Source organism: Paenibacillus sp. UASWS1643 (assembly GCF_008693195.1).
Classification (GTDB): Bacteria; Bacillota; Bacilli; order Paenibacillales; family Paenibacillaceae; genus Paenibacillus; species Paenibacillus amylolyticus_B.
In genome coordinates this window covers 461,371-692,056 of sequence record NZ_VXKZ01000115.1, presented here as the reverse complement: position 1 = coordinate 692,056, position 230,686 = coordinate 461,371, and the positions used below count along the sequence as shown (strand labels likewise).

163 protein-coding genes and 5 pseudogenes (2 of these 168 running past the window's edge) are annotated in these 230,686 nt (G+C 43.2%); 145 read left to right on the top strand and 23 right to left on the bottom strand.

Translation table 11 applies throughout. The features are described from left to right. The 4 genes from FE296_RS27465 to FE296_RS27450 form a co-directional block, all read left to right on the top strand. Nucleotides 1-837, top strand: partial view of a carbohydrate ABC transporter permease gene (locus FE296_RS27465; protein ID WP_223869055.1) — the 3' portion only. 36 nt of this gene lie to the left of the window's left edge; the window shows 837 of its 873 coding nt (coding positions 37-873); its start codon lies off the left edge, out of view; its stop codon occupies nucleotides 835-837. 77 nt (nucleotides 838-914) lie between these two features. After that, nucleotides 915-2,489 carry an extracellular solute-binding protein gene (locus tag FE296_RS27460; RefSeq protein ID WP_190945597.1) on the top strand — a complete coding sequence of 525 codons (1,575 nt, stop codon included), beginning with the start codon at nucleotides 915-917 and terminating at the stop codon, nucleotides 2,487-2,489. 100 nt (nucleotides 2,490-2,589) lie between these two features. After that, nucleotides 2,590-4,032 (top strand): glycosyl hydrolase family 28 protein, encoded by a 1,443-nt coding sequence (locus FE296_RS27455; protein ID WP_150367095.1) that lies wholly within the window; start codon nucleotides 2,590-2,592, stop codon nucleotides 4,030-4,032. Between the two features lie 328 nt (nucleotides 4,033-4,360). Next, nucleotides 4,361-5,518: a glycoside hydrolase family 88 protein gene (locus tag FE296_RS27450; protein ID WP_150367094.1), complete on the top strand. Its 1,158-nt coding sequence runs from the start codon at nucleotides 4,361-4,363 to the stop codon at nucleotides 5,516-5,518. A 443-nt stretch (nucleotides 5,519-5,961) separates the two neighbouring features. On the opposite strand, the gene FE296_RS27445 is transcribed toward FE296_RS27450, so the two are convergent. Further along, a complete protein-coding gene (locus tag FE296_RS27445; protein ID WP_124114899.1) occupies nucleotides 5,962-7,518 on the bottom strand; it encodes a glycine betaine uptake BCCT transporter in 1,557 nt (518 codons plus the stop codon). 1,236 nt (nucleotides 7,519-8,754) lie between these two features. Between FE296_RS27445 and FE296_RS33595 the strand changes: the two genes are divergently transcribed. Further along, nucleotides 8,755-9,033, top strand: a complete 279-nt coding sequence (locus FE296_RS33595) for a pentapeptide repeat-containing protein (RefSeq protein WP_223869054.1) — start codon at nucleotides 8,755-8,757, stop codon at nucleotides 9,031-9,033. A 435-nt stretch (nucleotides 9,034-9,468) separates the two neighbouring features. Then, the gene (locus tag FE296_RS27435; RefSeq protein ID WP_223869053.1) at nucleotides 9,469-10,062 is read left to right on the top strand and encodes a histidine phosphatase family protein; all 594 of its coding nucleotides are present in this window, start codon (nucleotides 9,469-9,471) and stop codon (nucleotides 10,060-10,062) included. A gap of 138 nt (nucleotides 10,063-10,200) precedes the next feature. Here the strand turns inward: FE296_RS27435 and FE296_RS27430 are convergent, their stop codons facing one another. Beyond that, nucleotides 10,201-11,769, bottom strand: a complete 1,569-nt coding sequence (locus FE296_RS27430; protein WP_150367092.1) for an FAD-dependent monooxygenase — start codon at nucleotides 11,767-11,769, stop codon at nucleotides 10,201-10,203. A 130-nt stretch (nucleotides 11,770-11,899) separates the two neighbouring features. Between FE296_RS27430 and FE296_RS27425 the strand changes: the two genes are divergently transcribed. Further along, nucleotides 11,900-12,535: a TetR/AcrR family transcriptional regulator gene (locus FE296_RS27425; protein ID WP_150367091.1), complete on the top strand. Its 636-nt coding sequence runs from the start codon at nucleotides 11,900-11,902 to the stop codon at nucleotides 12,533-12,535. Between the two features lie 64 nt (nucleotides 12,536-12,599). Here the strand turns inward: FE296_RS27425 and FE296_RS34145 are convergent, their stop codons facing one another. Then, on the bottom strand, nucleotides 12,600-12,842 hold the full coding sequence (locus FE296_RS34145; protein WP_411860606.1) for a hypothetical protein: 243 nt from the start codon (nucleotides 12,840-12,842) through the stop codon (nucleotides 12,600-12,602). A 158-nt stretch (nucleotides 12,843-13,000) separates the two neighbouring features. Between FE296_RS34145 and FE296_RS27415 the strand changes: the two genes are divergently transcribed. The 8 genes from FE296_RS27415 to FE296_RS27385 all read left to right on the top strand — a co-directional run bounded on the left by FE296_RS27415 (nucleotide 13,001) and on the right by FE296_RS27385 (nucleotide 19,881). Then, nucleotides 13,001-13,708, top strand: a complete 708-nt coding sequence (locus FE296_RS27415) for a response regulator transcription factor (protein WP_150367090.1) — start codon at nucleotides 13,001-13,003, stop codon at nucleotides 13,706-13,708. A 41-nt stretch (nucleotides 13,709-13,749) separates the two neighbouring features. Further along, nucleotides 13,750-15,132 carry a sensor histidine kinase gene (locus FE296_RS27410; RefSeq protein ID WP_150367089.1) on the top strand — a complete coding sequence of 461 codons (1,383 nt, stop codon included), beginning with the start codon at nucleotides 13,750-13,752 and terminating at the stop codon, nucleotides 15,130-15,132. A gap of 128 nt (nucleotides 15,133-15,260) precedes the next feature. Continuing rightward, on the top strand, nucleotides 15,261-15,962 hold the full coding sequence (locus FE296_RS27405) for a hypothetical protein (RefSeq protein WP_150367697.1): 702 nt from the start codon (nucleotides 15,261-15,263) through the stop codon (nucleotides 15,960-15,962). A gap of 312 nt (nucleotides 15,963-16,274) precedes the next feature. Next, the gene (locus FE296_RS33045) at nucleotides 16,275-16,412 is read left to right on the top strand and encodes a hypothetical protein (protein ID WP_167483572.1); all 138 of its coding nucleotides are present in this window, start codon (nucleotides 16,275-16,277) and stop codon (nucleotides 16,410-16,412) included. 213 nt (nucleotides 16,413-16,625) lie between these two features. After that, nucleotides 16,626-17,843, top strand: a complete 1,218-nt coding sequence (locus tag FE296_RS27400; protein ID WP_190945701.1) for a DNA polymerase IV — start codon at nucleotides 16,626-16,628, stop codon at nucleotides 17,841-17,843. Beyond that, nucleotides 17,840-18,205 carry a YolD-like family protein gene (locus FE296_RS27395; RefSeq protein WP_150367087.1) on the top strand — a complete coding sequence of 122 codons (366 nt, stop codon included), beginning with the start codon at nucleotides 17,840-17,842 and terminating at the stop codon, nucleotides 18,203-18,205. Before FE296_RS27400 ends, FE296_RS27395 begins: the two co-directional genes overlap by 4 nt. Next, nucleotides 18,189-18,557 (top strand): YhjD family protein, encoded by a 369-nt coding sequence (locus FE296_RS27390; RefSeq protein ID WP_124114908.1) that lies wholly within the window; start codon nucleotides 18,189-18,191, stop codon nucleotides 18,555-18,557. Before FE296_RS27395 ends, FE296_RS27390 begins: the two co-directional genes overlap by 17 nt. 436 nt (nucleotides 18,558-18,993) lie before the next feature. Further along, a complete protein-coding gene (locus tag FE296_RS27385) occupies nucleotides 18,994-19,881 on the top strand; it encodes an RCC1 domain-containing protein (RefSeq protein ID WP_150367086.1) in 888 nt (295 codons plus the stop codon). A 1,241-nt stretch (nucleotides 19,882-21,122) separates the two neighbouring features. Here FE296_RS27385 and FE296_RS27375 read toward each other — a convergent pair. Then, a complete protein-coding gene (locus FE296_RS27375; RefSeq protein ID WP_124114911.1) occupies nucleotides 21,123-22,142 on the bottom strand; it encodes an alpha/beta fold hydrolase in 1,020 nt (339 codons plus the stop codon). Between the two features lie 145 nt (nucleotides 22,143-22,287). On the opposite strand from FE296_RS27375, the gene FE296_RS27370 reads away from it, so the two are divergent. From FE296_RS27370 to FE296_RS27305, 13 genes are all read left to right on the top strand, one after another. Next, the gene (locus tag FE296_RS27370) at nucleotides 22,288-23,196 is read left to right on the top strand and encodes a LysR family transcriptional regulator (RefSeq protein WP_150367084.1); all 909 of its coding nucleotides are present in this window, start codon (nucleotides 22,288-22,290) and stop codon (nucleotides 23,194-23,196) included. 284 nt (nucleotides 23,197-23,480) lie between these two features. Beyond that, entirely contained in the window at nucleotides 23,481-23,657 is a 177-nt protein-coding gene (locus tag FE296_RS33585) for a hypothetical protein (RefSeq protein WP_223869052.1), read from the top strand. Between the two features lie 255 nt (nucleotides 23,658-23,912). Further along, nucleotides 23,913-25,844, top strand: coding sequence for a fructose-1,6-bisphosphatase (locus FE296_RS27360; RefSeq protein WP_124114913.1), 1,932 nt, complete (start codon nucleotides 23,913-23,915; stop codon nucleotides 25,842-25,844). A gap of 191 nt (nucleotides 25,845-26,035) precedes the next feature. Next, a complete protein-coding gene (locus FE296_RS27355; protein ID WP_317889434.1) occupies nucleotides 26,036-26,212 on the top strand; it encodes an RCC1 domain-containing protein in 177 nt (58 codons plus the stop codon). 587 nt (nucleotides 26,213-26,799) lie between these two features. After that, nucleotides 26,800-28,578, top strand: coding sequence for a sensor histidine kinase (locus tag FE296_RS27345; protein WP_124114914.1), 1,779 nt, complete (start codon nucleotides 26,800-26,802; stop codon nucleotides 28,576-28,578). Beyond that, nucleotides 28,578-30,125, top strand: coding sequence for a response regulator transcription factor (locus tag FE296_RS27340; RefSeq protein ID WP_150367083.1), 1,548 nt, complete (start codon nucleotides 28,578-28,580; stop codon nucleotides 30,123-30,125). Before FE296_RS27345 ends, FE296_RS27340 begins: the two co-directional genes overlap by 1 nt. Nucleotides 30,126-30,357: 232 nt before the next feature. After that, nucleotides 30,358-31,938 carry a glycosyl hydrolase gene (locus tag FE296_RS27335; protein WP_223869051.1) on the top strand — a complete coding sequence of 527 codons (1,581 nt, stop codon included), beginning with the start codon at nucleotides 30,358-30,360 and terminating at the stop codon, nucleotides 31,936-31,938. A 58-nt stretch (nucleotides 31,939-31,996) separates the two neighbouring features. Further along, nucleotides 31,997-34,159 (top strand): alpha-galactosidase, encoded by a 2,163-nt coding sequence (locus FE296_RS27330; RefSeq protein WP_150367082.1) that lies wholly within the window; start codon nucleotides 31,997-31,999, stop codon nucleotides 34,157-34,159. Between the two features lie 216 nt (nucleotides 34,160-34,375). Continuing rightward, nucleotides 34,376-35,335, top strand: coding sequence for an ABC transporter permease (locus FE296_RS27325; RefSeq protein WP_124114917.1), 960 nt, complete (start codon nucleotides 34,376-34,378; stop codon nucleotides 35,333-35,335). Between the two features lie 15 nt (nucleotides 35,336-35,350). Next, entirely contained in the window at nucleotides 35,351-36,289 is a 939-nt protein-coding gene (locus tag FE296_RS27320; RefSeq protein ID WP_124114918.1) for a carbohydrate ABC transporter permease, read from the top strand. 94 nt (nucleotides 36,290-36,383) lie between these two features. Then, nucleotides 36,384-38,063, top strand: a complete 1,680-nt coding sequence (locus FE296_RS27315) for an ABC transporter substrate-binding protein (protein WP_150367081.1) — start codon at nucleotides 36,384-36,386, stop codon at nucleotides 38,061-38,063. 42 nt (nucleotides 38,064-38,105) lie between these two features. Continuing rightward, the gene (locus tag FE296_RS27310) at nucleotides 38,106-39,068 is read left to right on the top strand and encodes a glycosyl hydrolase (protein WP_150367080.1); all 963 of its coding nucleotides are present in this window, start codon (nucleotides 38,106-38,108) and stop codon (nucleotides 39,066-39,068) included. Between the two features lie 486 nt (nucleotides 39,069-39,554). Continuing rightward, nucleotides 39,555-40,211, top strand: coding sequence for a DJ-1/PfpI family protein (locus tag FE296_RS27305; protein ID WP_124114921.1), 657 nt, complete (start codon nucleotides 39,555-39,557; stop codon nucleotides 40,209-40,211). 227 nt (nucleotides 40,212-40,438) lie between these two features. Here the strand turns inward: FE296_RS27305 and FE296_RS27300 are convergent. Then, nucleotides 40,439-40,933 (bottom strand): annotated as a pseudogene (locus FE296_RS27300) (SDR family NAD(P)-dependent oxidoreductase); the annotation flags it as partial. Between FE296_RS27300 and FE296_RS27295 the strand changes: the two are divergent. The 5 genes from FE296_RS27295 to FE296_RS27275 all read left to right on the top strand — a co-directional run bounded on the left by FE296_RS27295 (nucleotide 40,923) and on the right by FE296_RS27275 (nucleotide 46,224). Next, nucleotides 40,923-41,477, top strand: a complete 555-nt coding sequence (locus tag FE296_RS27295) for a TetR/AcrR family transcriptional regulator (protein WP_150367078.1) — start codon at nucleotides 40,923-40,925, stop codon at nucleotides 41,475-41,477. The pseudogene FE296_RS27300 and the gene FE296_RS27295 overlap by 11 nt on opposite strands. Nucleotides 41,478-42,390: 913 nt before the next feature. Next, nucleotides 42,391-43,326 (top strand): copper amine oxidase N-terminal domain-containing protein, encoded by a 936-nt coding sequence (locus FE296_RS27290; protein ID WP_150367077.1) that lies wholly within the window; start codon nucleotides 42,391-42,393, stop codon nucleotides 43,324-43,326. Nucleotides 43,327-43,863: 537 nt separating this feature from the next. Next, nucleotides 43,864-44,655 carry an SDR family oxidoreductase gene (locus tag FE296_RS27285; protein WP_124114925.1) on the top strand — a complete coding sequence of 264 codons (792 nt, stop codon included), beginning with the start codon at nucleotides 43,864-43,866 and terminating at the stop codon, nucleotides 44,653-44,655. 195 nt (nucleotides 44,656-44,850) lie between these two features. Next, entirely contained in the window at nucleotides 44,851-45,825 is a 975-nt protein-coding gene (locus FE296_RS27280; RefSeq protein WP_150367076.1) for a phosphotransferase enzyme family protein, read from the top strand. A 135-nt stretch (nucleotides 45,826-45,960) separates the two neighbouring features. Beyond that, nucleotides 45,961-46,224 carry a hypothetical protein gene (locus FE296_RS27275; RefSeq protein WP_150367075.1) on the top strand — a complete coding sequence of 88 codons (264 nt, stop codon included), beginning with the start codon at nucleotides 45,961-45,963 and terminating at the stop codon, nucleotides 46,222-46,224. 303 nt (nucleotides 46,225-46,527) lie between these two features. Here FE296_RS27275 and FE296_RS27270 read toward each other — a convergent pair whose 3' ends face one another. Beyond that, nucleotides 46,528-46,785, bottom strand: coding sequence for a GlsB/YeaQ/YmgE family stress response membrane protein (locus FE296_RS27270; protein WP_074095306.1), 258 nt, complete (start codon nucleotides 46,783-46,785; stop codon nucleotides 46,528-46,530). Nucleotides 46,786-46,984: 199 nt separating this feature from the next. On the opposite strand from FE296_RS27270, the gene FE296_RS27265 reads away from it, so the two are divergent. The 4 genes from FE296_RS27265 to FE296_RS27250 all read left to right on the top strand — a co-directional run bounded on the left by FE296_RS27265 (nucleotide 46,985) and on the right by FE296_RS27250 (nucleotide 54,376). Beyond that, complete coding sequence (locus FE296_RS27265; RefSeq protein WP_223869135.1) at nucleotides 46,985-48,598, top strand: extracellular solute-binding protein; 1,614 nt, start codon at nucleotides 46,985-46,987, stop codon at nucleotides 48,596-48,598. Between the two features lie 53 nt (nucleotides 48,599-48,651). Continuing rightward, nucleotides 48,652-50,550, top strand: a complete 1,899-nt coding sequence (locus tag FE296_RS27260; protein ID WP_150367073.1) for a sensor histidine kinase — start codon at nucleotides 48,652-48,654, stop codon at nucleotides 50,548-50,550. A 3-nt stretch (nucleotides 50,551-50,553) separates the two neighbouring features. Next, nucleotides 50,554-52,113 carry a response regulator gene (locus FE296_RS27255; protein WP_150367072.1) on the top strand — a complete coding sequence of 520 codons (1,560 nt, stop codon included), beginning with the start codon at nucleotides 50,554-50,556 and terminating at the stop codon, nucleotides 52,111-52,113. Nucleotides 52,114-52,327: 214 nt separating this feature from the next. Then, a complete protein-coding gene (locus FE296_RS27250; protein ID WP_223869050.1) occupies nucleotides 52,328-54,376 on the top strand; it encodes a glycoside hydrolase family 16 protein in 2,049 nt (682 codons plus the stop codon). A gap of 149 nt (nucleotides 54,377-54,525) precedes the next feature. Here FE296_RS27250 and FE296_RS27245 read toward each other — a convergent pair whose 3' ends face one another. Further along, the gene (locus FE296_RS27245; protein WP_150367071.1) at nucleotides 54,526-54,735 is read right to left on the bottom strand and encodes a hypothetical protein; all 210 of its coding nucleotides are present in this window, start codon (nucleotides 54,733-54,735) and stop codon (nucleotides 54,526-54,528) included. Nucleotides 54,736-55,522: 787 nt separating this feature from the next. Between FE296_RS27245 and FE296_RS27240 the strand changes: the two genes are divergently transcribed. The 23 genes from FE296_RS27240 to FE296_RS33035 all read left to right on the top strand — a co-directional run bounded on the left by FE296_RS27240 (nucleotide 55,523) and on the right by FE296_RS33035 (nucleotide 88,842). Beyond that, on the top strand, nucleotides 55,523-57,550 hold the full coding sequence (locus tag FE296_RS27240) for a tetratricopeptide repeat protein (protein ID WP_150367070.1): 2,028 nt from the start codon (nucleotides 55,523-55,525) through the stop codon (nucleotides 57,548-57,550). Continuing rightward, nucleotides 57,540-59,714 (top strand): hypothetical protein, encoded by a 2,175-nt coding sequence (locus FE296_RS27235; protein ID WP_150367069.1) that lies wholly within the window; start codon nucleotides 57,540-57,542, stop codon nucleotides 59,712-59,714. Before FE296_RS27240 ends, FE296_RS27235 begins: the two co-directional genes overlap by 11 nt. Nucleotides 59,715-59,759: 45 nt before the next feature. Further along, a complete protein-coding gene (locus tag FE296_RS27230; RefSeq protein WP_148089725.1) occupies nucleotides 59,760-59,870 on the top strand; it encodes an ammosamide/lymphostin RiPP family protein in 111 nt (36 codons plus the stop codon). 89 nt (nucleotides 59,871-59,959) lie between these two features. After that, nucleotides 59,960-61,258 (top strand): TldD/PmbA family protein, encoded by a 1,299-nt coding sequence (locus FE296_RS27225; RefSeq protein ID WP_150367068.1) that lies wholly within the window; start codon nucleotides 59,960-59,962, stop codon nucleotides 61,256-61,258. Continuing rightward, on the top strand, nucleotides 61,255-62,505 hold the full coding sequence (locus FE296_RS27220) for a TldD/PmbA family protein (RefSeq protein ID WP_150367067.1): 1,251 nt from the start codon (nucleotides 61,255-61,257) through the stop codon (nucleotides 62,503-62,505). Before FE296_RS27225 ends, FE296_RS27220 begins: the two co-directional genes overlap by 4 nt. Nucleotides 62,506-62,517: 12 nt before the next feature. Continuing rightward, entirely contained in the window at nucleotides 62,518-64,251 is a 1,734-nt protein-coding gene (locus FE296_RS27215; protein ID WP_150367066.1) for a tetratricopeptide repeat protein, read from the top strand. A gap of 14 nt (nucleotides 64,252-64,265) precedes the next feature. After that, nucleotides 64,266-65,519: an MFS transporter gene (locus FE296_RS27210; protein WP_190945595.1), complete on the top strand. Its 1,254-nt coding sequence runs from the start codon at nucleotides 64,266-64,268 to the stop codon at nucleotides 65,517-65,519. An 11-nt stretch (nucleotides 65,520-65,530) separates the two neighbouring features. After that, nucleotides 65,531-67,990: a lantibiotic dehydratase gene (locus FE296_RS27205; protein ID WP_150367064.1), complete on the top strand. Its 2,460-nt coding sequence runs from the start codon at nucleotides 65,531-65,533 to the stop codon at nucleotides 67,988-67,990. Nucleotides 67,991-68,019: 29 nt separating this feature from the next. Continuing rightward, nucleotides 68,020-69,150 carry a glycine oxidase ThiO gene (gene thiO / locus FE296_RS27200; protein ID WP_150367063.1) on the top strand — a complete coding sequence of 377 codons (1,131 nt, stop codon included), beginning with the start codon at nucleotides 68,020-68,022 and terminating at the stop codon, nucleotides 69,148-69,150. An 8-nt stretch (nucleotides 69,151-69,158) separates the two neighbouring features. Then, nucleotides 69,159-71,630: a lantibiotic dehydratase gene (locus tag FE296_RS27195; protein ID WP_150367062.1), complete on the top strand. Its 2,472-nt coding sequence runs from the start codon at nucleotides 69,159-69,161 to the stop codon at nucleotides 71,628-71,630. Then, entirely contained in the window at nucleotides 71,611-74,166 is a 2,556-nt protein-coding gene (locus FE296_RS27190) for a lantibiotic dehydratase (RefSeq protein ID WP_150367061.1), read from the top strand. Before FE296_RS27195 ends, FE296_RS27190 begins: the two co-directional genes overlap by 20 nt. Continuing rightward, a complete protein-coding gene (locus tag FE296_RS27185; RefSeq protein WP_150367060.1) occupies nucleotides 74,147-76,429 on the top strand; it encodes a lantibiotic dehydratase in 2,283 nt (760 codons plus the stop codon). The genes FE296_RS27190 and FE296_RS27185 overlap by 20 nt, the downstream gene beginning before the upstream one ends. Beyond that, complete coding sequence (locus tag FE296_RS27180; RefSeq protein ID WP_150367059.1) at nucleotides 76,422-76,709, top strand: hypothetical protein; 288 nt, start codon at nucleotides 76,422-76,424, stop codon at nucleotides 76,707-76,709. Before FE296_RS27185 ends, FE296_RS27180 begins: the two co-directional genes overlap by 8 nt. A gap of 29 nt (nucleotides 76,710-76,738) precedes the next feature. Beyond that, nucleotides 76,739-78,037 (top strand): tetratricopeptide repeat protein, encoded by a 1,299-nt coding sequence (locus tag FE296_RS27175; RefSeq protein ID WP_190945593.1) that lies wholly within the window; start codon nucleotides 76,739-76,741, stop codon nucleotides 78,035-78,037. Nucleotides 78,038-78,068: 31 nt separating this feature from the next. Next, entirely contained in the window at nucleotides 78,069-80,441 is a 2,373-nt protein-coding gene (locus FE296_RS27170) for a lantibiotic dehydratase (RefSeq protein WP_190945591.1), read from the top strand. A gap of 123 nt (nucleotides 80,442-80,564) precedes the next feature. Next, nucleotides 80,565-83,009 (top strand): lantibiotic dehydratase, encoded by a 2,445-nt coding sequence (locus tag FE296_RS27165; RefSeq protein ID WP_150367056.1) that lies wholly within the window; start codon nucleotides 80,565-80,567, stop codon nucleotides 83,007-83,009. Then, nucleotides 82,993-84,912: a hypothetical protein gene (locus FE296_RS27160; RefSeq protein WP_150367055.1), complete on the top strand. Its 1,920-nt coding sequence runs from the start codon at nucleotides 82,993-82,995 to the stop codon at nucleotides 84,910-84,912. The genes FE296_RS27165 and FE296_RS27160 overlap by 17 nt, the downstream gene beginning before the upstream one ends. Then, complete coding sequence (locus FE296_RS27155; RefSeq protein WP_124114947.1) at nucleotides 84,881-85,552, top strand: tetratricopeptide repeat protein; 672 nt, start codon at nucleotides 84,881-84,883, stop codon at nucleotides 85,550-85,552. Before FE296_RS27160 ends, FE296_RS27155 begins: the two co-directional genes overlap by 32 nt. Next, nucleotides 85,545-86,081, top strand: coding sequence for an NADPH-dependent FMN reductase (locus FE296_RS27150; RefSeq protein ID WP_150367054.1), 537 nt, complete (start codon nucleotides 85,545-85,547; stop codon nucleotides 86,079-86,081). Before FE296_RS27155 ends, FE296_RS27150 begins: the two co-directional genes overlap by 8 nt. Nucleotides 86,082-86,091: 10 nt before the next feature. Continuing rightward, complete coding sequence (locus FE296_RS27145) at nucleotides 86,092-86,853, top strand: class I SAM-dependent DNA methyltransferase (RefSeq protein WP_124114949.1); 762 nt, start codon at nucleotides 86,092-86,094, stop codon at nucleotides 86,851-86,853. A gap of 220 nt (nucleotides 86,854-87,073) precedes the next feature. Next, nucleotides 87,074-87,211 (top strand): hypothetical protein, encoded by a 138-nt coding sequence (locus FE296_RS33040; RefSeq protein WP_190945589.1) that lies wholly within the window; start codon nucleotides 87,074-87,076, stop codon nucleotides 87,209-87,211. A gap of 59 nt (nucleotides 87,212-87,270) precedes the next feature. Next, a complete protein-coding gene (locus FE296_RS27140) occupies nucleotides 87,271-88,278 on the top strand; it encodes a glycoside hydrolase family 43 protein (RefSeq protein WP_150367053.1) in 1,008 nt (335 codons plus the stop codon). Nucleotides 88,279-88,698: 420 nt separating this feature from the next. Continuing rightward, nucleotides 88,699-88,842: a hypothetical protein gene (locus FE296_RS33035; protein WP_190945587.1), complete on the top strand. Its 144-nt coding sequence runs from the start codon at nucleotides 88,699-88,701 to the stop codon at nucleotides 88,840-88,842. 193 nt (nucleotides 88,843-89,035) lie between these two features. Here FE296_RS33035 and FE296_RS27135 read toward each other — a convergent pair whose 3' ends face one another. From FE296_RS27135 to FE296_RS27120, 4 genes are all read right to left on the bottom strand, one after another. Continuing rightward, on the bottom strand, nucleotides 89,036-89,506 hold the full coding sequence (locus FE296_RS27135; RefSeq protein WP_124114951.1) for a DinB family protein: 471 nt from the start codon (nucleotides 89,504-89,506) through the stop codon (nucleotides 89,036-89,038). Between the two features lie 102 nt (nucleotides 89,507-89,608). Then, nucleotides 89,609-90,190: a TetR/AcrR family transcriptional regulator gene (locus tag FE296_RS27130; RefSeq protein ID WP_124114952.1), complete on the bottom strand. Its 582-nt coding sequence runs from the start codon at nucleotides 90,188-90,190 to the stop codon at nucleotides 89,609-89,611. Continuing rightward, the gene (locus FE296_RS27125; protein ID WP_124114953.1) at nucleotides 90,187-90,648 is read right to left on the bottom strand and encodes a nuclear transport factor 2 family protein; all 462 of its coding nucleotides are present in this window, start codon (nucleotides 90,646-90,648) and stop codon (nucleotides 90,187-90,189) included. The genes FE296_RS27130 and FE296_RS27125 overlap by 4 nt, the downstream gene beginning before the upstream one ends. Nucleotides 90,649-90,946: 298 nt before the next feature. Beyond that, nucleotides 90,947-91,783 carry an alpha/beta fold hydrolase gene (locus FE296_RS27120; protein WP_124114954.1) on the bottom strand — a complete coding sequence of 279 codons (837 nt, stop codon included), beginning with the start codon at nucleotides 91,781-91,783 and terminating at the stop codon, nucleotides 90,947-90,949. A gap of 491 nt (nucleotides 91,784-92,274) precedes the next feature. On the opposite strand from FE296_RS27120, the gene FE296_RS27115 reads away from it, so the two are divergent. The 13 genes and pseudogenes from FE296_RS27115 (at nucleotide 92,275) to FE296_RS27055 (ending at nucleotide 113,349) form a co-directional block, all read left to right on the top strand. Beyond that, nucleotides 92,275-92,859, top strand: a complete 585-nt coding sequence (locus FE296_RS27115; protein ID WP_124114955.1) for an RNA polymerase sigma factor — start codon at nucleotides 92,275-92,277, stop codon at nucleotides 92,857-92,859. Beyond that, complete coding sequence (locus tag FE296_RS27110; protein WP_190945585.1) at nucleotides 92,820-93,839, top strand: DUF4367 domain-containing protein; 1,020 nt, start codon at nucleotides 92,820-92,822, stop codon at nucleotides 93,837-93,839. Before FE296_RS27115 ends, FE296_RS27110 begins: the two co-directional genes overlap by 40 nt. A gap of 282 nt (nucleotides 93,840-94,121) precedes the next feature. Continuing rightward, nucleotides 94,122-94,468 (top strand): annotated as a pseudogene (locus FE296_RS27105) (NAD(P)-binding domain-containing protein); the annotation flags it as partial. A gap of 208 nt (nucleotides 94,469-94,676) precedes the next feature. Continuing rightward, a complete protein-coding gene (locus FE296_RS27100; RefSeq protein ID WP_150367051.1) occupies nucleotides 94,677-95,102 on the top strand; it encodes a MarR family winged helix-turn-helix transcriptional regulator in 426 nt (141 codons plus the stop codon). Between the two features lie 117 nt (nucleotides 95,103-95,219). Then, nucleotides 95,220-95,798 carry a histidine phosphatase family protein gene (locus tag FE296_RS27095; protein WP_150367050.1) on the top strand — a complete coding sequence of 193 codons (579 nt, stop codon included), beginning with the start codon at nucleotides 95,220-95,222 and terminating at the stop codon, nucleotides 95,796-95,798. 380 nt (nucleotides 95,799-96,178) lie between these two features. Beyond that, nucleotides 96,179-97,111, top strand: a complete 933-nt coding sequence (locus FE296_RS27090; RefSeq protein WP_124114959.1) for a bifunctional helix-turn-helix transcriptional regulator/GNAT family N-acetyltransferase — start codon at nucleotides 96,179-96,181, stop codon at nucleotides 97,109-97,111. A gap of 366 nt (nucleotides 97,112-97,477) precedes the next feature. Next, nucleotides 97,478-97,999: a CDP-diacylglycerol--serine O-phosphatidyltransferase gene (pssA, locus tag FE296_RS27085; RefSeq protein ID WP_124114960.1), complete on the top strand. Its 522-nt coding sequence runs from the start codon at nucleotides 97,478-97,480 to the stop codon at nucleotides 97,997-97,999. A gap of 12 nt (nucleotides 98,000-98,011) precedes the next feature. Further along, nucleotides 98,012-99,799, top strand: coding sequence for an ABC transporter ATP-binding protein (locus FE296_RS27080; protein WP_150367049.1), 1,788 nt, complete (start codon nucleotides 98,012-98,014; stop codon nucleotides 99,797-99,799). 246 nt (nucleotides 99,800-100,045) lie between these two features. Next, the gene (locus FE296_RS27075; protein WP_150367048.1) at nucleotides 100,046-102,100 is read left to right on the top strand and encodes an alpha-galactosidase; all 2,055 of its coding nucleotides are present in this window, start codon (nucleotides 100,046-100,048) and stop codon (nucleotides 102,098-102,100) included. A 153-nt stretch (nucleotides 102,101-102,253) separates the two neighbouring features. After that, the gene (locus tag FE296_RS27070) at nucleotides 102,254-104,587 is read left to right on the top strand and encodes a glycoside hydrolase family 95 protein (protein ID WP_150367047.1); all 2,334 of its coding nucleotides are present in this window, start codon (nucleotides 102,254-102,256) and stop codon (nucleotides 104,585-104,587) included. 100 nt (nucleotides 104,588-104,687) lie between these two features. After that, nucleotides 104,688-106,220 carry a response regulator gene (locus tag FE296_RS27065; RefSeq protein ID WP_150367046.1) on the top strand — a complete coding sequence of 511 codons (1,533 nt, stop codon included), beginning with the start codon at nucleotides 104,688-104,690 and terminating at the stop codon, nucleotides 106,218-106,220. Between the two features lie 251 nt (nucleotides 106,221-106,471). Then, nucleotides 106,472-111,061 carry an S-layer homology domain-containing protein gene (locus tag FE296_RS27060; protein ID WP_150367045.1) on the top strand — a complete coding sequence of 1,530 codons (4,590 nt, stop codon included), beginning with the start codon at nucleotides 106,472-106,474 and terminating at the stop codon, nucleotides 111,059-111,061. 167 nt (nucleotides 111,062-111,228) lie between these two features. Continuing rightward, nucleotides 111,229-113,349 (top strand): alpha-galactosidase, encoded by a 2,121-nt coding sequence (locus FE296_RS27055; protein WP_150367044.1) that lies wholly within the window; start codon nucleotides 111,229-111,231, stop codon nucleotides 113,347-113,349. 68 nt (nucleotides 113,350-113,417) lie between these two features. Here FE296_RS27055 and FE296_RS27050 read toward each other — a convergent pair whose 3' ends face one another. Beyond that, nucleotides 113,418-115,145 (bottom strand): cache domain-containing sensor histidine kinase, encoded by a 1,728-nt coding sequence (locus FE296_RS27050; protein ID WP_190945583.1) that lies wholly within the window; start codon nucleotides 115,143-115,145, stop codon nucleotides 113,418-113,420. 253 nt (nucleotides 115,146-115,398) lie between these two features. Between FE296_RS27050 and FE296_RS27045 the strand changes: the two genes are divergently transcribed. The 13 genes from FE296_RS27045 (at nucleotide 115,399) to FE296_RS26985 (ending at nucleotide 140,044) form a co-directional block, all read left to right on the top strand. Beyond that, entirely contained in the window at nucleotides 115,399-116,355 is a 957-nt protein-coding gene (locus FE296_RS27045) for an ABC transporter permease (protein ID WP_062322050.1), read from the top strand. Nucleotides 116,356-116,383: 28 nt separating this feature from the next. Next, nucleotides 116,384-117,274: a carbohydrate ABC transporter permease gene (locus tag FE296_RS27040; RefSeq protein WP_029880772.1), complete on the top strand. Its 891-nt coding sequence runs from the start codon at nucleotides 116,384-116,386 to the stop codon at nucleotides 117,272-117,274. Nucleotides 117,275-117,401: 127 nt separating this feature from the next. Next, nucleotides 117,402-119,012, top strand: coding sequence for an extracellular solute-binding protein (locus FE296_RS27035; protein WP_223869049.1), 1,611 nt, complete (start codon nucleotides 117,402-117,404; stop codon nucleotides 119,010-119,012). 471 nt (nucleotides 119,013-119,483) lie between these two features. Next, nucleotides 119,484-120,650: a cation:proton antiporter gene (locus tag FE296_RS27030; RefSeq protein ID WP_150367042.1), complete on the top strand. Its 1,167-nt coding sequence runs from the start codon at nucleotides 119,484-119,486 to the stop codon at nucleotides 120,648-120,650. A gap of 687 nt (nucleotides 120,651-121,337) precedes the next feature. Next, a complete protein-coding gene (locus tag FE296_RS27025) occupies nucleotides 121,338-122,528 on the top strand; it encodes a glycine C-acetyltransferase (RefSeq protein ID WP_150367041.1) in 1,191 nt (396 codons plus the stop codon). A gap of 48 nt (nucleotides 122,529-122,576) precedes the next feature. Next, a complete protein-coding gene (locus tag FE296_RS27020; RefSeq protein WP_124114972.1) occupies nucleotides 122,577-123,536 on the top strand; it encodes an L-threonine 3-dehydrogenase in 960 nt (319 codons plus the stop codon). Between the two features lie 678 nt (nucleotides 123,537-124,214). Next, complete coding sequence (locus FE296_RS27015) at nucleotides 124,215-125,252, top strand: LacI family DNA-binding transcriptional regulator (RefSeq protein ID WP_150367040.1); 1,038 nt, start codon at nucleotides 124,215-124,217, stop codon at nucleotides 125,250-125,252. Between the two features lie 133 nt (nucleotides 125,253-125,385). After that, nucleotides 125,386-127,848 carry a hypothetical protein gene (locus tag FE296_RS27010; protein ID WP_150367039.1) on the top strand — a complete coding sequence of 821 codons (2,463 nt, stop codon included), beginning with the start codon at nucleotides 125,386-125,388 and terminating at the stop codon, nucleotides 127,846-127,848. Nucleotides 127,849-128,017: 169 nt separating this feature from the next. Beyond that, nucleotides 128,018-129,409, top strand: coding sequence for an extracellular solute-binding protein (locus tag FE296_RS27005; protein ID WP_150367038.1), 1,392 nt, complete (start codon nucleotides 128,018-128,020; stop codon nucleotides 129,407-129,409). A 42-nt stretch (nucleotides 129,410-129,451) separates the two neighbouring features. Next, nucleotides 129,452-130,429 (top strand): carbohydrate ABC transporter permease, encoded by a 978-nt coding sequence (locus FE296_RS27000; protein ID WP_190945581.1) that lies wholly within the window; start codon nucleotides 129,452-129,454, stop codon nucleotides 130,427-130,429. Continuing rightward, the gene (locus FE296_RS26995; RefSeq protein WP_150367036.1) at nucleotides 130,429-131,310 is read left to right on the top strand and encodes a carbohydrate ABC transporter permease; all 882 of its coding nucleotides are present in this window, start codon (nucleotides 130,429-130,431) and stop codon (nucleotides 131,308-131,310) included. Before FE296_RS27000 ends, FE296_RS26995 begins: the two co-directional genes overlap by 1 nt. A gap of 18 nt (nucleotides 131,311-131,328) precedes the next feature. After that, nucleotides 131,329-137,676 (top strand): S-layer homology domain-containing protein, encoded by a 6,348-nt coding sequence (locus FE296_RS26990; RefSeq protein WP_150367035.1) that lies wholly within the window; start codon nucleotides 131,329-131,331, stop codon nucleotides 137,674-137,676. Nucleotides 137,677-138,061: 385 nt separating this feature from the next. Next, nucleotides 138,062-140,044 carry a glycoside hydrolase family 127 protein gene (locus tag FE296_RS26985; protein WP_150367034.1) on the top strand — a complete coding sequence of 661 codons (1,983 nt, stop codon included), beginning with the start codon at nucleotides 138,062-138,064 and terminating at the stop codon, nucleotides 140,042-140,044. Nucleotides 140,045-140,308: 264 nt separating this feature from the next. Here the strand turns inward: FE296_RS26985 and FE296_RS26980 are convergent, their stop codons facing one another. Beyond that, nucleotides 140,309-141,268, bottom strand: coding sequence for a helix-turn-helix domain-containing protein (locus FE296_RS26980; RefSeq protein ID WP_223869048.1), 960 nt, complete (start codon nucleotides 141,266-141,268; stop codon nucleotides 140,309-140,311). Nucleotides 141,269-141,389: 121 nt separating this feature from the next. On the opposite strand from FE296_RS26980, the pseudogene FE296_RS26975 reads away from it, so the two are divergent. The 5 genes and pseudogenes from FE296_RS26975 (at nucleotide 141,390) to FE296_RS26955 (ending at nucleotide 154,767) form a co-directional block, all read left to right on the top strand. After that, nucleotides 141,390-142,701: pseudogene (locus tag FE296_RS26975) on the top strand (ABC transporter substrate-binding protein). Between the two features lie 126 nt (nucleotides 142,702-142,827). Beyond that, nucleotides 142,828-143,700 carry a carbohydrate ABC transporter permease gene (locus FE296_RS26970; protein ID WP_124114981.1) on the top strand — a complete coding sequence of 291 codons (873 nt, stop codon included), beginning with the start codon at nucleotides 142,828-142,830 and terminating at the stop codon, nucleotides 143,698-143,700. A gap of 3 nt (nucleotides 143,701-143,703) precedes the next feature. Further along, nucleotides 143,704-144,558, top strand: a complete 855-nt coding sequence (locus FE296_RS26965) for a carbohydrate ABC transporter permease (RefSeq protein WP_276314415.1) — start codon at nucleotides 143,704-143,706, stop codon at nucleotides 144,556-144,558. A gap of 249 nt (nucleotides 144,559-144,807) precedes the next feature. Continuing rightward, a complete protein-coding gene (locus tag FE296_RS26960) occupies nucleotides 144,808-152,124 on the top strand; it encodes a DUF5695 domain-containing protein (protein ID WP_190945579.1) in 7,317 nt (2,438 codons plus the stop codon). A 396-nt stretch (nucleotides 152,125-152,520) separates the two neighbouring features. After that, nucleotides 152,521-154,767, top strand: coding sequence for a glycoside hydrolase family 3 C-terminal domain-containing protein (locus FE296_RS26955; protein ID WP_150367032.1), 2,247 nt, complete (start codon nucleotides 152,521-152,523; stop codon nucleotides 154,765-154,767). A gap of 38 nt (nucleotides 154,768-154,805) precedes the next feature. On the opposite strand, the gene FE296_RS26950 is transcribed toward FE296_RS26955, so the two are convergent. Continuing rightward, entirely contained in the window at nucleotides 154,806-155,936 is a 1,131-nt protein-coding gene (locus FE296_RS26950; RefSeq protein ID WP_190945577.1) for a helix-turn-helix domain-containing protein, read from the bottom strand. Nucleotides 155,937-156,182: 246 nt separating this feature from the next. Between FE296_RS26950 and FE296_RS26945 the strand changes: the two genes are divergently transcribed. From FE296_RS26945 to FE296_RS26915, 7 genes are all read left to right on the top strand, one after another. After that, nucleotides 156,183-158,912 (top strand): glycoside hydrolase family 78 protein, encoded by a 2,730-nt coding sequence (locus FE296_RS26945; RefSeq protein ID WP_150367030.1) that lies wholly within the window; start codon nucleotides 156,183-156,185, stop codon nucleotides 158,910-158,912. 231 nt (nucleotides 158,913-159,143) lie between these two features. Further along, nucleotides 159,144-160,571 carry an MFS transporter gene (locus FE296_RS26940; RefSeq protein ID WP_150367029.1) on the top strand — a complete coding sequence of 476 codons (1,428 nt, stop codon included), beginning with the start codon at nucleotides 159,144-159,146 and terminating at the stop codon, nucleotides 160,569-160,571. Nucleotides 160,572-160,690: 119 nt separating this feature from the next. Then, entirely contained in the window at nucleotides 160,691-161,923 is a 1,233-nt protein-coding gene (locus tag FE296_RS26935; RefSeq protein ID WP_223869047.1) for a cytochrome P450 family protein, read from the top strand. A 320-nt stretch (nucleotides 161,924-162,243) separates the two neighbouring features. Beyond that, nucleotides 162,244-163,002 (top strand): SDR family NAD(P)-dependent oxidoreductase, encoded by a 759-nt coding sequence (locus FE296_RS26930; protein WP_127537220.1) that lies wholly within the window; start codon nucleotides 162,244-162,246, stop codon nucleotides 163,000-163,002. Nucleotides 163,003-163,220: 218 nt separating this feature from the next. Next, complete coding sequence (locus tag FE296_RS26925) at nucleotides 163,221-164,432, top strand: sensor histidine kinase (protein ID WP_190945575.1); 1,212 nt, start codon at nucleotides 163,221-163,223, stop codon at nucleotides 164,430-164,432. Beyond that, nucleotides 164,433-165,104 (top strand): response regulator, encoded by a 672-nt coding sequence (locus tag FE296_RS26920; RefSeq protein ID WP_124114988.1) that lies wholly within the window; start codon nucleotides 164,433-164,435, stop codon nucleotides 165,102-165,104. It begins immediately after the preceding gene. Between the two features lie 208 nt (nucleotides 165,105-165,312). Then, nucleotides 165,313-167,541 carry an MMPL family transporter gene (locus FE296_RS26915; protein ID WP_150367027.1) on the top strand — a complete coding sequence of 743 codons (2,229 nt, stop codon included), beginning with the start codon at nucleotides 165,313-165,315 and terminating at the stop codon, nucleotides 167,539-167,541. Between the two features lie 75 nt (nucleotides 167,542-167,616). On the opposite strand, the gene FE296_RS26910 is transcribed toward FE296_RS26915, so the two are convergent. Beyond that, nucleotides 167,617-168,201: a TetR/AcrR family transcriptional regulator gene (locus tag FE296_RS26910; protein ID WP_263364300.1), complete on the bottom strand. Its 585-nt coding sequence runs from the start codon at nucleotides 168,199-168,201 to the stop codon at nucleotides 167,617-167,619. A gap of 366 nt (nucleotides 168,202-168,567) precedes the next feature. On the opposite strand from FE296_RS26910, the gene FE296_RS26905 reads away from it, so the two are divergent. Together FE296_RS26905 and FE296_RS26900 are read left to right on the top strand one after the other, a co-directional pair. Then, entirely contained in the window at nucleotides 168,568-172,365 is a 3,798-nt protein-coding gene (locus tag FE296_RS26905) for a glycoside hydrolase family 9 protein (protein WP_223869046.1), read from the top strand. 110 nt (nucleotides 172,366-172,475) lie between these two features. Next, nucleotides 172,476-173,045 carry a DinB family protein gene (locus FE296_RS26900; protein WP_150367024.1) on the top strand — a complete coding sequence of 190 codons (570 nt, stop codon included), beginning with the start codon at nucleotides 172,476-172,478 and terminating at the stop codon, nucleotides 173,043-173,045. 110 nt (nucleotides 173,046-173,155) lie between these two features. Here FE296_RS26900 and FE296_RS26895 read toward each other — a convergent pair whose 3' ends face one another. Further along, a complete protein-coding gene (locus FE296_RS26895; protein WP_124114993.1) occupies nucleotides 173,156-174,373 on the bottom strand; it encodes an MFS transporter in 1,218 nt (405 codons plus the stop codon). A 551-nt stretch (nucleotides 174,374-174,924) separates the two neighbouring features. Beyond that, nucleotides 174,925-175,518 (bottom strand): TetR/AcrR family transcriptional regulator, encoded by a 594-nt coding sequence (locus FE296_RS26890; protein WP_124114994.1) that lies wholly within the window; start codon nucleotides 175,516-175,518, stop codon nucleotides 174,925-174,927. A 173-nt stretch (nucleotides 175,519-175,691) separates the two neighbouring features. Here FE296_RS26890 and FE296_RS26885 point away from each other — a divergent pair, with 173 nt between their 5' ends. From FE296_RS26885 to FE296_RS26840, 10 genes and pseudogenes are all read left to right on the top strand, one after another. Next, nucleotides 175,692-176,843: an FAD-dependent oxidoreductase gene (locus FE296_RS26885; RefSeq protein WP_150367023.1), complete on the top strand. Its 1,152-nt coding sequence runs from the start codon at nucleotides 175,692-175,694 to the stop codon at nucleotides 176,841-176,843. 281 nt (nucleotides 176,844-177,124) lie between these two features. Next, nucleotides 177,125-178,312, top strand: a complete 1,188-nt coding sequence (locus FE296_RS26880; RefSeq protein ID WP_150367022.1) for an MFS transporter — start codon at nucleotides 177,125-177,127, stop codon at nucleotides 178,310-178,312. A gap of 69 nt (nucleotides 178,313-178,381) precedes the next feature. Continuing rightward, a complete protein-coding gene (locus tag FE296_RS26875) occupies nucleotides 178,382-179,008 on the top strand; it encodes a TetR/AcrR family transcriptional regulator (protein WP_150367021.1) in 627 nt (208 codons plus the stop codon). 25 nt (nucleotides 179,009-179,033) lie between these two features. Then, nucleotides 179,034-179,594, top strand: a complete 561-nt coding sequence (pssA, locus tag FE296_RS26870) for a CDP-diacylglycerol--serine O-phosphatidyltransferase (protein WP_150367020.1) — start codon at nucleotides 179,034-179,036, stop codon at nucleotides 179,592-179,594. Between the two features lie 27 nt (nucleotides 179,595-179,621). Then, nucleotides 179,622-180,107 carry a DedA family protein gene (locus FE296_RS26865; protein WP_124114999.1) on the top strand — a complete coding sequence of 162 codons (486 nt, stop codon included), beginning with the start codon at nucleotides 179,622-179,624 and terminating at the stop codon, nucleotides 180,105-180,107. Between the two features lie 244 nt (nucleotides 180,108-180,351). After that, complete coding sequence (locus FE296_RS26860) at nucleotides 180,352-181,362, top strand: AI-2E family transporter (RefSeq protein ID WP_150367019.1); 1,011 nt, start codon at nucleotides 180,352-180,354, stop codon at nucleotides 181,360-181,362. Between the two features lie 34 nt (nucleotides 181,363-181,396). Beyond that, nucleotides 181,397-182,554: a DUF418 domain-containing protein gene (locus tag FE296_RS26855; RefSeq protein WP_150367018.1), complete on the top strand. Its 1,158-nt coding sequence runs from the start codon at nucleotides 181,397-181,399 to the stop codon at nucleotides 182,552-182,554. Nucleotides 182,555-182,657: 103 nt separating this feature from the next. Beyond that, nucleotides 182,658-182,801 carry an ATP-binding protein gene (locus FE296_RS26850; RefSeq protein WP_150367017.1) on the top strand — a complete coding sequence of 48 codons (144 nt, stop codon included), beginning with the start codon at nucleotides 182,658-182,660 and terminating at the stop codon, nucleotides 182,799-182,801. A 193-nt stretch (nucleotides 182,802-182,994) separates the two neighbouring features. Then, nucleotides 182,995-183,141, top strand: coding sequence for a polymorphic toxin type 8 domain-containing protein (locus tag FE296_RS34140; protein ID WP_150367693.1), 147 nt, complete (start codon nucleotides 182,995-182,997; stop codon nucleotides 183,139-183,141). A gap of 95 nt (nucleotides 183,142-183,236) precedes the next feature. Further along, a pseudogene (locus FE296_RS26840) lies at nucleotides 183,237-183,611 on the top strand (DUF2750 domain-containing protein). 151 nt (nucleotides 183,612-183,762) lie between these two features. Here FE296_RS26840 and FE296_RS26835 read toward each other — a convergent pair. Then, nucleotides 183,763-184,827: a GntR family transcriptional regulator gene (locus tag FE296_RS26835; RefSeq protein WP_150367016.1), complete on the bottom strand. Its 1,065-nt coding sequence runs from the start codon at nucleotides 184,825-184,827 to the stop codon at nucleotides 183,763-183,765. A gap of 262 nt (nucleotides 184,828-185,089) precedes the next feature. On the opposite strand from FE296_RS26835, the gene FE296_RS26830 reads away from it, so the two are divergent. From FE296_RS26830 to FE296_RS26800, 7 genes are all read left to right on the top strand, one after another. Beyond that, nucleotides 185,090-186,427 (top strand): ABC transporter substrate-binding protein, encoded by a 1,338-nt coding sequence (locus FE296_RS26830; RefSeq protein WP_150367692.1) that lies wholly within the window; start codon nucleotides 185,090-185,092, stop codon nucleotides 186,425-186,427. A gap of 84 nt (nucleotides 186,428-186,511) precedes the next feature. Further along, nucleotides 186,512-187,408, top strand: a complete 897-nt coding sequence (locus tag FE296_RS26825; protein ID WP_150367015.1) for a carbohydrate ABC transporter permease — start codon at nucleotides 186,512-186,514, stop codon at nucleotides 187,406-187,408. Between the two features lies 1 nt (nucleotide 187,409). Next, complete coding sequence (locus tag FE296_RS26820) at nucleotides 187,410-188,258, top strand: carbohydrate ABC transporter permease (protein WP_124115006.1); 849 nt, start codon at nucleotides 187,410-187,412, stop codon at nucleotides 188,256-188,258. Between the two features lie 27 nt (nucleotides 188,259-188,285). Then, the gene (locus tag FE296_RS26815) at nucleotides 188,286-189,269 is read left to right on the top strand and encodes a glycoside hydrolase family 43 protein (RefSeq protein ID WP_150367014.1); all 984 of its coding nucleotides are present in this window, start codon (nucleotides 188,286-188,288) and stop codon (nucleotides 189,267-189,269) included. Nucleotides 189,270-189,507: 238 nt separating this feature from the next. Next, nucleotides 189,508-189,906 carry a hypothetical protein gene (locus FE296_RS26810; RefSeq protein WP_150367013.1) on the top strand — a complete coding sequence of 133 codons (399 nt, stop codon included), beginning with the start codon at nucleotides 189,508-189,510 and terminating at the stop codon, nucleotides 189,904-189,906. Nucleotides 189,907-190,160: 254 nt separating this feature from the next. Then, nucleotides 190,161-190,583, top strand: coding sequence for an NUDIX domain-containing protein (locus FE296_RS33580; RefSeq protein WP_150367012.1), 423 nt, complete (start codon nucleotides 190,161-190,163; stop codon nucleotides 190,581-190,583). Between the two features lie 182 nt (nucleotides 190,584-190,765). After that, nucleotides 190,766-191,443, top strand: a complete 678-nt coding sequence (locus FE296_RS26800) for a hypothetical protein (RefSeq protein ID WP_223869045.1) — start codon at nucleotides 190,766-190,768, stop codon at nucleotides 191,441-191,443. Between the two features lie 214 nt (nucleotides 191,444-191,657). Here FE296_RS26800 and FE296_RS26795 read toward each other — a convergent pair whose 3' ends face one another. Continuing rightward, on the bottom strand, nucleotides 191,658-192,251 hold the full coding sequence (locus tag FE296_RS26795) for a TetR/AcrR family transcriptional regulator (RefSeq protein ID WP_150367011.1): 594 nt from the start codon (nucleotides 192,249-192,251) through the stop codon (nucleotides 191,658-191,660). Nucleotides 192,252-192,332: 81 nt separating this feature from the next. On the opposite strand from FE296_RS26795, the gene FE296_RS26790 reads away from it, so the two are divergent. Then, nucleotides 192,333-193,022 (top strand): SDR family NAD(P)-dependent oxidoreductase, encoded by a 690-nt coding sequence (locus tag FE296_RS26790; protein ID WP_150367010.1) that lies wholly within the window; start codon nucleotides 192,333-192,335, stop codon nucleotides 193,020-193,022. Nucleotides 193,023-193,126: 104 nt separating this feature from the next. Here the strand turns inward: FE296_RS26790 and FE296_RS26785 are convergent, their stop codons facing one another. Further along, nucleotides 193,127-193,981 carry a cupredoxin domain-containing protein gene (locus FE296_RS26785; protein ID WP_150367009.1) on the bottom strand — a complete coding sequence of 285 codons (855 nt, stop codon included), beginning with the start codon at nucleotides 193,979-193,981 and terminating at the stop codon, nucleotides 193,127-193,129. A gap of 386 nt (nucleotides 193,982-194,367) precedes the next feature. Here FE296_RS26785 and FE296_RS26780 point away from each other — a divergent pair, with 386 nt between their 5' ends. The 12 genes from FE296_RS26780 (at nucleotide 194,368) to FE296_RS26720 (ending at nucleotide 214,368) form a co-directional block, all read left to right on the top strand. Continuing rightward, a complete protein-coding gene (locus FE296_RS26780; protein WP_150367008.1) occupies nucleotides 194,368-195,123 on the top strand; it encodes an amidohydrolase family protein in 756 nt (251 codons plus the stop codon). A gap of 55 nt (nucleotides 195,124-195,178) precedes the next feature. Continuing rightward, entirely contained in the window at nucleotides 195,179-195,634 is a 456-nt protein-coding gene (locus FE296_RS26775) for a GNAT family N-acetyltransferase (protein ID WP_150367007.1), read from the top strand. A 668-nt stretch (nucleotides 195,635-196,302) separates the two neighbouring features. Next, a complete protein-coding gene (locus FE296_RS26765) occupies nucleotides 196,303-196,533 on the top strand; it encodes a hypothetical protein (protein WP_150367006.1) in 231 nt (76 codons plus the stop codon). Between the two features lie 5 nt (nucleotides 196,534-196,538). Beyond that, the gene (locus tag FE296_RS26760; RefSeq protein ID WP_150367005.1) at nucleotides 196,539-197,675 is read left to right on the top strand and encodes a GntR family transcriptional regulator; all 1,137 of its coding nucleotides are present in this window, start codon (nucleotides 196,539-196,541) and stop codon (nucleotides 197,673-197,675) included. A 169-nt stretch (nucleotides 197,676-197,844) separates the two neighbouring features. Next, the gene (locus FE296_RS26755; RefSeq protein ID WP_150367004.1) at nucleotides 197,845-200,070 is read left to right on the top strand and encodes a hypothetical protein; all 2,226 of its coding nucleotides are present in this window, start codon (nucleotides 197,845-197,847) and stop codon (nucleotides 200,068-200,070) included. 27 nt (nucleotides 200,071-200,097) lie between these two features. Then, complete coding sequence (locus tag FE296_RS26750; protein WP_150367002.1) at nucleotides 200,098-203,172, top strand: alpha-mannosidase; 3,075 nt, start codon at nucleotides 200,098-200,100, stop codon at nucleotides 203,170-203,172. Nucleotides 203,173-203,197: 25 nt separating this feature from the next. Then, complete coding sequence (locus FE296_RS26745) at nucleotides 203,198-204,112, top strand: ABC transporter permease (RefSeq protein WP_223869044.1); 915 nt, start codon at nucleotides 203,198-203,200, stop codon at nucleotides 204,110-204,112. Nucleotides 204,113-204,124: 12 nt separating this feature from the next. Beyond that, nucleotides 204,125-205,021 carry a carbohydrate ABC transporter permease gene (locus FE296_RS26740; protein WP_150367000.1) on the top strand — a complete coding sequence of 299 codons (897 nt, stop codon included), beginning with the start codon at nucleotides 204,125-204,127 and terminating at the stop codon, nucleotides 205,019-205,021. Between the two features lie 80 nt (nucleotides 205,022-205,101). Further along, the gene (locus FE296_RS26735; RefSeq protein WP_150366998.1) at nucleotides 205,102-206,757 is read left to right on the top strand and encodes an extracellular solute-binding protein; all 1,656 of its coding nucleotides are present in this window, start codon (nucleotides 205,102-205,104) and stop codon (nucleotides 206,755-206,757) included. 44 nt (nucleotides 206,758-206,801) lie between these two features. Continuing rightward, nucleotides 206,802-208,808 carry a glutaminase family protein gene (locus tag FE296_RS26730; RefSeq protein WP_150366996.1) on the top strand — a complete coding sequence of 669 codons (2,007 nt, stop codon included), beginning with the start codon at nucleotides 206,802-206,804 and terminating at the stop codon, nucleotides 208,806-208,808. Between the two features lie 24 nt (nucleotides 208,809-208,832). Then, nucleotides 208,833-212,120 (top strand): glycosyl hydrolase, encoded by a 3,288-nt coding sequence (locus tag FE296_RS26725; RefSeq protein WP_150366994.1) that lies wholly within the window; start codon nucleotides 208,833-208,835, stop codon nucleotides 212,118-212,120. A gap of 211 nt (nucleotides 212,121-212,331) precedes the next feature. Next, nucleotides 212,332-214,368 (top strand): GxGYxYP domain-containing protein, encoded by a 2,037-nt coding sequence (locus FE296_RS26720; RefSeq protein WP_150366992.1) that lies wholly within the window; start codon nucleotides 212,332-212,334, stop codon nucleotides 214,366-214,368. Between the two features lie 239 nt (nucleotides 214,369-214,607). On the opposite strand, the pseudogene FE296_RS33575 reads toward FE296_RS26720, so the two are convergent. Further along, nucleotides 214,608-214,697 (bottom strand): annotated as a pseudogene (locus tag FE296_RS33575) (putative holin-like toxin); the annotation flags it as partial. 25 nt (nucleotides 214,698-214,722) lie between these two features. Further along, a complete protein-coding gene (locus tag FE296_RS26715; protein WP_150366990.1) occupies nucleotides 214,723-215,682 on the bottom strand; it encodes a carotenoid biosynthesis protein in 960 nt (319 codons plus the stop codon). Between the two features lie 153 nt (nucleotides 215,683-215,835). Between FE296_RS26715 and FE296_RS26710 the strand changes: the two genes are divergently transcribed. The 7 genes from FE296_RS26710 (at nucleotide 215,836) to FE296_RS26680 (ending at nucleotide 221,734) form a co-directional block, all read left to right on the top strand. After that, nucleotides 215,836-216,405, top strand: coding sequence for a TetR/AcrR family transcriptional regulator (locus FE296_RS26710; RefSeq protein ID WP_206105750.1), 570 nt, complete (start codon nucleotides 215,836-215,838; stop codon nucleotides 216,403-216,405). Nucleotides 216,406-216,450: 45 nt separating this feature from the next. Beyond that, nucleotides 216,451-216,708 (top strand): hypothetical protein, encoded by a 258-nt coding sequence (locus tag FE296_RS26705; RefSeq protein WP_150366988.1) that lies wholly within the window; start codon nucleotides 216,451-216,453, stop codon nucleotides 216,706-216,708. Nucleotides 216,709-217,034: 326 nt separating this feature from the next. Next, nucleotides 217,035-218,006 carry a zinc-binding dehydrogenase gene (locus FE296_RS26700; protein WP_223869043.1) on the top strand — a complete coding sequence of 324 codons (972 nt, stop codon included), beginning with the start codon at nucleotides 217,035-217,037 and terminating at the stop codon, nucleotides 218,004-218,006. A 207-nt stretch (nucleotides 218,007-218,213) separates the two neighbouring features. Then, on the top strand, nucleotides 218,214-218,531 hold the full coding sequence (trxA, locus tag FE296_RS26695) for a thioredoxin (RefSeq protein WP_124115024.1): 318 nt from the start codon (nucleotides 218,214-218,216) through the stop codon (nucleotides 218,529-218,531). Between the two features lie 116 nt (nucleotides 218,532-218,647). Beyond that, nucleotides 218,648-219,418 carry an SDR family NAD(P)-dependent oxidoreductase gene (locus tag FE296_RS26690; protein WP_150366986.1) on the top strand — a complete coding sequence of 257 codons (771 nt, stop codon included), beginning with the start codon at nucleotides 218,648-218,650 and terminating at the stop codon, nucleotides 219,416-219,418. A gap of 186 nt (nucleotides 219,419-219,604) precedes the next feature. Continuing rightward, complete coding sequence (locus FE296_RS26685) at nucleotides 219,605-220,711, top strand: flavin monoamine oxidase family protein (protein WP_150366984.1); 1,107 nt, start codon at nucleotides 219,605-219,607, stop codon at nucleotides 220,709-220,711. Between the two features lie 447 nt (nucleotides 220,712-221,158). Further along, entirely contained in the window at nucleotides 221,159-221,734 is a 576-nt protein-coding gene (locus tag FE296_RS26680) for a TetR/AcrR family transcriptional regulator (protein ID WP_150366982.1), read from the top strand. Nucleotides 221,735-221,815: 81 nt separating this feature from the next. On the opposite strand, the gene FE296_RS26675 is transcribed toward FE296_RS26680, so the two are convergent. Further along, the gene (locus FE296_RS26675) at nucleotides 221,816-222,481 is read right to left on the bottom strand and encodes a metalloregulator ArsR/SmtB family transcription factor (RefSeq protein ID WP_150367690.1); all 666 of its coding nucleotides are present in this window, start codon (nucleotides 222,479-222,481) and stop codon (nucleotides 221,816-221,818) included. Between the two features lie 251 nt (nucleotides 222,482-222,732). Here FE296_RS26675 and FE296_RS26670 point away from each other — a divergent pair, with 251 nt between their 5' ends. The 8 genes from FE296_RS26670 to FE296_RS26635 all read left to right on the top strand — a co-directional run. Next, nucleotides 222,733-223,020 carry a hypothetical protein gene (locus FE296_RS26670; RefSeq protein WP_150366980.1) on the top strand — a complete coding sequence of 96 codons (288 nt, stop codon included), beginning with the start codon at nucleotides 222,733-222,735 and terminating at the stop codon, nucleotides 223,018-223,020. A 126-nt stretch (nucleotides 223,021-223,146) separates the two neighbouring features. Then, complete coding sequence (locus FE296_RS26665; RefSeq protein WP_150366978.1) at nucleotides 223,147-223,590, top strand: OsmC family protein; 444 nt, start codon at nucleotides 223,147-223,149, stop codon at nucleotides 223,588-223,590. 311 nt (nucleotides 223,591-223,901) lie between these two features. After that, on the top strand, nucleotides 223,902-224,570 hold the full coding sequence (locus FE296_RS26660) for an ArsR/SmtB family transcription factor (RefSeq protein WP_150366976.1): 669 nt from the start codon (nucleotides 223,902-223,904) through the stop codon (nucleotides 224,568-224,570). Between the two features lie 149 nt (nucleotides 224,571-224,719). Continuing rightward, nucleotides 224,720-226,030 carry an MFS transporter gene (locus FE296_RS26655; RefSeq protein ID WP_124115030.1) on the top strand — a complete coding sequence of 437 codons (1,311 nt, stop codon included), beginning with the start codon at nucleotides 224,720-224,722 and terminating at the stop codon, nucleotides 226,028-226,030. A 369-nt stretch (nucleotides 226,031-226,399) separates the two neighbouring features. After that, nucleotides 226,400-227,095, top strand: coding sequence for a response regulator transcription factor (locus FE296_RS26650; protein WP_124115031.1), 696 nt, complete (start codon nucleotides 226,400-226,402; stop codon nucleotides 227,093-227,095). Nucleotides 227,096-227,098: 3 nt separating this feature from the next. Continuing rightward, nucleotides 227,099-228,343, top strand: coding sequence for a HAMP domain-containing sensor histidine kinase (locus tag FE296_RS26645; protein ID WP_150366974.1), 1,245 nt, complete (start codon nucleotides 227,099-227,101; stop codon nucleotides 228,341-228,343). A gap of 103 nt (nucleotides 228,344-228,446) precedes the next feature. Further along, complete coding sequence (locus tag FE296_RS26640; RefSeq protein WP_124115033.1) at nucleotides 228,447-229,133, top strand: ABC transporter ATP-binding protein; 687 nt, start codon at nucleotides 228,447-228,449, stop codon at nucleotides 229,131-229,133. Then, nucleotides 229,130-230,686, top strand: partial view of an ABC transporter permease gene (locus FE296_RS26635; RefSeq protein ID WP_150366972.1) — the 5' portion only. It continues 1,101 nt past the right edge of the window; only the first 1,557 of its 2,658 coding nucleotides appear in the window; the start codon lies at nucleotides 229,130-229,132; the stop codon falls past the right edge of the window. The genes FE296_RS26640 and FE296_RS26635 overlap by 4 nt, the downstream gene beginning before the upstream one ends.

Here is a 230,686-nt window from a genome sequence, read left to right as displayed (position 1 = left end):
TGTTTGATTACGTTCATGATTATTTTGTGTATTGTCATGCTGTATCCGTTTGTCCATATGCTATCGATCTCGTTCAGTACACCGGCAGAAGCATTGAGATTGGGCATCCATTTGTATCCACAGCAGGTATCTTTGTTTGCCTGGGAGAAGGTACTGGGCAATCAAGATATCTGGATGGGGTTCGGAAACACCGTTTTTCGTACAGTAGTGGGGACCGTTTGCTCAATCTTGTTCATGTCGTTTGGAGCATATCCGCTATCCCGTAAATACTTGCCGCATCGCAATGTGTATACGATGTTAATTGTGTTCACGATGTTCTTTAGCGGTGGGATGATTCCTTCCTACTTCCTGATCAAATCCCTTGGGCTGCTGGATTCGCGGCTGGTGTACATTATTCCGGGGTTAATCAGTACGTTCTCCATGCTGATTCTGCGTAATTTCTTTCAGAACATCCCTGATGAGCTGGAGGATTCGGCCAAAATCGACGGAGCGAACGATCTGCGTATTCTGTTTCAGCTGGTTCTCCCGTTATCGATGCCTGTTATTGCCACGTTGTCGCTATGGTCTGCGGTAGGGCATTGGAATGCTTGGTTTGACGCGGTGTTATACATTCAGGACCCTTCCAAGCAAGTGCTTCAGACGTTCTTGAGACGAGTGGTAATCACAGGAGAAAATCTATCCATGTTCGCGGCAGACGTTAAGGGCTCAGAATTGGGTTATCAGGAACCGATCAAAGCCGCTACACTGATGTTCACGGCATTGCCCATTATTATTGTATATCCCTTTCTGCAAAAGTACTTCGTAAAAGGAACGATGGTAGGTTCACTCAAAGGCTGATAGGGGTTCATTCAAGCTGTCTCAGGGCGTTTTGATTCAATATGCAAATAGTTAGATCAAAAGGGAGGAATTCAGAAATGAAACAAAAGAAATTCATTACCGGTATGTTGGGCCTAGTGGTGTCGGTTTCATTACTTGTGAGCGGTTGCAGTGGTGGTGCGACTACTGATAACAGTACAGGTGAAACTTTCGATGGGGGCAATGAGAAGCCAATTGAGATTTCAATGGCAAACAACTGGAATATCCCCAAAGCCGATAACAATTACGTCCAGAAGTTTTTGGAAGAGAAATTTAATGTGAAGTTCAAGAATATCTCCTTCGAGACGGCAACCTGGAAAGAACAATTCAACGTCATGCTGGCTTCCGGCCAGATCCCGGATATTATTTCCGTAGACGGCACCGTAGGCGATGTGGTGCAATGGGCGGATCAAGGTATCCTTGCGAGTGTATCCCAAGAGGAGATCAAGCAATACATGCCTAAATACACGGCGGACGTGGAGAGCGTTGATCCAAATGCATGGGACCCAGGTACATACAACGGCAAGAACTGGGGTGTTCCCAAGGTATGGGGGGAAGGTGCAACGGGTTTTATTCCCGCATACAACGGACAATGGCTGAAGGCTATTGGCTATACTGAACCGCCAAAGAATCTTGCTGAGCTTGAGGATGTGCTGACCAAATTCATGAATAATGATCCGGACGGCAACGGTAAAAAAGATACGTACGGCTTGACCGGACGAGGCAAAGATGCCCAGGCACAGCTGTTCAATACGGTGTTCGCAGCTTACGGAGTAGCTCCGTACCAGTTCAAACTGGACGCGAATGGCAAAGTAACTTATGGCGCAATTACAGAGGAAGCCCGCAATGCGTTGAAGTTGCTAAATGAATGGTATAAGGCGGGCATTATTGATCCTGAATTCATCACCGATGGTAATAGCGAGATTCAAACCAAGTTTGTCAGTCTGCGAACGGGCATCATCGAGACGGGAATGTGGCACCATCTGTATGATGATGGATATTTTGGCCTGATCTCCAAAGATAAAGGCATTGAGCTTGTTCCCGGTGTTCCGTTCTCTGGGCCAGATGGCAAGAAGTATGCGATGGCCAACGGAGCCTTGCAGCCTCCGTTGTTGTTTGGAGCACAGCTGGAGAAGGATGAAGCCAAACGAATCAAAATTCTGCAAATTCTTGAGTATGTCACAACGGATACGGAAGGTTACTTGACGACGGTGTTTGGCGAAAAAGGAAACTCCTATAATCTGGAAGGCGAATTGGCGGTTGTTACGGAAGCCGCGGCAGGTACGGAGTTAATGAGTGAACTGGGTGCAGGTTTCTATAATCCATTCGGTGCCAAAGTAAGTTCCATGATGAAACATCACTATTCTCCTGAAAAGCTGGCTTTCAAAGAGAAATTGACTAATGTAGAGGGCGTTACTGTCCTGAGTGATCTGATGCAGTCCACGGTAATGAAGACCAAAGCCCAGTATGAGGCCATCTTAAATACATTGCAGGCACAATATTATATTAAAGCAATCTCCGGTGAAGCCAACACGGACAAAGACTTTGATGATTTCCGGTCACAGTGGCTGAACTCGGGAGGACAGTCGGAACTGGATGAGGCCCAACAGATTTACGAGGAGCGCAGTAAATAAAAATGACTTTCAGGGATGAACACAAGATCGTTAGCAGATGAACGTGGGAACGGTGCTCATCTGCTAACTGGCTCATCTCTAGGGATGGAGGAGAACGGATATGCAGACTGTTAATACCGATTTAGTGGTTTATCCAGCCCCGGCTGGTGCCGTAGTCAACCCTGATTTCACCGTGAGTGTCCGCAAGCCGCATGGGGAGTGGCAGCCCTTGTTCAGCTACAATGTGAAGGTCGATATGCATGACGTCCGCAATGCATCGATGGTGACGTTTGATTGTTCTGGACCGGTGGAACTGGAGATTGTAAAGAATGAAGGGAGTGTTCAGGCGGCGATCATCCGCCCAATCTCAACAGGGTTAAGCTGTAAGTTGGAAGCAAAACGTATGTCGCTTCATCTGGAGGGTCCGCAGCAGCTATCCTTGGAAGTGAACGGAGATCGATTCCACAATCTGCACATTTTTGCTAATGCTCTGGAGCAGGATGTCCCGCAAGTTTCGGATGACGGTGTCCTGCCGCTTGAACCGGGATTACATAACATGGCAGATATTCTGGGGAATTTGGCAGATATGAGTTCAACAGTGAGATCCAAAGTGATATACTTTCAACCCGGTCTCCATCATTTTGATACATCCCGTTTAGAGGTACCTTCGAATACTATGATCTATATCGCCGGTGGCGCAGTCATCTATGGAGGATTTATTTGTAGCCGCGTGGAGGACGTGGTCATTCGTGGCAGAGGAATTCTGTACCTTTCCGATTTTGAGAAAACGACCTTTTATCGTGGGGTGGAAATCAGTTATGCCCGAAATATATCCATTGAAGGCATCACGGTCATCGATCCGCCCCATTATACAGTCCTGATTGGACAATCGGAGTCTATAGATATTTGCAATATAAAAACCTTCAGTACACGTGGCTGGTCGGACGGTATTGACATGATGGCCTGTTCAGATGTAACCATCGACAGTGTGTTTCTGCGTACTTCTGATGACTGTATTGCGATCTATGCTTCACGGGATGAATATCGAGGCGATACGCGGAGGGTTCGTGTTATCCGTTCGATCTTGTGGGCAGATGTAGCGCACCCAGCCAATATAGGCACACATGGCAACTATGAAGGAGATGGAGATGTGATTGAGGATATTGTATTCAGCGATATTGATATCCTCGAGCATCACGAACCACAGCCGGATTACTGGGGATGTCTGGCGATCAATGCGGGAGACAACAATACAGTACAGAATGTGGTATATGAGAATATCCGTATTGAACCCTTCGAATTGGGAGAACTGTTCAATGTGAGAGTGCTGCAAAATCCGAAATACAATCCCGCTCCCGGTAAACAGATCCGCAATGTTCTCTTCAAAAATATTACGTATAACGGAAGTTGTCTGAATCCATCCCATATCGAAGGCTACGATGAAACACGTAAGGTAGAGAACGTGAGATTTGAGAATGTGATGGTGAATGGCGAACTTTTATTTAAAGGCAAAGATCTTATTCTCGGACCCCACGTCGCTAATGTAAAAGTACAACGAGTATAAGTAGAATTGCGCTGAGGAACTGGAGCATAAATGTAGTAATTCCCTCCTGAAAATCTCCTCGGTCCGTGTGCACTATTCGTTTGTAATCTCTATTGGTCAATATTAGAATGGTTCAAATGGGTGACCGTTCTCTCACAAGTCTGGTTATTAATGACAACTATGCAAGAGCCCAATCTAGCATTGCTACTCCTGTTTTCACAAGTGCAATTATACACAACTAAACTTCCCCCAATTTTATATGCCTAAATGAAAGCAAATTAGAAGATTGAAACGTATAACCTAAGCGGTTAGGAATAGTAAACTATATAAGGAAAGCAGGAGAATAGCCATGTTAACCATAGGGAAATCGAGTATTTGGCTTCAAGAAGTCGTTCAACGTATAACCGAAAAAATGGACTGGGTGAGCGAGAAATCGAAGGATAAAATTCCTTATACGACCATAAATGGAGTACATGATGACAGATCAGTCCAGAATCCAAGCGGGATGCACGCTGACGGAATCAACTGGTGGACCAATGGGTTCTGGGGGGGGATGATGTGGCAAATGTATCATCTAACTGGTCAGGAGAAATACAAAAAGTATGCGAACCTCTCAGAAGATAAATTGGATGCCGGGCTGCAGCAGTATTATGGATTGCATCACGATGTGGGGTTTATGTGGCTGCCAACCAGTGTCACAAACTATAAGATCACCCAAAATCCACAGTCCCGAAAAAGGGCGCTACATGCAGCCAATCTTCTGGCGGGTCGCTATAACCTAGCAGGGGAATTTATACGAGCATGGAACGACCTTCCTGAAGAAGATAGTCGAGGTTGGGCGATTATTGATTGTATGTTTAATATTCCGCTTCTTTATTGGGCCACTGAAGAAACCGGCGATCCTCGGTTCAAGCAGATTGCCATGAAGCATGCAGATACAGTAATGAAAACATTTGTACGTCCAGACGGATCCGTTAATCACATTGTTGAATTCGACCCATTTAATGGGGGAGTCGTTAAAACGTATGGCGGTCAGGGATATGAGGACGGCTCTTCCTGGACCAGAGGTCAGACGTGGGGACTTTACGGTTTTATGATGAGCTATATTCATACTGGCAAAGAAGAATACTTAAATACGGCAAAGCGCATTGCTCATTATTTTATCGCCAACATTCCAGAAAATGGAATTATTCCTGTTGACTTTAGGCAACCAAAAGAACCCGCATATGAAGACTCCACGGCCGCAGCGATTGCTGCATGTGGACTCATTGAAATATCCAAGGTTGTCGGGCTGCATGAGAAGGAACTTTATCTGAGCGCTGCTATCGAGCTCTTAAAAGTATTAGATGAGGCTCGGGCTGACTGGACGAAGAACTGTGACTGCATCCTAATGAATGGATCATCGGCTTATCATGCAAAAGAACATCACCAGTCCATCATTTATGGAGATTATTACTTTATTGAAGCTATTTTTAAATTAATGGGGCAAGATTTGTATTTTTGGTAAGCACTTATTATGTAGAAAATAGTATAGGGCAGCCAATCTCTTGGGCGGCTTCATATTTTTAGTTTATTACAGTGGACCTCATCAAACTAAAAGTTCACCCACGTTTTGTACTACATGGGTGAACTTTCCCTCATTTCACTAACAAATGTCGATCCCATTAGGGAGTATAGCATCCATTATTTAATATACGGTCATGGGATCTACATAACTTAATATAGCAATGCTCTGACCACTAAGACCTTTCATAAATGAAAGCTGATAAATTGTTTAAGTCCCTAATTTAGCGGCTTGGTAAAGAACAGAGTTTGCTGTCCTTGTAAAAAGGTCATTAGTTTGGTCAAATCCGATTGAGTGAATGTAAGAGTTGAAAAATTACGCTACAGTCTGTATAAAAAGGCACCCGCCTTAAGGCAGGTACCATCTCTATTGAGATCAAGTATACATTACCTGCCGGAAATTTCATTCAGCGAGATTTCTTGTTCCTCCAGCAGTCGTTTCAGCTTTTGGCGCTGCCGTTTTTCCTTCTGACGGCGCTCTTTGTCCTCAGCCTTTAGAGCCTTGAGCAGGGAGAAACACATACCGATAAGGACAATAGCGAACGGCAATGCGGTTACAATGGATGCCGTCTGGAGGCCAGTTAACCCCCCGCTGATTAGCAATACTACCGCGATGGAGGACTGCATGATTCCCCAGGTTAATTTCACTCTTGCACTTGGGTCCAGCTTGCCATCTGAAGTAAGCATGCCCAGTACAAAGGTAGCTGAATCAGCCGACGTAATAAAGAAGATCATGATCAGCATTGTGGCGATGAATGCCACGATCGTGCCCAAAGGCAGCTGCTCCAGCATAAGGAATAAAGCGGTTGTTGTATCTTCCTTGACAGCCTCCGCCAGATGAGCGGCATTGAACAATTCCATGTGAAGTCCTGTTCCGCCAAAGACGGAGAACCAGATAAATCCGAAGAGACTTGGAATAACCATGACGTAAATTACAAATTCCTTTATGGTTCTTCCTCTGGATACCCTTGCGATAAAAGTGCCGACAAAAGGAGCCCACGAGATCCACCATGCCCAGTAAAATAACGTCCATGCTCCAATCCAGGTTTCTCTTGAGAACGGCGTCAGTCTCAAACTCATGTTAATAATATTCTGCATGTAACTGCCCAAGGTTGTTGTGAATGTGTCAAATATAAAAGAAGTCGGTCCAGTCACCAATACAAACACCATCAATAACAAAGCTATAACAAGGTTAACGTTGCTCAGAATCTTAATACCTTTATCCAGACCGGAGGTTGCCGAGATTAAAAACAGTACGGTTACAACTATGATAATGACAACCTGAGACAGAGTCGAGTTAGGAATACCGAATAAGTGATTCAGACCCCCGCCGATCTGAAGTGCACCCAATCCAAGCGAGGTCGCAACACCAAAGATGGTGGAAATGACAGCCAGAATATCAATGACCTTACCAAGCCAGCCTGCAGCAAGACGCTCACCTATCAGAGGAATAAAGGTGGAACTGATCAGCCCTTTGTATCCTTTCCGGAACTGGAAGTAAGCAAGCGCTAAGCCGATGACGGTATAGATAGCCCAAGGGTGCAGCCCCCAGTGGAAAAAGGAATAACGCATTGAAAGTATGGCTGCTTGCGTTGTTTCGGGTACCGCCCCTTCAGGTGCAGATAAATAGTGGGACAGCGGTTCAGCAACTCCCCAGAAAACCAGCCCAATGCCCATACCAGCGCTAAACAGCATGGACAGCCAGGAAACCGTAGAATACTCCGGCTCATCATCGTCATCCCCAAGCCTAATACCGCCAAATCGGCTGAACGCCAGATAGAAAGCAAAGATCAGGAAGAACAGTGTCGCTAGCAAATAAAACCAGCCAAAATTCTGAATAGAGAAGTTGTAGGCAACATTAGCCACATCTGCCAGCTGATCAGGAGCGACGGCTCCCCATATTGCAAACAGTGCAACGATGATAATTGTGATTGTAAATACCATGATGAGACCTCCGTTATGTAAGCTTCAGCCAACTGTTGTTCCTTAGTATGTGCTAGTCCGTCCTGTAATATTTCGGAAAGCTAGCTTTTGATAACTTAAAACAAACTGCCATGTAATGAAACACCCGCCGGTTTATTCGTTCCCTTTTTAGTGAGGAATTAGTGACAAAGATTCAGGATTTAATTAGGATATTTGTATTAATTCAGAATCCGAGCATAATTATCTATGTAAAATCATTATAGTCGCTACATTTGGCATTATTTAAATGGAAAGGCATTATTCTTGTACAGAAAATATGGGCTACGAGTTTGAGCATGTAGTGGCACTGACTTTTGCTTACCTTCCCTTCACAAAACTAAACCTTCCTCTATTTGGATCTGTGATATTGGATCAACCGAGGCATACTCCTACCTTTGTTGGTACTCATTTTCAAAAATCATCTTTCACTAGATTCAATTGAAAGATTCTCGCCTTTAATCATTATGTTCATACTAAATCTGACCGTAGGTAGCCAGATTTGTAAGGCTCTATTCTACCATGTTGATAAGCCGTTGATGCGCTATCCATTTTACCGCCAGCATGCGAAGCAGCATTTTCTGTTACGATTTAGAAGTATATTAAGCATAAATTAGGTTCTTGTTTAGCAGCTGTAGTAAGTGTATCTATACTTGTATTAACTGGAGGACAGGATATACGTTTGCTACTTCCTATCTGGGTTATAACCATTGCACTGGCTGTATATTTCTTAGTACATCATCTGTTGTTATACTATGTAATTCACCTACACAACGGAGTTGGAAACCAATAGTCCTCTTTTCTCATTCGTAAACGGCCTTATTTCATTGAGTTTTGTTGTGGCGATGTTTCTAGGTCCTTCACTATGGGGATTAACCGCTGTTATCATGGTGTTGACTTTAACCTTTCTATCCATTGCTGTCCTTCTCGTAACCAAATATGCTCAAAACAATTTTAGAGTAAAATGAGAAGGGGATACCAAAGAGAATTCAACTCCAAAATAAGGTTATTATAATGAAAAAGATTCTGAAGATATGATGGTGATAGGGATGAAAAGACTTGAGTCTGGTATGTCAGTAAACAACGAATTATTTTCTGATATTGTCAGGTATGAACACGAAACGATAAGCGGAACAACAATAATAAACTCGAATGTTGGTTCGCCCATATTTTGGAGCTGTGACCTGAAACATCTTATATTTGATACCTGTGATCTTACAAATGAGATTTTTTGCCGGTAGTACGATTGATCATTGTACATTTATTCGTTCCGACTTGCGCTCTGTTGGCATTGCCAAAGGCGAAGCTGTTTTCACCAATTGCGAATTTTCCTCCTGCGATATGAGAGGGATGACATTGGAGAATGCTACGTTTATCGACTGTACTTTTTATAAATGTAGATTCAATGACCGGATTTTACAAGCGGCGAATATCGTCAATTGTTCCTTTACCGGCAAGCTAGTGGATATTACGTTTGAGGGAAATGCAACCAAAAGTTAATCGTCAATTTTGAAAATTGCATCCTTGACAGTGTTCGTTTTGTGAGCTGTGACCTGACACAATGTATTTCGCCAAAATCCAAAAATCATCTGTATGTTGAACAGATATCCGCACGTGTGAAAAATGCTTTGATGAAGATAGACGATGACCCTAATCTATCTGAAGATGATCGGAAGGTACTGGTACGCAGTCTTCGCAGGCTTGAGCCTATGGAAAAATATTTTTAACACAGCCCATATGAAGAAAATATATGGTGATGTTTTTGTTGAACGATTTTTCAGTAGTCTGGATTGTAACATGGCGTAGATTTTCTCGAACGATTCCGTAGAATGATGAAGCGCGTTGTATAAGTTATCGCAATAAGGGGGAGTGTAGAAGAAAAAAGGTGGAAGAGAAATGTTCCGATTATTCATTTTGATACCCTGTTTTTTTCTGTTGCTTGGAACAACTTATAGTGCCTGGGGAGCAGAGATTACCGGATCTTCTCTCATAAAAGATCTTCAAAAAGGCGGATACATCCTTTATATCCGACATGGAGATGCAACTGTAGGGGCAGATCAACAAAACTTTAGTCTAACAGATTGCACTACGCAGCGGAATTTAAGTGTATTGGGAAAGGAACAAGCTGAAAAGTATGGCGAGGCTATCCGTAAATTAAACATTCCCCTCCAAATACCTGTAGAAGCAAGTCCTTTATGTAGAACCCTCCAAACGGCTCAGATTGCTTTTGGTACACAACAGGTAAAAGTAAATGATTTCTGGTTAAACATATATAATCTCAGTCAAAATCCGAGCACTGAAAAAATAAATAGTACATTGCAAGCATTTACAAATGAAATTGAACAAATACCTCCGACTCATGTTAACAGAGTAATTATAGCCCACTCTTTTCCTCCCGGGATAGGAGTAGGAGAACTTGCGAGTATGGAGACCGTTATTCTAAAACCACTGGGAGATCAAAAAGGGTATGAGGTTATTGGGAAATTGACATTAGAAGATGTTTTACAGCTAGCCGGAGTTTCAAATTAGATTAAAGATTGTATTTCAAGAGGAAAAATTTTAAAAAATGGATTGAAGTAAAAGGGGAGGGGCCGCTTTTGGTGACAAAAGTTGCCCTTCTTTGATTTCCTCTTTTATTTATCTTATTTCCCGCTGGTCTTATCCAGATCAGTTTGCCCGATAAATGGAATTCAAGTAATTCGAAATCGATGAAGTATCATCAATGGAGGTACGCATTGCAATGTAACCGTCGGGACGAATCAGTACAAGTTCTTTACTTGTTACATCGTAAATTCGATAGGCATTACCTGCTGTGTCTATTAAACCTTCCGCCGCCCCATCCACGTTGGATGGCAGGATATAATGTATATGGAGTTCGTTGTTGGTGAAGTTCTTCACCGAAGGATGGATGCTGTTTGCAAAAGCCAAAAGCGTCCAGTGTGGGCCTCGCATAAGGTCATAGAGACTTCCTGCAAATCCGGTGCCTTGCAGGCCCGTAGCATTAGGAGCACGATCCCCAGGAAATGAACGGGTAGCATCTGTTCGAGCAAAACGACGGGTAAGCGAACTTGAGCGATAGGAAATGAGTAGCCCACTCGTCAGATCGTCGGATATGGTGCTCAACGATTGGGACAATCCTCCGCCTTCAGTCGCCGTTCCTATGACCACTCCCATCTTCTTCGTGCTGTCCTCAAGAACAGCTTGAGCCACTGGGCGGCGCTCCTCATCGTACGTGTCGAGTAAGGCGGTGTCCGCTCCACGTATCACAGCCGCCAGCTTCCAGCCGAGATTGTACGCGTCCTGCATCCCCGTATTCATGCCTTGACCACCGGCCGGCGAATGAACATGAGCAGCATCGCCGGCAAGGAAGACCCGGCCGTTGCGGTAACATTCAACCATACGAACGTTCACCCGGTAGATGGACAGCCAGGAAGCAGCCGTAAGCCGAACACGTCCGGCCCCTGCGCGACGGTCAAACATGGCTTGATACGCCTCTAGCGAAGGCTGCTCTGGTTCTTCGATGTCTTCCGGAATTGTAGCCTGCAGTTGCCAAATATCGGATTTTGGGAGCGGCGTCACCCCGACCATCCCCTCCGAAGAAGTCCAGATATGGATATGGTCACGATCTAACCCTTCCAATCGTACATCGCCAAGATACCATCGCTCTTGATCGTGTGTTTCCCCAACCAGCGGTAAGTGAATAAACTTGCGGATATTGCTTTTGCCCCCGTCAGCGCCAACTACATAACGAGCGCGAATTTGCTCTTCTCCTTGTGGTGAATTCACGGTTATCGTTACACCATCCTCATCCTGAACAAGACTTATGGCTTCCATGCCCAACTCAACTTGACCGTCAAGCATTGCATATCGGTCGCGCAATGCTTTTTCTACATCATATTGAGCAATCCAGACCGGATCGCGATAGGGTGTTTCAAGTTCGGGGCTGGCTGCAACGGTAATAGACGGCTTGTCCAAACTCCTGCCATCTGCGGTATAATAACGAACAGGCAAATCCACAACACCTGTGTCAATAATGTAGTGGACGGCCTCCAAATCATCCACAACTTCAAGCGAGCGAGGCTGTATTCCTTTGGCGCGAGAAGCAACGTTATATAAGGAGCTTCGTTCAATAATACGATGGTCGATGTTTCGACGGGCCAGATCACAGGCAAGTGTAAGCCCTGTAGGACCGGCCCCGACAATAAGAACATCAACAAAAGACGGCTTGGTATTCATGAATAGAATCCTCCTTGATCATTGATTTGATTTGCTACATTTTCTATACTACACCGTGCAGTGTAGTTTGTAAACAGAACAGAACTCTAATCACTTTCTGATGGTATACCTATAAGGGGGCAACGTAAGAATGGATCATACGGAAAACAAGAAAATCCGCAAAGGCTCTTCAGACAAAAGAGCTAAAATTATTGCGGCAGCACGAGACCTGTTTCTTTCCGATGGGTTTGATCGATCCAGCGTCGATGCGGTCGCAGCTAAAGCGGGAGTTTCCAAACGGACAGTTTATGATTATTATGGTGACAAACAGAATCTACTGCTTGCCGTTGTTGAAGAATCCAGTTTGGCGGTTCTTGACATGATTGAGCAAGGGATTTCAGATCACCTCTTGGAATTCGAGGATCTGAAGCAGGCGCTCATCTTATTTTGCGAACAAATCGTAGCTTCTGCGAACGGTTCGTCCGATTACATGGCTTTGATCCGTCTGGTTATGGTGGAAGCCGCCAACCTGCCAGACTCGTTTTTTGATAGGCTGGATAACGCAACTGAAGAGGGGATTATCAAGAGGTTTACAGAGTTTGGACAAACCGGATTGCTCCATGTGCCCGATCCTGAAATGGCTACAAAGCACTTCGCTGCATTAACGTTTTTATTGGTATTTAATCAACCTAGAAAAACAGAGGCATTGGAAGAGGAACAAACCAAACGTATCATCACTGAAGGTGTACGCGTCTTTCTTTGTGCTTATGCACCTCATAACGTTTAAAACGAAAATCAACCATCATACTGAATGCGATTTTGTTCAAAAATAAAAAAAGGACTGTAAACATTCATCTTCTATCGATGAATGCTTTCGGTCCTTTTATGTTTATCCCGTAATAATGAACGACGGTATCGGTTTCCGCCTCTCTTTGGTAACGTCTTCGGAAGGCTCCGCCGCGTGCCAGAGCAAAGAAGATGAGCAGGGCAATAATCGAGCCAACGATGGCTGGAATAATATGAAATCCGCCAATCAAGTTGCCGCTTAACCAACCAATAAGTCCACCAACAATGAGTACCCAGAGCAGAACCATGGATTGTTCTCCTTTCTTCGAGTTTATTACAAGTTATGTTGGCTGAGTGGAATATACCTCACCTTCCAGTTGGTGGAGGAATCTAAAGCGTCTGTGCTAAGATGGGTTAATATATGATTGAAGCTGGTGAACAAGGCTAGATAGGGGTGCTTGTACATTTGAAGAAAATCCTAGTCATTGATGATGAAATCGCAATTCGAGATTTAATTGAGCTGGTGCTAAGGCGAGAAAACTATGATGTGCAGACCGCAGAGGACGGCAAAACGGGCCTGCAGCTGCTCGACTCTTTTCAACCCGATTTAGTGGTACTTGACCTGATGCTGCCAGACTGCTCCGGATATGACCTGTGCAAGGAAATTACCGGGAAACGTGCCGTTCCTGTGATCATGCTCTCTGCCAAAAACGAGGTAATCGACAAGGTCTTGGGACTAGAGTTAGGGGCGGAAGATTACATGACCAAACCCTTTGACAATCGTGAATTGCTCGCTCGGATCAAGGTGATTCTGAGAAGAAACGAGAGCAAGGAAGAATCAAGTGAAGAAACCGAAGTTAAATCTACACGCATCATTCATGAAGAGCTGACATTTGATCTGGAAAGCCGCAGGGTGCTAAAAAACGGTGTACCCGTATCTTTAACGGCCAAAGAGTTCAAAATTCTGGAAACGTTACTCAAAAGGCCAGACAAAATTTTTACCCGGGATGAGCTGTTGCAGATCGGATGGGGATACGATTTTATGGGAGACAGTCGCAGTGTGGATATGACCATCATGCGATTACGGAAGAAGCTTGAGGATAACGCGGACGAACCGAAGTACGTCAGGACGATCTATGGATTTGGCTATCAACTTGGAGGTGGCGAGGCCTGAAGTATGCAACCCGGTTACTGCTGAATTATTTATTTTTCTCCGTGCTGTCTTTTGGCATCATCATTTTTGCGGTAAATAAAGCTATTGATTACTACAGCTTCGTTACCATTGAGAAACAGATGATGGAGAAGGCAGATCTGTCGGAGTTGTCCTTCCGTGAGGTGTTGGCACAGCATAGGTCATCGTCAGGAGAGCCCCAGACGAATGAAATTGTCAGACTTGCTCTGGAGAAGCTGAAAGCTTCAGGAAAGGAAGTACGTATCTATGACAGCTCCAAGCAGCTGCTCGGCTTGGCTGTGGATGGCATCATCATTAATGATGGCAAACCGCTTATTTTTGACAAAAATATTGAGAAAGCACTGAGCGGCAGTTATGCCTACACCGTTACGGAAGATCATCTGCTTTATTTTGCGACGCCCATTCAGGATCAATTCTACGAAAACGCTTATGTGTATGAGTTCGTGGAGAACATTTCCTACTTTTATGCGATTATGGATCAAATTCGTTATATCCTGTTTGCAGGTGCAGGCGGATTTATTGTGCTGATTACGTTATCCAGTCTGTGGATTGCACGCAATACAACCAAGCCGATTAAGATACTACTTGGCGCTGCGCAAAGTTTCTCCAGACAGGAGTTTCGGAGAGTTCATCTAAAACGGAAGGATGAGCTGGGCATGCTGGCAGATGGGCTGGATTCCATGGGGCGGCAGCTTCATGATTACATTCAGTATCAGAAACAATTTGTCTCCAACGTATCTCACGAGTTAAAAACACCCTTGGCAGCCATTCGTGGTTTCTCTCAATACTTGGTTGAAGGAGAGACCGAGAACAAGGAGTTGCAAAAAATCTATGCTCATCTGTTGCAGGAATCGGATCGGCTCACCCGTTTGATTAATGAACTGTTATTATTATCCCGATTCGATAAGGCGGGTTCTAATGATTTGGAAGCCCGGAAGACGGAAATGAACGAACTGATTCAGCAAGTTGTCATGAATATGGGAGCCAAGGCCAAGGATAAAGGGATAGAGATCAGAGTTAGTCAGGCGGAGGAAGAACCGGATGATGAGGGTGCGACAAGAGTGCACGCCAATGTGAATCCAATGCTGATGTCCCATGCGATCGCCAATCTTGTGGACAATGCCATCAAATATTCAGGCAGTCCATCGCTGATCGAATTGAGGTTGGAACATACGCCAAACGAAGTAGTTATACGGATATGTGATCAAGGCATAGGCATCGCGGGCGATGAGCTGGAGCGAGTGCAGGAACGCTTTTACCGGGCAAAAAATGCAAGTACAGCAAATGGTTCAGGTCTTGGACTTTCCATATGCAAAGAGATCGTAGAGCGGTTTAATGGATATATCGACATCGAAAGTCAACTGGGAAAAGGGACGACCGTTACAATTGTTTTGCCTCGTGCATAGACATGCATCTACAACCCAAGCCTAAATCTTAACGTTACAAGATTGGTACATTTCTGTTATAAGACTAACAAATGTTTTATTTATAATCACTTCATAAGAACAAATCACACATTTATGGAGGGATCATGATGAAATTAACTAAGAAAGCTGCAAGTTTTATCGTACTAAGTGCTTTACTAACGGTGGCATTAACGGGCTGTCAATCCAGCGAAGCTACATCTCCAGCAACCGGACAGAACACTGCAAATGAACAGAACACAGGCGAAGGTGCAACAAATGCTAATGCGCCTGCTTCCGAAAGTTCTGAAGAAAAGGGTACTGAAGCTATTAAAGAAGGTTCGATGGAGAAGGAAGGCAATGTGGTACTGAAGGAGCTTGCTTTTGTCTATAATGAGCACACCATTGCGATTTCGGATACAGTGAATGAAAATCAGATGGAACAGATGCTGGGCAAACCGGATAACCTGAAATCTCATACGTACAGTGCTGACGATGGAACAAATATGGATACCTTAATCGGTTTTACGGAAAAAGTGTACACGTATCCTGGTCTTGAGATTAAAACCATCAGTATGCCGGAGGGCAAACAAGACTCCATCTTTCATATCGAAATTACAGATCCTAAGTACGCGACAGTGCGAAACATTAAAGCGGGAGATAGCCTGGACACACTCAAAAATGCATACCCTGAGGGGAAACTGCTTGGTAGTGGAGCCCCTGATGAGGAGGATGACTTCCGTTACGAGCCATCCAATTATGTGGATGTGATGTCGTTTCATATCAAGGATGCCAAGGTGGAGAGCATTCAGATCTACAGCCTTCTGGACTAATAGTTAGTGATGGATGTTGGTAAGACACTCATACGGTTCACCTTTAATACCTGCCCAGGAGAGGGGCAGGTATTTTCTCGTTTACTGGCAGGGTAGTGAGTGTTTCGCACATTGCTAAAACAAAACGTTAACATCGTTGGAAGGGAGTCTCTGTGAACACAATCATCGGTTATCAAGAAAGCCACAAGCTCCGATTCTTAGTAGAATGAAGAAGGCTTACCTATTTGAAGTTGGCCCTTTTTTTATATAGCCTTGTCAAATTGGATGTACTTGAATAATCTATCTCATACCACAAAAAAGGGGGATGGAAACATGAGTGAAGTTGGGTATGGTAATGGCAATGGTAATGTAGGTGGAATAGGTGGAGGATATGGTAGTTTTACGTCCATTGGTGCAATACTCGTACTCTTTATTTTGTTGGTCATTATTTCAAAAGCTTTCTTAGTGTAATAGTTAACTTCTTACTTTTCCCGCCAGCTTTTGCTGGCGTTTTTTTTGTTTTGCTGTGTGACTTAGGATGATTCGAATCCCTCACTTGGTCATATGCCAAATATAAATATTTACCTCTTGCATAAAGAACACATGTTCGGTTTATAATATATACAAACATATGTTCTTAAAAGTACAGGAGTGATTTCAGTGTGGACTAAGCAACGAACCATCATGCTCATTGATATGCAGAGCTTTTATGCTTCAGTCGAAAAGGCAAAAATGCCCCAATACAAAAATAGACCACTCGCCGTTGCAGGCGATCCAGCAAGACGTTCTGGCATTATTCTTGCCGCTTGTCCATTAGCCAAAGCTAAGGGGGTTTCTACCGCAGAACCACTCTGGCAGTCTCTTCAGAAGTGCCCTGAACTGATCATTGTAAAACCTCACATGCAAGAATACATCGAAGTATCCACCCAAATTATGTCCATAATTGAGGAATTCACCGATCTGGTTGAGCCATACAGTATAGACGAATTATTCGCTGATTTTACAGGGTCTATGCATCTATTCGGTAATGATCCAATCGATTTGGCCAAACAAATCCAAGACAAAATCTATAATGAAACAGGGGTTTACGCCAGAGCGGGCATTGGTGAAAACAAAATTATCAGTAAATTATGCTGCGATATGATTGCTAAAAAAGCGGAGGGTGGCATTTTTCACTTAAAGAAAGAGGAGTTACATCTTCACATTGGAGATAAGCCCATCCGTGATATGTGGGGGATTGGCTCAAGAATGGAAAAACATCTGTGGAAGATGGGCATCCGAACCATTAAAGACCTGGCGAATACGCCTCTTTCCAAATTACGAAGCAAGTGGGGTGTTAATGGAGAAGTCATCTGGAGAGTTGCCAATGGACTCGACAATTCGCCGGTAACCGTCAATACACACAGTACACAAAAGGATATCGGAAACGGAATGACCCTGCCCAGAGATTTCACAGAAGCATGGGAGATCGAAGTGGTTATTCTTGATATCTGTACAGAAGTGTGCAGAAGAGCCCGTAAAAAGGGGCTGATGGGTAGTGTCATATCTGTGAGTGTATCGGGAGCAGATTTTGATCACCCCACTGGTTTTCACAGGCAAGTTAAACTGTCTGATCCTACAAACATAACTGTTGATGTGTGCAAGATAGCCAAACGCATATTCCATCAACATTGGGATGGGCAACCTGTGCGCCGTGTAGGCGTATCCCTGTCTCAATTATCCAACGCGGATACATATCAACTATCTTTCTTTGATGATCAAGAGCAGAAACGAGCCATTGATCAGGTGATGGACAACATCAAGGATCGATTTGGCGACATTGCCATTCTTCGAGCGAGCTCCATTACGGCTGCGGGTCAAGCGATCGATAGAGCATCTAAAATTGGGGGGCATTACAAATGAGCAAAAAACTGGAGGCCAATGGATTATGGGAATCGAGCCGCATGATGCTTCCACAACATAAAGAACGAATTATACAGCACCGTACTCAAATTCATGTTCAACCGAAACCACTGATTCACGAAGATGAGTGGGAGATTATTGCTCAACATATAGATATGTCGCTCAACTATACGTTGCAAGCTACCTTTGAAGTGTTTAATGACTCAGGCAATCGGTATATACACGGGATCGTCACTTCAGTCAGTGCCTTTGGAAAGAAAATCAAAATTGAAATGGATAATGGATTTGAATGGGTCGATTTTGATCAATTGGTCACTGTAAAGTTTGAAGAAGGAGGTGTGTACGGTGAGACAAACTTCTGAGGAACTTGCACTCGTCAAGAGGCTGGTAGAGCTTCCGTATCTTTTAGGTGCTCTGGAGGTAGATAAGCATAAAATATACGCTTCAAACTTTAAGATGAAATCGGTGTATATTGATTACCTGGACGGTACCCAAAAGAAAATTGCTTTAGAGATGTACAAGTCGAAACAAAGGCTAAAGGAACATCATATTAAAATCATAGATGAAAAGAGATCTGAGCTGAGTTTAACGGTAGACTATTCGGTAAGAGGTTACCTTCACAAAATGACATTATTGTGGAGCAAAGTGAAAGTGGACGTAACCTTAATGCTCACTGAACATATGAGCGTTGATATTACTGATATGCCAACATAAACATAGAGTTAGAGCAGAATACGGTATATAACGGCATAGGGTGGATATAATACAGCTATAACCATTGTTTTCTTCTCCCGATTTGGGTAAACCGACCTTTGAAATTGAAGGGTCGGATTTTTTGTCTCAAAATTTCGCATTGGCATATTAAACCACATAAAATGAGAGAAATCACGAGGCATATACATACAGATAGATAGACACATTTATCCATATTTTTTCGATTGAAACAAGGATGAATCCTTCAGAAGGGTGATACCAACATACCTGGATTAGTACGGCGTGGTTCCGTTATCTTGACAGCCAGGAGTATTATAATACAACGTTGAATAAGAGTAATATGTTGGTGTCCTCTTAAGTTCTGTGAGTGATATGAACGCTAAACGTTATACCGTTGAACAACGGAGGATTTTAATTTGTGGAGGAGAGGAAAAATATGGACTACCGTTCACGGAAGGAAGCGGTGTTTGAGACGAAACGTTTCCGTAACTGTACCATAGCGGCAGGTCGTCGTCATACCGTTGCTCTTAAATCTGACGGAACAGTAATAGCCGCGGGTGATAATAAATACGGTCAATGTGATGTAAGCGATTGGTCCCATATCGTCGCCGTTGGTGCCGGTAATGTTCATATGGCTACGAACACGGGTAATGCCCATACCGTTGGACTTAAATCTGATGGTACTGTAACAGCAATAGGTTGGAATAAGCATGACCAATGCAATGTAAGCGAATGGCGCGATATAATAACCGTTTCGGCAGGTTGGTGCCGGACTGTTGGGGTTAAAGCAGATGGTACCGTGGTTGCGGTAGGGCGAAATAATGAAGGCGAATGCAACGTGAGCAGCTGGCGTGATATTGTATCGGTCACGACGGGAGACTGGCATACCGTCGGTCTAAAAATAGACGGAACGGTAATAGCAGTTGGTAACAATAAGTATGACCAATGTAGCGTAAACGACTGGAACGACATATTGGCTGTTTCGGCGGGGTATCTTCATACGGTTGGGCTTAGATCGGAGGGCACCGTGGTTGCGGTGGGGCGAAATAATGAAGGCGAATGCGACGTAAGCGGATGGCGTGATATTGTAGCAGTTGCAGCGGGGAGTTATCATACCATTGGTCTTAGGTCTGACGGTACGACGGTTGCTGTGGGTTCAAACAAACATCACCAATGCGATGTAAGGGGCTGGCATGACATTAGAGCTGTTTCGGCGGGATGTGCCCACACGATTGGACTAAAATCAGATGGTACGTTAGTTACTGTGGGTGATAATGGTTATGGACAATGCGATGTAAGCGGATGGAGTAACATCCAACAATAAATAATGAAATAAGATACAAAAAGTCAAGGGACAAGTACATATTCCCATTGAAGTCGCTAATTTAGCGACTTTTTGCTTTGATCGGCAACTTTATGGGACGTGCTCTATAACCTTTAACCTCAAACTTAAAATCAGATATGGATTTTAGAATAAGCTTCGTGCTAATCTAACATGATTTTCTCGTTTACCATTTGATAATAATACTCATCCATCTGTTCTGCCGTAACATCTTCTTCAAGATGCAACTTGTTGAACTACATTCCATGGATTGGTGCGCTTACCCTTGTGATTGGCATCGTAACAACGTTGCTTAATAACTCTCTATTTAAAAGAAAACAAACGATGACCTATAGATTTTTCGAATTGTGCTTATGGATTTTATTTATTTGATATGGCTGAAACATTGATGCGTCTTTCATCTGAGAATAGGAAAGTATTATTTCATCGTATAGCAAAGTAAATCAACTACAAGCGAATTATTGCGGAAAATTTTCCATCAGTTATTCAAAACAATTTTAGGGAATATCTTAAAGGAGAAAAATTTTTGTTAAACTAAGGGACAGGTTAGTGTAATTTCCCGCTTTAAGTTAACGTTATAATATAAACAGAGTTCAAGACATGAATACGATAAATGGAGGGGTAGGATTGAACAAGTATGTGTTACATATAGTTGCAAGTGTAATTTGCATATTGGTACCTGCTATTGGTCTCTTATATGTTTTGTGGGATAGCCACCAACCCAAAATAGGACCTGTAGGAGACGGAAAACCGAATTATCCTTCAGTATCTCAATGGATATCTATTGGCTCTTCTTTTATTCTCGGAATAGTTAATTTACCTCTTTCCATAGTTCGATATAGACAAAAGACTAAAGAAGATATTAAAAGTTAATGCTTATACGCTAACGTAGAAACTATAATTGAATAAACGACGAAAATGAAGCTGCCTGTGTTTGACCGGCAGCTTCATTACGTTAACGGGCAGGGTAGATGAATTTTGTGAATATACTCCAGGTATACGAACGTTAAAAAATAAGTTTAACCTTTAAAATTAAAGAAACGCTACAGTCTTCAGTATTCGCAGAATTCGTTAAAGGAAGTACGATCGCAGAAAAAGAGGTCGAACTAGTAAGTACTGTTGACCTCAAATACGATCAGTCAGGTTATGAATTCATGAGAATAACCGGGCTAAAGAACAGGGAATCTTGCTAGGCCTGACAGACATCCAATGCAAGTGACGATCTATTCATTAGTGCTAAGTGACAACAAGTGTTTTAGATTGTCATCAATAAATTGATTATCCGCACTGTTAATTCCACGACCGGCAAAATGGCCCCAGATCGATTGGATTGGTTTCAAGACAGCATTAGGTATACGCTTAGCTTCGTATTCATTATCGTCCGCTGTGCAGAAGAGATCCGTGCTTCCCGGCATGATACAGGCATAAGCTCTTATGCTCTGAAGTGCTGTATCAAAGTCTCCGTTATAGGAGGGGTTTGCACTGATATCTGCATGTTGACCTGTCCATAACATGGCCAGAACATTATGCGGATCCATATTCATAAAGCTATTTTCCCAGACACCAGCTACAAAATCCTCCAATGTGTCAAATCCCATCTCACGGTAAAGCTCTTCTCTATAAAACGCATGTGATAGTCCCCATCCCGCATAGACCCGACCCACGGCACGCATGTCTGTCGAACTTAGTTGGTTTAATTTGCTTGAGTCGAAGCCGACTGCAGATAGCAGTGAAGCTTTCACGCCTTCCAGAACCACAAATGTGTGAGGCCAAGGTTTGGCGATGCCTCCGAAAGGTGCGATTCGTTCAACCATCTCCGGGTAACTTGCCCCCCATTGAAATGCCTGAATGCCGCCCATCGACCACCCGACGACGAGAGCAATCTTTTGAATACCGAATTTTTCGGTCAGCAGTTGGTGCTGGAATCGAACGTTGTCATAGATAGTTACCTGTGGAAAGTTACCCCGATCAAATGGAGGAGGCGTGTTACTGGGAGAGGAAGAGAGTCCATTGCCCAGCAAACTGGGAACGATAATAAAATATTTCTCCGGATCGAGTGCCATCCCACTGCCAATAAGCCATTCATTCTGAACATGCTGATCCCCAAAAGCCGTTGGATAGACAATAACATTATCCTTCTGTTCATTTAATTTTCCGTATGTTTTGTAAGCAAGAAAAGCGTTTGGTAACGTCACTCCTGATTGTAAGATGACATCATCCAAATTAAAAATTTCATAATCCATCGTATAGTCGCTCCCTTCAAAATGAAAAACCACGTGTTCACTGTGATCTCTTGTACTCAGTATAGAGCTGTGATACTCTCAATAAAAGTGAATAGAATTCAAGATAGCATTCAATAAAATTGAAAGATGAAGGGGGGATCATCGGATGGAATTGCGTCAACTGAATACGTTTTGTACGGTTGCAACAACATTGAATTTCACGCGGGCAGCAGAAGCGCTGAGCTACGTTCCTTCCAACGTCACGATGCAAATTAAAGCATTGGAAGATGAGCTAGGTGTTCGCCTCTTTGATCGGTTGGGCAAGCAACTCGCGCTCACAACTGCGGGTAAACGCTTTTTAACACACGCCCAAGGCGTTCTTGAAAAAATGGACGAAGCTCGTAGTGCTGTCCATGATAATGAAAAACTAAGTGGTACCTTAACGATAAGTGCAAATGAAGTTATTTGCACTTATCGGCTTCCACCTGTCTTCCAACGGTTTCGTTCGCAGCATCCGGGAGTTCGCCTAATTTTCCGCTCAGTTCCGAATCAAGAGCTCAAACAAACGCTCTTTGAGGGAACCACGGATATTGTTTATATGTTGGATGAACCCATTCGCTCGAGTGGACTTTCCGTGGAACCTTTGCTGGAAGAACATTTCCGATTGTTAGCTGCTCCAGATCATCCACTCGCCAAACGAACTGTGCTGCAATTGGAAGATTTTCATGATGAAGTGTTCCTGACAAATGAGAAGGGTTGTCCGTATCGAACGATGTTTGATCGGTCATTTGAGAAAGAGGGGATTGATAGCATTACATATTTAGAGTTTCAAAGTGCTGAAGCCATTAAACAATGTGCAATTTCAGGCATCGGTATTGCCTTTCTTCCTGAGATCGTCGTGGAGTCTGAAGTTGAACGCGGAGAACTTGTTGTCCTCCCATGGCAAATTCCGGACTTGCAGGTATACACACAGATGTTGTGGCATAAAGACAAATGGCTTTCACCAATCATATTAACTTTTATAGAAGCAACCAGGGAAGTTTTTGATTCACAGAGTGAGAATAAAACCGTATAGCTTATGTACAAGACATCAAACTGTTGAGCACAGAAAAACGCTGTTGAAAGTGGGGAGATATTATTTATGATTCCATTAGTATATGACCAGATTAACCATTGGGGAAAAGACGATGAATTTTTTCTTGCATTGTTAAAGAGACAAAAAGACCTCTGATGCGGTAATTATGACAGCCAATGTTGCCACAGGTATTTCTTACAGATGATAGTTGGAAGCGAGTGATCTCAGACGTATTCCGATCCCTAAAAATGGGGGGTCACTTTATTTTTGATACAAGAAACCCTTTGGTAAAAGTATGGGAAGAATGGGAGAAGGACAAAACTCCTGACTTAGCTAATCAAGAAGAATTCGATGAGTCACTGATACAAATCGGTTTTTCAAAAATTAAAACATATGGTGACTGGGAATTTAAACAAGCAACTTCTAAGGATAGATCGTTTATTTTTCATTGTGTAAAATAGCAGTTAGTAAAAAAATATCGAGAGAGAAGAGCCCATTGAACACAATTCTTATTCCTAAAATAACTACAAACATTGTTCATTCAAATCCATTTAATGAAATTTGTTCATATATGATGAACTGGAGTATGATGGGGGAAGGCGATGCTGATAATTACCATATAATCAATGCCAAGTATAGAGTGTAATTTTATATAGGTCTAAAGCTTTTGGACCCGGCTATACAACACCATACTTCCTTGAAGGGGGACATCTGTTTTGGATGAGCAGTTTCTAGATTTATTGGCCGAGAAATATGATACGGAAGAAAAAATCATAACAGAGATCATCAACCTTGAAGCGATCTCCAATCTCCCGAAGGGAACCGAGCATTTTGTCAGTGATTTGCATGGGGAGTTCCAGGCTTTTCAGCATGTACTACGAAACGGTTCGGGTACCGTCAAAGAGAAAATCAAAGAATTATTCCGGGAGGTTTGGACGGATCAAGAAATCCATGATTTTGCGGCATTGGTTTATTACCCGGAGGAAAAAATACAGCTGGTTATAGGGGAACTGAGTAATAAACAGGCTTTAAACCAGTGGTATAGACTAACAATTGAACACATGCTTAAGCTTATTTCTTATGCCTCTTCCAAGTATACACGCTCAAAATTGCGTAAAGCTCTGCCGGAGCAATATGTATATATTGTAGAAGAGCTTTTATACAAGACGGATTCGACCAACAATAAGGATCCTTATTACGAGGAAATATATCGGCAAATTATATCTTTGGGCCAGGCGGACAATCTCATTATCGGCCTTGCTTATACGACACAACGCCTGGTGGTTGACCATCTTCATGTGGTTGGAGATATCTATGACCGGGGGCCGTACCCCGATAAAATTATGGACACGCTTATCAACTACCATTCTGTAGACATACAGTGGGGGAACCATGATGTCCTCTGGATCGGAGCCTACGCAGGTTCTCTGGTCTGCCTTGCGAATATTATTCGGATCTGCGCCAGATACGACAATCTGGACATCATTGAAGATGTATACGGAATCAATCTGCGCCCACTGCTAAACCTGGCGGAGAAATATTATGAAGACAATCCGTCCTTCAGACCTAAGTTACAGGCTGGCCATAACGTATCAGAGCAGGAAATTCTGCAGATCACCAAAATTCACCAGGCCATTGCCATGATCCAGTTTAAACTGGAAATTCCGATTATTAAGAGACGCCCGTACTTCAATATGTCTGAAAGACTTTTACTGGAGAAGATTGATTACGACAACAATGAAATCAACATCTGCGGTAAAACGTACCACCTGGAAAACACCTGTTTCGCAACCGTAAATCCGCAGAAGCCCGAACAATTGATTGAGGAAGAACGCCAAGTGATGGAAAAGCTGCTGTTTTCCGTTCAGCATTCCGAAAAGATGGCCAGACATATGAACTTTCTTATGAAGAAGGGCAGCCTTTATTTAAAATACAATGGGAATTTGTTAATCCACGGCTGTATTCCTTTGGATGAAGAAGGAAATATGGAAGAAATGCAGATTGAAGACAAGACATATGCGGGCCGTCAATTGCTTGATGTTTTTGAAGATTATTTACGTTACGCCTTTGCGCATCCGGAAGAGACAGAAGATCTGGCGACGGATATGGTATGGTACATCTGGACAGGGGAATGCTCCTCGCTCTTTGGAAAGAGAGAAATGACCACTTTTGAACGATATTTCATCCAAGATAAAGAAGCACATAAGGAGAGAAAGAATCCTTACTACCATTTACGCGAAAATGAAGAGATCTGTCGAAAAATCTTGCAGGAGTTTGAGTTGAATCCAGATCATGGACATGTCATTAACGGTCACACACCAGTCAAAGAAATTCGTGGAGAGAGCCCTGTTAAAGCAAACGGAAAAATGATCGTGATTGACGGCGGTTTTTCCAAAGCCTATCAATCCACAACGGGCATTGCCGGTTATACATTGTTGTTTAATTCCTTTGGCATGCAGCTCGTCGCCCATCAGAAATTCAATTCAAAAGAAGATGTGTTATGCAACGGAACGGACGTATTGTCAGTAAAAAGACTGGTGGATAAAGAACTGGAACGAAAACTGGTGAAGGAAACCAATGTTGGGGAGAAGCTGCTGCAGAAAATCTCAAATTTGAAGGATCTATTAGATTATCGCCACATGAAATGAAGCGATTGCTAAAAGTACACATTCGGAGCAACCGTTTGAGTGCAATTGGACATAACGCTCGTATTGGGCAGGGAAGTAATACTACCCTGCCTGTGCGAGCATTTCTTTTGTTACAGTGCGATTTAACAACAAACTTCATGACTTACTGTTGAACTAACGGCGGATTTTCAATTTGTGGAGGGGAGGAAGATATGGACTACAATTCACGGAAGGAAGCAGTGTTTGAGACGAAACGGTTCCGTAACTGTACCATAGCGGCAGGTCGTCGACATACCGTTGGTCTTAAATCGGATGGTACATTGGTTACTGAGGGTGATAATGATTATGGACAATGTGATATAAGCGGATGGAGTCACATCCACCAATAAATAATGAAATAAGGCGCAAAATATCGAGGGACAAGAACATATTCCCATTTTACCCAAAAGGCAACTCCTATGAGGGTATTGGAAATGATTTAATCTTATGGCTCACCAGGCATTACAACAACACTTTAAAACAATTTCTCCTATTACATTAACAAACAATGCGTTTCCCTTTATCAGATTGATAAGGGGTCTTATTTAGTTTCCTCATGTTTGATAAGAAAGAGGAACAAGGAGTGCTGCACTAACTCCTGCTCTTTGAGCATCTTCAGCTAAGTGAGTACATCGAGTGTACGTAATACACTGATACTTGTCATTACAAGTTTACTTCCAGCTGCACTTACAGTAGCTGCAAGACACGCATACGATGTTATATTTGAAGCCAATTTAAGCGACGAATGTTCGAGAAAGATAAGTTGTCATTTTTCAGATTCATTTGGATCTTCTTGCGCTCATTTAAAATGTTTCATTGACTATCCAAAAAGAGAAGAGTACATTTGGTTTTATGTTTAATGGAAATATCACGATAGTAATAATTTGTGAAATTCATCAGCAAAGCCAGAACTGAATTTTGGAAAGAGGACCGTGCTATGCGCTTTATCCGAATACTTAATAATATCAGACTTAAAAGTAAGCTATCTTTGATTTTTATTACAGTGGCCGTAATCCCGCTATTAGTAAGTGGTATCTATTTAACAAGCAAGCTGAAGGAAGTCATGATCCTGAACGCCTCTGAACAAGCAACGAATAACGTAGAGCGTGTCCAGAAAAGGACCGAGGAGGTGATCAATGTAGCCATAGATATTTCCTATCAACTTTCTAATAATAACCAAATGAAATCTATAGCAAGCCGTAACTATGAAAGTTATAACGAGGTTATTCAAACCTATCGTCAATACACGGACATTCGGGATTATATGCGGCTTTATAAAGAAATAAAATCCATTCGGTTATATACGGCCAATCCGACGATGCTCAATAACTGGGAATTTATGCAGCCAGATGACCGAACGAAACAGTCCGATTGGTACAGATCCGCATTGAGTCAAAAGGGGCTTGCAGGTTGGGGTTATATTGAAGATGAGCGTGATCAAAAACATTATCTAAGTCTGGTTCGAAAAATCAACCTGGATGAGTTGAGAAATGAGAGCGTATTGGTGATTAATGTGAATTCTGATTTGTTAAACTCTATTCTATCCCAAGAGACCTTCTCAACGATGATCGTGGATGAAAACAACCATATCGTGGCAGCCAACCGGCCAAATCTTTACGGTAAAAACCTTGCCTCTGTGCATGCGGGGAGCAATATGTTGTCCCAAACAGAGGGTAGTTATGAAGCTGTTATGGATGGACAGAATTCCAAGGTGGTTATAGCAAACCTAACTCCACAGAATAGCTGGAATGGACTGCGCATCATTTCCGTTTTTACGGTGTCTGACATTCTACATGATGCAAACGCTATCATTCGTTTAGCTACTCTGGTTATCGGTGGGTGTTTAATCATCGCAGTGGTGCTGGTTTATGTCTCTGCCTCCTTCATTGCGAGGAGATTGCTCAGACTTAGCAAACACATGTCGAGAGTAGGTACGGTATCCTGGGATACGTACCTTGACCTCGACGGTAAAGATGAGATTGGACAACTATCTAGACAATTTAATGAAATGGTTCATCGAATCAGTGAACTGATGTATGAAGTGGAAGAAAGCAATCAGCAGAAACAGTTATTACTACAGAAACAAAATGACATCAAATTTAAGATGCTGGCTAGTCAGGTGAATCCCCACTTCCTGTTTAATACACTTGAGTCGATTAGAATGGAAGCACATCTTCGTGGGGAAGAGGGGTTAGCCCAGGCCGTATGGCAACTTAGCATGTTGATCCGAAATAGTTTAGAGGTTGGAAGTAGCCAGATTTCACTATCGGATGAGTTAAATATGGTTCGTTGTTACTTGGAACTTCAAAAATTCCGATATGAAGACAGACTTCAATACCATATGGACATCGACCCGGCATCCGAAAACATTTTGATTCCTCCACTTATCATACAACCTTTGGTTGAAAACTCGATACTCCACGGGTTAGATCGCAAAGAGGGCCCCACACTGATCACTATTCGGACGAAGCTTAACGTTCAAGGTACGTTATTTGTGGAAATCCAAGATGATGGTGCGGGTATTTCTCCAATGAAAATGGACGAATTAACAAAACAATTAATGAACTCCGATGAATCTGGCAATCGTATTGGCCTTCGTAATGTAAATGACCGATTGGAACTCACTTACGGTATAGCATCAAGGCTCACAATTAATAGCATCCAGGGGAGAGGCACCTGCATCGCATTTTGCATACCAAAGGAGGGTGTAACCTAATGTTTTCCGTGATCATTGTTGATGATGAACCGAAGCTGCGTTTGGGGCTGCAAACGTTAATACCTTGGAAAGAATTGGGGTTCGAAGTGATTGGAACGGCAGCTGGTGGAAATGAGGCGCTTCGGTTATTTGAAGAAACGATTCCCGATGTATTGTTGGTGGATATACGTATGCCAGGCATGGACGGACTTGAACTCCTTCAGGAAATCCGCCACCGTGAATGGCCCAGTCATGTCATTATTCTCAGCGGTTACGCCGATTTTGAGTATGCGCGCCAAGCCCTTCAATTCGGCGTCGAAGCATATCTGCTGAAACCAGTGAACAAGGAAGAATTGTCAGCATCACTCCAAAAGATTCATGAACAGCTCTCCAATGTGCAGAAAAAAAAACTGTTACAGAAGACAAATACGCCAGAATGGATACTTTATTCTTTACTAACCGGTAAATATGCTTCAGAGGATTCCATTATGGGTGGATGGTCAGACTCATTTGAAGACAGCTGGACAACATATCAGATCGTTTTAATCGGCTTCTCAGGTTCAGAACCAGAAGAAAGCGAACAAATCCAGAACTTCAAAGATGTAGTTAGCAGAACCTATGCTTCGGAACGTCAAGGATTCGTTTTATATTTTGCTCCGTACATTGTCCTATTGCTTGGTAACTCTCCTGTTAGCGAACTGGGATGGACCGAACTTCATAAGAATCTCCAACTCTTATCAGGTGAGCTTCGATTTGAAATGGACGTAGCAGTAGGACAGTCCGTGCGGTCTCAAGACGAAATTATTCATTCCTTTAGAACAGCAAAATCCCTTTTGGAGCGCAGCTTTTTCTACGACAGAGGCAGGCTCCTGACAGAGGAAACACCAGAAACGTATCAAAAGGAAACCGTTCAGACTTTAGTATCTTCTCTAGCCAATAAGGAGGAAGAAGCCTTTAGACTTCATTATCTGGTAGATGTTGGGCATGCTAGTGCGATCTCCTCTTTTTTAAACGAAATAGCATTGCAACTAGTAGCTAATCAGGCCGATGAAAAGGAGATCCGTGACCGTTTCTTCTATCTGGCCAATGAAACCGTTCGAAAAGTCCATCCCCGTGTCTGGCCTTTAAGTGGTTTTTCAGGGGAGCCGGCCCATTTCCTTGCTGAAGTATATCATTCCCGTTATATGCAGGATCTTGTTGACCGAATTTCAGTTATGATGGAAAGACTAGCTCAGTGCGCGGATTATAATACCAAAGACAATGAAATGAAGCGAATGCTGGATTATATAGACCGGCACTATGGGGATAATCTAAGACTAGAAATGCTTGCTGTATTGTCTAACTACAGCAGTTCCTATTTGGGCCAACTCTTTAAAAGTTACACAGGAGAATATTTTAACGCATATCTTGATCGGATACGGATCCAAAAAGCGAAAGAATTACTGGCTCAGGGTATGAAGGTTTACGAAGTGGCTGAAAGGGTAGGATATTCAAACGTCAATTATTTTTACAGCAAATTCAAAAAACTGGAAGGGAAGTCTCCTTCTTTTTATCAAAAAAAAGAATGATTTGAGCAAAACTCCTCTACTAACGGAAGTTAAACGAACAGTAGGGGAGTTTTCTGATGTCTGAATGAAAAAAAGATGTTTTTCTGAAAATACAAAGGATTTTAGATGAAAGGATTCTATATTTCTGATGTGTCCGCGAGCTTCCTTAACAAATATAGTTGATACGAAAGGAGGGACCTCAACAATTTGAAAGCGATAACAGGAATACAATGAACGGAGGGGAGACTATAAAATGAAGGCAAGATCAGGTTCACGTATTAGGTATGCCATGTCGAGTAAAACACATTTAATTTTGGGGTCAGCCATGTTCGTTTTTTGCATCATCATGTTGAGTTTTACTCATTCCAGGGTGGAAGCAGCCATTACGGTACCAGGATTTGTTGTTGATTCTGCTATTCCCGATCCAGCTCAGTCATTAATAGTGACATTTAAAGATGCTCAGCTAGAAGGGGGCGGGATTGAGAAACGGGACGAGGCAACTGCCAAAGCCGTGGACAAGTCATATGATGGTAAAGGTTACATCTCTTATTTTTTCGAAGAGGATAACACAAGTAAAGGAAGCGCTACTTTCAAGGTTGAAGCACCCGAAGGTGGACTTTATGAGTTGAGCTTGGGATTCTACATTCCTGAAGGGAATGGAGATAAAACGACCTCTATACAAGTGAATGGTTCAGGAGCTGGTGAATTGATGCTCAATGCTCCAAACCCAGGGGAGGTCCGAGCTGAAAAAAAGATGACAAAAGTGCTTCTGACCGGGGGGAGCAACTCCATCCAAATCTTACGTGGGTGGGGATACTATGGCATTGAGTATATAAAGCTGGAGCGTGTAGATCCCCAGATACCCAAGCAGAAAATAAAGATGGATACCTTAAGTAACTCCAAAGCCACTCCACAAGCCAAAGCACTCTTGGATTTTATGACCAGCCAGTATGGAAAGAAGATCATTTCAGGACAGCAAACATTAGAGGATGCAAAGTGGATTTACAAACAGACAGGAAAATTCCCTGCCCTGGTTTCCAGTGATTTGATGGATTATTCACCATCCCGTGTTGAAAATGGAAGTACCTCAAAAGAGGTTGAGAAGATGACTGAATGGTACAAACGTGGAGGAATAGTATCATTGAGCTGGCATTGGAATGCGCCGAAAGGGATAGGTGGCAACGAACCAGGGCACGAATGGTGGCGAGGTTTTAATACCGAGTTCACGACCTTCGATGTAGAATATGCCCTGGATCATCCGGAATCGGAGGATTACAAGCTTTTGATTCGTGATATTGACGCAATTGCTGTTCAATTGAAGCGGTTGCAGGATGAGCATATTCCCATCCTCTGGAGACCGCTGCATGAAGCAGAGGGCGGCTGGTTTTGGTGGGGAGCGAAAGGTCCCGAACCTGCCAAAAAATTATATAGGCTCATGTACGAACGTTTGACTTATGAACATCAGTTAAACAATCTCATTTGGGTTTGGAACTCTGTTCAAGAGGAGTGGTATCCAGGAGATGATGTGGTCGACATGGTGAGTGTTGATGTATATAATCCACCGGGTGATCACAGCCCGAATATTGCCAAGTACGACGAGCTCTTGTTGTTGAGCAAGCATAAGAAGCTTATAGCTCTTGCAGAAAATGGACCTATTCCGGATCCTAAATTACTGCAGATTTACGGCGCACATTGGAGCTTTTTCAACACCTGGACTGGCTCCTATCTGCGCGACGGAAAGACGAATACAAAGGAATATTTAAGAAAGGTGTACAATCATGAAGATGTTATTACGCTAGATGAACTTCCCGAAGGATTGTACGGCAGTCCCTAATATGAAATAGGATAATTTTATTATTGAACAATCTAGATTAACAGGAGTGAATGATGTAATGGCCATTTATATTGACGAGTTACAACATATTTTTCATCTGCAATCCCGCATAACCAGTTATGTTATTCAGATCGTTGATGGTTTTCCATTACTGGTATATTGGGGGCAACGGTTATCTGAGAAAGGTAACCTAGCGAAACTTGTTCCGGGTCTCGAAAAAACGGAGCTCCATGCTATGCCTCAAGAATATCCGCAATATGGAACAGGCGACTTCAGATCCCCTGCCTATCAAGTTCAGCTTGAAGACGGCAGCCGGATCACAGAGCTTCGCTTTAAGGGATACTCCGTAGCGGCTGGTAAAACAGCGCTTGAAGATCTGCCGTATGTATATACAGAATCGGTTCATGAAGCAGACACCTTGGAGCTGGAATTGGAAGATGCATATTCAGGAATGACCGTTCTTCTAAAATATTGCATTTTCGTGGATGGAGCTATTACCAGGTCAGTTCAGTTTAAGAATAATGGTGCAAGCAACATCAAACTGTTACGTGCGCTTAGTGCCAATGTCGATTTATACGGCAAAAGTGATTATGAGTTCGTTTATCTTGCGGGTCATTGGGCACGAGAGGCGCATCTTCAACGCAGACCTCTGGGCCCTGGAGGTACAAGCCTTGGGAGTAGACGCGGGATGAGCAGTCATCAGCATAATCCCTTTGCGGCAGTCGTTAGCCTGGGAACCAATGAAGATCATGGTGAGGTATTTGCAGTAAATCTGGTGTATAGCGGAAATTTCCACGCTGAAGCCGAAGTTGATGCTTTTGGAGTCGTTCGTTTGGGCATTGGGTTGAATCCGTTTGACTTTTGTTGGGTACTTCCTCCCGGCGAATCCTTCCTAACTCCTGAAGCGGTATTGGTATATTCAAATGAAGGAATCGGAGGCATGTCCCGAATCTATCATCGACTCTATCGGAACCGTTTATGCCGTGGGGTGCATAGGGATAAGGAGCGACCGATTCTAGTGAATAATTGGGAGGCAACTTATTTTAATTTTACAGCGGATAAGATTGAGGCGATTGCCGAGACAGGATCCCAACTTGGAATCGAACTGCTGGTGCTTGATGACGGCTGGTTTGGTAAACGTGACAGTGATAACAGTTCTCTTGGCGATTGGGTTGAAGACCGCCGGAAGCTTCCTAACGGTTTGCGCGATTTGGCGGAACGGATTGAACGCCACGGCTTACAATTTGGTTTGTGGTTTGAACCTGAAATGATATCACCCGACAGCGATCTATACCGGAAGCACCCGGACTGGTGCCTGCACGTTGAAGGACGTCGCCGGACGGAAGCTCGCTGGCAATTGGTATTGGATCTTTCAAGACCGGAAGTTAGAGATTATGTCTATGACGCACTGGCTGAAATCTTTACTAACGTACACGTCGCTTACGTAAAATGGGACATGAACCGTGCGTTGACCGAAATTGGTTCGGCAACGGCTTTACCGGAGAATCAACAGGAAATTGCACATCGCTACGTACTTGGTCTTTATAAACTTTTAGATAAACTGACGACTGCATTTCCAGAAATTTTATTCGAAAGTTGTTCCAGCGGTGGAGGTCGGTTTGATCCTGGAATGCTCTACTATATGCCACAGACTTGGACGAGTGACAACACAGATGCCGTGGAACGATTAAAAATCCAATATGGGACCAGTTTGGTGTATCCAGTCAGTACCATTGGAGCTCATGTCTCTGCCGTTCCAAACCATCAAGTCCACCGAGAGACTCCACTTAAATTTAGAGGAGACGTTGCGATGTCGGGGAACTTTGGTTATGAACTTGATTTGACCAAATTCACCGATGCCGAAAAAATCCAGGTGAAGGAACAGGTTGCCATGTACAAAGAACATCGCTCTCTCATACAAAAGGGTGATTTGTTTAGACTTCGGAGTCCTTTTCAAGGTAATGAAACTTCCTGGATGTTCGTTTCAGATAATCAATGTGAAGCCATCGTATTTTATTTTCAAGTTCTAGCCAAGCCTACTCCTGCTACGGATATACTTCATCTCAAAGGCTTGAATCATTCGTATACTTATGAAGTGAGTGGGGAGAGTGGGGTTATGGGATCCTTCGGCGGGGATCGATTAATGCAAGCCGGCCTGATTATCCCGCCTCTTACAGGAGATTATACGAGTGTATGGTTTAAGTTAAGCGCTATTCAATAAAAACGGCGAAGAAAAAAATTCAAATTGTATGCTTACAAAAATAGTATAAGACTCCTCTGCATTTGTTCGATGCAGAGGATTTTTGTTATACCACCATGAAAATGAAATCCACTTTTCTGAAAATAGTTAGGATTTTAGAATGAAATCATACTAGATCTCCGATATGTTGCCAAAATAATAATCGTTTTATGATGAGATAAGAAAGGGGGGGATGAAATGAAAGCGATAACAGAAGAGAGAAGGTTCCGCACACGAAAACACAAAAATTCACAAAAGTGGAAAGTATTTAAGAATCAGAAATATCTGTACATGATGTCATTTCCATTTGTGATTTGGGTGTTTGTATTTCAGTATTTGCCTCTGTGGGGATGGACGATGGCATTTCAAAACTATAGACCAGGCAAAGGATTTTTCGATCAAAAATGGGTTGGATTCGATCATTTCCAAGCACTATTTCAGGATGAACATTTCTATTTGGTTCTCAGAAATACGCTGGCAATGAGCCTTATGGGGCTTGTAGCTGGCTTCGTGTTTCCTGTATTGTTTGCAGTGGTTCTAAACGAGGTACGGGTTCAGTTTATGAAGCGTTTCGTTCAGACCGTATCTTATCTGCCTCACTTCGTGTCTTGGGTCGTGGCGGCAGGGATCGTCATAAAAATGCTGTCAACTGACGGAGGCGCGATAAACGACTTGCTCATGGGGCTGAATTTGATTGACCAACCGATACAATTTATGGCCAAGGGAAACTTGTTCTGGGGAATAGTGACCGGAGCCGATGTTTGGAAGGAGACCGGTTGGAATGCCATTATCTATTTGGCCGCCATATCGGGAATTGGACCTGAACTGTATGAGGCAGCAAGGGTCGACGGTGCCAGTCGTTTGAGACAAATATGGCATATTACACTCCCTGGCATCAGGCCAACAATCATTGTACTGTTTATTATGTCGATTGGCCACCTTGTAGGAATTGGATTTGAAAAGCAATTCTTGCTCGGTAATCACATGGTCAGCGACTATTCCGAAGTGTTGGATCTATATGCGTTGAACTATGGATTATCTATGGGGAGATATTCTTTCGGTACCGCTATTAGTATCTTCAATTCGGTCATCAGTGTGATTTTGCTCTTCGTCGTGAATGGACTCTTTAAAAAATTCGCTAACGAAAGCATTATGTAAAGAGGAGGAACAGACATGGAAGCATCCGAGGCCACAACTTCTTCCGTCAAACCCAAAGGACCGAAGATAGGTGCAAAATCTCCCCAAGACATGATATTTGATACCTTCGTTTACGTATTCATCGGAGTAGTTACAATAGCGACACTTTATCCTTTTTTGAATGTGTTGGCCATTTCCTTCAACGATTCTGTAGATACCGTCCGGGGTGGAATATCAATTTTCCCTAGACAATTCACTCTGGAAAATTATAAGCTCATTTTTAGTTATGAAGGGTTGATCACCGGATTTAAAATATCAGTGCTTCGCACGCTGATCGGAACATTGGCTGGTCTTGTCAGCGGCTCGATGGTTGCTTACACACTGGCTCGGAGAGAATTTCAAGGCAGGCGCTTCGTCTCTGTATTTCTGGCGATCACAATGTATGTGTCCGGTGGTTTGATTCCTGGTTTTATTTTAATAAAGAATCTCGATCTCATTAATACATTTGCGGTTTATATTTTGCCCGGTCTCGTAAGCGCCTTCAATATATTCATCATTCGCTCATTTATCGATGGAATTCCTTATGCTTTGCAAGAATCGGCCAAACTTGATGGGGCAAACGATTTTACCATTTACTGGCGTGTCATACTCCCGCTCACCAAGCCTGCTCTTGCAACAGTAGCTCTGTTCCTTGCAGTCGGGCAATGGAATTCTTGGTTTGATACGTACTTATATAATGGTTCGAATGATTCTTTAACGACCTTGCAGTATGAGCTTATGAAAGTGCTTCAGAGTACCACTACAAACTCTAACAATATTCGTGGGGAAAATATGTCGCAATTGATGTCACAAGTGTCTCCTGATGCTGTGAAAATGGCCATTACCATCATTGCAACAGTGCCTATTCTCATTGTGTACCCTTTTTTGCAGAAGTACTTTGTTAAAGGCATGACACTAGGCGCGGTCAAAAGTTAATAAGATACTAACCGCACCGAAATCAACCTTGTTTCACAGCCGAAGTAGACCTGTTCACATTAATTTATCTGAATCATGGGGAGTGTTTGTTTTTATGAAAAAGGCAACCCGAAAAACAGCAGTATCACTGCTTTTAGCTGGTCTGTTGCTAAGTCAACTCGCAGCCTGCAGTGGAAATAGTGGCGGGGAATCAGCAAGTAAAGATGACTCAAGTCCTATCACTCTTACTTATTTTTCAGAGGATGGAAGTCCTAACTGGAATAATATGAATGACCGTATAGGAAAGGTTATTACAGAGAAAACAGGTGTTGTTTTAGATGCTGATTTCGCAGTGGGAGACCCTGTGCAAAAGGTATCCATTATGGCTGCCACGGGTGAAGTTCCGGATCTCATAGCCGCAAAGGCTGATCTTGGCAAACTAGTGGACGTAGGTGCAGTTCTTGACCTTACCGACCTAATTGAAGAACATGCGCCCAATATCAAAAAAATGCTAGGCGATAAGATTGTGCGTGCCAAATACAGTTTGGAGGATCAAGCGATTTATGCCATCCCCACCTGGTCTGCAATCGATGAACGTAAATTCAAAGCTGATGGAGGCTTCCAACTGCAGCATCGCGTTGTAAAAGAAGCTGATTATCCCGAAATTCGTACGGTTGAGGACTACGAGAAGGTTATTACAGACTATTTGACTAAACACCCAACAGATGAGAACGGTAACAAAAACATTGGACTAACCATTAACGCAGATGATTGGCATATGTATCAGGTAACGAATATGGGATTCTTTACAACAGGGGCGCCGGATGATGGAGAATACTATGTGGACCAAGAAACGTTCGATGTAACCTATCATTTCCGTCGTCCTGAGGAAAGGGAATATTTCCGCTGGTTGAACCATATGAACGATGTAGGTTTGTTGGATAAGGAAAGCTTTGTCCAAAAGACGGATCAGTTCAAGTCTAAAGTTTCATCCGGCCGTGTGCTTGGCCTAATCGACCCTGCATGGGACTATGGGGATGCTCAACAGGCATTGAAAGCTGCCGGGAAATTTGATCAAACCTATGGCCATTATCCAGTAACTTTGTCTGAGGAATATAAGGATACAAACTTCTGGTCAGCTGGTTTTGATGGAGGATATGGAATTGCAATTTCCAGTGAATGTAAAGATCCTGTAGCTGCAATCCAATTTTTGGACTACCTTGCTTCAGAAGAAGGACAGATTCTGATGAACTGGGGGATAGAAGGACAAGATTATATTGTAGAAAATGGAAAAAGAACTGTACCGAAAGAAGTTCAACAAAAAATGGACAATGAAGGCAGTGCTTACATGAAGGAATCGGGTCTGGGCCTGTATTGGAACCTATCGGTCCATTATGGGGATGGAATTGAGGACTCGACTGGCAATTATTTTACTAAAACAAACAGTGATCTTCTGACAGCCACCTACAGTGCACCCGAAAAAGAAGCCTTGGCGGCTTACCAGGTCGAGCATTGGAGAGATCTCTTCCCGAAAGAAGATGAGTTTCCTGAAAGAAAAGCCGGTGCGGTTTACAATATTGCGCTGCCGAGTGATAGCAAGGCGACCATTCTAATGGCCAAAATGAAGGATATTACATGGAAGCGAATTCCTGAGGCCGTCATGGCCAAACCGGAAAATTTTGATAAAGTCTGGGATGAGTACATGGCTGAATTGGAAAAATCAGGAGTGGAAGAGATGGAAGAGGCTTTTGGTCAATATGTAAAAGATCGCGTTAAACTGTGGAATGGTCACTAAGAATTGAATTGTTAATAGATAGGAACAGAATGGGAGGAAAAGATGAGATCCGCACCTTGCAATCCTAAAGCATCGGAAGAAGTACGTGCTGTGCTCAACTATTTTAACGAGATTCGGGGGAAGGGCATCATTACGGGACAGCACACCCAAACCATGGCACAAGAGGAATTGAACTACGTCTATCAAGTAACAGGGAAGTGGCCTGCGCTGTGCGGATTCGAGCTTCTCGCTTATTCTCCAAATATTAATTACAAGAACAGTGGAGAAGAGTGTTTACTGGAAGTTTCCGATAATCGTGATACGCTGCAAAAGGCCTGGGAGTGGACGAAGAACAACAGAGGTTTGCTTACGTTCACATGGCATTGGTTTTCTCCGCTTGGCGGACGGGATAAAAGTTTTTATACAGAACATACAGATTATGACGTGAGGAAAGCTATTGTAGAGGGAACCGATGAACACAAGGCTTTGCTATCTGACATGGACCATATGGCCGACATTCTCCGAGAATTTCGAGATAATCGTATCCCCATTTTGTGGAGACCCTTTCATGAAGCTGAAGGAACCTGGTTCTGGTGGGGGAGCCGGGGTCCGGCCATTGCGAAAGAGTTGTACCGTATGATGTATGAGCGATATACGAATTATCATGATTTGAATAATCTGATTTGGGTATGGAATTCACCCTTGGTTGAAGGCTATGTTGGGGATGACGTGGTTGATATCATCTCCAGGAATATGTATCCCCCGGCTCATCAACATACCGATTTAGGCAAGGAGTATGAGGAACTGACTGGCATCACAACAACACCTAAATTTGCCGCCATCGGTGAGATCGGACCCATTCCGAGCATAAGAAGCTTATCCGCCTCACACATTCCGTGGTTGTGGTTTATGACGTGGTCCCTTGACTTTGGTAAAACAGAGAAGTTTACAACAAAAGATGAGTTGCGCAGCGCGTATCATTGTGACTATGCCATCACATTGGACAAATTACCAAAGCTCTATTAGAACCTGTGAGAGGAAAGTCACCATGAAAGTTGCTAAATAGATTACTTTCCTGTCAAGTAAACATTAAAAAAGGAAAAACCGAACAACCGTTTCCAGTACGCCACCGGGAAACGGTTGTTTGGTTTTTGAAATGCTTCTTCATTATAAAAGATGCCAAAGTAACATTGTTGAATGGAGAATGGTTCAAAATATGCAGATTCTAATTATAGGCATTTAATGGAATGTAATTCGGTAAGGATAGGCCGGTATTGGTAGATTCAATCACAAAACATTCCAAAAATATGTCCATTCACCCGCTTGTGTAATAGATTATACGTACGGTTTCTTTGAGAATGTAATAGAGGGGCTCAATTATGGTTGTAGGCGATACCGTTCATGACCAGAACATCGAGAAGTGATTTCACAATATCTACATACCCATACCCCGTATAGGTATGTTATAGTTTTTTTGTAAGAATAGAATCCTACTCCAAAGGAGAGATCCTCTTGAAAATCGTAATTATGCTTTTCGATGGAATCACAGCATTAGATGCAATAGGTCCATACGATGTCTTTGCTGCTACACTGAAATGTGAAGTAAAGTTTGTCGCTAAGAAAAAAGGGTTAATCAAACTGGATTCAAATATGGGTTATTTGCATGCCGATTACAGTTTTTCTGAAGTTACTTCAGCTGATATTCTGATTGTTCCAGGTTGCAGTCCGCCAAATTATAAAACTCCAATGAATGACGAAGAAACGTTAAAATGGATTCGCCAAATGCATGAAACTACGAAATGGACTACGTCGGTTTGTAACGGCTCTCTGATTTTGAGCGCCGCAGGCTTGTTAAAAGGAACCGTAGCCACCAGTCATTGGGGATCCTTCGACCTGCTTCAATCACTTGGAACAATTCCAACAGATGAAAGAGTGGTTCGACAGGGCAAAATCGTTACAGCAGCAGGTGTTTCCTCTGGTATCGATATGGCACTTCAATTAATAGCATGGGAATTGGGAGAAGATATGAGTAAAGGAGTCCAGCTGATTTTGGAATATGATCCTCAGCCTCCGTTTGACACGGGTTCCCCAAAGAAAGCGCCTGCTTTATTGGTGGAACAAATAAGAGGGATGTTACAAGAGTTTGCAAAACGGGAACCCAACTTATAAATTACGAATAATTCAGCATATTCTCCAATAGTACCACCTGTTGGACGGGTGGTACTATTTTTATTGAACAAGTTCTTGTCCCATGCTGAGGACAAGAACTTGGTACCTTTGCCGAAAAGGACAAGAACATTGTGCCATTTCCGATTTGATGGTGATCTAATAGTTTCACGCCGAAACTCAATTTTTTTCCATCCACTTAATCCGTTGCTCCAGATGATAATACAAATTCAATGAATCTTTGGAGGTTCAGACTTCATCGTATCGTTAAGGTGGGTCACAAAAATACCTTCGTTCAGGCCAGGGTTATTTCGATATATTTTCGCTTCTTCGACCAGAACTTCGTCTGTATCCGTACCTAGTACCTTTATCGACTCATGAATGAATGACGAAAGTGGCATCGCACGGGGTTCATCGTTGTTGCTTTGAACCCACGGTGGCACAATTTCTATCACTTTAACCGAAGTGTCTTTAAGCATGTATCTTTGGGACAACGTGTAGGTATGAAGCGCTGCCTTCGTTGCGGAATATACAGCCGTTGCGGCTAACGGTACAAAACCAAGGATCGAAGTCGTGTTAATGACAAAAGCTTCTTCTTTGGACTTCAAATGAACGATTAATGCAGAAGTCAACCGAATTGGACCCAGCAAGTTTGTCTCGACCGTCGAAATCAAAACATCCTCATCGATCACTCCCGCCGCATCATCGGGTTGTATGATGCAAGCGATTAATGATGCTTTTGTGAGGCTAATGTCAGAAAAGGAATTCGAGAGCATAACAATTAATCAAATTGCGTCAGAAGCAAATGTCAATCGAGGAACGGTGTATCTGCATTTCGATGACAAGTACGATCTTCGTGAGCAATGCATAACAGCTGAGATTAACCAATTGCTTCGACATTGTATGTCTGGAGATGACCTGAGCCACCTTCCTTCCAAAACCGTACTCCTTCACACTTTTGATTATTTGGAGCAGCATGCTTCTTTTTACTCGATTATGCTGAAGAGCAAGGGAAGCATCGTATTTCGAAACCAAATGGAGACCATGTTAAGAAAAAGTCTGATTGAACATCTGGATTCAAACAATCTCGCTCACGACTGGAACAGGGACATTACAGTACAATTTTTAATTTCAGCATCAGTGGGTGTATTGGAATGGTGGATTATCCGTTCGATGCCGTATCCGCCATCCGTCATGGTTGAACAATTTTGGAACTTGTTGAACCCGGTTGTCGAAGGACACGAACATCGTTCCATTGGAAGTCGCTAATTTGGCGGCTTCTTTTGTGTTTTCTTATGTTTGAAGCGATGGACAAGGACTTGTTCCGATTGCCGAAATGGAAAAGGACAAGAACATATTCCGATTACCGGTTAGATGATCATCTAAATAATAAGCATATGTAGTTAAAACCTCAATAACACATAGAGGTTCACCGAGTATCGGGAGGAGGCTGTTACAATATAAAAATTAAAACTAGCTCTCAAAAGCAATCCAATCTTCTTCTGGAGTCATCTCAAAGATCCTTCCTACCGAAAATTAGCAGATGACCTCATGAGACAATTCGAATCTCCACCGGAAGGGGTAAGGCTGTTTATCCAAAAACTGAATTGAGACAAGGCTGACTTCTCTTTAGCCGCTATGTCAAAGGGAATAATTATGTGAATGTTAAAGCTACGAGACTACACCCGAACTCCAAGTTAACCATACCGGTATAATGTTTATCTTAATAAAAGTAAGTGTCTTTCCCAGTGAACCTTGAAGCACAACAGGAGCAGGATATTTCACAATAAATGACGCCTCGTTCTTCGGTAACTTTGTGCCAGCTTCGCGGATAATGGAAAGATACCTTGTATACCTGATTGAGATATACTCCATATGGATAACATCATGCACTCGTGGGGACCAACTTAAATGGATGGAGAAGCAGGGGGAGACAGCACATGTTTTTTGTTGCTCTCCAACTCGGCTGTCGGTCTGGATTAAAGAAACATATATTTGAAGTAAAAAGATCGCTTCACGATAAGCAAGATTTATATTTGATGACGTCCTTCGAGTTTGATTTCACTACAATGTATTGATGAAAAGGAGATAGGCGAATTATTCGTAAAATTCCTATCAGAATGTATTTATTCTGCCGATAATGAAGGAGCATATATTTTTTTTACTTCAGGAGGAATCGTCCATGAAAAAAACAGTCATCTTGCTAACCAGTCTGGCGCTAATGCTTGGTACCGCCGCAGGCACAAGCTCAGCCAAACCGGGAAATACTCCATCCGGACAATCAGGTAAAGCGGTATCGTCAAAAGCACCCAAAGACAAAGAAACTCAAATTGAGGAGAAACAGACCGAGAAAGTCGAGTCTGCTGACACGGTCAGCACTGAAGAAGACAAAGTTAAGGATCCCTCAACATCGGAGACAGAGAATACAACCAACAATCCAACCGATCCAACCGAATCCAAGAAAAAAGGCTCCAAAGGATACAAAGGTTTGCTAAATGCTATTCAACATGTGGAAGATAAACCGGCAGGTGCTGTACTAGCCGATATTTTGCTTACAAAATATGCGACTGAGCTGACGGACGAACAAATTAAAGAACTTGAAGCCATCCTTGAAAAGGACAAGGCGTTGGAAACTGCAGCAGAAATGCTCGAAAAAAACGGTAGTGTGACTGACGCGGTGTATTTGCAGGAAGAGGCCATTAAAGCCAATTTTAAAAACCTGGACCTGTACAAAACAATGGGAAAACTTAATGAAAAGGCGGGTAAAAAGAATGGGGTGAAGCTGTATGTGAACGGGGAAGCTTCCGACTCCGAACCTTTTGTCAAAAAAGGCAACACGTTTGTTCCTTTTCGCGCCATAGCTGAGTCTTTGAAAGCCGAAGTGGCATGGAATCCCGAAGAGCGCTCCATCATTGTTACGAAGGATGGGGTGAGCATTAAACTTGTGGTTGACAGTAAGACTGCAACTGTTAATGGCAAAAATGTCTCTTTGGATGCGCCAGCCACTATTACAAAAGGCAGTACTTATGTACCCGTACGTTTCATAAGTGAGGCATTGGATGCAACCGTGCAATGGGAAGAAGAAAGTAAAACCGTCGTTGTTTATGAAGAAGAATAATATTGGATGATTGTATTAAACAAGCTCGTCAATAAGCACTTTAGCAAAGAAAGGGGGAGGATGAAAACATATGCCGAGATAGTACTTTGTGATGATTTATCATCGTTAACGTTAAGGGACAAGAACATGTTCCTATTTCAGAATAGGCGTAATCGTTATTTTACCTTTAATCCGTTAAGCTAATGGGCAGGTTAGTTCAATCAGATTTGCGATATTTGGCACCTGCCATGTATTTATCTTGACAGTAATTGGGTTTAACTCGTAATATTTGAATTGGAGATGTAGGAAAGGGGACTCGCCGGACAATGTGGACTTCCTTGTAATGATTATCTAAACTGGATCGCTCGACTTGGTGTTTTGGTTATTACCACACGCCTCGTTTGTGATGCCGATCTGCAATCATTCAAGGGACGCGAGGAACCGTTTGATCAAACCCGGGCGCGGATACTTGATGTATCCGTTTTTGTTATACCTAGGATAATTTCATCTCCAACGAAAAATGGATTTCTCCCTCCCTTATTAAACGGAGGAAATAAAATGAGCAAACTATATGGAAAAACTGCTATCGTGACAGGCACAAGCCGCCCTGGAGGGATCGGAACCGCCGTCTGCCGCACGTTGGCGCACGAAGGCGCTAATGTGTTCTATACCCATCTGTACGATTATGATAAGACAGAGAATCCGGGAGATGCCGACAAGAACTGGCCGGATCTCTTCGCTGAAGAACTTCGCTCGTTAGGCATTAAGGCAGCGCATATGGAGGTCGATCTTACCGATCCCGCTTCTCCAGCGCGAGTGCTTGACGCGTGCCGGTCGGCTGTCGGGCTGCCAACCATTCTCGTTAACAACGCTACGTACAGCGTATCAGCTGATTTCCGTCAATTGAATGCATCACTGATCGATGCGCATTGCGCCATGAACATTCGAGGTACGTTCATGCTATCGGCCGAATTTGCGCGTATGCTGGAGGTTGAACTGGCCGGCCGTCAGGCCCTTAACGGCGGCCGGATCATCAACCTTACGTCCGGTCAGGGTAAGGGGCCGATGCCTGGCAATCTCGCTTATGCCGCAACAAAAGGCGCCGTCTCCACCTTTACCGAATGTCTATCTGCTGAACTGGCTCCTTTTCACATTACTGTGAATGCGGTTGATCCCGGTCCTACCGATACGGGTTGGATGTCAGAAGAAGTGAAAAAAGCCTTGCTACCGGGATTTCCGATGGGCAGGATCGGTCTTCCTGAAGATGTATCCCGTCTGATTGCTTTTCTGGCAAGCGATGACTCCCAATGGATCACCGGACAAATCATCCATTCTAGAGGTGGGTTTTAATTAGGAAGACAGTTCATTAAACTCACGGGAAACAATAGTTCCATAAAACCAAATAAGGCCGCCGATCAACAGGATCGACGGCTTTATTCAATTACTGAGCAGTAAAGTTTAGTTATAATCAACTTTTATCACCAGAAAATAAAGTCTGCTTGGTAAAATTGTGAAGTAAAATTCACATCAACTGGAGTGGATACTATGCTTTCTGAGGAAGATTATGCGAAGGTAGCGAAAGAAGCTTTACATCAATACCCAATCATTTGGGAAAAACTTGTGTATCTCGGAAAGAGTGATAATGTTACATTTCAAGTTCAGACCAACGATGATAATCAAAAGTATCTTATCAAAATCCATATCTCAACGATTTCCATTCACTCAAAAGGGAATGTTGCATCAGAGCTTATTTGGCTTGAAGCTTTGGTTAAAGACACAAATCTCGTCGTACCTGCCCCTGTCAGAAATTTTCAAGGTGATCTGGTAACAGAAATATCAACTGATCTTAGCGAAAACACATTCATGGTGACTATTCATCATTGGATTCATGGAAGTGTGCTTAAAAGAGAGCCAACAAGTAATGAAACTGAAAATTTGGCTCTCTTAATGGCGGCTCTACATAAACATTCTATGCAGTGGATTCCACCGGAAGGCTTTATTAGACCAATATACAATTCTGATCATTTATATTCATCACTTAATCAATTAAAACAGTTAGTAAATTTAGAGCTTATCTCAAGTGAAGTGTTTGTTTATGTGGAAGAGTCAGCCCATAAAATAGCAAATGTGATACAAAATCATAAACGTTTGCCAAGTAACTGGGGAATTATTCATTCTGACCTTCATGAGAGTAACTATGTTTTTTATGAGGATACTCCTCGATCCATAGATTTTTCAAATTCTGGCTATGGCTTTTATTTATTTGATATGGCTGAAACATTTATGCACCTTTCATCTGAGAATAGGAAAGTATTTATTTCAACGTATAGCAAAGTAAATCAACTACAAGAGAATTATTTCGAGATATTAGAAGCATTTTTTATTTGGTCAATAATTAGGACTTTTGCATTCCACTCTCTAAATTCAAATGAACAACCATCCTTAGCGGAAAATTTCCCATCAGTTATTCAGAACTATTTTAGGAAATATCTTAAAGGAGAAAATTTTTTATTGAACTGACGGCGAAATTATAGTTTAACGAAACTAAGAATGCAGCCGACCAAATTAATCGACTGCCCTCACGACTAATTTACTCAGACCGATCCGGATGATTTCTTCATTAATACGCTAGCAAACGTGAGGGGAGCTTAATTAATGTTTGATGACATAGATTTCTCACCGGGAATTATTGCTTACAATGGAACGGAATTCTTGGATCAAGAAGATATTTTTCAAGTCAGCTATAACGATGGAAGGATTATTATTGATGTTGGCTGGTATAGGAAGGAGTTTGCTGTGGTTATAATTAAAGATTTTGATTGGGATAATCCACTAATGGAAAAACGATGTGTAGACTTGAATATGTTACATGACTTGGTCCAAGATTGCTCTGAATATGTAAGGGAGATACGAGGATGAAGATAGTTGACGCTTAATAGAGTAATACTGCATCTGAGAGTAATAATCTCCAAGTGATTTTAGCCACCACCATAACAAAATATTGTTGAGGGAAACGAACTAGTATGGACAAGAACATTTGTTCCCTTCAGTGTCGCTATTATGACATTCCCCATTCTCTTGCATTATGATATGTAAGAACACTGGCCCGAATCGTTAATCATTCTAAGATTATCGGTTCGGGCCTTTTTGATGAAAGTCGCTGATGTCGCAGCATCTCTGATCAGGATTACCCAATATATAACAGATCTACGTCTCCGCCTGTTAACGTCTTCGGAACGCTCCACCGCGGGCCAGAGCATAGAAAATCAAGAGAGCAATGATTGACCCGACGATCGCGGGTATGATATGAAATCCACCCACCACCGGCCCCCTCGGTCCCAACAGTTCATACCCTAACCATGATCCAACAAAGCCAGCAATGATATTTCCGAGTACGCCTCCCGGCACGTCCCGTCCAATCAGATTTCCACTTAACCAGCCAATTAGCCCACCGACAATAAGTATCCAGATTAAATACATGAATTAGTCTCCCTTCCATTGATTTATTACAAGTTATGTTTCATTAGGGAGAATGTTGCGGATGATCCGATAATCGACCACGAAAGCATTTCCATTTTAATCCAATGATAGTAAAATCGGTTGTACAACTACTCGTATGAATGCTGGTGCAGATGGGGATTGGAGAGGGCCAGTATAGAAAGGAGGCACTTAGGTGTTCATGTTTCGAAGTCCTTTTATTTTAGCCTTGTTGATCATGTGTCTGATGTCAGGCTTGGCTGCTTGTTCTGAGTCAGAGCAAACGGAAGATAAGAGTGCTTCGACAAAGGCTAACTTCACGGAGCAGACACAAAGCCTTAATCTGAATGTGGAAGAACCGTCATGGAAGCTGGATACCACCCCCGTGAATCTAACGTGGTTCGTTGGAGCCGAATGGTACGGGCACACTTGGGGTGAGAGCCTGACTTCCAAATATGTCACCCAAAAAACAGGGGTTAATATCGAATTTGAAGTACCTACCGGTGAACCAAGCGAGAGGTTATCACAGATGTTGACGACCGGTAGTCTGCCGGATTTGATAACCATCGGCTCCTGGGAGAGTGCAGTTAACAAACTGAGGGAGAGTAATCTCATCTATGCCCTGGATGAGCTCGCCAACCAGTATGATCCTTACTTTTTCAAGGTAGCAGGTGAGGGTGCTCTACAGTGGTATCGGCAGGAAGACGGGCATACCTATGTCATTCCCAATGATGCATACAGTCCCGAACAGATGCGTTCAACCGGCTTGACGGGAGCCAACCAAACCTTTCTCGTACGCAAAGATCTGTATGAATCGATGGGCAAACCGGACCTTAGCACACCGGAAGGTTTCTTAGATGCACTGCACTTGTTGAAGAATCAATATTCGGTTTATAAAGGTCAGCTCATCAGTCCATTTTGGGCACAGGGGAATGCATCCTATGGGATGACCGAATATTTGCAAAATCTGCTTGCAATCCCCCATGAACAGAACGGTAAGGTATACGACCGAATGACAGATCCCGATTATATCGAGTGGCTGAAAACATTTCGTACCGCTTACGAGCAGGGCCTGATTAATGTTGATTTTCTGGTCGACTCCAGTGCACAGGTGCAGGATAAAACCAACCATGCCCAATATTTTATGATGATTCGGGAATGGACAGACATATCGGACCTCAATGCAAAATTGGAAGCCCTTACGAATCAGAATTCATACTATATTGCTGTAGATGGACCCCGGAGTAGCAGGGGAGAATCCGCCAAACTGTTCCCCGGCAGCATGGATGGCTGGATGGTTACGATGATTAGCAGGTCCACGAAAAACCCTGGACGTGCCATCCGATTTTTGACCTATCTGTCCAGCGAAGAAGGCCAAAGGGATTTATTTTTGGGCAAAGAAGGTGAAACCTGGACGATGGAGAATGGCAAACCCCGGTTGACGGCGGCAATGGTCCAATTGCATGACACGGAGCGGGAGCGGCTGGAAAAGGAATATGGCGTTATGGATACCTACTGGATGCTGCGAAACCCTGCTTTTGTTAACCCGTGGAGACCAGAGCATATCCCGTCCATTAAGCAAATGGAGGCGTTCGCTAACCAGCACGCCGATCTGGACAGCGGCATCTATAAGGGACTCGATCCTGTAGGGGATTCCGATATAGCGTTAGCCTGGTCACGTATTTCTCAGAATTGGGAAGAGGTGCTGCCAGAACTGATTACAGCGAAGGATGAAGCTGCCTTTGACAAAATTTTCGAAAACTTTCTGATACGTCGTGTGAACTACGGCTTTAACCAGGTCATGGAATATCGCTAGGCTGAATTGGAACTGCGGAAAGCCAAGATAGCCAGATAACCATTCCCTAATACATGGTTACCTATCAGCTAACTAGTAATATATGGTATAACAAAGGCGGTGAATACATCAGAATGAAATACCTGCTGAAGAGATTCAAGAAGCTTTATCGCAATGCCCGTATATCCCAAAAGCTTTTTCTGGCATTTAGCCTGATGATTGCCATACCTGTTATTTTGATATCCTTTGTGTATATCCGTATGCAAGAAAACCAGCTATATAAGGACGCTATGGCAACAGGAAATAGTCACGTTTCATGGCTGAATGAACAATTGCGAAGAAGAATGGACATGATTGAGAACGCTTCCAACACAGCCCTCACTCAAAAGTCATTTGTGGATTTTATTCATTCCAATATGATTGTGGATGGACTGCGTCTGGTAAAGTTCAAGCAAAACCAGTATGAGCAAATGCTCAATATCATTCAAAGCAATGCGATGATCAGTGAGCTTAGCTTTTACGTCGATAACCCAAACTTGTATGAAATCTGGCCTGAAATCTATCATTACAAGAAATTTTCGCCGCAGGATTATTGGGTAAAGCTTCGGGATGAAGGTGGTGCGGCTTACCGCTTATTTTCTTTTAGGGATGGTGAAGACACATTATCCTACTATCGTCTGGTTCGCCTTCAAGGGCAGGAACAAAAACGCCCTAGTATTATGGAAGTGCGCGTTCCCCACAGCATGTTTTTCAGCGACCTGCTCCAGGAGAACAAGGGGGACTTCTTTTCGGTGTTGATGAACGCAAGTGATCCTCCCCAGTATGTTTACAATCCCCAGCATGAGTTTTCTGAGAAGTACGGGCAGGGGATGGAGGAGATCCTTGGCAATATTCATCGCCAGCTGGATATATTGCCGCAGGAAAGCCCGCTTCAGGTTAAGGTGGGAGATCAGAGCTACTATGCATTGTATCGATACATCGCTCCGTTGAACACATATGTGGTCGATATTGCTTCTCATCAGGCATTGATGAAAGGGCCGCGCAGTTGGTATGCATTTGTGGTAACGATTACATTATGTGTATTGCTGCTGATTATGCTACTTGTATCCCAAACGACGCGGCGTATTTTCCGGCGGTTGGACAGCGTATTGGTATCCATGCGTCAGGTACGGAAAGGCGAGCTGGATGCAATGATTGATACAGGCCTTGATGAGAACGAAAGAGGGGATGAAATCGATGAGGTGGCAGTGAATTACAATAAAATGTTACATGAGGTCAAACGCCTAATGACACAGGTCGTGGATAAACAGTTAATTGCCAAAAACGCACAGTTGCACTCCCTGCATTCGCAGATCAATTCTCATTTTTTATATAACGCCCTGGAATCGATCCGGATGGTGGCAGAAGTACAGAGGCAGCCTGCTATAGCCAATTCATTGGTGTCGTTGGGCTCGCAGCTACGTTACAGCATGCAGTGGCGTAGCGATACTGTTGCTTTTCGTGAGGAGCTTGCCAATATCCAAAGTTATATTGAATTTATCAACTTTATGGAAGGCGGCAGTATCGTTATGACGGCAGATCTTCCTCAGGAGATACTTTGCTACGCCATTCCCAAGATGTGTATGCAGCCCATCGTTGAAAATGCCGTTCATCACGGGGCACCTTCAGGCGGCAGGGTATCTATAGAGATTACCTTTTCTGTGGAGAATGACAGTCTGCTATTCATTAACATAAGAGATGACGGAGAGGGGTTAGAGCCGGAGATGTTACACCGTCTTCAGGCAGTACTGCGAAGCGAATCGGATACGCCTATGGTTACTAGCAGGAGCGGACTTGGTTTGGAAAACGTGAATAAGCGGTTGCAGCTTCATTATGGCAAAAATTGCGGTCTTTGGATTGATAGTGTGCAAGGTGCATATACCTGTGTAACGATACGCTTGCCTTGGGAAAATGTAAATCTTGGAGGGTGGTAGAGCATGATTAATATCCTGATTGTGGACGATCAAAAACACATTCGTGACGGCCTGCAGGCCATGCTGCATCAATTTCCTCTGAAGCTGAACAACATATACTCTGCCGCCAGCGGAATAGAGGCGCTGAGCCTACTACGGCAGCATTGCATTCACATCGTTATTACCGATATCAGGATGCCGGATATGGATGGGTTGGCACTTATGGCTCAAACCAAAGAGGAATACATGGATGTGGAATACCTTATTATCAGCGGATATAGTGATTTTACATATGCCCAAAAAGCGATCGGGCTTGGGGCAAAAGGCTACTTGCTAAAACCTTTGAAGCGAGAGGATCTGCAAAATTCCCTGGAGCATATATGGCAAGAGATCCAGACACGGCAGGCACTTACGCATAATATGCAGCATGTATCCCGTCTCGCCCAAGAGACCGAGAGTAAAGAATTAAGAATGTTTATGCAGGGTGCGTTAAGTGATGAAGCATGGATTTTTCAGATTGAGGAACAAAATGATGCATTATGGCGTAATTATCGCCTAGCCCTGTTGCGGGAAGATGTTTGCATGAGCCAGCCCGGAGCCAGCAGCGTCCATAGCATGGAAGCCATTGCTTATCGTGTGTTTGGCAGACAAGGTTGTATTTGCCTGCAACATCGCCCATACCTGATCCTTGCGGTGGATGCGTCCATAGATCCAAGTGTCCTGCCTGCAGCGCTCAAGGAAGGAAAGATCGATGCCATAACGGCCATAACTAACCCGATTCAGGGGTTAAAAGAACTACCATACAGCTATATCCAAGTGCTTGAGCTCTATCGCCACAGTTACTTGTTTCCTGATCAGTGCAGTATCTTCCCAGCACATATTGAGCATATGGAGCAGCAGTGGCAACTTCCCTATGAAGACTTATATGAACTCTTCCAGTCAGTCGGAACAGATAACAGTGGAATAATGACTCAGGGTATTTCTGCACTATTTCACAAAAAGGTACTGCAACGCTATCCTATTCGCTATACCCAGCAGCTCTGCGCCGCCACCGTTCAGATGATGGAGGAATACGAACGAGTTATCCGCCCTTATATGGGGGAAGAAGCGCTGGACCTTGAATCATTGCGTAATCTCTTTGATTATCAAGGGATGCGTGATTATATACAAGCACTGCAACAGCAGCTGCTTCGGCTGAATCAGTTCTATTATGACTATAAATGCAGCTATCGCCATTCGAACGATCTTAATGAAGCCATTCGTTTTATACACGAGAGTTACCATAAACCGCTGGATCTTGCGATGGTATCCAATCATGTATCGCTTAATTATGCTTATTTTTCAAATCTGTTTAAGAAGAATATGGGTAAAGGTTTTGCTGAATACCTACGGGATGTACGTCTGGATAAAGCGCGGCGGCTTCTCGCCGAAACTGATCATAAAATTGTTGAGGTGGCTGCTATGGTTGGATATGAAAGCTATAAAAGCTTTACACGCGCGTTCCGACATGTGATGCAGATCCAACCCACAGAGTACCGACAGATGATGCGACAGAAGGCAGAGCAGAAAAGCTCATTACCATAACGTCATACCATGAAACAGCATAATCAAATGGACAGTCTCCCTTGTTAAATATGCGAATTGAATCAAAAGCCAAAAAAATGGGATACGACAAAAACAATTGTACCTTTTCAGCGAATTAACCTATTCGATAGAATAAAGATATCCCTCCATGTAAGCGATTTCTTTAATACGCATGGATTGGGAGAAGTTATTAGTCTATTAAAGGAGGGCAATTATGAATCCATCTCACTTTACGGAGAAACGGTTTATGAAAAAGGTATTCGCTATGTTCCTTGTGGTTGTAATGCTGGCCAGTATTGGCATACTGCCGGCTTCAAAGGTTCAGGCAGCGGGAACTACTGTAACCTCAATGGAGTACTTCTCACCCGCAGACGGGCCAGTTATTTCAAAATCAGGGGTTGGCAAGGCCAGCTACGGATTTGTTATGCCTAAGTTCAATGGGGGCTCCGCGACATGGAATGATGTTTACAGTGATGTGGGCGTTAATGTAAAAGTGGGAAACAACTGGGTTGATATCGACCAGGCAGGCGGTTATATCTATAACCAAAACTGGGGGCACTGGAGCGATGGCGGCTTCAATGGCTATTGGTTCACCCTCTCCGCAACAACCGAGATTCAACTGTACTCCAAAGCGAATGGTGTGAAGCTGGAGTATCAACTGGTATTCCAAAACATCAACAAAACAACCATTACAGCGATGAATGCAACACAAGGTCCACAGATCACAGCAAGTTTCACAGGCGGTGCAGGCTTTACATATCCAACATTCAACAATAATCCTGCGGTCACTTATGAAGCTGTTGCGGATGATTTGAAGATGTATGTCAAACCTGTAAACAGCAGCACCTGGATTGACATAGACAATAATGCAGCCAGCGGCTGGATCTACGATCAAAATTTTGGCCAATTCACTGATGGCGGCGGTGGGTACTGGTTTAACGTAACGGAGTCGATCAATGTCAAATTGGAATCAAAGACTTCTTCGGCTAATCTTATTTATACGATTACGTTTAATGAACCTACAAGAAATTCATATGTCATTACGCCATACGAAGGAACAACCTTCACAGCAGATGCGAATGGTTCCATTGGGGTTCCGCTTCCGAAAATAGATGGGGGGGCCCCAATCGCCAAGGAACTGGGCAATTTTGTATACCAAATTAACATCAATGGACAATGGGTTGATTTCAGTAACTCCAGCCAGAGCAAATTTGCATACTCCGGTAATGGGTACAACAATATGTCCGATGCCAACCAGTGGGGATACTGGGCCGATTATATCTATGGCCTTTGGTTCCAGCCGATCCAAGAAAATATGCAGATTCGTATCGGCTATCCGCTGAACGGTCAGGCGGGCGGTAATATTGGCAACAACTTCGTGAACTATACCTTCATCGGCAATCCAAATGCCCCGCGTCCTGATGTATCCGATCAAGAGGATATCTCCATCGGAACACCAACCGATCCGGCTATCGCGGGCATGAACCTCATTTGGCAGGATGATTTTAACGGAACTACACTGGATACAAGTAAATGGAACTATGAAACAGGATATTATCTCAACAACGATCCCGCTACATGGGGATGGGGGAATGCAGAGCTGCAGCACTACACAAACAGCACTCAAAATGTTTATGTACAGGACGGAAAGCTGAATATCAAAGCCATGAACGACAGCAAATCTTTCCCGCAAGACCCGAATCGGTATGCACAGTATTCTTCTGGAAAGATTAACACCAAGGATAAACTGTCCTTGAAGTACGGCCGAGTCGATTTTCGTGCCAAGCTTCCTACAGGTGATGGTATATGGCCAGCACTGTGGATGCTTCCACAAGATTCGGTATACGGCACTTGGGCTGCATCAGGTGAAATTGATGTGATGGAAGCGAGAGGCCGTCTGCCTGGATCAGTAAGCGGTACCATTCACTTTGGGGGACAATGGCCCGGGAACCAGTATTCCGGCGGTGATTATCACTTCCCGACAGGGCAAACTATTGCCAATGATTATCATGTATACTCGGTAGTCTGGGAAGAGGATAACATTAAATGGTATGTAGACGGCAAGTTTTTCTATAAAGTCACTAACGAGCAGTGGTATTCCGCAGCTGCACCGAATAATCCGAATGCACCTTTCGATGAGCCATTCTACCTTATTATGAACTTGGCAGTCGGCGGAAACTTTGACGGCGGCCGTATTCCAAGCGCCTCCGATATCCCGGCGACTATGCAAGTGGATTATGTTCGCGTGTATAAAGAACAGTAATTTGCGATTTCGGATACAGCAATGAAGATCAGATGGAACAGATGCTGTGCAATCCGGAGAACCTGAAATCTCATACTCTGAAAAAGGCTTACGACCGATTCCCAATATTTCAACCTGGGAATCGGTCGTTTAAATTTAGACTTGATAATTTAGTTCATCGGCTGTAACCTCTTGTCGAAGGACAAGAACTTATTCCCATCAGACTTCATCGTATCGTTAAGATGGGTCACAAAAACACCTTCGTTCGGGCCAGGGTTATTTCGATATATTTTCGCTTCTTCGACCAGAACTTCGTCTGTATCCGTACCGAGTACCTTTATCGTCTCATCATTGTTGAGAAGAAGCTTTATCTGTTTCATTAAGCTAACGGGCAGGCTAGTTTAATGAATTGAACTTATTAGAGTGACTCGCAGAGCAAATCTGATCAATCTTTAGGTCCTATACAATATTTATTTGGTGACCAGGATCTAGTTGAACAGTTCTTTTCTTGAATTAACTATCCCCTTTAAATGGGGTCAAGGATTGTCCGATCTTAAACATATACTCTATTGCTTTATCTTTACTGATAATACTGATTGAATTAACATTATTGTTTGATTTAATATTCTTCCTTTCAATAAGGATCAGACCTGTTGGAATGACAGCGCAAAACATATTATTGTTAAGTGACAATATAGCAGGAACGTTTTCATATGTCTTATGAAGAAAACAACACAATAAAAGTCAAAAGTTGGCGAATATTTGTCCATTATCCGAAATTTGACACATGAAAATTCTGTGTTATTATGTATAATAATAGAAAATTACACGTTTCAAAGAATTGTTCTAGTTAAATTTGGAAGTTTATCGGATGATTTTGTCATCGTTCTACTTAGCAATTAGCTAACTTATTTTATCCTTCGCAAAAAAAGTCAGATTAGTTTTCGTATGGTACTTTGGAAAAGGTCACAACGTAAAATTACATGACACTCTTCTTGTTCTACTCCATGTTTAAAGAGTAGGTCCACATTTTCATTATGCAAATCTCAAGACAGCACTTTTATATTAACCACACTCAAAATGCACTCTCTTTCATTTCACATCATATTTGCTGGACACATCGACAACATAACACGTCAGAATTATTTAAAAAGGATGGTGTTATATATGCGTTCAAACGAAGTAGGGGATCCTTTTCTTTTTGAAAGCAAGATAAAGTCAGAATATGAAAAAATAGAGTTAAATGTACTGAAAATCCTGGAATTAAAGAGGGGACAGCTCCCCTTAAAAATAGATGATAAGATCTGGATTTACAACGGAAATATGCTCCACAAAGCTGCTTTGGCTGAGAAAATGCATACGCGATTAGCCCACAGGACGAATCTGATCACCATTGGAGGTACATGGGAGACTCGAGGTTTTAGTTCCATCGCTCCTTTAATTTATACTATTATCTCTTTTCTACTTCACAAAGGGGAAGACAAACTTCTAAAAAATCATGCGCCAGAGATCCTGTATCTCTTTCCGGCGTTTAGTTCCGAGCCTCCTTTTGTGAATGCTCAAAAGCTCGAAGACATTGCACTTCCTCCATCACGTCGCAGATTGCATAAAGAATCTGAACAAATGTTCAGAGTTACACAGACCATTGTTAAAGTTTTATTAGACTATACCAAATATCTGGATCATACAAACACCATATTTCTGTTCGATCAGATCGACAGAATGGACGAGCATTCTCTTCGATGTTTCGCTCGGTTGTCAAAATGTATTGATGATCTGCCCGTTGTCATCGTTGCAACCGTATCCGAAGCTAGTAATCTTGATTCCCGTTTCCCAATGGCAGCAGACAGTGATATTCGTATGCACGTGAATCTGGCCGAAAACAGGAATCGACTCCTTGAAAGTCTCTACAACCAAATCACCCCTACTGTACATGAGATAACCGATTGGAAAAATGGGTATGAAAGTATATTCTCATATGGCAACTCACTAAAGCTGGAGCTTACGAACAATGAAACTCAAAAAACAACAAGACTTCTAGACTGCATGGAGAGTGGGGATACAGAACAATTAGACGAGATATTACTTGAAGCTCTGGAGACCAGTGTCTTCACACAAAATTATGAACATGCGCTCTTTCTTGTCAATAAAGTATCCCGGCATATCCATGATCTGAAAAAACAAACCATAGTGGAACTATGGATATATATGGGGTTGTGTTATGCGTATATGGTTGAATACGATAAAGCACTTAACCTTTTTAAGCATGCGCTTACCTTCACAGAAGATAAATTAAAAAAATCCGAACTACACTTGTATATCGCATTACTGTGTACAAAAAGGTTAAACACCCCATTAGTAGGAAGGGGATTTATTGATCAAGCACTCCAAAACATAGCGGATACGACCGGTTCCGAAGTAGAAGTTGAGCGAACTTGGTTACATAACCTAAGGGCACTTACCTACGTGGAAACGGGCGATTTAGCTCAAGCATTTAAAGAATGCAAACAAGGACTTGAACACATAAAGGAAGGTAATCGAAAGGAAGATGCCATCCATATAAAAATAAACTTAATATCCAATATATCTGTTTTGTTTGAATATATGAAAAAAGTGGACACAGCACTCAAACATTGGTCAAAATTCGAAAAGTTTGTTACTCATTCAAGCCCGGTTTTTACGAAGCATTATTTATACAGGAAAGCAGGGTTGCTCTTCAAACTACAGCGATACGCTGAAGCAATCCAATCATTAAAAGATAGTTATCGCATTGCAAAAGACATGAATGATGCTTTTCATATGGACATCATTGCCAGAAGTCTGGGAGCTATATATTTTGAGCAGCGACTTTATGATAAAGCGACGCAGTGGTACAGAAGAAGTCTTGATTCCAAGTTACTGCTTATACAGGATGAAGACCTTCCTCGGGTCGCAACGGCACTAGCGATATGTCTAGAAAAGCAAGGAAATGGGGATGAGGGGAAGCAGGAAATTTTGAACAGCTTAAAAATCCAATCCAAAGGAAGCGCTGCGGAGAAAGCAAGTGAAATCCTTCTAAGATGGGATCAAAAGAAAGATGAGACATGGGAGAGTTACGTAACATGGTCAATCCAAAAACCAGAAACCAAATTGAATCGACCGTTTGATCTGACTAATCTTTATTCTGAAAAACCGGAGAGAATCCGTGTGGGTTAATACATCTACCTGGGAATGGCTAAAGCCATATGTATTACGTAGCACCTCTCTCCCTATAGAAAACATTCTTCAGCTAAGAGTAGTAACAACCAAGGAACATTTTAAACAATGGAAAAAGGCACGTAAAGATTATGAAGATTGGTGCGATCATTGGATTCAAGAGATCCGATCGATTCCAAAACAGAATGTTGTCCTTTCCCATCAACGTAAGATCATCCGAAGAATAGAACATAAGAATCCCTTAACAGACAATGATAAATCTATACTACTAGACTGGCACATGGAAGAGCATATCCATAATTATTCCCTTAAACATCAACAGATCGCTCAATATGAAATGTTAAGTCGCAAAACATTCGAGGAAGAACTCGAGTTATTACAACAAAAGCTGTTTGAACTTTATCAGTCTGATCTTTATGACCGAATGCTTTATACGATTAACCCGACATTTTGGAACTTTTATCAAACCTATAAGCAAAAAGATCAGGCGAGCTTTAGTCAAAAAAGACAGATGGGGAGAACCCTCTTCGCCTATCTTCAACGTGTTACTACAAAAAACGATACGATGGGTGAATTCGGTCCCATTAGTTATGGCATTTTAGATCAAGGCTCACCCCTAAAAGAAAGAAAGATCACACAGAAAAAAGCATTCATCTCGCATCAAGCGTTGCAAAAAATATTAACTGCAATAAAGGAAGACTTGGGAGAAAAAATAGCGGAATGGAGGCTTCCTTCCTCCTCCGTAGATGGCTTAGATGAATTGCAACGTCTACTTCAATCAGGGGATTACCATTCCCATAAATGGCTCATTACTTTATCAAAGATCGAGCACTATCTCGATAAGTATGTCAATAGTTCATCTCCTACTGAAAAGAGTAAAACCATAGCTAACCTAGAAGAAATTTATACTCGAATTACGGGAGAGCGTTATCAAGGTAAAAACACCCAATATTTTGCGGATAAAACCTTAGTTTACGAGGAGTGTTATGATCAGCAGTTTATGCCCGTCGTTATCCCGAAGGATCTTTGGCAGGAGTTAGACCAAGCCATACTAATCCAAGCAAAACTTCGATTAGAACGGTGGAAGGTATTCCAAAGAACAGCCATGCAACATTTTGAAAAAGTTAGTCATGGCCGTTCATCTATACCAGCAAAGAAATGGATATCGTATTGGCTAAGGAACCCTCCAACCTTAAAAAATCAGTCCATGGTGGAATTTCTAGAGACTTGGTTGGTCGAAGATCAGGGTACTTCCTACATTCAGGTGCCTCAAAGTGTGTTGCAGGAATGGCAAGCAGAACTGAATTCATTTAGATGGCTTCTATCTCCTGACCTTATGATCGCTGGCAGTGAAAGTGACGCGGGGATCGAGGTCACATCCATTGTTATAGGAGAACTTCATCATGGTTTTACGGGCGATGGGTGGATGCAATTTTTTAATAAGGAAAAAGGAAAACTACGACAAACCGTACATGAAGCCCTACATGTAGAGAATAGTGCAAAATCGTGGGCAAATTGGGTATTTAAACGCACAATGAAAAGCACACCACAGGAATATCCGGGTCTTTCCGTAGAATTAACCGGTGTTTCTGCATCCAGCAAAGGTAACATTTTGTCTTTAGACCAACTTGAAGTACGAATTAAAAATAATGAAGTAGCCCTTTTTATCAAAAACACTCATCATTGCTTACATTTTTATGCTCCTGCTCTTGGATTTAAAGAAGAAACTTTTTTTCCGTTTGCGCTGTTCTGTTCACCCATGTTTGATCCACCTAAATCAACATCAAAAGGTAGACACCCATCCCTTAAAGTAGGGAGGGTCACCATAATGCGTGAGCATTGGAGGTTTGAACCTTCAGATTGGGTCGGGGAGCAGAACATATCGGATTGGTTTCAACAGTTTGAACGGCTGCAGACGATCCAAAAAAGATTTCATTTACCAACCGAGGGTTTTCTTCATTTCTCACATGAACAGAAGCCCATGTGGTTTGATTTTGATAATCCTTTTTGTGCAGATATGTTTTTTAACGAAGTCAAAAAAGCAACTTCTTTTATGTTCACGAGAATGGATCCTTCTCCAAAGGATTTATTCATTAAAGATGAGAAGGGGCACTACTGTTGTGAGCTGCGTACTTTTGTATATAGAAAAGAAAACTCCATTTAGCGTTAACTATAGTCTTTATTATACCTTGCAAAGGAGGTGATGAAGATGGCTGACACAGTTGAATTAGAAGAATTGGATCTGGAATTAGAAGACCTTGATGATATCGATTTCGAATTGGAAGAGATCGAGGATAAGATTGCCCCTCTAGCCCTTTAGTCACACCAATTTTTGCGTATAGGGATCGGCTTTTACAGCCGATCTTTACGCAAAAAATGAAGTAAAGAATGAACTAAAAGGGGGATATCATGCAGAATATTCACCTATTTGCTGAATACAAGAAAACAGAGCTTCGCGTATTTGACAATCTTGAAAAAAGCGAAATTAAGAACCTGACCGAGATGGGCAGTGCTGTTCGATTGAATCATGGGGCTCATCGACAAGTCATCGCGATCTCGGACTTGAATCCGGATTCACTTTATTCTGCTTCCAAACATCTTGTAAGAGGCGACCCATTACCGTTGTTTAAACATTGGGAGCCCAAGCAGGAGAAAGCTTTTGAGGATGATTTAACGGACGAAATAGACAAGTGGAATCATCAAATGAATCATTTAGCTCTTCATTTTTCACCAGAGATCATATCAACAAGAGCTTACTGGAAATCTGTAAAGCAACATGTATGGTTTTTTGCGACAGAAGTCGGGCTTCGAGAAGATATCAGGCCTTGTTTCATGTTGGAGTTGGAAGTACTTGCGAGACAAAATAAAAAAACAACGAAGTCGAGTGTGACGAAGAGCTGGATTTCTCCAAAATATGTAAACCAGGCAGAACTTGAAAAGTTGGTTCTGTACGCTGCAGAATCAGCGTTGGACAAGCTCCATGCAAAACCTTTTCACTCAGGAGCATACTCGTTAGTCTTAGGCCCTTTAGCAGCTCCTGGCATCTTTCATGAAGTTGTGGGTCATGGACTCGAAGCAGATATAGCTGCTCTAACAGGCGCTGCATTTCATAACAGTAAAGGTGAAAGAATTGGCTCCGACAAACTTACCATTGTAGATGATCCAACAAGTTTGGGTTTGCCTGGGAGCTATAACATAGATGACGAAGGAATCACCGCCAAGTGCACCACATTAGTGGAAGAGGGGAGAATTTCAAATTATTTAAGTCACCTGCACAGTAAAGTACAGAGCAACGGACATGGACGTGTCATAAATTATGCCCATCCTCCCCTGGTAAGAATGTCTAATACGTTCGTATTGCCCGGGGAAGATGAACCAGAAGAAATTATTTTAGAAACGAAATCAGGTATTTATATAAAAAATGCTTTTAATGGAGACGTAAATATGATCACTGGGGAATTTAAGATTCATGTTACCGAAGGTTATCTCATAGAAAACGGTAAGTTAACAACGCCAATAACGCCCTCCATATTAAAGGGGGATGGGCGCAAGCTGCTTCGTTCTATTGATAGGGTAGGGAATGATTTTCAGATTCATGCGGAAGTAAGAGGTGGATGCGGAAAACTAGGGCAATCTCCTTTACCCGTCTCGGCTGGATCACCAACAGTAAGAGTACTTGATTGGGAAGTGCAGGCCATAGAGTCATGAGAAAATATGCGGATTATTATGGAACAGAATTATGTCAGAAATCATGGATCATGACCGAACTGGAATCCCTTTATTCGGAGAGAAAAGGATGTGGAGCATCGTTACGGAGGTGGAACGATGATCAATTCTATTCATGTATTCGTCCTTTATCCAATTATACAAATGTGAAAAATCAAAATTGGAGTCAGTGGAGCTGTGATACAGGAGTCTCAGGGGTTGTACCACACCGGTCAGATCCAAAGAATATATATCAACCCCATTTGGAAATTTACCAACCCATCTCACCCCATACAATAGATCATATCCTGCGTGAAGGAAAAGAAATGATATTTTCTATCGCTGATCTTATCGTGAGCCCAACCCTATTTTTCGAAACGGAAGAGAAAACGGCCTTTTACCAAGATACGGAGGGAAGAGAACACGAGAAAAGAGAGACTCAACATACCGTTTCTGTTTTGGTTCAAGGGAAATCCAATAGAGCAAGTACGACATTCTCTTTTCGCTCCATGATAGATCTAGATTGGCAGTCACTATGTGGAGAGTTAAATAGTCAACTGCAAACTCAAGCAGAGCGCCCAAAAAGAAGTGTAAATCATTCATCCATCATATTAACGGAGCAGGGAACAGAAGAGCTGCTTAAAGCTCTCGGAAACCTTTTTATTTCTGACTATATGGATACGAATGTACCCGTACTTTGGCAGAAACAAGGGAAACGAATTGCAAGTCCAGCACTCACATTAACGGATTGCGCTCACCTCCCTAAGCTGCTGAGAAGCTCAAGTTTTGATGATGAAGGAGCCCTGTGTAAAGACATTGCATTAATTAAAAATGGTGTATTTAACGAAGCCTTGCATTCACTTTCTTCTTCAACCAGGCATAAGCAGATGGCTAATGGCCGAGCGTTTCGTAAAGATTATCAGACTATGCCTAAAATTCAATATACGAACCTGAAGGTAGAGGAAGGCTCCCATTCAACAGAAGAACTGATAACTAGAAACCCATCCGGTTTCTTATTGAATCGCAGCTACGGTGGACATATTCGAGGTGGCAAGCTCATTTTTGGAGCGGAAGGTTGGAGAATTCATAATAACACCTTGGTAGAGAGATTAACCCAAGTCCAAATTGAAGCGCCTTTATTTCAGATGTTACGTTCAATTGATCCTGCAACAGATGGATACAGCAATACATTAGGTAGAGGATTTATATCTCCATCTTTGTATGTAGAAAACGTATCTGTAATCTATTAAAGAGGTGAGATCATGAAGGTAATGAAATCCGATAAACTCGACCTTTTCAATTGGATAGACCAGGGGGCAGAGCATCAGTGGTTTTCCGCTTCTCCGAGTATTACGGGCCGGGAGCATCATGAGCTGCCTCCTTTACACGAAAGAAAGTCCATCTTGATCGAGCTAAAAGAGGACACATATCTGCCGGCCAAGCTGCTTTATAAGGTGTGGGATGTTTTAATTGATCCTTATATTGCAAAAAGAACTACCATTCAAAATGCCTACAAAGCTTTGCATCAGGCTCTTAAAGAGGATGAGACAGGCTGGTTAACTCCCCTTCCAGCTCACCCATTGGATCGGCAATTTTCAACCAATATGGAGAAAATACTTCGTATAGCTAATGATACGGTGAGCTGTTTACTGGAGATTCGCGAGCAGACAACCGAAATACAAGTCCCCTGGATTCTACCATTAAATGTCTCTTACTTGGATAAGGTAAGTTTGATATTTTTGCAACGACTTATTTATCGGACGAAAAAACTTCCGATTGCTATAGATACGTATTACTTCTACCAAGAACACATCTCATCTAAAGACCTAGATGCTAATCAACTCATTTATATTCGTGTACGGGATTTTTATAAATCATTAGGTGTAGACCACTTAAATCAAACGGACAAGACCAGATTAAGCAATGAACAGTTCCAACTATTAAAAACACCTTTAGAAAAAGCAGTTGTTTGGTGTGACGGCTACTCAGTATTGGCACACGCAAACCAATTGCTTACTAAGGTATGCAATGACGAAGAAGAGGCAGAGCTTTTATTTCTTGTTATGCGTGCATACCTATTCGAGAGACAGCTCTCTGCAGCAGAATCAACACTGCAAAAAATCATTCAAACCAATAAATACTCCAGCAGTATTCGTGCAAGAGCATCGATCTACTATGCACTGTTATTAGCGAATCATATTAAACGTCCTGAAGAAGCTATTCACGTTGTAGATCAAGGGATGAGGTTTCTGAGTGGAATGAATGATGAATCGGCGGTCAGAGAGATGGCTTGGTTACATAATGTAAAAGCTTTAACTTATTACAGGCTTCAACAACTGCCCCAGGCAGCGAAATCCTTACAACAAGTTAAGGTATACATTAAGCAACTAGGGAAGGAGGATACGGTTCTGCTTTCATCTGCATATGCTCAGAACTCAAGCTACCTTTATGAAGCCATTGGAAAAATAGATGCAGCAATACAGACACAGCAGATATTTATTCAGAAAAACGCAGGCCAGGACGACAGTTTTTTAGTTGCACATTGGTTCCGTATTGGATTTCTAGCTGGAAAAAAAGGTGAACTTCATATCGCGCTAAGTTGGTTAGACAAAGCGTACGAAGCTTGTAACCGGATATCTGACCCTTATATGCAAGAATGGATTGCCAGAAGTACAGCATATATATTACTTCAGTCAAAGGAGATGGATCGAGCAGCATTATGGCTACAAAGAAGCACAGATCTATGCAATAAAATTCATCTCCTCCCTGAGTTGATAAGTGTATCTACAGCTTTATATGCAGTCCACCAAATGATTGGTGTATCAGAAGAGCCATCGGAATCACCAATCAGACGAGATGAGAGTTTATCTCCTTCTGAATTGAGGATTAGAAAAGAACAATTAGAACATATCGAAAGAGGGGAGATTGAAGTTTACCAAATCATCCCGAAACCGAATTCAAGATTTTTTTATCCTTTTCATCATTTTTGGTTTTAAGGGAGGAACCCCATTTGTCAGAAATCATACCTCTACGTAAAAATAGAAGTTTTAATTTTTGGGTATCCGCCCAAATTGTTTCGCCAATAGCGGAAAGTTTCTCAACAATTCTAATTACATGGACCATTTGGAAAGAGTCCAATTCAACTACACTCCTGGCTTTAACCCTGATTCTTACGACGATCCCACAAATTATTTTTGGAATGGTTGCTGGAGTCGCAACGGATCGGTTTAACCGCAAGAAAATTGTGATGTTTTGTAATGCAATAAGAGCAGTCCTCATGGTTGTGATGGGACTCTTAGCCTTTTCTAGTCTCTTAAATGAAATCATTTTTATGCTGGCTTCGTTCATATTGGGTTTCTTGCGTTTATTTGCAATGACCGCTTACAGAGCAGCCATGCCAGGTATCGTTCATAAAGAGCAATTAATGAAAGCCAACTCTATCACCAACAGTGTAAGAATGGGCTTTTGGCTGATTGGACCGTTATTTGCTGGATTCTCATTAACCTTACTTAGTACCGGTCAAATTATGATTATGAACGCGATCCTATTTATTATTTCTGTTTTTTTACTTATGCCTGTGCAGATTAAGCAAGTGAAGGTGGAGCATAAGAACAAAAATCTCTTTAAAGAGCTAGGTGTCGGATTAAAACTGGTTTCTCAGGATCGACTTATCTTCTCCATTTTTATCACGTTTGCTGCGTTTACATGTTTCGGTCGAGGGATTGCCCATCTAGGTAATCTGATGGTATCGAACGAAATTGGATTGGACTCGTCAGGTTTTGGTGTTCTTTCGAGTGCTGATGGATTTGGATACCTCGTTGCAGGAATTATTCTGGCTCGTCTTGCGATTATAAACAAATATCGTACAATGATGCTCGCTTGGCTAGGCGGCGGAGTCGCATTTCTTTTCATGCCGTTTAGTGATTCTATATGGCTTCCTCTCATTCTGTTGTTCATGGTTGGTTTAACTCAACCCTTCGTCGATGTACCCTTAGTTACTTTAGTGCAACAAAGAGTGGCAGATGAACACTTAGGTAAAGTTTTTGGATTTCATACGGTAACCATCTGGATCGGGGAATTCATGGCCTATGCGTTATTTGGATATTTGTTTGGGGCTTTTACCCCTACTATGGTCTATGCAACTTCCGGTTTCATCGTAGGAATTCTGGCGATCGGAATGTTGATCTTTGCTCGAATCAGGCTGAAATACACGCAAGACAACATTCAACAACCAGAGAGCATGGCGAAGAACATCAGTAATTAGGAGGTGCAACAATGACGTTAGAAATGACAACGGATAATCAACGGAAACAATTAGACCAAGGCGAATGGCGTTTCTTCCCGCATGTTATTCTTCGTAGTGCAGGGTTTCCCTTACACTGGTTACAACAGCTTTCTTTTTCAGTCACATCCGAGTTGATTTATGAAAAGAAAAAACATGAAGCAAAGTGTAAAGAAGCACTTCAGGATTTTAAAGTCGCACTAAGGAGCATGCCTGAATTAACGAATCGACAAAGAAAGAGACTGCATCGCCAACTGGATCTTTATACATGGCCAGAGGGTGAGGGGAGTCGTGAATTACGAAGCAGAATAGACGATCATCAGCTCATAGAAGCAAAGGAAAGAATCAATACATTAAAGGAAATATACAAACAAATAAACACGGTATTTGAAGATGAGTTAATGAGAAACAGGAGACATTTGCAGCAAATATTTATTGAAAATGTAAATCTTCAAGAAGCGACCTACCTTTCATCTCCAAATGCATATGAAAATGGATTAAACTTGTTTCTAACAAATGAGTTGGATTCATCTCGCACATATAGGCAACGAAAAAAGGAAAAGATGGCAGCGAAATATTTACAGCGGTTCACTTCCAAGAATGAAACCGCCAGTTTCTATGGCCCTGCTAACTACGGCGTGTTTACATTTCAGCCTGGCCAACTGGAGATTCGTATTAACGGTAAAATAAAGCGTCAATTATTTCTTGCTTACTGGGCAGTACAAAGCCTAGCCGACAAAATTGCACATGATTCACATGTACAGCCTTATCTTAAACCTAAACTCAGCCCTTTCCTTATAAGAGAGGGATCTCGGCTTAGACAAGCAGCGAACAACAAATTAATCCGGCTTCCGGATGTATATCTTCAAATTATTGAAGAATGCAATGGGTTAAAGAACGTTATTGAAATCGCTCATGCTCTGGATTTACCGGTTACCGAATGTCTGTCTCGAATGATGAAATTAAAAGAAAAACGTGTACTGGTAGTGGAAGTTGATTTTCCAACTTCGGTATTTGAAACGTTTCACGAGCTAAAAGAGTGGATCAGCCGGCTACCAAAGGACTGTGCGTCAAAGGCAACCTGGCAAGAAATTGCTGATGAATGGTCTACCCTTTTAAAGGAATGGAATCAAAGCAGCAGCTTTGAACAACGCCGCAAGCTGTTAAAGTCACTTGAAACATCCTTCGAAAAACATATTGGATTATCTTCTAGGAAAGATCAGGGAAAGCATTATAGCGACAGAATGATCGTATATGAAGAGGCTTCCGGAGATGTCTCCACTTGTCGGATTGGACAACAATTAAAGGACAAATGGAAAGCACAACTAAGCCCCATTTTTCGATTATTGACTTGCCGTGCTGCTGTTGAACACCAGGCATTCACACAGTTTGCCTATGAGGAATATCAAAAATTTGAGAATAAGCCTAATTTTTTATCCTTTGCTCTGCACATGCAAAAATGTAAAGAAGATGCACTGGAGTATGTAAACAAATCACTTCAGGCATTTGATCATAAGCTGATCACAACCCTTCAAGCCTGTTCGCTTGATAGAAGGAAAATTAGTCTTACAGAAGAAGAGATTGAATCTTTTTGTTCTCAATATCCTACAACGGAGATGGCTTTATTCAGTCCGGATGTAATGATTGCAGCGCCTCATGCTGATGCGATAAATCAAGGGAATTATCAACTGGTATTAGGCGAGGTTCACAGCGGTATTCAGGTATGGAGCGTGTTAGACTCCGTTTACGCTGAAAGAGATCAACTCAATGCGGAGATTTATCATCATTTAGGTGACCGTTTACAATCCCTTTGGCTCGAACATGTAGGACCAAGAGCACCCGGGAAAACCTTTAGACCTGAACTAAGCGGGGGCATAACCGTAGAAAACTTAGGTCGCTCAATGAAATCCCGTGGAGAAGTAAGAGTGGTTTCCGAGTTAGATCTAGTATATGATCAGCGTTTTTACATTTTAGAGGCTGGGCATAAAAAGATCATGGACTTAGAGACGGATGTTGAACCTCTGAATCAGATATTTAGTTTTCCTTGCGTCAAATCGTTTTCTATTCAAATGGGTGAACATACGCCACGAATCGAGATAAACGGAGTTGTTTTTCAGCGTGAACGCTGGAAACTAAACAGTCAAGAGATTTTAGAGAGTGCTAGTGACAAAGACATCAACGAATGGTTGCTTATCGAATGGGCCATTACGTTCAAAGATCAGTATTCTATGCCTCGGTGTGTATATGTAAGGGGAGATAACGAACCTAAACCCATCTTCGTTGACTTTGAAAACTTTTTCACCTTGGAATTGCTGATCCAGCTCCTAAAGAAGAACGAAATCGTAGTTATATCGGAGATGTTGCCCGCAGCGGATGAGCTATGGTTTGAACGTCATGAAAGTAAGTATACTTCTGAATTCCGTTTCAGTGTCATATATGAGAATCTGACCTAGCAGCATGACGTTTATGTTAGGAGGAACTTATGAGAGAGAGCTTTGATATATGTGTAATTGGAGGCGGGGTCATTGGCCTGTCTATTGCTATCCATGCAGCGCAAAAGGGAGCAAAAGTAGTCATCGTAGAGAAAGGAAAACTTGGTCAGGAAGCATCAGGAGGTCGTGCTGGCTTATTAACCACGGTCTCAGAAGGATCAAGTGAGGAACATCCTTATTCCAAGTTATCCAGAGAAGCACTCCAATATCTTCTCCATTGGATTCCAGAACTACACAGCAAAACACAGATCAGTAGTGGACTTGTTCAACAGGACTTAATGCGACTTTCAATAAATCAAGAAGAGACCGTGATTCTCGAAGAGACCTTTCAAATTCAATCCGCAGCTAATTCTAAGACAACTATATTGAGTGCAGAAAAAGCTAGAGAGATTGAGCCGTTGCTGTCTAGTCATATTCAAATGGCCGTCCATAGTCCTGGGGAATACCATTTAGACCCGGTACAATTTTCTCATGCCTTAGCAAAAATGGCGAGGACATTAGGTGTAGCGATCAAAGAACAGACCGAAGCCGTTCAACTGATTCAACAGAATCAACGTCTGTACGGAATATTAACGAATCACGGGGATCAGATCCGAGCTAAAACTACCGTATTAGCTGCAGGAGCTTGGTCTGGTTTACTCGCAAGATGGGCTAAATTAAAGCTTCCTGTGTATCCTTTGAAAGGACAGATTATGGTTCTAAAACAGGGAGATGTCGATCTGAACGTCATGATTAACACTTCTAAAGGCTATATACTCTCTAAGCCAAATGGCACCATTGTGTTAGGAGCAACCAACGAGAGAGAAAAATTCAACAAAGCCATTACGCCAAAAGGGCTTGAACAATTGCTCCCCTTATTTGACTATGTACCGGAACTTAAACAATGTGAAATACAAGAATTATGGGCTGGCCTTCGTCCAGCTACCTCAGATGGACAACCGATCATCGGTGTTGTTCCTGGCTGGGAAGGGTTTTATTTAGCGACAGGTCACACTCGACATGGAGTCCTGCTCAGCGGTTTAACGGGACACTTAGTTGCGCAAGAACTGGAAAACAACAAAACTCCCCATCTGCTGAAAGCGTTCTGCTTCGAGCGGTTTGCAGCAGTAGGAATGAGGTGAAATCAACGATGTGGTCCTTTTTATCCGATTATATTGTACGTAGCACTGGATTTCCCCAACATCTGATGGACACGCTTTTATTTTCAGAGACGATAAATAAAATTCAACATACAACCCGGCTTAGAGAGAAGTTAGAGAAAGAAAGACAATGGTTTCTCACTACATTTGATGAATGGCTTACTGCAGCACAAAACATCTATCCTCAGGGAGATCTTGTGTTTAAAAAGCTATACAAAGTGAAAACAAGAATGTTGAAAAACGCTCCTTTATTAACATTCGAGTGGCCTCAACATCTGCCTCCGGGGGACACATGGCTTAAAGAATACGAAAGACAAAGAGCAGAACTTGTGATGGAAGAAGAGAACACCTTAAACATTCTGCAAGAAGAGAAAAAAAGTAAAACAATTCAGCTACGATCCCTCTTAAGTCAACCTGACATCCAAGAAGCCATCGCTCACTCCAATCCTGAAGTATGGAATTCGCTGCACAGGTATCTGCAAAAAGACACAAATACAATGAAACCTTCCAGAAGGCGATATGAAGAACGAACTTACATTAGTTACTTACAGCGCTTTTTGTTCAAAAATGATACGACCAGTTTTTTTGGCCCACTGAATTATGGACTGTTCACAGAGCAAAAAGAAAATCTGTGTTTTACAAGAACAGGACAGATCCCTACTAGGCGACGTACATTTCTTGCATATTGGGTGGTCCAGTCTCTATCTCATCAGATCAATCGTGAAGAACTGTGGAACGATTACTTCCCACTATCGTTGCATGATAGTTTTTATCTCGACCAAACCGGGATCATGCACGCTCAGAGTGGGAAAAAAATAGGAATCAAACCGGAAATCATTAGCATTTTACAGCAGTGTGATGGACAGAAATCAGCGGACGATCTATTGGGTAACTGTTCAGCTTCTGTAGTAAAACAAATGGAACTTTTGATCCATAAAGGTGTGGTCATTCGAGGGTACAGGTTAACACCATCCACGCATCATTTACTTGAGGACTTAATCCTGTTCGTCGAAAAGTTACCCCAGAGTCCTTTAAGAGAAACCTGGCTGTTACATTTAGGACAATTTCAGAGATGGCAATCGGAGTACAGTAACGGGAACGCAGAGAACAAAGTTAGGATCGTTCAAGAAGCAGGAGCACTTTTCAACAAATTAACAGGCTTGGAGCCGTATCAATCATCGGGGGAAAATTACGCGGACCGCAGTTTGTATTGTGAAGAATGTGCGGGTGATGTGACCAGTTTCACTCTATCCCACCGAGCGAAGGACGATTTACAACATCGTTTGTCTCCTTTATTAGATTGGGGCTGGACACTAGCGAATAAGAAAAAAAAGCTGGCACAATCTCAAGCTAAACATCTGTTCAAACAACTAATCAACGATTCAGGATCACAACACGTTCCTTTTTTAGTGTTTTTACTTGCTCTACAGCAGCAAAAATTTCAATTAGAGCTACAGGGTGAATCTCCTTCTGAGCACTTGCAAAAGTGGATTACCGAAGAAAACCTGCAACAAAGTAAAGTTGTCGAATTGAAGGATGAATGGGTGGAAAATGTAATTGAGCTTCCAGAAGCAGAACAATATGTATGTGTCACATCCCCAGATATCATGATTCAAGCCGAAAGTATAGATGAGATTAATCAAGGGAATTTCCAGTGGATTATCGGTGAAGTTCATTGGGGTACACAAGGGATGAGCAATCTGCTGTATTATCATCCTAATCGAGATAAATGGATTAAAGAAGTCACACAGGCGATTGAGCGTTTACCCAACGGAAAGCAAATCGTAAATGTGGTGTTAAAGCAGAGAGCCGGAAAAAACTTCTTTCTAGAAATATTTGAACGAAGTATTACACTCATGGGTCATTCGGGGAAGGAGAAAGATAACGTATTGTCTTTTAGTCAACTATACGTGGTAGAAGAGAACGAAGAGCTAGTGATTCGGGATATGCATCATGAGCGAATCATTCCACATATGGGAGAACCAGATGATTTGGTATCGCTAGTTTTCTCCGAACCGAATGTCGTGGTGCCCAAGTTTAAGCTTCCTGCACATACACCACGTATTCTGTTTCGTGACATCGTCCTGCAACGTGAAACTTGGACAATGTCAACCGAGGAGTGGCATACTATTTTGGCGGCGGACGAGGATAAGCGGTTTGTCGAAGCTTGGGTATTAAAGGAGAAGTATCAGCTTCCTGATGAGGTGTTCGTTCGTCTGAAGGGCGAGCTAAAGCCGTTCTACATTCATTTTAAAAATTATTACTTAGTTGATCTTCTACTTAAACATCTGGTTCCAGAGGAAAGTGTAACCTTTAGTGAATTACTACCGAACCGAACTTCGAATTGGTTTCAAAATGAGAAGGGAAGTTATTGTTGTGAACTCAGGGGCATTATGATTCGCCCTCCAATAAAGCAGAACAGCCTTAAGGAGGAACCTCAGCATGCTGTTATCCAATCGTGAGATGAAGTGGACGTTGATGGATAGAATGATCCTTCGTACAACAGGTTTCCCATTTCAGATGGTGGAGAAGCTGAACTCTAAAACTACAGCGGTCTCATTAGAGCATTGGGAACATATTCAACAGCGCAAAGAAGAGTTGGCTAAAACATATCTTCTAACCATTTACGATCGGATGATGAGCTGGGAATGGAGCAAGGTGGGAGAAGAGCAACAGTATAACAAGGTAAAAAAGGCTAGAAGGCACTTCCTTAAGAGAACCCCGATTCCAGAAGAATTGGCAAGTTGGTGGTTATCGAGAGATTATCCCAAGGAATGGCAAGAGATTCCTCTTATGTGGAACGCTTTTTTCCATAAAGAATCAGAGCTTTTGTTAGAGGCAAAGGGAAAATTTGAAAACGAGTTCGGCAAAATAAGAGCAGGAATCATGGAAGTTGCAACAGATCCTCATTTCCAAGAAGCCGTATATTTTAGCAGCCCATCTGCATTTCAAGCATTAGAGCGGCATATGAAATTATGGCAACAATCTGGCGAGGAAGGGCCTGCCCTAAATAAAGAGGTTCGAAAAAATGAATCTTTAATCTTTGGATATTTGCAACGGTTTTGTACGAAAAACGATACCACCAGCTTTTTTGGTCCGATTAATTATGGACGCTTTGATCAAAATAATGCCCATTCGCTTGAGATAAAACATACAGAAGGAAGAAAATTGCAAAGAAAAGCCGCTTCCTTTAGTCAGTGGTGCATTCGTGCAATGACTTCCAGAATCAGTAGCGATCCGGCTGTACGGAGACATATTGCCCCTAGGAAAAATCCGTTAGTAACTATTGAAGATAACAGGTTGAAATATCATTTCACAGACAGAACAAGGACGCTTCCAGATGTCTATCTCTCTTTGTTACAACATATAGACGGCCAAACAAAGCCCGATGAGTTGTCTCGTTTAACAGAATTACCGACGGAGAACATAGAGTATATGCTAGGACAACTTAGAAAAATTGAAGTGATTCGTCATGAAATTGAACTTTGTGCAACAAGGGTTCCATTATTAGAAGATTTACAGGGAATCGTAGAGCAATTGCCTCCTCCTGCTCGTGATCGTTGGATTTCGTTTGTGAAAGAAGCTGTCACACTGAGAGATCAATTTGAAGCTTCTGATTGGCCTGAAAAAGCCCGTGTTTTTGAAGCAGCAGAACAGTGGTTTGAGTCCTGGCATCCAGATGAGGTTCGGCGTAAAGGCGGCACGCTCTATGGTGATCGGCTGATTCTTACCGAAGATTGTGTTGGCAGTGTAAACCATTTACAGATAGGCGGCAAGCTTTATGAGCGGCTATCTAAACAAAGTGTGCTTGTATTGGAATTTCTAAAAATCCCTGCCGCCTTACGCTGGTTAGATTATCAAGAAGCTGCCCTTGGTATTTTTGACGAATTAAAAGAAGAGAGAAGCTCTATAGCTTACACCGAGATCATTCATAGATTGGATGATCCTGGAGTCCCCTTTGTGTCATCGAGAGTGAAGGAATTTGAAGAAAAAGCTAACTCTTTACTCACAGAGACATCGGAGGGGTATGTTCTTGATGAGCAACAAGTGACGCAGCTAATTCGAGAATATGAAGATACGATCGATCAAGTATATTCCCATGCACCGTTTAGTTTTCCTAGCCCAGATCTCATGATTGCAGCCCATTCAATGAAGGACTTGGAAGAGGATACCTATCAGATTGTACTAGGGGAAATTCATGATGACTGGAGCACGATTTATGATGGGGTATTTGGCTTCTATCATCCTGAAAATGAGGCACTGAAAAAAGAGATGCAGGATTTTATCTCCGCTTTCCCGATGTCACATCAAATGTCTAGCGTTGTTTCGAACCGAAGACATAAACACATCACTCCAGAGTTACCGGGTTGGACCATTGAGTTGGCCTCAAAATCAATCAAAAGCAGTAGGCAAGTTATTCCTATAGGCGAAGTGAACGTTGTAAAACAAGGAGAACGTTTAACTCTGGATTACCGAGGGAAGGAAATCATCCTGTATCCCGGGGATGTCAGAACCATAGCTCATGGAGCATTCTCTTTACCCAGAATCATTTCGATAGACCTTTTGGACACGCTTGAACATACACCGTTACCTCGAATTTATATTGGAGAAATGGTATATCAGCGGAAAAAATGGAGAATAAACACACAGGATTATAAAAGCACATCGATTCCCTCTGGATATGAGCTTCTAAAAGAAGGGTACAAGTTCAAGGCTGCTTATCACCTTCCAACGCAGTTCTTTGTCAAATGGTCGAATACTGAAAAGCCAGTATTTGTAGATATCCGGAATTACTGGGCTTTAGATTGGTTGTTTCGTATGATGAAAAATTCGTCTTCTATTGAGATCACCGAATTTTTACCCGGAGCAGAACAGCTATTTTGGGAAGGTGAACATGGTAAGCAAACCTGTGAATTCAGAATGGGATTTACTTACTCCCATCAACCATTTCCAACAAAGTTAGAGGGTGTGTTAGCTAATGAATCTGTTAACAGATAATTCTAAAAATACTTCTCTGCGTGAGCATAGTCATTCCGGTGGTTGGCAGTGGTTCGAACATTTTGTTCTGAGAAGCACAGGTTTTCCCTTTGAATGGTTGGCTGATTTAAGGATGGAGCAAACCTTATTTCTGTTGAGCCAAGATTCAGAGGAAGAGCGATTACAAGCGGTCTTTGAAAAAGAACTCGCTGAAAAAAGATCAAAACTTAAAGACATGTTTGATACGGAAGACTTTCGGCAGGCTATATTTATATCGAATCCGGACATGTATCCGCATATTGATCGATATATGCATCACTTTTCACCTTCCCAGAGACCTTCCAAGGTGAAAAGGATTGAAAAAAAACTGTTCACTTATCTTCAGCGATTTTGCGCTAAAAATGAATCGGCTAGCTTTTTTGGTCCACTGAATTATGGAAAGGTAAATCGTGCAGAACCTCGCTACTGGACTGGAGAATGGGATCAGAATAGCTATTTACAAGATAGAGAGTCCTTTATATCCTATTGGGCTGTTAAGGAACTCATGAAAGCGGCGGGGGCTGAGAAGGAACTTAGTCCCTATGTCCCGTTGCACATCTCTGCTTGGACTATTTTAGAGGAAGAACACATTTTAACCTCATCAGAGAATCGAATCAAACTACCCGAACGGTTAATGTCTATTTTGCGCTATATTCAGCAGCATTCACCATGTCTTGCACAAGTAATTGAGGCTCATATCGATATTTCACCTGCACAAATTGAAAACTGGATCAATCAACTGGTTTCAAAAGGTGTTTTACGTAAGGAATGGGTAATTCCATCCACATTGGTTCATCCACTATCTGTTTTTTTAGAACAGATTCGATCACTGCCAGATCATAAAGTAAAAGAAAAATGGTGCCGTGAATTGGAGGAGCTATCTAAGATTACGGAGCGTTTGGCCGAACAAAAAATAACGTCAAAGATTGAACTCGTCAGAAAACTTGAAGAAAAATTTGAGCAGCTGACTGGCAAGCCAAGCCGACGCGGCAAAGCATCCTTGTATGCAGACCGGTTTGTTTATTATGAAGACGCCCACGGGCATATTAAACAATTTACTTTAGGAGAACCCTTTATTCAAGATTTAGAATCCAAACTCTCTGGTGCTCTGAATCTCAGCGCAGCATATGGAGAAGAAGTATGGAACCACTATCAACTGCTTGGAAAAAATGTGTTCGAAAAAATGCAAACTGTACATCATCAAGAAATTCCTTTTTCCAAATTTATAGAGCAATTAAGAGAACACTATCCAGATATACCAGCTCTGCCGTCATTTTCGTTTACGCGACAGCTAGAAGAAATGGTTGAAAAGAACGGATCAGAATTGAAGAAAGTTGAGATTTCTTCCAAACTGTTGCCAATACAACACTCCAATCGTTCGTTATATGCTTTACCGGATTTGTTCCTTCAGGCAAGTAATATTGAAGATTTACAAACGGGCAACGTAGAAATCATTCTGGCCAAGCTGCATCATCATTTATTGATGAATAACTGGATGACCCATTTTTATCAAGACAAAGAAAGTCTTGAGACGGAGCTGCTCCAACTATTAAGAAAGGTCGATCTGGCTGATGGGACTACGCTGGCCGGAATCGAAGTGATGAGAAGAAATAAAGCCTTTTATGACTATCCATCCAAAGTCGTTGAAATTGCGGAGAAGCCTGCACAGGGCAAGGAGTCCATCAAATTGTCCGAATTGGTTGTAACAAAGAATGATGAGGAAAACCTTGTGCTTCTGAGAAAAGGCACTTTCGAACAAATCGAGCTCTATGTCCCCCTAGCTGACCAGGTATTTTATTTGCCTTTTGCCATGTTTAGTAAACCGATGCTGCTCCATGTTCCTATATCTACGGGAAAACATACGCCTAGAATTGTTATCGATGGTGTTGTTTATCAAAGGGAGCGTTGGAGCTTTGAAGCAGCCCCCTTACATCTAGCATTCAAAGGCTTGCATAGCGTTGAGTTGATGAAAAAGGTAGAGGAATGGAGAACAAGTGAGGGGCTTCCGGACATCATATATATGAAAGGATCTGAGGTTAGAAAACCCTATTGGATTGATTTTAAAAATTATTTTTCCCTTGAACTCATGCAACAAATTGTAATGGAAAATGCAAATGTGATGATAGAAGAGATGCTTCCCGATCCTGATCATCTGTGGTTAAGCTCTACCAAAGGAAGCCATTCTTGTGAGCTCAGAATGGGCGTATACAAAATTGGAACAAAGGAGGTGGAAGGCCATGCATAAGGAACCTTCTGCCCTTGTTACACATGATGAAATCAGGCTTGGTATTTCCTTTGAAGACAAACTGTTCCATTCATTTTATGGGTTAAAGGAATGCTGGTGGCAGCTTCAAGATGCTATTGAGAGACATTATCCAGAGTTAAAGCAACAATTTTCAGCTGAGTTACAATTTTTGTTCCCGGAGACATCTTTAAATAAGCATACAGAACCCCTAGAAGCGCTGGCTGCAGGTTCTTCCGAAAGAAGATTATCCCCAAAGAATCTGAACAGATCTTTCGCCTAGTTTGGGGCATTTCCAAGTTAATTCAGCTTGTGAGTTATCATAGACCTCTTCAAATCCGTTTTTATAACGTAGCCGAGGCAGACAGGGTGAGCCTTCAATTTATCAGTTATCTCTCTTCTCAGAAGGGAAATATAGATCTGCAGGTACACGTTGGCGAGGTTCCAACAAGCTGGGATGAAGAATGCAAACTTTTGCGCGATGAACTTCTACAGATGTGGACGAAGAACCTTCATGAGACCGAAGAAAATGAAGAGAGAAAGAAGCCAGTGAACAAAAACCGGTCATTGTCCTCTGATGAGAAAACTGCATTATCGTGGTTTCAAAACAGGGAATCCATGCACGCATACGATATGGAGGAAATCATCCAACGGTTTGTTATGGGCGGGAATTATGAAGCTGCTCTAACGTTGATTCAAGGAGGAATCCATACGGTTTGCGATAAGGAACGACTAGCAACCTTATGGATGAAAAAAGGACTAGTATATGCCTTCTGCGGAAACTACAGCAAAGCAATCGTTTGTTATAAGCATCTATTTTCACTTTCAACGAGTCCTCAAAAGCGAACTGCAACCTGTATGTACCTGGCTCTGCTCTCTAGCAAACGGCTAGATCAGGAAGATGAGGCTCAGTCTTGGATTGAAAAAGGGCTGCAAGAAGCCGTGATGTTGGAAGGGAAAGAAGCAGATATTGAAAAAGGTTGGCTTTATAATGTTCGGGCTTTGTCTGCTTTCCGGGAGAAGAACTATCGTGAGGCTTTACAATACAGTCAAGCTGCCTTAAAACGAATTATGAATCATCAGGCAGGAGATGCACTTCATTTAAAAATTAATGTCATTTCCAATTTGAGCGTACTTTTTGAAAAGATGGGTTTGAGCGAAAAAGCGCTGACAACCTGGCAAAAATTCGAACAATTTATAACACACGGCACGACTGCAGCATTTAGTAAAACTTATTACTTCCGCTTGGGAGCACTTCAAGTAGCCAGCGGCCAACAAAAAGAGGGTATTGCTTATATCACGCGAGCTTATGAGATTGCCAAAAGAATTGATGACGTTTTTCATGCCGCCTTTATCGCACAAGAGCTAGCCATTTATGCATACAATGACGATGATTTTGCCCAAACTGTGCACTGGCTGGAACATTCGGCTTCTATGGCTTTAGAGTTTGGTGATGAGGCATTTGCTTCTCTTCAGGAGAGAAGAACCAAGTTAGTCCAACAAAATGAATCCATGATAATGAAGCAAGAATTGGATCTGGGTTCACCGATAACAAAAATTGGCCGTCCCTTTTATCCGATCCATATTCCTAATCCTTTAATCCAACAGTAAATAGAATATGATGTTTGGAGGTATGAACAGGATGAATATCAAAAAAAGTGTGGATTGGACGTTTGTATCCAAACTTGTCGTTAGAAAAACGGGGTTCCCTTTTGAAACACTAGAGCAGCTCCACTGGAACGGAACCATTCAGCAGCTATCTGAGATTACTACCTTAGAGAAGGACAAGCAATCTCTCACGGAACATTTATTGCATGACATCATTCCTCAGACGGTCAACCTGCATGCAGAACAGAATCAGAAATCGATTTTACACGTATTATCCCGAGTTAGAAAATATCTAGCTAAACATACGATACGAACACGTGAATTAGAGGAAGTGAACCAATTCTTTACTATGGATCATCCTTTGCGTATAGGTTTGCAGCAATGGCTTGATATGGATCTGCATATCCAAGAAAGCATGAGACGGACTGAGGCAATATTTTATGAAGAACTCAAAATGAAAAGGCGACAACTTCAAGAGATATTCAAAGATCCTTATCTGGCGGAGGCTGTTTATATTTCTAATCCGGATGTATTTAATATATCCTATTCCCGTTTTATATCGCATCAGGAGTATGAGAGTCGCCCTTCAAAAATCAGAACACTGGAAATGCGTTTTTACTCCTATTTGCAGCGTTTTTGTTCAAAAAATGATACGGCCAGTTTTTTTGGGCCAATGAATTATGCAGAATGGGATATGGATTTGGACAAGTCCATGCATTTTGAAGCGAAGTCGGGTAAATTTGAAGAACGTGTCATCCATTATTCCTTCTGGATGGTTAAAGGGCTTGCCAAACGTATAGCCGAAGAGCAGGCGATCAGCAATTTTCTGATCCCTAGACTGCACCCGATGTGTGCACTGCAACAAAATAAACTGTTATTTTTACACCTGAATAAAGAAATTTCACTTCCCGATAAATACGATGGGATCATACAAGAAATATCGAGTGAAGAGCTAAATCTTCATCAATTGTCAGAAAAATTGGATCTCAGTATTTCTGAACTTCGTCGGTACATTAAACAACTGGCCGATAAAAATATAGTTCTATTTGAAATCGAAATCCCTTCCACTATTTTTGATCCATTTAGCTATTTGCTCTCGTGGTTAGAGGAGCTTCCGTTAAACGATGAGAGGAAGAGAACATGGCTTGAGATTTTGGAACAGTTTAAACAATGGAAAGAAGAGGCATTGGCAAAAGATTTAAACCATCGGCAAGATGTCACCCGGCGCATGGAACAATTATTTGAAGAAGTAACTCATTCGTCTGCACGGCGAAGCCAAGGGCAAATGTATGCGGATCGAACGTTATACTATGAGGAATGTAAGGGAACCATTGATAAACTTTCTTTTGGCAAGACTTTTTATGATGATTTTATGAAAAAGCTCAAACCGGTGCTCGATCTAAGCGCCGCCTTCGGCGATGTCATGAGAGATTATTATCAAACCATCGCACATCGTATCTTTGAGCATATAAAGGACCATCGAAACCATATTCCATATTCAGAATTTATATATAAATCCCAGACCTTATTAGCTGAAGCAAAGGTTGACCTTTCTTTTCCTGCATTAACTCAATTTAATGAGCTACTGGATGAGTTGGTTCAGAAGCGTCAGGAAGGTTCAATCGCCCATATAACCTCTGAGGATGTCGAGCAATTTAATCGCTTCAGGAAATATGAGGAGTGTCATACTTCTCCAGATGTGATGTTTTCAGCTAAGGATCTAGATGCGCTATCGAAAGGGGATTACCAAGTCATATTGGGTGAGGTTCACCAATTTATTGCGATGTGGGGTTCACAACTTCTCTTTGATGCTAGAAGAGAGCAGGTGAATGAGGAGATTAATGACATGCTCTCCGAGATGCCCATGTACCAAAACCTCTCTGTCATATTGAATACAAGAAGGCACAAAGGGCTTATCCATGAAACTTTCCCGGGTACGATTATCAAACTATTTGGCACGCCTTCAACAAGAGCGCAAGGCGTGGTGTCGATTCGTGATTTATATGTGACGTATGAAAATCAGGAAGTGAAATTAATAGATCAAGATAAAAGACAGCACCACTTATACAATAGCGGAGACGAGAACATTCATCTATGGGCTTTTGCTCCCTCGCGTGTGAGTTCACCAGTTATTCGCACTTCCAAACATACGCCAAGGATTGAAATTAACGGTGTCATTTTTCAGCGCGAACGTTGGGAGCTAGAAGACGAACAATTAGAAGGCTTACGTAACGGAAAAAATTTGTTTGAGATTTTTATTGAAATGCAGCGTCTCCGGGATAAATATCAGCTTCCGCGATATGTGTTTTTCAAGGTGAACTCGGAGAAAAAGCCGTTTTTCTTTGATTTTGAAAATTGCTTCGCGATCGAATTGCTCCATAGTTTGCTTAAAAAAATGCAACTGTGACTTTTATTGAAATGGAGCCCTCACCCGATCATTTATGGCTTAAGGATGAGGAGGGCAAGTACTGTTTCGAAATGAGGGGAACTGTTTTTCAAAAAGGGGCATCCGCATCAGAACGATTAGGAGGTGGGCGATATCGCGACTCCAAAGTGGGAGCACTTTCCTGAGTTTATTCTACGCTCTACCGGATTTCCAGCGGAATGGATTGAAAGACTTCGTTTTGAGAAGACGGTTAAAACGTTTTATCAACGATATGAGATTGAGAGAAATATAGAGCAGCGTATCACTCATATGAAGGAATTAGAACGAGTTAACTGCATCTCAGACGCAGCACTTCCTTTTTGGAAAAAAGCACGTAAAACGATTGCCAAAAGAAAACCAATAAATTCAGAACTCATTTCGAGCCTGGAGACTGAGGGATTAGACACAAACGTATTACATGAATTAAAGCATTATCAAATGAACGTGGAACGTTTGGAATTCATCCGTGAAGTAAGTGCTCAAGTATTCAGAGAGGAGCTCGCTTTAAAACAACGTGAACTACAGGATATCTATAAGGACGTGCGATTACAAGAAGCTGTTTTTCAACAAAGTCCATCCATGTATAAGAATGCATTACTTCCCTATTTGCAGAATGCTTTAGTGAAAAGAAATGCAGATGTTAAGCGAACAGAGAGGCAATTAATTTCCTATCTTCAGAGGTTTTGCACGAAGAATGAAACCACAAGTTATTTTGGTCCTATTCAATACGGCAGATTAGGAGAGATAAACGAAGATGTGAAATATAAAGTTTTGGATCAAGAAAGGGAACGGAGAGCTTTTCTGCCGTACTGGGCAGTTTCCAGTTTAATAAATGTATTAAAAATCAAAAAAGAGCTCAGACCCTATTGTAGCGTGAAATTATCTTACCTGCTCAAGAAGGAGGGCTCCACACTTTATTTTCCTCATTCAGGGAAACGAATTGTACTTCCAGAGCGTTATCATCCCTTAATTGCGGGATTGTCTCATGATTTTCAAACCATATCCGAGCTGGCAGATCATTTTAATTGGACGATTGAAGAAACAGAACCATTGCTGTCTCGGCTCGAGAGCAAAAAGTTGGTTGATATTGAAATACCAATTCCCGTCACCGAACCGGATGCCTTACGAAGTCTAAGAGAGTGGATCAATAACCCAACCTTACCGCCTCACCCGGACGTGATCTTATGGAGACAAAGGATCAATTGGCTATGGGACTTAAAAAGTTCATATCCCTCGTTGATGTTGGAAGACAAAATACATGAATTAACACGACTTGAGACGTCTTTCATGGAATGGACAGGGGAAAATCCTAGAAGAAGTGGTGGAGCTATATATGCTGACCGCACTCTTCTATATGAGGAGTGCCATGGTCCATTAGACGAGGTTCAAATCGGTGGGAGCATTGAAGGTGTGATCCGAGAAAGTGTGCCTAAATGGCTAAACCTCTGCGCTAAACATGGACAAGAAAAGGATGAAATGCAGCAAAGGCTCGCGAAAGAGATATTCACCACCTTGTATCCGTCAACAGAAGAGGTGCCGTACCTGAAATTTATATATGATGTCACACAGCATCCTGAAGCCCAGCACTGGGAAAATCGATGGCGTAACATACGAACGGATATAGAGCAACAAGTGGAAGCCTTTGTGAAAAAAAGCGATGAATTTGTTGTTGCTCTTCCCGATGATACATCCTATGAGTTTGATCCAGACCTTGGCTGGATTAACTCTCCCGATCTTATGCTAGCCAAAAGGAACGATGGCACTTATCAAGTTATCCTTGGGGAAATTCACGATACCGTTATGCTATGGGGATGGGCATTGCAATTTCATCGTGATGAAGAACAGCTTACAGCACAAATAAAAGAGAAAATCAAAAACAGTACAACAAATCAACAAATGTTGAATTTACTATCCAATAAAAGGTTTAAAATTGTTCCCTTCGAGTATCCTGGCATAACCGCACAAATGAGCAGTATATCGAATAGTTCAAACCAAAAGATCTCCCTGGCTCATGCGATGGTCCAGTGTTTGGAGGATGGCGTTGTTTTATCCCTACCAGATGATGATGGAGTTTATCGTACTTACAACGGTGAGCTTCATACCATGGTGCATTCTTTCTTTTCTTTACCTAAGGCGGTGCCTTTTGTTGTCAATACAGGCGCATTTACGCCAAGAATGATGATGGGGGATGTGGTCGTGCAAAGAGCTGCATGGCGGATCACAAAAGAGACCTTCTGGAATGGTGTATATCCAGGCTCTTCCATCGAACTTTTTTATGATGCATTCAAATATCACGTGGAAAACAGACTTCCCAACGAAGCATTCGTTAAAATAGCCAATCAACCGAAACCCTTTTATGTTCATTTTGATAACTACTTTCTGCTTGAGATGTGGAATGCTTTTTGGACTGAGGAGGAATGTACTTTAAGTGAAATGTTACCTGGTCTGAGCGAGACATGGCTGACTAAAGGTAATAAGCAACGCCACACGGCCGAATTGAGATTAAGCTACTTTGTTGAAAGGGGAAATGGACATGACTCTTCCGATTAAAGTAATCTATCCACCTTTAAAAGATCCCTCCGAGATTCCTTTTCTGTTAACGTCCTGTATCTCTTCTGTACGAGCTTCTCATATGGAGATTGAATTAGTAGATGCAAATCTTCTGTTTTGGAACCATATGTTAGACTCGCATGCTGTAACAAAACGATACCAGCATCTTGAAAATGAATGGAACAGCTTGCATACTCAAAACGAAATTCAAGCAAAGGATCAAGAGTATGTGAGAGGCCTGCTTAGAGCCTTTTTGAGAAGGGAAAGCGTAGAGAAGAATCTTCAAGAAGCTATTCAAACGATGAAGACGAAATGCGATGTGCGTCAACGAGAAGAGGCAAGGAATCTTATCCGTTATGCAATAGAGCTATTTCAACTCCCTTTTCTTCCTACTCAATTAGCAATGAATGATGTTAATTTACTGTATTCCACCGAGAGTACAGAACAACTGGAGAAGAGTGTACAGGACAACAAAACGAATCCGTTTAAACCCTTCTTGGAATCGATAGTAGAACAGGAAGAGAGGGAATGGATCATATGGGTTGAATCAGATCAACAATTAGTTTCGGCCTATACATTAACTGATTTTATTCGTGAGAAGAATAAAGATGCGCGTATTTCATGGGCAGGTCCGTTCTTTTCAGATTTTGGTAAAAATGTAGTAAACCATCCTCCTATGAACATAAACCAGGTTATAGCTGTTAGACATCCTCAAGATTTCATCCAGCATAGGAGCTCCAAGCAAACCATCAGCTGGGGATTCGGAGAGTTAGAAGCAGATGAATATTGGACTCCCTATCTTGATATTCGGGTGCAGAAGAACTGGATGCACGAAGATTCACTATTCTCTTGGTTATCCGATAGCAAGCACATTGAGAATAAACGACTTTACTTGTACGAACCTACCACCGTGGAAGAAGCCCTATATTTTGGAGAATGCTTGGAAAAATCTCATATTAAAGTCCCTTGGGGGATATATTTAAAGTTTGATCAATCCTTGAATGAGGATGAAGTGAGGTGGCTTAAGAGTAGGGGGCTAACATGGATTCACTGGGAGTTGAAAGGTTGGCTCGTTGGAGATCGTGTTGATCAGATCAAGCAGAAGATGCTTCAATCCTGGAGTGCATGTAGGTCGGAACAAATACCGATGTACCATTCCGTCGTCCTGGGTTATCCGCTCACTTCTCCGGAAGGGTTTACGGAATTTATATCTTTTTTAAAAGAGCATTCGGAATGCACAACTCGTTATATTCGTTTCAAAATTTTCCGTCTTTATGAAGGAAGCCACTTTTGGAACGAATCTAAAGACTATGGAATTAAATGGATAGCTGAAAAAAAACCAGAGAAGGACATTCAACGCAGTTATCATTTCCTCACTGAAACGGGTTGGGACAGTGAACGTTTTCTTCCCTTTGCCTCTTCGCTTGTGGGTGAGCTTCAGCAAAAGGAAAGATACGACTTTCCTCGTGATGTGCTGGCTGTTGATGATACGGAACTTTTCAATGAAACACCTAGGTTGGTAGATCCAGAAGCTGACCCTGTACTGAAGGAAGATTTGCAATTGTCGCTTTCTCCTTCATGTAAAATGTACACTTTGCCTTACTCACTATCTGAATTAGAAAAGAATATGCACCCCACCGTTCCAGGCCAAGAAAAAGAGTACCCGTTCGAAGTTATTCTAAGAAAAGACACACGTGTCTTATATGACTGTAAAAAAGATAGCTGTATGGTAATCTCTCCTGCCATCGGAGCAGTTCTGGCACAATGCAAAAATTCAATCACTTTACGTGATTTGCTGAAAAAGTTTCCAGAAAAGCAGGAGGCCTCCGTACGAAAGTTGCTACTCAAGTTATATACGGGGGGAATATTAGTTGAAGAAACTGGAGCAACAATCTCCTCATAACGGATTTCAGGCGAGATTTTATATCTTAACTTTCTTTTGGCGCTTTATTTACCTTCTGAGAAGAGATGCCAGCTCCCTATATCATCTTGGAAATGTATATTTTGCTCATGGACATCAAATCAAAGCAATGCAATTGTGGAACAACGCCGTTGTAAAGGATCAGAATCATTCGAAGGCTTGGCATAATTTAGTACAAGCAGCAGTTTCGAAAGAAGAATGGACACTAGCAGCCACTGGTTTGTCAGCTCTTTGCCGAATGCACCCTGATCATCTAGAATACGCCACTCTCTTTTCACAAATTCTTAAAAAGCAAAATAGAACGAATGATCTTAAGGAGCTGTATCTAAATTATGTTGATAGGGTTCATAAAAAATGGGCAACAACAGAACTTGCGCTGCTTTACATCCGCACACATCAAGAAAAAGAAGCATGCACCTTGCTTACTTCATATGTAAAAGATCATCCCCAGGATGCATATGGCTGGCGATTGCTCGGTATGAGTCATATGAAGGTGAAAAACTATCCGTTGGCTTTGGAAGCCTTACAAGAATCTTATCGCTTGCATGCCGACAACGAAGTGAAGTCCTGGATCGTACGGATAAAACTTGTGGAGAAGAAAGAGGGGGAGCGAAGTGGCTAAAATTGTTCTAATTAATGGAAGTATGAATCCCAACTCGTTAGGTAAAAAGCTATTAAATATGGCAAGTAGATTGCTGGAGAAGAAAGGGCACGATACAGAGATCATTTGTGTATGTGATACCAATTTTCCGTTGTACAGTCCGGTAGCACCCCTAACAGAAGAAATGATCACGGTTTCGGAAAAAATAAAGTCAGCTGATGCATTTCTTATTTCTTCTCCGGAGTATCATGGTGGGTACTCTGGAGCACTCAAAAACTTACTCGACTACCAAGATGGATCAGGATTTAAAAATAAACCGATTGCACTGATGTCAACTTCAGGTGGAATGAAGTCAGGCATTAATACGCTTAACTCGATGCGCTTGATATTTCGGTCATTGCACGCCTATGTTATCCCTCAACAAGTCTCTGTGTGTGAGAAAGAGTTATTAGACAATAACGAATTTAGTGAAGAAGCTCAATCACAGTTTAAAAGTGTTCTCTTAGGTTTGTTGCAAGAGGTTTCGTATCGATTCCAAAATAGATCGTGAGTGTGATGAAATGGAAACGTATGGTAATGTTTTTGCCGGATTATATAATAAAAAATGGTCTAATTTTGCTCTGCAAGCAGCACCAAGAATTCTAAAATACTATGAACAGCAGGACATTAGCCGTAATAACAACCATGTTCTTGACTTATGTTGTGGAACAGGACACCTGGCTCATTATTTCCTAAAAAAAGAATATAAAGTGACGGGGATCGATCTTTCTTCGGGGATGTTGAATTACGCGAACCGCAACAATTCGAAGTATGTAGAGACGGGACAGGCTAGATTTGTACAAGGCGATGCAACGGATTTTACTTTGGAAGAGAAATTGGGTCTGGTTGTTTCAACATTCGATGCCCTTAACCATTTACCTGATATTGAAGCCTTAAAAAGATGTTTTCGTGCGGTTTATAACGTGACGGATGATCATGGGATCTTTATTTTTGATTTAAATACGAATAAAGGTCTTCAAGGATGGACGAATATCGTAATTGAGGACAATGAGGAATCGATGATTGTATCCAGAAGCTTCTATGATGAGATGAATTCAAGAGCCGTTACTCATATGACGGGTTTCTCGAAAAACCCAAATGGGTATTATGAAAGATTCGTACATTCGATAGTTAATACCTGTTTTAGATTAGATGCAGTGAAGGCCTCTCTTTTAGAAGTAGGATGGAAAAAAATTCGTTTTTCCAAATTGAAGGATTTATCAGCTTCGCTTGATAACCCGGAAGGGGAGGATCGTGTCTTTATTGTTGTAGAAAAGAACTGAGATCGGGACTGTGTATCATGGATGGTCAATTGCTGACAGAAAATATGAGAAATCGGTGTGTATTTCCAGCCTAATGGAATAGGCGGGAATTGTATATTTTTTCGGGGGGGGAAGATCTTTAGTATGTGTATAGGAAATAACAAGCAGAGCTTGTACAATAACATTAGAGATTGTAAACGCTTGCTTTGGATTCAGAGGGAGTGTACGATGCATTCAATAAATGACTTCCTACTCGGCGGATGAGATTTCCTGGCATGAAGTCCCGGTGACAGCACATGCTTCCGTCCTGTCTCCCGAGGTTAACGGCGGCTTCGCCTGCGGCTGCCCGGGGCTACGTGCATCGGGCAACGGTACATAGAGCGCCAGCCCTGCTTATTATGAAGGATTCTATTATTCCAATACCAAAGGAGATGCCTTATGAATCAACAACAACTACCTAAGCCCCACCAGCCGCTCGTAACCCACATTTTCACTGCGGACCCTTCCGCCCATGTCTACGAGGGCAAAATCTACATCTATCCTTCCCATGACCTCGATCATGACGAGCCGAGCAACGATAACGGCGACCAGTATAAAATGGAAGACTATCATGTCCTCTCGATGAACAATTTCGCTTCCCCTGTGGTCGATCACGGCGAAGCGCTGCATCTGAGAGATATTCCGTGGGCCTCCAAGCAGCTCTGGGCACCGGATGCTGCTTATAAGAACAATACCTATTACCTGTTCTTCCCGGCACGGGACCATGATGGCATCTTCCGTCTGGGTGTGGCAACATCAGAGTCTCCGGCAGGCCCGTTCACGCCGCAGCCGACTTATATGGAAGGTAGCTTCAGTATCGATCCGGCCGTACTGGTGGATGACGACAATCAGTCATACATCTATTTCGGCGGACTCTGGGGCGGCCAGCTGGAGAAATGGCAGACCGGCAGCTTCGTGCCAGATGCAGAAGGACCTGCTCCTGACCAACCGGCGCTTGGACCGCAAGTTGCATTGCTTAGCGACGACATGCTGTCCTTCCAGGGCAAGCCTGCCGAGATATCGATTGTCGATGAAGACGGGAATCCGATTCTGGCCGGGGACGAGGATCGAAGATATTTTGAAGGCCCATGGGTGCATAAATATAACGGCTATTACTACCTGTCCTACTCTACAGGAACCACGCATAAGCTCGTATATGCGATCGGCAAGAACCCGATGGGACCATTCACGTTCAAGGGCGAGATGCTCTCTCCGGTTATCGGCTGGACAACCCATCACTCCATTGTGCAAGTTGAAGACAAGTGGTATCTGTTCTATCACGACAGCTCCCTGTCGGAAGGCGTCAACCACAAGCGCTGCGTTAAATATTCCGAGCTGAAATACAACGAAGACGGAACGATCCAGAAGATCAATCCTTATCCGGATGCCAGTAAGCTGGAAGGTTAGCGGAAACAGATAAAATTACAAGATAAGGCATAACATGAGGCAGCTCCTGACGGGGCTGCTTTTTTGATAGGAGGATCAGTTCTGTCACTTAGGTAATGAGGTCTATTATATTCAATCCGATATTAAGGATAGGGAAACTAATTCCGTTCCTTACCATCGGATTGGATGGAGGGACGATCACAATCATTTGTTGTATGAAATATCCAATAATGGGGACAGCAACTTAGGAGAAAAGGATCTGATCAAAATAGCTGAAGAGATGATTAAATCCTTTTTAGTGTTCCAAACAACAAAGGAATAAACAAGCCTATTTAGACATTAGTTCTGTTTTACTTAAGAACACAAGATGTGCGGCAGCACTGATATGTGAAACTAAACTCCAGATGATAATTTAATATAATAATGTCGAGGGACAAAAACATGGTCACGCAGACTGAGGACCTGATTTATATTGACGCAGGTATCGAAGGTGTCATCTTACCATCAGGTGATAAAACAAAGAGTGAGTGGGGAGAAGAAGAAATAACAGATCATATGGTGAGCGATATTCCGGGCAAGTGGTAGAGGTCTCAAGAAAAATAGAACAGAAATCCTTGAACCACTTAATAGAATTTACCCGATCGATGCAACGGATCTTATTGTGCCTTCACATAATTCTGGTCTGGAGCCATATCAGCATCAATGACTACTAATAATGTAATAAAGATAACTCAATATTTCATGGCGAGTCATTGGTTTTAACAATTCTTTACTAATCCTAACTGTCAATTATGCTCTTGATATTTTTAATTGTTGCAAAGTGCATTGCTTCATGGTAAATCAGAAAACCCAGTAATTGTTCTATATTTGTAAAGATAAGTCCTGTAGAAGACTTGTAATGAGGATTGATTTCTTCTTTCAATTTGCTTGAAAGTAGCGATTCAACCCTTTCAATTTGTTCAGTTAACAAGTCGATTATTTGAGACAACGTTGGAGGCTCTATATTCCAGTCAGATGGTTTAGTTCCTGGATCAAACAACTTATTAAAATTAGCAGGATATTTGGTTTCTTGCCCAGTAAGTTGGAAGGCGAACTTCTCATGTATAACATACATGTGGCCTAGATTCCATTTTATATTGTTTTTCAAACCTGTTGGAATTATTTCCGAGGCAGAGTCATCTATATTCCTCACATAATTAATTGCCTGACGGCGAACAAATCCCAATTGATCTGCGACAAAATTGCTCATGATATTGACCTCCCATAAAATCGCTAATGAAATCGTTAAGAAAAAAACACTTGTTTTTTGGGGTGAAGAAATTCCGCCAGTTTACTAAAAAACACTTTTGTGTCAGTGACCAGAGTTGCTTTTAGAAACATAAGTTGAGACTCGTTGTGACAGATTGGCCAAAGTACGTTCAAAATAGGTTTCATCATGAAGTGCTCTACTCAGAATTAATCCCCCTTGAATACTAGCAATTGTTTCCTCTGAAATTTGGTCAGCCGTCTCTTTAGAGATACCTGTTTGAACTAGTGCCGCGCTTAGGGCTTCAATCCATCTTACAAAATATTGCCGAATAACAGCAGCGAATCGATCTCTTGTTTCGTCCAAAGCGAATGCACCAATAAGGCATATACGCTGACCAGATTGAAAATAAGTATCGACCTCTTGCCACATATGATCAATGGCTGCTCGGGGTTCATTCTTTTCGAGCGGTTCAAAAATGTTCTTGATAAACCATTGATCAATATGCGCAAGAATTTCAGCAGCCATCTCTTCTTTTCCACCCGGAAAGAAATAATATAAGCTTCCTTTAGATAGACCTGTACGGGCTGTAATTTTACTCAAAGTTGCACCCTCATAACCTAATTCACGAAATACCTCAGTAACGAGAGGAATGACATCAGATTTTTCAAAAACAGTGCGCGTCATAGGTTTAACTCACTGAGGCTTGGGTGTTCAGCAGGGCGCGTGCCGAGAGGCCAATGAAATTTTCGTTCCTCTTCCTTAATCGGCATGTCATTAATCGAAGCAAATCTACGCTTCATCAAGCCGTCGTCAGCGAATTCCCAATTCTCGTTCCCATACGATCTGAACCAATTCCCACTATCATCATGCCATTCATATGCGAATCTAACTGCAATACGGTTATCCGTAAATGACCAAAGCTCCTTGATAAGGCGGTAGTCCAGTTCTTTGGCCCATTTTCGAGTTAGCAAAGAGACAATTTCTTGGCGGCCTGTTATAAATTCGCTCCGATTTCTCCAATAACAATCCTCAGTATACACAAGTGAGACGCGATGAGGGTCTCGGCTATTCCAGCTGTCTTCTGCCATACGGGTTTTTTGGATCGCTGTCTCACGAGTGAATGGGGGAGTTAAATTATTCATTAAAATTTCCTCACTTTCTATACCTTTTGCACTAATATAAACCGATCGGTTTATAAATACAAGTTTACATCCCGATTCAATATAAATTTCGAATCGGTTCAGATCCATCATGTACCAAGTAGCCATCAATCATATGCATAGTGGCTCTTTTTGTGTATTACCAGTGATCAAGAGGGTGTTCATTCTTCATATGCATATCCTATGAAATAATGAAAGAGCAGGACGTCTCCTCTATAGGAGACGTTCTACTTCTTCTCTCATTTTATTCTTTTGGCTAAAATCATCAGTCGAATTAAATTTAACCTTGCAAAAATTCGATCAATGCTGCATTAAATTGTTCAGAATGGGTCGCATTAAATCCGTGTGGTCCACCTTCGACAACGACCAGACGGCTGCCAGGGATGGATTCATGGGTACGTTGTCCGCTCACCTCCAAAGGCACGATGGCATCTGAATCGCCATGGATAACCAGTGTTGGAATGTTGAACTTCTCCAGATCCTGACGGAAATCAGTAAGGGCAAAGGCAGCAATACAATCCAATGTGCCTTTTGGTGAAGCCAGAGCTGCAATATCACGGTTATAGATACGGAACGGTTCGCTCACGAGGTCTGTACGGTCTCCAGCAGCGAAAAAGTTGTTTGTGAAACCATCCAGGAAAGCTAAACGATCCGCTTTTACCCCGTTTTGGAATTCTGCAATCGTTGCATCATCCAATCCTCCTTGAGGGTTGTCTTCGGTTATATAGAGATAGGGAGGAACCGCTCCCGCAAATACAGCTTTAGAAACGCGCTCTGTTCCGTAGGTTCCCACATAACGTGCAACTTCGCCGCCACCCATGGAGAATCCGACTAATGTGGCATCGCGCAGATCAAGGTGCAGAATCAATTTATGCAAATCTGAAGCGAAAGTATCATAGTCATAACCATCCCAAGGTTGGGAAGACTGACCAAATCCACGACGGTCATATGTGATAACACGGTAACCCGCTTCAATCAAGGCAGGAACTTGCTTCTCCCAGGATCGTCCACTCAAAGGCCAGCCATGAATCAGAATAATTGGTTTTCCCGCACCGTGATCTTCATAATACAGTTCAATTGGTTGTTCATTCTCAGAGCCTACATTTACTTTAGACATGGAAAATACCTCCATTAGTTAGTATATTTTTTTGTTTATACAGAAGCTATTTGGCTCAGAAATATGAATGGGTCTTGTTCATGGATCGCCTCACTTTCTATACCATTTGTATCATTATAAACCGATCGGTATATACTTGCAAGTTCATATTTTAGCACCATGTCGACGCCTCCAAATTTTTAAGTTCAAACCTAATTAATAACAATCATATGGGGGATTAAAAATACAGGTTGAAGAATCGAGGGACAAGAACATAGCCTGATTACTGATTGGCCGAGAAGAATTTCACCACAGGGATCGAAGGATGTATTATTTATTATTGAAAGATTAGATGTTGAATTTGCTCTTACAGTGTTGGGGTTTTGATTGGTATAGAGTATGGTTGAACAACAATCTAGAGACTTTTCTAAAAAATGTCCCTTTAGAACTACCACGTTTGTTATACATATATAAACATCATCACGAATACCTGGGAGGTGCCTTAAAGAAACATGGATGAGGAAACTGAATACAGAATTAAAAGAGTACAAGCGGGCGAAATTCAGGATTACGTTTATATCGTTCAAAAATACCAAAAACAGATATTTATGTATTGCTGGAGACTTATATCAAACAAACAGGAAGCCGAGGATGCTGTTCAGGACGTTCTGGTTAAAGCCTATGAGAAAATAAATCTCTATAAGCCTGAGGTGAATTTCTCCGCCTGGCTCTACAAAATGGCCTATCATCACTGCATAAACATAATCCGTCGAAAAAAAATGCAACAGAAATGGAAACTCAGACTAATGGCTCAAGATCAATCTGCCATTAGTCCTGCAGAAATGCTGGATAGCCAACTCTTTAACGAACCACTAAGCCGCGCGCTTGCAAAACTAAATGTAGCTGAACGGAATCTACTGATTCTACGCGTTTTTGAAGAAAAATCGTTTGCAGAAATAGCTGAAATTCTGAATAAAAGTCCCGACGCCGTCAAGAAAAAGTTTGGCAGAACCAAAATCAAACTCAAAAAATGGATGAGCCCAAAGGAGGAAGAACTATGCCAAAATTACAACGTACTTCTCAAAACGAAAATCTGAAAGAAATGGATCTTTTGATCGAAGAGGAGTTTCAGAATTTTGATGTCACTGACAAAGTCATGGCTCGGGTCCATAACCTGGCAGTTCACAAGCGAGGCTTGGATGCCAGAGCAAAGGTTCGTCAAAGAGTCGTGGTTCCCGGGCTAACCGCAATGTTCGTTCTTGGAGTCTCAGTCACAGGGTATGCGGCCTCACAATATATTGAATTTCTCAACCATAAAGGCGAGGTGGTATTGAATACTGCCGCCGCCAAAGAACCGACTGACTTTATTACAACTTACACGAACAGACTGGAATTTTACACAAATCAGATTAAAGAACAGTTGCAACCTGGAGATTATGTTGCCTATTATGTCAAAGATGAGTTAATTAATAACGCAGATAAATCAAATCCCGTAAAATTTGAATATAAATGGATCGAATATTCTAATTTTAGCAGTTTACAAGCTGAAATTAAGCGGACGCAGGCTCCCGTTTTAAATTCAATAACGCATCTTCCTCAAGGTTACCAGTTTGATTACGGATACGTTTATCCTGCCGATCTGTATACAAATCATCTCGCAGATCCTGCTTACCTGAAGTTAACAGACGACCTGAAAAAACAAGCTGAATCTTCTTCGGATGGGCAAAGGCTGTATATTAAAAAACTGAACTGGAACAAGGCCGACTTCTCTTTAGCACGCTATGTTAATGGGAAGAACATTGTAACTGTAACGGCAACAAAAATATTCCCTGACTCCAAAGTGACCATATTCCAGAACGATCAAGCTAAATCCGAGAAGCTGAATATTCGAGGTAATGAGGTATATTATATTCAATCCGATACCAGAGATAGAGAAACTAATTCCGGTACTTTCCATCGAATTGGATGGAGGGACGATCACAATCATTTGTTATATGAAATATCCAATAATGCGGACAGCAATCTAAGTAAGGAAGATCTGTTCAAAATAGCTGAAGAGATGATTACATCTCGCTAGTGTTATAAACTACACAGGAATAAGGGAGGCACTTTAGATATTTGTTCTGTTGCACTGAACTGAAGGACACAAGATATGCGGCAGCACTGATATGTGAAACTAAACTCCAGGGACAAGAACATTGTTCCATTCTAAGTCGCTATGAAGCGGCTTTTTTATTTTATAGGTATGAAAAATGTCCAGGGACAGGATTAATGTTCACGAAAACCCTTCTGAGTATCAAAATTACATGTATCAGGGAAAATGACAGCATTATTTAAATATTAAATAGGAGTGAACAAAATGAGATTCGGAATCATTGGAGCAGGACCCATTGCATTATCTTTCGAAAAAGTTGCTAAATAATAATCATGATGTGAAAATTGCAGATGCTCGTGGTATAGAACGTCTCGAAGGTAAACCACTTAATGCAACTCCTGTGAAGGTAGAAGATGTAATTTCAAATATTGATGTCCTTATCCTATCTATTCCTCTATATGCACTGCCTAGTATTCGTAGTGTAGTTGAAACAAGCGGCGGATGAAATTATTGTAGTCGACACTTCCAATTATTATCCTCAAATGGGAGGGAAAATTGATGAGATCGAGAACGGGATGGTTGAAAGTGTCTGGGTCACAAAACAATCTGGTGGATATTCGCATAAAGAAATCTTCAGTCTAAATAGAGAATTGTATAATTCCTAAATCAATAACTCTGATCACATACAAGAGAGAGATTTACTAAAATTGATGTATTTGGACCGAGATGAGTCTACCTTGAAAGTCAATTGACTCCTAAAATAACGTCGTGATACATTTAGTTTACTAAATATTAATCGCTTAAAGGGAGGGATAATACATGACAGATGCAGTAGACTGTGACATCCGACAGTCCTTAGATCGGATTTCCTCCCAGATGCGTCGAAATTATAGTGAATCACTAAGGGAACTTAATCTTTATGTAGGGCAAGATAATTTGCTGCATCGTCTATGGATGGAAGACGGGGTAACACAGATGCAACTATGTGAACACTTGAAATGTGAGCCTCCAACAGTAACAAATATGGTTAAATCACTGGAGCAAAACGGATTTATATATCGCAAACGTGATACACAAGATGCACGAGTCATGCGTATTTATCTGACCGAAAATGGAAAAATATTAGAAAAACCAGTTAATAAAAAATGGTGGGAGCAACAAGAGAAATTGCTTCACTCCATTTCTGAGGAAGAACGTTTGATATTAAGAAAGCTAATGCAACAAATGGAGAGGAATATAGTATAATTCGATTGAGCCGCAATTATGCGGCTTTTTTCGCATATTTTCAAGCTTGGTAGGAAACTTGATAAACTTAATTCATTAAAGCGACTCACATTAATACGTAGGAAAAGAGGGATACATATGACTACGCTAGGATTGATACGACACGGAGTCACAGATTGGAACGATGAATATCGAACACAAGGCCATTCCGATATTCCGCTCAATGAGAGAGGTCGAAAACAAGCTGAACTATTGTCCAAAAGAATTGGCATGGAACGGTGGGATTATATTTATTCCAGTGATTTGTCCAGAGCACTTGAAACAGCGGAAATCATCGGTAAGATCAAGAATATCGAAGTGAGAACGGACCTGCGCTTAAGAGAAATGAACTGTGGACTTATAGAAGGAACGACAGAACAAGAGCGCGTCAAACGGTGGGGATATGGATGGTTCAGACTAGATCTCGGTATCGAATCAAACGATGAGATTGTAAAAAGAGGAAAACAGTGCCTTACCGACATATCATTCAGACACCCAGACCAGAATATATTAATTGTGAGTCACGGTGCATTCCTTGGAATGACTCTGAAGAGACTCATACCCCATATCGATATGACAGAAAGTTTATTCAATACATCGGTTACCCTGTTGAATACGGGGCAATCGCGATGGAACTGTTCGCTGTATAATTGCACTAAACATTTATTGAATCTTTAGCTGTTACCGAAACATCATAGGCCATAGCGTGCAAAGCATCGTTAAAGATGAGCTCCTTTATATTTCTTCAAGAAACATGAATATGTTCCCATTGCCGATTAGTTGATTAACTAAGTAAGGGCGATGGGTCTTTTTTTTGAATAATTGAAACGCTAAAGGCTGGTTTTTCGCCAAGAGAACACTCGAGAATATTTCGTTTTTTGTGACCCTCCATTAATGGATTCATCCAGTTTGCTATTTTTGTAAGTTTGAAACCATGAATCTTCTAACACTGGGGCTTCTAAGCAAACCCAATTTAGTTGACTAAGTCTATTAAATTGGATATAATTCGTATAGTTGACTTAGTCAATTAATATGTTCGGTACATATAGGAGGCTACCATGAATTCACAAACATCGATCATTCCCATCATCCGCAAATTCAACAGATTCTATACAAAGGTACTTGGCCTGCTAGATAAACACTTGCTCAACAGTGACTTTTCTCTATCTGAAGCACGGGTTCTCTATGAAATCGGCCATTCCGAGCACTGTACAGCTAGTATGCTCATCGAGCAACTTCGTCTTGATCCGGGGTATTTAAGCCGAATTTTGAAACGGTTTGAAAAATTAGGGTTAACCTACCGCGTACAATCCAAAGAAGATGGACGATCGTCTCTGCTGTATCTGTCAGAACTCGGAAAAGAAACATTAGCCAGGATGGACGAGTTATCTGACGAACAGATACGCAGCATGATTCTCGAATTGCCCGATCAGAGCCAGCGAAGCATTGCCAGAAGCATGACGGTCATTGAGAGGGAGTTGTCTAACGAATCGGCAGAACGGAGAATACATATCCGGACCGAGCTGAACCCTGGAGACGTCGGAGCACTGATTCAACTGCACGGCTGGGTCTATGCCAAGGAATGCGGCTATAACCACGAATTTGAAGCATATGTCTGCAAAACGTTTTATGATTTGCTGCCAACCTACAGCCCGGACAAGGACCGCTTCTGGTTGGCAGAATTGGATCATAAAATTGTCGGCAGTATCGCGGTTATTGGCCATCCGGGCGAGAGAGCCCAAATTCGTTGGTTTATTCTGCATCCAGACTATAGGGGGATGGGGATCGGGAACAAGCTCATTCAAGATGCTATCGCATACTGCCGAGAAAAAGGATTCCGAAACGTCTTTCTCGAAACGACGGAGAATCAGAAGACAGCCATAGCTATGTATACGAAAGCAGGGTTTGTCAAAACCATAGAACTAGAGAACAATAATTGGGGAGTTCGTCATATCGAACAAACCTATGAACTTCATGTTTTTGAAGAATAATTGAGTCAGCGTAAATATTTGTTTAAAGGAGCCAAGTTCTTATCCCAACTGAGGATAAGAACTTGGCTCCTTTGCTGAACTAGGGCATGAACATTTGTTGTTTAAAAGTTTTATCTGTTTAAGTCCGCATTTATTAACATAAAAGTGGATATCTCACTTTTATTACGCATCACGGCTATCCATTAATCAGCGACTTAAGAATTCTTAAGAATTATGAAGCCCGTATCTTAAGAAAATTCCCATAAGCTTATTAAGCATAAGCAATGGAGAGAGGGAAGGAAGGTAGGGGGTATCCAACAAAAAAGATTCGACAAGATTATCAATTTTTAACAAAAGTAATAATTTCATCTTTAGTGAGGAGAATCTATGTTTATAAAGAATATTCCCAATCTGCTTACCTTTATAAATTTGTCATTTGGGGTACTTTCAATTGTTGAGGTAATTAATCAGAATTACTTCGCAAGTGCAATGTATATCATTATTTCAGCATGTATAGATAGATACGATGGGATAATCGCTAGACGATTAGATGTTTGCAGTGAATTCGGAAAAGAATTGGATTCCTTGGCCGATTTGGTTTCCTTTGGTATTGCTCCTGCTTTACTTATTTATTTTAAATTCAATTTTGATGATCTTGGCATGATGAGGATGCTTGGTATCGTTGCTCTATTGTTATATATCGTCAGCAGCTCCTACAGACTGGCGCTATTTAATATAAGAAAATTTGAGGGTACCTTTCGCGGAATTCCAATAACCGTGGCAGGTTTTGTTCTCTCCACATACTCGGTGATTGCACCAAGTACAGATAGTTTAACACTTATATCCGTAATTACATTGCTTGCCTTTTCCTATTTAATGGTATCAAGTATAAAATTCAAGAAAATATAATAAGGAGTAATCATGAATATTCAAGATGGATATATAAATAATCGAGATTGTGACAAACCTTTAAATAAAACCGGCCTACGTTATTTAACGAAGCTTTTATTCTCTACAGGAGTTCCCAAGGTGGTCCTATGCATTGCCCTTATTCTAAGTATTGTCAGTTCTTTAGCAGGATTAATTGTTCCAATTGTTACCGGAAATATGATTGATCAATTTCGTTTGGAATTAATAAATGCCACGATGATTATACAGCTTGTGCTTATCTTTATCTTGCAAGCCGTATCAAGTGGATTCTCATATTATCTGTTAGCTTATGTCGGCAATAGAATGGTTAATCAAGTGCGTAAACAGCTCTGGGAAAAGATGCTTTATCTACCGATGCGTTTTTTTGATCGCTACCGCTCTGCGGATCTCATGAGTCGCGTTTCAAACGATACAAATGAGATTAAATCACTCATTACCGATCACTTAATCAATTTTATTTCCAATTTAATTACAGTTTTTGGTGCATTGGCCATGCTGTTTTATTTGGATTGGCAAATGACGTTAATCATTATGTTGGTATTACCGATTAGTTTAGCTGTAATGATGCCAATGGGGGATAAGATGTATGCAATATCCGTACGTCTACAGGAACATTTGGCGGCTCTATCCTCGACACTTTCGCAAATAATTGGGGAAATGAGACTGGTTAAGGCCTCTAACTCTGAACGAAAAGAATTGAGAAACGGCGAAGTTAACATGGATGATTTATATCAGGCAGAAATGAAAGAAGCTCGAATTAATGCAGTACTGATGCCTTTGATGACGTTGATTATGATTGTCCTTCTGGTTGTAATCATTGGTTATGGTGGGGTGCGTGTTTCCTCTGGTGCTCTTACTGCAGGAAAACTTGTGGCATATATTTTACTGTTGTTTCAAATTATGATTCCTTTTGAACAGTTTGGATCTTTTTTTTCGAATTTAAAAAAAGTAATGGGGTCAACAGAGAGGTTAAGGCTTATCTTGGAACAGCCCCTCGAAGATGATAACACAAACTATGTCATGCCGGACAAGAATAACATCTTAGAGTTTGGCGAGGTTTGTTTTGGTTATGAAAGTGATAAACAAGTTCTGTTGAATGCTACGTTTACTATACCAGATCGTAAAGTAACTGCTATAGTGGGTCCTAGCGGAAGTGGAAAAACAACCATTTTTTCGCTTATTGAGAGATTTTATGATCCGGAAAATGGAAACATATATTGGGGGGGTAAACCAATTAAATCATTTTCTCTTCATGATTGGCGCAGAAAAATCGGTTATGTGTCTCAAGAAAGCTCTCTTATATCAGGTACAATTCGAGAAAATATAATCTATGGTAGGGAAGACGAAGTGAGTGAACTGGAGATGATTAACGTAGCACGACTTGCATATGCCCATGATTTCATTGATGCCTTACCAAAAAAATATGAAACAGAGGTAGGGGAGAGAGGAATCCAGCTATCGGGCGGACAACGCCAGCGTATAGCTATTGCTCGTGCTTTGTTGCGAAATCCGGATATCTTGCTGTTGGATGAAGCAACCGCTAGCTTGGACAGTAACTCAGAACATGAGGTTCAAAAGGCCTTGCATCATTTGATGCAGGATCGTACAACCATTGTAATCGCACATAGATTATCGACAGTTGTTCATGCGGCTCAAATTATTGTATTTGATTACGGACAAGTTACAGGGGTTGGAAAACATGAAGAATTACTCCAGACACATCCTTCCTATGCAGCTTGGGCATACAAGCAGTTTCAAGGTATAAAGACTATTAATTAAATTGTAACTTAAATCTAATTTCATTTCAGATCGACCGCAACTTCGTTGCCTCTGCCGGGGACTGTGTGCTTAGAGGTGAAGATCAATTGTGATAACGCTTGAGTTGAGTTAAATCACGTTATGGATCGGAAGATTGTTGCATGGAAATTGCTCTATTTGGTCTTTATAATGAGGGCAGACTTGGGCAGGAGAGACCTTAACCAGCTCCGCTCAGGGCACAGCATGCAACAATAAGGAGGCACCGTAATGCTAACTAGCGATACAGCCGTACAAGTGCAGCAACAGGATGATAATCTTGTAAGCGTTACAAATGGGCACGTAAGCCTGGAGATAAATCTTGAAAATGGTGAAGTGTCATGCATCGGCAATCATTCTTCCTACGTGAAGGGCATTCGTAGTGCTTTTCGCTGGCAGGGTCGGGAGTACGGTACGGATCATTATCAGGTCCACGAGCTGACGGCACAGGAAGATATTGTTCGAGAAGGTTTTGGAAAAGGTATCCACTTGGTTGTTCTGCATAAAACCTCGTTGCTGCCGCAACTGGAGCAGCATTTCTATATGTATGAATCCTCACCGTTTGTACTGGTGCAGACCGCTATAGTCGGTGATGAAGAGATTAAGGCGAATCACATGGCTGTCATCCAATCCAAAACCATATCCCTCGGCGGCAAATCCGGCCAGGATGAACCGAGCATTCTGCGTGTACCGTTTGACAACGACAAATGGGTGAGATATACGGTGGTCAAGCCGCCGATTGATGTGGAGAGTTACGAGGCGACAGCCTTGTTCGCGCCGGATAGCCGCCGGGGAATTGTGATGGGTTCCCTTACGCATAAGGTATGGAAAACAGGGATTCGTATGCAAAGCGAAAAAAGAGGATCAATCGAGGGGCTTGATCTGTACGGCGGTGCCGTGAGTGAACTGACTCGCGATTCCCAGCCTCATGGCTATGTGAAGGGAAAAAGAGTGGAATCTCCCCTGGTATTCATCGGGTTCTATGAAGACTACCGTGAAGGCCTTGAAGCCTACGGTCAGGCAAATACCTGGATTGAGGCTCAATTACCTTGGGAGGGCGGCGTTCCGATCGGGTGGAACAGCTGGTCCGCGGCCATGAGTGATCTGGACTACGATCTGTATACAGCAACCAGTGATTTTCTGAAAAAAGAAGTGCAACCACTAGGATTCCAGAATGAAGATACTTTATATATTAACTTTGATGCATTCTGGGACAATTTTACACCGGAAGAAATGAAGAGTGCGTTGGACCGGGTACGGCAAAACGGACATAAAGCGGGCACGTACTGGACCCCATTTGCCTTCTGGGGAGGGCCTGATCAGTTCGGTCAGACGGTCGAAGGAAGTAACGGCAAATACACCTATGCTGATATCCTGCTGCGTGACGGTGAGGGCGAGATCCTACAGGATGTAGACGGTGGTCTGGCTATAGACCCGACACATCCTGGGAACTTGCAAAGGATTGACTGGTTCACGGACAAATTCATCTCGGAAGGTTTCGAATATATCAAATTGGATTTCTTGGCGCATGGCGCACTGGAAGGGCAGCACCACAACCCGGATATTACAACAGGAATCGCGTCTTATCACTATGGCATGTCTTATTTGCAGCATAAGCTCTCCCCAGACGTAATCGGACGACCGTTTTTCATTAACTTGTCCATCGCTCCATTATTTCCTTATGCTTTTGCCCACAGCCGCCGTATCTCCTGTGATGTCTTCGGTACACTTGCGGATACGGAATACCTGCTGAACTCATTGACACACGGCTGGTGGATGAGCAATACGCTCTATCGCTTCAATGATCCTGATCATTCGGTGTTGTACAAAAGCTTCAACCAGGAAGCTACCGGCTGGCATGAAGGACGCAGCCGTCTAACCGCTTCAGTTATTACCGGTACGGTGCTCCTGCTCGGGGATGACTTCCGTAAAGAGGAAGCTGCCGAACGAGCAAAAGAATGGCTTGGCAACAAGGATATTTTGAGCGTTGCTCGTATGGGCAAAACCTTCCGTCCAGTTGAAGGTGATTATGGGAAGCTGTCTTCTAACGTGTTTGTCCTGGAATCGCCGGAAGAGAAGAGTTTCTATCTCGCCGTCTTCAATTTTGATGCTGAACAAGCTGCGGTTAAATCTATCTCACTGGAGCGGGCCGGACTAAAGGCCAATGCTGTATACAGCCTGCAGGATCTGTGGGAAGGCTCACAAGGGGAAACGTCTGGAGGGCTTACTGTCTCACTGGAACCGGCGGAATCCAAAGTCTTCAGATTGACTGTGAAGGAAAACTGATCTGAGGCGAAGTGACAATTCAAAGCTGTGATTCAGTTTTAGAATAAAAACAAAGTCAAACGCGCGCTTTTGTATCTCACAGATCGCGCGTTTGTCTATTTTGGGAACGAGTCTATTTCTAAAGATAATCATTATTGGACTGGAGGACATGATATGAACGATTTTACTATGTGGTATTCAACGCCTGCTGCAAATTGGTCTCAAGGCCTGCCGCTGGGAAATGGAAGAATAGGGGTAGTTGTTATGGCGTCATCGCATCGAGAGGTATGGAGTATGAGCGAGGTTACTTTCTGGTCTGGTCGGATTGAACAAGAGCAGCCTTCTGAAGGAGGCAAGGCTGCACTGGAAGAGATGCGTAGCTACTTCTTCTCCGGCGATTATGATGAAGGAGATCGTCTTGCCAAACAACATTTGCAGCCAAAGAAGGGTAATTTCGGTACTCATCTTGGATTATGTGAAGTTGTTATTGATTTTGAGAAGAGGAATCGGGGTTCTGATGAAGCTGGAAGCTTCCAACGTGAGCTGGATCTGACTCATGCACTGGCTGGGGCGTTCTGGAAAGATGACGATACCACGATTCGACGTGAAGTTTACGCTTCTCACGCCGATGATATAGTGGCCTCCCGAATTTGGAGCGAAGCTCCTGGTGGCGTATCCTTTACGCTAGGTTTGGAAGGGGGAACGGAATCATTCAAGGTTGCAGCCTTAGATGACAACACGCTTGAATTCCAAGGACAGGCAACGGAAAATGTACATAGTGATGGAACTTGCGGCGTATGGGCCAAGGGCCTGTTGAAGTTGGTTGTATCCGGGGGGACCATCGCTAGGACAGATGGAAACCGATTGACCGTGTCCGGAGCGGATGAGGCTTGGATTTATTTTAGTGTAAGTACAGATTATCGTCGTACAAATTCGGATTGGAAAACAGAGAGCGAGTCTACGCTGTTGAAGGCTTTAGACAAGGGGTATGCCTTGCTCAGGGAGGAGCATATCCGCGATTACGGCGAGCAATATAACAAGGTTGATATTCGATTGGGGAGCAAGGGGAAATCCGGTCTGGCTACAGACCAACGCATTCGTTTGTTGGAACAGAATGACGGGAATGAAGATCCGCAGCTGTTCGCATTGTTTTTTCAATATGGACGGTATCTGACCATTGCGGGTTCTCGCAAAAACTCTCCGCTGCCGCTCCATCTCCAAGGAATCTGGAATGATGGTGAAGCGTGCCGGATGGGCTGGAGTTGTGACTATCACCTGGACGTGAATACCCAGATGAATTATTACCCCACAGAGATTGTGAATCTGGGAGAGAGCCATCTTCCACTGTTGCGCTACGTTGAAGATCTGGCACTGGCGGGCAGAGAAACAGCTCGTAACGTATATGGATGCGACGGATGGGTCGCTCATGTGTTCTCCAATGTATGGGGCTTTACGCTGCCTGGATGGGAAACCTCGTGGGGGCTGAACGTTACAGGCGGATCATGGCTGGCTGCACACCTGATTGAGCATTATGAGTACAGTCAGGATCGTGTTTTCCTTGAGAATGTGGCTTATCCTGTACTTAAAGAATCCGCGGCCTTCTATCTGGATTACATGTGTGAGCATCCTCGGAACGGTTGGCTGGTGACGGGTCCTTCCAATTCGCCGGAGAACCATTTCTATCCCGGTAATTCCAGAGAAGGGACACAACAGCTGTCCATGGGAACGACAATGGACCAGATGCTGGTGCGCAGGCTCTTTGAATTTTGTCTTCATTCAGTTGAACTTTTGAACAAAGACGAAGAACTCGGACGCAAGCTGGAAGAAGCAATTGGCAAGCTTCCACCTCTACAGATCGGCAAAAAAGGGCAGTTACAGGAGTGGCTTGAGGATTATGAGGAGGCGCAGCCGGAGCATCGGCATTTGTCTCATATGTATGCGCTGTATCCGGACAGTCGGATTACACCTGACCGTACACCGGAACTCAGTGCGGCAGTACGGATAACGTTGGAGAACCGCATGGTCCAGGAAGAGCTGGAGGATGTTGAATTTACAGCTGCTTTGTTTGGACTGGGTTTTGCGAGATTGCATGATGGGGAGACGGCATATAAACACCTCTCACATTTGATTGGCGGCCTGTGCTTCGATAATCTGTTCACCTATTCCAAATCCGGAATTGCTGGAGCAGAGAGTAATATTTTCGTCGTTGATGGAAATTTCGGCGGTACAGCTGTCGTAGCGGAGATGCTGCTGCAAAGTTATGCGGGCGAGATTCATCTGCTCCCAGCGCTGCCACAGGCATGGAGCACAGGCTCGATAACCGGGCTGAGAGCAAAAGGGAATGCCGAGGTTGACATCGTCTGGGAGTACGGACAGTTAATTTCTACGAACATTCATACTTTCTCTGCAGGAACGTTCACCATTTATTGGGGCAAACAAAGAACGATCCTTCATGCCGAAGCAGGCGAAAGTTACTATTTCAATAGCGAGCTGCAGTTGGTAAAATAACGATCTATACTTGAAAATAACTTTCATTTATATGGACCATGGTCCCACGGAGGGAAAAACATATAATAGAGACAGAAAGATACAAAGGGAGGGGACATTGATGTACAGTATTTTTTTGGTAGACGATGAAGAATTGGGACTTGAGATGATGAGGGATTATATCCGTTGGGAAGAGATGGGTATCTATATCATGGGAACGGCGAGTAACGGCAGGGAGGCCTTGGAGAAAATTGAGGCCACCCAACCTGATATCGTTCTTACCGATGTTCAGATGCCGATCATGAACGGTATTGACCTGGCGAGAAAGATACATGAGAGCTACGACTCGATCCAGGTGATGTTTCTGACCGGGCACGATGAATTTCAATATGTAAAATCGGCTATCAACGTAGGGGCCGTGGGATATATGTTAAAACCTTTGGATTTAAACGAAATTGAAAGCGTTATCACTAAAGTTAAACAGCGTTGTGAAGAGGTTGCAATGAAGAACCGTTCCATGGAGGCGGCCAAAGCCAATATCCTGAAAGAGTTATCTTACGAAAAAAATGAGGCTCGTGCTAATGATCTTGCTTGTAGTTACAGTCGTCTAACCCGACAACCGGAGACCGCCCAATATGCAATGGCCTTGTTCAGTATCGACCCCAAGGAGGCTGAAGAGGAACTGCAAAGTCTGGAGGAATCTACAGGTCGGCTGGTGGCTTTTCTCGACCATTTCTTCAAGGCGAAGAACATGAAAGCAATCTTTGTGGATTACAAAGAAGGAGAGACAGGTGTATTTATGGAAGCGGCACAGCAGCCGGGACATTATGCGTGGGAAGACTTGGCTGAGGCTATCCGTAGTTCCCTGGATTTTACGGTGACGGCTGCTGTAGGCGGACAAGAGACCACGTTACCCCATATTCATTGTCTGTACGAAGAGACACGAACCATCTTGAATGAGCGTTTCTATGAAGGTACAGGCACAATTATTCATGCTGGGACCGTTTCGAATCAGTTTTATACAGAGCATATGCCCCCTTTTGATCAAAAGGAATGGTTCGATTCCATTAACGGACTGGATTTTGAATGGGCGGCACAGAGGCTGCACGGGTATATTGAGGGATTGGCAACACTGCGAGTCAAGAAAAAAATCATCTGTGACTGGTCGATAGATCTCGTGAATGAATTGCTGGAGCAGCTTCATAAACCTGTTCCGAAGCGGGCTGAGCTGTATCATTCCATCTATAATGCACTGACTCTGCATGAGATCGAGGATCTGATTCTCGGTACTGCGGAGGATGCGGTGAGCATGCTGGGTGAACGGTTTATGGACAAAAATGCAAAACTGATTCACAAGGTCCGCACCCTCATCGACCAGAATTACAATCAGCCGATTACCATCAACAGTCTGTCTGATCAGGTCTATTTATCACCGAACTATTTGAGATCCATTTTTAAGGACAAAACAGGGATGACGATCCACGATTATCTGACACGCATCAGATTGGATAAAGCCAGGGAACTGCTGGCAGACGGCTCGCTCAAGATTCACGATATCGCGCAGACCGTGGGCTATGAGAGTACATCCTATTTTATTTCTTTATTCCTGAAGACACAGGGCGTAACACCCAACGAATACAGGAAAAGTATGTGACGATAGAGGCTGTCAGGTAATGATGGTATTGATATGGCAAATGAAAGAGGCTTTCCTGTATGAATAGTAACATTGTGGTATGGAACATCCCCCTCCTCCTTTTTACAATTATGCATATAGGAAAGGAAGGAGGAGAGAGGGGATTTGATTTGACAGCCCTTTATGAAAGCGATTACAAATAATGGCTGTGAACCACTGCAGGAATAGACATAGGGAGATCTAACTCAATCATTAAAAAATGGAGGCATGTTATGTTGGGACGGATGATGAAAAAAGGATTTGTGTTCTTTATCATATTTTGCCTAGTAGTTGGCGGGGGCCAGTTCGTCCGAACAGCTCACGCCGATGATATGAATACCTATGAAGCCGAAGCGGAAGGGAATACTTTGCTAGGTAACGCGATGATCTCTGATAGCCCGACGGCTTCAGGTGGCAAAAAGGTCGGAGGCATGTACCAAGGCAGTTCCTTGCAATTTAACAATGTCACTGTAAGTGAAACAGGAAATTATAAAATTTCCGTTTACTACATTTCAGGTGATTCGCGGCCATTCAATATTAGTGCGAATGGCGGGGAGAAGCAATATGAAGAACCGTCCAAGACAGTCGACTGGGATACGGTGGGAACATATGATGTGACCCTTCCGTTGAACGCTGGAACCAACACCATCCTGATTGATGACAACAACTGGTATTCTCCCGACATCGACAAGATTGTGATCCGCGGTTTGGACAGTGGCCACCCGGGAGAAGGGGGCGGAGACGACTGGAAGAAAAATTTGCATGGTGCAATTATTGAGGCAGAAGCGGCCGACAACATTTTGAAAGGCAATGCCAAGGTGGTAGACAGCAGCATTAGTTCGGGTGGGAAGAAAGTAACCGATCTGAACAAAAACAGTTCACTGCAATTTACGAATATCAACGTACCGGCAGATGGTACATATTTGATCCGAATATCTTATATTTCCGGTGATCAGCGACCTGTTTATATGCAGGTGAACAATGACACGGACGAGATGATTGATCTGCCCAAAACGGCAAACTGGGACACGATTGGCATGTATGATGTGGAGGTATCTCTTCATAAGGGTGTCAATACCATCACGTTCTCAGATCATGACTGGTACTCCCCTGATTTGGACCGAATTGAAGTGATTCCGTATACAATTAGTTATGAAGCCGAAGATTCGGACAATATGCTGACTGGTGAAGCGCGTGTAACGGACAGCCCCACAGCATCAGGTGGCAAAAAGGTCGGATATCTGAATGGCGGGAGCTCCTTAACATTCAATAAGATTATAGCCCCGATGACAGGTAATTACCGTGTTACGGTCGCTTATTTTTCCGGTGATCCGCGCAGTTTCTATGTCCGCGCAAATAACGGGGAAGAGCAGTTCCACGACCTGCCCAAAACACCGGATTGGGATACGGTAGGTACGTATGATCTTACACTCCCATTAACTGAAGGCGAGAATACGATTACCTTTTCAGACAACAATGGTTATTCTCCCGATCTGGACCGGATTATCGTAGAGCCTGCGATAGAGACAGAACCCGAAAATCCAGGTGAAGGAGATGACGATCTGGGAACACCGGTTGACTCGCAACGATACGGGGATATTACGGTGACTGATTACACTCATGGTCTCTTGGTATCGAACGGACAATACGAAGTGTCTTATAATACCCAGACTGGATTCGTCGGCTATAGCTGGGCAGAAGGGCAGAAGATGCGGGGGATTTTCAGCAGCATTAAACTTGGTGAGAGCCTTGTGGAAACCAAAGGGTATGAGAGTCATACGAGCGGTGGAGCACCGGTGGAGATTCAGGATGGATTCGGCAAAGGCGTTGAGTTCAACTTTGTTCATACTTCGACTGGCAAACCAACCCTGAAGCAGGTCTATCGGTTTTATGAAGATCAATCGTATTTCCTCAACCGTCTGGACGCCATCAGTGATACAGAGATCCAGAGTAATTACATGTCACCAATTACCGTGAAAAATACGGGTGGTGTGGATATCGGCGTCAGCTCGGATAACCGCGTGCTTACGGTGCCTTTTGACAACGATGCATGGATTCGCTATAAATCTCAAACGATGAACCGGGCGGATACCAGCTACGAGATGACAACGGTATTCAATAACTCGACACGTAACGGTCTGGTGATCGGTTCAGTAACCCATGACACCTGGAAGACCGGTATTGACTGGAAAGGCTCAGCTAATCGTCTGAATGAATTTACTGTGTATGGCGGGGCAGCGAGTGACGTTACCCGCGATTCCCAGCCACATGGCAGCCTGTCCGGTACTGAACTGTCCTCACCGCTGATTATGGTAGGTGGTTTCAGTGACTACCGCACAGGGCTTGAAGAATACGGTAAAGCCAATGCGATTATCACACCTCCGCTGGCGTTGAATCCGGAGCTGCCACAAGGTGTTCCAGTAGGTTGGAATAGCTGGGGAGCTTATGATAGCGGGCTTTCGTATCAGAATGTAGTGGATGTATCCAATTATTTCAAGAACAATCTTAAGAAGTTCAACAATAACGGCAATGTATTCATTAATATGGATTCCTACTGGGATAATCTAAGTAATACTGAGCTTGCCCAAGCTGTATCTGTCATTAAGGACAATGGTCAGCATGCAGGCATCTATTGGGGACCATTTGTATATTGGGGCAATGATATGAGCCAAAAAGTGGATGGTACCAATGGGCAATATACGTATGGTGATATTGTGCTCAAGGATAGTGCAGGGAAACCTCTGCCTACACTGGATGGAGCATATGCACTGGACGTGACACATCCGGGGAGTCAAATGCGCATGAATTATTTTCTGGATAAGTTTAAAGCTCTTGGCTTCACATTCATCAAACTGGATTTCCTAACCCATGGCTCGCTGGAAGGCCAACACTATGACACTAATGTGACGACAGGGATCCAGGCTTACAATGAAGGGATGCGTTATGTCGAAGAGCGATTGGATGGGAAAATGTTTATTAGTGCGTCCATTGCACCGATCTTTCCAAGTCAATATGCGCATAGCAGACGGATCTCTTGTGATACCTATGGCAAAATCAATGAGACGGAGTACATGCTCAATTCATTGACATATGGTTTCTGGCAAAATGGAACGATCTATTCTTATACAGACCCAGATCATTTGGCATTAAGCCGTGCCTCAAGCTTGGAGGAAGCCCGCAGCCGGGTGAATTCCGGTGTAATTGCCGGCACGGTGATGATGGATTCCGATGATGTGAACGATCCCAAGGCACAGGAATACATGACATCATTGTACAATAACACGGATATTCTTCAGGTGGCGCTGAAAGGCAAAGTATTCAAGCCGCTTGAAGGAAATACGAATGCAAATGCCGCAGATTCGTTTGTTCTGAAAGACGGCAATGATTATTACCTTGCCGTATTTAATTACAATGCCAAGAGTTCAGCAAACAAAACGATCGATCTGGGCCGCGCCGGATTGAATGATTCCAAAACCTATACTTTAAAAGACTTGTGGACAGGTGAGTCTTCGTCAGCCACGGGTTCATGGTCCATCTCGCTGGGGCCGGCTGAATCGAAGTTGGTTAAATTGACCGAAAAAGCAGTCACCCCGGAAAATCCAGGCAACCCAAATAACCCAGGGAATCCAGGGAATCCGGGCACTCCTGGCAACAATGGCAATAACAACAATAATATTAGCGAAAACTCCGGCAGCACCGCTGCTGAAGGGAACGATACAGCAGCACTGGTCATCACAACGGATATGCTGAAAGTGGACAGTGGAGCAGGGAAAGCCGTTGTAGACATCAAAGCGGATACTCAGGAAGTACAACTTTCATCTGCTGTCTTACGCCAGCTCGGCAACCGTACACTGGAAGTGAAATCAGGCAAGCTAACCCTGCAAATCCCTGCAAGTTTGTTCCAGCAGCTATTGAGCAAGCTACCGGCAGGGCAACAGGAAGAAAGTACAATATCCCTGAAAATGGTTTCGCTTGACAGCAAGGCCAGGGAGGTCGTTGCCGCAGTGGAATCATCTTCCCTGGCAACGGTTACCCTTAAGGGAGAAATCTATGAATTTAGCCTTTCAGCAACAACTAAATCAGGTACAACCGAAACACTCGCTGCGTTTGATCACCCGGTTACACTGAGTCTGGCAGCGGAAGAAGGTTTCGACCCTTCACAGGGAGGAATATATTATATTAACAAAAATGAGACTTTGGAATTTCTGAAATCAGATTACGTGAATGGTGTATTAACGACTAAAGTGAGCCACTTTAGCAAGTATGCCGTGCTGGAACTGGATCGGACTTTTACCGACGTTCCGGCCAATCATTGGGCTAGCTCTGTCATCAAGGAGTTAGCGGCTAAGCTGTTTGTAGATGGCACAAACGAGGAACAATTTGAGCCAGGACGTGCAATCACCCGCGCTGAATTCACCACCATGCTCGTTCATTCTCTGGGGCTGACCGTAACAGGAGAAATACAATTTTCAGATGTTGCGACAGATGCCTGGTACGCGGAACCTATCTCGATTGCGACCCAAGCCGGTATTGTGAAGGGCCGAAGCGCAGTCAGTTTCCAGCCGGATTCACAGATTACCCGGGAGGAAATTACGGTGATGCTGATGAAGGCATATGAACTGAATGTTGGGAACGTGCCTGTTGGTTCTAGGGATATCTTGTTTACTGATATGAACCAGGTTTCTTCATGGGCAGCTGCTTCGGTAAAGGATGCAGCCCGACTAGGACTGGTTCAAGGCCAAAGACAGGGACAGTTTGTGCCTAAGGGGATCGCATCCCGTGCAGAAGCGGCTCAGGTCATCTATAACTTAATTTTGAAGTAAGCTTTAAGGCTGCGAATTATATCGCAGCCTTATTTTCATAACTTTGAGATGACAGATGATTTCCCCTATGGATTGTAAGATTGCGATATGGCTAATGTAACTCCTGCTTCCTACAATAATAAGTATGTTCACAACACACAGCACGAGGGTAACAGGAACTCGAAAGGATGATAAACTTGACGATTCAATATAATGAACAGCTACGTATATTTGCAATACAGACGCAAAATTCGTCCTACCTTTTCGGAATTAATGAGAGAGAACACCTCCAGCATCTGTATTGGGGTGACCCCGTTGATATTGAGGACAGCGCTCCGTTGCTCCAACTACAATCCCATAGCTCTTTTGACGCGGAAGTGGAAGGAGAAGTGGAGGAGTACAGCTTCTGGGGAGGCGCATCTTATACAGAACCGTCTTTGAAGGTTCGTATGCCTGATGGGGTTCGTGATCTCCGGGTATGGTACGACCATCACGAAATTACTGAAAAGGACGGCAGACAGACGTTGATAATCACGTTGAAGGATCAGGTGTATGCACTTGAGACGCAGCTGATATATCGGGTCATCCCGGAATTCGATCTGGTGGAGCGTTACGCCAATATCGTAAATACAGGACAGGAGGAAATCGTGCTGGAAAGCATGCAATCGGCAGCCTGGACTTTGCCATATCTCCAGGATTACCGCCTGACGCATGTTACGGGGAAATGGTCGGGTGAATTCCAACTGCGCAATACCATTTTGACAGAGGGAAAAAAGGTACTTGAATCGCGGAGAGGTTTCACTGACGGTCATGCCAACCCATGGTTTGCGATTGATGATGGTCTTTCCACAGAAAGCGGCGGTGGGGTATGGTTTGGTGCTCTTGCCTGGAGCGGCAACTGGAAGATTGTTGCGGAGAAGACCCCATTTACGAATGTACGGGTCACAGGTGGCATCCATGATTTTGACAATGAATGGTTGCTGGGTGCGGGCGAAACGTTTGAGACGCCTGTCTTTGTCGGCGGATTCAGCCCGGAAGGCTTTGGCGGAATGAGCCACCGCTTGCATCAGTACCAATACAATTACATACTGCCGCGCAGTGAAATCGGTAAAGTGCTGTACAACTCCTGGGAAGCTACCTATTTCGATGTTAATGCCCAGGACCAAATGGCGCTTGCCGAAAGGGCAGCCAAAATGGGTGTGGAACTATTCGTTGTGGATGACGGCTGGTTTGGGCAGCGGAATTCCGACCGTGCGGGCTTGGGCGACTGGAACGTGAACAAAGAGAAGTTCCCGAACGGACTTGTTGAGCTGATTGACCGGGTTCACGGACTGGGGATGGAATTCGGCATATGGGTGGAGCCGGAGTCGGTTAACCCGGATAGTGATCTCTATGGAGCACATCCGGACTGGGTATATCATTTTGAGACCCGGGGACGTACGGAGCTTCGCAATCAGCTGCTGCTGAACATTTCCAAGCCAGAGGTTAAGCAATACATTATCAATTTTATGACCGAACTGCTTGGCAACCATGAGATTAGGTTCATTAAATGGGACATGAACCGGACCATCACGGAGCCGGGCATGAAGGGTCACCCCATTAACCGCCAGAAAGAAGTATGGGTAAGGCATGTCCAGAGTCTCTATGATATATGGGCACAGCTGCGAGCCAAGTTCCCGGATGTCGAGTTTGAGACTTGCGCAGGAGGTGGCTCGCGAATTGATCTGGGCATCTTCCGTTATTCTGACCAATCCTGGCCGAGTGACAATACGGATGCGTTCGACCGTCTGAGCATTCAGGAAGGCTTCTCGTATACGTACGCACCACGTATGATGACCTGTTGGGTAACCGAGTCACCTACAGGAATGAACGGTCGAAACGTCTCCCTGAAGTATCGCTTCCACAGTGCAATGATGGGTACGCTTGGTATTGGCTCCAATCTGAATGAGTGGAGGGATGAATGGATTGAACAGTCCGGCGAATTCATCGGTCAGTACAAAGCCATTCGCCACCTGGTGCAATTCGGCAGACAATTCCGTCTGACTTCGCTTCGCCATAAGGGGGTTACTGCTGTCCAGTACAGTGATGCTGCGACAGGTGACCATGTACTGTTTGCTTTTCTTCATTCGCAGAAGCTGGGTGAACCGTTGCCTAGACTCCGTTTGGCAGGCCTTCAGGCTGACAAGACCTATCTCATTGAAGAACCGGGGTTAACGGTCAGTGGCCGTGCGCTGATGAACATCGGGGTGGAGTTGCCTTTGCGCGGTGATTTTGACAGCCTGGTGTATCGTATTCGTGAGCAGATATAATAGGATGTTGTAGAACGGTTTAAAAGGAGTGCTTTGCAGGCCGATAACGGCTGCATCGCACTCCTTTTTTATTGGATCTCTTTTTGCGGCAGACGGATCTGTACGGTAGTTCCCATACCTAGCTTGCTATATACTTTAACACCGTAGTATTCACCAAATTTCAGCTTAATCCGCCGATCCACATTTGAAATCCCATAACCCCGTCCTTCTTTCTCTTCAAACAAAGCCTCAAGCTTCTCTCGCCGCATGCCCATTCCGTCGTCTATAACCGATAAGATGATGCTACTGTTATCGATGACGCCCTTGATATGGATATTTAGGGGCCGGTCCTGATTCCAAAGAGCGTGAATGACTGCATTCTCCACAAAAGGCTGTAAGGCAAGCTTCACGGTCGAGTAGGGCAGGATCGATTGATCTATCGTGTAGATGATGTTCAGCTTGCCCTTAAACCGGATCAGTTGAATGGCATTATAACTTTGGGTCAGTTTCAGCTCCTCATTGATGGTCAGGATGCTCTTTCCTTTGTTCAGGGATATTCGATAAAACTTGGCCAGATGAAGAACCATATCCTGAATCTGTGGATCCTGATGCTTCACGGCCAGAGAAGAGATCGAACCGAGTGTATTATACAGAAAATGAGGATTGATCTGAGCTTGAAGCAGGTCCAGTTCGGCTTCCTTGCTTTGCAGCTCTTTCTGGTAGACTTCGGTAACCAGACTTTTCAACCGAGTTGTCATCTGTTCAAATGCAAAGTGAAGCTGTCCGATCTCATCACTGCCCATTTGCTCCTCATGAGTAGGGTTGAAATCCCCCCGCTCAATTCGCCGAATCATCCGAATTAACGTTCTGATGCGATTGCTAAACAGCGAAGCAGTAATATAGATGAGCAGCAGCGCCACGCCGATGAAGCCCAGAGAAATGTTGATAATGAGCTGAGAGAGTGATTTGGCATCCTTGATAATACTGTCATACGGAAAAATGGACACCGTTCTCCAGCCATTTTTGAGCGTGTTATAGACCGCTAGAGCCTTCACGTCTTGATATGTTGTATCAAATCTGCCTGAAGGCGTCTCGTCAAAATTCTGATGAAGCAATTCGGGCAGGCTTGTATTGATTAACTGTTTGTCCGCTGAAGACAGAATCATACCCTTGTCATTGATAATAAAAATATCTTTGCCACCTGCTTCTTTTTCCATGAGAGAATAGATGACTGACTCGGAAATTTGAAAGACCAGCATCCCGTAGGGGTACTGATTACTATTGTTGTTCAACAGCCGGGCGAGTGTAAACATGGCAGGACCGTTCTCTGTCTGCGGCGTGGAGAGATGAATAATGTTCCCATAGGATTGCTGCAGCTTGTGAAACAGTTCCGTGTCCTGAACTTCGGGTGTGATCGGCCGGATATAATAATTGTCTTTGGGCAGCGACGGATTATCCGAATAAATGAATGCGCTATCAAAATCAGGGTAGGCAGCCATCACAGTGTCGATTCGATTGCCAATGTAATTATAGACATCCAGATAAGATGGATCATCCTGATACTCGTTTGTAAGGTAATTGGCAAGGCGGTTATCCAAATAAATGGAGGCGGAAATGTGTTCGTAACTATCCAGCTTGTTCTCCAGATTTTTAGTGATCTGAGCCGTTGAGTTCGTCATATTGATGTAGATCTGCTCAGTAAGCTTCGTTTTGGTTAGCTCATAGGAAAAATAAACCAACAGCATCATCGGAATGATCGTGACTAGTACAAATACCATAAACAGTTTGGAACGAAAACTCAGGTTTACAAAAGGCATGTACATATATCTTCTATAAAATTGGCGCATCCGGAAGCCCTCTCTTGACTGAATATTCGTTGCACAGTTCATCATAGCAGAGTGAATATGGAAATCCAATCCTCTCTTTGCACAAAAACATCTTTAAAAAGCGGTATCTTTCGGAGAATTCAACTATGGCGAGTAAACCGTGTCAAATTTATGATGAATAGGAGAGAAGTTGAATCAAGATATGGCCGACCATGCTGCTGTATAGAAAAAGGGAGGGTACTTAATGCATAAGGTAAGCGCTATCAAAACAGTCAGGAGCAATAATCTGATAAGCAGACTAAAAGAGCAAAAATGGTTATTCGTGCTTATGCTTCCTGCCTTCATTGCGACATTGCTATTTTCCTATGGTCCGATGTTTGGACTATATATGGCGTTTACAAATTATCAGCCGGGTGGGGGATCGTTCTTACATCAGTTCTTCCATGCCGAATTTGTAGGTTTCCAGTGGTTTGAGTATTTCTTTACTACAGGGGATTTCTATCGGGTTATGCGTAATACGCTAGCGACAAGCTTGCTGACACTGTTCTTCGGATTTCCTGCGCCAATCATCCTCGCGCTTGTACTGAATGAAGCGAGACAGGGATTTTTCAAACGTTTTGTACAGACGGTTTCTTATCTGCCGCATTTTATCTCATGGGTTATTGCAGCCAACATTGTGATTACGCTGCTCGCTTCGGATGGAATGCTTAACAATATTCTGGTTCTGCTGGGCATTGTCAAAGAACCCGTTGCATTTTTGCAAAATGGTCCTCTGTTCTGGTGGATTATCGCATTGTCGAACATGTGGAAAGAGATGGGGTTCAGTGCCATTATGTATCTGGCCGCAATCGCTTCCATTAATCCGGAGCTCTACGAAGCGGCCAGGGTGGACGGAGCCAGCCGATTCAAGCAAATGTGGCATATAACGCTGCCATCCATGCGCCCTACCATTGTCATATTGGCTATTCTCGCGGTCGGAGGCATTTTGAATGCAGGATTTGAACAGCAATACCTGCTGCAAAATAATACCGTGCTTGAATACTCCGAAGTTATTGATATTTATGCTTACAAATACGGACTACAAAACAGCATGTTCTCTTATGGTGCTGCTGTGGGAATGTTCAAATCCGTTGTTGCCTTCATTCTTGTCCTTATCGTGAACCGGATTTCCAGAAAAGTGAACGACCAGGCGTTGTTCTAACTACAGAAGACAGAGGGGAGCGCTTGTAATGATTCTGAACCGATTCGGAGATCGTATTTTCAAAATTATTGTATATTTCATTCTTATTCTCGTATTACTGGTTACATTTCTTCCGTTTTGGAATATACTCGTTCTTTCATTGAACAGCGCGGAGGATACGGTGCGAGGCGGCGTTTATCTGTGGCCCAGAGATCTGACCTTGGATAGCTATCAGCAGATTTTGAAAGATAGCGAGATTTTAAACGGTCTGTGGGTAACCGTCAAACGAACGCTGATTGGCGCACCGCTATCGGTTCTCGTCATTACGATGCTTGCATATCCGCTAAGTCGGCGGAATCTAATTGGTCGCAAAGGCTGGAACCTGTACTTTATTTTTACCATGTATTTCAGTGGCGGACTGATTCCGTTCTACATGGTGCTTAAGGCGCTGAATATGATCGATACCTTTTCGGTGTTCATTTTGCCAAGTTTGATGAATGTCTTCTATATGATCATTGTCCGTACTTTCATGGAACAGCTACCCCATGAGATTGAAGAATCGGCGAGGGTAGACGGGGCTAACGATCTGACAATTTTCTTCCGAATTGTGATGCCGCTGACAACACCTGTACTTGCAACAGTGGGACTTTTTCAAGCGATAGGGCATTGGAATGCGTGGTTTGATTCCTATGCGTTCACCTATAGTTCGGATCTGAAGACTCTGCAAGCCGTGCTCGTGAAAATATTGAATCAATTTCAGACCGGTGGCATGATTTCGCAAACGCAAATGCTGGCCAACTCGGCCAAACGAAATGCCGTTTCCAGCGATACCATTCGAATGGCTGCTACGATGGTAGCCACATTACCAATCGTGATGGTGTATCCGTTCCTGCAAAAGTACTTTGTTAAAGGTATGACTCTGGGAGCGGTGAAAAGTTAATCTGTTCCATAATCCGGTTACAGGGAAGGCTTGTCCAGTGGTCTCTCCCTGAAAGGGGGTGGGCAAATATCGTTTTGGAAATGCTCAATCTAGCACAACAGGAATTTATTCATTGGGAGGAATTAGGGTGTCAATAACAAAGACTAAAAAATGGATGACCATGGGGATTACAGCTGCATTAGTCGTTGGTTTGCTGGCGGGCTGCTCCTCCAATGATGGGGAGAACAATACAGCAGGTAAAGACGGGGAGCAAGGGCCGATTACGCTGACCTGGTTTGATGGCAATACCAAAGGAGAACCTTTTACCGATGCGGTTGCCCAGGAAATTACCAAAAAGACGGGCATAGAGATTTCCATCCAGCAGCCAACGGGTAATCCAACAGAAAAACTGAGCCTAATGCTGGCGAGTGGTGACTATCCGGATGTGGTAGTCATGAGCCGGGGAGATGCTTCCCTCGACAAATACATTTCAAGTGGGGCATTCATTCCACTGGATGAGTTAATTGAGAAATATGGTTCTGATCTGAAAGAAATGTACGGAGATACCTTGACCAAAACACGTAATACAGACGGCAAGAACTACTATCTGGCAAACTGGTATGGACTCGACAGTGATCCGGTTTTCGGTATGCTGATGAGACAGAGTCTGTTGGAAGAGTTTCTTCCGGACAAAGCAGATGGTTCACAGCCCCTCACAACAGACGAATTCGAAGCACTCCTGAAAAATTTTAAAGAGAAATACAATACGATTGATGGCAAAGAGTCCATTCCGATGACGATGAACGGGGAGAACATGGGTGCGAATCTGGGCACATTCAAAGGCATGTGGGGCTTAAAGACGTATTATGACAACAACGGACGTCTGCAATATGATGTCAAGGATCCAAAATATCGTGAGATGCTGTTATACATGAATCGCTTATATAGAGAAGGTCTGATCGAAAAGGAATTTGCGATTAGCAAAACACAGACCTGGATTCAAAAGCTGACGACTGGTGCGGTGTTTGCTACCCCAGGTGCATATTGGGACCCGGGGAACGGCAATGCGGCCTTGAAGAAGGATGGCGGGGAAAAGAATCAACTCTTTGCTTACAAAGTTGTTGCTCCAGGTGTAGATCCGGCTCAAACGACGTTTGGCCCTAGAAGTTCGCTTGGATGGGATGCAATAGCCATTACCAAAAACAACAAACACCCTGAAGAAACGATAAAGCTGTTTAATTATCTGGCGAGTGATGAAGGACAGCATTTGCTGCTGTGGGGCAGGGAAGGCGAACAGTACACCATGGTGGATGGCAAGCGACAACCGAAACCTGAATTCCTGCAAAGCTTCAAGGATAATTGGGATGATACGGTGAAGAAAAGCGGCGTTCGCAAATGGTTATGGTTTATCAAAAATGGTCTGGACCCGAACGGACAGCCATATGACATGGCGGTCAAATTCCAGCGCAGTGAAGTGGATGAACTGGCCATTAAGAGTCTTGGCGATTCCGTATGGGATACAGCGCAGTATGATAACCTGAATCCGGATGGGGGAACACCTCAAGCACTGACCGCCCAGAAGGTGAAGGATATTATGGATCAGAGCATTACGAGAGCCATTATTGCTCCAAGTGAAGCTGAAGCCAACTCTATTTTTGACAAGATGCTGGAGGATATGAAGAAGGCTGGCGATGAAAAAGTGGAAGATATCATTAACGAGAAATATGCTCAGCGTATGGAACTCTGGTCTTCGAAATAATTGGATATCAACTTATAAATAAGAGTGTCCCGGGTGATTGCCCGGGACACTCTTATTTATGGATGCATTTTATCATACCGTTCCTGTCGCGGGACAAGAGCATTTTTACCGATTAAAGTGTTATCTAATTATTATCATGACAGAAATTATGTGGCGAGATAAAAGCACAATTCGCTTAGTGCTTCACCGAGCAGGTAATGTAGCCTTTGAGTCATATTGTTACCGAAATCTTGCGTTGTGTTTCCGTTTCTGGTTATTATGTTTTTTTGTACATATTAAAAAACGTCCCTAATGCTCGTTTTTAGAGTTTTTATCAAAAATACGTATATGGGGATTAATGAGGGTTTTCATAAGGGTAATAACCCTGTTTTGTTGCTTAAAAAGCTATATTGACCTATGCTTTTAGGTCTATTATTATGTTGGGGAACGCGTTCGCATTGTTTGAGATATTGTTGTTGAGGAGTAGGTAGAATGGAGTTTATATGGTATTTGGCTTTAATCATTGTTAGTACAAAAATAGCAGGACATGTATCCGTAAAATTGGGGCAACCCTCTGTACTTGGGAAATTGGTTGTCGGCATTATTTTGGGACCTGCAATTCTGGGGTGGATTGATAATAATGAATTCATTCATTATGTCTCTGAAGTAGGGGTATTATTACTTATGTTTATTGCTGGATTAGAAACTGACCTGGATCAGTTAAAGAAAAACTGGAGATCAGCAGTTGCAGTTGCTGTTGGTGGGATTATACTTCCTTTTGCAGGTGGATTTGGAGTAGCAGATTTATTTGGATTATCAACGAACTATGCACTTTTTATGGGAGTTTTATTCAGTGCAACATCTGTAAGCATTTCAGTACAAGTGCTAAAGGATATGGATCGTTTAAGTTCTAGGGAAGGCACAACCATTCTTGGAGCTGCTGTGGTAGACGATATTTTAGTTGTTATCCTATTAGCATTTATGATGAGTTTCTTGGGTACAGGTCAGGATGTATCCTTGGGACTTCTAGTAGGAAAGAAAGTGCTGTTCTTCATAGGTGTATTTGTTGCAGGGGCATTTATAGTTCCTCGTGTTATGAAATGGCTCTCAACTCTTAAAGTAACAGAGCCCATAATATCAATCGCACTTTTCATTTGCTTTGGATTTGCATACTTTGCTGATCTGATGGGTTTGGCCGGTATAATCGGTTCATTTGCTGCCGGTATTGCAATCTCACAAACAAATTTTAAGAATGTTGTTGAAAAGAAGATCGAGCCAATTGCATATTCAATTTTTGTTCCCGTATTTTTTGTAAGCATTGGTCTCAATGTTTCATTTGAAGGTGTAGGTCAACAGATCGGATTCCTTATCGTTCTAACCGTTGCTGCTGTTTTGACTAAATTACTCGGCGGTGCATTGGGAGCAAAGATTACAGGATTCAGCAATGTTTCTTCTTTTGCTATAGGAGCTGGGATGGTATCACGAGGAGAGGTTGCATTAATTATTGCATCAACTGGTTTACAAGCAGGGCTTCTTTTACCTGAATACTTCACTTCAGTTATTATAATGGTCATACTTACAACTTTAATAGCGCCACCATTGTTAAAGGTGTTATTTAATCCACGTAAGGGAACTGCTTCAAAAGAAGGCGGGCTATAAGAATAAAAGGGGGAGAATACTATATCTAAACTCTATTTGTTTTCCTATAAGCCTAAAAATGACGGATGGACCGAGGAGTGTATTAACTTTCATCTGGATAATCTCTTTGAGGTCAAACATCTTCATGACAGAGTGTATTTAATTAAAACAGCGGATGATATTGATTTGTTAGAGAAGTACTTTCTTGAGTGTCTGCGTACACACGATAGTTACTTTTTACTACAAATCAGTGAAATGCCTGTCACACATCGTCAGAATGGTCTTATATCTGAAGATGTGACTAGATGGCTTCAACTCTAATTAATTCAACGGACTATCATTAGATAGTTCGTTTTTATTTTTGTTAAAAGTGAGGATTCTACAGTATTGCAACTCCACTCAAGAAGTTGATTTCGGATCTAGGAATGAAGGAATACATAGCAAAGCACATGGAGAAGAGGTAATTGCTGCACAGGAAGTTACCGAGCGGCAAAAGATATAAACAAAAATTGAATAGCGATTACTTCCGGTGAAGGGGGAATAATCACTATGTTTATTTGCGTATTTTTCACTTTTTGTCCTCCACATGTGTACAAAGAATAAAAAAGATGCTACATTAAAATTAGTATAAACCCCTTTATAACAGGGTTTTCTACAGAATGACATGTCTCCTGTACAAGGACAAACGTATATCAAGGAGGGAATTGAATGTCAAGCCAAGCATTGGACCAATTTTTAAGTTCGAACATCGAAGATCTAAAGACTAAAGGTCTATATAACTTCATCGATACATTGCAGGGTGCAAATGGTCCTGTTATTCGTATTGGCGGAAAGTCCCTAATCAATTTGTCTTCTAATAACTATCTGGGCCTGGCAACAGATTATCGCTTGATTGATGCTTCAGTTAAGGCAACGCAGACATACGGAGCAGGTGCAGGGGCTGTGAGAACAATTAATGGTACGATGGATCTTCATATTGAGCTTGAAGAAAAACTGGCCCGTTTCAAAAAAACAGAAGCCGTTATCGTGTATCAATCGGGATTTAACTGTAATATGGCTGCTATATCCGCGGTAATGGACCAGCATGATGCGATTTTATCCGATGAGCTGAACCACGCTTCCATTATTGATGGCTGCCGCCTGTCGAGAGCCAAGGTGATTCGCTTTAAGCATTCGGATATGAATGATTTAAGACAGCAGGCGAAAGAGGCCAAGGAATCCGGTAAGTACCATAAAATTATGGTCATCACCGACGGGGTTTTCTCCATGGATGGTGATATAGCAAAGCTGCCCGAAATCGTGAAAATAGCAGAAGAATTCGATCTGATAACTTATGTGGATGATGCCCACGGTTCGGGCGTTCTCGGAGCAGGTGCGGGAACCGTGAAACATTTTGAATTGTCCGACCGCATTGACTTTCAAATTGGTACTCTTTCCAAGGCGATCGGCGTTGTCGGCGGTTATGTGGCGGGTAAAAAACAACTGATCGAATGGTTGAAGCTGAGAAGCCGTCCGTTTCTGTTCTCGACATCGCTACCTCCGGCTGCAATCGCTTCTTCTATTGCTTCTGTTGACATTTTGATGAATGACAAAGAACTGATTGAGAAGCTATGGGAGAACGGCAATCATTTGAAAAATGGCTTGAGCCGTCTTGGATATGATGTAGGCCAAAGCGAAACGCCGATCACACCTTGTATCATTGGCGATGAAGTAACCACCCAACAGTTCAGCAAACGGCTCTATGAAGAAGGCGTTTACGCCAAGGCAATCCTGTTTCCTACGGTCCCGAAAGGAACTGGAAGAATACGCAACATGCCGACAGCTGCACATACCAAGGAGATGCTTGACCAGGTGATCTCTGTTTATGAGAAAGTTGGCAAGGAAATGAAGCTGATTTAGCTGCATTATAGCTGTATTCGCGGGAGTATATTTCGGGAGGAATGTCTTATGAACAAGATTTTGGTGACCGGAGCACTAGGCCAAATCGGTTCTGAGTTAGTTGTTAAATTACGTGAGATTTATGGTGCGGATCACGTCATTGCTACGGATCTCAGGTCATCAGCCCACGAAATTACCCGATCCGGACCATTCGAGCTGCTGGACGTGACGAATGATAAGGCGATGTTCGAAATCGCCAAGCGGTACGAAGTGGATACCATCATGCATTTGGCTGCGCTGCTGTCGGCTACCGCAGAGGAGAAACCCCTGCTTGCCTGGAATTTGAATATGGGCGGATTGATGAATGCACTTGAAATATCCAGAGAGCTCGGCTGCCAATTGTTCACTCCAAGCTCCATTGGATCTTTTGGCCCTACGACTCCGAAATACAATACCCCGCAGGATACGATCCAGAGGCCCAATACGATGTACGGCGTGAACAAAGTGTCCGGCGAACTGCTTTGTGATTATTATTTTCACAAGTACGGCCTGGATACTAGGGGGCTGCGATTCCCTGGTTTGATATCTTATATGACGCCTCCCGGCGGAGGAACGACCGATTACGCAGTGGAAATTTATTACGCAGCCGTGACGGTTGGCCGGTATACATCTTATATCGCCAAAGACACAAACATGGACATGATGTATATGCCGGATGCCCTAAACGCTATCATCGATTTAATGGAAGCGGATTCTTCCCGGTTGATGCACCGAAACTCATTTAATGTCACCGCTATGAGCGTGGATCCGGAGGCGATCGCTGCAGCAATTCGAGAGGAGTTTCCCGGCTTTATCCTAGATTATGACGTTGATCCGAAGAGACAGGCGATAGCCGATAGCTGGCCGCATTCCATTGATGCGACGGCAGCAAAAACAGAATGGGGATTTCATGCCCGCTACGACTTGAAGGCCATGACGAAGGATATGCTTTCACAGCTAAGCGAGAGACAAATGCTTCGCAAAGCTTAAAGTTATTATAAATTTACTGTGCAAACCGAGTAGAAATACAAAAGAATCTGCGTCAAGAGGAGGTTTGGCGTTACCCGGATAAAATGAAGGGAGGAACAACTCAATCGTCAATGGGGTACAAGAAAATTGTTCCATTTCTAGTCGCTATTATAGCGGCTTTTTTGTTTTAAGGAACCAAGTTCTTGTCCCAAGTTGAAGACAAGAACTTGGTGTCATTTCGGATTAGGTAGATACCTAAATAGTATGATGCTGGAACTTCCATGGCGAGATAAAAGCCACATAAATATAAGACTTCGCTTGAATAACGACTTTTCTTGTATCAGGACCTAAGGCAAGAACTTAGCACCACCGCTGAAAAGGTTAAGAACATGGCACCATGTCGATTAAAATATTTTCTCATTAAGCTAATCCGACTAGTCGCATTTTCACAAGGAATGGCTGGAATGATGCTATCTGCGCGAAACATAGGTGGACATATTAATAAATTCGTTCCTAAAGTCTAATAAAAGAGATTATTAGTCACAATCAACGCTAATGTCTCAGTAAAAAAAGTGGAAGTAAAACCCAAAATAAAGGTTGCTTAATCAGTGATTGTAAGGTAAGATTCAACTATCAAAAAAATCTAAACGTTTAAATAGCTATTGAACGATGGTTCGTATGCTTAGACAGGAGAGACCTATGAGAAAAACTAGCATAAAGGACATCGCACTTAGGGCTAATGTTTCTATTGCTACAGTCTCCTATGTACTCAACGGTACTCGCAATGTGCGTCCCGAAACGCGCAGAAGGGTCCAGGAGGCTATCGAAGCATTGAATTACAAACCGAACGAGATTGCTAAAAGCCTCCAACGTAACCGTACCAACACAATTGGTGTTATTACGGAGGATGTGACTGTTTTTAACGCTCCGGATATTATCGATGGTATAAACGACTTTGGAGACCGTCACGACCTACATATCCTGCTGGTTAACCTTAGGCTCGACAAACGAATTGGCCGTAATTTTCAAGACGTCGAAACTTACCGTAAGTATGCAGGCAGTGCTGTATCTGAACTGCTCGGTAAACAGGTGGATGGTATCATTTACATCGGAGTTCACACTCGCGACTTGACAGGTCTAATCAATGTTGAAGGTAAACCGATTATATACACCTACGGTTATACACAAGACGATATTTCAATTCAGTATAATGATGAACAGGCATCTTATGAAGCGATGTCGTACTTGGTACAAATGGGACACAGTCGCATCGCAATTATTAGTGGCTTAATGGATTCAATCCCTTCAAGACGCCGATTAAACGGTTATTACAAAGCAGTCACCGATTTTGAATTGCCGTTTGATCCTTCGTTAATAAAGATGGGGGATTGGGAAAGAGATTCGGGCTACAGGTACGCTAACGAGCTACTTGACATGGACAATCCGCCGACTGCGATTCTGTCAATGAACGATGTTATGGGCGTCGGGGTTCTTCAGGCCACGAAGGAAAAGGGGCTAAGCGTTCCTGAAGATATTTCTGTAGTTGGTTTTGATGATCGGGAATTCAGCGATTACCTGAGCCCACGTCTGACAACAATGGGATTACCGCTTCATGAGATGGGATATTTAGCGATAGAAACCCTTTACCGCCTAATCCATGGAGAAGATATTCAAAACCTAACCATGCCGGAATGTCGCTTGATCGAGCGCGATTCCGTTCGGAAGCTTAAAAGCTAAAAAGGCGCATGCCAATTTCCATATATAGAACCAACGCAGGTAGGCTTTGCAATACCAAAGAGGAATTTAAGTTTCTCTTTTTGAATTAATTTAAACGTTTAACTTAATTCTGATCAATGAAAGGGAGATCTGGGTGACCATTCTTAGTAATGAAAAATTCAGGATCGAGTTTGGTGAACGTGGTGCCGTTCAGTCATTGGTGATGAAAGATGATCCGCATGAGATGAATTGGGTCGTAGATCCTCATTATTTGCAAGAGGTTGGATTCCAAGAGGATGAGGATAAGCTCTTTGGCGAATGGAGTATGCAGTTGAATGATAGGTTTGTTCAAAGCTCGATGTTTGAGCCAAATATTACGAAACATAGCACGAACCATGTTACTGTTGAGTTCAAAGATGTACAGGTCAAGATCTTGTTTTCATATTTGCTGGAAGGCGATCAATTCCGCTGGGGTATCAAACTGACCAATGAATCGGATAAGAACATTAAAATTCAAGGGTTCCATGTGTGGTTTTCTCTCGCCTACATTATGTTTCGGACGCAAGATGTTTACCGTAACATGCATGAATCCTGCGCCGTATTTACGCACATCGGGGGGAACTTTGCCAAGTTTGCTGCTGTACGACGAAGTAACGACGGACCTCATCTGGGAATCTACACGCTCAGAGGGAATACATCCACCATGGGTTCTCATTGTCGTTATTGTAACCGCTTTCTGGAGCAAGTTTCTCCATCTTTGGACGGCTTGTTATTCCACAGGCTTTCTTTAGTGGAGGATGGGACCTCCTTGAAAGATTTGGTACTTACTGATTGGATCTATGATGACGCTTACAACTCTTTAACGTTAATGCCCGGGCAAGCGGAAAATTGGGAGTACGGATTTGTGTCATTCCAGAATCTGACGGATTTCTACCACCAAGGCAAGGTCCTCGGACATCCTCACTGGAACTTTACACCCGTTGTGCCTGAAGGAGGACAATTCACAGCCTCAGTCCGTTTGCCTAGGGATCTTGAACTAAGGTCGTTAAAGCTATACAGTGCGCCTGGACACCAGAATGGCATTGAAGAGCAGGATATCTCCACACTACTGGTTCCTTCAGAAAAGTCTATGTCACTAGACGCAGGCTCTGATCAAATTAGCAACCTCGTCGTTGAACAGGAGTTCATAGTGACCCTATCCGCTGACGTACCAGGAGAACGTAAGCTGGAGTTGATACTCAAGGACGGACGTCGTGACATGCTGGTTTGGAATGTTCTTGAACCCGTTCATACATTGCTTGAAAAGCGAGCAGAATGGCTGGCAGTAAATAGCTATGAAGACGGGGAGGCAGCGGTTCGGCCCCATGCGTTCCGTCCGTTATCTAACCAAGGTGAGTCACTGGGAAAATTGGCATTCTTATTGATGAAAAATGGGATGTCTTCACCTGTTCCCGAGCAGGTTATGAGGGCGGAAGCAGCAGCGGTGCTGGATATGAAGATGCACTGGTTCATCGAAGGTAATCTGTCCCGTCCGCAACCTTTGTACGGTAACTTTTATCGTATCTACGATTTCGATTATATCGCGCACGTTTTTTATCTATTATCACAAATGGATGAAGAGCTGCTTCATTTGCATTCTCCCTCCGAGTATTTGAAGTGGGCCGCCGAAGTGATGTGTTTGCGACTTGATCCAGATTGCCATTCAGGTCAGCGAGAAAAGGACGAATCACGTCTAAATGGTGTGTTTATCCTTTACATACGTGAACTGCTGCAAGCGTTGAAAGACAAGGGATATGCTGAATTACATAATCAACTACGACAGCTATGGGATCGCTTTGGTCGGGAAATGGAAATTGGTGTTCGGCACTACGGCGGAGCCGTTACAGAGCACTTTTATGATAATGCCGGATTTGGTCCAACGTGCACAGCATTATGTTTCCTTGGACATACCGACAAGGCTTCACAATATGGTCAGCTTATTTTGGCGAATATCGGATTCAGCAACGACTATAGGCAGCAGAATCCGGATCGATGGTGGGAAGCACTGTCTCCAATGATTCATTCCTTATGGGGCGGACTAGCGGCATCGTCGGCATTGGTTGCGTATGAACATCTCGGTAATACAGAATATCTGGAAGCAGCTTATCGCTCTACAATGGCAATCTTTCATTGCTATGACTGGAATGTAAAATCCACCCCGCGCAGGCTGGAGCAAGGTGAAGCCGCATCGACGTATAGTGTATCTGCCCCCAACTTGAACATGCCGGAATTGTCGCGTAATCGTTTTGGGCAATCGATGTTCGTGGGAGCAGACGATCCGCTGTTTGCCGCTTTGTTCTCCGATGTATCGGGGGATGATTGGGATATGGGTGAGGAATTAGTAGCTTATTTGCTGGGGTTTGGAACTACAACGTACCTCTATCGAGATGAAGGAGGCACTTTAAGATGTGTCAACGGATTCGTGACAGAAGAGCATGATGGTTGGACCGTGAAAAGTTATGCGGCGTATCCGTCCAGGTATGTATTCCGTGAAGAAGACTTAGAGTTCAGAGCTCCTCTAGGAACATTGCAAAAGAGCATTCGCCTGGAAAATGGAAAGTTCAGAGTTTGCCTATGACAGTCTTCTAACTTGGCAGTTTCCAACTTGTTCTATATAGGGAAGTACAGGATTGGTTACAATCAGCACCATATAAACATCCGGATATGAACAAGACCATGTTTTTAAGTTAAACGATTAAATTCGTTGACTTGAAATAAATAGCTTTGAAAAAGGGAGGAAAACAAACATGAGGTTTGGTAAGCGCAAGTTGGTTCTGTCTCTCGCATTAACCTTGGCTTTCTCCACGTTAGCAGGTTGTTCCGGCAATTCGGACACTTCCGGCAATGCCAAAAACGCAGCAGCAGGCAACGGGGATCCGTCCGGTGGGGGCATCACCCTTGAGTTGCTGTATTGGGGGGATGACGTACAGAAGCAACTGGTGGAATCCGCTGCAGAAAAATATACAGCGGACACCGGGGTGAAAATTAATGCGCAGGTGCTGCCAGCAGACGGCACATTTGACACCTTCATCCAGACGAGGCTTCAATCCGGAGAACTGCCGGACATCAGTTACATGGGGGAAGCTGACATTCAAAAGTATAATGAGATGGGCATTTTAGAGGACATTTCCGACCTGCTTGCGGATGGAACCATTCCGGAGAAACTTCCTGCAATCACCATCCATACTCCAGAACAGAAAGTTATTGGTGTAGGCTTGTCCAACCAAATGGAACTGCTGTTTTATAGCAAATCGAAATTTAATGAGGCAGGCGTTTCATATCCACCTACTAAGGTTGAAGAAGCCTGGGATTGGGATACCTTTGTTGCCAATGCTAAAAAACTAACCAAGGATTCGAGTGGTAAGACAGCTGCCGATGCTGGATTCGATGCTGCATTGACCGAAAACTATGGTCTTGGTTTTACGGCAGGTCGTGAATTTCACCATTTCTGGGCAGCGAATGCCAATGGAGGAGGCATTGTATCCGCGGATGGAAAAGAGTTTCAATGGAATTCGCCCCAAACGACAGAAGGTATTCAAAAACTGGCTGATCTTGTGAACAAAGACAAAGTTGCTTCGGCCTTTAGCTACACCTGGAGTTCTGGAATTGGCTCCGCTGTGGATGCTTTAAGCGGGGGTTATGCTATGGCTGTGAGCGGATCTTGGGATTTAGCGAATATCAAAGGCAATGAGGACATTGGTGTAGGTGTGCTCCCAAAAATGGAGAAAGCAGTAACCATGAATGCTGGAGCTCCACTCGTTGTGTACAATACCTCCAAACATATCGAAGAGGCTAAGAAATTCTACGCCTATATGGTTAACCCAGAAAACAGCCTAGACTTGCTGAAAAGCGGAGCATGGCTACCCAATCAGGCGGACTGGTATACAGATCCAGCTTTAATTGATCAATGGACTGCTGATCTGCCAGCCAGCGCAAAGGAAACCATCCTTAGCTATGCTACGACCGAGGGTGCCATTGTCCAATGGCCAGCGTATTATGTTCCGGCTTATTTAAAAATGAACACGGAATACGAAAAGTCTATTGACCAGGCATTATCCGGTCAGAAAAGTGTCAAAGAAATTTATGATGCAATTATGCCGGCAATCAAGTCACTGTGGGAAAGCGGCAAGGTTTCCTAATCATAGGAAGGAAGTTTGAATTCGAAAAGAGAGGCTATGCTTATGAATCCAGAACGCAAAATCGGTTCGAAGACCGTTTCTGCCAGAAGATTTGCAAAAGGTGCCACCAAAGAGGCCATTGCCGGATATCTATTTGCTGCCCCAGCCATTATCGGATTTTTGGTGCTGACGATGTACCCCATGCTCGCCAGTTTATATTACAGTTTTCATAAAATTACGATTATGAGCGGCAGTCAGGTCATGGAATGGATTGGGCTAGATAACTTCAGGTATATTTTCAGCAATCCGAGCTCTGAATTTAAAAAATCGATTACGGTTACGCTTGTCTATTCCTTTGTAAACGTAGCACTCGTTATCGTGTTCTGCCTGATCGTTGCTTTGCTGTTGAACCGTAAGTTTATTGGAAGAAATGTGCTAAGAGCTATCTTTTTTCTGCCATCTGTGATACCGATGCTTGCGACAACGATCGTATGGCAGATGCTATTGCAAAATCAGGCCAAAGGCGGGCTCATCAACTGGGTTCTACTACAAATGGGCATTGCGCCATGGGATTTTCTCAACGACCCACTTCGGATCTTCTACACCTTGTTTATCATGAGTCTGTGGACATGTGGCGGGACAATTGTTGTATTTATTGCCACGTTGCAGGATGTCCCCGGAGAATTGCTGGAGGCCGTTGAGATGGATGGAGGCAATGCCTGGCACAAGTTTTTGAAGGTAACTTATCCAACGATTAAACCCGTACTCTTTTTTCAGCTCATCATGTGTATGATGACGTCAATCCAGATTTACACCCAAAGCGTGGTATTGTCACGAAATGGCGCGCCTGACCGAATGACATACTTTATCAACGTCATGATCTACGACCATTCCTTTGTGCAAGTTGGCATGCGAGGTTTGGCATCAGCCGAAGCTTGGATCGTATTTCTGATTACTTTGGTGATTACGGGCGTGTTATTTTACTTTCAAGGCGCGTTCAAACGTGATGATTCCATGGGCAAACGAAAGTGGGTGAGATAATGGAGACGGCACCTGCACGGATGAAATATACGAGCATCAAGCAGGCTAAAAACCGAAGAAGAGCAATTCATTTCGGCTTGATTGTGTTATCTCTCCTGCTTGCATTCATTTTTGCTTTTCCATTGTACTGGCTGTTACGCGGCGCAATGGTGAGTCATTCGGAAATATTGGCCAGACCGCCTGTATTTTATCCGAAGGAGCTTGGGTTTGAGAATTTCAGGCTAGGACTGGAACGAATTCAGTTCTGGCGGCAGCTATGGAATTCAGTCTCCATCGTTGTTCCGTATGTCATTGGCACCGTCATTACGACCAGCTTTGCAGCATACGCATTTGCCAAATTACGATTCCCCATGCGCGGCGCCTGGTTTGTGCTCGTTATCAGCAGTATGATGCTGCCTAGTGCAGTTACACTGCTTCCACAATTTTCGTTATATACATCGCTTGGGCTTGCAGGCAAACCTGCCCTAATTATTCCAGCCTTTTTTTGCGCAGGCGGCAATGCATATTTCGTTTTTCTGCTCAGACAATTTTTTATGACAATCCCTGCTGAACTGAGTGAGGCGGCCAAAATCGATGGCGCGGGTTATTTCCGCATCTATTACCGGATCATGCTGCCTCTCATTCGTCCTGCCATGATTGTTGTTGCACTATTCAGTTTCATCAATTGTTGGAATGAATTTTTCTACACCATGATTTATCTGAAAACCGAGGCCGATTATACCTTGCCTATGGGCTTGTACATGGTGAACGGAATGCGTATTCCAAACTATGAGCAGGTCATGGCGCTTGCACTCATCGTAACACTTCCCTGCCTGGTGTTTTTCCTGATCGGCAACAAATATTTCGTAGAAGGCATTACGTTGACGGGAATTAAAGGTTAATAAGGAGGAGACGAAGCAATGGCGAAAAAGAAGAGGAAATGGGCAACAAAAATGTGGGTGGCCGCTTTGGCCACCGCCGTAACTTTGAATACAGGCATCATACCTGCATCGGCGAACTATACGACGGACTTTGTTCATGAAGGCGTAGGTACCGATTATGGCGATGCAACGTGGAAGAACAATCAGATCGTAAGCGAGCCCGTGGATTTCAGTCAGGAAACTGTCGGTCAAATGATGAAAGCAATCGAAGATTTTGATTTTGACCAGTTTGCTGCAGATCATGCCGACTTGCCATGGCTCGATAAGTTGCTGGTTAACGAGGGTGTCATCCCAGACGATAACAACGATGATGGCAGCGCCAACACCCTTTTCAGCCGGGGGAGCGCGCTGTACATGAAAACGCAGGATAACCGGCAGCTCGGTTTTGTCGGGACGGTACATTATGCGGATACCCTCAACAAGGATACGATGTACAACATAACTCTATCTACGGGAGCCGTAGCGGAAGACAAGGCTGCTCGTAAAAACTACCCTAGCCATGCTGACCAAACATACAAGAGTGGCGGTTTGGACATCAGTCAGCGTAAATTCATTACCTCCTCTAACAGTGCTGTTACTTTACTGAAGTTAACCAATAACGGTAATGCGCCAATTACGTTAACGATGACAGTCAAATCTCCATTTGTAACGGAAACCGAGGGAGATGAATTGATCGGTAAACGGGTGGCTGCTCCAATCATGGTTGGACGCGCCGGAGAAGAGTATGTTGAAGCGATGTCCCATGTAGACGTGCATCTCAGCGGAGATGGCATGACGCCTGTTGGCAATGATTTGGTCAAAGAAATTACGGTCCCTGCAGGTACCTCGGTGGATGAAAAAGTGGTCATGGGGTGGTTGGCGGAAGAAATCCCGGCCTCGAAAACACAGTACGCTGAATTTAAAGCAAGTAATAATGAAAAGGCTTTCAGTGACCAAGTGAAGGAATACAACGAATGGTGGGCACAAAATATCCCCTACATCGATATTCCTGACGAAAATGTGAAGAAGGTTCTATATTATCGCTGGTGGTCCAATCGCTTCAACTTGCTGGAAGCAAACATTCCCGGAAACGACTGGCAATTCCCGATGAACATGGAAGGGGTGCTGGGTTACAACAACGGCATCACAGTAAGTGTTCCGTGGGTGTTGCAAGATTTGAAGTGGCTGCGAGATCCATCTTATGCATACGGGACTTGGCTGGCCCAAGGCGAATATTCTGAAAACGCCAACTACAAAAACAATCCGGGAAGACCGAATATCTGGACATGGGATATGATGCAAAACACCTCGCAAGTCGGTTGGGAAGCGTACAAGATTTATGGTGGCGGAGAAAAGGTATTGAAAAAATTCGCTGATTTCTCGGCAAGCGATGTGACGGGTACACTGAATCATTTCCGGGGAACCAATCCTGATTTGGTTTATTACAATCACGGACCAATTACCGGCAATGATGGAGACACGGTGTCCATGCACTGGAAAGGAAATGGAAACTATGCGCGTTTGGACGGTTCTTCCACAGCTTATGCAAACGCAGTTGCCACGCAGCAAATGTACGAACAACTCGGGGATGACGCAAACGCGAAACACATGAAAGAGGTTGCGCAGCGCATTCGGAACGCCATTCTGAACAACATGTGGTACGACGAAGCGGATTTTGACGGTGATGGCGAAGCTGATACGAATGGCGAAGGCAGCTTTTTGCACAAAAAAGTCATCAACCAACAAGACGTATTCAATCCATGGCGTGACAACAATATGTTTGTGTTTAACTTCGGTGTAGTGCCGAAAGAAGGGGAGGCAGGATATGAATCCAAATACTTGACCCAGTTATCCGATTATGGTGATCCAAACTATTATCCGATTTTCCCATTCTTTACGGCAGATCAGCACAGTATCATGAAACGTGTGGAAGCATTCCGGAATGGAGAGACCAGCGCGTTCGGAACGGATCAGTTCGCTTGGTGCAACTTTGGAAATTACATCAATACAATTCGTGCTTCCTTACGTCATTATCCGGTGGAGAATATCAACACCGACACCTACAAAACATTGTTTGACTGGGGCGCTTGGTTACATACAGTTGAACCAGGCAATACCGATCACCTGGATTCCAATGAGTTTTTCTGGCTTGAGGATTATTTCTTTGGTACGCCTTGGACACCGCAAAATCCGCCAAACCCAAGTGGCAAAATGGTTCGTGCCTGGATTCACCACGATACGCTGGGCATGATGAATTATTCCGTCATGGAAGATATGGCAGGCCTTCAGCCAAGAGCGGACGATAAAATCGAGCTATGGCCACTTGATATCCAATATGACCATTTCGCCGTGGACAATGTGCGTTATCATGATGCCAATCTGTCCATTGTGTGGCAGGACCCGGCCAAGTACAGCGATAGCAATCCATATTACAAGGATATCCCCGTCGGATACTCATTGTTCATCAATGGCGAACGTGTCATGACGACGGATGAAATGTCACATATCATTTTTGATACAGCTACGGGCAAGGTGGAAAAACCGGACGGAGACGTGCCAGGGGCGGTTGGAGACAACACAAACACCAACGTTATTTATGAAATTGGCAACGCTGTCAATCTTGCTTCTGCAGACGATACTTCACTGGGAGGCAATGAAAAAACAGTTGATATGTTCAATAAAGCTGGAGTTGATGTGGAGCATAACGGCGTAAATCTGGCAACTTCATCTGGTACTACGGTTGAATCCAGCTATATCCATAGCAATTCCAATGTGAACAGACTGGCAGACGGTTCTACGATTGCATCCATTAACCATACCTCGAATACTGCGTTGTTCGGCGGCTCGCCGAACCCATCTGATTCAGTTACGTTTCAATTTGATGGAGCCCAAACGGTGGATAATGTAAAAGTTTACTTTTATAACGACCGGCGGCCAAACGGCTATGCAGCTCCACAAACGTTTGGTGTGGAATACTTGGATGCGGACGGCACCACATGGAAGCCTGTAGAAGGGCAATTCCGTTATCCGAATTATGTGGCCGCGAATTACAATAATGTTGAATTTAATGCGGTGAACACAAAGGCTATCCGAGTCCATTTTACGCATGCATCGGGCTATTCAACAGGAATTAAGGAAATTCAAATCTACAATAATGACCTGAACGTTACGCCTTCGGAGAATCTTGCACCAAAAGTGCAACTAGACCTGCCGGTGAACGTGGAGCAAGGAGCTCCATTGAAGTTGGCGCCAGTAATTACAGATGATGGTCTGCCAAGCGGGCGTTTGACGTATGCATGGAATCTAGTATCAGGCGACGCTGGTGCAGTGCAGGCAGAGGCACTGGATCACGCGACATTGAATGTGACATTTGACGCGGTAGGCGAATACGTCTACGAGCTGAGCATTAGTGATGGAGAAGAAGTCACGAATGTAGAAGTACCCATCACGGTATACGTAGCTACAGCCGAATTGTCTAATGTCATTGCCAAGTTTGCAGACCGGGTATCGCCGCAGGGCAAACTTCTCCGCAATGCCGATGATTTCACGCCGGAGTCGTGGCAGGCATTGCAAACCGTGTTGATTGAAGCCAAGGACCTGCTTGCGCGAGATGATTATTCGCTGGATGAAGTGCAGTCCATGACGAATCGAGTGCGCCTTGCTGAAGAGAGTCTTCGTTATCGTAATGCTGCTCTGTTGGCTACACCAAAAGCCTCCTACACATCAGCATGGGAATCTTTGACATCGGTGAATGACGGGTATATTCCTTTAGTCCCTGGGAGCATGGGTAGCCCAGAGATCGAAACGCAGTATGGAAACTGGGGATCGCCTAACCAGAGTCATTGGGTGGAGTATACATGGAAAACGCCTGTGACCCTGTCTGGCAGTTCAATGTACTTTTATGATGATGGAGGCGGCGTACAGGTTCCTGCCGATTACGACTTTGAGTATTGGGATCAGGAGGCGGGCGAGTATGTGGCGGTTAGCGGACTTAGTGAGAAGAAAATGGAAAAGGCCAAATTCAACCAAGTCACCTTTAATGAAGTCACGACCGACAAATTACGTTTAACGATGGAAAACCAAAGCAGTTCGGTGTATACCGGTTTAAAAGAATGGCGGGCTATATCGGCCAAACCTGACGGGGAAGAACCACCTCAAACGGACCATGGAGCGATAACAGCCATTGAGCCAGCATCAGTTAATACGATCATCAACGTCATGCCTGAGTTGCCTTCACAAGTCACGGTGACCTATGAAGACAAAACGAAAGGGCTGGCTAATGTCGTGTGGGATGAGATTCCCGAAAATAAGCTATCCATCGCAACTGATTTTGTTGTCCTTGGCAGTGTGGAAGGAACAGATCTAAGAGCAAGCCTTCGTATTTATGTCAAATACGATAAGTCCCGTCTGAAAGCGGCAATTGATGCTGCATCAGATCCTTCCGTGAACGAAGAGAACTACAGTGGCACACCGGAACAATGGCAAACGTTGCAAGCAGCTTTGCAGATGGCTAGTGACGTATATAATAATGACGCTTCAACCGAAGGAGATATCGATGCGGCATACAAAACGTTGCTTGAAGCTTTTGAAGCTCTTGAGCCCGTAGAAGAACACAATGTAACTATTATTGGTATTAACATTCCGGGCGGTTCTGTGGATCAATTGGCCAAGGAAATTGTTATTCCTGAAACGACAACGCTGGAGGAACTTACAACGGGCTTAAACGTTCCCGCAAGTGTGACATTTGCGGTTTACGAATCTGATGGGTTGACGCCAGCTATTGATTTGAAGACAGGGTACAAAGTGACGTTAACAGGTTCTGATCAAATCACGACGAAGACGTACACTGTCCTGAAGGTTACAGAAAATCCGCCAGTGAATACAGCTGTTCTTCAAGCAAAGCTGAATGAAGCAAGGGCATTGAAGCAAGAACGCTACACGGCGGAAAGCTGGCAGGACTTAACGGAAAAGATCTCCACTGCCGAACAATTGTTGACGAGCGGATCCGCTTCACAGGCTGACATTGATGCTGCGGTTATTGTGCTGGATTCTGCTATTGCGGAATTAAAACTGTTGCCAACACCTACACCGACTCCAAGCCCATCACCATCGGCTCCAATACCAGTTCCAGTTCCAGCGCCAGCTCCTACGCCTACGGATCCGAAAGAGCTTACGTCAGTTACCGTGAGCCAAGGCAGAATCGAAGTAAAGGCAGCTGCCACCGGCAAAGATGGTAAGGTCAAAGTTCAGGTCACAGACAGCGATATTAAAGCAGCGCTGGAAGATATGAAGGACGGGAAGTTAACCATTGTCATCCAAAAGGATTCGGAAATACAACAAGTCGAAGCCTTGCTTCCGTGGAAGACGCTTAGTACTACGAAGTCTTTAACCAGTGTAAAAATTGAAATGGGATCAACCGTGTTGACGATACCTCATCAATTCCTAACTGCGATTAGGGACATCACTAATCTGGGAGTGGTCTTTGAAGCCGTCGAACCAAGCCAGTTACCAGAACAAGCTGGAAAACTTCTTGAAGCTGACTTGGTCAGCAACATCACGGTGGATGCAGATGGGAAAAGTATTTCTTCTAAAGAACTACATGGAAAAGGACTTAGACTAGCCATGCCTTATCAGTTGAAGGAAGGGATAAAAGGGCATCAGGTTGTGGCCTTCACACTGAACGATACCGGAGTGGCCCAAGCTATTGTCGGCGGTAAATATGATGAATCCACAAAAATGTTTGAGTTTAACATGGAGAAGAACGGCATGTTCGGAGTACTTGGCGTAAACGCTGCCTTTAAGGACTTGATCAATGTGAACTGGGCTGTGGAAGGTATTGAAGCACTTGCAGCAAGAGGAGCTATTGAGGGAACGGGAGCTGGAGAATTTAATCCAACATCTCAAGTAACCCGTGCAGAATTCCTCAAAACGTTGATGAACTCATTCGATCTGTTGGATGAATCAGCAAAACCATCATTTAGTGATGTCAAAGAAGAGAGCTGGTATAGCACACCAATCGCAAGTGCGCATAAGCTGGGCATTGTCAAAGGCAAAGCAAATGGCACTTTTGGTCCCAATGAACCCATCACCCGTGAGGAAATGGCTGTAATGATTTATCGGCTTGCAGGTAATTTAGATGTTACATTATCAACCGAAGAGGAGGATGGTTCTGCAAAGTTTGTTGATTTGGAGAATCTTTCTTCTGAATCCTCATCAGCAGTAGAGGCTGTTCGCCAGGGTGGTTTAATTACAGGCATGCCGGATGGCCGCTTTATCCCTAATGGCCAGACCACACGTGCGCAAGCGGTGACGGTTATTTACCGATTGCTTACAAACGTAGAAAAGTAGAATCAGGACAACTCCAAAATCAACATGTGACAAAAATAATGGTTGCCCAACATATTTTTGAGGGGCAACCATTATTTACTCTATTCATCATAAGAATAGGGAGTAGTTGTACTGACCAGTTTGTTCCACACATTATGAATGATCATTGTAATCGGGATACAGAACTACTCAGCGAGGTATATGGTACGGGTGGTCTTGTTCTACCAGACCAAACTGTTGAAGAGACGAAGGCTGTGGGGAACGAAGCCCGAATAAGAACAAATGTAGCAAGGACGGCGGTCGTGAAAGGTTGTAATCATGTAAATTTCAGTTGGAAATGATGATTTTGCCCTGATGTAATGATTTGTAAAATAAGGATATTAAAATAGAACAAGGAGAGGTTCCCATGACAAAACCAGATGTACCACACCATCCATATCCAGTGTATAGCCATACAATCAATGATCCATTCTGGTCACATTATATCGAATTGGTCCGCAACGTCGTTGTTCCCTATCAATGGGAGGCGCTCAATGATCGTATCGAAGGAGCTGAACCAAGCCGGGCCATTCGGAATTTCCGCATCGCTGCAGGGGAAGAAGAGGGCGTTCATTATGGGATGGTATTTCAGGACAGCGATGTTGCGAAATGGATTGAGGCAGCTTCGTACCTGCTATCCGCGAAGCCCGATCCGGAACTGGAAGTCCTCGTGGATTCCGTTGTTGAAACCATTGCACGGGCACAGCAACACGATGGTTACCTCAACACATACTTTACCTTGCGTGAACCTGGGGCGCGCTGGACGAACCTCGCCGAATGTCATGAACTCTATTGTGCAGGACATATGATTGAGGCTGGTGTGGCGTATTATCATGCCACAGGCAAGCGCATGCTGCTGGATGTGGTTATCCGTCTGGCGGACCATATAGGCACCGTGTTTGGTACAGAGCCTGGACAATTGCCTGGTTATGATGGGCATCAGGAGATTGAACTTGCACTCTTCAAGCTGTATGAGACGACAAAGGAAGAGAAGTATCTCGAACTGAGCCGTTATTTTCTGGATCAGCGGGGAGCGAGACCGCATTTTTTTGTAGAGGAATGGGAACATAGGGGCCGTACCCTACATTTTGGCGAGTTGGATATGGTTCACCGGCACACCTACTCCCAGTCCCATCTCCCAATTAGGGAGCAGTCGACAGCAGATGGCCATGCAGTTCGACTGGTGTACATGTGTGCGGCTATGGCAGATGTAGCTGCTGAGACGGGGGATACATCGCTGAAAGAAGCCTGTGAACGGTTATGGAGTAACACCGTGAGTAAGCGAATGTACATTACGGGAAGCATTGGTTCATCAGCCAAAGAAGAAGCTTTTACAGGAGATTATGATCTGCCCGGAGATACGGCCTACGCAGAGACTTGTGCCTCGATTGGACTAATATTTTGGGCGAAGCGCATGCTTCAGATGAAGCAGGATAGTCGGTACGCAGATGTTATGGAGCGGGCCCTGTACAATACGGTGATTAGTGGAATGTCCCTGGATGGTCAACGCTTCTTCTATGTGAATCCGCTTGAAGTCGATCCGGAGATTCAACGTGTGAATCCTAATTATGCCCACGTGCGAACACGCCGGCAAGGGTGGTTTGGCTGTGCCTGCTGTCCGCCGAACATTGCACGATTACTTGCCTCATTGGATCAATATGTGTATACCCCAGTTGAGGAACAAGCTACGTTATATGTGCAATTGTACATCGGCGGAGAAGGGGAATTCACACTAAAGGGCAGGAGAGCAGCGCTAACCATGGCCTCTGACTATACCTCCACCGGAGAAGTGAAGCTGATCGTTCGACCCGATTCCTCGGAGGGAATGCAGTTTACGATAGCTCTGAGAAAGCCGGACTGGTGCGAGAATCCCGAGCTGTGGATTAATGGGGAGAAGACGGAACAGAATGGGTTTACTTTTGAGTGCGGTTACATGAAGGTGACCCGTACGTGGAAAGCTGGTGATGAGATCAGGCTTCGCTTCCCTATGGAGTTGCTGCGGATGAAAGGGCACGATCAGATCAGAGCCACTTTCGGAAAAGTAGCCATACAGCGGGGACCGTTTATGTACTGTCTCGAAGAAGTCGACAATGGCCGTGGATTGCATCGCATTCAACTGCCCCGGGACGCTGAGTTTCATATCGTTAGCGGGGATCAAATGCCTCTTGGGGTGCCGGCACTTACAACCATTGGGCACCGAGTGGTATCTCATGAAGACTGGGGGACACATCTGTATCGCAGTGATGTCCACTGGGATGCCCAACCTGCCGAGCTTTGCTTTATTCCCTATTTCACTTGGGCCAATCGGGATGAAGGAGCAATGAGCGTTTGGATTCGGGAGTGCGAATAAGGGAGTGTCTTACCAGGAGAGAAAGTGGTGAGCGAAAGTAGACGGTACGATTACCGTTCAAGGAACAGTGGAACTGAACGAGTAAAATGCTGTTGCCACAACGGATGATTACCCATCCTACGGAACAAGAACCAAAAGGAGGGCTAAAGCTTGGGCTGAAAAGCGCTTCTTCAAAAAGGTAGACAAAGAGAGAAAGCGTCCAATATATCCGGGATGCGTTGTAAGATAACGCGATCTCTGGTAAGCGGACGCTTTTTTTATTTTTCAGGGTATCAGTTCTGGACGAGCCGGTTTATTTTCAATGTTGGTAAACTTGCTGCGGAAGTTGGAAGGAGAGATGCCCTCTTTTTTGGAGAAACAGGAAGAGAAGTAGGATACATGATTGAAGCCGATCTCTTCGGCGATGCGAGCAACGGACCAGGCGGTTTGCAGCAGCATCTTTTTGGCCTGCTCGATTCTGTAATGCAGCAGATATTCCATGGGCGTCATCCCATACACTTTCAGCATGCTACGTGCCAGATAGTTTGGATGGTAATTGAGTTCCTTCTGCAGCAAGGGATTAGAGATCGGCAGAGGGTAATTGTGGCGAATGTAGAGTTCAATTTTCTCGGCAATCCGGATGGCGGCAACATCGGACAGTGAGGAAAGCCCAAGGTCCAGATGCTGCATAAACTGCTGGAATGTCGCCTGTCGTTTCCAGTTGCGCATGGATTGAGGCTCCTGATCAAGCTGAGAGAAATGCTCCAGCAGCTCCATGTCTTTGGTTGTAATGTGCATATGTTTCGGGATGAAGATGGAACAGACATCACAGTGGTTCAGATACGCGCTTACCTTATGTGTCTCGATTAGTTCGGCCTGATTGGCAAGGCATTCGTCCATGGTCGCAGACTCTCTCCAGCTGCCATAGGTTTGAAAATGAATCCAGATCATTTCCGTTTCCGTCTCACAGGCTGCGCTGCCGTAATGGTGTCCATCCGGCTTAAGGATCAGCGCTTCTCCTTGCTTCAAAAGCCATTTCGTCCCGTTTTCACTAATGGCGAGTGAACCGCGAGTAACAACAATCAGGTCAAAGACACCGATGTCCCTGCGGCTGATGTGATATTCACCTTCTTCGTAATAAGCACGTCCGCAATCAATAAAATAGGGAATGGGCGGGGTGATGAAATGAAGGATGGGCGAGTCCAATCCGGCACCTCCGAACAGGTTGAAATATTTAAAATTCATGTTGGCATAGAGCATTTATTTTTCATAATACAGCAAGTAACATATAAAATAAAGCGCTTACGAATTTTGGCTTATTATTCTTAAACAGATTCAGATTACAACCTTGGAAAGGGGATTGCACATGAAGAAAATGCAGGTATGGTTAGGGGTATGTCTTCTTGTAATAGTGATGTCTCTGAGTGGTTGCAGTACAACAAAGGAAGCATCAGGAGGGACATCTGGAGGGGGAGAAAACACAGGAGCGACCCACTTGGTCTTCTGGACTTTTGTGGATGCCCATCAGAAGTTTTATGAGAGCATGGCTGAGCAGTGGAATCAAGACCATCCTGAACGACAGATTGCACTCGAAGCAACCACGATTCCATATGACGATATGCATACCAAGCTGTTGCTTGCCTTGCAATCCGGTGTGGGCGCACCGGATCTGGTTGATATCGAGCAAAGCAAGTTCCCCAATTTTATGAAAGGTGTACCGCAGCTGGTCGACCTGACGGACATGATTCAGCCCGAAATGAATAACATTGTGCAATCCCGGGTGGAGATCTACAGCAAGGAAGGCAAATACTACGGCATTGATTATCATGTGGGGGCAACCGTCATGTATTACAACCGGGACATTCTGGATCAAGCGGGTGTTAACGCAGATGAGATCAAGACATGGAGCGATTTCGAGCAGGCAGGGAAGCAGGTGCTTGAGAAGACAGGCAAACCGATGATCACATTTGAAGGTAACGGGAACTGGTCCTGGTGGCCAGCCATCAGTCAGCAGAAGTCGGATCAGGTGGATGCCGATGGCAACGTAACGGTGAATGCCCCCATCAATATTGAAACGATGAAGTTCTTTCAGAAAATGGTTCAAGAAGGTGTTGCTGCTGTCGCGCCCGGTGCTGGACATGACACGGAAGAATACTTCGGATACATGGATAAGGGGAATGCAGCAGCAGTGTTTATGCCGTTCTGGTTCATGAACCGGTTCACCGACCACATTCCCGATCTCAAGGGCAAAATGATCATTCGTCCACTGCCGGCTTGGGAAGAGGGCGGTAATCGTTCCGCAGGCATGGGGGGGGACTGCCACGTCCATTACCAACCAGTCCGCTTCAATTGAACTCGCCGAGCAATTTCTCGCTTATGCCAAACTGTCCAAAGAGGGTAACATTCAGATCTGGAAGCAGCTTGGATTTGACCCGATTCGCACAGACGTATGGACAGATGCAGCCATGAAGGAGTCAAACAAATACACGGATTATTTCGGAGATGATATTTTCGACACCCTGCTCGGGGTGAAGGATGAGATTGCTCCAGTCCACATTCGGGAGAAGTCACCTGAGGTGTTCGATGCGGTGCGTAATAAAGCGATGCCAGAGATTTTCATTAATCTGAAGGATCCTGAACAAGTGCTTAATGACGTGCAGGCTGAATTGACTCGGTGAATGGTGTGGTCGGATCGTTTTTGATATAGAGTATATAGCTTATTCCAGGTTGGAGGTTGGTCCACCGTGCAGTTGCATAAGGAAACAGCGGCTTCCGTACGCGCTAGCAGGCGCAGAAGCATCAGAATGAACTCAAGAACATGGGCTCCGTATTGGTTTGTGTTACCGTTTATCTTGTCATTTCTCATTTTCTTCGCTTATCCCTTATTTCGGGCTGGAATGATGAGCTTTCAGCAGGTTCTCCCTGGAGATGTTCGGTTTGTGGGGCTTGAGCATTACAGCAAACTCTGGAACGCCGACTTTCGGGCCGCACTGTGGAATAGCACACGTTACACCTTCTGGACGCTGCTGCTGTTGGTTCCGGTACCCATGATGCTTGCCGTATTTCTTAATTCGAGTCGCATGATGGCGCGCAATCTCTTTCGCTCAGCCTTGTTTATTCCTGCACTGACTTCGGTAGTTGTAGCAGGAGTTGTATTCCGGCTCATCTTCGGAGAACTCGACGGGGCACTGATGAATTCCATTCTGAGTGTTTTTGGCATTCCAAGGCAGCAGTGGTTGTACAGTTCGTCCCTCGCAATGGTTGCACTGGTCGTGCTCGCAGGCTGGCGCTGGATGGGCATTAACATGCTGTACTTTCTCTCCGCACTGCAGAGCATTCCCAAGGATCTGTATGAGGCCGCAGATATCGATGGTGCTGGAGTGATGAGGAAATTCACGAGTATTACGGTGCCCATGCTTAAGCCAATTACAATCTATGTGATTACGATTACGCTGTATGGAGGGTATTCGATGTTCACGGAGAGCTACATGCTGTGGGCAGGCAAACCCTCTCCGCAAAATATCGGACTGACGATGGTAGGTTATATCTATCAACAGGGATTCCAATATTTTAATCTCGGGTTCGGTGCAGCCATTGGCATCACATTACTGGTCATCACGCTTCTGATCAGCATGCTTCAGCTGACCGTGCTGGGCATGTTCAGGAAGGAGGATTAGTACTTGGGGACACGAAAAAATAAAATTAATGCTGCTTCGCTGCTGTTACTGGTGTTGTTCGCGAGTTTGGCTGTTTTGATGTTATTTCCGCTCTATGCACTGATGCTTGCTTCACTGAAACCTGCTGCCGAACTGTTCCGGTACGGCCTCAACGTTCGATGGGACTGGGCCTTAATGAGCCTGGACAATTATAAGACGATCTTCGCCGGATCGGGAGCAGCAGGTCACTACTTTACATGGTACAAAAACAGTCTGGTCATTACAGCGATGTTCACGGTACTGAGCCTGTTGTTTTCGTCCATGGTCGGTTACGGACTCGGCGTGTACCGCTTCAGAGGACAGAGTCTGATCTTCACCTTCGTGCTGGTTGTGATGATGATTCCAATGGAAATTATTATCCTGCCTCTGTATGAACTGACGATTAAACTGAAGCTGATTAATACGGTGTGGGGCGTTATTCTGCCTTTTGTGGTGGCCCCTTTGCCAATCTTTTTCTTCAGGCAATTTGCTCAGGGGTTGCCCAAGGATTTTATGGACGCAGGCAGAATTGACGGCTGTACCGAGTTTGGCATCTTCTTCCGCATCATGGTGCCGCTGATGGCCCCGGCATTTGGCGCAATTGCCATCTTGCAGGCCATGAACAGCTGGAATAACTTTCTCTGGCCGCTCATTGTCCTACGGACAACGGAGCAGTTCACTCTGCCGATCGGGCTAGCTTCCTTCGTATCCCCGCTGGGCAATCATTATGAGGAACTGATCTCGGGAGCCGTGCTTGCCATCGTGCCCATCTTGATTCTGTTTCTTTTCTTTCAGCGCTTCTTTATCTCAGGTCTCACGGTTGGCGGGGTGAAAGGTTAATGCAAACTCCCTCTAGAGGAAATTGATGTGTGAATTATCAACATCTTGTTAACTTGGTACACATGGATCTTGAACGTTTTAAGGATTCGATGACATCTTAACAATTTATTTCGCGGTTCTATTTTAACAGAAAGCATGAACGTCATTTTCTATTGATCGGTCAAAGGTATTTCGTAGAAAGACTTTACTTACCGGTTTAAGAGAATTAAACCCCTAATGAATATGATCACATATATACAGGAGGTTATAATGACAATGATTTCGAAGAAGTGGAAGCCGCTTATGATCGCGCTGCTCCTGGCATTTCCAAGTCTGCCGTTGCAGGTTAGCGCTTTGCCTGAAGTCGCGGTGGCTGCAGTAAAGACCAGTATCTCCAATGCCAGCCTGTCGGCCAAAGTCGGCGATTTAGGTCAGATTGAGGAGCTCTATATCAACAACAATCCTGCCAATAAACAGGGGAAGCCAATCAATTTCGTCCTGCCTAACACTACATCACCGCAGAATGGTACACAGCACCAGTGGATGGGTGAAATAATCTTCTCTTACCGTACGGGTGCCAATGGACAATTCCCTGACAACAGGGACGACTTTGTAGAAGTTGATACCAATAAAACATTGGCTGCGGGGGGATCTACACAAGTTTCGACCATTAATCCGGATAACCCCTATATGAACAAGACCGCATCAGCAGACGGCAAGAAGGTAGAAGTCAACTTTATTGGACAGAACCTAAATTCTACAGACCAGCGGGTAATGAAGGGCTTTGATGTGAAATCCGTTTTTGATATGGAGACCGATGACGGTTCACTGCTTTGGGAAATTACGCTGAAGAACAAGAGCAATCAGTATATCGAATTCGGGGATATCGGCTTGCCGATGCCTTGGAACAACAAATACCAGACCTTATCCGATACCTATGATGACCGTGTGACGGTGCATAATTTCGCAGGTGCTGATAGTGGATATTCATATGCCATCCGTACCAGTGGTGAGGGGAACTTCATGCTCTTCACCCCAGTGCCGGAAAGCGGAGCTCGGATCGAGTATGTAGATTATTGGATGCATGAAGCAGGAGAGCGGCGTGCTGCAGATACCTTTAAGAACTGGACAGGGGACAGTGGCGGTTGGTATCCGGGACTGAACGTGCTCTATATCCACTCCAAAGAAATCCAGAAAACGGGACGCGGATACTTTACTGATACTTCCAGCCTCGTCCTAGGACCGGATGAGTCCAAGACATATAAGTTCAAATTCTCAGCAGTCCGTGGAGGTGACAATACGCCGCAGGAAAGCGCCCAAAGCCCAAATAATAGTTCAACTTCGATGGAGGATCGCGAAGCCAATCTCCGGTCCATCCTATATAAATCAGGCATGATTGATGCCGTAGCGCTGCCGGGCTTCCAGACTGCGATCAATATGCCTGTAAAGCTAGACCTGCACTATGATGACAGTATTGTTGATGTACAGTCCATCGACATTCAAAATGTGGAAGAGAATGATCCGTTTGACGAAGCGCATATTCCGGATATCAAGCCTGGAAAGAGCAGGAAGGAAATGGTTGACAACTCGCGGGCCGGACGTGGACTGCCTGACGGGAACCCTGGCTACAATGAGTCGGTTGAGTTTGTGGAGACCAAGATCGTAAATGGTGAACAGCATCATATCTATTCGCTTCAGTTTGATTCGATCGGCAATAACAGCGTGCGTATCGAATATAAGCTGAAGGAAGGCAACGAATGGGTGGATAAATTCACTCAATATGAATTCAATGTTCTAGCCGAGCTGGATGCAATCTCGGATGCCCATTCCGATTTCATGGTCCAGAAAACACAGGATAAAAACCCGGAAAGTCCGACTTACGGTAACTATTTCGACTGGTATCTTTCAAGCGGCATGGATCTCAACACAAGCCATTGGGGAGATGACTGGAGCCATGATAACATCAACTTCATGACGATGAAGAACTATCTGGCACCCAACCGTGATGAAATTCGCTCAATCGAGACATACCTGATCGACTTCATGTGGGAACGATATATGAAGAATACTCAGGACAGCTATATCGTTGCAAACTGGCTGAAAGATTCTGGAGCGTACACCGACAAAGATAAACCTTATACACGTACCTTCTCCGAAATCATGGAAGCTACCGGATTTTTCAACATGTACCGGATTCAAAAGGCGTATCCCAATCTGATCGAGTACCGTGAATCGCCTCAGTATTATCTGGAAAAAGCATATAACATCTACGATAAGCGCGTTTCCACCGAAGCCATCGGATTCTATGGTGAGCAGCAGATCCCGGATATGATTGAAGCTCTGAAGGAAGAGGGAATGCAGACCGAGTCGGCCAATCTACAGAAGAAGTTCGCCTTCGACAAAGGACGGAATATGACTAGGGCCTCTTATCCTTACGGCTCGGAATTTGAATATGATAACACTGGTGAAGAAGGAGCCTATGCAGCAGCGAAGGCGCTGCGCACTTACTATCCTACAGACACGCTTGCAGGCGCAGCTGAGAAAAGTATGGAAATGGCTGACTGGAAAACACGCGCCATGCGCGGGATTCAACCTACCTGGTTCCATTATTCAGTGCCCGTCTTCCGCGGTGGTGAAGGCTGGTGGAATTTTCAATATACTGCGTCTTTAGCAGGATATATTATGGATGACTGGCTCCGATATGAGAATGACGGCAGATCGATGGAGCAGACCGCAATTGCACAGCAGCGCAATTATGCGGGGAAGATTTCGAACTTCAACGCCATCAATATGGGTCAGATTTCGGCGAATTCAGTTGGCAGCACCTCTTGGAGATATTCGATGTATAAAGGAGGCACGGGCACTAAGGACGTATACGATGGTGGCTCACGCGTCATGAGTAACGGCTGGAATGATTTTTCGGGCGAATCGGAAGAAGGCCTCTATGGTTCCCTTCTCAGCATCAGCTCTGATATTGTTACAGATCCGATATTCGGGCTGTTCGGATATGGCGCGCTGGTCACTGACGAAGGAAACAGCTATAACATTATGCCAAAAGACGGTTTCGGCAAGCGGATCAATCTGATCGACGAGAAAATCTATTTGGAGCTGGAAAGCGATAAAATAGAAAGCGCGAAAATTCAAAAAGATGGTAAGGGTTTTACTCTCCAGCTCCTAAATCCCTCAGGGAAAGAGCATACTTCACGGATTTTGTTCGATGGAGTGGGGATGGAGAATGGCTACTATACCATGAAGCTGAATGGTGCAGCTTCCGGACAGTTCTATGTTCAGAACAATGAAGGCGTTGCCATGTTTCAGATGGGCAGCGTGCAGCGTGCCGAATTGACCATTGAAAGATCGGCCAGCGGTGAAAATGAAGCTCCCCACATTACTGTAGAGGTGGCGACACAACATCCACAAGCGTTGATTCCATTGATGCTGAATGGGATTGTGACCGATGATGGCGCTCCAGAAGGCACTCTGTCCTATCAATGGGAAGTGGTCAGCGCCCCGGAAGGTGGCAAGTTAATCTTTAATCATCCGAAAGCAAGTATTACACAGGCTACGGGTACCAAAGAAGGCTCCTATACCGTTAAGCTTAGCGCAAGTGATGGACAACTGACTGGCTCCAGCCAGATAATCTTCGAACTGGCTTCACCGCCGGATAAACAGCCTCCAGCAATTGGCCAAGTGACTGCTGTTCAGGATGTTGCCAATAACAGTATCGTGGTATTGTCCGGGGAAGCCATTCCTGACCCTGTGCATAGCGAGGCAGAAGAATCCCAGTTGAAGTACTCTTGGGCCGTCAAGCAAAAGCCTGAAGGTTCAGCGGACATTTCATTTGTGGATGGTGACAAAGCAGCGGCCTATGCACGTGTAGACAAGGCAGGCACCTACATGTTTACCTTCAGTGCGGCAGACGGAGACAAGAAGGCCAGCAAGGATGTAACGATCGAGATCAAGGAAGATACCGTTGATGCTTACCGTGCACTCAGCGTAGTGACCAAGAAGGATATTGAACCAGAACTCCCCAGACAAATCTATATTCTGTCAGAGGACGGGTATCTAGAACAGGAAATCACTTGGGATGCTATTGATCCCAGCAGTTATGCTAGTGCAGGCCAATTTGAAGCCAGAGGTAACGTCGATGGCAGTGTTTTGGAGGTTTGGGCTACCGTACATGTCGTGAATTCTGAGCTGCAAAATGCGGCGCTGACAGCCAAGGCCTCCGCTAGCTTCTCTGGTGGCGACGGATATCCCGAAGCGATGAATAACGGCTTTGAACCTAAGAGCTCGGCAGATTTCTCGCCGAACCGCGGGGCCACCAACAGTGCATGGCATAACTGGGGGAGAGAAGGAGATCCGGCATGGGTGACATATGAATGGGATCAGCCATTCCTGGCCGCTTCCATGGATGTATATGTATTTCAGGACAACGGCGGGAACTTCCGACCGAAAGATATGCAACTTATGCTCCGCGGCGAAGATGGGAAATGGTACACCCCGCGGGCCATAAAGGGACTGGGCAATGAACTGAATAAATACAATACAACTACCTTTGAGCCCGCATTTATTACAGGTGTCCGTATTGACATGAAGCCTTCGGTTAATGGCAGCGGTATTCTGGAATGGAAGGTAAACGGCTATACCGGCGCGGTTGATAAGTCAGAATTGATCAAGGTCTATAACTATGTAAATACATTAAATGCTTCGAACTTTGCAGATCCTGGCCTTGCGCCAATTGAAGCGGCAAAGACAGAAGCTTCTGCTGTAATCAAGAATATGAATGCCACAGTTGGAGAAATTACCCTGGCGCTAGAGAAGCTGCTGACGGATTTGCGTCTGCTCAATCCGAGAGACGGCAATATGGCCTTCCTCGCAAATGCTTCTTCCAGCTACACTTCCCCTTGGGAGAATCTGGCGGCAGTGAATGACGGAAAGAAGGATGGCAACAACATTGCGCATTGGGGAACCTGGGGCCATGAAGGCGCAGAGGAGTGGGTGCAATATGAATGGCCGCAGGGTGTCTCCATCCGGAGTTCGAATCTGGTGCTATGGTCAGATGCCGGCGGGATTAAGCCGCCTACCCAAATTGTATATTCCTATATTCCGGCGGATAGCGCAACTGATGAATGGGTAACAGCGGGAACGGTTACGGAGGGAATCAAAGTGGTTGATCATTCTCCGACGGAATCTTCCAATCCGTACACATTTGATCTAGTACTTGAGGTCAAGGCAGTGCGAGTAACCCTGACCAAGCAATCGCGGGCAGGAGATAACGGTGTAGGCCTATGGGAATGGGAAGTTCACCAGGCCATATCCAGTCCTGATCGTGAGGCTCCAGTAACACCGGCCGGTGTGGCACCGTCCTTTCCTGATGGAGATGATGGCAAACTGACCGGTGTGACAAGTGAAATGGAGTATAAGAAGGAAGGCGAAGAAGACTATACTGCAATTGCAGGCACTGAGGTTACGGGCCTCACCGCCGGTAAATATTATGTCCGGTATATGAAGACTGATTCGCTGAGCGCCAGCCTGGATAAGGAAGTCGTTATATCAGAAGGGCAGACACAGGAGCAGGCTGCACCCGATGCGAGTGGGTGGGTAATCTCACACGCCAATTCGGATACCGAGATAAAAGGCCAAATTGAGGGTTTGAATGATACGATGGAATACCGGAAGCTGGGCGAGGAGGACTACATGCCTGTTACAGGTTCAAGTATCAACGATCTGGAGCCTGGCAGCTATCAGATCCGGTATGCAGCCACAGACAGCCTAAAGGCAAGTCCGTCGGTAACCGTGGACATTCGCAATGAAGCCAAGGTAGACAGAGAGGCACCAACAGCGGAAGGACTCGTCATTACACCGCCTACAGCGGCAGGAGGGAATGATGGCAGAATTGAAAATGTGACTGTCGATATGGAGTACCGAAAGGCGGATCAAGGTGGTTACATGCCGGTTAGTGGAACCAGCATTGAAGGCCTAGAGGCAGGCAGCTACGAGCTCCGGTACGCCGGAACGGATTTGAGCAATCCAAGTCTTGCTATCCTGATCGTTGTGCCTGACGGAACCAAGCAGGAGCAGGATCCGCCGTCCAGTGCAGAGGTCAATACTGTAAATGTCAGTGCAGCCGGGGCCAAGGATGGTAAGATCATTGGTGTAAATCCTTCAATTGAATACCGGCAAGAGGGAGGAAACGCTGGCAGCTGGAATGCAATCACAGGCACGGAGGTTACAGGTCTTGGCAACGGAATCTACGAAGTGAGATATAAAGAAACGGCAACTCATTATGCGAGCCAATCCCTTACAGTCGTCATCAGCAATCCGGTCATAAATCCAGAACCGACGAAACCACCTGTTTCAACGGATGCACCAGTGTCAGTCCAAGCACCTTCACCGATTCCTGAAAACATAAAAGTCGAAGGTAATTTGATTAAGATTGCGGCACCAAAGGCAGATACCAAAACCGGTATAGCTAAAGGAGCACCCATCCGGCAGGAAGACCTTAATAAGGCTCTGAAGCATGCAAAGGCTGACAGCAACAATGTCAAAACGCTCATGGTAGAAATACCGAAAACGGAGGGAGCCAATTCCTATGCAGTTGAGCTACCCGCAGCTGCACTAACCGCAGATCATGGCAACATCAAGATAGAGATTAATACGGAATTGGGTACCATCACCGTACCTTCTAATATGTTGAAGGATGCATCAGGTGCCAAGAGTGTGGAACTAACACTGGGCCGGCTAGATACTGCAAAGCTTCATTCAGAAGTAAAATCCGTGACAGCCAACAGACCTGTTATTGCATTAACTGTCCAATTAGATGGAGTGAAAATGGTAGCCCTGAATGCACCGGTTGAAATCAGACTGCCTTATTCACCTGGTGTTGAAGAGCTGGCCAATTCCAAATACCTTACAGTTGCGTACGTGGCTGCAAATAGTACATTTGTTCAGCGACTGAATGGCAAATACGACAGTGCTCTACAAGCCATGGTTTTTCCAGCGGCAAACACAGGTCAATATGCCGTTGTTTATACGAAGAAGTTCTTCAATGATGTCATCAAGGATTCGTGGTACGCACCAGCGGTTGAAACCATGGCGTCCAAAGGATTCATCGACGGGACATCAGCAACAAGCTTTAGTCCTGGCCAAAAGGTCACAAGAGGTGAGTATCTAGCTTGGTTGGTAAGGACACTGGATCTCAAAGCAGAGTTCAACACCACCTTCGGTGATATGAAGCAAACAGACCTCTATTATGAGGAAATCGGAATCGCCAAAGCACTCGGGCTCGCCCTGGGCACGAACGGCAGCTTCTATCCGGAAACGGAAATTGCCAGGCAAGATTTGGCTGTGCTGACCATGCGGGCTTTGCGGGCAGTGGGCAAATCCGAGCAGACCCGCACAGCTGAGGATCTCAAGAGATTCACAGATGCGGCAAATGTAGCAAAGTACGCAGTTGATGACATGGCTGCAATGGTTAAAATGGGTTTCATAAACGGGCGAAGCAGTGTCACCTTGAGTCCCGACGGAACGACAATCAGAGCAGAAGCTGCTCAGGTTCTGTATAAGATTTTCTTGCAGTTATAAAAAAAGAACCAACCTTGATCCTGTTTTCATGCACTGAAGTGCACCCCTTAGAATAGACATTGGAAAAACCCCTGGGTTTAACCGATGAAATTCTAGGGGGTGCATTTTTGTATGGCTATGAAGGGACAAAAGGTTAAAACGTATGGGGATTCATGATCCGGGACAAATGAAGAGATGGATGCGAAAATATCGGGAACAAGGTGCGTTCGGCTGATGGATCAGCAAGGTCGACGAAAAGAATAAGAAATAGTGTGTGCACTTACGTCGTTCACACATCATAAATAACATATCATTTTTCCAAAAAGGAAACCATTTTACCATATATTTAGAGTCATTTCATCTACTCTTATGAAGTAACCGATCTCATTATTTATGTTTACCAACGGAGGAGAGCGAATGAATCCTAATTTGAAAGAAATGATCAGTCAAATGACATTGGAAGAAAAAGCAGAACTCTGCTCAGGTAAAGATTTCTGGAACACCATATCCATCGACCGCCTGGGGATTCCCTCTATTATGATGACAGATGGCCCTCACGGACTTAGAAAACAAGAGGGGAGCGCGGACCACTTAGGCTTAAACAGAAGTGTACCGGCTACCTGCTTCCCATCTGGAAGTGGAGTTGCTTCATCGTGGAATCGTGAACTTGCCCATACGATGGGGAAATCAATCGGACAAGAAGCAGCGGCAGCGGATATTTCCATTGTTTTGGGGCCTGGTGTGAATATTAAGCGTTCCCCGCTGTGCGGCCGAAATTTTGAATATTTTTCTGAAGATCCTTATTTATCGGGAACTTTGGCAGCTAGCTATATTCAAGGCGTACAAAGCCAAGGCGTGGGTACTTCCATCAAACATTTTGCTGTAAACAACCAGGAATATAAGCGAATGTCTGTCGATGCGGTGGTCGATGAACGGACCTTGCGGGAAATTTATCTGGCTAGCTTTGAGTATGCAGTGAAAGAGGGAGAGCCATGGACTGTCATGGCCGCTTATAACAGGGTAAATGGTGACTTTTGTTCCGAAAACAGCCGGTTACTGACTGAAATTCTCCGGGAAGAATGGGGATTTGCAGGCGTAGTGGTGTCGGATTGGGGGGCTGTCAATGAACGGGATCAGGGACTAGCTGCCGGTCTGGACCTTGAGATGCCTTCCAGCAACGGAATAGGATGCAAGAAAATGATTGAAGCTGTTCAATCGGGAAAGCTGAGCGAAGAGGTGCTGGATCAGTCTGTTGAGAGATTGTTGTCACTTGTATTCAGAGCTATAGATAGCCAGCAGAAGTCCGTATCGGTTGATGTAGAGGCACAGCACCAGTTGGCCAGAAAGATTGCAAGTGAATGCATGGTCCTGCTTAAGAATGAGGAGAGCATTCTACCTCTAAACAGAGAAGATTCCATTGCAGTTATCGGAGCATTCGCGCAGAACCCGCGCTACCAGGGTGGCGGTAGTTCACACATTATGCCGACGAAGCTGGATAATATCTATGAAGAAATCCTTAAAACAGCCACTGACAGTGCAAGCATCTTCTATGCGGCCGGTTACACGTTAGACGAAGATGTTGTAAACGAAGAAATGATTCAAGAAGCAGTAGCTACCGCAAAGAATGCACAGGTTGCTGTGCTTTTTGTGGGACTGCCTGAACGTTATGAGTCCGAAGGTTTCGACCGGAAACACCTTCAATTGCCGGAAAGTCACAGAACTTTAATTGAAGCGGTCGCGGAGGTTCAAGAGAATATTGTTGTTGTATTGAGCAACGGAGGCCCTATTGAAATGCCTTGGCTGAATAAAGTTAAGGCTGTATTGGAGGCATACCTTGGAGGACAGGCTTTGGGCGGTGCAATCGTTGATATTCTCTTTGGAAGTGTAAATCCAAGCGGAAAACTGGCTGAGACATTCCCTAAAAAACTGATTCACAATCCGTCGTACTTGAATTTCCCCGGAGACGGCGAGACTGCCGAATATCGAGAAGGTATTTTTACAGGTTACCGTCATTACGATACAAGAGATGTGGAGCCTTTGTTTCCATTTGGCTTCGGTTTGAGCTACACCCAATTTGAATATAGTAATCTACAGGTTAGTCATAAACAGATCAAAGATACCAGCAGTGTAACGGTTACAGCAAAAATTAAAAACACGGGTGAAAGAGCGGGCAAAGAGGCCGTTCAGTTATATGTACGTGATGTGGAATCAACGGTGCCACGTCCACTTCAGGAATTGAAGGGGTATACCAAAGTTTCACTTCAGCCTGGTGAAGAGACCACCGTACATTTTGAACTGGATAAAAGAGCCTTTGCTTACTACGATGTTAAGCTGAAAGACTGGCATGTGGAGACAGGTGAATTCGACATTATGGTCGGAAAATCTTCAAGAGAGATTGAACTCGTTGAAACGATCGAGGTAGAATCGAGCGTAATGATTACGAAACCAATTACCAGACATTCCACGTTCGGAGAGTTACTGCAACATCCCGTTGGAGCTGAAATCATGGATGCGATGGGGCAATATGACGGGAAGGAAGCAGGACTGGGTGAAGGAATGCAGGAATTAGTTATGGGTACCACATTGCACAATGCAGCACTTATGAGTGGCGGTCAGTTCACAGAAGAAACACTACAGACTATCTTATCCGCTGTTAACCGTTGAATGCATGAATAATTAGAATAAGCCCGTCATAGTCGGGCTTATTCCTGTATCATATGATGCGTTTGTTGATACTGCTTCGGGGTTCTACCTGTATGTTTTTTAAAAATCTTGGTGAAATAACTCTGATCCGTAAAACTCAAAAGAGACCCGATTTCAGAAAGTGGAGTGCTCGTAAATTGAATCATATGTTTAGCTTCCTCAATTTTGATCTGTTGAATATATTCATTCACGGGAACCCCAACTTCTTTTTTAAATAGTACAGACAGATAGTTTGGGCTAATACCGGCATGTTCAGCAATTTCTTCGTGTGTAATTTTGGAATAACGGTGGTTATATATATAATTTTTGCAAAGTGTTACGATTTTAGAATGCTGCGATTCTTTCACCTGAGAGACTTTCTCGGTTAACGAAAAAAATGCTTCCAGGCAGCATTGATCGATCTCTTTATCGGTCCGTAGATCCTCAAGGCGCTGTATGTAAACATCGCTTACCGAAAAAGCAATCTCCGAATAGAGACCCCCGTCAATTGCTGCTCTGGCTGCAAGAGCTATACCGATGATGCCAAGATTCTTTTTAGAACGGATATGACTTGATTTGGACAGGACTCCTGTATTCTCATGACCAAGTTGTGTAAAGTGTTTAAGCATATCCAATTTACCTTCCTTGACGATCGTTAACAATTTCTTTTCATTCAGTGGATTGTGATGGAGCGTCTCATCATAGCCTTTTGAAGAATTTATGGAGCCTTGTATTTCTTTTTCCTTGATATACATACCACGCAAATAGTCCTGTACTACATCCTCAGCTTCGATCAATTCGTGATTAAACATTTGATTAACCAAGATCGTGATGTTGATTAGCCTCTCATGGGTTATCACAGGAACAGACTGATAATAATGATATACTTGTTTCCGGTTCGCAAAGAGATGTGTGTCATTAATGAGCCCATTTATTTTATGTTCAATCAAGCTAAATGGAAGGGAAGGTCCTAAAATGATGGTTCCTTCATCGTTTAGATCGTTACCAATACGAATTAAAATGTAGTTTTCAAAAAACATCGTTCTTACAACGGAAGGATCTTCTTTACACACGGATGGATCAAACCCCAACACTGAAAAAAAGAATTGTTTATCATTTTTATACAGCGGATTAAGTATTCGATTACCCATCAGTTCGAATTGAACCTCTCCGGTGGAGCTTACAAAGAAGATGGACATATCAAAAAGTTCTGCAATGAGTTTACATTGACGTATTAGATCCATTTTGTGTTCGGCTCCTTTTTTCAATCATTTTATCATATCAAAATTATAAAATTACAATGATATTACCATATTGTATGAGGAAAATTCTTTATGATATTTTAGTAAGCGTTAACATTTAGGTGTGTGATATCTATGTTGAAGGGTGGTCATCTCATGGAATTAAAAGATTTCCGGATTGAATACATGCTTAATCCGATTGGACTGGACACAGTAAACCCAAGATTCTCATGGAAATTAGGTTCTACTGAACAGGACGTAATGCAATCCGCTTACCGAATAAGTGTCACACAAGATTTGCAGAAAATCTGGGATTCTGGAAAGAGGGATGAAGACAACTCCGTTTTAGTGGAATACGCTGGTCCTCGTTTATTGGCCTCGACTTTGTATCAGGTTCAAGTCGAAGTTTGGGATAACCAAGGTAATCACGCTGCCATGGAAGGACATTTTGAGACCGGGTTACTGAACGGCAGCAACTTTCAGGCAGAGTGGATTACACATCCATGCCCGAGCGAAGAAAGTGCTCCACCCGTTTTCTACAAAGAATTCTTTGTCGAAAAGGAAATTCAGCAAGCCCGAATCTATACCACTTCCCTCGGTGTTTATGAAATTGCGATCAATGGGACAAGAGTAGGAGAAGACTACTTTGCACCTGGATGGACGAATTACAACGAGCGATTGCAGTATCAGACTTACCGTTTGGACGGGATGCTGGAGAGCCAGAATAAAATAGAGATTACGGTGGGGAATGGCTGGTATAAAGGCATATTTGGTTTTACTTGTACTCCCAACCATTACGGAGATAGAGTTGCTGCACTCGCGGAAATCCACATTGTCTTTACGGATGGAACAAAAGAGATCATTGCAACCGACAAAACCTGGCAGGTGACTACCGGACCCATCCGTTCAAGTGAAATTTACATGGGTGAGACTTATGATTCGTGTTTTCATGAAAGTCAGTCCTTCCATGTGGAAACGGCCTCTTTCGATAAAAATCGCCTTGTTGCTCAGGAAAGTGAACCTGTCAAAATCACAAAAAGGCTCCCTGCTCTTCAGTTGATTACAACCCCAAAAGGAGAATGTGTCATTGATTTCGGGCAAATCCTTACTGGGTTTGTAGAGCTTCGAACCAAAGGGTGGAAAGGGCAAATGATAACCATACGGCATGCTGAGGTTCTTGATAAAGAGGGGAATTTCTATCCGGATACGTTAAGGCAGGCAGTATCCATTGATCGATTGATCTGTAACGGTAAAGATCAAATTTTCCGCCCTCATTTCACTTTCCACGGATTTCGCTATATCGCCATTGAAGGGGTAGATGAGATCCAACTCGATCAATTCACAGCTTGCGTGCTGCATTCAAGTCTGGAGAAAACAGGCCGTTTCGTGACCTCCAATGCCATGGTGAACCAGCTGCAAAGCAACATTCAGTGGAGCCAAAGAGGCAACTTTTTGGATATACCGACGGACTGCCCTCAAAGAGACGAGCGTCTAGGGTGGACAGGAGATGCACAAGTATTTGCCGGGACCGCTGCGTTCAATATGAATGTTGCCTCCTTCTACAAGAAATGGCTGCGCGACCTTGCCTCTGAACAGACGGAGGAATATGGGGTTCCACATGTCGTCCCTAACATTCTTGGAAATCAGGAAGGGGCCGCTGCCTGGAGCGATGCCGCTGTTATTGTCCCTTGGGTCATGTACCAAACCTATGGAGATCTTCGATTGCTGCGAGAACAATACGACAGCATGAAGGGGTGGATTGATTATATTACTGCACGTTGTGAAGCCAATGGACTATGGCAGACTGGTTATCAATATGGGGACTGGTTAGGGTTGGACAAAGAGGAGTTTAGTAACGAAAGAACAGGGGCTACAGATGTTTATCTGGTAGCAAACGCTTATTATGCGTATTCGACCGAACTGGTTGCAAAGACAGCCAAGCTTCTGGACAAAACCGAAGATGCCGTCCGTTACGAAGAATTGCATAGCCAGATCAAACAGGCTTTCAATGCAGAATATATATCTTCAACTGGCAGACTGGTCAGCGAAACTCAAACGGCCTGCGTGTTAGCTTTACACTTCAACCTTGTCGAGGAGAGATACAAGGATCGGATTCGCAAGACGCTGGAAAACAATATAGCGAAACATAAAAACCATCTCACGACAGGATTTGTTGGTACTCCCTATCTGTGCCATGCCTTATCGGACAATGACCTGCATGACCTTGCTGGTACATTGTTTTTAAAAGAGGATTTCCCTTCCTGGTTGTACGCCGTAAAAAAAGGGGCAACCACGATATGGGAACGCTGGAATTCCATTCTGCCAAATGGTGATTTCGACACATCAGGTATGAACTCCTTGAATCATTACGCCTATGGATCCATTGGGGAATGGATGTACAGAAAACTCGCGGGAATTAATCCAATTGAAGCAGGTTATAAGAAGATTCTGATAAAACCTCAATTCATCCGAGGAATCAGTTCGGTAGATGCTGCTTTTGATTCGGTCTACGGAGAGATAAAAAGCTCATGGTCATGCAGGGCGGGTAACATTATTGTAAATGTAACGATACCAGCAAATACAACAGCAATTATTGTACTGCCTGAGAAAGCTATGCCTGTGGAGGTTGGTTCCGGATCTTACAGCTTCGAATATGCGACGCAAACCAGTCTCGAAAGAGAACGGTTTACGATGGATTCGACACTCAAAGAGATTGTGGAAGAGCCCACAGCAGTTCAAATGTTAAACGAGCACGCTCCCGGTATGCTGGATCACCCGATGATCCAATATGCTTATGATTTATCTGTAAGCGAAATGCTGGCCAATACTCCGCCGGAGACTGAACAGTTATTTAGAAGAGTCATTCAAACGCTCAATGCCTCCTAGGTATGAAGGGGAAAGGATAGAATATAGAAGGCGCTGCAGGAAACGAGCAGCGCCATTTTGTATTACACAAATTCGTTGTGAGAGACCGAAAGAATAGCACTTAAAAAAAGGATAAGCACCAACACGAATTTACTAAAAAAATAATGAAGTTACCATATTAAACTCTTGAGGACGACTAAAATAATGTTTGAAAGCGGTACCATGAAGCGAATGAAATAAGGGGGAACAGCAATGAAAGCAGAGCGGGAAATCCTTAATCCACCAGTTGTAAAGGGAAGTAAGAAGTCCAGGGCATTGGGCCTTGATGCCCAAGGAATCCAGAAAACAATGCGCCCTTACCATTACTTAGGGGACGGAGCAGCGCAAGTTGCCTTAAACTCCATCAGCGGACTGATTGGGATGTTAACTTATTTTTATACAGATAAGGTAGGGATTGCAGCTGCCACAGTGGGTACGATTATGCTCATCACCAAATTTATCAATGCAATAGCAGACTTGCTGATGGGTAGAATCGTTGATGCGACAAAATCCAAATACGGAAAGGCCAGACCTTGGATTCTATGGATGGCTCTACCCACCCTGGCATCTATCATATTACTGTTTACTGTGCCCGCCGAGGCATCATCAACGGTAAAAACCTTCTATGCTTTAGTTACAGTAGCGTTTGCTTCAGCCATTGTGTATACGGGAATTGCGATCCCTTTCGGAAGCTTGATGGCGATCCGTACCAGAAGTGTAGAAGAACGCGGTAAAATGGGCCTTACCCGAACCATCTTTGGATATATTATCGGGATGATTATCGCTATCGCATTAATTCCAATAACCAATATGCTTGGTGGGGATCAAAAAGCATGGATTATCGTTGCGGTTGTTCTGGGTATTGTATCTTTCATTTCCTTGATCCTGACCTTCTTAGCATCCAAAGAAAATAATGCTGGCATAAGTATTGTTGAAAGCGATAACATTCCCTTCTGGGAAAGCATCAAGCTCTTATTCCAGAACAAATACTGGGTCATCATGCTGTTTGCTCAGTTATTGATCAACATGCTATATACACTTAATGGTTCAACAGGAATCTATTACACCAAGTATATTCTCGGGAATGAGAACCTGATCGGAATCATGGGGGCAGTTGGATTAGTCCCGGTTTTTTTGGGATTTGTTATGGTGGGACCCATGATCAAGAAATTCGGACTTACCAGAACTGCACGGTTAGGCATGATTCTTGGGATCGTTTCATCACTTATTCGTTGCTTCATGCCATATAACTTTATTGCAGCTATAGTACTTGGCGGTATCGCGACACTGGCAACCATTCCAATGATGGCTGTAGGCGGGGTGTTGGTGAACAACACCGTGGAATACGGTGAATGGAAGACAGGTAAACGCTTAGTCGGGATGGTCAATAGCGCAAACAGCTTTGGCGTTAAAATTGGTATGGGCCTGGCTGCCGCGATGATCGGCTGGATTCTTGCCATGGGCAATTACGATGGAGCGTTAATAACACAGGCGGATTCAGCGATTACCAGCATCCTGGTTCTGACGGTATATCTTCCTTTGGTGATATTCGTTCTTACGTATCTCTGCTTGCGCAAGTACGATTTGGATGAGAAGTATCCTCAAATTGTAAAAGAACTGGAAGAACGCTTAAATCCTTAGGAAGATGCAAGTTATCGCGTATTACTGGGATTAAATGAACTTATTTGAAAGTGAATCGTCAAATATGATAGTCTTTATATTGTGGTGATATTAATACTATCATTTTAAGGGGTAATGTGATGTTTACCAATGAAAATCAAGGTCGTTCCAAGTCCAAAGTAGATTTCATGGATCATTCTTTCATTCAGCAGCCTTTCCCAGTCTACGAAAAGCTGCGTGCCGAAGAGCCTGTCCATCGGCTATTACTGCCAAGTGGGCATGGTGCGTGGATGGTTACCCGATATGAGGATGCCGTCAACATTTTGCAGGATAGTCGCTTTGTAACCGGGGTTCTCGACAACAGGAACGATGATACGGAGGAGTCCCTTCCTCCGCATCAAGCGATTATCTCACGGAATCTGATCAGTGTTGGTCCAGAAGATCATCGTCGACTGCGGCGCTTGATTCAGAAGGCATTTACTCCCCGCATGATTGAGAGGCTGCGGGGACGAATTGTGGAAATAAGCGATGAATTGCTGGACAAGATTCAGGCCGGAAACACTCGGGAGTTTGATTTGATCGAGGACTATGCTTTCCCGCTGCCCATTATCGTTATTTGTGAAATGTTAGGTGTTCCGCTGAAGGACCAAGACAAATTCAGAGCCTGGTCCAATACCATTATGGAGAGTGTCAGCAATCCGCAGATGAACCAGGAGAGCGATGAAGTGATGAAGGCTTTTGTGAATTACTTACAAGAACTGATCACGCAGCGGCGCAATCATATTCAACAGGACCTCATCAGCGATCTCATCGGCATAGAGGAAGAAGGTGACAAACTAACAGAGCAGGAATTATATGCACTTGTGTTCGTACTCATCATAGCAGGGCATGAAACAACAGTGAATCTGATAGGGAACGGCATGCTGGCGTTGCTGGAACATCCGCAGCAAAAGCAACTACTTATGGATCAACCGGATCTGATTCAAGCGGCGGTTGAGGAAGTGCTGCGATTTAATGGGCCGGCAGAAATTAGCAATGTTCGATGGGCTGCGGAAAACGTTGATTTTCAAGGAATACAAATTCGCCAAGGAGACATGATGCTGGTCGCTTTATCCTCAGCGAATCGGGATTCCAGTCGATATGAAAACCCCGATACGTTTGACATTACTCGTAAAGTCAATGACCACATTGCTTTTGGTAAAGGAATTCATTATTGTCTTGGCGCTCCACTTGCGAGACTTGAAGGCGAGATTGCGATCAACGCTTTGCTTCAACGGCTGCCGGATATTCGGTTAAATACGGATGCGGATCTGCTGGAGTGGAGACCAGGAATGATTATCCGAGGACTCAAAGCTTTTCCAGTCGTATTCTAATCGAAATAGTAGATTTAACCTAAATTAATCAATATATTGGAGAGATGAACCTAATGAGTTATGACGAGAATATCCGAATTGGTGAATTGTTGAACAACACAGAATCGTTTGCTGTACTGGAGAAGCATTTGCCGGAATTCGTGAAGGAACCAACGTTCAAGATGGCCACTAACTTTACGTTGGATCAACTAGCTGCATTGCCTCAGGTAGATATTCCTTTGCCTACACTTCAGATTTTGAAGCAGGAACTGTCAGCCATTGCGTTTGAAGCAACAGTCCAGAAGCAAGAAATTGGTGCACCGACAGGAAATAAAGAAGGTATTTCTCTGGAAGGTAAAGTGATCGTTGTTACGGGAGCTGGCAGTGGAATTGGAAGAGCCAGCGCCGTGATTATGGGATCTCGCGGTGCGAAGCTTGTACTGGTTGATTTCAATGAGCAGACAGGGGAAGAAACGTTAGCACTGGTTCGCGAAAATGGCGGCGAAGCTACTTTTGTACAGGCTGACGTATCCAAAGAGAGCGATGTTCAAAACTATATTCAAAAAGCAGTAGAAGCCTATGGAAAAATTGACGTGGCATTCAACAACGCGGGCATACTCCAGAAATTCCAACGTTTCCAGGATATCTCCGAGGAAGAATTTACACGGATTATGGATGTGAATGTGAAAGGGATCTTTTTAGGTATGAAATATGCCTTGCAGGTTATGGATAAACAGGGATACGGGCATATCATTAATACGGCGTCCACTACGGCTATTCGTGCTGAACACAGTCTGGCTGCATACACCGCAAGCAAGCATGCCGTTGCAGGTTTGACCAAAGCGGCGGCCCTTGAATATGTACGCAAAGGTATTCGTATCAATGCCATCTGTCCAGGCGGGGTAGCTACAACATTAACGGCTGCGGTTCCCCAATCGCTGCAGGAGAGTGGTTATGTGCCTGAAGAGTTTCCGAATATGCGGATCGGGCGTTATGCAGAGCCAGAAGAACTTGCCCAGATCGTTGCGTTTCTTGCATCTGATTATTCCAGTTATATGACAGGATCAATCATCCTCGCAGATGGTGGCATCACACTCTAATCATTGGTTCAAGTTCACCTTCTGAAATGCTATAAATATAGGAACTTTCCGGAGGGAGAACCCTTTGGAGGTTTTACATAATTCTTCAAAGTTATCGTCCATAAGTCTAACTTGTGGACGATTTTTATTACAAAAGGGGATGTACGAAAGGGCATGTACGATCGTACATCTTTTTGGTGGTGATTTGGACTATAATGACTTATACAAGAGGTGATCCCATGAAAATAGTACGGAAGAAGACGAATCCGGCCGGAAGAAATGAAGAAACGGATCCGATTGCGTCTTCACGTATTCCCATAATCATCTGGCTTTGGCTTGTTGCCACAGCTACTTTGATCCTGCAAACGATGTCAGCCCCTATATTAGTACCCAGTATTATTTTTGTAGCTGCAATGTTAATTCATACCATCGTGTACTGGGAAGTAAACAAACTTATAAAACGATCCAAATTACTCTACATACTTCTTCACTCAGGGTTAATTTACGGAAGTGCAATGTTAATGCCAGACGGTATGCCTGCAATATTAATTGGTTTAATTCCGGTGTTGATTGCACAGACATTTGCAATATACTATGAGACGACAAAAATTGTGTTAGTTGCATTTGTATTATATTTATTATTCTGCACGGTAACCCTGTTTACACGATCAGGTATGGATGTCGCCTTGTTAATATTATTACTGTTCATGATGATCGTTGTCGTGGTATCCTATGCGGTGCTTTTCTATCGTCAGGTCAATGCCCGTGTAAGAACACTAACGTTTCTGCATGAGCTGGAGAAGGCCCATCAAAAAGTAGAGGAATTGACACTAACAAGTGAGAGACAACGTATGGCAAGAGATCTGCATGATACATTGGCTCAAGGACTTGCCGGTATTATAATGCAGCTCGAGGCCGTCAATGAGCACATGAATCGAGGAAGTTTTCCGCGCGCCCACGAAATTATCCGCAGTTCAATGGGCCAAGCACGCCAAACATTGGCTGATGCACGCAAAGCCATTGATGATCTTCGAACCAAGGCCACACCGGCTATTACCTTTGGAGAGGCAATACAGGAACAAATTCAACGTTTCCAACAGGCAACCGGAATCGAAGTCGTTTTGGAAGGGAATGCTCCGAGTTTCATATCCAAAGTAGGAATGGAGCACGTATTGCACATTTTAAGTGAATCGCTAATGAACATAGCCAGGCATGCTCAGGCAACGAGCGTAACCATTCACATGGCTATGGAGAAAGAAGATTTCCATCTTATTATACGTGATAACGGAAGGGGCTTTAGCGTAGACCGAATCGGAAAACAATCCGGGCACTATGGCTTGATCGGGATGAATGAACGGGCCAGGTTGATAGGTGGCAGCATTGAGATTGAAAGCGGAAAACAAGGAACGACTATTTTGTTTCGTGTTCCACTTGAAAAAGGAGAAATCTGAATGAAATATAACATACTCATCGTCGATGATCATTGGGTGGTACGTGAAGGACTTAAATTAATATTGGAGACTAGTGAAAATTATCTAATTGTAGGAGAAGCTGAGGAAGGAGAAGAAGCTATCCGAATTATGTTAGACAAACAGCCTGATGTCATTCTTCTGGACTTGAATATGCCCGGGGGACTCAGTGGTTTGGATACCTTGAAACGTATGAACGAGCAACACATTTGTATACCCGTCATTATTCTAACGACATACAACGAAGATGACTTGATGATTGAGGGACTTTCCCTTGGAGCCAAAGGGTACTTGCTCAAGGATACGAGCCGGGAACAATTATTTAGAACGTTGGATTCTGCCATTCGTGGAGAAACACTGCTTCAACCTGAAATAACGTCAAGAGTCTTTGCGTTTCATACGAAGTCTGCTCAAGAACCCAAAACACAGCCACATCTATTAATTGACAAGGAGTCAACTCTGATTAGTGAGAGAGAGTTACTCGTTTTACAAGCCGTGGCTCGTGGTTTACGCAGCAGAGATATTGCTTTTGATATGGGTATTGCCGAGAGAACAGTAAAAGCATACCTCACCAACATTTACAACAAACTTGGAGTCAATTCGCGATCAGAAGCAGTTGCAGTAGCTGTCGAGAAGGGGATCTTACACTTGTAAACCTATAACTTGTAAGACACCCTTTCGTAATCAAAGATAAAAAATGGTATGCCCGTAATGACATATCCCTTCTATGCCCCATCGTACATGAAAGGCTTGCCCTTTCGTACGATTTTTTTTTGGTTTTATTTCGTTAACATGAGGGTACAGAGCATTTCCTTAGATAGCTCTAGGATTTTTGTGGAAGTGAAAGGGGAAGAAATAAGTTATGGCAAAATGGTTATATCGTCTCGGAGTCTGGTCAACGAGAAAACGGAAAATGGTCATTACGATGGGACTAGCACTTCTTATTGTGCTTGCATCTTTAGGACTTGGTATGGGTACTTCGTTTACGGGTGAAATGACTATACCAGGAACGAAGTCGGATCAAGCAGCGAAAGTACTAAACTCAGAGTTTCCATCATCAGATGACGGTGGTCAGATCAGGCTCATATTCAAAACGAAAAATGATGATACACTGACTTCCGAAGCTAACAAAAATTACATTCGGCAAGCCCTGAAAGATGTAAAAACGGATTTATCAGTCAAATCTGTAGCTAGCCCATTTGAGTCAATGACGCTCAGCGCAGATAAAAAGATTGGTTATGCGGACATTACGTATTCTAAATCTGCCAGTGAAGTGGATGAGCACTCGAAAGAGCATGTGTTGAACATTGCAGAGCGGCTCGGTAAAGAAGGGATTCAAACAGAGATTGGAGGCAGTGTTGCCTTTTCTGAAATAGAGGTTGGGGGCATATCTGAAGTCATTGGTATCCTAATTGCCTTCATGATTCTAGCATTTACGTTTACTTCGTTTCTAGCCGCAGGACTACCCATTCTTACAGCGGTCATAGGACTCGGGATTGGTCTAATGACTGTCATTATTGGTTCTAATTTCGTATCGATGTCATCATTCTCCATTACGTTAGCAGTCATGCTTGCTTTAGCAGTCGGTATTGATTATGCACTATTTATCATGTCACGATACCGTCAGCAGTTGGCAGAAGGATATGACAGAGAAACAGCCATCGCTCAGGCTAACGCAACAGCAGGAGGCTCGGTTGTATTTGCAGGGCTGACTGTAATTATCGCGCTAGTGGGGTTATCCGTCGTACAAATTCCCTTCATTACGATGATGGGACTTGCGGCTGCTATTAGCGTATTTGTAGCTGTCCTCATTGCGATCATTCTCGTACCAGCCATATTAGCTATTGCAGGGGACCGCATTAGTCCTTCGCGAGAAAATCGTTGGCTGAGAAAATGGTCTGGGGGCAAAAAGGGGAAAACAAACGAAAACGCATGGAGTCGAGTTGTCACTAGAAAGCCTTGGCTTACTACCATTCTATGTATTGCCGTCTTAACGATGTGTACCTTGCCTTTTCTGCATATGCAGCTGGGCTTGCCGGACAATGGCCTGAAATCGACTGAAACGACAGAGCGCCGTGGATATGATTTGATGGCTGAGGGATTCGGTGAAGGGTTCAATGGCCCACTCGTGATTGTCGCTAAAGCTAATAACAGTGACGACCCTCAAGCAGCAATCGCTCAAGCAACGGCTTATATCAGCGATCTGCCGAATGTCTCTAGTGCAACACCCGCAATACCGAGTCCATCGGGAAATGCAGCCATCATTACAGTGTTACCGAAGACAGGCCCGCACGATATTCGAACGACTGACCTTGTGGAGACTATACGTGAAAAAGCCGATCAACAAAACAATAAACAGGTCGAGATTATGGTTACCGGTGGGACTGCGGTTAACATTGATATTTCGGAGAAATTGCAACAGGCATTGCCTAAGTTCGCTTTATTGATTGTTGGTCTGGCCTTTGTACTGCTCATGCTCGTGTTCCGATCTTTGCTTGTACCGATTAAGGCTGTACTTGGTTTTCTGTTTACACTAGGTTCAACACTCGGTTTTATTGTCTGGGTCATTCAAGATGGTTATCTGGCCAGTATGTTCGGTATTCCTGAACCTGGGCCGGTGCTTAGTTTCCTTCCCATTCTCGTCACTGGAATTCTGTTTGGACTTGCCATGGACTACGAGGTGTTTCTTGTCAGCCGAATGCGTGAAGACTTCACTCATACTGGAGATGCACGTCAATCGGTAAAAAGCGGGATGAACCATAGTGGACCAGTCGTTACTGCGGCAGGCTTGATTATGATTGCGGTATTCGCCAGCTTTATTTTTGCGGAAGATACCATTATCAAATCCATGGGATTAGCTCTGGCATTTGGCATACTTGTCGATGCATTCATCGTACGCATGACACTTGTGCCAGCGGTAATGACCATTCTTGGAAAAAGTGCCTGGTATATCCCTGCATGGCTTGATCGCTTGTTGCCTAACATCGATGTAGAAGGGGAATCGGTTATGAGAGGAAACCATAAAGCCACCAGTGGTTTTGATCAAACTATTATTGGGAAGAACTCACCAGATGTAAAAAGTAGAGGATGAGGGGGCTGCCCAAAACTGCAGCGCCTTCTCCGTCGGATGTCATGAATCAGTTTACAGCGTTCATACGAATTGAAGTCAAGGTTTCAAAGACTCTAGAAAAAGAGATTTAAGTAAGTTGAATTGCTCGGATGGGTCTACACGAGTGTTGAATGCATCGATACCTTCTAGCATGGACATTTTCTTGGAAAATGTTCCGAATACATTCATCATCGTAAGTAGAATGTTGACGGAATTTGAACTGGCACGGACAGAATGATCCTGTTCTCCCAGTGCTGCCAATTCGGTAAACAGAGCAATAATTTTGCTATATTCCGTTTGATACAATTCTATATGCTCTACAGGCTCTTTGGAAAGCGCCACGTAACATTCAAAGGCTTCTATCAACTTGGAGTTCTGTTGATGCTCAGCTTGCTGAAAGAAAATTAGGGTGTCGAATATTACGTTTAATTTCTCGTAACAAGTTCCATCTCCATGCACAATCTTTTCAAAGATAACCACTTCGGACTGAACAATATGTGAAGCAACGGCAACAATCAAATGCTCTTTCTTGGGAAAATAGCGGAATACAGTAGCTACGCCAAGGCTTGCAGCCTTGGCAATTTCCTGCATGGTAGCCTTTTCGAATCCTTGTTGTGTGAAAATAGAAATGGCAGCTTGAATGATGCTTAAACGGCGCTTCTCTCGCAGCTCGCTTCGCTCATTCTCCTGGCGTTGTCGGGGTAGAATAGGGATAACCTCCTTGTCTCTCTCTCTGTAACTCAGGTTATGCTAACAATTGCAATTCTATTTGTCAACGAAGCGAGGTATTATACCTAATAGTCGACCTATATAAAGTACTTCAACTTCTTGATGTGTTAACAAGACTTCTTAGATATTAATATTCTTCGTCGATAGTATGTACAAAGATGTTTATATGATCACAAATATCCAAAAGTGAGATTCACATATGAAAAGATGTCTGATTATTCAGGTATAAAATTCCATCTATCATTGGTAAGATACAAAAAAATGAGAGGGGATACCATTTTGAAGCAGCCAAAGAAAAAAAGTACGTTCCGTAAGATTTCTCTTTTCTCGGTAAGTTTTGTAACCGCTTTATCTTTACTTGCCCCAACATCTATTGTGTCGGCTGAGCAGGCATCCACTGTGAACTACCTCCCCCCTGGGGGAGACAACTGGAACAAGCTCCGTGATATTGAAATCAAAGAAAACGCTTGGGGTAGCGGAACAACCGTCACTGACGAAGTGTATCAGGAGCAGAATGCTCGTAAGGTTGAAACAAATGGCTATTGGTCAGACCACCTGGTGATCAACGGCTGGCAATCCTTCGACTTTAGTCCCTATGAGAATGGAACGCTGGAATTCGATGTTGCCGGAGCAACAGGGAATGAAAAATTTCAGATCGGCTTCCGGGATGTTGTTCATGAGAGACTAAACAGTGACGGCGAATTTTACAAAGATGGCGATGCAAACCCTGAAGAGACAAATATCGATGGCCTGGTAGATATCAGTAAATACATTTCGCTCACTACAGAGTGGCAGCATGTATCCATCCCGCTGAAGGATATTTTCAACAGTGATCCTTTGTTCGATGAAAGCAAAATTCAGCTTTTCAAGCTGTCTGGAGATGATACGCCGATCACCTTCTGGATCTCGAATATCAAAGTGACTTCGCCAGATAAGGAACGAAGCTATGCTCCAATTAAGGTTAATCAGGTTGGTTACTTAAATTATGGTGATAAGTATGCAAATGTAAGCGGTTACTACAATCAACTGTCAGCTGATGTTGGCACGTCCTTTGAGGTTAAACGAACTTCAGATGATAGCGTTGCTTATACAGGGACACTATCCCTTGTAGCCGCCTATGACGAACTATCTGGGGAGAAAGTGTTCGAGGCCAATTTCTCCGCCTTAAACGAACCGGGCCAATACTATATAACGGTCGACGGGGTGGACCAACCTTCTGCGATATTTAAAATCGGACCGGATGTATACGATGGCCTGTTGAAAGATGTTCAGAAATTCTTTTATTTCCAAAGAGCGAATGACGATCTGCTTCCTCAACACGCAGACGAGTTCGCACGTACCGGATTACATAAGGTGGATGCCAATCTTCCACTTCAGTCCGATCCAAGCCAGTACAAGGATGTGTACGGCGGATGGTGGGATGCAGGAGATACCGGAAAATATGTAACTGCTGCCGCGACTGCCGTATCCGATTTGCTGTGGGCTTACGAGAGCTTCCCGCAACAATTTACAGACGGCCAGTTGAACATCCCCGAGAGCGGAAACAACATCCCCGATCTGATTGATGAAATCAAATTTGAAACCGAGTTCTTCCTGAAAATGCAGGATGAGCGGTCTGGCGGATTCTATTCATACATCATTCGCGAAGCTGCACCTGAACGTTATATCATGGATGGTACTGGTGAAGAAAGCATCATCCCGACAGCCCAAACAGCGGCAACCGTTGGAGCTCTGGCACATGCCTATACGGTATTCAAAAACGTAGCGGGCATGGAGGATTACGCAGATACGTTGCTTGAATCTGCAATTAGAGGCTGGTCTTATCTCGAAGCACATCCGGAATTCATCGCTCAGCCCGACGGCCCTTATAATGACGATGATGATCTGAATGACCGATTCTATGCAGCTTCTGCACTGTATAGAGCTACAGGCGAAGCTCGTTACAACGATTTTGTAGTAGCGAACTATAAAGCTTTCGAAAGCAAATTTAACACGACTGATTTCTCTCACGGGATCGGAAGTATGGAATTGATCGGTTTCTATCACTATTTGAGCGGTTCAACGCCAAGCCAAGAAGTCAAGGACTGGTTCATTCCCAAATACAAGGATTGGAGCAGCATCGTTATCAATACAGCTATGAATCAGGCGGTTTGGCATAACTCGACGAACAAGGGATTTTATTGGGGAGCCAATTCGAATGTCGCAGGTGTTGCAGTGAGCCTGGATATCGGCAACCGGATTATTGGCAACTACGATGAGCGCATGCTTCAGGTGGCCAGCGGCAACTTGAACTACCTGCTCGGAGTTAATCCACTGCAGCTCAGCTTCATTACGGGTCATGGAGAGAACCGGGTTCGCACTACCCATCATGTCATTTATATGAAAGACTTTATTAAAGAAATGCCCAACGGCTATATGCCGGGAGGTCCGAATAATAACGGCAAGTATAATTTCCCTGCCAAAGCCTACAACCAGGCGACGGTAGACTGGGAGAGTAATGAACAGGCGCTAAACTATAACTCGCCGCTGATATATCTGACCGCTCTGTTGAACAATGTCGAAAACAAGACGTTCTCTGAGAGTATTCAACTGGATAATACGGCCGGAACGTTATCGGTTGGCAAAACAATCAAAGTAAAGGCTTCCGTCACACCAAACAATGCGTCCTTTAAAAAGCTGCAGGTGATTTCCGCGGATAAGAGCATCGCTGCGGTCAGCGATGTCACTTACAACGAGGATAGCGGTGTTACGGAATTTACCGTAACGGCTGTAAGTGAAGGGAAGACAGTAGTAATCGTACAGTCACTCGATGACAGAATCCAGACGAAGTATGCGATTGAAGTAATCCGCGAAAAAGATGGCTCTTCCAACCCGAGCCCTGGTACGAATCCGGGTCCTGCACCGGTGACGCCTGGAAATAACACTCCAGAGGTGAGTGCTGGTTCAGGAACAAAGACAGACCAAAACGGGATATTGATGCTGACACGTGAACTCTTGGAGAAAGCCGTAAGCCAAGCTGTTAACGGAAAGATTAAAATTCCTGTAGTTGCCTTAAGCAGCCAAAAGAAAATCGAAGTCCAACTGCCTGGCGACTGGATTCGCACTGTAAATACCACTTCTGTCAAATCTGTTTCCTTCGAAGCACTAGGTGCCATAATTGAGTTAGATTCAGCCTTTATTAAAGGAGTGGTTGAAAAGGATGCCAAGAAGCTTTCGGTCGGCATATCTACCGCAACTTCGGGTACGCTTACTGACGAAATTCGCACACTACTGGGGGACAATCCGGTATACGAACTAACACTGAACGTAGACAATACTCCAGTTCAGTGGTCGGGTCAGCCGGTAACGGTAAAGCTGCCATACGTCCTTGAAGCCGGAGACCAGCCGAATCAGGTGGTCGTTTATAACCTGAACAAAGGTTCGAATTTAGTTAAGCATGCTTTTTACGATCAATCGTCCGGTACGATCACATTCAAACCTGAGCATTCCAGTAAATATGCAGCGACTTATACCAACGTTGGCTTTACAGATATCGGTACCCTTCCGTCTAAAACAAGCGATGCTATACGTGCCATTGCGGCCAGAGGTATTATTATAGGAAAAGCCCCCGGCGAATACGATCCGCAGGGGAAACTGACCAGAGCCGAGTTTGTGCAGATGCTGGTCAACTTCTTTGACGCTGTTGATGCTTCCGCTGTTAGCCAATTCTCGGATGTCAAAAAAGCCACCTGGTATTACACAGCGGTGGCCTCGGCTGAGAAGCTCGGAATCGTTCAGGGTAGATCCGATACCAAGTTCGGCACGAATGACAAACTGACAAGACAGGAGATGGTTGTACTTCTCCATCGTGCACTTCTGGCTACTGGCTACTCTATAGATTCGAGTGAACAAAATGTACCAGCTTTCAGCGATCAAGCAGCTATCTCAAGCTATGCGCAGAATGCTGTTGCAGCTTTGAAGCAAGCAAACATTCTGTCTACGGATTCGAGTGGAAGCTTCGGTCCTAAGTCGCAAACAAGCCGCGCGGATGCCGCAGTCCTAATTTATAACTTCCTGCTTGTCGATACTAAGCACTAGAATAGTGGAAGATTTTATTCGCATATATAGATAGTCTGGCAGCCGTACGTGTCCTTATCCGTACGGCTTTTACTCAATATTCCTGATCGGAATAATTGGAGATTGCGCAGGTGCTTCAACAACTAATGTTATGGGGTGAAAACCGTATGTTAAAAAATGATTCCCTGGCTATTATCGAGCAATATAAGCGAAGATTGGCTGGATATACGATAGACCAGTTGCAGTATAAATCCAAGGAAGATGTTTGGTCGGTTGGACAAATGTATATTCACGTGATCGATGTGGCAGAAGAGTACATTAATCATATTCAAACTTGTACGATGGCGACACAAGAAAAACATGGAGGCAAGACTGAAGCCGGAACGAAGGCCTTTAACGAAAAAGTGTGGCCCGATGTCCGTGTGAAACTTGAGGAACCAGTCAACAGGACCCGTAACCCAGATAGCAAAGAAGAGATCATAGCCGGTCTTGAGCAGGTGATAAAAAAATTGAAATACTGGGAGGAACACGTTCGCGGAACGAATCAGGCTTGTAAGGTGTGTCATGGCTGGTTTGGCTGGCTCAACGCGTGTGAATGGTTTGAGATGATTGGCATGCACAGCAGACATCATTTGCGCCAACTGGCAAGACTGGAACAAAAGCTTGCAGAGGCGGGCTTATGTAATAATTCACTAAATTAACGGGAAACGTTAGCCATGTAAAACCAAGGAGGCAGCCGATCATTTGAACGGCTGCTTATTTATTGATAGGGGATTTGCAGTAAGTGATAACGAAGTGTACGTATTATATTTTAATTATGATGCTTGTCATTCACATTCATATAATCTGTTCTTAAACGTAAAGTGAAAACTATACATGAGAGGGTTAGGACAGATGCAATAAAATATGCACCGAATAATTCAATTTGATTTACAATAATACCAGACAAAGTACTTCCTAACAACATTCCCCCCATCAAAAGTGGTAGTACGATTCCATTCGTTCTTCCGATGTATTCTTCCTTAATCTCTTTAATCATCATCGCACTAAAAACGACCTGGAAAAAAGCTGTTGCCACCCCTGATAGTACCCTTGCTATAACGGTTAATGTAGGCCAAGTTGATAATACCTCGATCAATGTTATCATTGACCAAATGATCATTGTAACTGTTAATACCGCACGCCTGTACCTTATTATTTTTGATGAAATTGCCGCAGCTAAGATACCTCCAAGAAGCATCCCTACTCCTTCTGAAGCCGCAAACCATTGAACACTTTCCTTAGGTAATCCTAATCTCTCCATTGTTACAAAGACATCGAGAGGTTGTGTTATACCCATTGCAATTCCACTTACCGCAAACATGATAGCAATGAGTTTTAGATTTACATGGCCAAGAACATACTTAAACCCACTTTTGATATCGCTTATTGCAGTGTTCTTTTCATGACTTTTCTCCCTATTCGACGAAGGTAAGAATAATTGAATTGCTGCAGCTAGAGCAAAGATAATGAATAGAGCAATAACAGCAGACCTAATCCCCAACTGAGTGTATACAAATGTTCCGAAGACTGGACCAAATATGGTGAACAAAGCCAATAAACTTTGGTTTATTCCAACAGCCGTTCCAACGTCTTCAGATGGAATATGTCTCTTTAAAAGGACGGACGAGGATGGCTGGGAAAATTGACTCACGATAGCTGAAATGACTGTTGCGGCGAACACTGCTTGCCATATACCCAGAGATATTAAGAGTAAAATCAATAACATAGATAAAGCACTTAAAGAATCACCTAATATCACCGTTCTTTTTGGTTCCCATCTGTCAGCAAAGGTACCACCTATCAATGAGAAAATAAAAATTGGTAAATACTCTAAAGCTGTAAGCAAAGAAACAGCTGTTGGATTGTTATTTGATTGATCCATTATATAAAAGAGCAAGGACATGTTACGGATCCAGATACCTGCTTGCTGTAATAAATCAGCGATCAACACAATCTTAAAAACTCTATTCCTTAAAAGTGAATTCACAAAAACCCCCGCTCCTTAATAATCGATTTCTCAATTTGGTTATTATTTGCTGATTTTCCTTTCTTATTCTTTAGATGATTTATATCGCTAAAGTAAATTTGGAGGACAATTGAATCAGACAGGTCAATTTTTTTTAATTGAGTTTAGTAAATTTGGTGACTCAACATTCCTTCCAAAATGTATCGGACATTCGTCCGATTAATTGCAAAAAAATATGTTTATCTGACTAGTATAACTTTATTCGGACGATCGGTCAAATAATTGTGTGTGTACTGAACATTACTAGATCTGTAATGGATTCAAGCTCCTTGCCAAACAGAATCAATAGTGCGATAGGTATATGTTCATATCAATACCGATTCAATTTGTGGAATTCGCAAAATCATCAATATTTTTCAGCTTACGCCTATTTCATGCAGACAACATTAAGTAGCTCGCTTCATTTGACCTCTTAGTAAATAGGGAAAAAGACAAAGGGGACAAGACGAATGTAGATCAATACTTCAAGTAACAGCTTGAGAATAAGTTGGGGAGGCTTCAACAACATTTTTTTATTCTTTCAACCCAGGCAAGATTAAATCAATGGCTAGCTTGTATAAATTTTTCTGTTCTTGATTTGAATGGTAGCCAAACAATTCTACATTTGCTAATGAGGTGATAAAATTATATAAAAGTACCGATACATCATCAATATGCAAATCTTCCTTGAATTCCCCATGATTTATACCTTCCTCTAAAATTCGGCTAACAATCAGAAATTCGGGTTCGTAAAGTTTAAGTACAGCGTCATAATTGTTTTTATTTGTTGAAACGAAATATTCTTGAATGGTATTCATAATCGGCTTTTGCAGCATAATACTATTTAAATTCGCCCAAATATATAACTTTTTCTCAGCGGAACGCTCAGTTTTCGATGTAATGTCCCAATTTCGAATAAATTCGTTAGATACTTGTTGAATACAGTAAAGATACAGTTCCTCTTTATTTTTAAAATGGTAATAAATTGTCCCTTTACTTAAGTTTGTTTCATTTTTTATATCGGCCATAGATGTAACACTATAGCCTTTTTGTTCAAATATTTTCGTTGCTACATCCACAATGAATTGTTTCGTATCCTCACTATTCACGCCTGTTGGTCTGCTCATAATTCCTCCAGTGTTTTTATTCTATTGTAACTTAAAAGAACCAATTATGCGACAAATTAATTGACCGATCGTCCGAATAAATTTATAATGATTGCATAGGATGAAACTGATCCTTATTTTTTAGGGTTATTCGGACGATAATTCGAATAAATATTTCTGAAAGGGGTTTTGAAATGACTAAGAAAATAATTATTATCGGTGGAGGAATAGCAGGATTAGCGATGGCGCTATTCTTGAAAAGGGCCAATATCGAGAGTGTAGTTTATGAACAAGCGACGAAGTATGGTAATGCAGGTGGGAACTTTGTGATTCATCCCAGTGGGGTTAAAGTTTTGGAGGAGTTAGGATTAGGTGAAGCCTTAAAGGCCAATAGTCATCTAATGACTGACATTAAAGTAATGGATAAAGAGGGTAACTCTATATTTGAAGACATGGACATGGATGGGGAAGAGGAGGGAATGCCTCATTTAATCAACATTGCACGTTTCCATTTAATCGATATTCTTTATCAAAAATCTATTGAACAAGGAATAGAAATCAATTTTGGAAAAAGACTAAAATCATTCATTGAGGGTGATGATCATATTCAGGTTTTCTTTGAGGATGGAACAGAAGCTAAAGGTACATTACTTGTTGGAGCGGACGGAGTACGTTCTAAAACACGGTCCATTTTATTCCCGTTCCCTAACTATCCACTAAAGTATGCTGGCAAATGGGGAGTGTACGGCTTAGTAGGCCTTGACAAGCTTAACGAGCATAGAGAGTTTTTTGATTCCGAAACTTCGCTAATTTATTTTCACGAAAATTTCAATTTATTTATATCCAAACACCATCCGACAGATAATGAAATTTCATGGTCAATGATTGTTAACGAGGAAAAAAAGGTCTCTAAGAAACACTTTGAAGAAAAGCCAATAGAAGCGTTTAGATCAGACTTGGCCAATCAGTTCTCAGATTGGGAAGCTCCAATTAAACAATTAATTGAAAACACGGATAACTTCATACCTAAGCAGTTGTTTAAAATTGATCTAATGAATCATTACTCATACAGCAGAGTTGTATTAATTGGCGATGCACTTCATACGGCAGATCCGAATGCAGGAATGGGTACTACCCTTGGATTAGAAGACGCACTTTATTTGTCTAAGTTGCTTAGAGATCATGATTATGATGACGCATTTCATTATTATGAAACCGATCGTAAGGATAGAGCGGCAAAAGTATTTAATAGTGCTTCAATATTAGATAATCTCACTTTAGAGAATACTGAAGATTTTGCGTTCTTTGGAGAAGGACTAAGTGTCAGTTGGGATAAAAGTGAATAAGTGTATTTAAGGAAAGGTCGTAGGAATAACATGTTGGAGTTTTTTTGCAATATATCGGACGATCGTCCAAATACATTGATGGTATAGCTCAATCAAGAATCTAACAGTCGAGCGTACGCTCGGCTGCAAGGTTCTTTGAAGTGAGAGGTATAGTTCGTTGTTTGGTTTAAGAGAGAGTCTGAGCTTCTGTTAATTTATAACGAACGTTCAGTATATAGATGTTACCTTTATGTACTGACATTATGATTATAACTTTGGTTATTCGAGTGGAGAGATGATAAATGAATCTTTTGTTTAGAAACAAGGGAGCCTTAGCTTTACTCATGGTTAATATATTTCTTGCTATGGCTGCTTATGGGTTAGTTGTTCCTGTAATGCCAACTCTAATGAGGAACCTGGGGCTAACGGGGGCAAGCGTTGGGTATTTGACGGCGGCTTATGCAGTCACACAATTATTATTTTCACCATGGGGTGGAAGACTTGGTGACACAATTGGCAGAAAAAAAATAATCGTTGTTGGTTTAGCCATGCTGGCTGTTTCGGAAGCTATTTTTGGGTTTTCCTCTTCCATATACATGCTATTTCTGTCCAGACTGCTTGGCGGGGTAGGAGTTGCCTTCATTTTCCCAGGGGTTATGGCATTTACAGCAGATATAACCACCGAGAATGAACGTGCCAAAGGGATTGGCTATATATCGGCTGCGATGTCGACCGGTTTCATTATCGGCCCGGGATTAGGCGGTTTTTTAGCAGAGTATGGCATTAGAGTTCCTTTTTATGTTGCTGCAGCTGTGGTTGGGTTTGTGGCTCTCCTGTCGGTGATCGTCTTACCGGAATCAATGAAAAAAGCTGATCTTATTGAACCTCGGTTGCCCTTGGAGAGAGAAGGATTCATCCGCCAAATATGGCAGAGTCGAAAAGCATCATACTTTGTAACATTAGTTGTATTACTTGTACTTGGGTTTGGTCTTTCGAACTTTGAAACTGTTTTTGGACTGTATTTGGATGCCAAGCATCAATTCGGTCCTAATGATATCGCATTTGTTCTGACAATCGGCGCTATTGTGGGTGTAATCATTCAAATTGGTTTGTTAGATTTGCTTGTAAAAAGATTGGGTGAGATGAAGGTCATGTATCTAAGTCTTGCACTTGGTGGGGTCTCGATATTTGCCATATTATTCGTTCACTCCTATTGGGCAATTACCATTGTTACTATCTTCATCTTTGCTTCTTTTGATTTGATTAGACCTGCAGCCAGCAGCCTGCTGTCAAAAGCTGCAGGAGAAAGACAAGGATATGTGGCGGGATTGAATTCAACATTTACAAGTCTCGGAACAATAATTGGCTCAGTGGCAGCTGGAATCTTATACGATGTATCATTGTCGCTGCCCTATATAGCTGCGGGTGCTACATTTCTCATTTGTCTAGTTGGGTTGAGACTTCGACAAGGAATAAAACAATCCGCGTAAATTGTCTGCAGTTCATCCATTTGACAGAGGTTAGCAAAATGTAATACGAATTTTTGGGGGAACTTTCATATGAACAAAAAGCATTTACAGAGCGAACAAACAAAAAGGGGGATTCTGTTAGCCGCTGGACAGTTGTTTAGAGAAAAAGGTTACTCAGCAACTTCAATTGAAGATATAGTAGCCGTTACGGGGAAAAGTAAAGGCAATATTTATTACCATTTTGGAAGCAAAGAGGCTTTATTCCTTTACTTGCTCGAAGATTGGGAAACGGAATGGAGAAGCTCCTGGTTGGAGAAGGAACCGCTTCTTTCAACGTTTTCAGAAAAAATCGATGGGTTATTTCAGACGATGGCAAATGATATGTATCATCCACTAACCAATGTGATGGATGAATTTTTAAGCAAGGAATGGAACAATACAAAGATCCAAGCGAGTGTGACTAACTATGTCGAAGGCCATATCGCCTTTATTCGTGACATCATTGAAGTCGCTATGTTAGATGGTGAAATAGCTATTGACGATAGTAAATCATTAGCTACTATCTTAGAGGCCATGATACAGGGGCTAGGTCTTATGGCTTCTCGTATGAATGACAAGGAAATGAAAGTTCTTTATCGTAAAGCGGCACAGGTGTTTCTACAAGGCGTGTTAAATCCAAAACCCTATTTATCATGGTATTACAATCAAACAAAATAATTATGCTGTTTAAGGTGGGCAAACAATGTATAAAGAACGATCGGTATCTGTTAACAAAAGAAGAAAGAATCTCATCAAATGGATACCATCAATTCTTACACTTGGGAACCTGAGCTGTGGTATCTTCGCAATCTTGATGTTGTCGTGGGATAGTAAAGCTGCGGTACTACTAATCATCATAGGGATGATATTTGATTTACTGGATGGATTTGCTGCTCGTAAGCTGCATGCAGAAAGTCTGTTTGGACAAGAGCTTGACTCGTTGTGTGATATGGTGACGTTTGGTGTTGCTCCAGCTTTACTAATCTACGTAGAAAAACTTTATCATCTCAACATGATAGGTGTGTTACTTGTAACTTTATTTATCATATGTGGTGCAATTCGTTTAGCGCGCTTTAATATACAGGCAGATCAGATGAATGACTTCCTCGGGGTCCCTATTACGATTGCAGGAGGATTCTTGGCTATTTTCAGTCTTTTGGCCTCGCAATTAAAAATGAGTCTTACCGTAATTGTTGTCATTTTACTAAGTATTCTTATGGTTAGTCGAGTTCGTTTTCCAAGTTTGAAGAAGTGGTTGAAATGATGAGAATTTAGAAAGAAGGAACACTTTATGGAATGGGTTACAGAGGTAATTGGACAGTATGGTTATGGGGCTATCTATATACTCCTGGCGATAGGAATTGTGGGTCTTCCGATCCCAGACGAAATCATGATGGTGACCATAGGATATCTTTCTTCTATACATGTATTAAGCTATCCACTTTCTGTGCTATTTGGCTTTTTAGGGACAGTCACCGGAATGACAGTGAGTTATTGGATTGGTCGAAGATTTGGGAAACCGCTCTTACTCCGGTTTGGAAAATACCTGTTTCTCACTCCGAATAAGTTGGAGAAAGTGGAAAGGTTATTCGAAAGGTATGCGCAATGGACGATTATTTTTGGATACTACATCCCCGGCATACGTCATTTAACATGTTATGTCTCAGGAATCAGCGGGATTAATTTCAGGAAGTATTTCATTATTTCAAGCATCGGTGCTTTGATATGGTGTCTTATCTTTGTAACAATCGGATACGGAGTTGGGGGAGCAATATGAATTGAGGAATACCTTTGGCCACCACTGACTATTTTCCAAGCTTTCTGTTATTGATCCTATATTAAATCCACCATTCGTTATGGAATTGATCAACAAGGACAAGCTGCTTGAGACACACTCTTTTTTACGAAACTATGGACAATTCTTAATAATCTTTATTAGATGGTCGTAAATAGAGTAGTTGCGGCGGCGCGTTCAAGAAAAATCAAATTCATGACATCACTCAATTATAAGGACGGTTAACATGGATTCTATTAAAAGGTTCTTCTCGGATATAAACAGTCGACGATTCATAGTTTTAGTATTAATCGGGTTACTACTGTACTTCATTAAAGGAATGCTTAATGTAGTGCTTCTCACATTCTTGATAGCTTTTATTATGAACAGCATTCAAATACAGCTGCATAAACGAATCAGTAAGTTTGTGATAGTTAATAGTAAAGTAATTGTTATTTTACTGTATCTCATATTTATTGCTCTTATTATTGCTGCGCTGGTGAATTATCTCCCTAAAATCTATGAACAAATGATGCAATTAACTACTTTTTTGACAAACCTAAGCCCTGATGATCTACCACAGAACAAAATTACCCTCTATTTATTTGATACCATCAATAGTTTAAATTATCAAAGTTACCTGAAGAATGGCATTGACTACGTATTGAAGATAAGCAATTGGGGTTCGAGCTTTGTTTTATCAATCATATTAAGTTTTATCTTTATACTTGAAAAAAATCGCATTGTTACTTTTACTTCTAAGTTGGAAAGCAGTAAACTAGCTTGGTTTTATATGGAAGTCAAATCCCTTGGAAAAAAGTTTGTATCTTCTTTTGGGAAAGTAATTGAAGCGCAAATTCTAATCGCTTTGCTAAACACAACGTTTTCGGTATTAGGTCTGCTGTTACTGGGCTATCCTTATTTGTTTGCTCTCTCCATTATGATCTTCTTGCTTAGCTTAATTCCCGTGGTCGGCTTTGTGATATCGCTTGTTCCACTGTGCATAATAGGTTACACGATCGGTGGAATAGACATGGTTTTCTATGTACTGATTATGATTTTTGTATTGCATTTTGTTGAAGGGTACTTTTTAAACCCCAAACTAATGGCCTCGAAAATGGACCTGCCCATGTTTTATACTCTCGTGGTGTTATTGTTCTCAGAACATTATATCGGCGTATGGGGATTAATTGTGGGAATCCCTATATTTATTTTCTTTTTAGATATTTTAGAGGTTAATCGGAAAACTGAAACGTAAAAATTCATCCTGTGATTAGAGGTGATAAATCATTATGTCCAACATGTCAACAATAGAAACAACGAATAACTCAAAACGCGCTGTTTCATTAGATCTTGCTCGAGGCGCTATGCTTCTCCTCATTGCTCTTGCTCATGCTCCGCTGTATTTGTACAACAGTAAACCTGGTATTATGTTTAAGGTTGAAGCTGTTACTTGGTTTGATCACGTAGTGAATGTTCTGGGTTTACTCGCGATTGATAACCGTGCCAGAGCTATGTTTGCTGTACTATTTGGGTATGGTCTAATTTTAATTTATAACAGTCAAATCAAAAAGGGAAAAAGGGAAGAAGATGCCGTAAAGACAATTCGACGACGTTCTTGGTACTTAATTGGTTTTGGAATGGCGCTAACGATCTTTATTGGGGGCCAAGATATATTGATGGCCTACGGGATAGCGGGACTTATTTTAAGTAGGTTAGTGAGGCGGGAGAACAAAACCATAATCCGTAATTTTGTATTAATTACATTGCTTTATGTTTTGATAATTCCTATTTTATGGGGAGCTATAGGCGGGAATGGTTTTCAACCAGGGTTTTCAGCAAATGATACCTATCTTGATGTAGCAATTTCTAATTTAATTGTATTCCCTATTTATCCGTTATTAATTCATGTACTGTTTCCTATCTTGCCTTCTGTTTTGCTTGGTATGTGGATGGCTAGGTATCAATTGTTAACCAGACCTGAACAGCATCTAAAAAAACTCCTCTATATTTCTATTATGGGCTTAACAGTCTCCTTGGTAGGAGCATTACCTGTATCTCTAATTGGTAACCTATGGAATCCAGAAATGCATACAGTAGGACTTTTAAGCGGACTGCATATTCTAACCGGAATCGCCGGGGGTGCAGCTTATGCAGCGATTTTCGGTATCATAGGCGCAAAAGTGGTTAAGTTAGGGAAATTTACATCTTCTCTTGTAGCGCTAGGGAAGCGTTCGCTGACATTCTTTGTTTGGAATGAAGCTTTGCTTGTTTTATATTTATCACCAGTCGCATTTGATTTAGGGGGACGCGTGAGTAACGGTATGGCAGCTCTGATTGCAGTAGGTATTTGGATCAGTTCTGTTTTATTGGCCACAATCTTAGAAATAAACAAAATAAATGGACCATTAGAACGACTCTTACAACGATTAGTTCACAAAAATAATTAACTTTTCAGGACAACTCATACGATATCTACGATAACTGTGGTTTAAGGGGTCTCTTTGTGTTCCTCTTGTCTAAAATCAGGCAAAAGAGATTAATTCAAATACTATGGGTCGCCAGACAGAAGGTTCCGGACTAGGGCTGTCCATTGTGAAAAGCATCGTTGAGCTGCACGGCGGAGAGATCAAAATCGAGATTCATGGCGATCAATTCAATGTTATTCTGCATTTGCCCAAGCAGCGCTTAATTTAAAAGTCATAAAACCAGGTTAACCCTTATGCTCCTTCCAGGATGTATGAGGGTTAACTTTACTTCAGGTTCTTTTCCAACCCCTTTTGCTCTAAAAATAATTCATAATATTGGAACAAAATCTTTTCCTGATTACCGAGAAGGATATGCTTGCTCACATTGCGCATTACTTTAAAACAAAAAAATCATGAAATAAATAAACGATAAGACTTTTTTCTCTGAGCAGGAAAACAAACGTGATCTAAATGAAATTAAAAGAAAAAAACGCAAAAATGTAAGAGTTCCTCAGGGATACCAGATGCAGCACAAACGTGGTTTCGAGGCAAGAAAGGGTTACGGTTAAGAACACAGTGTTTTAAAATATTACAAAAAACCATAAGACGCAACATAGATACGATAATAACGGTAAAATAAGATAAAACATCATTAGGAGGAAATATGAATCAGAAAGAATTTGAATCTGTCATCAATCTCCCTGCAAATATTCGTTATGAATACTTCATCAAAAAAGTAGTAGATTCAGAAGAAGTTTGGGGCCTTTATGAGAATGGTTGGTCAGTTACTGAAGATGATGAAGGTAATAAATTACTTCCATTTTGACCTAATAAAGAATTCGCGGAATACTGTGCAACTGATGGTTGGGAATTTTGCCCAAGTAAAAATATGGATTTATATGAGTTCATAGACGAGTTTCTTCCCAATTTAAAAAAAGAGGGTTTTAAACCTTCAATATTCTTAAATAATGCTGATTCTGCTGTATTAGAAGTCGATATATTAATTGAGGATTTAAAGATAGAACTTGAAAAATACTAACAGGATTGATGTTGCCGTTCCCAGAATTTCGACCGATGTCGAGGGACAAGAACATGGATTCATTGAGGTCGCTATTGAAGCGGCTTTTTTTATTTTATCGGCACAAGTTCGTGTCCCGAGCCAAGGACAAGAACTTGCAACGATTGTCGTGTCAAGGGACGATGAGTTGCACGGGAATAATGGCGTTCTTAGGAGAATAAGTATCTTCCATCTGTTCACGTAACAGCTTTACGGCTGTTCGTGCCATTTCCTGTTCATCCTGCTGCACATAAGCTACGCCTGAAAGATGTGGATTATCGAAAGATAGCAAATCGATATTGGAGTGATCGTTCAGACGACAGATAGCGGACGATGTAAGGCGTGCTGTTTCTTCAGTCAAGGAGAAGGCTGCCGAAATTCCACTGTGGTTCTGCAAGAATTCGCTTACATAGTCCAATGCATGCTCGCTGCGTAGAATGTTGAGAGGGATGTGACACCACAAGCTCTTGTCAATCGAGATACCTTGATCTGTATATGCCTGCTCAAAGCCAAGCGTGCGATCCTCGACGGCTGTATTGGCATTTTCAGGTGAGATGAGCGCAATCTGCTGATGACTCTTGGATAACAAATGGGATACAGCCTTATACGCACCGCCGTAATTGTCGGATGTAATGGTGTACGTCTCAATGTTGCGCAGATAGCGGTCGATGAACACACACGGAAATTTGTCGAGCGACAGACGCAGTAATGATTCGTTGTACTTCTCATCTTCCGTCGGAAAAACGATCAGCCCCTTCACACCGAGTTCCGTTAGTGTACGGATGACGTTTGTTTCGATAGAGGAGGACTCTCGCGTGATGCTAAGTACCATGTTGAGGCCGGCTTCTTGCAGGAATTGTTCTGTGTAGTCAACGAGCTTTTGAATGACACGGGTTCTCATCGTCGGAATGATGAAGCCGATGAGCGGCATGGAGGACGCGCTGCCTTGGGATGGTGGAGAATGGATGCTAGAAACAACAAGACTTGAAGAGACGAATGAGCCTTTGCCTTGTACGCGTATAATTAATCCTTCGTCAGCCAGTGAGGTTAGGGCGTTCCTGACAGTTATTTTACTTACTCTGAATTCGTCCATTAGTTCTTGCTCAGAAGGAATGCGGTCTGTGGGTCGAAGCTGTCCTGACTTAATTTTCTGAATAATATTTTCTCGAATTTGTTTGTAGAGCGCCAGCTTTTTCAAAGAGTAGCATCTCCCCATAAACTTTATGATTTTATAATCAATTGGTTATATAAAGCTTATTTCATATATATTATAATACGGCATGTAAAGCGCTTACAATATGGAATCTAAGAAATTTTTGCGAAGGGGTCTTTTCTTTGAACGGTTAGAATTATGTTAAGGATGGTGGTGCCAAGGTAGATTGAAACCGCTTAAATTAACAGAACTAACTAGTCAGCCGACTTTTCAAATGCATAACACAAAAAGAGAGGATGACGAACAAATGAAAAAACGCAGTATGTTAATCTCCGTCGTTACAGTCCTTATTATGTCCCTTTTTTTCACAGCATGTGGTAATCCTTCTGATTCAAAAACGGAAACACAGCAATTAGGCGCTAATGCCGGTGAGAATGCAACAGAATTGTCATTTTGGACATTCGTAGATTTGCACGGCAAGCATTTGGATAAAATGCTGGGGTTATGGAACCAAGAGAACCCAGACAAACAGATTAAGTTGAATGTAACGGTTATGCCTTACGATGATATGCACAACAAGCTCTTATTGGCAGTTACAAGCGGAAAAGGTGCTCCTGATATCGCGGATATCGAGCTTGGTCAATTCCCTAAATTCCTGGAAGGTGACAACGTTCCACTGGAATCTTTGAATGATGTATTTGCACCATACAAAGACGTTGTTGTTCCTTCGCGTGTCGAGATTTACTCCAAAGCCGATCAGGTTTATGGCTTTGATTATCACGTAGGTGCAACGCTTGCTTTCTACAACACTGAAATTCTCGAACAAGCAGGTGTTGACTACAAGAAAATCATAACGTGGGAAGATTACAAACAAGCAGGTATCAAGGTTTATGAAAAGACTGGCAAGTACTTAGGTACTGCTGATACATCTGCTACGTGGCAAGCATCGTTGCTGTTAGCTCAGCAAAACACTGATTTTACAGATGAAAATGGTAATCCAAAAGTGAACTCGCCTGAAATGATTAAAGCGTATGAAATGTTAGTTGATCTGCAGAAGAACAATGTTATTCATACGATCCCAGGCGGACAACCCGACACAGAAGAAGCAAAAGGTGAATACAACAAAGGCAACTACGCAAGTGCATTGATGCCTGAGTGGTACATGTCCCGCTTTGTAAACGAAATGAAGGATCTTAAAGGTAAGTATGCAATTGCTCCATTACCTGTATTTGAAGAAGGTAATCCTCGTTCCGTTGGCTTAGGCGGTACTGGCACAGTTGTTACTAAGAGTGGTAAAGACGTTCAATTGGCCAAAGAATTTGTAGCCTTTGCTAAGCTTTCGAAAGAAGCCACTACTGAAATCTGGAATACACTTGGATTTGACCCAATCAACATGGAAGTATGGAAAGATGATGCAGTAACGAAAAACCCTGATAACGAGTACGTACAATACTTTAAAACAAATGCATTTGATACTTTGAATGAAATCAAAGACGAAATTAGAGCGATCAAGTCCGTTAAAGCTTCACCAACCATCGGCAATATCTTCAATACGGTTACTTTGAACGCTATCTTTGAAGATGGTCAAGACGTGAAGGAAGCATTGGATGAAGCACAAGCAGCAATTGAACAAGAATTGAAATAAATTTAATAAGTAAATGATTTGGTTAAACCTGTCGGCAGGTATAGTAGTCGGCAGGTTTAACCTTAGTCAAGGGAGATTGAGAATATGATAAAGAAATTTGTATACTCTCAAAAAGTTGCACCTTATGTTTTCGTGTTACCATTTATACTCATATTTTTGATATTCTGGTTTTTCCCGCTTGTAAATTCATTCGTAATGAGCTTTCAAGATCGGATGTTGGGACAGGATCCTAAATGGATTGGTGAAGCGAATTATTCGAAATTACTTACTGATAAAGTGTTTTTGACATCTATTAAAAATAGTGTTGTGTACATGTTAGGAACCTTAGTGCTGTTAATTCCTTTTCCAATGTTATTCGCCGTTATGATAAACAGTAAGTTAATGAAGGGAAGAGAGTTTTTTAAATCTTCGTTCTTTCTACCTGCATTGACATCTGTCGCAGTTGCGGGTACCATTTTCCGCCTTACATTCGGTGAAATGGAAGGTTCATTAATGAACAGTTTTCTAGGTCTATTTGGTGTAGAGCCTATTAAATTTTTGAAAGACGGAAATTGGAGTATGGCAGCACTGTTGATCCTCGCATGTTGGAGATGGACAGGTGTTAATATGCTTTACTATCTATCCGGTTTGAAAAGCATTGACAATGAATATTATGAGGCTGCTTCAATTGACGGGGCATCTGCTTGGCAGAAGTTCAGAACAATCACAATGCCGTTATTGAAGCCAACCACGGTATATGTCACGACAATTAGTGTTTATGCAGGTTTAGCCATGTTTACCGAGAGCCTGATGATGTTTAACGGTAACAATTCACCCAAAAATATTGGCTTAACCATTGTTGGATACCTGTATAGACAAGGGATTGAGCAGAATAAGCTGGGTTACGCAGCTGCAGTTGGTATCATTCTGTTAGTCATTGCTATGGTTATCAATTTGACGCAGTTGAAATTTAGTGGAATGTTCAAAAAGGAGGAGGATTAAAGTGGGCAAAAGTCAGACAAGGAGTGATTTCATCTCTAGAATAGTAATTATTTGTTTATTCATTATACTATTCGTTTTAATTATGATTCCATTCTATGCAGTGGCCCTATCTTCCTTTAAACCAGGTGAATCATTAGTTAGATATGGTCTTAACCTAAGTTTGGATTTTGAAATCATGAGTTTTAATAATTTTATCTATCTGTTTACTGGAGAACATGATTATTTTGTGTGGTTTTGGAACAGTATGATTTTAACAATCGTTCAAGTGGTTTTAACACTTTTTGTAAGCGCATTTGTTGCTTATGGTTTTGCAGCATATGATTTTAAAGGTAAGAACTTCCTCTTTATATGTGTTTTGCTCATTATGATGGTGCCTTTCGAAATACTGCTGGTTCCTTTGTATAGCCTAATTAATGATTTGGGAATGGTGAATAGCTATTCGGCAATCATTTTGCCGGGTATAGCCAATGCCGCGACAATATTTTTCTTCAGGCAATATCTAAGAAGCATACCCAAAGAGATTATTCAATCTGGGCGGGTTGATGGGGCAAACGAGTATGCGATATATTTCAGACTAATTATGCCGATTATGAAGCCATCCTTTGCAGCAATGGCCATTCTGAATGGTATGAACAGCTGGAATAATCTGTTGTGGCCATTCATGGTGTTAGGAGATCAGAGTAAATATACACTTCCAATCGGTTTGAAAACGTTATTAACTCCTTATGGCAATAACTATGATCTATTGATCGTGGGCTCCTTCTTCTCCATCATTCCAATTTTTATACTGTTCATTGCTTTTCAGAAATATTTCATAGACGGTATGACTGCAGGTGCTGTTAAAGGGTAGTAATATTATGATGAAACAGGTGATAAGATGGCAGTCCAAAAAAGAGTGTTACACGACGTACACCCATTGATTGAGCAGAAAGCCGATCCTTTTATTTACCGACATTCAGACGGTTATTATTACTTCGTAGCATCCGTACCGGAGTATGACCGGATTGAAATCCGTAGAGCCCAGAACCTTGAGGAGCTTGTTACATCAACTCCTGTAGTGATCTGGAGAAAGCGCGAGACGGGTATCCTTAGTGCCAATATTTGGGCACCTGAACTGCATTTTATTGATGACAAATGGTACGTGTATTTCGCTGCCGCACACACGACGGAAACGAATGAAGGCTTGTTCGACCATCGGATGTACGTACTAGAGAATGAAAATGTCAATCCGCTCGAAGGCAGTTGGGTGGAACGAGGACAGGTTCGTACCGCATGGGAAAGCTTCGCCCTCGATGCCACTACCTTTGAGCATAATGGCAGTCGTTATTACGTGTGGGCACAAAAGGATCCGAATATCGAAGGTAACTCTAATCTGTATATATCTAAAATGAGCAATCCATGGACGCTGACCGGGCCGCAAACGATGATTTCAATGCCGGAGTATGACTGGGAGATCATTGGTTATAAAGTGAACGAAGGCGCAGCTTTTCTTCGCAAGGGTGATCGGGTATTCCTCTCTTACTCCGCTAGCGCCACCGATTTCAATTATTGCATGGGCCTGCTTGAAGCCGATGTGGATTCGGATTTGCTCGATGCCGCCTCATGGCGCAAGTCACAAACAGCGGTTCTCTCGACAGATGAGAGCATCTCGATGTATGGTCCCGGTCATAATTCCTTCACGGTGTCAGAGGCCGACGAAAAGACGCTATTTGTGTTCCACGCAAGAACGTACAAGGACATTATAGGAGATCCGCTGTATGATCCGAATCGCCATACATTTGTGACGGAGCTTTTGTGGACGGCTGATGGCAGACCCGATTTCCGCGGCTCTGTTGCAGCACTTGCACGTTCTGTACAGTGAACGAGTGTCCCAACAAGGTTGGTTGATGGATTTGAGTTCGTTTATCCAACTTACCAAAGAGAGACAGTAAGAACATCGAAGGCACTCTACTGGGTGCCTTCTATTTCGCTCTACTGATCATACGCTGAACCGTACCATGTGGTAAGTTGCCTTAAATTCATAGAAACAAATAATAATATCAAAGATCCAAGTAGATATCATATCTGCTTGGATTTCTGTGATTCGAGGTGAAAAATGAATGAAAAAAATTATAATTATAACTTCATTTGTAATACTGGTGATATTGTCCAGCTGCTCAAACAAACCTGAAGGAGTTATTTTTGAAGGGAAGTCTGTTAATTGGTCAGTTTCAATCAACTATGTTCGAGAGAAAAGTAAGTACATCGGCACTCCCGTGATTAAATATATTGGAACAGATAAAGTGATTAAAGCCGAAATAGATGTAATCAATAAGAATGATAAAGGACCTTTTAATCCCTCCAATACTGTTGACATGATGGACTATTTTAAAAAAGATGAGGATGTCCATTTAGTTGCCAAAGAGGAAGTAAGTAGCTACAAAGACGTTCGAAGTGTCACCATTCGCTGGGCTACGGAGGTTCAAACCTTTGAAGAAGGATTTGTTTTAAGAAGGTGAAGAGCATAAATGATAGAGATCTAAAGGCTGATATTTATAAAAAAGAGGTTGCCCAGATTTGTCGAGGGACAAGAACATATTCCTATTGTCGATTAAGCGTATACCTAATCATTTTCTTGCCCTATCAATTCATTAAACTAACGGGCAGGTTAGTTCGTTCATGCGACAGTATCTTTTAGAAACTCACAAAGGCAGGAAAATGTAGGAATTGTGCGGAATAAATATACAACTTTATCTTATTTGGAGGTTGTAAAATGGCGTTCCCGACACATATTGTATCTGCAGGCGGAATTGTAGAAGATGGAACTGGAAATATCCTTTTAGTAAAAGCTCATGACGATGGTTGGGTGTATCCTGGTGGGATAACTGAAGTAGGAGAAAACCTGATTGATGGCGTCATTCGTGAAATCAAAGAGGAAAGTGGAATAGATGCCACGGTTAGCCATTTGATTAGTGTTGTTTCATTCGTGCTTTGTCCAAACTCTACAGTGGTTGCAACGAGAGAGGCTATGCGGGCAAAGAAGGGTTATGGGATTTGGAGCGTAGATGAGTTGGATCGCGTATTGCGAAATGAAACTCCACGCTCGGGGCTTTGGTTGGATTCATCCGATTTGTCCCCTGAAGAGACGGTTAAAGAAATAATCATGCGACTACAAAACGAGGCGTTGATAACATAAACGATTACGCTGAAGGGAAACGTTAGCCCAATAAAACCAATGAAGCAGCTGACCAATGTAATATCTTCGTGGGTTAATGAAAAGCGCTGATGAACTAATAAGGACCAGCACAATAAAGTGGTAGTTTTATGGATATGCAATAGTCGCCGAATGGAACTTGGTACTAAAAGGAGGCAGAACACATGCTAGAAGAACAGGAAATATTCGCGGGCGAAGGATATAACAGGTCGTACGCTATTGCTACGGGTATGCCGATTTTGAATCTTAGGGGTAGCATACCGCGTGAAGGTAACGGCCAACTACCATTTCCGTGGGTGACAACGGGCATCAGGATTGATAAAGAACAGATGTTGGAAACCGTTATGAAGCAAAAGACACTCGAGTATTTGTTTAACATGCAATTAAGTAAGGAGGAGTTGACCGACCGCAATTTGGTTGTAGGCTGTTATGAATACAGGAATCCGAATGACAAGGAACAAATATTGCTATATGCGCTGGTTTCGTTGAAGGAATTTCTCGCGAGATACGGCGATGAACGGGCATCAGAAATTCTGATGCGAGTTGGATGCACATACGAGAAGATTATGAAGGAATGCGATGAAGCCATTGAAGAACACTTTGCAGTGTTGCGCCGGTCACTTCATTTAAAGAATTTGAGGGACAAATATGATGTCGTTTACGAGTGGAGTGAAGAGGAAGGGGTAAAGACGTACATTATCAGATACACCAAATCGAGTTATACGAAGATTAAAGCTAAATCATTCGAAGAGTTGACTAAACTCTATGATGAGCAACGGAAGAAGGATGCAAAGAAGACGTTCGCGATTCTGGAACCGTTAGAAGCATTTATGCAAGCCTAAGAAAACCGCCCCTTTACGGGGCGGTTATTCAACATTTCATCGATAGAAGATTCGAGGATGTCGCGGGACAAGAACTTGGTTCCTTTGCCGAAATGGACAAAAACATTGTGTAATTTCAAGTCAGGTAGTTATCTAAAAAATTCTAAGTGAAACTATTTTGACTGGATAAAAGCACATCAATATCCTCGGCTTCTGTTCGTAAGCATTGATCATTTTAATCGTTGATTGGAATACCTGCAGCTTTTAAATGTCCATGAGTGAGTATTTTTCCGAATTGAGAAGCAAGTTCACTTGGAGTATAAGAAAAATCATTTTTAACCCACCATATTACAATGCCCATAAAAGTAGATGCAATATATTGAAGTAATAATTCCTTCGAAATCTGCAGGGGCATATGATCCAAGCCATCTTCCACTGTATTTTTTATAATCTCCTCCATTTTTGATTGAAAACCATAAATTCTGTTCTTATCCAGTAAAAATGCTTTGTAAAAGGGGATATTATTCTTAATTTTCTCCAGTATGGTTTGCATTAGTTGTTCAAGCATAGAGCCACTTATAGGAGATTTTCTACTCGAACAAAGATTGAGTGTACTCTTTAATTCTTCTAATAATTCGTCCATAGATACATTTAACAAATCGGGTTTGTTCTGATAATGAAGATAAAATGTATTTCGGTTAATCATTGCTTTATCGGCAATATCTTGGATCGTAATCCCCTCGTATCCCTTTTCATTAAGAAGTTCTATAAACGCCTTTTTTATCGAATGTTTGGAGCGAAGGATACGCAAATCGGTTTTTTTGTTCATTATGACTCGTTCCCTTAAATTTTTATTGTTAGATATACGGCATTTGGACTCAAACAACTCTATTCGAAGGGAAGATATGAAATGAAAACGATAGCGATTGTTGGCGCAGGAGCAGGTTTAGGAATGTCCATTGCGAAAAAATTCGGACAAAATGGCTTCCGCGTGGCGCTTATTGCGCGAAATGAAGAAAAGTTGAACCAACTGGTTATTGAATTAGAACAATTGGGAATCGAAGCTGCTTCTTTTCAAGCGGACATATTAAATAAAGAACAAATAGAGATGGCATTTGCTGCTATTAAAGAAAAATACGGATTTATTGATGTTCTTGAATACAGTCCAACACCGAGCTTTGACACAGTAGCGCAGCTTAAAGGCACGCCGATTGCTGACGGACACGAACTGATGATTAGGGCTATGAACAAACTTAACAAAAAAAGGTTCATTACACTTGCGACGCCAGCTTTGCAATCAGATGACGATAAGAAAAACATGTCCACGATACTTCCAGGTGTATTAGCCAAAGTTCTCCTTCCAAACGGTTATACAGAAATGAAGAGAATGGAAGGAATGATTAAAGAATCGAATCTGGATTGGACAGTCGTTCGAATTATTAACCCCAATGTTAAATACACGGGGCAGACTTATGACTTTTCATTCGGAGATAATTCGGCTAAATTATCAGTTTCTAGAGAAAATGTTGCCAAATTCATGTACTCTGCTGCTCGTGACAACCAATTGATTAGAAAGATGCCTATTATTTATAACAAATAAGCTCAATGAATATAGTATTCACTGATTAAGGTGGTTTTAGCAAGAAGCGACGATTTTTCGTTAGAACCCGCCGCTAAGACCTTGTAGCTTAATCTCAAATGCAGTTACACAACTGTGATGGTTCCATAGTACATGTACATCCCACAATTGAAATGATATGTTCCAGGTTTTAAATCATCCAGAGTAATGAAGTTATCTCCCTTTTCAAGATAAACATCAATATCTAAATCAGAAGATTCGATACTCTTTATACAAGTGTATCCTGTTTGTTTTATGAAATTTATTTTTGTTGGAACACCGGATTTGACCACAATATTATTTTGGCTAAATCCATTGGATTTTACATCGACTGAAATGACTTGATAGCCATTATTTTCTTGAACAGTACTCTGCTCCTGATTTTGAGAAGAAACAACGGTGGTTCGATTATCTTGATACTGATTAAATAGCAACAAGCCCACTGAAACAGCACCAAAAGCAACAGTTAGCATACCTGCGATGAAGGGTAAGCTGATCCCACTTTTATTTGTTTTTTTTCTTTCCACTGACTCTGAACTTGTCAATTGAAGAACAACAAAAAATATAAAGATAAACACGATATCAATAAACAATACCATGATATAAGTAAAGCCAAGCATAGATCCGAGCATGGCACCCATCATTCCACCCATGATCCCAGCTAACATGCCATCCAACGAGGCAAGTACACTTATGGGCTTGCCTGTAAGGTAACCAACCCCCAAACCGAATAAAATAGCAATAATTGAAGGGATGGCCAGATCATGATCAAAAACAATACCAAGTTGAAATCCAAGAGCAATACTAGACATCATTCCAATGCTCATAGCAATCATCATTCCAGACATTCCTGTAATTCTCTCTTTTCGTTTATAGGTATTCAGAACGATGATTCCAGATAAACTCAAAACCATTAATATGCTTAATAATGTAAGTAGCATTATTATAAGCCTCCCGATATATCAAATTTTAGATAATGATGTACTACACATTGTAGTGTATCCTATAATTCGATGAAAAGTTAAATTCGAAATATTCAGAAATTGTTCATAAAATTATGTACTTTTTAAGCCAGCGGATTATAGGACACAGTAAGTTAAAACGTATACATTGGAACTTGATGAGCTCTCGTAAGCATAAGAAACGCTATTGTTAGTTGTTAATCTAAAGGGTAAAGATAGCTCAATAAATTTAAGAAAGCAGCTGAACTAAGATGATCGGCTGCTTTTCATTTAAACAATTGTAATGTACAATCAATTACATAAACGGAACTTCGTTTCATCTAATGAAACAGTGGAGCGGTTAATTATTAGAAAGGGAGAATTTTATGCAAACAATATTTGATACTCATCTACACATCATTGATCCGAAATTCCCATTAATAAAAAACCAAGGATTTTTACCTAATCCTTTTACTTGTGAAGACTACTTGGAGAAGATTAAGGGTTTTAATATTAAAGGTGGCGCAGTTGTATCAGGTTCCTTTCAAGGATTCAATCAAACTTATTTGATTGATTCATTACAAAAACTCGGCCAAAACTATGTTGGGGTGACTCAATTACCACATGATACATCGGATGATGAAATTTTAAAACTTAACAGCTATGGTGTAAGAGCCATCCGTTTTAATGTCAAACGAGGAGGTTCAGAAGATCTTTCTCATTTGGAGTACTTTGCAAGACGAGTCCATGAGTTAGTAGGCTGGCATGCAGAATTATATATTGACTCCACATTTTTACCTCAAATTGCATCAACATTGAGCAGTCTTCCGGCTGTTTCAGTAGATCATTTGGGTTTATCAAAAGAGGGATTTAAGCATCTTCTTTCCTTAGTTGATAAAGGAATTAGAGTTAAAGCAACGGGCTTTGGCAGGGTTGAACTCGATGTAGCGCAGGCTATTCGTTCCATTTATGCAGTCAATCCAGATGCTTTAATGTTTGGTACAGATTTGCCTTCAACGAGAGCAAGGCGACCTTATCATAATTCTGACATTGAACTTATTTATAATACTCTAGATGAGGAACAAAGTGAAAAAGTGCTGTATAAAAATGCAGTTAATTGGTATTTGAAGCAAGATATTTGAGCCTAATCTGTTATGGTAACTTACGGAGGAATTCAATATAATATGGGAGGTAATTATGGAATTTATAACAGCAACTGTGGACCATCTTCCTGCAATTGTTCGATTATTAGCGGACGATGAATTCGGTGTCACCCGAGAACGTTATGAAATACCACTGCCAAAAGAATACATTGAGGCATTCGCCAAGATTGAACAACAGATTGGTAATTCCATCATCGTTGCTATGGATAAAGACGAAGTTGTTGGATGCCTTCAGCTCACTATTATTCCGGGGATTTCAAGATTAGGTACAACAAGGGGTCAAATAGAGGGTGTTCGTGTTGGCCAGGGTTATCGAGGTAGAGGTATTGGCGAGTCGCTATTTCGTTATGCAATTAATGAGGCAAAATCAATGGGTTGCGACATGATACAGCTGACAACAGATAAAAAACGAAAAGATGCCCATAGGTTCTATGAACGACTTGGATTTGTTGATAGTCATGATGGCATGAAACTTGTATTCAGTAGATAGATATTGAAGAAACTTTAACTTGAGAATCAAGTTGTTGCTTTCATATCTATAGTCTATGCTCCATCTATAGGTTGCAAAAAGTTATCTGCATATAACAGGACTTTATGTTCATAATTTACTTTTTACGTAATAAAGTAAGAACGAAGCTTCTACGATTACAACGCCGCATAAAGGTGGATGCCGCGGGACAAGAATATTATTCCATTCAAAGTCGCTATTATAGCGGCTTTTTTGTTTTAAGGAACCAAGTTCTTGTCCCCAGCTTAGGACAAGAACTTGGTTCCTTTGCCGAAATGGACACGAACTTATTCCCATTTCCGATTAGACAAAAACCTGAATAATGAGTAGATACAACTAAGAAATGCACCGCTGAAGCAGCTAGCCAGCACAGTCCCTACACCTATAGGTCCTTTAAGAGATCATGTGTCGGCAGGTGGTAGCCGCAGCAATTAAATGTATAGTAGGATACCCCCGTGATGAAAGGATACCAAATTAAATAGGGGACGATAAAGCCTGGGATAAAGGGAATTGGAACGTCCAAGTTTGTCTGAAGACTAGACACTCGATCTCCTGCCCGGTTCAAGACCCCATAAAAAATATTTAGAATGGGGACTGCTAAAAGCCATAGCAGTGACAACCATTCTGATCTATAGGAGGGTTTTAGATTAATGAAATCAACTTCCCTAAGGGATCACCAAGCACGATTAGTTTATGGCGCACACGAGAGTAGGGGATCAACACCTGATGATCCTGCGCCCAGAAAAATTGTTTGCCTCTCAAATAAAGAAGGTGAGACAAGGAATGAAGGATTGACAGGCATTTTACGGTTGTTTATTGTACTTATATGTGTAAAAATATATTTTATATATAAAAATATAATGAATGAATTGGTGATGTGATTATCATGAGTACGAATGATAGAATACCGTTGTACCAACAAATTCAAGACTACATCCGCAAATTCATTGCTTCCGAAAATATGAAGCCGGGTGATCGAATACCGACAGAGAAGGAACTCATGGATCGATTTAACGTTAGCAAAATTACAGTTGTGAATGCCCTGACAGGCTTGGCTAACGAGAAATTGATTGCACGCGTCCCGGGGAAAGGAAGCTTTGTTGCGGAAGGCACAGATGCAGCAGACAACGCATTTTCTGAATCTCCGGCAGTAAAGGGAGGCAGATCGAGTACAAGAATGATTGGGGTTATCATGCCTACGATTCACGACTACTTTGCGATTCGACTCATCGAAGGGATCGAGCAGTCACTCAATCAGGAAGGCTATCGCAGCATGATCATGCTGACGCATGGCAACATCGAGAAAGAAAAGGATGCGATCAGGGAGTTAAAGGCACTTGGAACTGAGGGGCTGTTAATCTTTCCTGTGGATGAAGGTAACTATAACGAGGAGATTCTCGGCATGAAGTTATCCGGCTTCCCTTTTTTGCTGATTGACCGATATTTGCCTGGCGTCGAAACCCATTACATTGCGGCTGATGGAAGGTTGGGCGTGAGGCTGGCCGTTGAACATCTATGGGAGCTTGGACATCGTGATATAGCGATCTGCTCGGATTCTCCATTGCAAACCGTCACCGTCCAGGAGCGGATTGATGGTTATATTGAAGCACTGAAGGATAAAGAAGCATTGATTAACCCTGCACATATGATTACAGATTTCAAACCGTTGTCTGTTCTGAAGGACGCCGAAGCCCATCCGTTGTACCGATATATCAGCAACAAAATGGTGACTGCTTATATATCGCTGAATGGCAGGCTGGGGGTACAGATCTATCAAATGGCCAAGCAAGCCGGTCTTCGCATTCCCGAAGATATATCGATTGTAAGCTTTGATGATCCCACTTCCATCGTGGAGGAATTCAGTATTTTTACGCATGTAAAACAATTTGAGAGAGAGATGGGAATCCGAGCAGGCAACCAGCTTCTTGAAGTCATTCGGAATAGCCGCGAGATTACGGGCTTCAGCAAAATTCTGATTGAACCTGAACTTGTCGTTCGTCAAACGACTGGAAGCTGTCCCTAATTATTATATCAATGCTTAAATTCAAGTCTTTTCCGTAGATGTACGGAAAGGGCTTTTTTATTTTTCTTAAAAAACATATTGAATATATTCTTAATGTATATTATATTTTGTAAAATGGTGAATATTTACAACGAAAGACCAATCCAACATGGGCAGGGAGGTCATAGCTGTGGTTAGAGATCGGAAAGAAGAACGAACCGGATTCCAGGAATCAGCACCCTATCATCCTGATTATGATCTGCAAACGGATTTTGTCATGGTCTATGGAATGGACGATACGATGCCGCAACGTATTCAGGAATGGAAGGATAAAGGGTACGTGGTTCATTTAATGACAGGGGTGGCATGGGGGACCTATAACAACTATCTGGACGGGGAAGTAGACGGGGAAACGCACTGGGATGAAGCCCAGATGGATCGCGATGGCGAGATGATTGTCCATGGGAAGGAACCTATTATTCCTTACATGGTCCCAACGGTTTCCTTTGGTAAATATATCGCTGAACGCATACGTGCAGCTGTTGATTCTGGCGTGGAGGCGATCCATCTGGAGGAGCCTGAATTTTGGGTCAACGGGGGGTACTCGGAATCGTTTAAGAGAGAATGGCAGTTGTATTACAAAGAACCCTGGAGTCCGCCTCACTCCTCACCCGATGCACAGTTTCGGGCTTCCAAATTGAAAGCGCATTTATACACACGTGTGTTAGACCGATTGTGTACCGAGATGAAAGATTACGCTCTGAAACGTTACAATCGCATCTTGCGATTCTACGTTCCGACCCACAGCCTGATCAATTATACGCAGTGGCGAATTGTTAGCCCGCAGTCTCGATTGATAGAGCTTCCCTCCGTAGATGGATATATTGCACAAATCTGGACCGGGACATCACGAACACCGAACGTGTATGAAGGGGTGCGCAAAGAACGCACTTTTGAAACCGCTTACTTGGAATATGGTGTCATGCAAGAGCTTGTGCGGGGTACAGACAGACGAATGTGGTTTCTGCATGACCCTATCGAGGACAATCCGAATTATACATGGGCCGACTATAAACAGAACTACCTGAAGACCGTTGCTGCTTCCCTGCTTCATCCCGGGGTTTCCCATTACGAGGTCGCACCTTGGCCGCGAAGAATTTTCAAAGGAACTTATCCGTCTGATGACGGTGCACATAAAGTACAGATCCCACCTGATTATGCAACGACATTGATGCATGTGATGCACACACTTGGAAATATGGATCAAGACACTATCGAAACAGAAGGTGAATCTCTTCAAGTTGGTGTATTGATTGCCGACTCAGCGATGTTTCAGCGCATGAAGCCTGAGCCGGAGGCACCGAATGCTGGAAAATATGACGGTACAGATCCGGAAGGATTCCAAGCGGATGGCGACACGGAGCTGCTGGATTTCTCTCCATTCTATGGTCTTGCTCTGCCATTGCTTAAACACGGAATACCTGTGAGACCCGTCCAGCTTGATAATGTGAGGCGCTATCCACATTACCTGGCTCCATATCGTGTCCTGCTGTTGAGTTATGAGTACATGAAGCCGGAGCACTCCGATATCCATTATGCACTGGCCCAATGGGTACAGGACGGTGGTGCGTTGATCTATGTGGGAGACGACAGCGACCCCTATCACAACATCCGGGCATGGTGGAATGATGACCAGTGCAGGGAAAGCACGAATACCATATATACCTCACCACGCGAACACTTGTTTGAACAGCTAGGGCTTAAGGTAGAACAGGAAGGGATTCATCCTGTGGGCAAAGGGGCGGTGCATTGGCTTCCTGTACATCCGGCTGTATGTACGTCAAGTAAAGCGAGTGCAGATCAACTTCGCCAGACTGTGAAAGAAACATGGGAAAGACTACAGGATTCCAACTTCCGTTGGGAAGCCAAGCATTATTTTAAAATTAAACGGGGGCCCTACATCATAGCCTCTGTCCTGGAAGAGTCCATATCCGAAGAACCACTGGTTATCCCAGGTCCGGTGGTGGACTTGTTCGATCCTGACCTGCATGTTCGGCAAGAAGTAAGGTTGGCTCCTGGTGAGCAAGCACTGTTATACGACATTACGGCCGGAAGACCACAGCAAGACAAGGTGAGCCTGATCTCTGCCTCTTCCAGAATTGAAGATCTGACGATAACGAATGCAGGTTTTCAATGTGTAGCCAAGGGTCCGACCAACATGCAGGCCACCGCCAGATTCTATTGCCCATTTGAACCCATATCCGTTTGCAGTATAGATCAACACCAGACTGTACCTGCCGAATGGAAATGGGATTCAAAATCGAAAACCGTACTGCTTAACTATGAGCATGGCAGCAAGAACAAGGTGGAGATTCAAGTAAGGTGGGATCGTGAGAATGCAAAAGCAAAAGCTTGATGAACGAGAGGAGAGAACAAAACAATTATGCCATATGAACCGATTAGACTCGGACATTTGAATCAAATGCTGTCCAAACTCCGTGAAGCCATATATGAGCCCATTGCCAAGTTGAATGTGACGGCATGGGTTACCCTGGAACCTGTTTCGTTCGAGGAAAGAATGTCAGGTCAGAAAATCACCCTTTCACAGGGCGAGCGTTGGGGGAAGTTATGGGATTGTGCCTGGTTTTGTTTTACAGGGAGCATTCCACCGTCCGGTAGTGACGCCAAGGCTGTTCTCCTGCTGGACGTGAACGGAGAACTCTGTCTGGTAGATCTGGAAGGAACACCTGTACAGGGTTTGACAACCATCAACTCGGAGTTTGAATTCACATTGGGTCTCCCCGGGAAAAGAGTGGTTGAACTGGACCATTCGTCGATAATCGTGAAGGACGGAGCATTCGAACTGTGGGCTGACGCTGGCAATAACGACTTATTTGGAAAATACCAGGGCGGTACGGTAAAAGAAGCGATGTTGGCCATTTGTCATGAAGATATACGAAGCCTGTATTACGACACCGAAGTGCTTCTGGAGACGGCAGAACACCTTCCTGTCAACACGGCTCGCAGAGAAAGGATTCTTCAATCCCTGTATGACGCTTCCATAGTATTGACGGAATTCACGCCTGATCGCATACATCGCGCCAAGCAATTATTGAACGAACAATTATCACGTCGTGGCGGCGATCCTGTGCTGAACATAAGTGCAGTTGGGCATGCGCATATTGATTTGGCCTGGTTATGGCCGATCCGTGAGACGATCCGCAAGGGCGCAAGAACATTCTCCACGGTGCTTCGCATGATGGAGCGTTATCCCGATTATGTATTCGGAGCGAGTCAGCCTCAGCTATACGATTGGATGAAGCAGCACTATCCCAAGCTGTATGACCAGATCAAGGAACGGGTGCAGGAAGGCAGATGGGAACCGCAAGGGGCCATGTGGGTGGAATCGGATACCAATGTGCCAGGCGGTGAATCTCTTGTACGCCAGATTCTGTACGGCAAACGTTATTTCCAACAGGAATTTGGAATGGAGATGAAGTCGCTGTGGATGCCAGATGTATTTGGCTACTCCGCAAGCTTGCCGCAGTTGTTGAAGAAATCCGGTGTGGATTACATGATGACCCAGAAGCTCTCCTGGAGTGAGTACAACCGCCATCCTCACCATTCCTTTCTGTGGGAAGGGATCGACGGTTCCTCGGTGTTAACACATATGCCACCTGAGGATACGTACAACAGTCCGGCCGCCCCACGTTCCATTGCCAAAGCAGAGCGGGAGTATCTGGACAAAAATGTTTCCAGCCACGCATTGATGCTCTTTGGCATTGGAGACGGCGGCGGCGGGCCGGGAGAAGAGCATTTGGAACGGTTGGAGCGGGAGAAGAACCTGCTCGGTCTGGCGCCTGTTGTGCAGGAACCTTCCTGGAAATTTTTTGAACGATTGAATGAAGAAAGAGAGCGATTCCAGACCTGGCGTGGGGAGTTGTATCTCGAAAAGCACCAAGGAACCCTGACCAGTCAGGCACGGAGCAAGTGGTATAACCGCAAGATGGAGAAAGCTCTGCGCGAGCTGGAGTTTGCTGCTGTACTGGCTACCCGCATGGGCAAGTCTTATCCGGCCGAAGCATTGGATACGATCTGGAAGGAAGTGCTTCTGTACCAGTTCCATGATATTCTCCCCGGATCTTCGATTAAGCGAGTATATGATGAATCGTTAATACGGTATGAAGCATTGCTCCAGCAGACGGAAGGCATGATCACCGAAACCTACAGCTATATTACAGATTATATCTCTTCCCAAGAGGAAAGCTCCAATTCAACTGTGGTATTCAACTCACTGCCGTGGGAACGTCAGGAGTGGCTGCATCTCCATGGGCGATGGCATAAGGTGCAGGTTCCATCCATGGGCTACACCGTGTTATCTGATCATGAAGATCAGGAGGTCATGGGGGAGATCGCAACTGGTATTGAAACGGATGTTGCTGCGCTGGAAACAGATTTCCGTGACACAGCCAAGGAGTACAGTGTGGAGAATGACATTCTCATCGTGAAATTTGACCCCAATGGCGGCATTACCTCGATCCTGGATAAACTGGAGTCCCGTGAAATCATCCTGCAAGGACAGCGGGGGAACGATCTTCGTGTATATCATGACGAAGGCGATGCCTGGGATTTCCGCCATGATTATTCAGCGCAAGTGGGGATGCCATTAATTCTGAATGATATCCATGAGTTTCGGGATGGTCCAAGAGTTGGGTTGGTTTTTGATTACAGCTACGGCGAGTCGTCTCTAACCCAAACCGTTATTTTAACGGAGGGCAGTCGGCGTATTGATTTTGAAACGGTGGTGGATTGGCAGGAATACGGTAAAATGTTGCGCACTTCGTTCCCGGTGCAGATTCGTACCGATCAGGTACACTGTGAAATCCAGTTTGGCAGCCTGAGCAGGCCGACTCACCGCAATACGATGTGGGACTTTGCCAAGGATGAGATTTGCGCTCACCAATGGGTGGATATATCAGAACCGGATTACGGAGTCGCCTTACTCAACGATTGCAAATACGGACATCGAGCCATCAACAATGTACTTGACCTTCATTTGCTGCGCAGCAGTTCCTACCCGGATCCGGTGGCGGATCGTGCAGAGCACCAATTCACCTATTCGTTATATCCGCATCAGGGGAACCATGTTCAGGCTGAAATTTATCGAAGAGGCAATGAGCTCAATATTCCGCTGCGCCTGAGTTCCTTGTCTGCACCTTCAATGGATGTAGAAGAGGAAAAGCTGCCTTACACGAAAGCATTCCTGCAGCCGGATCATCCGCACATCATGGTGGAGTCAATCAAAAAAGCCGAGGACAGCAATGACATTATCGTCCGTCTGTATGAGACCTCGGGAACCCGGGTCAAAACGAAACTGTCCATCGGTTGGAATGCTGAAGAAGTCTGGGAAGTGGATCTCATGGAGAATAACATTTCATCGCTGGAGCTTCAGGATCAAGCCGACGTAGTTTTGTCCTTTACACCATTCGAGATCATCTCGCTGCGATTGAAAGGTTAGGTTAAGGGAAAGGAGCGTTGGGAATGTGATTAAGAACAGTGTGTTAATGAAGCGAATCTGGAAGCATAAGCTCTTTTACTTGTTCATGTTACCTGGCATCATCTGGTTCTTCCTATTCTCTTATGTTCCCTTATATGGAATTCAGGTCGCCTTCAGGGACTATACCTTCGTTGGCGGTTTTACCGGAAGTCCCTGGGCAGGTTTCAAGTACTTTCAACAGTTCTTTAACTACTATCAATCTGGTGATATCATCCGCAACACGGTGATTATCAGTCTTATGAAGCTGTTAATCGGCTTTCCGATGCCAATCATTCTTGCCATTCTTTTAAACGAAATACGCATGATCAGGTTCAAGAAAACCGTTCAGACACTTTCCTATTTACCCTACTTTGTATCCTGGATTGTGGTTGTCACCCTGATGCAGAGATTGCTCACGCCATACGGCGGGCCAGTGAATGATTTGCTGGGGTCGTTCGGAACTGATCCAATCCAATTCCTGAACAATCCCACCTGGTTCTATCAGATGATTGTTGGATCGGATATTTGGAAGAACATCGGCTGGAACTCCATCATATTCATGGCTGCGATTGCCGGAATTGACCAGCAGCAATATGAAGCTGCCAAGATCGATGGTGCAGGGCGTTTCCAACAGATGTGGCATGTGACCCTGCCGGGTATCCGTAATGTCGCCATTATATTATTTATTCTCGCCGTGGGTAACTTGATGAGCGCGGGTTATGAGCAGCTGCTTCTCATGAATGGACCTGCGACCGCTGGCATGGGCAGTGTACTCGACGTGCACGCCATTAACTCGGGTATCCGGGAAGGGCGTCTGAGTTACGCGGCAGCTGTGGGGCTGTTCCAGAGTGTAATTGGGCTGATTTTGGTGCTAACGGTCAACCGGATTGCCCGCAAAGTCAGTGATGTATCCCTGTTCTAAGGAGGTGATGTGATGACACGTAAATGGTCCTTATTTTCCGTTATAAACTATACCATTCTCGCTTTGGTCGGATTCTCCATGATCTACCCGTTTATTTACATCCTGGCGTACTCGCTGAATGACGGCAAGGATTCCATGCAGGGCGCGATCTATTTCCTTCCACGACAATTTACACTGGAGAACTATGCCCAGGTATTTGATAACGCACGCATCTGGAAGGCATACCAGATCACCATCATTCGAACCGTGCTGGGTACGTTCCTTCATGTGATTCTGTGTACACTGATGGCTTACGCGCTCTCGAAGAAATCATTTCCGGGCCGCTCATTTTTCACCTTTTACATCTTTTTGCCTACAATTTTCAGTGCCGGATTCATCCCGTTCTTCATTACGCTTCAGAAGCTGCATCTGATCAATACGTTCTGGGTGTACGTCTTGCCGCTGTTATTCAACTTCATGCATATCATCATTATCCGGACCTTTCTGCAAGGAATTCCGGAAGAGCTGGAGGAATCAGCCCACATTGACGGGTATGGGGATTTTCAAATCTTCATTCGCATCATTCTGCCTCTCTCGGGACCCGTACTGGCAACGATCTCCCTCTTCATTGGGGTCGCCCACTGGAATGACTGGTTCTCGGGTGCCTACTATGTGTCCAACAAGGATCTGATTCCGGTGCAAACCCTCTTGCAGGAGATGCTGACCGAAGCGGAGTCGCTGTCCAATTCGATGCAGCGCGCAGCACAACAGGGCGGGCAGACGATTGGCGGTTCAGGCGGAGCGGGTGCGACACCCGAATCCCTGCGTATGGCTTTGCTCGTCATTACGGTCTTCCCGATCCTGTGTATCTACCCGTTCCTGCAACGATATTTCGTAAAAGGAGTGATGATCGGTTCGGTCAAAGGTTAGGGTATCCGGACCCGGAATTTGCTGAGCTTTGCCAAGCTTGACCCAGATCATTCATCATCATATTTCAGGAGGCGATTGGTTTGAACCGAATTTGGTCGAAAGGCGTATCCGTATTACTCGTGTCTATCTTGGTTGGAGGATCGTTGAGCGGATGCACGGATTCTTCAGGGAACGGGAATGGCGGAGAATTAGCAGATGGTTCTTATAAGCTCAAAATATTGCACAACTGGAACGGTTCAGGTGGTTCGGACAACGGAATAACGCCTGTGGAAGAAGTCATCAAGGAGAAAACCGGCGTCACGCTGGATTGGGAGTATACCAAAGGCAGTGAGACCGAGAAGGTAAACCAGATATTTGCCACGCAGGATCTGCCGGATATCTATACCGGACCTGCATGGGGAGGTGAGCTGGACGGCATTATCAAGGCGGCCAAAGAAGGGCAGCTCGTCGATATTTCCGACAAATTGGGGGACTATCCTAACCTCGCGAAATCCATTGCTGAAGAAAATGTACCCCCAGCGCTCTACGAAAAAGCGATTAATGCATATGACGGCAAAAAATATCTACTCCTGCAAAACCAGCCTGCCCAGAATGAAGATGGCATGGATTGGCTGTACGGCTTCTATGTTCGCAAGGATATCGCGGATAAGGTGGGTATAGACCCTCAATCGGTCGTGACAAAGGAGGAATTCTATAACTTCCTCAAAGCCATCAAGGATGCCAATCTGCAAGAGAACGGGCAGCCGGTCTTTCCACTGGGTGGCTTCAGCAACGGCTGGTCCGTCGGCATCGGTAATACCATGTTCAATTCGGGTGGCAGTTATGTTGACAAAGGTGACGGAACGGTAGAGCATAACTTTTTCACCAAAGGTTATGAAGAATACACCCTGTTCTATCGGAAACTGGTTGAAGAAGGGTTAATGGACCCGGAAGCATTCACCCAGACTGACCCGATCGCCAAGGAGAAAATCAATCAGGGCCGCATCGCCATTCTGGCCGCACACTATCCGGCCATTCTGGATGCCTCCAAAGAATATGTTACTTCACACCCTGGAAGCGATTACATTCCGATCGGCCCTTTGGAGCGTGCAGATGTTGAACCGAATCGCCCTGCGGATCTGGGCATTCAGGGCAACAACGTAACAGCGATCACCAAAAACTGCAAGGGCGCATGTGTAGATGCGGCGCTGAAGTTCCTCGATTACATGGCTTCCGATGAAGGATTTATGCTGGCAAGATACGGAGTGCAGGGCGTTCATTGGGATTTGAAGGAGGGTAAACCTGTTGCCAATAAGGAGTGGTTCGATAAATTTACGGCAGATCAATCGGGTAAAGTTCGCAAGAACGAAGGCATTTCCATTGGTCTGGAATCCATCACGGGGCCTGATCGAATCAATTCGGTCGCAGGCGGAGATATCTGGGCCGATCAGAAACGGCTTGATGCCATGGAACAAGCCAGAAAAATTCTGCGCCCTAATGGCATTCATGTCATTACAGCCTATAACCCGGGCGATGTGATTACCAAAGCACCGGAATGGGAGATGCTGAAGCCTTCCATGGACCGGATGGGTGATGCCTGGAAGGAAGCAATCTTTGCGAAATCGGATGAAGCGGCGTTGGGCATTATCAACGAGCTTCGCGAGCAGCTTCGAAAGACCGGATATGATCAAGCCATGCAGTTTACGAACGAAAACTTGAAAGGGAAAGACGTAGTTACCGTTCAGATGCCGAACTGATCACCTCCATATTCTTACTTTTAATTTGAAGGAGTTGCATTCATATGACGACTGAGTTTAGACCGCCTTCCGTACCTCTGGTTACTGTGGACCCTTATTTTAGCGTATGGTCAGCCGCGGACCATCTGTATGAAGATCATACCCGGCATTGGACGAACAAAACGAATGGCATGGTGGGCTTGGCGGTGATCGATGGAAAGCTTCGACGATTTATGGGGAAAGTGGGATCGGAGGAGCGTACAGCTGTCGAGGAACCTGAAGTGCTGGTGCAGACCAACCTGACTGTCCAGCCCGTAACGACTCGATATACGTTTCAAGGGGAAGGAATTGAACTTCATGTTCAGTTCAATACACCTTTATTGCTGGATGATCTGGACCTGTTATCCAGGCCGGTGACGTATTTGACTTTTCAGGCCAAATCCATCGATGGGGCATCCCATCAAGTCAAAATATATTTTGACGTGACAGGTGAATGGTGTGTAAACACATCCGACCAACACATTACATGGGAACGCCATGTGATTGAGGGGCAATGGAATGTCATGTCCATGGGAACTGTGGATCAGCCCGTATTACAGCTTGCCGGTGATGATACACGAATCGATTGGGGATATATGGTTCTGGCTGTTCCTCAATCTTCCGATATCCAGACGGCCATTCATTCAGTAACAGGCCGTGAGCATTATGCACGCACTGGACAATTGCCGATCGAAGATGATCATCCTCAGCCGCGAGCTGTATCGGACAACATGCCGGTTATGGCCGCCGAGATCGATCTGGGGGCTGTCCGGGACGAACCGATATCCGAATTTCTCATGCTTGCGTATGACGATATCCATGCGATTGAATATTTTCAACAGCCTTTACATGCCTATTGGAAAAGAAATGGATTAACGTTTCATGAAATGCTATTACTGGCAGCTCAACAATACGAAGAGATTCAGCGGCGCTGTGACAGCTTTAATCTTGAACTCATGGCAGAGAGTCAGGCCGCAGGCGGTGAGAAATACCGGGATATTGTGGCGCTAACCTACAGACAGGCGATTGCAGCGCATAAGCTGGTTGCGGATGAGGAGGGGGATGCTCTATTTTTCTCCAAAGAGAATTTCAGCAATGGATGTATCGCTACGGTGGATGTCAGCTATCCTTCGATCCCATTATTCCTGAGATACAACCCTGAACTGATCAAGGGCATGATGCGTCCAATTTACAAGTATGCGATGAGCCCGGATTGGACGTTTGATTTTGCTCCTCATGATGTAGGAACCTACCCTAGGGCCAACGGTCAGGTGTATGGAGAGAATAAGCTGGAATACCAGATGCCGATTGAGGAATGCGGCAATATGCTGCTGATGGCTGCGGCGGTCAGCAAATATGAGGGAGATATCGAATTTGCTCGGCAGCATTGGGAACCTCTTACACGATGGGCAGATTATTTGCTACACAATGGACTCGATCCTGTAAACCAGCTGTGCACGGATGACTTCGCCGGGCATCTGGCGCACAATACCAATTTATCGATCAAGGCCATATTGGGTATTGCTGCGTATTCCTATATGTGTGACAGGCTCGGACTGAAGGAAGGGGCGACATACCTTGAGGGAGCTCGAAAAATGGCACAGGAGTGGGTGTCCATGGCAGATGCCGGGGACCATTATAAGCTGACGTTTGACAGTCCAACCGAGTCATGGAGCATGAAGTACAATCTGGTGTGGGATCATTTGCTCGACCTGCACCTGTTCCCGAAAGAGATCGCCGCCAAAGAACTTGAATATTACATGCACAAACAAAACCGCTATGGGCTGCCGCTGGATAGCCGTGAAACGTATACCAAATCCGATTGGCTGGTATGGTGTGCCTCCATGAGTTCAACGAAAGCGCAGTTTGAGTCTTTCATTTCACCGCTGTGGGATTTCATTAATGAAACTTCGTCTCGTGTTCCCGTAACGGATTGGTATGACACGATCACCGCTAAGCAGATGAATTTTCAGAATCGTTCTGTGGTTGGCGGCTTCTTTATCCAATTACTCATGCAACAGTCTATAGACTAATGGGTGTGAAGGCAGGTGGTGAGTATGAAGGCAGACGCAGAAGAAATCTGTAACCCTTCCATACAACTCAAACAGCAATTTGCGAATCCGGATGAAACATATCGTCCGCAGCCTTTTTGGTTTCTGAATCATGAGCTAGAGAAGACGGAACTGGAGAGCCAGATTCAATCCATGTTTGAAGCGGGAGTTGGTGGCGTGGTTCTGCATGCTCGGCATGGGATGCAAATGCCATATCTTTCGCCGGAATTCATGGAAGTGCTGGAGTTCTGCACAGCAGAATGCAAGAAACGGAATATGGTCGTCTGGCTGTACGATGAAGAGAATTGGCCGAGCGGAACCTTGGGCGGCAGACTGACACGGGAACAACCGGAATATCGCATGCGTTATTTGAGAATAGAGGAAAAGCGATATGTGCGAGATGCGCCGCAGGAAAGCTTGAAGCTGGATTTTGCCTCCCATGATCACAATGAGCTGATTGCCATCCTGGCCTATCACGCGGTTAACCGCGATGGAGAGTGGTTGCTTCATGATGAACCGGAAAATATCACGCATTATTGGGGGCGGGAGTGGACGCCGAATCATGCCGATGATTCTTATATCGTGCTGGCCTGCTGGTCTTGTGAAATTGCCGAAGGAATCACCTTTGCTCAAGGGTATTATCTGGATACATTGAACCCGAAAGCGGTTCAGTCTTTCATTCGGATGTCTTATGAACCGTTTCTTGCATTAAAGCCATATTATGGCTCAACCATCCAAGGGGTGTTTACAGACGAGCCGGGGCTTATGATTCATGATGGTTTCTTCGGCGTGGAGGCCATCCGAACCGCTGTTCATGATGTGGAGGCTACTTTGCCGGGGCTCGTCTTCGCTTGGACTGAGGGGATGGCCGAACGATATCAGCTAGAGAATGGGTATGATCTAATCCCGCGGTTAGGCGCATTGTTGTATCGAGTGGCAGACGGCAGCCGATCCACAAGGCAGCAATATTATGATACGATCACCCGCTGGTACGTGGATGGATATCATGCAGCGATTCGCACATGGTGTGAACAATCCGGTCTGCTCTATATCGGTCATACGCTGGAGGAGCCTGTCTGGGGGCAGGCTCGATCTCAAGGCAATCAGACCCGGGTATTGCAGCAATTCCACTATGCAGGCGTGGATTATCTCACTCCCGGCATCGGGTCAAAGGCGAATCCGCATCGCATTGTGTCCGTCAAGACGGCGGCTTCTGTCGCGCAGCTGAACAGGAAGGAACGGGTGATCTGTGAAGCCTTTGGTGCAAGTGGTCATGGTTATTCCATGCGCCAGCGGCGACTTGATGCCAATTTTATGGCTTTCTTGGGAGTTAATCTGTTTATTCCGCATGCATTCTATTATTCGTTTGCCGGTTATCGGAAGACCGACTTTCCACCGACTGAATTCAAACATGCACCCCATTGGCTGCATTATCGTGCTTTTGCCGATTATATAGGGCGATTGAGTCTGCTTGGTACAAAAGGAAAACGAACGCCGGAAGTTCTGCTGTTATCGCCTATCCATACGGTATATGAAACCATGTTCACATCAGGCGAAGCGGATATGCATCCTGCATCAGATGTGCTGTTCTCGCTTTTGTCAGATCGCTTGCTGCGATCATCTATCGACTACGACTATGTGGATGAATGCCAGCTTCACGAAGCGCTCCTTGTTGAAGGAGAGGGTTTGCAATTTGATGGCCATGGCCATGGCTATTCGATCCTCGTTATGCCGGAAATAGAGGTGCTGTCAAGGGATGTTGCAGCCAGGCTTGTATCCTTTGTTAAGCAGGGCGGAACGTTAATTGCAATAGGTAAAATTCCGCAGCATAGTGAATCTTTGCGGCATGATCCGGTGTTGTTGAAGGATATCCAGCAGCTGTTTGGTTCCGATCCGCCGCACGGAAAATTACGTGCTGTTGGCAAGGGTCACAGCCTCTTTTATTCCATGGATGACGCTGTTCATCAAGGCGGTCAGAGTCAGCGTCTGGATCAACTCGAAGCGTTTTGTATTCAATTAGGGGAGTTGATCAGAGAACCACCGGTAATACGATGGGATTGGATTGAAGGTCAGTCTGACGATTTGATTAGCGTCGAACGCAGAATTGGAAATCTGGTGTATGTATGGCTGATGAATTGGTCGCAGCACTCCGTGACCATTAAGCTCATTTGCGATGCAAAGAAAGGTGGCTTGCAAGAGTGGGAGTTGGAGAGTGGAAGAGTATGCAGCATTGACGCTGGATCATTCCTTTCATTCGTACCCGGAGAGCTGCGTGTGTTGTCGGTAAGCCCCCAAGAGAGCTCCTCTTTCCCGCAAGAACGTACGGATCATGCGGAGTATACTGAGCAAGCGTGCCAGGGAGACAAATCTTTTTCGGCGAATTTGGTAGAGGTCATTCTGGATGAGCAGTGGGGGTTCAGGACCGCAGGCCCCAACGTTCTTCTGCTAGATCAATGGCATGTCACGTTGAATGACCGACATTCCAGGATGAACGCGACCATGCCCGGGCAAGTAAATACGTATCGCACAGCGTTTGGCATGACGCCAAAATTGATTGAACGGCTTCAATCCCGGTGTGGTTCGGATCGTTCCGGTAAGGCGGGAGAAGAATCATGGGGCAGGATGGAATTGCTTCTGGATGATGTAGATCAGAACATTCCATCCCATATCGGATTTTTGCAGCGTAGGCGTAATCTGGAAATATTCGTCAATGGGGTACGTCAGGAAGCGTTAAGACGCTCTTCGTGGCAGGATGGTGATTATGACAGTGTAGATCTCACTCCACATTTGTTGGCTGGCGAGAATGAGCTGGAAATTCTGACGGTTTCGTTATTGGAACCGATGCCTGCTATTTCATTCCCAGCCTTTCTGATTGGTCCGTTCGCGATAGAAAACGATACGACGTTAAATACCGATGTGGAACAATGGGGTGGATGTTGGAATACTGCTGGCTATCCTTATTATTCAGGTACGGGTGTCTACTCGCAGCAGGTGGATCTGTCTAACGTAAACTTAGCTGCAAATGAGGAGCTATGGCTGGAAGCCGAAGATATAAGGGAGACAGCAAGCCTATATGTGAATGATATTGAAGCAGGTATTCGTTTATGGCCGCCTTACCAATGGAACATAACGCCATATATTCAAGAAGGATTGAATGAAATGAACTTACATGCCGCAAATACACTGGAGAATTTGTATGGTAAGTCAGCGCTGACATCAGGAATTAATGGACAGGTGAGGTTGATCCGACGAACGCGAAGAACATCACAGACGCAACATCACAACAAATCATAAAAAACATTAAAAATGCGTGTTCAAAAAGTCAGTTTTTCAGCACCGAGAAGGTTGGATGAAGCTAGGGACAGAGTAGCGGAGCGTAGGAGAACCTACGTGAGCAACGGAAGGCCCGGCTGAATTCAAGATTCGATGTCGAATCCGCTTCTCGAGTTACCTCGTGATCAAAAGTTGACTTTTTGACCAACCTCTAAAAGGAGATATGAACTTTATGATTCGTAAATTAACCGTTTTGTGTGTTGCCCTGGTCTGTACAACCGTGTTATCGGCTAGTGCATTTGCTGCCACAGATGAGTTGAAGCATACCAACTCTTTGAAGTGGCCTCAAAATCAAGCGCTTCCAACTTTCAATAAAGTAGAACGTTTGGATGTGGCGAATGTATATGAGGAATCTGGCGATATCAAATTGCTTTTGACGACGCTTGAAGGGGTAATCAATCGAGAAAAGCCGCGAATCTACATTCAACAGAATAAAGTAGACCCTTGGCTGCAGGACTTGAACGTCCCTTATAAGCAGCATGACAACGTAATGGATGTTTTCAAGAAATATGCGAAAGAGATCAAAGGCATTATCGTATATGATCCGCAGCTGCCGGACTCCATTAACGTGGCCACGACACTAGCCGGACTCAAAAATGCTGTTGTTGCCAGTCCTGAATTGGCTCAACAATTGACTGCTGCACCGTATCACCTGTCGGTAATTGAAGATTTGCAGAGCAAGTTCAAGAATCGTATGGATGCATACAACTGGCAGTATGAGCATCTCTGGAGCCAGACCACTCAACGAATGTTGGTCGGATTGAGTCCAGACACCTCCATCCCCATTCCGTCCGGAAATTTTGATTCATTCCAAACGGTAGGAGTCGAGAAGGAACAGGTTCGTGATGCAAGCAACAGGAAGACCTATGACTATGACTTGTCATCCTATTTGGGAAAAGAAGCGGTCTACCTCCGCTTTAATGATGCCTTTCCTCAGGATGGCTGGGGACCTGCCGTTCATCAAGTGACGGTGAAAGCAGATGGACAGATTATTGCGGATTTCAAAACGGGTTCTTCTGAGGAAGAAGCGTTTCTCTATGACCGACATAACTCCAAATTTTTGCCTGGAAGCGATCACCGCTTCGCAGATAATGGAAACTACTTTGTATACGAATTTAAGCCTGCAGCGGACACAAAGCAACTAACCGTATCGATCGAGATGTGGAACCAATACAAGGTATCTGCGAGTAATGTTCAACCACTCTCGTCTGAAGAAAAGGAACCTTATGGCTATCTCCGCGATTATGCTGTAGCGAACAAAGCCATGGTGTTCTGGTTGTCTACCAGTGTGCCAGAGGAAAAGGCGCTGTTCGAGAAGATCCTGTCTGATGTAAAGCCAGGAACACCTTATCTGGGTTGGTTCGACAATGATTTTGAAGGCGAAGTTGCTGGCATAGAACTCACATCTCGTCATGGTGTCTATGTTGTTCCTTCCGACTGGTTCCATAACATGACCGTATTTTCAGGATCAAACGTAAAACAACAGCCTGCTCCCAAACCGGTAAAATCCAATCTGGAGAACAAAATCTATGTAACCTATACCTTTGGCGAAGGTGACAACATGCAATACGATCAGAATCATATGCGCAACCTGTGGGCTGATCCCGCTCGGGGTAAAGTGCCTATCAACTGGACTTCCAGTCCGTTACTCTACGATGCAGCGCCTGCCATTTTAAACTATTACCGTTCAACGGCGACGCCAAATGATCAGCTAGTTGCAGGCCCATCTGGAGTGGGTTACTTCAATCCAAATGTTTGGCCGACAGGCACATTCCCGGAACATCTGAAACAAACCTTCTCTTATCTGAAGAAAACAAACATGTCGTACCCTTTTGTACTCAATCGTGAACTTGGAAAAGACGTTCCGCTGAGTGATTCGATTGCAGCTGCGTATGAGAAGAACTATAAACTTCCAGGCCTGTTCCTCGCAGGCGAAGACAAAGCCACTGTTCAAATCATGAATGGCAGCTTTCCGGTTTCCATTCTGCGAGGCATCTCAACGGTGCAGGATGGTAAAGATATTTTGAATCGTACCAAGACCGAATGGGATGGCAAATCTCCAACGTTTATTTCGGTTGGGATTAATGCATGGAGCATGACCCCATCGGATGTGCTGGCGATTACGGAATCTCTTGGAGCCGAGTTCCAGGTGGTTAAGGCGGACGAATATTTCTCGCTGATCCGAAAAGCGTACGGCTTGTCAAAGTAGGATGTCAAAGTGAGCTTAAGGACCTTTGGACCGTCTTCAAAGCAATCGGAAGTTCGAATCTCGCAAAGCGATTTATAGATATTCAAATATCATTCGGCCAATAAAAGACCTGCCGGATCCTCGCGGATCAGGCGGGTCTTTAGCTTGTTAATACGTTTATTATGATAGAAACAGGAAATTGTTCAATTGAAACTACATAAAGAGCAGTCGCCCGCTAGGTGGTGGTCGGAATAGACCGGTTACCTTAGGTTGGGCGGTCTATTTCTTTTCATGTAAGCAAGAAGCACCAAAATAAAAATGCCGAAAAGGAATATTAATGAAAGTGTGTCTTTGCCTCAATGCTTGGGTTTATGGTTATTTCTTGATTGGACTTGCTTTTTTACCCATAATGTAAATTCCTATCCAGCCTAGCAATAATAAGATCTGAGCCAGAGCGACCAGCCACAACACTTCCGTGTAACCTCCTATAATGCAAAAAATAGTATTGACTAGGGGGAACCCCACGAAAGTAAACATGATAGGAAAATCTTTTTTGGGAGTGATTGAATAATTAACCTTCCGGTCCCAAAACTTTATAAAAGCTAATGCTAAAATTCCGATTGTAATTACAGAAAGTGTAATCAACATCACCCATTGCATATTAGAGGTTCTTTCGAAGAACGGCCCCATATAATTAAAGAAGTTAGACAAAGGTGAGAACATACACGCTAATGACAGAATGGCCGCCAAAAACGGATAGACATAACCAATTGATTTACTGTAGCCTTTCTTTTCATGCCACCATTCACCAATTAGAATAAAGATGGTCCAATATCCCGCTATATAAATCCATCCTGTAAAATTCATCACAGGTTCCCCATAGATTTGAGGCTCACCGGCTAGCGGATAATAAGTCCATCTTGCCATGAGTCCATCTGTAGTCTGAAATATCTGTTTAACAGCCACCGGGTCCAATGAAAAGTCAAAAACCATAGCACTCAATCCCGTAATAAATGGTTTAGTCCAGGACGGTATATTTACAGACTTTAGAACACGCAAAGTTGAATAAATGATCAGAAACTCAATAATAGGGACAGTAATCGGTATATTAAATAACATTAAAATACTCCGCCCATAGGCGTAAAAACCTTCCCCAAGCGATGAAGCAGTAATTTCAAAAACGGCTGCGTAAAAAAACACAAAACCTATAAACTGCAGTAGAACCGTTTTGGGATGTGTTTCCTTATCAAGGATATAGAAAACCATTAGAACAGCAGCAATTAAGACTATAATATCTTGAATTATCCATACAGGCACTACAGTTATATCACCCATATTTTACCTCCATTTAAGTTTAAAAATAGAATTGAACGTTCAAATAAATATAATTTCACTGTGTTACTTAAACAACAGGCTGTTCGATTGAGATATGTTAGTTATCATACAAACCACCTTAGATTTGTTCATTATTTTAAATGGGAGGATATTATGGCAGACAAAAAAACAGATCACAGAGTGAGATATACAAAAATGGTTATCAAAGAAAGCCTGTTGAAGCTTTTGACAGAACGGTCTATCAATAAAGTTACAGTGACCGACATTTGCAGAGAAGCAGGGATTAATCGCAACACCTTTTATACACACTATGCTAATCAGTTTGAGCTTCTTTCAACGATTGAAAATGATCTTTACGAAGACATTAAGCAAGTTGGGATGAGTTCTTCAAACCCTCAAACGCTATCTTATGAATTATGTAAGTATATAAAAGCGAATAAAACGATATGTGAGGTTCTGTTCTCAGAGCATGGCGATAAAGAATTATTAGAACGAATCCTTTATATCAGTCACGATTTAACTATTGAACGATGGAAGACGGAATTAAAATATTTTGATCCACAATTATTTGAGTCCTGGTATACGTTCACCGCTCATGGCAGTATAGCTATTATTAAAAAGTGGGTGAGTAGTGGTCTGAAGGAAAGCCCCAGTAAAATTGCAGCTTTTATTGATAAAGCTACGGAATCCGTATCTAAAGCTTTTTATTCTGAAGAATTGTAGGATTTCCCCGCTTCTCACCAAAAAGCCTGGCAGCTTCTACGCAGTATGAGTATTGAAACTCACGCCGGCAAGGTGTGCGGTATTGTATTCGTAGGTCATATCAAAGGAATTATCCCTATCGACGAAACTGAGTTTGAAAACGGGGCACAATTGAGAGAAGCTGTCGGTACAACAATCTATTGTAAAGTTCTTCAACTTGACCGTAACTCAGCAATTTTTGGTGCATCAGCAAACAAGCTATTGACCATCTTCCTGGGCAACAAAGGAATCAATTATATTAGAAGGTTTTTTAATTTTTGGTAGGGAACTTTGTGTCAATTTTCCGTGACACAAAGTTCCCTACCAAACTGGAATTTTACATAAAGTTCCCAACTACCCTGGAGAAGGAAAGAAGTAATATGTTCATCGTACACGAAGACAAAAACAAAGCCGGATAATTCAAGTAGAGAACTATCTCAAAAAGTCGTGGGAGAAGGGACATGGTCCCTTTGAAAGCCGCTATTTTAACGGATTTTTTAGCAATAAATATAAGAAATTAAACTCTTTGTTCAATTATTCAATATTTCAATTGAATAATTATTTGTACTTTTTTATAATATACTCAATAACTGCTCAAGGAGGTTAAACAAGTGAATCAAATGAAAGCAATTCAAGTTTTTGCAAAAGGTGAACCAATGAAATTAGTTGAAATTCCAATACCTGTTCCTGCAGAAGGACAAATACTTCTTCGAATAGAAGCGTGTGGGGTCTGTAATGGGGATACGAGTACGATTAAAGGATATGCTCCGGAATATCCGAGAATTCCTGGCCACGAAGTTGTTGGAGTAGTTGAACAACAAGGTGTTGGATCGACGAAGTGGGAAATTGGGCAACGTGTAGGTTTAGGATATCATAGTGGGCACAATCAAGTAACAGGATTAACCATGGATGGCGGGTACGCAGAGTACATGGTTGCTTATGAAGATGCTCTAGTTCTTATTCCCGACGAAGTCTCTTCTGAAGAGGCAGCTCCATTAATGTGTGCCGGTGAAACTACATTTAGTGCATTAAGAAATAGTTCGGCACGTCCAGGTGATTTAGTTGCCATTTCGGGCATTGGTGGATTGGGACATCTTGCTGTCCAATACGCGAGGAAAGCTGGTTATCGAACAGTTGCAATATCCCGAGGTGAGGATAAGGAAGACTTGGCAAGGGAACTTGGAGCACATATATACATTGATTCAGAAAAAAAAGATCCTTCCAAAGCTTTGAAAGCCCTCGGCGGAGCTAAAGTTATTCTTGCCACAGCGCCAAACGCTAGCGTGATATCTTCTTTAATCCGTGGGTTAGACTCGGGCGGAGAACTCATTATTGTAGCAGGAACCAGAGATCGTTTAGAGTTATCAGCTTTGGATTTCTTAAAAGGCTCTCATAGCGTGAAGGGATCATTTACTGGCCAGTCCAAGGAGATTGAAGCAGCAGTCCGGTTTAGTGTTTTGACTGATGTACGACCATTAATTGAAATTTTCCCTCTAGAACAGGCAAGTGAAGCATATGAAAAAATGATGTCAGCAAAAACAAGGTTTCGGGCAGTCTTAAGTATGTCTAAACAAAAAAGATAAATATAAGTCCAATATGTTCTGTGTGTCTCGAACGAATTTGCTTCTAGTTTTTTAACTATGCCTTAGGAGTAGCTGATAGCTTGAGATGGAGATGACCATGAAACACTAGATATAAAAACGTGGTTGACAGAAGTATTTTGCAGTCTTATAATTCAATTAATCAATTGAACATAATATTGATAGAATTATACATTAGGGGGTACTCTTATGAGTGCAATTGCATTGAATAGTCAGACCTTCCAAAAACAAATACAGTCAGGCATAACCTTGGTAGATTTTTGGGCTGCGTGGTGCGGTCCATGCCAAATGCAACTTCCTATCATTCACGAATTAGCTAATGATCTGACGGGAAAAGCAACAATCGCTACTGTTAATGTAGATGAGCAGGCTGAACTTGCCTCACAATTTGGTATTAGGAGCATTCCAGCATTACTTTTGTTTCAAGATGGTAAATTGATCGAAACAATGATTGGAATTAATCAAAGAGATGTTCTTAAAACGAAAATCCTTGACCTTATTAAATAAATAATAAGGTCAATCAGCAACAACCCTAAAATTGTTGCTGATTATTTTTAAAACAGGTGAAATACAGTGTGCTCATCATAAACTACCTATTAGTAGGTAAAAAGGAGAAGTGGAAAATGAAATTTGAAAATAAAACGGTGATTGTAACTGGTGGTGGAACAGGGATTGGCAAAACGACTGCACAACGATTTTTTGAAGAAGGAGCGAATGTAGTCATCAATGGACGTCGGGAGGATGTTCTGACGCAGGCTGCCTTGGAAATCGATCCATCCGGTAAGAAAGTCATTGCTGTCTCAGGAGATATTAGCTTGCCAGAAACATCCAGAAAATTGGTTCAGGCAGCCGTTGAAACGTTTGGCGGTGTAGACATCTTGGTCAATAACACAGGGAAATTCAACCCAACACCATTCTTGGACCACACGGAAGATGATTTACAATCTTATTTGGATGCAATCGTTAAAGGGACGTTCTATCCTTCCCAAGCCGCAATCCCTGAAATGAAAAAAAGAGGTGGCGGCGCCATTGTTAATACCGGTTCAATGTGGGCCATTAGCGCGGTAGAAGCAACACCATCATCTGCATATTCGGCAGCTATGGCAGGAAGACATGCGTTGACTAGAAACTTGGCGGTAGAATTTGCCGGAGATCGTATTCGAGTGAATGCAGTGGCACCAGCTGTTGTTGAAACGCCGATTTACAACACATTTATGAGTGAAGAAGAAGTTGCTGAAGTGTTGCCAAGTTTTAATGCATTTCATCCCATTGGACGGAACGGTACAACAAATGATGTTGCTGAAGCCATTTTGTTCTTGGCTAGTGACTCGGCTTCCTGGATTACTGGCGTAGTTATGCCTCTGGATGGCGGCGTTACTGCTCGCCTCCGTTAATTCTTTATGGGCTAATCTGGAAGGATTAGCCCGGGTTTTATTTGCATATTGATGGGAAAATGTACGCATAATCCAAGATGTCAATCATTCAGCTTCGACCTTTATATCCGTAAACTTTGAAAGCATAAAATTCACTTTGCAATACCGATGTAGGATAAGTTTCTATCATTATAAAGGAGCACTAGAATGAAAAATCATTTTAACAAAGATGAACCTGTAATAATCATTGGGGCAGGGTTAAGTGGACTTCGTGCAGCTACTTTACTTCATGCACAGGGAATCAAATGCATCGTCTTGGAAGCAAGAGACCGTGTTGGGGGAAGGGTCCTGAGCGTTGGGGTAGAAGGTGAGCCTGAGCTAGGGAAATTCGATTTGGGACCGACTTGGTACTGGCCTCGGTATGAATTTGCAATGGACCAACTGGTCAAAAAGCTTAACTTGCAAACATTTGAGCAATTTACTCATGGGAAGATGCTAGTAGAACGATCCAGTACTGAACCACCAATACAACATGATTTGCCCGCAGGAGCGATGGAGTATTCACTCCGGTTTGTAGGTGGAGTACAAGTGCTTATTGATGCCTTAGTAACCACACTACCAACCGAAACCATTCATTTGAATACCAAGGTAACTGCTATTCATCAAGATATTAATGGCAAAGTAAAGGTTCAAACTGATGGGAAGAACTTTTATGCAAGTTCAGTTATCGTTGCTCTACCACCACGGATCATTGAGCAAAATATTTCTTTCTTACCCAGACTCCATTCTGAATTACAATCCAATTTAATAAATAAGCCGACCTGGATGGGAGGTCAAGCAAAGATAGTAGCTGTTTATGATACCCCATTCTGGCGTGATCAAGGACTTTCTGGATTTGTTTCAAGTAGGGTAGGTCCTTTACAAGAAATTCATGATGCCTCACCTTCTAGTGGTTCTGGTGCGCTTTTTGGCTTCTTTGGTCTCCCTGCTAAGGTGCGTTTGGATACGGGAAAAGAACAATTATTTGAACTTGTGATGAAACAACTAACACATCTATTCGGGCCGTCAGCAAAACGTGTTAAAGGAGTATTATACAAAGATTGGTCTTCAGATAAACACACTGCAGTGAAGAAGGACTCAGAACCATTACTGGATTTCCCAAATTACGGTCCAATAATAGACAAAACAGAATCGTTGCAGAATATTTTTTATGCGGGAACCGAAATGGCATCACAACAAGGCGGTCATCTGGAAGGAGCACTTCAATCAGCCGAAAGAGTCGTGGATGAAGTCATTAAGCGGTACAATCAATAAAGCCAAATTATACATGTAAAGGGGAACTTGAAGATGGGTTAGGATAGTTTGTACAAAAAGTCATATATTAATCGATTGGGTGATTCAGTAAGCTGTCTGGCGATGCCTTTCAAGCACTAATTGAGGGTTAGTCTAATCTATTGCGCATTGAATCTGATTTTTATTTTGAAGAGGATACGGTATGTTAGTATGGATTCTAATATGCGTCTTTTCGGTTTGGCTAATTAAACATGTAAGTATCATCCAAGAGGGTAACCATTTTAAATCTTGATCAACAGTATTTCCAACTACATTCAGATGCCAAACTACTGGATGTAGGCCGATTGCCATTCGTTTGGGAGAAAGAACTTTCCCCAAATGATACTGTTGTGATTTTAACCGACCGATTCTATAACATGGGGAGGAGGAAACCTTGACAGTATACTTACTGAATGGTAGATTTCACTTATGAATAATAAAAGAAATACATTAAAAGAGGTTATGGATATAGGTCTCACCCTAGTTCAAGAGCGGGGTTATAACGGTTTTAGTTATGCTGACATTGCAAATGCAATTGGAATACGAAAAGCCAGTATTCATTATCATTTCCCATCTAAACAAGACTTAGTACAGGCTGTTCTGATTCGATATCGTAAAGAATTTATGGATAAACTTCAACAAATTAACGATCAACCTTCGAGTGGGAAGCAGAAAATAGAATCTTTCTTCGGACTATATCGTGAAACGTTAGAAAACAATACCAAGCTTTGTTTGTGCTCCATGATGGCTGCTGAACTGAATTCCTTTCCAATCGAAATTCGTGATGAATTAAACAAATTTTTTGAAGCCAATACCTTTTGGACTCAGCATGTACTCGAACAAGGAAAATTAGATGGAGAGTTTTCATTTTTTAGTCCTGCTTTGGAACAAGCAAAGACACTTATTGCTTTTGTACAAGGTGCCCAGTTGCTGTCCAGAACTTCAGGTGATATAGAATACTATGATTCGCTTGTCTCTACCTATATGACATCGTTGGTTTCCTAAATAAAGTAAGATGTCAATTTGTTGACAAAAAACCACCTATTCATTCAAATGATGAATAGGTGGTTTTTTTATGAAGGATGCTTAATTCATGAAATGGCTTTGCCATTCATTAATTCCTGCGTCCAAACGGTAGGCTTTAAAACCTTCTTGTTGCAACTTTTCAACTGCAAGTGCTGAATATGCGCAAACTGGTCCCTGACAGTAAGCAATGACTTCAGCGTTCTTAGGTAGTTCAAGCATCATGGTATCTAGCTTGTTCATGGGCATTGAAATGGCTCCAGGGATATGTCCCGTCTCAAATTCCTCTTTCGAACGCAGATCCACCAAAATAATGGATTCATTATTTGCCTTTTCCATTACTTCATCCATATTCAGTGTTTGGATTCCATCCAAATTGTTTATAAAGTCATCTTTCAATTTTGAAATATCAGGAAGTTGCTTCTCACTTATACGCCAAAGGGAGGACATAAAATCAATAACTTCCGGATCTGCTACTGAATAAATGGCATAAGTTCCCTTTTTGGTGAACTTAACAAGCTTTGCATCAAGCAAAATTTGCAGATGGCGTGATACGTTAGCTATATTCATGCCTGTAAACTGTGCCAATTTCTCTACAGTCTTAGGACTTTGAGCTAATACATTCAATATTTCAAGTCGTTTGTCACTGGATAAACTTTTCCCGATTCGCGCAAGTTGTCTATACAATTCTTCCTTTAACACCTTTGCTGTATCCAATTTATCTTCCATCATGATTAACCTCTATTCTAAGTAATTATGTTTTGCAATATAGGGCTGTGTTTATTATCAATCATTCGCTTCAACGGTTGAATTGATTCAATTGATTAATAAAATTGTATCATGTTCTTCCATGTAATCAAGAACCGGACAAAAGATATTTACTTGACGAAAGTAATTACTGCAAACTATAATTCAATCGATTGATTGATAATTTGAATTAGAAGTTCAATACATCACCTAATGGAGGTTTTTTGATAATCATGGCAAAGGCATATCTTCAAATTACGCTCAAGATTAATGCACCGGAACGCGAGGCGGCTGCAAAAGTTTATTCAACCTATAAAGAGCCATTTCTTTCAGGTATTGCTGGTGCTGTATCTAAGGAATTATTAATTCGTGATGAAGATGTTCAAGTTCTACATGGCTTTAACAGTGAAGATGAAGCTAGCGCATACCTAGAAAGCGACCTTTTCACGAATGATGTTGTTGTTGGACTGAAGGATTTGCTTCAAGCTGGACCGGAGATCCGTATTTATGATGCATTCTAGTAATCACTTAGCCAACCGACATTGCAGTCAGCTATGTCGGTTTATTACTTGAATCTAATGATGCGTTTAAGGAAATTTACTGTTTAGGAAATAGTGTTTTAATCATGTATGGGGGGAATGGTCGATATGGCAAAACAAAAAATAACTTTGAGTACTGTTTGGTATGGGAATGCAAAAGGGAATGGAAATATTAAGAGCGATAACTTCCAAACTCCAATTGCTATTCCTGTATTAAAAGGAGGGAGTGGAGAAGGTGTTGAACCCAAACAGCTTCTTATGTCTTCCGCAGCAGCTTGTTATCTAATGACTTTGGTATATATGTTGGATCAAAGTCGAATTCCGGTATTTGAACTGTCTATGGTTACAGAGGGTGAAACCAATCCGGATGGGCACTTGACCATCATTCATCGTCCACATATTATCTTGAAGAACTCAGAATCAACCAGTCAAAATAAAGTCATGGCTGAAACCTTACAACAGAGCGCAGAAGAGAATTGTCAGATCGGTCAACTTTTAACTAAATCAGATGTCCAAATTACAGTGGAAGGTTACGTTTCCTTAGAACCCTAGGAAAGATTTAACGGGTCGTCTGTTTATACTGATTAGTTCCAAGTGAGTGTACAATTAAATTTTATAGTAAAGCCATAACAGATTAGTTGGTTATTAGGTCTCTCTAGAATGGATGGATTGTAGAGGGAGAAGAACTTGTTATGATTAACTAATAGATGAATTTCTAATAAGGAGATTAACATTCATTTTAATCGAAAAACATACACCTATCTTTAGGTATGATAATATTTCTGATCGTAAAACCTTGACGAGATCAAGAATCCAAGATTATAATTCAATTACTAAATTGAATAGTATATGGAGTGAAAATTATGACACAAGGACTTCCCGTTCGTGCTTTCAAAGATGACTTGTACCGTCAGTTTTCTAGAATTGGAAAGTGCTTGTCCAGTGATAAACGTTTGGAACTTATGGATCTGTTATCTCAAGGACCAAAAACGGTGGAAAAGCTGGCTGAAGCCACCGGAATGAGCATGGCTAATGTATCGCGTCACCTTCAAGTACTCCATGATGCTAATCTTGTGAGATTCAACAAGAAGGGAACCTATGTCATCTACACCTTGGCAAGTCCTGAGGTTGAGGGGTTCTTAAATTCCTTATGGCGAATTAGTGAAATTCAACTGGCGGATATTACCCGAATTAAAAACGATTTCATGTGTCAGTTCGGGGAGTTAGATACGCTATCTATGAACGAAGTGATGAAAAAAATGGAGGAAGGTAGCATTATTTTATTGGATGTACGTCCTTCAGAAGAATTCGAAGCAGGTCATATCCCAGGAGCTATGTCCGTTCCGATGGAGCAAATGCATCATTTCGTACAGACTCTCCCCAAAGGGACTCCAATCGCCGCATATTGCCGAGGTCCGTATTGTGTCTTGGCGGTTGAGGCGGTAAAGATGCTGCAAAAAGAGGGTTATACAGCTTTTCATATGGAGGAAGGAGTATATGAATGGCAAGAGTATCATGGACAGATTCACTAAACCTGGTTTTACTTGAATTATAAAACTATGATTTCCACATCGTATGGAAATGTTAAGACAGATTTTAAATGTCATACAAACGTATGGCTTTTAAAATACCCGGAAGATAATTATTCAATTGAATTGGTTAATAAAAGGGAGAATAGGATATGTCTGAATACTCATTAGATTCCAACCGTAAGACAAATATCTCAGACTCACTAAAGAAATATGTGGAGTCACCTGAGAAGCAGCGTCAATTGTATAAAAGAACCATGATGATCGTTATTCTTTCACAGATTTTCGGAGGAGCTGGATTAGCTGCAGGCGTGACGGTGGGGGCGCTGCTTGCTCAGGATATGCTGGGGACAGACAGCTTCGCCGGAGTGCCGGCTGCGCTATTTACGTTAGGATCTGCTGGTGCTGCGCTATTGGTCGGTCGCCTTTCTCAGAACTTTGGACGTCGTGCAGGATTAGCGACAGGATTTATCGCAGGGGGGATTGGCGCGATCGGTGTTGTATTAGCTGCCATGTTGGACAGTGTGCCGCTACTCTTTATTTCATTGTTAATCTATGGTGCCGGTACAGCAACAAACCTACAAGCCCGTTATGCTGGTACAGACTTGGCACAGCCTACACAGCGTGCAAAAGCCATTAGTGCAGCCATGGTTTTTACGACATTTGGTGCAGTTGCTGGACCGAATCTCGTAAACATCACGGGGGGAGTAGCAATTTCGATGGGAGCTCCTGCCTTGTCGGGTCCGTTTATGCTGGCAGCCTTGGCATATATAGTAGCCGGATTGGTTCTTCTCATCTTTTTACGACCAGATCCATTTATCGTTTCAAAAGCTATAGCTGAAGCACAGCGTGCAAAAGACATCCAAAACGGTGTGGATGGAACAACTCCTCATGAACCAATCGTTAACAAATCAGGTATCATCGTAGGAGCTACGGTGATGGTATTAACTCAAATTGTAATGATTGCCATTATGACCATGACACCAGTACATATGAAACATCATGGACATGGTCTAGGAGATGTTGGTCTAGTCATCGGTATCCATATTGCAGCAATGTATCTGCCCTCCCTAATTACTGGTGCTCTCGTCGATAAATATGGGCGTACAGTAATGTCCTACGCTTCAGGTGTAACTTTGCTCTTAGCAGGCTTGGTGTCTGCACTTGCACCTGGAGATTCAATGGGTCTGCTCATTCTTGGTCTTGCACTCCTTGGATTAGGGTGGAACTTTGGATTGATCAGTGGAACAGCAGCAATTGTTGATGCGACACCACCCCAAACTCGGGCAAAAACACAGGGTACAGTGGATGTCCTAATCGCATTAGCTGGTGCATCTGGGGGAGCATTATCGGGCATGGTCGTGGCCCAATCCAGTTACACAACACTTTCTTTTATCGGAGGATTCCTTTCTTTGCTACTTATACCGGTTGTTGTTTGGTCCCGAAAGAAGCAAAAGGTGTGATTAATCTGACTCCTTACGCTTATAAAAGGAGCATGGTAGTTGTTGCTCTATTCAAAAGTCGCTTATTCAGCGACTTTTTCTGTTTTTAGATATTATTAATTGCAAAAAATGCGAATTGAAAATCCACCTCGTTCTTGTGCGAGCAATAATAATCAATATTTGACGATACCTAGCTTCTTTTTTCGTTAATGAATTACTCCATCTGCCCAAAAAAGAGCTTTGTGAAAAAAAACTCTCATGATACATTAAATAAATTGACGAAGCACAGAAACAGCAATTTGTTTGATAAGTTGTAAAAATTGTTATACTAATAGAAAAATTTGCGAGAAAAAAGTATTTATAATTTTTTTTTGAATCCGAGGTGCTTAAATGAATCGAATTTTACTGGTTGAAGATGATGAAAATTTGGTGTTCGGTATTGAATATACTTTAACGAGTGAAGATTATACCGTTGTTATTGCTGGCAGTTTAGAAGAAGCCAGAATGGTTTTAATGGCCGATACAATCGATTTAATTCTGCTAGATATAAATTTACCTGATGGTTCGGGATATGATCTATGTAGGGAAATCCGTAGATCCTCCCAAATTCCTATCATATTCTTGACTGCTCTGGATGAGGAAGCAAATGTTGTAGCAGGCCTGGATTTGGGAGCAGATGATTATATGACCAAACCGCTTCGTACCAAAGAACTTCTCTCTAGAATGAAGGCTGTATTAAGGCGTAATGTACAAGCTATGGATAAACCAAATAGATGGATATCCGATGATATTGAAGTTCAGGTTCTTGAAGGAACCGTATTTAAATACAAACAGGCGCTCATGTTGACTGGAATGGAATTTCGATTGCTAATCATGTTAATGACTCATCCTAAGCAAATTTGCAGCAGAAGTAGCATTCTGAGCGGTTTATGGGATATGTCAGGAGAATTCATTGATAACAACACCCTTTCGGTTCATATCAGAAGATTAAGAGAAAAAATTGAGGATGTTCCTGCAGAACCGGAATACATCGTAACAGTTCGAGGAGTCGGATATAAATGGAATGCAGAAGTGGTAGGGCGATGAACCATGATTGAATTCGTGCGCAATCCAGAGTGGAAGTCTGTTACTGTTAAAGTCATTGTAGTACAAGTTATGTTAGCGGTCCTCATGTTCTTTTTTATGAGTTATCAAGTTAGCCTGATCAACAAGGCTATGGTTAATCAGAATGCTGCAGTGATTGGCTATGTCTTGAAGCAGGCACCGCAATTAGAAAATGAAATTGTCCACTTTATCACTCAGGGAGCGCAAGAACAAGAAATTGCAGAAGGAAAACGTAGCCTGGCTCAATATGGATACAAGGAAGATATGGACATAAGAGATCAACACATTCTCTCTAATAACGCGTTACCCATAAAAACCGCAGTTCAAGTTTTGCTTTTTAGTATTCCATTTCTGTTGTTATTAGGATGGGAATATCGCAAAATATTTGAGAAGATTCGAACGATAACTTTTGCAGCAGAGCAAGTTGTAGAACATCAATTTGGCCAACCGCTTCCGGAAAATGATGATGGAGACTTTGGTGCCTTAGGAAGAAATTTTAATGCGATGGCCGAACGGTTACACAATAGTCTACGGCAACTCAAACAAGAGAAAACATTTCTACGCAATCTGCTTTCTGATATTTCACATCAGCTAAAGACGCCACTCGCTTCCCTCATCGTTTTTAATGAGAATCTGTTGGATGATCCTCATATGAAGCAAGAAATGAGAACAAAATTTTTGGATCGAAGCCACCAACAACTAGAACGAATGGAGTGGCTGATTATCAGTTTACTGAAGCTGGCACGAGTTGAAGCTGGAGCAATAACGTTCCAATTAGAACGTGTTCGACTAAGAGAAGTAATGGATCATGCTGTACATTCGTTGCGAATGCTAACCGATCAGAAGAGGCAGACAATTCATATTTATGGTGGAGAAGATATGTATCTTTTCACGGATGAAGAGTGGTTGACTGAAGCTTTGATAAATTTGATTAAAAATGCACTGGAACACACGCCACTAGGGGGACGAATTGAAATTATTATAGAAGAAAATTCAGTATTTCAGACAGTAATTATTCGAGATCAAGGAGAAGGCATCTCCCAAGCAGATTTGCCTCACATTTTCAAACGGTTTTATAGAGGGAAAAACGTTACAAAGCCGCAAAGCATTGGCATTGGATTGTCTTTATCCAAGTCCATTATCGAAGAGCAAGGCGGTATGATCACCGTTGAAAGTCAGCTAGGAAAGGGAACAGAGTTTAGGATTTCGTTTAGTAAAGGGCCTAGGTAGAGGAAGCTTACGATAACGTAAGCTTCCTCTTCACTTTAATGTAAGCTTCGGTGTCTATAATGTGAAACATACAACGTGAAACATTTACTTAGGAGGTATACAGATGGAAATACTCGAAACAAAGAATTTATGCAAAACCTATGGAAGTGATGAAGCAAGGGTGGATGCTTTGAGGGATGTCAATTTATCGGTTCAAAAGGGGGAATTTGTTGCGATCGTAGGGGCGAGTGGATCAGGAAAAAGTACCTTAATGCACCTTTTAGGTGGAGTAGACCACCCGACAAGTGGACAGGTAATCATCGGTGGCACAGATCTTTATACTAAAAGTGAAGAGGAACTGGCTGTTTTTCGAAGACGAAAAATAGGATTTATATTTCAATCATACAACCTGATTCCAGTTCTATCCACAGAGGAAAATATTAAGTTGCCGATGCTCTTGGAGAATAAAAGAGGAGATGAAAATTATGTCCAGGAACTTATGGGTATTTTAGGCTTGACTGGGCGGAGACATCATCTTCCATCCGAATTATCAGGCGGACAACAACAACGAACCGCGATTGGGCGTGCACTAATTAATAAACCGTCGATTATATTGGCAGATGAACCTACCGGGAATCTGGATAGTAAAAATAGTAAAGAAATTATGGAATTGCTAACGTTTTCCGTAAAAAAATATAATCAAACATTGATTATGATTACACACGATCTAAACATAGCTAAAACTGCAGATCGAGTTGTAAGAATTGAAGACGGAGTCCTTCACCAACCAAACGAGGTGAGTGAACGTTGAAGAGCTATACAGCTTTAACTGGGAGGTACTTAAAGGGCCAGAAAAAAAGATCACTGCTTACGATACTCGGTATTATCTTGTCGGTTACGTTGCTTACATCCATTGGGACAGTTGGCCTGAGTTACTGGGATAAGTCCGTCAGACAAACTGTACGAGATTATGGGGAATATCACGTATCTATTAATGATCTTTCAGGAGAAGCGGTCCCGAAAGTCATAAACAATGCAACAGTAAAAACTGCTGGCGTTATTAGTAGGGAAGGATATGCAGTTGTACGGCAGACAAAAGAGAAGGAACAGAAAGAAGATCCCTTCGCAGCACCCTACCGGTACCTAAATATTAAAGGATATGATACCAATGCGATGAAAATGCTTCAAGTACGGCTAGATTCAGGCAGGCTTCCAAAGAACCCGAATGAGATTATTCTTTCATCATCAAGTTTGAGTTATTTTTCTGAAAAACCAAAGCTCGGTGAAGAGATTACTTTAGACCTTGGGATCCGCAAGGTTGCATCAACTGGGGAAGACAAGGAAATAAATGGTCTTGGTGATTATGGTTGGGATCTCGATGAAGTCTTCCAACCTGAATTCCAGAGAAAATACACCGTAGTAGGTTTTATGAAATCACCAAGTACGGGGAATTGGTCTTCTAGGTACATTTATCCTGCCATTACTTTAAATGATAACCAGAGTATCAATAACAACAAAAAGTACTTTATTTATCTCAAAATGAAGTCCCTGAATGAGATTAAAGAGAAGACTGAAGCCTTGTTATCTTCGTTACAAATGAATAACGTGGAACAAAATTCTGCCATGCAACTGGATAGCGGTAACGATATTAAAAACGTCCGAGTTGAATACAATAATGAGCTGCTTAAATTGTATGGCAAAAGCACCTATGAAGGTGTGAACAACAGCTTAATCCTGGCATTCGCTGCAATTATTGCAATTATAATGATTTGTACGATTGCAATGATTTATAATATTTTTCAAATATCTGTTCTGGAGCGAATTTCACAATTTGGGATGTTAAGGTGTATTGGAGCTACACCAGCCCAAATTCGTAAAATTGTGATGCAAGAAGCGACCTTGTTAAGCTTGATCGGCATACCCATTGGGATTCTCACGGGAACCCTTTTTATGAGCGCACTGTTTCACAGTATTAGCTTGTTGACGTTAGGCTTCTTAAATGACATGAGAATGATCTTTTCCATACCAGTTATAATTTCTGCCGGTTTATTGGGCTTGCTGACAGTGTTCCTCTCTGCTATAGGACCGGCTAAACAAGCGTCTCGCGTATCACCTCTTGAAGCATTGAAAAATGCGGGAAGTACGAGAGTTGAACAGATCTCAAAGATCAAAACATCAAGGCTCGTTCAAAAGCTGTTTGGCATGGTAGGACAGTTTGCAAGCAGAAATTTAAAAAGGAACAAAAGGCGTTTCCGAATTACAGTCTTTTCCATGATTATTAGTATCATATTATTCATTGTGTTTAGTGGTTTGGTCGGTTTTATGAAGCAAACCACCCAAATCTCAGGTGCGCAGTATTCTTAT

Bases quoted from the DNA above. Each gene is read 5' to 3' on its own strand.
- FE296_RS33040 (WP_190945589.1), top strand. From the start codon at position 87,074: ATGACTTCCTACTCGGCGGATGAGATTTCCTGGCATGAAGTCCCGGTG.
- FE296_RS26725 (WP_150366994.1), top strand. From the start codon at position 208,833: ATGAAGGCAGACGCAGAAGAAATCTGTAACCCTTCCATACAACTCAAA.
- FE296_RS27385 (WP_150367086.1), top strand. From the start codon at position 18,994: ATGGACTACCGTTCACGGAAGGAAGCGGTGTTTGAGACGAAACGTTTC.
- FE296_RS27315 (WP_150367081.1), top strand. From the start codon at position 36,384: ATGAAAAAGGCAACCCGAAAAACAGCAGTATCACTGCTTTTAGCTGGT.
- FE296_RS26890 (WP_124114994.1), bottom strand. From the start codon at position 175,518: ATGAGCAGACCAACAGGCGTGAATAGTGAGGATACGAAACAATTCATT.
- FE296_RS26800 (WP_223869045.1), top strand. From the start codon at position 190,766: ATGCTAGAAGAACAGGAAATATTCGCGGGCGAAGGATATAACAGGTCG.
- FE296_RS27185 (WP_150367060.1), top strand. From the start codon at position 74,147: ATGAATCTGTTAACAGATAATTCTAAAAATACTTCTCTGCGTGAGCAT.
- FE296_RS26955 (WP_150367032.1), top strand. From the start codon at position 152,521: ATGAATCCTAATTTGAAAGAAATGATCAGTCAAATGACATTGGAAGAA.
- FE296_RS27225 (WP_150367068.1), top strand. From the start codon at position 59,960: ATGCAGAATATTCACCTATTTGCTGAATACAAGAAAACAGAGCTTCGC.
- pssA (WP_124114960.1), top strand. From the start codon at position 97,478: ATGTTTATAAAGAATATTCCCAATCTGCTTACCTTTATAAATTTGTCA.
- FE296_RS27405 (WP_150367697.1), top strand. From the start codon at position 15,261: ATGAAATTAACTAAGAAAGCTGCAAGTTTTATCGTACTAAGTGCTTTA.
- FE296_RS27425 (WP_150367091.1), top strand. From the start codon at position 11,900: ATGGATCATACGGAAAACAAGAAAATCCGCAAAGGCTCTTCAGACAAA.
- FE296_RS26790 (WP_150367010.1), top strand. From the start codon at position 192,333: ATGAAAACGATAGCGATTGTTGGCGCAGGAGCAGGTTTAGGAATGTCC.
- FE296_RS26945 (WP_150367030.1), top strand. From the start codon at position 156,183: ATGGAATTAAAAGATTTCCGGATTGAATACATGCTTAATCCGATTGGA.
- FE296_RS27110 (WP_190945585.1), top strand. From the start codon at position 92,820: ATGCCAAAATTACAACGTACTTCTCAAAACGAAAATCTGAAAGAAATG.
- FE296_RS27445 (WP_124114899.1), bottom strand. From the start codon at position 7,518: ATGGTATTTACAATCACAATTATCATCGTTGCACTGTTTGCAATATGG.
- FE296_RS26710 (WP_206105750.1), top strand. From the start codon at position 215,836: ATGGCAGACAAAAAAACAGATCACAGAGTGAGATATACAAAAATGGTT.
- FE296_RS27335 (WP_223869051.1), top strand. From the start codon at position 30,358: ATGAAGGCAAGATCAGGTTCACGTATTAGGTATGCCATGTCGAGTAAA.
- FE296_RS27195 (WP_150367062.1), top strand. From the start codon at position 69,159: ATGTGGTCCTTTTTATCCGATTATATTGTACGTAGCACTGGATTTCCC.
- FE296_RS26655 (WP_124115030.1), top strand. From the start codon at position 224,720: ATGTCTGAATACTCATTAGATTCCAACCGTAAGACAAATATCTCAGAC.
- FE296_RS27430 (WP_150367092.1), bottom strand. From the start codon at position 11,769: ATGAATACCAAGCCGTCTTTTGTTGATGTTCTTATTGTCGGGGCCGGT.
- FE296_RS27145 (WP_124114949.1), top strand. From the start codon at position 86,092: ATGGAAACGTATGGTAATGTTTTTGCCGGATTATATAATAAAAAATGG.
- FE296_RS26670 (WP_150366980.1), top strand. From the start codon at position 222,733: ATGGCAAAGGCATATCTTCAAATTACGCTCAAGATTAATGCACCGGAA.
- FE296_RS27240 (WP_150367070.1), top strand. From the start codon at position 55,523: ATGCGTTCAAACGAAGTAGGGGATCCTTTTCTTTTTGAAAGCAAGATA.
- FE296_RS27400 (WP_190945701.1), top strand. From the start codon at position 16,626: ATGCTCATTGATATGCAGAGCTTTTATGCTTCAGTCGAAAAGGCAAAA.
- FE296_RS27000 (WP_190945581.1), top strand. From the start codon at position 129,452: ATGAATCCAGAACGCAAAATCGGTTCGAAGACCGTTTCTGCCAGAAGA.
- FE296_RS26750 (WP_150367002.1), top strand. From the start codon at position 200,098: ATGCCATATGAACCGATTAGACTCGGACATTTGAATCAAATGCTGTCC.
- FE296_RS26795 (WP_150367011.1), bottom strand. From the start codon at position 192,251: ATGAACAAAAAAACCGATTTGCGTATCCTTCGCTCCAAACATTCGATA.
- FE296_RS26675 (WP_150367690.1), bottom strand. From the start codon at position 222,481: ATGGAAGATAAATTGGATACAGCAAAGGTGTTAAAGGAAGAATTGTAT.
- FE296_RS27170 (WP_190945591.1), top strand. From the start codon at position 78,069: ATGAATATCAAAAAAAGTGTGGATTGGACGTTTGTATCCAAACTTGTC.
- FE296_RS27045 (WP_062322050.1), top strand. From the start codon at position 115,399: ATGCATAAGGTAAGCGCTATCAAAACAGTCAGGAGCAATAATCTGATA.
- FE296_RS27325 (WP_124114917.1), top strand. From the start codon at position 34,376: ATGAAAGCGATAACAGAAGAGAGAAGGTTCCGCACACGAAAACACAAA.
- FE296_RS27005 (WP_150367038.1), top strand. From the start codon at position 128,018: ATGAGGTTTGGTAAGCGCAAGTTGGTTCTGTCTCTCGCATTAACCTTG.
- FE296_RS27205 (WP_150367064.1), top strand. From the start codon at position 65,531: ATGACGTTAGAAATGACAACGGATAATCAACGGAAACAATTAGACCAA.
- FE296_RS26860 (WP_150367019.1), top strand. From the start codon at position 180,352: ATGGATTCTATTAAAAGGTTCTTCTCGGATATAAACAGTCGACGATTC.
- FE296_RS27345 (WP_124114914.1), top strand. From the start codon at position 26,800: ATGCGCTTTATCCGAATACTTAATAATATCAGACTTAAAAGTAAGCTA.
- FE296_RS26765 (WP_150367006.1), top strand. From the start codon at position 196,303: ATGAAATCAACTTCCCTAAGGGATCACCAAGCACGATTAGTTTATGGC.
- FE296_RS27030 (WP_150367042.1), top strand. From the start codon at position 119,484: ATGGAGTTTATATGGTATTTGGCTTTAATCATTGTTAGTACAAAAATA.
- FE296_RS26920 (WP_124114988.1), top strand. From the start codon at position 164,433: ATGAAATATAACATACTCATCGTCGATGATCATTGGGTGGTACGTGAA.
- FE296_RS27080 (WP_150367049.1), top strand. From the start codon at position 98,012: ATGAATATTCAAGATGGATATATAAATAATCGAGATTGTGACAAACCT.
- FE296_RS27230 (WP_148089725.1), top strand. From the start codon at position 59,760: ATGGCTGACACAGTTGAATTAGAAGAATTGGATCTGGAATTAGAAGAC.
- FE296_RS27065 (WP_150367046.1), top strand. From the start codon at position 104,688: ATGTACAGTATTTTTTTGGTAGACGATGAAGAATTGGGACTTGAGATG.
- FE296_RS33045 (WP_167483572.1), top strand. From the start codon at position 16,275: ATGAGTGAAGTTGGGTATGGTAATGGCAATGGTAATGTAGGTGGAATA.
- FE296_RS26970 (WP_124114981.1), top strand. From the start codon at position 142,828: ATGAACTCAAGAACATGGGCTCCGTATTGGTTTGTGTTACCGTTTATC.
- FE296_RS27020 (WP_124114972.1), top strand. From the start codon at position 122,577: ATGAACAAGATTTTGGTGACCGGAGCACTAGGCCAAATCGGTTCTGAG.
- FE296_RS26980 (WP_223869048.1), bottom strand. From the start codon at position 141,268: ATGAATTTTAAATATTTCAACCTGTTCGGAGGTGCCGGATTGGACTCG.
- FE296_RS26935 (WP_223869047.1), top strand. From the start codon at position 160,691: ATGTTTACCAATGAAAATCAAGGTCGTTCCAAGTCCAAAGTAGATTTC.
- FE296_RS26960 (WP_190945579.1), top strand. From the start codon at position 144,808: ATGACAATGATTTCGAAGAAGTGGAAGCCGCTTATGATCGCGCTGCTC.
- FE296_RS26850 (WP_150367017.1), top strand. From the start codon at position 182,658: ATGGGTCGCCAGACAGAAGGTTCCGGACTAGGGCTGTCCATTGTGAAA.
- FE296_RS27050 (WP_190945583.1), bottom strand. From the start codon at position 115,145: ATGCCTTTTGTAAACCTGAGTTTTCGTTCCAAACTGTTTATGGTATTT.
- FE296_RS26865 (WP_124114999.1), top strand. From the start codon at position 179,622: ATGGAATGGGTTACAGAGGTAATTGGACAGTATGGTTATGGGGCTATC.
- FE296_RS26990 (WP_150367035.1), top strand. From the start codon at position 131,329: ATGGCGAAAAAGAAGAGGAAATGGGCAACAAAAATGTGGGTGGCCGCT.
- FE296_RS26660 (WP_150366976.1), top strand. From the start codon at position 223,902: ATGACACAAGGACTTCCCGTTCGTGCTTTCAAAGATGACTTGTACCGT.
- FE296_RS26715 (WP_150366990.1), bottom strand. From the start codon at position 215,682: ATGGGTGATATAACTGTAGTGCCTGTATGGATAATTCAAGATATTATA.
- FE296_RS26665 (WP_150366978.1), top strand. From the start codon at position 223,147: ATGGCAAAACAAAAAATAACTTTGAGTACTGTTTGGTATGGGAATGCA.
- FE296_RS27220 (WP_150367067.1), top strand. From the start codon at position 61,255: ATGAGAAAATATGCGGATTATTATGGAACAGAATTATGTCAGAAATCA.
- FE296_RS26690 (WP_150366986.1), top strand. From the start codon at position 218,648: ATGAAATTTGAAAATAAAACGGTGATTGTAACTGGTGGTGGAACAGGG.
- FE296_RS26705 (WP_150366988.1), top strand. From the start codon at position 216,451: ATGAGTATTGAAACTCACGCCGGCAAGGTGTGCGGTATTGTATTCGTA.
- FE296_RS26830 (WP_150367692.1), top strand. From the start codon at position 185,090: ATGAAAAAACGCAGTATGTTAATCTCCGTCGTTACAGTCCTTATTATG.
- FE296_RS27100 (WP_150367051.1), top strand. From the start codon at position 94,677: ATGACAGATGCAGTAGACTGTGACATCCGACAGTCCTTAGATCGGATT.
- FE296_RS27090 (WP_124114959.1), top strand. From the start codon at position 96,179: ATGAATTCACAAACATCGATCATTCCCATCATCCGCAAATTCAACAGA.
- FE296_RS26940 (WP_150367029.1), top strand. From the start codon at position 159,144: ATGAAAGCAGAGCGGGAAATCCTTAATCCACCAGTTGTAAAGGGAAGT.
- thiO (WP_150367063.1), top strand. From the start codon at position 68,020: ATGAGAGAGAGCTTTGATATATGTGTAATTGGAGGCGGGGTCATTGGC.
- FE296_RS27040 (WP_029880772.1), top strand. From the start codon at position 116,384: ATGATTCTGAACCGATTCGGAGATCGTATTTTCAAAATTATTGTATAT.
- FE296_RS26780 (WP_150367008.1), top strand. From the start codon at position 194,368: ATGCAAACAATATTTGATACTCATCTACACATCATTGATCCGAAATTC.
- FE296_RS27180 (WP_150367059.1), top strand. From the start codon at position 76,422: ATGCATAAGGAACCTTCTGCCCTTGTTACACATGATGAAATCAGGCTT.
- FE296_RS27250 (WP_223869050.1), top strand. From the start codon at position 52,328: ATGAATCCATCTCACTTTACGGAGAAACGGTTTATGAAAAAGGTATTC.
- FE296_RS27190 (WP_150367061.1), top strand. From the start codon at position 71,611: ATGCTGTTATCCAATCGTGAGATGAAGTGGACGTTGATGGATAGAATG.
- FE296_RS26985 (WP_150367034.1), top strand. From the start codon at position 138,062: ATGACAAAACCAGATGTACCACACCATCCATATCCAGTGTATAGCCAT.
- FE296_RS27455 (WP_150367095.1), top strand. From the start codon at position 2,590: ATGCAGACTGTTAATACCGATTTAGTGGTTTATCCAGCCCCGGCTGGT.
- FE296_RS27280 (WP_150367076.1), top strand. From the start codon at position 44,851: ATGCTTTCTGAGGAAGATTATGCGAAGGTAGCGAAAGAAGCTTTACAT.
- FE296_RS26650 (WP_124115031.1), top strand. From the start codon at position 226,400: ATGAATCGAATTTTACTGGTTGAAGATGATGAAAATTTGGTGTTCGGT.
- FE296_RS27355 (WP_317889434.1), top strand. From the start codon at position 26,036: ATGGACTACAATTCACGGAAGGAAGCAGTGTTTGAGACGAAACGGTTC.
- FE296_RS26855 (WP_150367018.1), top strand. From the start codon at position 181,397: ATGTCCAACATGTCAACAATAGAAACAACGAATAACTCAAAACGCGCT.
- FE296_RS26740 (WP_150367000.1), top strand. From the start codon at position 204,125: ATGACACGTAAATGGTCCTTATTTTCCGTTATAAACTATACCATTCTC.
- FE296_RS26885 (WP_150367023.1), top strand. From the start codon at position 175,692: ATGACTAAGAAAATAATTATTATCGGTGGAGGAATAGCAGGATTAGCG.
- FE296_RS26730 (WP_150366996.1), top strand. From the start codon at position 206,802: ATGACGACTGAGTTTAGACCGCCTTCCGTACCTCTGGTTACTGTGGAC.
- FE296_RS26680 (WP_150366982.1), top strand. From the start codon at position 221,159: ATGAATAATAAAAGAAATACATTAAAAGAGGTTATGGATATAGGTCTC.
- FE296_RS27255 (WP_150367072.1), top strand. From the start codon at position 50,554: ATGATTAATATCCTGATTGTGGACGATCAAAAACACATTCGTGACGGC.
- FE296_RS27290 (WP_150367077.1), top strand. From the start codon at position 42,391: ATGAAAAAAACAGTCATCTTGCTAACCAGTCTGGCGCTAATGCTTGGT.
- FE296_RS27295 (WP_150367078.1), top strand. From the start codon at position 40,923: ATGATGCAAGCGATTAATGATGCTTTTGTGAGGCTAATGTCAGAAAAG.
- FE296_RS26880 (WP_150367022.1), top strand. From the start codon at position 177,125: ATGAATCTTTTGTTTAGAAACAAGGGAGCCTTAGCTTTACTCATGGTT.
- FE296_RS26720 (WP_150366992.1), top strand. From the start codon at position 212,332: ATGATTCGTAAATTAACCGTTTTGTGTGTTGCCCTGGTCTGTACAACC.
- FE296_RS27245 (WP_150367071.1), bottom strand. From the start codon at position 54,735: ATGAAACAGATAAAGCTTCTTCTCAACAATGATGAGACGATAAAGGTA.
- FE296_RS27025 (WP_150367041.1), top strand. From the start codon at position 121,338: ATGTCAAGCCAAGCATTGGACCAATTTTTAAGTTCGAACATCGAAGAT.
- FE296_RS27330 (WP_150367082.1), top strand. From the start codon at position 31,997: ATGGCCATTTATATTGACGAGTTACAACATATTTTTCATCTGCAATCC.
- FE296_RS27135 (WP_124114951.1), bottom strand. From the start codon at position 89,506: ATGAGCAATTTTGTCGCAGATCAATTGGGATTTGTTCGCCGTCAGGCA.
- FE296_RS26815 (WP_150367014.1), top strand. From the start codon at position 188,286: ATGGCAGTCCAAAAAAGAGTGTTACACGACGTACACCCATTGATTGAG.
- FE296_RS26640 (WP_124115033.1), top strand. From the start codon at position 228,447: ATGGAAATACTCGAAACAAAGAATTTATGCAAAACCTATGGAAGTGAT.
- FE296_RS33035 (WP_190945587.1), top strand. From the start codon at position 88,699: ATGGTCACGCAGACTGAGGACCTGATTTATATTGACGCAGGTATCGAA.
- trxA (WP_124115024.1), top strand. From the start codon at position 218,214: ATGAGTGCAATTGCATTGAATAGTCAGACCTTCCAAAAACAAATACAG.
- FE296_RS27370 (WP_150367084.1), top strand. From the start codon at position 22,288: ATGGAATTGCGTCAACTGAATACGTTTTGTACGGTTGCAACAACATTG.
- FE296_RS27310 (WP_150367080.1), top strand. From the start codon at position 38,106: ATGAGATCCGCACCTTGCAATCCTAAAGCATCGGAAGAAGTACGTGCT.
- FE296_RS27450 (WP_150367094.1), top strand. From the start codon at position 4,361: ATGTTAACCATAGGGAAATCGAGTATTTGGCTTCAAGAAGTCGTTCAA.
- FE296_RS27285 (WP_124114925.1), top strand. From the start codon at position 43,864: ATGAGCAAACTATATGGAAAAACTGCTATCGTGACAGGCACAAGCCGC.
- FE296_RS27095 (WP_150367050.1), top strand. From the start codon at position 95,220: ATGACTACGCTAGGATTGATACGACACGGAGTCACAGATTGGAACGAT.
- FE296_RS26925 (WP_190945575.1), top strand. From the start codon at position 163,221: ATGAAAATAGTACGGAAGAAGACGAATCCGGCCGGAAGAAATGAAGAA.
- FE296_RS27055 (WP_150367044.1), top strand. From the start codon at position 111,229: ATGATAAACTTGACGATTCAATATAATGAACAGCTACGTATATTTGCA.
- FE296_RS26915 (WP_150367027.1), top strand. From the start codon at position 165,313: ATGGCAAAATGGTTATATCGTCTCGGAGTCTGGTCAACGAGAAAACGG.
- FE296_RS27275 (WP_150367075.1), top strand. From the start codon at position 45,961: ATGTTTGATGACATAGATTTCTCACCGGGAATTATTGCTTACAATGGA.
- FE296_RS26950 (WP_190945577.1), bottom strand. From the start codon at position 155,936: ATGGGTAATCGAATACTTAATCCGCTGTATAAAAATGATAAACAATTC.
- FE296_RS27270 (WP_074095306.1), bottom strand. From the start codon at position 46,785: ATGTATTTAATCTGGATACTTATTGTCGGTGGGCTAATTGGCTGGTTA.
- FE296_RS34145 (WP_411860606.1), bottom strand. From the start codon at position 12,842: ATGGTTCTGCTCTGGGTACTCATTGTTGGTGGACTTATTGGTTGGTTA.
- FE296_RS27460 (WP_190945597.1), top strand. From the start codon at position 915: ATGAAACAAAAGAAATTCATTACCGGTATGTTGGGCCTAGTGGTGTCG.
- FE296_RS27115 (WP_124114955.1), top strand. From the start codon at position 92,275: ATGGATGAGGAAACTGAATACAGAATTAAAAGAGTACAAGCGGGCGAA.
- FE296_RS27160 (WP_150367055.1), top strand. From the start codon at position 82,993: ATGACTCTTCCGATTAAAGTAATCTATCCACCTTTAAAAGATCCCTCC.
- FE296_RS27340 (WP_150367083.1), top strand. From the start codon at position 28,578: ATGTTTTCCGTGATCATTGTTGATGATGAACCGAAGCTGCGTTTGGGG.
- FE296_RS33595 (WP_223869054.1), top strand. From the start codon at position 8,755: ATGAGATTTTTTGCCGGTAGTACGATTGATCATTGTACATTTATTCGT.
- FE296_RS26760 (WP_150367005.1), top strand. From the start codon at position 196,539: ATGAGTACGAATGATAGAATACCGTTGTACCAACAAATTCAAGACTAC.
- FE296_RS26810 (WP_150367013.1), top strand. From the start codon at position 189,508: ATGAAAAAAATTATAATTATAACTTCATTTGTAATACTGGTGATATTG.
- FE296_RS26825 (WP_150367015.1), top strand. From the start codon at position 186,512: ATGATAAAGAAATTTGTATACTCTCAAAAAGTTGCACCTTATGTTTTC.
- FE296_RS26685 (WP_150366984.1), top strand. From the start codon at position 219,605: ATGAAAAATCATTTTAACAAAGATGAACCTGTAATAATCATTGGGGCA.
- FE296_RS26995 (WP_150367036.1), top strand. From the start codon at position 130,429: ATGGAGACGGCACCTGCACGGATGAAATATACGAGCATCAAGCAGGCT.
- FE296_RS27140 (WP_150367053.1), top strand. From the start codon at position 87,271: ATGAATCAACAACAACTACCTAAGCCCCACCAGCCGCTCGTAACCCAC.
- FE296_RS27375 (WP_124114911.1), bottom strand. From the start codon at position 22,142: ATGGATTATGAAATTTTTAATTTGGATGATGTCATCTTACAATCAGGA.
- FE296_RS27070 (WP_150367047.1), top strand. From the start codon at position 102,254: ATGAACGATTTTACTATGTGGTATTCAACGCCTGCTGCAAATTGGTCT.
- pssA (WP_150367020.1), top strand. From the start codon at position 179,034: ATGTATAAAGAACGATCGGTATCTGTTAACAAAAGAAGAAAGAATCTC.
- FE296_RS27215 (WP_150367066.1), top strand. From the start codon at position 62,518: ATGAAGGTAATGAAATCCGATAAACTCGACCTTTTCAATTGGATAGAC.
- FE296_RS27130 (WP_124114952.1), bottom strand. From the start codon at position 90,190: ATGACGCGCACTGTTTTTGAAAAATCTGATGTCATTCCTCTCGTTACT.
- FE296_RS27265 (WP_223869135.1), top strand. From the start codon at position 46,985: ATGTTTCGAAGTCCTTTTATTTTAGCCTTGTTGATCATGTGTCTGATG.
- FE296_RS26875 (WP_150367021.1), top strand. From the start codon at position 178,382: ATGAACAAAAAGCATTTACAGAGCGAACAAACAAAAAGGGGGATTCTG.
- FE296_RS27260 (WP_150367073.1), top strand. From the start codon at position 48,652: ATGGTTACCTATCAGCTAACTAGTAATATATGGTATAACAAAGGCGGT.
- FE296_RS27125 (WP_124114953.1), bottom strand. From the start codon at position 90,648: ATGAATAATTTAACTCCCCCATTCACTCGTGAGACAGCGATCCAAAAA.
- FE296_RS27320 (WP_124114918.1), top strand. From the start codon at position 35,351: ATGGAAGCATCCGAGGCCACAACTTCTTCCGTCAAACCCAAAGGACCG.
- FE296_RS27015 (WP_150367040.1), top strand. From the start codon at position 124,215: ATGAGAAAAACTAGCATAAAGGACATCGCACTTAGGGCTAATGTTTCT.
- FE296_RS27395 (WP_150367087.1), top strand. From the start codon at position 17,840: ATGAGCAAAAAACTGGAGGCCAATGGATTATGGGAATCGAGCCGCATG.
- FE296_RS27075 (WP_150367048.1), top strand. From the start codon at position 100,046: ATGCTAACTAGCGATACAGCCGTACAAGTGCAGCAACAGGATGATAAT.
- FE296_RS33580 (WP_150367012.1), top strand. From the start codon at position 190,161: ATGGCGTTCCCGACACATATTGTATCTGCAGGCGGAATTGTAGAAGAT.
- FE296_RS27060 (WP_150367045.1), top strand. From the start codon at position 106,472: ATGTTGGGACGGATGATGAAAAAAGGATTTGTGTTCTTTATCATATTT.
- FE296_RS26785 (WP_150367009.1), bottom strand. From the start codon at position 193,981: ATGCTACTTACATTATTAAGCATATTAATGGTTTTGAGTTTATCTGGA.
- FE296_RS26645 (WP_150366974.1), top strand. From the start codon at position 227,099: ATGATTGAATTCGTGCGCAATCCAGAGTGGAAGTCTGTTACTGTTAAA.
- FE296_RS26775 (WP_150367007.1), top strand. From the start codon at position 195,179: ATGGAATTTATAACAGCAACTGTGGACCATCTTCCTGCAATTGTTCGA.
- FE296_RS27120 (WP_124114954.1), bottom strand. From the start codon at position 91,783: ATGTCTAAAGTAAATGTAGGCTCTGAGAATGAACAACCAATTGAACTG.